The sequence below is a fragment of the Pseudomonas sp. MWU12-2020 genome (genome assembly GCF_023100605.1).
Classification (GTDB): Bacteria; Pseudomonadota; Gammaproteobacteria; order Pseudomonadales; family Pseudomonadaceae; genus Aquipseudomonas; species Aquipseudomonas fluorescens_H.
The window spans coordinates 56,565-285,708 of sequence record NZ_JALMEX010000005.1 but is presented as its reverse complement, the minus strand read 5'-3'; the positions used below and the strand labels follow the sequence as shown (position 1 = coordinate 285,708).

Here is a 229,144-nt window from a genome sequence, read left to right as displayed (position 1 = left end):
GGCCAATCAGGGCGTCTGGTTGCGCGGTCGCGATGCAGGCGCAGGCGCACGCGCGCTGCCACCTTCGCTGGCCGCCATGCACGAAGAGCTGGCCAAGGACTTCCCGCCGGTCATCGAAGACCGCGCGCTGGAAGGCGAACTGCGCCTGTGCCTGCAACGCATCGCCGAACAACACTGGAGGCTGCATGCGTAGCGCCGGAGTGCTGCACGCCGACACGGAAATCCTCGTGCCGTTCTTTGACGTCGACACCATGCACGTGGTCTGGCACGGGCATTACGTGAAGTACCTGGAAGTGGCGCGCTGCGCGCTGCTCGACCAGATCGGCCACAACTACACGCAGATGTCCGAGTCCGGCTACGCGTGGCCGATCATCGACCTGCAACTGCGTTATGTACGTGGCGCGGTGTTCGGTCAGCGCTTGAACGTACGCGCCAGTCTGGTGGAGTGGGAGAACCGCTTGAAGATCAACTATCTGATCACCGACCTGCAGACCGGCGAACGCCTGACCCGTGCCAGCTCGGTGCAGGTGGCGGTCGAGATCAGCAGTCGCGAGATGCAACTGGCCTCACCCAAAGTGTTCACCGATGCGGTGGAAAGGATGCTGCGATGAACCTGTTCTGCAAATGCCTTGGCGCGATGGCGCTGCTCGCCGTGTCGACGCTGGCCAACGCCTTCGACCTGCTGCAGCTCAGCGAGCAACTGGCGAAACCGGAGGTGATCCACGGCCAGTTCATTCAGGAAAAACACCTGCGCGCGCTGCCTCAGCCATTGATCAGCAAGGGCAACTTCGTCCTGGCGAAAAATCACGGCCTGCTCTGGCTGCTCAAGACCCCGTTGCAACAGGATTACCGCATCACCGCCAACGGCATCGCGCGACGCGATGGCAATGCTTGGCAACTGCTGCCGAACAAGAGCGCCGGGGCCGAGCAGAACCGCTTGTTCCTCGCCGTGCTGCAAGGTGACAGCAGCGGCCTGCAACGGGATTTCGAGCTGGCCCTGAGCGGCGACGCACAGCAGTGGAAACTCACCCTGACCCCGCGCTCGGTGCTGCTCAAGCAAGTGTTCAAGCAGATCAATATCGACGGCGGTGAGCTGGTGCAGACCATCGAACTGCTGGAAACCCAGGGCGACAGCACCGTGCTGCGCATGAAAGACAGCAGTGCCGGTCAACCGTTGAGCGACACGGAGCAACATGACTTTGCCGAGTGAACGCAGGCTGCCGTGGCTGTTCCTGATCCTGCTGCTGGCGGTCGTCGCGCTGGCCGGGTGGCAGTGGCGCGGCGATGCGCCGCTGTCGGCCAACCTCATGGAGCTGGTGCCCGGGACCAACCCTGACGCCCTCGAACTGCGCGCCGAACAGCGTATGCAGGAACCGCTCAATCGGGAAATGCTGGTGTTGGTCGGTCACACTGATCGCCAGCAAGCGGTGGCCATGGCGCAAACCCTCGGCGAGCAATGGCAGGCCAGCGGTCTGTTCGAAAAGGTTCAGTGGAACCTGCAGGCGGATCTGCCAGCGCTGCGCACGCAGTTGCTGCAAGGACGGCTGGCGATGCTCTCGGCGGATGACCGGCAACTGCTGACCGAGCATCCCGATGCGTTCATTCAGCAACGGGTGCAGGCACTGTTCGACCCGTTCAACGGTTTCACCCTGGTGCCGAGCCAGGACGACTGGCTCGGCCTCACCGGGCGCATCCAGAACAGCCAGCCGAAGCACGGCGCGGTGCAACTGGACATCGGCAGCGGCGCACTGGTCGCCGATGCCGATGGCAAGAGCTGGGTGCTGCTGCGCGCGCGCACCACCGGCAATGCCTTCGACATGAACCTGCCGCTGAAAGTCGCCGATCTGCTGCAGCACAGTCGCGAGCAGGCGGCGAAATCCGACGTGCAACTGTTGGCCGCCAGTGGTCTGCTGTACGCCGCCAACGGTCAGCAACAAGCCACCCGCGAAATGACCTGGGTCGGCGGCGGCGCCACCCTCGGTATTCTGCTGTTGCTGCTGTTGGTGTTTCGCCGCTGGCGGGTGTTGCTGGCGTTCGTGCCGGTGCTGGTGGGCATGCTGTTCGGCGCGGTGGCTTGCGTGGCGCTGTTCGGCCACATGCATGTGATGACGCTGGTGCTTGGTTCCAGCCTGATCGGCGTGGCGGTGGATTACCCGCTGCACTATCTGTCGAAAAGCTGGAGCCTCAAGCCGTGGCGCAGCTGGCCGGCGCTGCGCCTGACACTCTCCGGGCTTACGCTGAGCCTGATCACCAGCGCCATCGGTTATCTGGCGCTGGCCTGGACGCCCTTCCCGGCGCTGACGCAAATCGCGGTGTTCTCCGCCGCCGGTTTGCTCGGTGCGTATCTGTCGGCAGTGTGCCTGCTGCCGGCCCTGCTGAAAAATGTTGAACTGGTTCCGGCGCAATGGCCGCTGCGTCTGGCCGAGCGTCTGGTGCAACTGCGCGAAACTCTGCTCGAACACGTGCGCACCCCGGTGCTGCTGGCGCTGTTGGTCGCGTTCTGCGTTGGCGGCCTGGTGCAGCTGCAAAGCAAGAACGACATCCGCCAGTGGGTCGGTGCGCCACAACGCCTGACCGATGAAGCGCAGACCATCGCACGCATCACCGGCTATCAGCCGACCAGCCAGTTCTTCCTCGTGCGCGCCGCCAATCAGCAGCAACTGCTGGAGCGTCAGGCCGCACTGAGCGAGCGCCTGCAGCAACTGGTCAACCTCGACAAACTGCAAGGCTATCTGGCCCTCGATCAACTGCTCAGTCCGCCGAGCCAGCAACAGCAGGTTCGCGAAGCGCTGAGCAAACTTCCGCAATACTGGCAGCCATTACTGGATCTCGGCGTACCGCTCGCGGCGTTGCAAACCGAACTGCAGCAGTTGCAGAGTCTGCCCGCCGAGGACATCGACGCGGCACTCGCCGGGCCGCTGGGCGAGCCTTACCGCACGCTGTGGCTCGGGCCGACCGCTGACGGCGTGGCGGCGATGACCAGCCTGCAAGGCCTGAACAATCCGTCACTGCTGCGGGTGCAGGCCCTGGACTTGCCGGGCGTGATGCTGGTGGATCGTCTCGGCGAATTGAACAACGTGTTCGCCGCGACCCAGATCAGCGCCGCCGAACTGAAACTCGCCTCCTGTGTGTTGATCGTGCTGGTGCTGATCGTGCCGTTCGGTTTCGGTGGCGCCTTGCGCATCGTCGCCCTGCCGCTGCTGGCAGCGCTGTGCAGCCTTGCCAGCCTCGGTTGGCTCGGTCAGCCGCTGACCCTGTTCAGTCTGTTCGGCCTGCTGCTGGTGACGGCGATCAGCGTCGATTACGCGATCCTCATGCGTGAGCAGGTCGGCGGTGCGGCTGTCAGCCTGCTGGGCACTTTGCTGGCGGCGCTGACGACCTGGTTGTCGTTCGGTCTGCTGGCGGTGTCGAGCACGCCGGCGGTGAGCAACTTCGGCCTGGCGGTGAGCCTGGGGCTGGCGTTCAGTTTCATTCTGGCGCCGTGGGCCGGACGTCACGTCCACAGCGCCAGCGTCGCGGAGCCGACAGCGTGATGGTCGTCGGTTTCTGGCTGCTGGCCCTGGCGCTGTTCGCTGTGGTGACCCGTATCGGTCGGCATTTCGGCCTGATCCCGATCGTCAGCCAGTTGCTGCTGGCCAGCTTCGGGTTGCCGCTGCTGATGTACTTCTGCATCGAACCGGGCTGGCAACTCAGCGGTGCCGAACTGATTGCGCCGGGGTGGCTGAAAGACCTCTACAGCCTGAGTTTCGCGCTGTTGCTCGGGCACATTCTCAGTGATGTGATCGACCTGCGACTGGACCGCCAGAGCGTGAAAATCGCCGTGCCGAGTTTTGCCGTGCCGTTCGCCTGCGGTCTGGCCGCCGCCTGCTGGCTGCTGCCGGCGCAACCGTGGCTGAACTCGCTGGCGATCGGTCTGGTGTTTGCAATTACCGCGATACCGGTGCTGTACCTGTACCTGCGCCACATCGATTACCCGCCCGCCGCCACCCGGCGTCTGGTGCAGACCGCAATCCTCATCGATCTGACCTGCTGGACGCTGTTCGGCCTCGCTCAGGGCAGTCTGCATCTGAGCAGCCTGTTGCTGCCGCTGGGTCTGGCCTGCGTGCCGCTGCTGTTGAATCTGTTGCGCGTGCGTCGCCCGCTGACCTACAGCCTCGGCTTCTTTGCGCTGCTGGTGCTGGCCGAGCACTACAAACTCAACGCGCTGATTTTCGGCATCGGTTATCTGCTGTGCATGGCCTTGCTGAAGGTGCCGTTGGTGCTGCCATTGCCGGCGCGGTGGATGAGCCGTTTGCAGACGTGGATCGCGATCCCGCTGATCCTCACCTTCGGCATCGTGCAGATCGACGTGCACAGCGCCCTCGCCAGCCTCGGCGCGGTGCAATGGGCGGCGCTGCTGCTGTTGCCGATTGCCAGTAAACTGCTCGGCAACTGGCTCGGCCTGGGCTGGGCCGGTGCGTCGTTCGAAGGCGCCAGCCGCTGGCGCGAAAGCGTGCTGCTGAACATTCGCGGGCTGAGTGAAATCGTCTTTCTCAACCTGCTGCTGCAACAACAGCTCATCAGCCCGGCGCTGTACTTCGCGCTGATGCTGATGGGCCTGATCGCGACGCTGTTGCCGGCCCTGATCGGCCTGCATCGCGCGCCCCTGAATCTGCAACACCCATTGCCCCGGAGCTCACGTGCCAATCGTTGAAATGGAATCCCGTCAGGTCGTGATTATCGGTGCCGGACCGTCCGGCGCCATCGCCGCCGCGCTGCTCAAGCGCAAGGGCCACGATGTGCTGGTGATCGAGCGCCAGCACTTTCCGCGTTTTTCCATCGGCGAGAGCCTGCTCAGCCATTGCCTGGATTTCGTCGAAGAGGCCGGCATGCTCGACGCCGTCAACGCTGCCGGGTTCCAGCGCAAGACCGGTGCCGCCTTCGCCTGGGGCGAGCGCTACAGTGCCTTCGACTTCAGCGACACCTTCACCGCAGGCAAGCCAACCACATTCCAGGTGCAACGTGCCGACTTCGACAAGCTGTTGGCCGATCAGGCTGAATTGCAGGGTGCCGAAATCCGCTATGGCGATGCCATCGTCCGCGTCGATTTCGACCGGGCCCGACCGCAGCTCGACGTGCTGCGCGAGAACGGCAGCGAGTACCGCGTCGAAGCGGATTTTGTGTTGGACGCCAGCGGTTACGGGCGCGTGCTGTCGCGTTTGCTCGATCTGGAAGCACCCTCGAATTTCCCGGTGCGCCAAGCGGTGTTCACTCACGTTGAAGATCACATCGACAACCCGGCCTTCGACCGCGAGAAAATCCTCGTCACCACCCATCCCGAGCACCGCGACATCTGGTTCTGGACGATCCCGTTCAGCAACGGGCGCTGTTCGGTGGGCGTGGTCGCTGCCGCCGAACACTTCCAGGGGCGCGACAGCGATCTGGATGCCTGCCTGCGCGGCTTCATCGCCGAAACCCCGAGCCTCGCCGGTGTATTGAACAACGCGGTGTGGGACACCCCGGCGCGCACCCTCGGCGGTTATGCGGCGAATGTGAAAACCCTGCACGGCCCGGGCTTCGCCCTGCTCGGCAATGCAGCGGAATTTCTCGACCCGGTGTTCTCTTCCGGCGTAACCATCGCCATGCGTTCGGCGAGCATGGCCGCCGCCGTCCTGCACCGGCAGTTGCAGGGCGAAATCGTCGACTGGCAGCGCGAGTTCGCCGAACCGCTCAAGCGCGGGGTCGACACCTTCCGCTGCTACGTCGAGGGCTGGTACGCCGGCACCTTTCAGGACGTGATCTTTTACCAAGACAGTCAGGCGGAGATTCGCCGGATGATCTGCTCGATCCTCGCCGGTTACGCCTGGGATGAACGCAACCCGTTCGTCAGCGAAGCACGCCGCCGGTTGAAGATGATTTCCGAACTCTGTGCAAAGGACGCCCCATGAATTACTTGAGCGACAGCTACGTCGAGGAAACCCGCTTCGGTTTCTGGTTCCTGCGCAGTCACACCTGGCAGCACCACGTGCTGCGCGTGGCGATCAACGATTTGCGCGGATTGTTCAGCGAGTCGCTGCCGGCCCATCCGGTGCTGCTGGATGCTGGCTGCGGTCAGGGCAAATCGTTCCGCCATCTGCGCCAGACCTTCGCCCCACAGCGTCTGATCGGCATCGACGCCGATCCGCACAGCCTGCAACTGAGCGCCGAAGAAGCGGCGCGGCAGGGCTTCGACGTGGAGCTGATCGGTAGCGATTGCGCGACGCTCAACGTCGCCGATGCCAGTGTCGACCTGCTGTTCTGCCACCAGACCTTTCATCATCTGGTCGAACAGGAAAAAGCCCTCGCCGAGTTCTACCGCGTACTGAAGCCGGGCGGTTATCTGCTGTTCGCCGAGTCCACCGAGGCTTACATTGATACTTGGGTGATCCGCTGGCTGTTCCGCCATCCGATGCATGTGCAGAAGAGCGCGGCGCAGTACCTCGAGATGATTCGCCAACAGGGTTTCGAGTTTGGCGAGCGCAATGTCTCGTACCCGTATTTGTGGTGGAGCCGTTCGAAGGACTTTGGCTTGCTGGAGCGGTTCGGATTGCGCCGGCCGAAGCCGTTTGGCGAGCGTGAGGAAACCTTGGTGAATGTCGTCGCCCGAAAACCACTGGCAGAGGCTTCCTGATGCAACACTTAACCTGTGGGAGCGGGCTTGCTCGCGAAAGCGGTGGGTCAGTTGGCATTGATGTCGGATGTGCCGACGCCTTCGCGAGCAAGCCCGCTCCCACAGGGTTTGTGGTGTGGCTGGTATTGTTGCTAACGGCCCTGCTAAGTGGATGCGCCAGCCAGGCCCCGCTGCCCGCGAGCAACCCGACGCTGCCGTTACCGCTGCAATTGCACATCGAACGTAATCAGGCCGATCAACGTCAGGACTGGCTATTGGTGATCCAGCGCGAAGGCCCCGGCATCCGCTGGTCGATGATGGACCCGCTGGGCATCCCCCAGGCGCGTCAGCAACTGATCGACGGTCGCTGGCAGGCCGACGGGCTGCTGCCGCCCAATCCGGAAGCCCGGGAGCTTTTTGCCGCGTTGCTGTTCGCCCTGACCCCCTCCGGCGAACTGGCGCGCAATTACCCCGCCGCGCAGCAGCAGGGCGAGCAACGCACGCTGGCGCCGCGCTGGGCGATCCGTTATGCACAACCGTTGAGCTTCGAATTGAATCTGCCCCAAGGCCCGCACTATCGGGTTTCTCCCCTCGGTGAACCGACACCATGACTGCCTACCTCAATGCCCTCGGCGTGATCTGCGCACTGGGCCGCGACAAGCACCAGGTCGCGCACAACCTGTTTGTCGGTGACTGCTCGGGCATGCGCCACGAGTCAGGCTGGGTGGCCGGACGTGAGTTGCCGGTGGCGGCGGTACACGCAGAGCTGGCAGCGATTCCGGCCGAACTGGCCGACCAGAGCAGCCGCAACAATCAACTGCTGCTGGAAGCCGCGCTGCAGATTCGCGAGGACATCGACCGGGCGATCCAGACCTATGGTCGCGCGCGCATCGGCGTGGTGCTCGGCACCAGCACCTCGGGGATCGACGAGGCCAGCCGCGGTCTGGCGCACTATCTTCACGAGCAGCAGTTCCCGGCCGAGTACGACTATCGGCAACAGGAACTCGGCGCCCCGGCGAATTTTCTCGCCGACTGGCTGCAACTCAGCGGCCCGGCCTATGTGATTTCCACCGCCTGCACGTCCAGTGCGCGGGCGTTGATGAGCGCGCAGCGCCTGCTCGATCTGGGCCTGTGCGACGCGGTGCTGTGCGGCGGGGTCGACAGCCTGTGCAAACTCACGCTCAACGGTTTCAGCGCGCTGGAAGCGGTGTCCGACGAGCGCTGCAATCCGTTCTCGGCCAACCGCAATGGCATCAACATCGGCGAAGCGGCGGTGCTGTTCCTGATGAGCAAGCAGCGCAGCGACGGCCCGGCCATTGCCCTGCTCGGCAGCGGCGCCAGCTCCGACGCGCATCATATTTCCGCGCCGGAACCGAGCGGTCGCGGCGCCCTGCAAGCGATGCAGAAAGCCTTGAGCCGCGCACAGCTGCAAGCGACGCAAATCAGCTACCTGAACCTGCATGGCACGGCGACCCAGCACAACGATGCGATGGAAAGTCTGGCCGTCGCCACGCTGTTCCCCGACGGCGTGGCTTGCTCGTCGACCAAGCCGATGACCGGCCACACCCTCGGTGCGGCCGGCGCCCTCGAAGCGGCGTTCTGCTGGCTGAGCCTGAGCGCCGACAACCCGCAGCAAGCCTTGCCGCCACACGTCTGGGATGCCCAGCCCGACCCCGACTTGCCGGCGCTGAAGTGGGTGACCGCGAGCGAGCGCCTGTCGTCCATTGCACCCCGCTACCTGATGAGCAACTCGTTTGCCTTCGGCGGCAACAACGTCAGCCTGATTATCGGAGACGCCCCATGAACGACTGGCCGCTCGCCGAACTGCTGCCCCACGCTGGCGACATGATTCTGATCGACCGCATCCTCAGCTTCGACGAGGAGCAGATCCACACCCGCCTCACGGTCAAGCCCGACGGCTTGTTCAACCTGCCCGACGGCAGCCTGCCGGCGTGGGTCGGCATCGAGTTGATGGCGCAGAGCGTCGCCGCGTTCGCCGGTTGTCATGCTCGCTTGAAGGGCAAACCGGTCGAGCTGGGCTTCCTCCTCGGCACCCGCAAGTTCGAGTGCAACGTCGAGGCGTTTCCGGCCGGCAGCGAACTGACCATCCACGGCATCCGTTCGCTGGAAGACGACAACGGCATGGGTGTTTTCGAATGCCACATCAATGCCCCCGGCATCGAGGCCAGCGCCCGCCTGAACGTGTTCCGCCCGCCGCAGCCCAGCCAATACCTTGAACAAAACAGAGAGTCGAACGATGACTGAATCCGTACTGGTCACCGGCTCCAGCCGTGGCATCGGCCGCGCCATTGCCTTGCGTCTGGCGCAGGCCGGGCACGACATCGTCCTGCATTGCCGCAGCGGCGTGGCTGAAGCCCAAGCGGTGAAAGCCGAAGTCGAAGCGTTGGGCCGCAACGCGCGCATCCTGCAATTCGACGTCGCCGACCGCGAAACCTGCAAGACCATTCTCGAAGCCGATGTCGAAACCCACGGCGCCTATTACGGCGTGGTGCTCAACGCCGGCCTGACCCGTGATGGCGCTTTTCCGGCGCTGAGCGACGACGATTGGGACGTGGTGCTGCGCACCAACCTCGATGGTTTCTACAACGTCCTGCACCCGGTGATGATGCCGATGATCCGTCGTCGCGCCGCCGGTCGGATCGTCTGCATCACCTCGGTGTCGGGATTGATCGGCAACCGGGGCCAGGTCAACTACAGCGCCTCCAAGGCCGGGGTGATCGGTGCGGCGAAAGCGTTGGCGATCGAACTGGGCAAGCGCAAAATCACCGTTAACTGCGTCGCGCCGGGCCTGATCGACACGGCGATGCTCGACGAAAACGTGCCGGTGGAAGAGCTGATGAAAATGATCCCCGCACAACGCATGGGCACCCCGCAAGAGGTGGCCGCTGCGGTTAATTTCCTGATGTCGGCGGAAGCCTCGTACATCACCCGCCAGGTCCTGGCGGTCAACGGAGGCTTGTGCTGATGAAGCGCGTCGTCGTCACCGGCATGGCCGGCATCACCTCGCTGGGCAGCGACTGGCAGACCATCGCCGGCAACTTCGCGGCCAACCGCAGCGGCATCCGCCGCATGGACGAGTGGGACCGCTTCAGCGAACTCAACACCCGTCTGGCCGGGCCGATCGATGATTTTGTCGTACCGCCGCACTGGACCCGCAAGCAACTGCGCAGCATGGGCCGTGTGTCACGGCTGGCGGTGGGCGCGGCGGAACAGGCGCTGGCCGACGCCGGCCTGCTCGGCGACGAATCGATCAAGGACGGGCGCATGGGTGTGGCCTGCGGTTCGTCCACCGGCAGCACCGACGAGATCAAGGCCTTCGGCAACATGCTGCTGAACTCGGTGGCCGAAGGCCTTAACGCCAACTCCTACGTGCGGATGATGCCGCACACCACCGCGGCCAACATCAGCATCTTCTTCGGCCTCACAGGGCGGCTGATCCCGACGTCCAGCGCTTGCACAAGCGGCAGCCAGGGGATCGGCTACGCCTATGAAGCGATCAAGTTCGGGCGGCTGCCACTGATGCTCGCCGGCGGTGCCGAAGAGCTGTGCCCGACTGAAGCCATGGTCTTCGACGCGCTGTACGCCACCAGCCTGAAAAACGATGCGCCACAGACCAGCCCACGTCCTTACGACAAGGGCCGCGACGGTCTGGTGATCGGCGAAGGTGGCGGCATGCTGGTGCTCGAAGAACTGGAGCATGCCCTCGCCCGGGGTGCGCGGATCCACGCGGAGATCGTCGGTTTCGGCAGCAACGCCGACGGCCAGCACACCACCCGCCCCGAGCAGATCACCATGCGCCGGGCAATGGAACTGGCGCTGGAAGACGCCGGACTGACGCCGGATGCCATCGGTTACGTCAACGGTCACGGTACTGCTACTGAACAGGGCGACATTGCCGAAACACTGGCGACCAGCAGTCTGTTCGGCGAACACATGCCGATCAGCTCGCAGAAGAGTTTCCTCGGCCACACGCTGGGGGCCTGCGGCGCGCTGGAGTCGTGGTTCAGCATCGAAATGCTCAATCGCGACCTGTACGTGCACACGCTCAACCTCGATGAGGTCGACCCGCACTGCGGCAAGCTCGATTACCTGCGCGGCGAATTCCGCTCGATGCACCACGAATACGTGATGAACAACAATTTCGCTTTTGGTGGCGTCAACACCTCGTTGATTTTCCGTCGCTGGCCTTAACCGAATCAATCCAGGTCAAGGAGACCTCCATGCGTTTCAACAAACTCGCCATCACCGCCCTGCTGCTTTGCGCCCTGCCGGCAGTCAGCCAGGCCCGGGATACACAGGTCATGCTGCCGTTCGACAAAGCGGTTGCCGAAGCCACCCGCAGCGGCAAGATCGACGGCAGCGTAAAGTTCTACCTGGCCGGCACCACCCCGCCCGGTAAAGTCACCGTTCTGAGCAGCGGCGCCGTGACCAACAAAAAGACCAACGCCTTCAACAAGACCGATCAGGAAGCCTGCGAATGGGTCGTGCAATCGGCCATCATCAGCCTGCACCAGGCCGCCAAAAGCGCCGGCGCCAACGCCGTGACCAACATCGTCAGCTTCTACAAGAGCAACGAGCACAAAGACGCGAAGAACTACGAATGCCACGCCGGCGCGATCATGGCCGGTGTTGCGTTGAAGGGGGATCTGGCGACGGTTCAGTAATTGCCAGAAACGACAAAGGGCGCCTTTCGGCGCCCTCTTCATTTTCAGCATCTACACTCGCTCTGGCAGGTTGCCGCGTCATGCCTGCCGGAACGGCGAGTCCATCGTTCGAACACTCGCGGTTCTCTTTCACCGTCAAGGAGATGACCATGCAAGTGAAAGCCCTGATCGCCGCCACGCTCCTCGGGCTATTGCCCAGCGCCAGCCACGCCACCAATCTGATGTACATGCCGTTCGAAACCGTGCTCTCGGATGCGATTCGCGCCGGGCGGCTGGATGGCAGTGTGAAGTTCTACCTGATCGGCAACGGGCCGCAGGGCACCCAGCAGTTGTTGCGCCGGGATGTGGTCAGCGATTTACGCACCAACGGCTTCAACAAGAGCGATCACGATTCCTGCGAGTGGGTGCTGCAGTCGAACCTGATCAAGTTGCAGGCCGATGCCAAGCGGGTCGGGGCGAATGCGGTGGTCAATATCGTCAGTTATTACGACCAGCATGTGCGCAAGGATTTGAATACCTATGAGTGCCGGGCCGGGGTGTTTGTGACGCGGGTGGCGTTGAAGGGGGATTTGGTGCGGTTGCCCTGAGAAATGTGTTGTTTGGGCGGGCGTCTTCGCGAGCAAGCCCGCTCCCACAGGGGAACGTATTCCAGGGTGGGAGCGGGCTTGCTCGCGAAGAGGCCGGCAGGCATCACACTGATGAAGGCTCAACCTTGCGCGTCAGGAGTTCGACAAACGCCTTGGCCATCGGCGATTTCTGATCCTTGCGCTGCACCAGCCACACCGCCGACACCGCCTCCGGATCGAGCAATGGCCGGTAGACCACGCCGTCGATGCGCATCCGCTGATACGACGCCGGCAACACCGAAACCCCCAGCCCCGCTGCAACCAGACCAATGATGGTCATCGCCTCCCCGGCCTCTTGGGCGAAGTGCGGGCTGAACCCGGCATCACGGGCCAGACTGAGCAGTTGCGCATACAGCCCGCTGCCGTAGCTGCGCGGAAAGAACACGAACGGCTCCAGCGCCAGCGCCGAGAGGAACAGCCCTTCCTCGCTGCCCTGCGCCAGCGGATGTTTGGAACCGAGCACCGCCACCAGCGGCTCACGCATCAGCTCCACCACATTCAGCGAATCCGGCAGACCCAGTGGACGCATGATCCCGACCTCGATCGACTCATCCACCAGCCCTTCGGCGACTTGCGTGCTGCTCATCTCCCGCAGGTTCAGATGCACCGCCGGGAAACGCTGGCGAAAGGCAAAAATTGCCTGGGGAATGGTCGAGTTGAACGGCGCCGAAGAGGTGAAGCCAATCTTCAATTCGCCGAGTTCACCGAGTTGCGCACGCCGGGCAACGTCCGCCGCTTTGTCGACCTGCGCCAGCACCAGCCGCGCCTCCTCCAGAAACAATCGGCCGGCCTCGCTCAGCTCGACCCGACGATTGGTGCGTTCGAACAACCGCGCGCCGACCTCTTGCTCCAGCGCCTGAATCTGCTGACTCAGCGGCGGCTGGGAGATCCCCAGCACCTGTGCGGCGCGGCCGAAATGCAGTTCTTCGGCGACGGCGATGAAGTAGCGCAGATGACGCAATTCCATGGAAACCCCATTAGGTCGTTAAAGCTATCAAACAGGTCGAACAATATATTGGATAGAAACATTAGCCAGCTATATGATTTTTTCATTGCCTGCCTGGCCGTGCCCTCCGAGGTCTGAAGTGAAAACAGTTGTCGCCCCCCTGGCCCATGAAGTCCCGCCTGCCGCAGCCGACGATGTGATCGCCGAGTTGCAGGAGATCTACATCGAAAAAGGCACGCCGATGTTCATGCGCACGGTGCTGGCTCTGTTCAGCGGCGGCTTCGCGACCTTCGCCCTGTTGTACTGCGTGCAGCCGATGATGCCGCTGCTGTCCCACGAGTATTCGATCAATGCCGCGCAGAGCAGCCTGATTCTGTCGGTGGCGACCGGCATGCTGGCCTTCGGTCTGCTGATCACCGGACCGATTTCCGATCGGATCGGGCGTAAACCGGTGATGGTCGCAGCGCTATTCGCCGCCGCGCTGTGCACCATCGCCAGCTCGATGATGCCGAGCTGGCACGGCGTGCTGATCATGCGCGCGTTGATCGGGCTGTCGCTGAGCGGTCTGGCGGCCGTGGCGATGACTTACCTGAGCGAGGAAATCCACCCGCAGCACATCGGCCTGGCGATGGGCCTGTACATCGGCGGCAACGCGATTGGCGGGATGAGCGGGCGATTGATCACCGGGGTGCTGATCGACTTTGTCAGCTGGCACACCGCAATGCTGGCGATCGGCGGTCTGGCGCTGATTGCGGCGGCAGTGTTCTGGAAAATCCTTCCGGAGTCGCGCAACTTCCGCTCGCGCTCGCTGCACCCGCGCAGCCTGCTCGACGGCTTCACCATGCACTTTCGCGATGCCGGTCTGCCGCTGCTGTTTCTTGAAGCCTTCGTGCTGATGGGGGCGTTCGTCACCCTGTTCAACTACATCGGCTATCGCCTGCTCGCCGCGCCGTACAACCTCGATCAGGTGTTCGTCGGCTTGCTGTCGGTGGTCTACCTGTCGGGCATCTACAGTTCGGCGAAGATCGGTTCGCTGGCGGACAAACTGGGGCGGCGCAAGGTGCTGTGGGCGACCATTGCCCTGATGTTCGCCGGCCTCGCGCTGACAATGTTCACCCCGCTGCTGCTGGTGATCGTCGGCATGCTGATCTTCACCTTCGGCTTCTTCGGCGCGCACTCGGTGGCGAGCAGCTGGATCGGCCGGCGGGCGCTGAAGGCCAAGGGCCAGGCGTCGTCGTTGTACCTGTTCAGTTATTACGCAGGCTCCAGCATTGCCGGGACGGCGGGTGGGGTGTTCTGGCATCTTGGCGGCTGGAATGGCATCGGCCTGTTTATTGGCTCCCTGTTGATGATCGCGCTATTGGTGGCGTTGAAACTGGCGAAGTTGCCGCCACTGCAGGGCGTCAAAGCCTGACACAGGACCCATGTGGGAGCGAGCCTGCTCGCGAAGGCGTTTTGTCAGTTGATGCAAAGTTTGCTGATCCACCGCTTTCGCGAGCAGGCTCGCTCCCACAGTGGAATCTGTGTCGGACATTGAATCGTGCAAACAAAAACGCCCGGCATAAGCCGGGCGTTTTCTATTGCGCGTCGATCACTCGTGATACTGCGCCGACAACTCATGCACCGCGCGCAGGAACGCGCCCGCATGCTCCGGATCGACCTCAGGGGTGATGCCGTGGCCGAGGTTGAACACGTGGCCGCTGCCCTTGCCGTAGCTGGCCAGAATGCGCCCGACTTCGGTGCGGATCGCTTCCGGTTTGGCGTAGAGCACGGTCGGGTCCATGTTGCCTTGCAGGGCTACCTTGTCGCCAACGCGGGCGCGGGCGTTGCCGATGTCGCAGGTCCAGTCCAGACCCAATGCGTCGGCGCCGGCCTCGGCGATGCTTTCCAGCCACAGGCCGCCGTTCTTGGTGAAGAGGATCACCGGCACCTTGCGACCGTCGTGCTCGCGAATCAGGCCGCTGACGATTTTCTTCATGTAGGCCAGGGAGAATTCCTGGTACGCCGCGGCCGACAGGTTGCCGCCCCAGGTATCGAAGATCTGCACCGCTTGCGCGCCGGCCATGATCTGGCCGTTGAGATACGAGGTCACCGACTGCGCCAGCTTGTCCAGCAGCAGGTGCATGGCTTGCGGGTTGTCGTAGAGCATCGCCTTGGTCTTGCGGAAGTCTTTCGACGAGCCGCCTTCAACCATGTAGGTCGCCAGGGTCCACGGGCTGCCGGAGAAACCGATCAGCGGCACACGGCCATTCAGCTCGCGGCGAATGGTGCTGACCGCGTCCATCACATAGCCGAGATCCTTGTGTGGATCAGGGATCGGCAACGCTTCGATGTCCGCCAGGGTGCTGACGACTTTCTTGAAGCGCGGACCTTCACCGGTCTCGAAGTACAGGCCCTGGCCCATGGCATCGGGGATGGTGAGGATGTCGGAAAACAGGATCGCCGCGTCCAGTTGCGGATAGCGGTCGAGCGGTTGCAACGTGACTTCGCAAGCGAATTCCGGATTCATGCACAGGCTCATGAAATCACCGGCCTGGGCACGGCTGGCGCGGTATTCAGGCAGGTAGCGGCCGGCCTGGCGCATCATCCACACCGGGGTGACGTCTACAGGTTGCTTGAGCAGGGCGCGGAGGAAACGGTCGTTCTTCAGGGCAGTCATGTCGGCATCCGGAAAAAAAGTGCGGGCATTTTCTCAGAGCGCGACGCAAAAGGCACGGATGCAGGTCAGCCTTTTGTCTATCGGGTCAATTTATTGCGCTGTATTGAGCGCACAGAAACCAATGTGGGAGCGGGCTTGCCCGCGAAAGCGGTGTGTCAGGCAACAAATCTGTCGACTGACCCTCCCTCTTCGCGAGCAAGCCCGCTCCCACATTTTTGAGCGCATTTCAGGCTGAAATGTAATCAGACGCCCAGGTAATCAAGGATCCCTTCGGCGGCATTGCGGCCTTCGAAGATCGCCGTTACCACCAGGTCGGAACCGCGCACCATGTCGCCACCGGCGAAGATTTTCGGGTTGCTGGTCTGGTGCTTGTACTGACCCTGCTCAGGCGCGACGACACGGCCCTGGCTGTCGGTCTGGATTTCGAACTGTTCGAACCACGGTGCCGGGCTTGGACGGAAACCGAACGCGATGACCACGGCGTCGGCCGGGATGATCTCTTCGGAGCCCGGGATCGGCTCGGGGCTGCGGCGGCCACGGGCGTCCGGTTCGCCGAGACGGGTCTCGACCACCTTCACGCCTTCGACCTTGTCTTCACCGACGATCGCGATTGGCTGGCGGTTGTAGAGGAATTTCACGCCTTCTTCCTTGGCGTTCTTCACCTCTTTGCGCGAGCCGGGCATGTTCGCTTCGTCACGACGATAGGCGCAGGTCACCGACTTGGCGCCCTGACGGATCGAGGTGCGGTTGCAGTCCATCGCCGTGTCGCCACCACCGAGTACCACGACCTTCTTGCCTTTCATGTCGACGAAATCTTCCGGCGACTTTTCAAAGCCCAGGTTGCGGTTGACGTTGGCAATCAGGAAGTCCAGCGCGTCGTAGACGCCCGGCAGGTCCTCACCGGCAAAACCGCCCTTCATGTAGGTGTAGGTGCCCATGCCCATGAACACCGCATCGTATTCGGCGAGCAGTTGCTCCATGGTCACGTCCTTGCCGACCTCGGTGTTGAGGCGGAACTCGATGCCCATGCCGGTGAAGACTTCGCGACGATTGCTCAGCACGCTCTTCTCAAGCTTGAACTCGGGAATGCCGAAGGTCAGCAGACCGCCGATTTCCGGGTTCTTGTCGAACACCACCGGGGTCACACCGCCACGCACCAGCACGTCGGCACAACCCAGCCCCGCCGGGCCGGCACCGATGATCGCGACACGCTTGCCGGTCGGTTTGACCTTGGACATGTCCGGGCGCCAGCCCATGGCGAACGCGGTGTCGGTGATGTACTTCTCGACCGAACCGATGGTCACCGCGCCGAAACCGTCGTTGAGGGTGCAGGCACCCTCGCACAGCCGATCCTGCGGGCACACCCGGCCGCAGACTTCCGGCAGGGTGTTGGTCTGGTGCGACAGCTCGGCGGCCTGGAGGATGTTGCCCTCGGCCACCAGCTTCAGCCAGTTGGGAATGAAGTTGTGCACCGGGCACTTCCATTCGCAATACGGGTTGCCGCAACCCAGGCAGCGGTGGGCCTGGTCGGCCGACTGCTGGGGTTTGAACGGTTCGTAGATCTCGACGAACTCTTTCTTGCGTTGACGCAACAGTTTCTTCTTCGGATCCTTGCGCCCGACATCGATGAACTGGAAGTCGTTATTCAGACGTTCAGCCATTGTTAAAACCTCATCAAACTCTTCAGGCGCATATCACTGCGGGTTGGCACGAGTGCTGGAAAGCAACGATTTCAGGTTGGCAGCCTTAGGCTTCACCAGCCAGAAACGGCGCAGGTAGTCATCAAGGTTTTCGGCGAGTTCACGACCCCACTCGCTCTCGGTTTCCTTGACGTACTCGTTCAGCACGTTCTGCAAGTGGCTGCGGTAGGCTTCCATCGCCTCGCCGCTGATCCGCTGGATTTCCACCAGTTCGTGGTTGACCCGGTCAACGAAGGTGTTGTCCTGATCGAGCACGTAGGCGAAACCACCGGTCATGCCAGAGCCGAAGTTGTAACCGGTCTTGCCCAATACGCAGACGAAACCACCGGTCATGTACTCGCAGCAGTGATCGCCAGTGCCCTCCACGACCGTGTGGGCACCGGAGTTACGCACAGCGAAACGCTCGCCTGCGGTGCCGGCGGCGAACAGCTTGCCGCCGGTGGCGCCGTACAGGCAGGTGTTGCCGATGATGGCGCTGTTCTGAGTCTGATAGACGCTGCCCTTCGGCGGCACAATGACCAGTTTGCCGCCGGTCATGCCTTTGCCGACGTAGTCGTTGGCGTCGCCTTCCAGGTACATGTGCAGACCGCCGGCGTTCCACACGCCGAAGCTCTGACCGGCCGTGCCTTTGAAGCGGAAGGTGATCGGCGCGTTGGCCATGCCCTGATTGCCGTGCTTGCGTGCGATTTCGCCGGAGATCCGCGCACCGATCGAACGGTCGCAGTTGCAGATGTCCAGTTCGAACTCGGCGCCGCTGAGGTCGTTGATCGCCGAGGTCGCCATGTCGACCATTTTCTCGGCCAGCAGGCCCTGGTCGAACGGCGGGTTGCGCTCAACGCCGCAGAATTGCGGTTTGTCCGCCGGGATGTGATCGCTGCCCAGCAGCGGGGTCAGATCCAGATGGTGTTGCTTGGCGGTCTGGCCTTCGAGGATTTCCAGCAGGTCGGTGCGGCCGATCAGCTCCTCGAGGGAACGCACGCCGAGCTTGGCCAGCCACTCACGGGTTTCTTCGGCGACGTAGGTGAAGAAGTTCACCACCATGTCGACGGTACCGATGTAGTGATCCTTGCGCAGCTTCTCGTTCTGCGTCGCAACGCCGGTGGCGCAGTTGTTCAGGTGGCAGATGCGCAGGTATTTGCAACCCAGGGCAATCATTGGCGCTGTACCGAAGCCGAAACTTTCGGCGCCGAGGATCGCGGCCTTGATCACATCGAGGCCGGTTTTCAGGCCACCGTCGGTCTGCACCCGGACTTTGCCGCGCAGGTCGTTGCCGCGCAGGGTCTGGTGAGTTTCGGCAAGGCCGAGCTCCCACGGCGCGCCCGCGTATTTGATCGAGGTCAGCGGCGAAGCACCGGTACCACCGTCGTAGCCGGAGATGGTGATCAAGTCCGCATAGGCCTTGGCCACACCGGCAGCGATGGTGCCGACGCCCGCTTCTGCTACCAGCTTCACCGAAACCAGTGCCTTCGGGTTGACCTGTTTCAGGTCGAAGATCAGCTGCGACAAGTCTTCGATCGAGTAGATGTCGTGGTGCGGCGGTGGCGAAATCAGGGTCACGCCCGGCACTGCGTAACGCAGCTTGGCGATCAGCCCGTTGACCTTACCGCCCGGCAGTTGACCGCCCTCGCCCGGCTTGGCGCCCTGAGCGACCTTGATCTGCAGCACTTCGGCGTTGACCAGGTATTCCGGGGTTACACCGAAACGGCCCGTCGCGACCTGCTTGATTTTCGAGCTCTTGATCGTGCCGTAGCGCGCCGGATCTTCGCCGCCTTCGCCGGAGTTGGAACGCGCACCGAGGCGGTTCATGGCTTCGGCCAGGGCTTCGTGAGCTTCCGGCGACAGTGCGCCCAGCGAGATACCGGCGGAGTCGAAGCGCTTGAGCACCGATTCCAGCGGCTCGATTTCACTGATGTCCAGCGGCTTGTCGAGGGTCTTGACCTTGAACAGGTCGCGAATCATCGACACCGGACGGTTGTCCACCAGCGAGGTGTATTCCTTGAACTTGGCGTAGTCGCCCTGCTGCACGGCGGCTTGCAGGGTGTTGACCACGTCCGGGTTGTACGCGTGATATTCGCCGCCGTGAACGAACTTCAGCAGACCGCCCTGCTGGATCGGCTTGCGCGGACTCCAGGCTTCGGTGGCCAGAGCTTTCTGCTCGGCTTCGATGTCGACGAAACGCGCACCCTTGATGCGGCTCGGCACGCCACGGAAGCTCAGCTCGCACACTTCTTCGGACAGGCCGATGGCTTCGAACAGCTGCGCACCGCGGTACGAGGCGATGGTCGAGATACCCATCTTCGACAGGATCTTCAGCAGACCTTTGGTGATGCCTTTGCGGTAGTTCTTGAACACCTCATAAAGGTCGCCCAGCACTTCACCGGTACGGATCAGGTCACCCAGCACTTCGTAGGCCAGGAACGGATAGACCGCCGAGGCGCCGAAACCGATCAGCACCGCGAAGTGATGCGGATCGCGTGCGGTCGCGGTTTCGACGAGGATGTTGGAATCGCAGCGCAGGCCTTTTTCGGTCAGGCGGTGGTGCACCGCGCCAGTCGCCAGCGAAGCGTGGATCGGCAGTTTGCCCGGCGCGATATGACGGTCGCTCAGAACGATCTGGGTACGCCCGGCACGCACGGCTTCTTCAGCCTGGTCGGCGACGTTGCGGATCGCCGCTTCGAGGCCGACGCTTTCGTCGTAGTTGAGGTCGATGATCTGCCGCTCGAAACCCGGGCGGTCGAGGTTCATCAGCGAGCGCCACTTGGCCGGCGAGATCACTGGCGAGCTGAGGATCACGCGCGAGGCGTGTTCCGGCGATTCCTGGAAGATGTTGCGCTCGGCACCGAGGCAGATTTCCAGCGACATCACGATCGCTTCACGCAGCGGGTCGATCGGCGGGTTGGTGACCTGCGCGAACTGCTGGCGGAAATAGTCGTACGGCGTGCGCACACGCTGCGACAGCACGGCCATCGGCGTGTCGTCGCCCATCGAGCCAACGGCTTCGTAGCCTTGTTCACCAAGCGGACGCAGTACCTGATCGCGCTCTTCGAACGTGACCTGATACATCTTCATGTATTGCTTGAGCTGATCGACGTCGTAGAACGCCGAACCGTGGTCGTTGTCTTCCATGGTCGCCTGGATGCGCAGGGCGTTCTTGCGCAGCCATTGCTTGTACGGATGACGGGACTTCAGACGGTTGTCGATCGCGTCGGTGTCGAGGATCTGCCCGGTTTCGGTGTCCACAGCGAGGATCTGGCCCGGGCCGACACGGCCCTTGGCGATCACGTCTTCTGGCTGGTAGTTCCAGACGCCGATTTCCGAAGCAACGGTGATGAAACCGTTGGTGGTGGTGACCCAGCGCGCCGGACGCAGACCGTTACGGTCGAGCAGGCACACCGCGTAACGACCATCGGTCATCACCACGCCGGCCGGGCCGTCCCACGGTTCCATGTGCATCGAGTTGTACTCGTAGAACGCACGCAGATCCGGGTCCATGGTTTCAACGTTCTGCCACGCAGGCGGAATGATCATCCGCACGCCACGGAACAGGTCGATGCCACCGGTGACCATCAGTTCGAGCATGTTGTCCATGCTCGAGGAGTCGGAACCGACACGGTTGACCAGCGGGCCGAGTTCTTCCAGATCCATCAGATCGTTGGTGAACTTGGTCCGACGGGCCTGCGCCCAGTTACGGTTACCGGTAATGGTGTTGATCTCGCCGTTGTGGGCGAGGAAGCGGAATGGCTGAGCCAGCGGCCATTTCGGCAGGGTGTTGGTGGAAAAGCGCTGGTGGAACACGCAGATCGCGGTTTGCAGGCGCTGGTCACCGAGGTCCGGATAGAACGCGGCCAGGTCGGCCGGCATCATCAGGCCTTTATAGATGATGGTCTTGTGCGAAAAGCTGCAGATGTAGTGGTCGGTGTCGGCGGCGTTGGCCACCGACGAGCGACGACGGGCGCTGAACAACTTGACCGCCATGTCCTGATCGCTCAGGCCTTCACCGCCAATGTACACCTGCTCGATCTGCGGCAGGCGCTCAAGGGCCAGGCGGCCGAGGACGCTGGTGTCGATCGGCACTTTGCGCCAGCCGATCAGTTGCAGGCCTTCGGCAAGGATCTCGCGGTTCATGTTCTCGCGAGCGGCTTCGGCCTTGGCCGGATCCTGGTTGAAGAAGACCATGCCCACGGCATATTGCTTGGGCAGCTCGACGCTGAAGTTTTCCTGGGCGATCGCCCGCAGGAACGCGTCAGGCTTTTGAATCAGCAGACCGCAACCGTCACCGGTCTTGCCGTCGGCATTAATCCCACCGCGGTGGGTCATGCAGGTCAGGGCCTCGATGGCCGTTTGCAAAAGGGTATGACTGGGCTCGCCCTGCATATGGGCTATCAGGCCGAAACCGCAGTTATCCTTGAATTCATCTGGTTGGTACAGACCTGCTTTCATAGACACTTTCTCACCAGGCTGCCTCTTTTCGAGGCAAATTTCTTTTCAATTCAACCACTTGCTGACCGCGCCGAACGTACGCCGGCTTTGCGGGGGCAAAAGGGTGGTCATTGTACACAGCGACACAGACGCTCACAAATTTGACGACGAAATGTCGCAAATCTATGTCGCATTTGTGAAAGGTTTAAAGCGATCTGCTGTGCTAGTCAAAACTTTTTTAATTCTGACTGCAACGACTCAAAGACTACTGTGACGCAGACACCACAAGGCACGCGACCTGGAAGGAAGCGCGCACTCGTAGAAATTTTGAGGTGCTTGGAGAGGCGGCCTGGGTAAGGCCGCCGAATCTTCAGCGAGTTGTTGCCAGTTCCTGTTGGACGCTGGCGACAGTGCGAGGCCAAGGTTTACCAGCCTGAACCTTCGCTGGCAAGGCCTTGATGGCAGAAACGGCTGCATCACGATTGGCGAAGTTGCCGTAGGTGATCACGTAGAGAGGCTTGCCGTTGAGGACTTTCTTGAAATAACGGTACTCGCCGCCCTGCTCCTTGACGAAGTTTTGCGCGGTCGCTTCGGAGCTGGTGCCGAGGATCTGCACCACGTAGTTGCTGGTCGGCTGACCGGCGTACCAGCTGCCACCGGCAGCCTTGGCCACGGCAACCGGCTTCTCCGCCGGTTTGGCGGCAGCAACAGGCTTGGCCGGAGCCGGAGTCGGTTTAGCCGCTGGCGCTGCCGGAGCAGGCTTGGCGCTGGCGACCTGAGTCGGTGCCGGGGTCGGCTTGGCGGCTGGCACCGGAACCGGGGTTGGCGCCGGACCGGCCGGAACACCTGCTGGTGGTGCGGAAGTTGTTACGGTCGGCGGCGTCGCGCTGGAACCTTCGACCGGCACGCCATCGTCGCCTTCGGTGATGCCGCCAGCGGCCTCAGCCAACGGGCCGCGCATCACCGGTTGCGAGTTGCCGACCAGCGGCAGCGGCATCGGCTGGGTATTGCCGGCGAACTCGACGTTCGGCGCGCCACCCTTGGCGCCTTGGCCCAACGGCAGTTGTGCCTGTTCGTTGGCGGGAGCGCCGGTGGTTGGCGCCTTGTTGCGACCCGGCATCAGCCAGGCGGCGGCGACCGCGACCACAACGACGGCGGAAATCGCCAATACGTGTTTCTTCGGCATGTTGAACCCCATACTTGGACGCTTGACCGCAGAGCGGCTGGCAATCATGACTTCGATCAGTGCATCGCGAGCGACCTGGTTGATGTTGCCAGGCCAACCCTCGGCGCTTTCGTGAATCTCAGAGATCTGATCCGCGGTGAAAAGTTCGACACCCCGGCCCGCACCTTCGAGCCGTTGGTCGAGATATTCGCGGGTCTCTTCTTCGGTGTACGGCTGCAGTTCGATGACGTGGAAGCGCTCTTCCTCGAGGTGCAAGGCCTCCAGTTGCGCGATCAGCGACGATTCACCGAACAGGAACACGTGTGGACGACCTTCCGGCGCACCGGCACCCAGCGCCATCAGCGCCTCGAGCGCAGATTCGTCAAGCTGCTCGGCATCATCCACCAGCAGATAGACTTCCTGCCCGGTCAGTGCCAGCTGCACCACTTGCGCCAGAATCGCGCCGACCTCGGCCTGCGCCACGTCCAGCGCCTGAGCAACCTGACGCAGCACGCCGGCCGCATCGCCGGCCCCACGGGCCGACACCACGACACTTTGCACCGATTGCTTGTTGGTGCTGGCCACCAGCGCCTGGCGCAGCAGGGTCTTGCCGCTGCCTTGCGGGCCGGTGACCACCAGCAGCAACTGGCTGTAACGCGCCAGGTGGTGCAGTTGCCCCAGCACCGGCTTGCGCTGGGCCGGGAAGAACTTGAAGCCCGGCACCCGCGGCGCGAAAGGGTCGTGACTTAACTGGAAATGGCCGAGGAACGCCTCGTCGGCATGCAAACTAGTCATCGGAATCTTATTAACCTTTAAGCTGAGCCAGAGCGCGGTAATCCGCTCCCAGCGTGGCCTGTAGAACCTCTTTCGGATAATCGGCGGTCACCACCGCTTCGCCCATCCGGCGCAGCAGCACCAGGCGCAGACGACCGTCGATCACTTTTTTATCAATTGCCATATGTTCGAGAAAATCGGCTTCGGTCATTTCTTCCGGCGGGATCACCGGCAGACCGGCACGCTGAAACAGCCGAATGCCGCGATCACGTTCCTGCTCGCTGATCCAACCCAGACGCGCGGACATTTCCAGCGCCATCACCGTACCTGCGGCGACCGCCTCACCATGCAACCAGACACCATAGCCCATGTGGGTCTCGATGGCGTGGCCGAAGGTGTGGCCGAGATTGAGCGTGGCGCGCACGCCGGTTTCCTTCTCATCGGCACCGACCACTGCAGCCTTGGCCGCGCAGGAGCGCTCGATGGCGTAGGTCAGGGCCTTTTGATCCAGCGCGCGCAGGGCGTCGACGTTGTCTTCGAGCCAGGTCAGGAACGGCTCGTCGCAGATCAGACCGTACTTGATGACTTCGGCCAGACCGGCGGACAGCTCACGCTCTGGCAGGGTTTTCAGGGACGCGGTATCGATCAGCACCACGTTCGGCTGATAGAACGCGCCGACCATGTTCTTGCCCAACGGGTGGTTGATGCCGGTCTTGCCGCCCACCGACGAATCGACCTGGGACAGCAGCGTGGTAGGAATCTGGATGAAGTCGACGCCGCGCTGGTAGCAAGCGGCGGCGAAACCGGCCATGTCACCGATGACCCCGCCGCCGAGGGCGATGATCGTGGTGCGGCGGTCATGACGGGCGGTCAGCAGACCGTCGAAGATCAGTTGCAGGGTTTCCCAGTTCTTGAAGGCTTCGCCGTCCGGCAGCACCACCGAGATCACCGAGAACTGCGCCAGGCTGCGGGTCAGACGTTCGAGATAGAGCGGCGCAACGGTCTCGTTGGAGATGATTGCCACCTGCCGCCCGTGGATATGCGGCGCCAGCAACTCAGGCTGATCCAACAAACCTTCGCCAATATGAATCGGGTAGCTGCGCTCGCCTAGATCGACCTTGAGTGTCTGCATGTGTCCCCACAGTGAAGATGGAAGCAGGCGTCCTGCCCTGAATTATTGGTTGTCTGCAGCCTATAGCGGGTATGACGCCGCTCGCACGCCATCCGCCACAACCTCGGCGGCTCTGACAGGACGCCGAGGATAGCGCATTTCGGGCGATGCTTTAACGGGGTGGAAGCTGCGCCAGACGGTCGAGAATGTCGAGCACCACCATACGCGGTGGCCGCTCGTCGGTTTCCACCACCAGATCGGCGATTTCCCGATAGAGCGGATCACGGATCGCCAGCAGGTCACGCAGGGTTTTCGCCGGATCGGCGGTGCGCAGCAAAGGACGATTGCGGTCGCGCGACGTGCGGCCGACCTGCTGCTCGACGGAGGCGTGCAGATACACCACCCGCCCGCCCTCGTGCAGGGCCTTGCGGTTGGCATCGCGCATCACCGCGCCGCCGCCAGTCGCCAGCACCACGCCGTCGAACGCGCACAGCTCGGCGATCATCGCCTGCTCACGGTCGCGAAAGCCGGGCTCGCCTTCCTTGTCGAAGATCCACGGGATATTGGCGCCCGTGCGCAGTTCAATTTCCTTGTCGGAATCTTTGAACGGCAGGCGCAGCTCTTTGGCCAGCAACCGGCCGATGGTGCTTTTTCCAGCGCCCATCGGTCCTACAAGAATCAAATTTCGCACAGAATCAACGACTCACAGCAATCGCCTGGTTATTCATGATACGCGGAGTGAGAAATACCAGCAGCTCGGATTTTTTCTCCGAAACCACATCACGCCGGAAAAGGCGGCCAAGATACGGCACATCGCCAAGAAATGGCACCTTATCTACGACCTTGCTTTGAGTATTTGAGAAAACACCGCCAATCACGATGGTCTCGCCGTCGTTCACCAGCACCTTGGCGTTGACCTCGTTCTTCTTGATCGGCGGTACATCCTGCACTTTGTTCAGGTAGTCCGGTTCGTCCTTGGTGACCTTGACCTCCATGATGATGCGGTTGTCAGGGGTGATCTGTGGCGTCACTTCCAGCGACAGCGAAGCCTCCTTGAACGACACCGATGTCGCGCCGCTGGAGCTGGCTTCCTGATACGGAATCTCGGTGCCCTTGAGGATCTTTGCGGTCTCTTTGTCGGAGGTGACTACTTTGGGCTGCGAGACAATTTCACCGTTGCCGGTTTTCTCCATGGCGGTCAGCTCAAGATCGAGCAGCACGTTGTCGGTGATGAAGGCGATGCCGATCCCCGAGGTATTACCGATCGTCCCCATGTCGACGAACGGCGAATTGGTGCTGGTGCTTCCCGGTGTGCCAATGGTGGTAGAGGTGCCATTGCTGACCCCGGAGGTGTTCCAGTTGCCCTTGTTCTGGATCGAACCGCCCCAGCGCACGCCCAGACTCTTGTCGTAATCGACGTTGGCCTCGACGATCCGCGCCTCGATCATCACCTGACGCACCGGAATATCCAGTTGCGCCACGATCCGCCGCAGTTCATCGAGGCGATCCTGAGTCTGGTAGGCAATGATGTTGTTGGTGCGCTCATCGACGGTGATCGAGCCGCGCTCGTCGATTTTCGCCTCGGCGCTGGTCACCGATTGGAACAGCTTGGCGATGTCCGCCGCCTTGGCGTAGTTCACTTGCAGCAGCTCGCGGCGCAGCGGTGCCAGTTCGGCGATCTGTTTCTGCGACTCCAGCTCCTGGCGCTCGCGGGCAGCGATTTCGTCGGCCGGCGCCACCAGCAGCACGTTGCCGATCTTGCGTTTATCCAACCCCTTGGTTTTCAGCACCAGGTCCAGCGCCTGATCCCACGGCACGTTTTGCAGACGCAAGGTGATCCCGCCCTGCACCGTATCGCTGGCCACCAGGTTGAGGTTGGTGAAATCGGCGATCAGTTGCAGCACCGAGCGCACATCGATGTCCTGAAAATTCAGCGAGAGTTTTTCGCCGCTGTAGGCCTGGCGCTCGGCATTGCGTTTTTGCAGGTCATCGACCGTCATCGGGCGAATGCTGACGGTCAGTTTGTTATCGGTTTGGTAGGTGGAATAGTCGAAGGTCCCGCTGGGTTCGACGGTAATGACCGCACGATCACCGGTGGCGGCGGCGTTGACGAACTGCACAGGCGTGGCGAAGTCCTTGACGTCGAGGCGCACCCGCAGCCTGTCGGGCAACTGGGTGCGGGCAAAACTGAGGATGATCTTGCCGTCATGCTCCTGGATATCCGGGGCGATGGTCGGGTCCGACAGATCAATGACCACGTTGCCCTCGCCCGCGGTGCCACGCTGGAAGTCGACGCCACGAATGGTCTTGGCAACGGGGGCGTAAGCCTTCGCCGGAGCCGCGACCGGTCGTGGCGCAGCAGCGGCTGGGCGCGGCGCAGCAGGCTTGGCGCCCTGCCCGACCACCACGAACAGATTGTTACCCTCGACCCGCGAGGTGTAGGGCGTCAGTTGCGTCAGGTTGATGATCAGGCGTGTCCGGTCGTTGGCCTCGACCACTGTCGCGGTGCGCGCATTGCCGCTGCCCAGATCGCGGGTCTTGCTCGTCAGCTGGCTGGCTACACCCGGCAGATCCAGAGCGATTCGCGCCGGTGATTCGGTGGTGTAGCCCTTGGGCTGCGGTGGTGGGCCGTCGAACGACAGCTTCAACTCGATGCGGTCACCCGGTAACGCCGCCACATCCAGCGCCTTGAGACTGGCCGCCTGCACCATCGGTGACAGCAGCGCTATCCATAGCGAAAAACCGAGGGTGGAAAAAATCCTGTTCATTGTTCGACTTCCACTATGAGTGCTCTTTCAAAGGAATGGTGCGCGGACGTTCCAGCCAGGCGCCTTCGCCGTCGGGCACGATCTCGACCACATCGACCTGAGTGGCGCTGATCGCCACGATGCGCCCGTCGTTGCGCCCCAGGTAGTCGCCGACCTTCAGCCGATGCACACCGCCGGCCCCACGCAGCAGGGCAAAGGAGCCGGAGGCATTGGAGATGGTGCCGACCATTTCAAACTGCTCGATGTTGAAACCTTCGAGGTATTGCTTGACCCGGTTGGGGTCGGGTTTGACATTGCGCGAGCCGCGCTGCTGCCCGGCCAGATCGACCCGCACCTGACGCGAGAACGGGCTGCGCAGGTTGGCCGCGCTGTAGGTAAACGTGGGGTAGGAATGGAACGTCGGCGTCGGCTCGATCTTGCCCGCCGGGCGCAGACGCACTTCGTTCATGTAGGCGTCGAGGTCGCTGAATTCGTCACTGCTGCCGCAACCACTGAGACCGAGCACCAGCACTGACAGGGCGAAATAACGGATCGGGGTCATTTTTCCAGCCCCTTGTCGTTATAGCGGTAAGTCTTGGCGAGGATGCTCATGCGCAGCTTCGTCCCGCCTTCGGGGTTGGCCGGCGCCAGTTCGAAATCGTGCAACGTGACGATCCGTGGCAACCCGGCGACGCCACTGACGAAAGTGGCGAGGTCGTGGTAAGCCCCGGTGACGGTGATCTGGATCGGCAACTCGATGTAGAACGGCTGGGTCACTTCCGGCAGCAGCTTGATCTCTTCGAATTCGAGGCCACTGCCCAACCCGGTGCGGGTGATGTCTTCCAGCAACCCCGGCACTTCAGTGTCGCTGGGCAACTGCCGCAGGAGCACGCCGAAGGAGTTTTCCATTTCCTTCATCTGCTGGGTGTACAGCTCCAGGTTCGCGGCCATGTGCGCCTTGCTGGCGAACTGCTCCTTCAAGGTGTCTTCTTCCTGATGCTTGGCTTCCAGCTGGTTTTCCATGTCGCTGATGAAAAAGTTATAGCCAAGCGCCAACACCAGCACCGCCAGCAACGCTCCCGCAATGGTTTTCACCGCGGCCGGCCAGGAACCGATGTTGCTGGTATCCAGATCGTTGAAGTCGATATTGCGCAGACTTTGCAGCCATTCGGACGGCTTCATTTGTCGCCCTCCGTCACGGCTGGCTGGGTCTGACGAACGGTCAGCTGAAAGACGTTGGCCTGATCCACCTGACCGGCGGTCGTCGCCTTCACCTCGTTGAGGCTGGGCGCATCAAACCAGTCGGAGGCATCCAGATTGCGCATCAGCTCCGAAACCCGATTATTGGACTCGGCCGCGCCATTGATGGTCAGCGTCTTGCCCACCAGTTTCACGCTGGTGAAATACACGCCGTCCGGCAGCGTGCGTGCCAGTTGATCGAAGATCCGTCCACTGATCTGCCGGTTGCCCTGCAAGTCCTGGATGATGCGCATGCGCTCGACCAGTTGCTGGCGCCGGGCCTTGAGTTCGCTGATCTGCTTGATCCGTTCGTCGACCACCGCTATCTGCTTGCCGATGTAGGCATTGCGCGCGGCCTGCCGCTCGATGGCGGCATCGAAGATCTGATCGGCAATGAACACCGCACCCACCGAACCGACGAAGACCCCGATCAGGATCAGCAGGAAGCGCTTGCGCCGCTCTTCGCGGCGCTCCTCGCGCCAAGGGAGAAGGTTGATCCGCGCCATCAGTCGAAACTCCTGAGCGCGAGCCCGCAGGCAATCATCAGGGCCGGCGCGTCACTGGCCAGGGCCCCGGCGTTGACCTTGCTGCTCAAGGCCATGTCGGCAAACGGGTTGGCGACCTGGGTCGGGGTGCCCAGGCGCTGCTCGATCAGGCGATCCAGCCCTGGCACCGACGCCGTGCCACCGGCCAGCAGAATGTGATCGACTGCGTTGTACTGCCCGGAGGCAAAGAAGAACTGCAACGAGCGCGACACCTGCTGTACCAGCGCATCCCGAAACGGCTGCAAGACCTCGCTGATATAGTCATCCGGCAGACCGCCCTGCTTTTTCGCCAGCCCGGCCTGCTCGACGGTCAGGCCGTAGCGGCGCTGAATCTCCTCGGTCAGTTGGCGGCCACCGAACAGTTGCTCGCGGGTATAGATGATGCGGCCGTTGTGCAGGACGCTGAGAGTGGTCATGGTCGCGCCGATGTCCACCACGGCCACCGTCAGGCGTTCCTGCGAGGCGGCCAGTTGAGTGGCGAGCAGGCCGAACGAGCGCTCCAGCGCATAGGCCTCGACATCGACCACTCGCGCCGTCAGCCCGGCCAGCGCCAGCGCCGCCTCGCGCACTTCGACGTTTTCCTTGCGACAGGCGGCCAGCAGCACGTTGACCCGCTCCGGGTTGCGCGGCGAAACGCCCTGGACTTCGAAGTCGATGGCTACTTCGTCCAGTGGATAGGGAATGTATTGGTCGGCTTCGATCTTGAGCTGGTTTTCCAGCTCGTCATCGGTCAGCCCGGCGTCCATCTCGATGATCTTGGTGATCACCGCAGAGCCGGCCACCGCCACCGCCACGCTCTTGAGCCCGGTGCGCGCCTTGACCAGTACCCGAGACAAGGCATTGCCCACGCCTTCGAGCTCGGCGATATTCTTTTCGACCACGGCGTTGGGCGGCAGAGGCTCCACCGCGTAGGCCTCGACCCGGTAGCGGTCGCCCTGGCGGCTAAGCTCCAGCAGCTTCACCGAAGTGGAGCTGATGTCGATCCCCAGTAACGTATTGGTCTTTTTATTGAAGAGTCCCAGCACTACCAATTCCCTATGACTTTCCGTGAGTTACGGACTCTGTAATACACATTGCGTTCCTTCACCGCGCCTTGACAGAAGCGCAAATGACGCCCCCAGCAGAAAAGTGCTTATAATGCCCAGCGTTTTTTTCCGCTTTTTACTGCCGGCGCGGGTTGTTCTGTGTGTTCCCGGAACCCTGTCGCCAAATTCATTCTTTGCCCTGGATGTCCAAAAGCCTTGATTCGTCTGCTGAAATTTTTCGGTTGGTCCATCGTCGCCGTTTTCTGCGGACTGCTTTTAGGTCTCAGCGGCGCGTTTCTTTACCTTAGTCCGGGTTTGCCCTCTGTGGAGGCGCTGCGAAGCATTCAGTTGCAGATTCCATTGCGGGTCTACAGCAGCGATAACAAATTGATCGCAGAATTTGGCGAAATGCGCCGGACTCCGATCCGTTTCGCCGACATTCCCCCCAATTTCATTAATGCGTTACTAAGTGCTGAAGACGACAATTTCGCCAACCACTATGGCGTCGATCCAAGCAGCCTGATGCGTGCCGCGACCCAATTGGTCAAAAGCGGACACATTCAGTCCGGCGGCAGCACCATCACCATGCAGGTGGCGAAGAACTTCTTCCTGACCAGCGAGCGCAGCTTTTCGCGCAAAACCACAGAAATTCTTCTGGCCCTGCAGATCGAGCGACAGTTGACCAAGGACGAGATCCTTGAGCTGTACGTGAACAAGATCTACCTGGGTAACCGCGCCTATGGCATCGAGGCGGCGGCGCAGGTGTATTACGGCAAGTCGATCCGCGACGTCAGCCTGGCGCAGATGGCGATGATCGCCGGCCTGCCAAAAGCCCCGTCGCGCTTCAACCCGCTGGCCAACCCGGCACGCAGCAAGGAACGTCGCGACTGGATCCTCGGTCGCATGTACAAGCTCGGGAAGATTTCCGAGGCTGATTACACCGCCGCGATCAACGAGCCACTGAACGCCAGCTATCACGTGCCGACCCCGGAAGTGAACGCACCGTACATCGCTGAAATGGCCCGTGCCGAAATGGTCGGCCGCTATGGCAGCGACGCTTATACCGAAGGTTTCCGCGTCACCACCACGGTGCCGAGCAACCTGCAGGAAATGGCCAACACCGCGCTGCACGAAGGCTTGATGACCTACGACCAGCGTCACGGCTACCGTGGCCCCGAGTCGCGCCTGCCGGGCAAGACCCACGAAGCCTGGGCCACCGAGCTGACCAAGCAGCGCACCATCAGCAGTCTTGAACCGGCGATCGTCACCCAGGTCGACAAAAACGGCCTGCAAGTGCTGACCCGTAGCGGCGAAGAACACGTTGCCTGGGACACCATGAAATGGGCGCGGCCGTTCCTCAACACCAACAGCATGGGCGCCGCACCGCGTCAGCCGTCGGATGTGGCACAGGTCGGCGATCTGATTCGCGTGCAGCGTCAGCCGAACAATTCGCTGAAATTCAGCCAGATTCCGCAGGCGCAAGGCGCGCTGGTGTCGCTGGATCCGCAGAACGGCGCGATCCGCTCGCTGGTGGGTGGTTTCGCGTTCGAGCAGAGCAACTACAACCGCGCCTTGCAGGCCAAGCGTCAGCCGGGTTCGAGCTTCAAGCCGTTCGTCTACAGCGCTGCGCTGGACAGCGGTTACACCGCCGCGACTCTGGTCAACGACGCGCCGATCGTGTTCGTCGACGAGTACCTGGATAAAGTCTGGCGGCCGAAGAACGACACCAACACCTTCCTCGGCCCGATCCGTCTGCGCGAGGCGCTGTACAAGTCGCGTAACCTGGTGTCGATCCGCCTGCTGCAGGCGATGGGCGTCGGCAAGACGATCGACTACATCACCCGCTTCGGCTTCAACAAGCAGGACCTGCCGCCAAACCTGTCGCTGGCGCTGGGCACCGCGACCCTGACGCCGATGGAGATCGCTACCGGCTGGAGCACCTTCGCCAACGGCGGCTACAAGATCACCCCGTACATCATCGACAAGATCGAAAGCCGCAACGGCGACACGCTGTTCGTCGCCAACCCGCCGACCGTGCCACAGGGTGGCTCGGCGACCGATGGCTTTGCCGCCCCGGCGTCTCAGCCGATCACCGTCAACGCCGCACCGGTTCCGGGTGAAGCCCCGGGCGCCGCAGCAGCGCCACAAGCACCGGCAGTAGCCGAGCGGATCGTCGACGGTCGCACCACGTACATCCTCAACAGCATGCTGCAGGACGTGATCAAGCTCGGCACCGGGCGCCGTGCACTGGCCATGGGCCGCAGCGACATCGCGGGCAAGACCGGTACCACCAACGACTCCAAGGATGCATGGTTCTCCGGCTACAACGGCGATTACGTGACCACCGTGTGGACCGGTTTCGACCAGCCGGAAAGCCTCGGTCGCCGTGAGTTCGGCGGCACCGTGGCGCTGCCGATCTGGATGAACTACATGTCGGCTGCGCTGAAGGACAAGCCGCCGCACGTGCAGCCTGAGCCGGAAGGCATCCTCAGCCTGCGGGTAGACCCGGTCAGCGGTCGCGCGGCCACGCCGAGCACGCCGGGTGCCTACTTCGAGCTGTTCAAGTCGGAAGACACGCCGCCATCCGTGAATGAGCTGGGCAATGGCGCGGCGCCAGGCAGTCCGCTGCCGGCGGATGAGCAAGCACCGATCGACCTGTTCTGATCCAGCATCAGCAAAAGCCCCGCCATCGCGAGATGTGCGGGGCTTTTTTATGGCTGTGATTTTATGTTGTCTGGGCCGGCCTCTTCGCGAGCAAGCCCGCTCCCACAGTGCCCGGGTTGTAGCCAGCATTTGCGCACACCACAAAACCTGTGGGAGCGGGCTTGCTCGCGAAGAGGCACTGAAGAACACCACAAATCACACAGGCACAAAAAAGCCCCGACTCTCACGAGCCGGGGCTTCTGGTTGAAGCGTTACAAGGTCTTAGCCGTTGAACACGTCATCCACGCTTTTCAGCGGGTAGTTCTTCGGATACGGCAGGGTGGCCACACCGGTCTCGATCGCGGCTTTGGCCACAGCGTCGGAGATCAGGGTGATCAGGCGCTTGTCCATTGGCTTCGGAATAATGTACTCACGGCCGAATTCCAGCGGCGCACCACCGTAGGCGTCGCACACGTCCTGTGGCACTGGCAGTTTGGCCAGTTCACGCAGGGCGTTGGCCGCTGCCACTTTCATTTCTTCGTTGATGCGCTTGGCGCGAACGTCCAGGGCACCGCGGAAGATGAACGGGAAGCCCAGCACGTTGTTGACCTGGTTCGGGTAGTCGGAACGACCAGTGGCCATGATCACGTCGCTACGGGTGGCGTGTGCCAGTTCCGGGGAGATTTCCGGATCCGGGTTCGAGCAGGCGAAGACGATCGGGTTGGCCGCCATCGACAGCAGGCCTTCAGCGCTCAGCAGGTTCGGGCCGGACAGACCGACGAACACGTCAGCGCCTTTCAGAGCGTCAGCCAGGCTGCGCTTGTCGGTGGCGTGAGCGAATACCGCTTTGTACTGGTTCAGGTCGTCACGGCCGGAGTGGATCACGCCGGTACGGTCAACCATGAAGATGTTTTCGATTTTTGCGCCCATGCTCACCAGCAACTTCATGCAGGAGATGGCCGCAGCGCCGGCGCCGAGGCAGACGATCTTGGCTTCCGGCAGGGTTTTGCCGGCGATTTCCAGGGCGTTGATCATGCCCGCAGCGGTCACGATCGCGGTGCCGTGCTGGTCATCGTGGAATACCGGAATGTCGCACTGCTCGATCAGAGCACGTTCGATCTCGAAGCACTCAGGTGCCTTGATGTCTTCCAGGTTGATGCCACCAAAGGTGATGGAAATGCGTTTAACGGTGTCGATGAAGGCTTGCGGGCTTTCGGAGTCGACTTCGATGTCGAACACGTCGATACCGGCGAAGCGCTTGAACAGTACGCCTTTACCTTCCATGACCGGCTTGGAAGCCAGTGGGCCGAGGTTACCCAGACCCAGAATCGCGGTGCCATCGGAAATGACTGCAACCAGGTTGCCCTTGCCGGTGTATTTGTAGGCCAGTTCAGGATCGCGGGCGATCTCACGCACTGGTTCAGCTACGCCGGGGCTGTAGGCCAGCGACAGGTCGCGGGCGGTAGCAGTGGCCTTGGTGAGCTCGACACTCAGCTTCCCTGGACGAGGATTGGCATGATATTCGAGAGCGGCAGTTTTCAGATCAGACATTTTGGCATTCCGCTTTTTACTGTTGGACAGACTGGTCAGCGAGGATACGCGCCTCGCAAAGTCCCCACAAGACTGAGCAGTCACCCCTGTCAAGCGCCCTGTCCTACGACTTTGGGCCAAGAGCCACGGCGCACAAGGGCTTGACTGTTCACAATCGACAGAAAAAATGTCTACAATTTTTCTTCAGCGGGCGCCTTGCAGCATCGATGGATCGGTCAGCGGCAGCAGCCAACGCGGTTGACCCGGTTGCAAGCCGCCACGGCGCGAGCGATCGACGACCCAGCCGCGAGCCTCGACCTGCCTGCCTTTCAGCACCTGCAATCGGGCACTGTCGAATTGGCCAACCAGATTGGGCGCAACGCGCAATACAACCGAGTCCTGCAACTCGATCCAGATTCCGCCGCGATTGCGCTGAACCTTGCTCACACGCCCACTGACCACTGCGAAACCCGAATGCTGAATCTGCTCCGTTTTCAGTACAGGCGACTGGCGCCAGACGCCGCGCCCAGCGGTGCGCGCGCTCTGCTCAGCGGCTTGCTGACAGGCAACAAGATCGACGTTCGGTGCAACGGCCACCTGAAAACCCAGGCCGTCGGCGAGCATTTGCGCTTCAAGATTGCTACCGCTGGCACTGTAAACATGCGCGAGGGTACGGCCGTATTGGTCTTTGGCCTGCTTGCCGGTGAGCAGACCGACCCGACCGCCGCTGTCCGCCACCAGGGTTTCGAGGCGTTTACGCGCCGCCACCGCGAATGGCTCGTCGCTGCGACCGTGCCTGCCCAGTTCGGGTGTGTTGAGACCGATCATCCGCACACTGCGCCCGTCGCTCAGGCGCAGGGTATCGCCATCGACCACGCGTTGGACCGCAACGCTGCTCAGCCCCTTCGGAGCGGGACAGAAGGCCTGGGCGCCGGACAGCCAAATCGCGGACACAAAAAAGGCGCCCGCAAGGGACGCCTTTTTCATCAGCCCGGAAAAGCCATTGAGGTTTTCCAGAATGATTGGCCTTAGGCCTTTTTCGCGCCGAAAGCACCGAAACGGTCGGCAAAGCGCTGAACGCGGCCGCCAGTATCCAGAGTCTTCTGCTTACCGGTGTAGAACGGGTGGCATTCGTTGCAAACGTCGATCGGCAGAGCTTTGCCATGAGTCGAACGAGTTACGAATTTGTTACCGCAGCTGCAGGTAACATCGATTTCTACGTAGTTTGGATGAATATCGGCTTTCATGGTGTATTCCTCAGGCTAGCGTGCCGCCACCCAACACTATTGTTGAATACCGCACGTAATTAGGCCGCGGATTCTACCAGACAATGTCAATCGCGCAAGCTGTCCCTCAGACCGACCGTCTGCTAGGCTCCCGGCCCATTGCGCTGTCCCTGTGGGAGCGAGCCTGCTCGCGAAGACGATCTATCAGCCAGCATATCAGCCGCCTGACACACCGCTTTCGCGAGCAGGCTCGCTCCCACAGGTTATGTACGCAGTCCTTTTAATCGCCTGCTGATCGAGATCCCCCCGCGTGCCCGACGCCATTCTGCGCCTCGCCCTGCCTTCGCCCCTGCGCCGCCTGTTCGACTATCGGGCACCGGCCGGTGTGCTGCGCGCCCAGTTGCAGCCGGGCATGCGCCTGCGGGTGCCGTTCGGGCGCAGGGAGATGATCGGGATTCTGGTCGAGATCACCGACACCAGCGAAGTGCCGGCAGAAAAGCTCAAACCGGCGCTGGCCCTGCTCGATGCCACCCCGCCGCTGCCTCCCGCATTGTTCAAGCTGTGCCTGTGGACCTCCCAGTATTACCAGCACAGCCTCGGCGATACCTTGAGCTGGGCGCTGCCGGTCCTGCTGCGTCAGGGCGAACTGGCCGAGGCCCGTCAGGAACGCTTCTGGTCGGTCGCCCCGGGCGCCAGCCTCGATGATCCACGCATCGCCCGCGCGCCGCGCCAGCGTGAAGCCCTGGCAACACTGGCCCAGCACCCGCACGGCGTCGCCCATCAGTTGTTGAGCAAACTGATGCTGAGCAAGGACAGCCTCGACCTGCTGCTGGCCAAGGGCCTGGTGCAAGTGGAGATCCGGCGCCACGCCCCCGGGGTGCGCCATGAACACTGGCTGGCCCAGCCGGAGTTGCCGCTGAACACCGAACAACGCGCCGCTTACGAAGCGATCCGCGCCGGGTTCGACAGTTATCACGCCTTTCTGCTGGCCGGGGTCACCGGCAGCGGCAAGACCGAAGTCTATTTACAGCTGATCCGCGAAACCCTCGAAGCCGGCAAGCAGGCACTGGTGCTGATTCCCGAGATCAACCTCGGCCCGCAGACTCTGGCGCGTTTCGAGCAGCGCTTCAACGCACGCATCGCCCTGCTGCACTCGGCGGTCAACGACCGTGAGCGCCTCGACGCCTGGCTCGCCGCCCGCGACGGCGAGGCCGACATTATTATCGGCACCCGCTCGGCGCTGTTCACCCCGATGAAAAATCCGGGACTGATCATCATCGACGAAGAGCACGACGGCTCTTATAAACAGCAGGAAGGTTTGCGCTACCACGCCCGGGATCTGGCGTTGGTGCGCGCGCGGCAGGAAAACATCCCGATCGTCCTCGGTTCGGCCACGCCTTCGCTGGAAAGCCTGCACAACGCTTACACCGGTCGTTATGGCCTGCTGCGCCTCAACGAGCGGGCCGGCGGCGCCAAGCAGCCACGCTTCCTGCGGCTGGACGTAAAAAGCCGTCCGCTGGACAGCGGCATTTCCGGGCCGATGCAGCAAGCTATTGGCCAGACCCTCGCCGCCGGCCAGCAGGTGCTGGTGTTCCTCAACCGGCGCGGCTTTGCGCCGACCTTGCTGTGCCACGACTGTGGCTGGATGTCCGAGTGTTCGCGCTGCGATGCGCGGATGACCGTGCACCAGCGCTATGGCGAGCTGCGCTGCCACCACTGCGGCTATGTCGAACGCACGCCGCGCCAGTGCCCCAAGTGCAACAAGGTCGATCTGCGGCCGGTGGGCGCCGGCACCGAGCGTGCGGAGGAGCGGTTGGCGATTCTGTTCCCGGACTACCCGGTGCTGCGCGTCGACCGCGACAGCACTTCGCGCAAGGACGCGATGAATCAACTGTTCGCGACGATTCAGAAAGGCCAGCCGTGCATTCTGGTCGGCACGCAGATGTTGGCCAAGGGACACCACTTCCCAAGGGTCACGCTGGTGTCGATTCTGGATGCCGACGGCGGACTGTTCTCCGGCGACTTCCGCGCCAGCGAGCGTATGGCGCAATTGATCGTGCAGGTCGCCGGGCGCGCCGGGCGGGCGGAAGAGCCGGGCAAGGTGATCATCCAGACCCACCTGGCCGACCATCCTTTATTGGTGCAACTGACCGAGCAGGGCTACTTCGCCTTTGCCGAGCAAGCCTTGAGCGAGCGCCGCGCCGCCGGACTGCCGCCGTTTGCGCATCTGGCGCTGTTGCGCGCCGAAGCGCACAAGCCGGGGCAGGCCGAGGGGTTTCTCGACGAGGCGTGCAGCGCGGCCGAGCGCTTGCTGGTCGAGCAGAATCTGACCGGCATCGAACTGCTCGGGCCGGTGCCGGCACCGATGGAGCGGCGTGCCGGTCGGTATCGGGCACAGCTATTGTTGCAGGCTACAGCGCGGGCGCCGCTGCATCGGTTGCTCAGCAGTTGGTTGCTGGAATTAGAGCAGATGCCGAGCGGGCGGGCGGTGCGCTGGTCGCTGGATGTCGATCCTGTTGATCTGTATTGACGCTGACCTGTGGCGAGGGAGCTTGCTCCCGCTGGGGTGCGAAGCGGCCCCAAAACCGCAATGCCAGACAAACCGAGTCAGCCGGTTTTACGACTGCTGCGCAGCCGAGCGGGAGCAAGCTCCCTCGCCACAGGGTAATTTGTCACCACATATCCATAAGCTGCCTGCTAAGGTTGGCAAGCCCGTCTTCGCAACGGATAATGCCCAGTTTTTCCACCCGCGCATCGATGCGCCGCCGCGCTTGCGGTCGAAAGAGAAGACCATGAAAGACACCATTCGCCAGCTGATCCAACAAGCCCTCACCCAACTCGTCAACGAAGGTGTGTTGCCTGAAGGCCTGTCGCCGGCGATTCAGGTGGAGAACGCCCGTGACAAGACCCACGGCGACTTCGCCAGCAACATCGCCATGATGCTGGCCAAGCCGGCGGGCATGAAGCCGCGCGATCTGGCGGAAAAAATCATCGCCGCGCTGCCGGCCGACGAAAACGTCACCAAGGCCGAAATCGCCGGCCCAGGCTTCATCAATTTCTTCCAGAACACCCAGGCCCTCGCCTCGCGCCTCGACGCCGCCCTGGCTGACGCTCACGTTGGCGTGCGCAAGGCCGGCCCGGCGCAGCGCACCGTGGTCGACCTGTCGGCACCGAACCTGGCCAAAGAGATGCACGTCGGCCACTTGCGCTCGACCATCATCGGCGACGGCGTGGCCCGTGTTCTCGAGTTCCTCGGCGACGAAGTGATCCGCCAGAACCACGTGGGCGACTGGGGCACCCAGTTCGGCATGCTGATGGCGTATCTGCAGGAAAACCCGATCACCAGCGACGAGCTGTCCGATCTGGAAAACTTCTACCGCGCCGCCAAGCAGCGTTTCGACGAATCCGAAGAGTTCGCCGACCGCGCCCGTGGTCTGGTGGTCAAGCTGCAGGCCGGCGATGCCGAGTGCCTGGCGCTGTGGACCCGGTTCAAGGACATCTCGCTGTCGCACTGCCAGAAGATCTACGAACTGCTCAACGTCAAACTGACCATGGCCGACGTGATGGGCGAAAGCGCCTACAACGACGACCTGATCAACGTGGTCAACGACCTGAAAGCTGCCGGCATGCTGGTCGAGAGCAACGGCGCCCAGTGCGTGTTCCTCGACGAGTTCAAGAACGCCGACGGCGACCCGCTGCCGGTGATCATCGTCAAGGCTGACGGCGGTTACCTGTACGCCACCACTGACCTGGCAGCCGTGCGCTACCGCAGTGGCAAGCTCAAGGCTGATCGCGCGCTGTACTTCGTCGACCAGCGTCAGGCCCTGCACTTCCAGCAAGTGTTTGCCGTGGCGCGCAAGGCCGGTTTCGTGACCCATCCGATGGAAATGGAACACATGGGCTTCGGCACCATGAACGGCGCCGACGGCCGTCCGTTCAAGACCCGTGATGGCGGCACCGTGAAGCTGATCGACCTGCTGACCGAAGCCCAGGAACGCGCCTACAACCTGGTCAAAGAGAAGAACCCGACACTGGCCGAAGACGAACTGCGCAACATCGCCAAGGTTGTCGGCATCGGTGCGGTGAAATACGCCGACCTGTCCAAGCACCGCACCAGCGACTACAGCTTCAACTTCGACCTGATGCTCAACTTCGAAGGCAACACCGCGCCGTACCTGCTGTACGCCTACACCCGTGTGGCCGGTGTGTTCCGCAAACTGGGCAAGGACTTCAGCCAAGTCGATGGCCAGATCGTCCTCGAAGCGGCGCACGAACAAGAGCTGGCGGCGAAACTGGCGCAGTTCGGCGAAGTGCTGAACAACGTCGCGGAAAAAGGCACCCCGCACATCCTCTGCACCTACCTGTATGACGTCGCCGGTCTGTTCTCCAGCTTCTACGAGAACTGCCCGATCCTCGCCGCCGAAACGCCGGCCCGGATGCAGAGTCGTCTGCGTCTGGCCGCGCTGACCGGTCGTACTCTCAAGCAAGGCCTGGAACTGTTGGGCCTGGAAACTCTGGAGCGCATGTAAGTTGGCTGCCAAGAAAAAACCTGCACCCAAGCGTGGCGCCAGCCGTTACCAAGCTCCTGCAAAGCAACCGATCCCGGGCTGGCTGTGGATGGCCATCGGCCTGACGGTCGGTGCGTTCATCGTGTTCCTGATGAAACTGGAGCCGGGCAAGGGCAGCGACACGGTCAAGCGCGAGAAGATCGAGCAAGCGCAACAGCAGAAAGCCACGAAAATCGCCGAGGCCAACAAGACCCCGCCGAGCCCGACGCAACCGGTGAAGCCGAAGTACGACTTCTACACCCTGCTGCCGGAATCGGAAGTGATCGTGCCGCCGGATGCCGTGCCGGAGAAAACCCTGCCGACGCCACAAGTGCCGACCACGCCGGTCACCCCGGCGGAAGCGGCGAAGATCGATACCGCGCGGGCGCAGGCTGCGCTGTCGGGCATTACCCCGCCGCCAGCGCCACCGGTGGCGAAAGCGGCGCCGGTGACCAAGTTCTTCCTCCAGGCCGGTTCGTTCCGCAAAGAGGCGGACGCGGACAAGGTACGGGCGCAGATCATTCTGCTCGGCCAGGCTGTTTCGGTTGAGTCGGGCACGGTGAAGGATGAAACCTGGTACCGCGTATTGGTTGGCCCGTTCAGCAACCGCGAACAGCTGACGACTGCGCAGAAACAACTGGCGGGCAGCGGCTTCAGCAATCTGTTGTTACAACAACGCCAGAGCCGCTGATTCCGTCAGTAGCATCGCGTCATCGTTCATTCGCGAGCAGGCTCGCTCCCACAGGAATCACGCAGTCCCTGTGGGAGCGAGCCTGCTCGCGAAGGCGGCATAACCAGCACAACATAATTCTGATCTGCCCTCAGCCGTTCGTCCCTCTACGCCCTCCCCGGTTGAAATCCTCTCCAGCACCCCCATATGAATGGGCATAAGGCATTTTCGCCCCGCTGCGTGGAGACTCTTCCCTTGACCACCATCGTTTCAGTCCGCCGCCACGGCAAAGTCGTCATGGGCGGCGACGGCCAGGTTTCTCTCGGCAACACCGTGATGAAAGGCAACGCGAAAAAAGTTCGCCGCCTGTACCACGGCCAGGTCATCGCCGGTTTCGCCGGTGCCACCGCCGACGCCTTCACCCTGTTCGAACGTTTCGAAGGCCAGCTCGAGAAACATCAGGGCCACCTGATCCGCGCCGCTGTCGAACTCGCCAAAGAATGGCGCACCGACCGCTCCCTGAGCCGCCTCGAAGCCATGCTCGCGGTCGCCAACAAGGACGCGTCCCTGATCATCACCGGCAACGGTGACGTGGTCGAACCCGAGAATGGCCTGATCGCCATGGGTTCCGGCGGTGGCTATGCACAGGCTGCAGCCAGCGCACTGTTGAAAAAGACCGACCTGTCGGCCCGTGAAATCGTCGAAACCGCACTGGGCATCGCTGCCGACATCTGCGTATTCACCAACCACACTCAGACCATTGAGGAGCAGGATCTCGCTGAAGAAGCCTGATACGGCCCCCGTGCCACGGCTTTTTTCTGCTTGAGGACCGCCAATTACTATGTCCATGACTCCCCGCGAAATCGTCCACGAACTCAACCGCCATATCATCGGCCAGGACGATGCCAAGCGCGCCGTCGCGATTGCCCTGCGCAACCGCTGGCGCCGCATGCAGCTGCCTGAAGAGCTGCGCGTTGAAGTGACCCCGAAGAACATTCTGATGATCGGCCCGACCGGTGTCGGTAAAACCGAGATCGCCCGTCGCCTGGCGAAACTGGCCAACGCGCCGTTCATCAAGGTCGAAGCGACCAAATTCACCGAGGTCGGCTACGTCGGCCGTGACGTTGAATCGATCATCCGTGATCTGGCCGACGCCGCGATCAAGATGCTCCGCGAGCAGGAAATGACCCGCGTACGCCACCGCGCCGAAGACGCTGCCGAGGACCGCATCCTCGACGCGCTGCTGCCACCGGCACGCATGGGCTTCAGCAACGAGGAGCCAGCTCAGGATTCCAACACGCGCCAACTGTTCCGCAAGCGCCTGCGCGAAGGGCAACTGGACGACAAGGAAATCGAAATCGAAGTCGCCGAAATGGCCGGCATCGAGATCGCCACGCCGCCTGGCATGGAAGAAATGACCAACCAGTTGCAGTCCCTGTTCGCCAACATGGGCAAGGGCAAGAAGAAAGCTCGCAAGCTCAAGGTCAAGGAAGCGCTGAAACTGGTGCGCGACGAAGAAGCCGGGCGTCTGGTCAACGAAGAAGAGTTGAAGGCCAAGGCGCTGGAAGCGGTCGAGCAGCACGGTATCGTGTTCATCGACGAGATCGACAAGGTCGCCAAGCGCGGCAATGTCGGCGGCGCCGATGTGTCCCGTGAAGGCGTACAGCGCGACCTGCTGCCGCTGATCGAGGGCTGCACCGTCAACACCAAGCTGGGCATGGTCAAGACCGACCACATCCTGTTCATCGCTTCCGGTGCGTTCCACCTGAGCAAGCCGAGCGATCTGGTGCCCGAGCTGCAAGGCCGTCTGCCGATCCGCGTCGAACTCAAGGCCCTGAGCCCGGAAGATTTCGAACGCATCCTCAGCGAGCCGCACGCTTCGCTCACCGAGCAATACTGCGCACTGCTGAAAACCGAAGGCCTGAACATCCAGTTCCAGCCGGAAGGCATCAAGCGTCTGGCGGAGATCGCCTGGCAGGTCAACGAGAAGACCGAGAACATCGGTGCCCGTCGCCTGCACACGCTGCTCGAGCGTTTGCTGGAGGAGGTGTCGTTCAGCGCCGGCGATCTGGCCAGCGCGCATGACGACAAGCCGATCCTGATCGACGCTGCGTACGTCAACAGCCACCTGGGCGAATTGGCGCAGAACGAAGACCTGTCCCGTTATATCCTGTAAGCCATACTTACAGCGGTAGCGGACCCTGTGGGAGCGGGCTTGCTCGCGAAGAGGCCGTGCCAGTCGACAGCAATGTCGGCTGACACACCGCATTCGCGAGCAAGCCCGCTCCCACATTTGAATCAGGGTCACCCACACAACGGACACCAGACCATGACCTCAATCCCCACCGACATCAAACTGCACAAAGCCTCGAAAACCCTGACGCTCAAATACGCGTCCGGCGAGGAGTACACCCTGCCCGCCGAATTCCTGCGCGTGCATTCCCCTTCCGCCGAGGTCCAGGGCCACGGCAAACCGATCCTGCAATTCGGCAAGCTCAATGTCGGCCTCAGCGGCCTGGAACCGGCCGGTCAGTACGCACTGAAACTGACCTTCGACGACGGTCACGACAGCGGCTTGTTCACCTGGGAATACCTCTACGAGCTGGGGCGACGTCATGACGCACTCTGGGCCGATTATCTGGCCGAGCTCAAAGCCGCCGGGAAAACCCGCGATCCGGACCAGTCGATCGTCAAGCTGATGCTCTAGTCCGAGGCTCTTGCTGTTTAGAGGGCATTTTCTAAATTCATCTGTTTGAATGCGCTGCTGTGTGGCCGAGGATCGGCCTGCTTGCGAAAAAAATTAAACTCGGGTAACCAATGGAGCTGGCAAGTTCCCTGCAGTGCTCTACGACTGTAAAGCAGCTATGCAGAATTAACGGTCACCCGAGCAGTAGTACCTGGCATTCGCTGTGGAACTGCACAGCAGAAACCGGGTACTCGTCTCAGGACAATGGAGCGTCGTAGATGAGTAACAAGAATAACGATGACCTGAAGTACCAAGCCTCGGAAAACACCCTGGGGCTTAATCCCGTCGTTGGGCTGCGCGGAAAGGATCTGCTGGCCTCTGCTCGAATGGTGCTGACCCAGGCCATCAAACAACCGATCCATAGCGTCAAGCACGTGACCCATTTCGGTCTTGAACTGAAGAACGTGCTGTTCGGCAAATCCGAACTGCAACCGGCCAGCGATGACCGTCGCTTCGCTGATCCGGCGTGGAGTCAGAACCCGCTCTACAAACGTTATCTGCAAACTTACCTGGCGTGGCGCAAGGAGCTCCATTCCTGGATCGACGACAGCAGCCTGTCACCCAAAGACATCGCGCGCGGCCACTTCGTGATCAACCTGATGACCGAAGCCATGGCCCCGACCAACACCGCCGCCAACCCGGCGGCAGTCAAACGCTTCTTCGAGACCGGCGGCAAAAGCCTGCTCGACGGCCTCTCGCATCTGGCCAAGGATCTGGTGCACAACGGCGGCATGCCGAGCCAGGTCAACATGGGCGCGTTCGAGGTCGGCAAGAGCCTCGGCGTGACCGAAGGCGCGGTGGTGTTTCGCAACGACGTGCTGGAGCTGATCCAGTACAAGCCGATCACCGAGCAGGTCCACGAGCGGCCGTTGCTCGTCGTGCCGCCACAGATCAACAAGTTCTACGTTTTCGATTTGAGCCCGGACAAGAGTCTGGCGCGCTTCTGCCTGCGCAATAACGTGCAGACCTTCATCGTCAGCTGGCGCAACCCGACCAAGGCTCAGCGCGAATGGGGCCTGTCGACCTACATCGATGCGCTGAAGGAAGCGGTCGACGTAGTTACGGCGATCACCGGCAGCAAAGACATCAACATGCTCGGCGCCTGCTCCGGCGGCATCACCTGTACCGCCCTGCTTGGCCACTACGCCGCCCTCGGCGAGAAGAAGGTCAACGCCCTGACCCTGCTGGTCAGCGTGCTCGATACCACGCTGGACAGCGACGTCGCCCTGTTCGTCGACGAGCAGACCCTCGAGACCGCCAAGCGTCACTCGTACCAGGCCGGTGTGCTTGAAGGCAAGGACATGGCCAAGGTCTTCGCGTGGATGCGCCCGAACGATCTGATCTGGAACTACTGGGTCAACAATTACCTGCTCGGCAACGAGCCGCCGGTGTTCGACATCCTGTTCTGGAACAACGACACCACCCGGTTGCCGGCGGCGTTCCACGGCGACCTGATCGAGATGTTCAAAAACAACCCACTGATTCGCCCCAATGCACTGGAAGTGTGCGGCACGCCGATCGACCTCAAGCAGGTCACCGCTGACATCTTCTCGCTGGCCGGCACCAACGACCACATCACCCCGTGGAAGTCCTGCTACAAGTCGGCGCAACTGTTTGGCGGCAAGGTCGAGTTCGTGCTGTCGAGCAGCGGGCACATCCAGAGCATCCTGAACCCGCCGGGCAACCCGAAATCGCGCTACATGACCAGCGAAGGCATGGCCGCCAATGCCGACGAGTGGCAAGAGAACTCGACCAAGCACACCGATTCCTGGTGGCTGTACTGGCAGGCGTGGCAGGCCGAGCGCTCGGGCAATCTGAAAAAGGCTCCACTGAAACTGGGCAACAAGGCGTATCCGGCAGGCGAGGCTTCGCCGGGCACTTATGTTCATGAGCGGTAACTGACGCACCTCATCCCCCTGTGGGAGCGGGCTTGCTCGCGAAAGCGGTTGATCAGCCAACAACATTGGCGACTGACACGACGCCTTCGCGAGCAAGCCCGCTCCCACAAGGGATTGGAGGTGATATTGAGATTGACCCACAGGGCCTGAAGCATGCCGCAACCGTTCATTTTCCGTACCGTCGATCTGGATGGGCAGACCCTCCGCACCGCGGTACGCCCCGGCAAGCCTCATTTGACGCCCTTGCTGATTTTCAACGGCATCGGCGCCAACCTGGAGTTGGTGTTTCCGTTTGTCGCGGCGCTGGACCCGGATCTGGAAGTGATCGCCTTCGACGTGCCCGGTGTCGGCGGCTCGTCGACGCCGAACCGGCCGTATCGCTTTCCCGGGTTGGCGAAGCTGACCTCGCGGATGCTCGACTACCTCGACTACGGCCAGGTCAATGTGATCGGCGTGTCCTGGGGTGGCGCACTGGCGCAGCAATTCGCCCACGACTACCCGGAACGCTGCAAGAAACTGGTGCTGGCGGCGACCGCGGCCGGTGCCTTCATGGTGCCGGGCAAGCCGAAAGTGCTGTGGATGATGGCCAGCCCGCGACGCTACATCCAGCCGTCCCACGTGATCCGCATTGCGCCGTTGATCTACGGCGGCTCGTTCCGTCGCGACCCGACGCTGGCCGCCAGCCACGCGGCGAAAGTGCGTTCGGCAGGCAAGCTCGGTTACTACTGGCAACTGTTCGCCGGCCTCGGCTGGACCAGCATTCATTGGCTGCACAAGATCCATCAGCCGACCCTGGTGCTGGCCGGTGACGACGATCCGCTGATCCCGTTGATCAATATGCGCATGCTCGCCTGGCGGATTCCCAACGCCCAGTTGCACATCATCGACGACGGTCATCTGTTCCTGATTACCCGCGCCGAAGCGGTGGCGCCGATCATCATGAAATTCCTCCAGGAGGAGCGTCAGCGAGCGGTCATGCATCCGCAACCCTCGCCGCTGGGCGGATAAATCACGGCGGCAGGCTTTATGCAGGGTTTTGAACAACGTGCGCGGCAGGACGCTGCGCAGGCAGCAACCCGTAACAGCGACTATGGTGTTCTGGTTCGGTGAGTTTGTTTTTGACCTGAAGACGAAGGAGTGTTGAGTCATGCGCGACAAACCTGCGACGGGCGTAGTGCCCAGTCCCGCCGTGTTCATCAATGCACAGAGTGCAATGACCGGGCTGCGTGGCCGGGACCTGCTCTCGACGCTGCGCAGCGTCGCAGCCCACGGTCTGCGCAACCCGATCCACAGTGCCAAACACGCGCTGAAACTCGGCGGCCAGCTCGGTCGCGTGCTGCTCGGTGAAACCCTGCATCCGACCAACCCGCAGGACGCGCGGTTCGCCGACCCGGCGTGGAGCCTCAATCCGTTCTACCGGCGCAGCCTGCAGGCGTATCTGGCCTGGCAGAAACAGGTCAAGAGCTGGATCGATGAAAGCAGCATGAGCGAGGACGACCGCGCCCGCGCGCACTTCGCGTTCACCCTGCTCAACGATGCCGTGGCGCCCTCCAATACCTTGCTCAACCCGCTGGCGGTCAAGGAGCTGTTCAATTCCGGCGGCCAGAGTCTGGTGCGCGGCCTGAGTCATCTGTTCGATGATCTGCTGCACAACGACGGCCTGCCGCGCCAGGTCACCAAACAGGCTTTCGAAGTTGGCAAGACCGTCGCGACCACCCCCGGTGCCGTGGTGTTTCGCAACGAGCTGCTGGAGCTGATCCAGTACAAGCCGATGAGCGAAAAACAGTACGCCAAGCCGTTGCTGGTGGTGCCGCCGCAAATCAACAAGTACTACATTTTCGACCTCAGCCCGCAGAACAGCTTTGTCCAGTACGCGCTGAAAAACGGCCTGCAGACCTTCATGATCAGTTGGCGCAACCCGGACGTACGCCACCGGGAATGGGGCCTCTCGACCTACGTCGAAGCGGTGGAAGAAGCGATGAATATCTGCCGGGCAATCACCGGCGCACGCGAGGTCAACCTGATGGGCGCCTGCGCCGGTGGCCTGACCATCGCCGCGCTGCAGGGGCATCTGCAGGCCAAACGGCAGCTGCGGCGAATCTCCAGTGCAACCTATCTGGTCAGCCTGCTCGACAGCGAGATCGAAACCCCGACCACCCTGTTCGCCGACGAACAGACCATCGAAGCTGCCAAGCGCCGTTCCTATCAGAGAGGCGTGCTGGACGGTCGCGACATGGCCAAGGTGTTCGCCTGGATGCGGCCCAACGATTTGATCTGGAGCTACTTCGTCAACAACTACCTGCTCGGCAAGGAGCCGCCAGCCTTCGACATTCTGTACTGGAACAACGACAACACGCGCCTGCCCGCCGCGTTCCACGGTGACCTGCTGGACTTCTTCAAACACAATCCGCTGACCCACCCGGGCGGCCTGGAAGTCTGCGGCACGCCGATCGATCTGCAGAAAGTCACCGTCGACAGCTTCAGCGTGGCCGGCATGAACGACCACATCACGCCATGGGACGCGGTGTACCGCTCGACCCTGCTGCTCGGTGGCGAGCGGCGCTTCGTGCTGTCCAACAGCGGCCACGTGCAAAGCATCCTCAACCCGCCCAGCAACCCGAAAGCCAATTACGTCGAGAACGGCAAGCTCAGTAGCGATCCGCGCGCCTGGTATTACGACGCCAAACGCGTTGACGGCAGTTGGTGGCCGCAGTGGCTGGAATGGATTCAGCAGCGCTCCGGCACGCAGCACGAAACCACGTTTACCCTCGGCAACCCGAACTATCCACCGATGGAGGCAGCACCCGGCACCTACGTGCATGTGCGCTGACGCTTAACCGAACTTTTCTAAGAAGACTGGATGAAAACCCGCGACCGGATTCTCGAATGTGCTCTGCAGTTGTTCAATGAGAAAGGCGAACCGAACGTCTCCACCATGGAAGTTGCCAATGAGATGGGGATCAGCCCCGGCAACCTCTACTACCACTTCCACGGCAAGGAGCCGCTGATTCTCGGCCTGTTCGAACGTTTCCAGAATGAACTGGCGCCGCTGCTCGATCCTCCATCGGATGCCGAGTTGGCGCCGGAGGATTACTGGCTGTTCCTGCACTTGATCGTCGAGCGCCTGGCGCAATACCGGTTTCTGTTCCAGGACCTGTCGAACCTCGCCGGGCGCCTGCCAAAACTGGCCAAGGGCATCCGCAATCTGCTCAACGCCCTCAAGCGCACGCTGGCGTCATTGCTGGCGCGCCTGAAGGCGTCGGGGCAATTGGTCAGTGATACCCAGGCGTTGGGGCAACTGGTGGAGCAGATCACCATGACCCTGCTGTTCTCGCTGGACTATCAGCGGATTCTTGATCGCGAGGGTGAGGTCAAACTGGTGGTGTACCAGATCATGATGCTGGTGGCACCGCATCTGCTGCCGCCGGTGAAAGTGGCTACTGAACGGATGGCCCTTCAATACCTCGAAGATCACGGCTGAATGGGCTACACATTGTCCCCCCCCCTGTGGGAGCGGGCTTGCTCGCGAAAGCGGTGGTTCAGCCAACATCAATGCTGAATGACACACCGCCTTCGCGAGCAAGCCCGCTCCCACAGGGGAATGACGTTGTTCCAGCGATTTTCTGCACAAACAAAAACGCCCGACCTTCACAGGCCGGGCGTTTTTTTTGCCCTGAAAAATCAGGACTGACTGGTTGGCGTCGACGGTGTCGATGCAGCAGTCGGGGTTGCTACCGGGGTCGGTGCAGCGGCGGAGTTCGACGCGCTGGCCGGGGTTGCCGGGGTAGCTGGCTTGGCTGCCGGAGCGGCCGGTTTTGGCGCAGCGGCTTTCGGCGCGGCCGGTTTTTTCACTGCCGGTTTTTTCGCCGCAGCCGGTTTGGCCGCTGGCTTGGCAGCAGGTTTGGCCGCTGGCTTGGCAGCAGGTTTGGCCGCTGCGGTTTTCGCCGCTGGCTTGGCTGCGGCTTTGGTGGCAGGTTTCGCAGCAGCTTTGGCAGCAACCGGTTTCGCGGCGGCTTTGGCGGCTGGTTTGGCAGCGGCCGTTTTAGCGGCAGGCTTGGCGGCAGCGGTTTTTGCCGCAGGCTTGGCGGCTGGTTTCGCAGTCGCTTTGGCCAGTGGCTTGGCAGCCGTTTTGGCTGCCGGTTTGGCCGCTGCGGTTTTCGCCGCGACCGGTTGGGTTTTCAGACCGGTGAGTTTCTCGATCTGCTTGGTCAGGGTTTCGACCTTGCTGTGCAGCGCTTTGACTTCATTGCGGCTAGGCACACCCAGGCGCGAAATGGCGCTGTTCAGGCGCTTGTCGAAAGCCCCTTCCAGCTCGTCCCACTTGCCCAGTGCGCGATCTTTCACGCCGCTGATGCGCGACTTGGCCGAAGAAGCGGAGTCCTTGGCGGCATCGACTTTCTTGCCGACTGCAGACTTGGTGAGCTTCTCGGCTTTCTCGCCGTCTTTGACCAATGACTCGAAGAGCTTGCTGCCGTCAGTGTCGATCTTCGAGTACACGCCTAAACCAGCCAGCCAGATTTTGCGGGAGTAGTCTTCGACTTTCCCAATCCACGAGCTGCCTTCTTTATCGGTGTTCTTTTTACCAGCCATCCCGTTCTCCTTAAGATTTACGCGCGACGCGTTCGAGCAATGCCGTCAGCTCATCGAGCTTAGCAGAGAGTGTCTCAACGTCATGTTTAGACGGAATGCCGATACGATTCAAGGCGCTTGCCACGCGGGAGTCAAACGCCTTCTCGACCTTGTCGAGCTGAACTTCGACGCGACCTTTGAACGAGCTGACTTCACCCTTGGCTTCATCGATCTCGGCATTGGCGGCTTCGAGCTTTTCGGTGACAACCTTTTTGCCTTTCTTTTCAACGGTTTGACCAGCCTTGATCAACTCCTGAAAGTAGTCGCTGCCCTCTTGGCCAACCTTGGCGTAGGCACCCAGGCCTGCCAGCCAGATCTTGCGGGCATAGGATTTGACGTCGCTCAGGGTAGAAGTCGAAGCGTCGATTTTTTTCTTCAGAATTACTTTGGCCATGGTGCACCTCACGCGCAGAAGGTTTGAGGAACTGCCCGCAAAGGTGTCGGGCTCAGGCACAAAGTAGGGAGAAAAATTAGAAACGGCACCCTAACAACTGACATAAACAACAGGGGCACCACAAAACAAATGTGGGAGCGGGCTTGCTCGCGAATGCGGTGCACCAGTCACGAGAAATGTCGACTGGTACACCGCATTCGCGAGCAAGCCCGCTCCCACAGGAGAATTTCATTTCCGGCAGAAATCAGACCAGCGCCTTGTCCAGCGCCTTCTCGATCTCGGCTTTGATCATGCCGCTCATGGCCGACATCATGATGCCCAGCTCCACGTCGACGCGGATCGAATCGTCAGCCACATGCACCGCGCCTTTCACGCCCGAGCGCTTGAGGTTCAGGGTGTCGCCCGACCACTGCGGCTCCAGGCCATATTGATCGGAGAGTTTCTGCGCCAGCTTGTCGGCCTTCTCGCGGGCGGCTTCCTTGCCCAGGCTGTGGGCACGCTCAACACTGATTTTGGCCATTGAATGACTCCTGCTTGATGAATAGGTGACGGTAAATCTTGACCGCGTCTGCGGCAAATCGTCCCGAAGGTTGCCCATCTTACCTTTAGCCATTCCAAGACAAAGCATGGCTTGGGGATTAGAATGTCGCGCATTCTCTTTTGGTGACAGCGATATGACTGATCAGCGCAAAGGCAGCGATGCCGAACCCACCACTCACTTCGGCTTCAAAAACGTTCCGGAAAGCCAGAAAGCGGAAAAAGTCGCTGAGGTGTTTCACTCCGTAGCCGCGAAGTACGACCTGATGAACGACCTTCTGTCGGGCGGCATGCACCGTCTGTGGAAGCGCTTCGCGATCGAACTGTCCGGTGTGCGCAGCGGTAACCGCGTGCTCGACATCGCCGGCGGCACCGGTGACCTGACCAAGAAATTCTCGCACCTGGTTGGCCCTACCGGTCAGGTGGTATTGGCCGACATCAACGAATCGATGCTCAAGGTCGGCCGTGACCGCCTGCTGGATCTGGGTGTGTCGGGCAACGTCGAATTCGTGCAGGCGGACGCAGAAAAACTGCCGTTCCCGGACAACCATTTCGACTGCGTGACCATCGCCTTCGGCCTGCGCAACGTGACGCACAAAGAAGACGCCCTGCGCTCGATGCTGCGCGTGCTCAAGCCCGGCGGCCGCCTGCTGGTGCTGGAGTTCTCCAAGCCGACCAACGCGCTGATGTCCAAGGCCTACGACGCTTACTCGTTCGCGTTCATGCCGCTGATGGGCAAACTGATCACCAACGACTCGGAAAGCTATCGCTACCTGGCCGAATCGATCCGCATGCACCCGAATCAGGAAACCCTGAAGTCGATGATGGTCGACGCCGGTTTCGACCGCGTGACCTATCACAACATGACCGCAGGCATCGTCGCCCTGCACCGCGGCATCAAGCCCTGATGTTGCTCACCGGGCTGCTCGCCAGCGTCGAACTCGGCCTCAACCGGGTGCTGCGTCTCGACAGCACGGCGCTGCCGCGGCTGGCGCATCTGACTGGCAAAGTGATTGCCGTCGATTGCCGCAGCCCGGCGCTGCAACTGTTCATTCTGCCCAGCGATGAGGGCCTGATGCTCGCCTCGCACTGGGAAACCGGCGTCGACTGCACCCTGCGTGCCCCGGCGTCGAGCCTGGTGAAACTGGCCGTGAGCAAAGACAAGACCGCGGTGCTGCACGCCCCGGAAGTCGAGCTCGACGGTGACAGCGGCGTGCTGCTGGAGCTGGCCGGCGTGCTGCAGGACCTCGAGCTGGACTGGGAGTACGAACTCTCGCGCTGGCTCGGACCGGTCGCCACGCAACTGATTGGCGGTCACCTGCGCAGCCGCGCACGCTGGTATCAACAAGGATTTGCCAGCCTCAACCAGAACCTCGCCGAATACCTCGCCGAAGAATCGCGCACCCTCGTCGGGCAGCGCGAAGCCGAAGCGCGATTCAGCGAACTGGACCGGATCAAACTTGATCTGGAACGTCTCGAGGCGCGTTTCGAGCGCCTTTCCCGATCCCTCGACCCAAGCGATAACGCATGAAGCTGCTTGCCGTCCGCCGTCTGTTGCGCATCCAGCGCGTCGTGATCCGCTACCGCCTCGATGACCTGCTGTTCGAGCTGCCGCTGCCCTGGTTTCTCCTGGCGCTGCGCTACGTGCTGCCGTGGCGCTGGTTGCCGCGCAAGCCGCTGGAGCTGAGCCGGGGCGCGCGTCTGCGTCTGGCGCTGCAGGATCTGGGGCCGATCTTCATCAAGTTCGGGCAGATTCTCTCGACCCGCCGCGATCTGCTGCCGGAAGACATCGCCGATGAGCTGATGCTGCTGCAGGACCGCGTGCCGCCGTTCGATTCGCAGCTGTCGATCAAGCTGATCGAAGAACAGCTGGGCAAGAAAATCAGCGAAGTGTTCAGCCGTTTCGACGTCGAACCGCTGGCCTCGGCCTCGGTGGCGCAAGTGCATGCCGCGCAGCTGAAAACCGGTGAAGAAGTGGTGGTCAAGGTGATCCGCCCGGGCCTGAAACCGGTGATCGCTCAGGATCTGGCGTGGCTGTTCATCCTCGCCCGCGCCGCCGAAAAAGTCTCGGCCGATGCGCGCCTGCTGCACCCGGTGGACGTGGTGCAGGACTACGAAAAAACCATCTACGACGAACTCGACCTGCTGCGCGAGGCGGCCAACGCCAGCCAGCTCAAGCGCAACTTCGAAGGCTCGCCGCTGCTCTACGTGCCGCAAGTCTATTGGGACTGGTGCCGGCCGAAAGTGCTGGTGATGGAGCGCATCTACGGGATTCAGGTGACGGATCTGGCGACCCTCGCCGACCAGCGCACCGACATGAAAATGCTTGCCGAGCGCGGCGTGGAGATCTTCTTCACCCAGGTGTTCCGCGACAGTTTCTTCCACGCCGACATGCACCCGGGCAACATCTTCGTCAGCACCGTCAACCCGTGGAGCCCGCAGTACATCGCGATCGACTGCGGCATCGTCGGCAGCCTGACCCCGGAAGACCAGGACTACCTGGCGCGCAACCTGTTCGCCTTCTTCAAGCGCGACTATCGCCGCGTGGCGCAGTTGCACATCGATTCGGGCTGGGTGCCGGCGGAAACCAAGCTCAACGAATTCGAAGCGGCGATCCGTACCGTGTGCGAGCCGATCTTCGAAAAACCGTTAAAAGATATTTCATTTGGCCAGGTGCTGATGCGCCTGTTCCAGACCGCGCGGCGCTTCAACATGGAAGTGCAGCCGCAACTGGTGTTGCTGCAAAAGACCCTGCTGAACATCGAGGGCCTCGGTCGCCAGCTGTACCCGGATCTGGATCTGTGGAACACCGCGCAGCCGTTCCTCGAGCGCTGGATGCGCGAGCGCGTCAGCCCGAAAGCCTTGCTCGGCAACGTGCAGAGCCAGTTCGAACAGCTGCCGCACCTGGCCAACATGGCCCGTGACCTGCTCGAACGCATGTCGCAACCGCACGCCTACGACCCGCCGCCACCGTGGCACAAACGCAAGGACGACTGGTTCCTGCGCCTGCTCGGTTGCGCGCATCTGGCGGGCGGGACGATCCTCGCCGCCGGCGGCCCGTTGCACGAACTGGGGCATTGGCCGGCGGGCATCATGGTGGCAGTCGGCTTGTATCTGGTCGTTCGCCGATAGCCAGTTTGCTGATCGGCTGGCACACTGTTTCAACGCCTGAACCCGACTATCGAAGTGGGGGTTCGCTGTCGGAGTCGAAGATGAAAAACTGGCTGGACGAGATCAAGTGGGACGCGGATGGCCTGGTGCCGGCGATTGCCCAGGATCACAAGACCGGACGCGTGCTGATGATGGCCTGGATGAACCGCGAAGCGCTGGAACTGACCGCTGCGGAAAACCGTGCAATCTACTGGTCACGTTCCCGTGGCAAGCTGTGGCGCAAGGGCGAAGAGTCCGGCCACGTACAGACCCTGCATGAAATGCGTCTGGACTGTGATGCCGACGTGATCATTCTGATGGTCGAACAGATCGGCGACATCGCTTGCCATACCGGCCGTCAAAGCTGCTTTTACCGCGTTTACGAAAACGGCGACTGGAAGACAGTCGACCCGGTTCTGAAAGACCCGCACGCTATCTATTCCGCAGGACACAAACATGAGTGACACCCTGACCCGCCTCGCTCAGGTGCTTGAAGAGCGCAAGGGCGCCGCTGCCGACAGCTCATATGTAGCTAGTCTGTATCACAAGGGCCTGAACAAGATTCTGGAGAAAGTCGGCGAAGAGTCGGTCGAAACCATTATTGCCGCCAAGGACGCCGCCATCAGCGGTGACTGCAGCGATGTGATCTACGAGACTGCCGACCTGTGGTTCCACAGCATGGTCATGCTCGCCCAACTGGGGCAGCATCCGCAGGCCGTGCTGGATGAACTGGATCGTCGCTTCGGTCTGTCCGGACACGTCGAGAAAGCCTCGCGTCCGTCCGCCTGAACAATTTTTAGAGAGGAACAGCAACATGGGCATTTTTGACTGGAAACACTGGATCGTCATTCTGGTAGTCGTGGTGCTGGTGTTCGGCACCAAGAAACTGAAAAACCTCGGCACCGATGTCGGCGAGTCGATCAAGGGCTTCCGTAAAGCCATGAACGATGACGAAAAACCGGCCGCCGATCCGACCGTAACGCCTGCGCAGCCCGTTCCACCGGTGCAGCCGCAGGCCACCGCTCAGGCCAACCCGCCGCACACCATCGACGTGCAGGCGCAGAAAGTCGAAGAGCCGATCCGCAAAGACGTGTGAGACTGACAAATGTTTGGTATCAGCTTCTCTGAACTGCTGCTCGTCGGCCTCGTCGCCCTGCTGGTGCTGGGCCCCGAGCGTCTGCCGGGCGCTGCGCGCACCGCCGGCCTGTGGGTCGGCAGGCTGAAGCGCAGCTTCAACGCGATCAAACAGGAAGTTGAACGTGAGATCGGTGCCGACGAGATCCGTCGGCAACTGCACAACGAGCACATTCTGTCGCTGGAGCAGGAGGCGCGGAAGATTTTCACGCCGGTTCAGCAGGAGCCGACGCCGGTTGAGCATGTGGGTGAGCAGACGATTCATGCGCCAGCCGCGCCCGCTGCACCTGCCGTAGCGACAACCGAACCTGTGCCCGTCGCGGCGCCAACTCCGGTTGAACACGTAGCTCCAAACGCCGCGCCGATCACACCAGCGCCTCACGACTCCACTTTGCCGCCGCGAGCCCCATGAGCGATCTCCCTGAAAACGACCAGCACATGCCGCTGGTATCGCACCTCACCGAGTTGCGCACCCGCCTGCTGCGTTGTGTGGCGGCGGTGTTCATCATCTTCGCCGGGTTGTTCGCGTTCACCCAGCAGATCTACACCTTCGTCTCGACGCCGCTGCGCCAGTACCTGCCGGTCGGCGCGACGATGATCGCCACGGATGTGTCGTCGCCGTTCCTGACGCCGCTGAAGCTGACGATGATGGTCTCGCTGTTCCTCGCGATTCCGGTGATCCTGCACCAGATCTGGGGCTTCATCGCGCCGGGCCTGTACAAGCATGAGAAACGCATCGCGGTGCCGCTGCTGGTGTCCAGCATCCTGCTGTTCTACACCGGCATGGCGTTCGCCTATTACTTCGTGTTCCCGCTGATCTTCAAATTCTTCGCCGCCGCCACCCCGGCCGGCGTGGAAATGATGACCGACATCACCAGTTACCTCGACTTCGTGATGACGCTGTTCTTCGCCTTCGGCGTCGCGTTCGAAATCCCGGTGGCCGTGGTGCTGCTGGTGTGGATCGGCGTGGTCGACGTCAAATACCTGAAGAAGATTCGCCCGTACGTGATCATCGGCTGCTTCGTGGTCGGCATGATCCTTACGCCGCCGGACATCTTCTCGCAGACCCTGCTGGCGGTACCGATGTGGATGCTGTTTGAAATCGGCATTCTGTTCGGCAGCCTGGTCAGCAAGCGCGAACGCCCGGACGAAAATCCGGCCGACGATCACAACGACCAGCCGCCAGCGACCCAGGCATGAACCTGCTGTTGCTCGAAGAGGCCGACTTCATCGCGGCCGACCGCGTCGTGCTGCGTGACCGGCGCCTGACCCACATGCAGGAAGTGCATCGCTCGGAAGTCGGCGACAGCCTGCGGGTCGGGCGCATCAATGGCTTGATGGGCTCGGCCGAACTGCTGCGCCTTGAGGCCGGCGAAGCGGAATTGCGCGTCAGCCTCGATCAGTCACCGCCGGCCAAGCTGCCGCTGACCCTGGTACTGGCCCTGCCGCGTCCGAAGATGCTGCGGCGGGTGTTCCAGACCGTGGCGACCATGGGTGTGTCGAAGGTGATTCTGATCAACAGCTACCGCGTCGAGAAGAGCTTCTGGCAGACGCCGTTTCTCGAGCCGGAAGCGATTCGCGAGAATCTGATCCTCGGCCTCGAACAGGCCCGCGATACCGTGCTGCCGGAAATCATCATCGAGAAACGCTTCAAGCCGTTCGTCGAAGATCGCCTGCCGGCGATCAGCGAAGGCACCCTCGGTCTCGTCGGCCATCCCGGTAACTTCCCGCCCTGCCCGCGCGCATTGAGCGAACCGGTGACGCTGGCGATCGGCCCCGAGGGTGGCTGGATCCCCTACGAAATCGACCTGCTGGGCAAGTCCGGCCTGCAACCGGTGCAACTGGGCGAGCGCATCCTGCGCGTCGAAACCGCCGTCACCGCCCTGCTCGCCCGCCTGTTCTGATACCTGTACCGCCTCCCCTGTAGGAGCTGCCGCAGGCTGCGATCTTTTGATTTTGTTTTTTAACAGCAAGATCAAAAGATCGCAGCCTCGTTGCACTCGTCAGCTCCTACAGGAATTCGGGGCTGGCAGACAAATCGGGTTACAGATTGCCACCCCCCAGCCGATACAGTCCCCATAAGTCCAATTAGTGGTCCGAGGGGAGTCGTCGCATGTACCGTTGGTTAGCCGAGAATCTTGGAAACGTCAGCGTCAAACGCAAGCTGGGGATCGGTTTCGGCCTGGTGCTGTTGCTGACGCTATTGATCACCTTCACCGGCTGGACCGGCATGAACGGCATCATCAGTCGCGGCGACAAGCTCGGGTTTATCTCCAGTCTCAACGAGCTGACCAAGGATCTGCGTCTGGCGCGTCTGGACTACGAAATGCGCCGGGGCGAACAAGGTCCAGGAGCGGTCAACGACTTGCTCGGCAAACTCGAAAGTGGTCTGCAAACTGCGCGTGGCGAGATTGAACAGCCGGCTGACGCAGCGAAGGTCGACCAGCAACTGGCCGCCGTCGCCGAATACAAGCGCGCCTTCAACGACTTGATCCAGGCCGGCGCCAACCGTGAAGACGCCCGCAGCAAACTCGGCGCCACCGCCGACAACGCCGTGGCCAAGGTCGCCGAGGTGGAGAAGTCCATGTTGCAGGGCGACAGCGTCGCCCAGTTCAACGCAGTCATCGACCTGAGCAAACTGATCCAGCAGGCGCGCTTCCAGGTGCGCGGCTACACCTACAGCGGCAAGACCGAAGCCGAACAACCGGCACTCGACGCCATCGACAATGCCCTGAAAAACCTCGAAACCCTGCCGGCCAAATTGCCTGAGCAGCACATCGCCAACCTGCAGCAGGCCACCGACTCGCTCAAGGCTTACCGCGCAGCCGTCAGCCAGTTCCGCGACTCGCAGGTCGCCAGTGCCAAGGCGCTGGCCCGCATGTCGACGCAGGGTGACCTGCTGTCCGACGTCAGCAAACAACTCACCGACTCTCAGACTATCGTGCGCGACACGGACGCCGCAGCAGCCAAAAACCAGTTGATCATCGCCACCTTGCTGGCCGTGGCCTTCGGCCTGCTGGCGGCGTGGGCGATCACTCGGCAGATCATCATTCCACTGAACCAGACCCTGAAAGTCGCCGAACGCGTGGCTGCCGGCGACCTGACCCACAACCTGGTGTCGCAGCGTCGCGACGAACTCGGCCAGTTGCAACGTTCGATGCAGAGCATGACCCAAGGCCTGCGCGACCTGATCGGTGGCATCAGCGACGGCGTTACGCAGATCGCCAGCGCCGCCGAAGAGCTGTCGGCGGTGACCGAGCAGACCAGTGCCGGGGTCAACAATCAGAAGATCGAGACCGATCAGGTCGCCACCGCCATGAACGAAATGGCTGCCACCGTGCAGGAAGTCGCGCGCAACGCCGAGGAAGCTTCCGAAGCCGCCGTGGCCGCCGATCAACAGGCCCGCGAAGGCGACAAAGTGGTGGGTGAAGCGATCGCACAGATCGAGCGTTTGGCCGCTGAAGTCGGTCATTCGACCGAAGCCATGGGCGAACTCAAACGCGAGAGCGACAAGATCGGCAGCGTGCTTGACGTGATCAAGTCGGTGGCCCAGCAAACCAACCTGCTGGCGCTCAACGCCGCGATCGAAGCGGCGCGTGCCGGTGAGGCCGGGCGTGGTTTTGCGGTGGTCGCCGACGAAGTCCGCAGCCTCGCCCAGCGCACGCAGAAGTCCACCGAAGAGATCGAGGAGCTGATCGTCGGCCTGCAGAACGGCACCCAGCAAGTGGCAACGATCATGGACAACAGCCGCAGCCTGACCGACAGCAGCGTCGAACTGACCCGCCGTGCCGGCGGTTCGCTGGAAAGCATCACCCGCACCGTCTCGGCGATTCAGGCGATGAACCAGCAGATTGCAGCGGCAGCCGAGCAGCAGAGTGCCGTGGCCGAGGAGATCAACCGTAGCGTGCTGAACGTGCGGGATGTGTCGGATCAGACGTCGGCGGCGAGTGAAGAGACCGCGGCGTCGAGTGTTGAGCTGGCGCGGCTGGGGACGCATCTGCAGATGCTGGTGGGGCGGTTCAAGGTTTGAGGTGATCCGAAAACCTCGGTTGATTGAAATCCGAGGTGATGCCTTCGCGAGCAAGCCCGCTCCCACATTAGACCGCGTCCGCCTGGACAACTCGGCCAACTGTGGGAGCGGGCTTGCTCGCGAAGGCGTTAGATCAGGCGCTGAAAATTACAGGACCTGCCGCAGGAAAGCCTGCGCCCGCGGATCCTTCGGTGCATCGAAGAACTCGGCTGGGGAAGCATCTTCCAGCAGTTTGCCGTGATCGAAGAACAACACCCGATCCGCCACTTCCCGAGCGAAACCCATTTCGTGGGTCACGCAAACCATGGTCATGCCTTCAACGGCCAGGTTCTTCATCACATCCAGCACTTCACCGACCATTTCCGGGTCGAGGGCCGAAGTCGGTTCGTCGAACAACATCACTTTCGGGTCCATCGCCAGCGCCCGGGCAATCGCCACGCGCTGTTGCTGACCGCCAGACAGACGTGACGGGTATTCCCGCGCCTTTTGCGCAATACCGACCTTTTCCAGCAACGCCAGGGCCTTGGCCTCGCTTTCCTTTTGCCCGCGCTTGCGCACGACTTTCTGCGCCAGGCAGAGGTTTTCCAGCACGGTCATGTGCGGGAACAGGTTGAAATGCTGAAAGACCATGCCGACTTCGCGGCGGTAAGCGTTGACGTCGGTTTTCGGGTCGGCCAGTTGCAGGCCGTCGATGCTCACCGAGCCCGAGTCGAATTCTTCCAGGCCATTGAGGCAGCGCAGGAAGGTCGATTTGCCCGAACCCGACGGGCCGATCACCACCAGCACTTCGCCCTTGGCCACCGTGGTGCTGACGTTATCCACAGCCCGGACTACCTGGCCACGGGTGTCGAAGACTTTTACCAGTTCGCGGACTTCAATCACTTTGCGCGAGCCTCCGCTCAAGCCGGCTGGCGATTTTCGACAGCGGCAGGTTGATCAACAGGTACAGGCCGGCGACGCAGAACAGGATCTCGAACGGCGAAAACGAGGTGGTGATGACTTCGCGACCGCTTTTCAGCAGCTCGGTAATCGCAATCACCGACACCAGCGAGGTGTCTTTCACCAGACTGATGAACTGTCCGGCCAGCGGTGGCAGCACGCGTTTGAACGCTTGCGGCAGTACCACGTGGCGCATCGACTGGCCGGCGCTCAGACCCAGCGAACGCGCCGCTTCGTTCTGGCCACGGGCAATCGACTGCACGCCGGAACGGATGATCTCGGCCACATACGCGCCAGTGAACAGCGACAGCGCGGCGATCCCGGCGAACTCGCGGGACAGGTTCATCACCGTGCCGATGAAGAAGTAGAAAATGAAAATCTGCACCAGCAGCGGCGTGCCGCGCACCAGTTCGACGTAGATGCTCGACAGGTCGCGCAGGGTCGGGTTGTTCGACAGGCGGCACAGCCCGGTGACCAGACCGATCAGCAGACCGAGTACCCCAGACACCACCGACAGCCACAGCGTGGTCCAAAGGCCCCACAACAGCGGCCCTGCCGCCCAATGTCGGGTCACGCCCACGACGTCACCTTCCGCCACATCGTCGCCCTGAGCGAATTGCAGGCTGTTCTCGTCGACAGTCAGGTGCTGCTCGTCACCGGCGTCGTTGCGCAGGGTGACCTGCGCGCTGCCGCCCTTGCGCACCAGTTCGGTGACGGTGGAGATATCGGTGGCACGCTGGGATTCTTCGGCCTGATAGGCGAAGTACTGCGGCACGCGATTCCAGCGCCACTCGTAGGACATCAGCGACGTGGCGTAATACAACGCGCCCGCCAGGCCGACCAGCACCAGCACGGTCAGGACGTGCCAGGGCCATTGGGCTTTTTTCTGTTTCATTGCAGGTTCCGGATTTTGTGTTGCCTGGCAGGCCCTCTTCGCGAGCAAGCCCGCTCCCACATTTGGACTGCATTTCAAATGTGGGAGCGGGCTTGCTCGCGAATGGGGCGACTCGGTCTGACTGACCCAGTGTTATTCCATGTCCTTGAGCCACTCGGTGCTCTTGAACCACTTGTCATGGATGCGATCGTAGGTGCCGTCTTCGTGGATCTGGTGCAGGAAGTTGTTGATGAAGTTGATGCTGTCGTAATCACCCTTCTTCAGACCGAAGGCCAGCGGTTCGTAGGTGAACGGCTTATCGAGGAACACCAGTTTGCCGGCGCCGACCTTGTTCACCGCGACCACGTTGTACGGCGCGTCGTAGATGAACGCGTCGGCCTTGCCGTTGACCACGTCGAGCACGGCTTCCTGCTCGTTGTCGTAGCCGTGGTACTTGGCTTTGGCGATCAGCTTCTTGGCGACCATCTCACCGGTGGTGCCGAGCTTGGAGGTGATGCGGTAGTCGGCGGTGTTCAGGTCTTTATACGACTTGATGGTGCCTTCCAGCTCCTTGCGGATCAGCAGGGTCTGGCCGACGACGATGAACGGTTCGCTGAAGTTCAGGCGCAGGTTGCGTTCCTGGGTCAGGGTCATGCCGCTGCCGATCATGTCGAACTTGTCGGTCATCAAGGCCGGGATGATCCCGTCGTAACCGGTGGACACCAGCTCCAGCTTGACGCCCATGGCCTTGGACATGGCTTTGAGGATGTCGACTTCGAAGCCGATGATCTCGCCGCGCTTGTTGGTCATTTCGAACGGCATGTAAGTCGGATCCATACCGACTTTCAACGTGCCGCGCTTGACCGCGTCATCGATTGCGCCGGCGTGCGCCGCATTGACTGCAACCAGTGCCGTGACGCCGACCAGCAGCATCGACAGATACTTCTTCATCTTCAAGTCCCCAAAACCATTGCATGTGCGGCGCGAAAACCAGCAGTGATAGGCAAAAATGCCCGGGTGCGCCAATTCGGGGACGGATGCTAACGCACTCGTTCTTTTGCACAAGAGTTAATGGACGATTTGTTTAACAATAAAAAAGCCCCGCTGGATGGCGGGGCTTCTTATCAGGCCGGCTGAGCCTGCATGCTCAGCGGTCGCAACGGCAACAGCGGTGCATGCGGATCGGCTTTCACCGAGGCCCGCCAGGCATCCAGCCACTCGTTGTGGCCTTCGGCCCAGACCAGCTCGTGCAGACGCGCCAGCGCCACCGGATCGCTCAGCAATTGCAGGCGATCATGGTTGCTCAGTGCCGCCGGACCCGCTTTCAGGGCGTGACGCACACGCTCCTGACGCAGCAACTCGATCGGCTCGGCCTGACCGTGACGGGCCGTCGCCAGCGAGCACGCCAGGGCGTTTTGCTGCGGATCGACCACGGCGCGGACGAAGCCGTCGTTCAGTGCATGCCAACGGTTCTCGTGGGTGTACTGGTCGGTCGCCAGCAGCGCCTGCGGCGGATTGTATTCCTCGGGGATCAGGAACAGGCTCTCGTCACGGGACTTGAGGCCCAGACCGACACGGCTGGAAATCACCGACACCGGGATCGACAGCATCAGCGAACCGACGATCGGCACCAGCCACCACAGGAAGCTCGGGTTCAGCCAGATCACCAGCAGTGCCCAGCAGAAACCCAGCAGGGTCTGCGGGCCGTGGCGCTTGACCGCTTCGCTCCATGGGGTGGAGTCGTCGTCACGTTGCGGCGAGTTCCAGGTCGCGGCCCAGCCGAGGAACGCGGCGAGCACAAAACGGGTGTGGAAAATCATCCGCACCGGCGCCAGCAGCATGGAGAACAGCATCTCCAGCAGCATCGACAGGGTCACCTTGAACTTGCCGCCGAACTCTTTCGCGCCTTTGGCCCAGATCAGGATGATGCTCAGCAGTTTCGGCAGGAACAGCAGCACGATGGTGGTCGAGAACAGCGCGATCGCCTTGTCCGGGTGCCATTGTGGCCACAGCGGATAGAGCTGACGCGGTTCGAGGAAATACTGCGGCTCCATCAGCGTGTTCACCGCCAGCAGCGCGGTCGACAGCACCAGGAAGAAGAACCACAACGGCGCCGACAGGTACGACATCACGCCGGTGAGGAACACCGCACGGTGCACCGGGTGCATGCCCTTGACCAGGAACAGGCGGAAGTTCATCAGGTTACCGTGGCACCAGCGACGGTCACGCTTGAGTTCATCGAGCAGGTTTGGCGGCAACTCTTCGTAACTGCCCGGCAGGTCGTAGGCAATCCACACGCCCCAACCGGCACGACGCATCAGCGCGGCTTCGACGAAGTCGTGAGACAGGATCGCACCAGAGAACGCACCTTTACCCGGCAACGGCGCCAAGGCGCAGTGGTCGATGAACGGCTTCATGCGGATGATCGCGTTGTGACCCCAGTAGTGGGATTCACCCAACTGCCAGAAGTGCAGACCGGCGGTGAACAGCGGACCGTACACACGGGTGGCGAACTGCTGCATGCGCGCATACAGCGTGTCCATGCCCGACGCACGCGGCGCGGTCTGGATGATCCCGGCGTCCGGCGTGGCTTCCATCAGGCGCACCAGACTGGTCAGGCACTCGCCGCTCATCACCGAGTCGGCGTCGAGCACGACCATGTACTTGTAGTCACCACCCCAGCGACGGCAGAAGTCGTCGAGGTTGCCGCTCTTGCGTTTCACACGACGGCGACGGCGGCGATAGAAGATCTTGCCGAAGCCTTTGGCTTCACGGCAGACATCCAGCCAGGCCTGTTGCTCGGCGACGCAGATATCGGTGTCGTTACTGTCGCTGAGGACGAAGAAGTCGAAGCGATCCAGATCACCGGTGGCCGCGACCGATTCGAACGTGGCGCGCAGACCGGCGAATACCCGCGGCACGTCTTCGTTGCAGATCGGCATCACCAGCGCAGTACGGGCGTCTTTCGGAATCGGCTCGTTGCCCGCGCTTTTGCCGGAGATACGGTATTTATCGTGACCGGTGAGCAACTCGAGGAAGCCCATCAGCGCGGTCCAGAAACCGGCCGAGACCCAGCAGAACAGAATCCCGAACAGAATCAGGATGCTGGTTTGCAGTGCATACGGCAGCACTTGCGTGGCGGTTTGCAGCAGCGGCTGGTGCAGGACTTCGTCCAGATCGACGAACGACCAGCCCTGGTACGGCATGATGCCTTTCATGTACCAGCCGGCAACGATGGTCTGACCGAGCATCAGCAGCAACAGAATGTAGCGACGGATCGAACCGACGGTGCGCCAGCGCGCAGCCGGCAGAACGCGCTCGTCTTTCGGCGGCTTCGGCGGATTGGTGCGCCCGGTCAGGCGGCGCCAGCCACGCACCAGAATATTGGTGCGCCACGGCTCCGGCACGACCTTCGTGCGGCGAATCGGCGGCGTGGCTTTCAGGCTGACCCGGCCACTGGCGTCCAGCACCAGCATTTCCGCCTCTTCGAGTTCTTCGGCGGTGCTCAGGGTCAGACGCTTGCCCACCGAAGCCTGGGCGGCTTCGGCAGGGGCGTCGAACGTCGACGACGACAGGCGTTGGTGCAGTTCGCTGAAGGACTGGCAGCCCGCGAGTTCCGCGCGCTGCTCGTCGGTCATCGGCAGATGCGCCAGATACTCGGACAGAGTCTCCGGCTGTACTTGAGAATTACTCATCGGCAGGCAACTGATAGCTCCAGGTCTCGGTCAGGACTTCTTCAGTCGGTGCCGATTCCGGTGTGGCTGGGGCCGCGTTTGCAGCGGTTGGCTGCTTGGCGTCTTTGTTGGCCTTGTCCTTGGCATCTGCGGTTGGCTTGGCGTCGGCCTGTTTGGCTTCGGCGGCCTTGGCTTCCTTGTCTTCCTTCTCTTGTTGCTTGGCCGCGACCTTGTCAGCCTTGGCCACCGACGAGTTCGACGCCGGTACCGAAGACTTGGCCAGATCAGCGGTCACGATTGGCTGTACCAGTGCGGCGCGCATCTCGGTGGCCTTGCTCGCGTCCTTGATCTTCATCCGCAGAGTCAGGCGCCAGCCCTTGGTTTCCGGGTTGTAGCGCACGCTGTTCTCGACCAGTTCGGCGTTATCGCCAACGCTGACCTGACTGCGCACGTCGGCATCCGGGGCCAGAGCCGCCAGCGATGGACCTTCGAAGTCGACCAGGTAAGCGACGCTGCCGTCCGGCTGACGGATCAGGTTCGACTGTTTGACGTCGCCGGTCGAACGCAGGGTCTGCTTGACCCAGGCGCTGTCGGGGGCGTGAATCGCCGCTTCGTCCATTGTCCAGTGCATGCGGTAGGCGAAGTCCAGCGGCTTGCCTGGCTCCGGCATGGTTTCCGGACTCCAGAAGGCAACGATGTTGTCGTTGGTTTCGTCGGCAGTCGGAATTTCTACCAGATCAACGGTGCCCTTGCCCCACTCGCCCTTCGGCTCGATCCAGGCGCTTGGGCGCTTGTCGTAGCGATCGTCGAGGTCTTCGTAGTGGCTGAAGTCACGGCCGCGCTGCAGCAGGCCGAACCCACGCGGGTTCTCGACACTGAAGTTGCTCACGGACAGGTGTTTCGGGTTGTTCAGCGGACGCCAGATCCACTCGCCGTTGCCGGCATGAATCGACAGACCGCTGGAGTCGTGCAGTTCACGACGGTAGTTGAGGACTTTCGACGGCTGGTTGGCGCCGAACAGGAACATGCTGGTCAACGGCGCGATGCCCAGTTTGCCGACCTTGTCACGCAGGAACATCTGCGCTTTGACGTCGACAATGGTGTCGCTGCCCGGGCGCACGATCAGGCGGTAGGCACCGGTGGCACGCGGCGAATCAAGCAGGGCAAAGATCACCAGGTGCTTGTCGCCCGGCTTCGGCTGTTGAATCCAGAACTCGCGGAAACGCGGGAATTCTTCGCCCGACGGCAGCGCGGTATCGATCGCCAGGCCACGGGCCGACAGACCGTAGGTGTGACCTTTGCCGACGACGCGGAAGTAGCTCGCGCCGAGCATGGTCATGATTTCGTCTTGCTTGTCGGCCTTGTTGATCGGGTACAGCACACGGAAACCGGCGTAGCCCAGTTGCTCAGTGGCCTTCGGATCGAACTTGAGGTCGCCGAAATCGAAGCGGGTCGGATCGTATTTGATCTCTTCGACGGTGTTCGCCGTGATTTCGTTGATTTTCACCGGCGTATCGAAGTGCATGCCCTGGTGGTAGAAGGACAGCTTGAATGGAGTCTTCTGATCGGCCCACTCCGCCTTTTCGGTGAGGAAGCGGATTTTCTGGTAATCCGCGAACTTCATGTCACGGAATTCGTTCGGCAGGTTGCTGCGCGGGGCTTCGAACTTCTGCCCGGCCAGCTCTTTAGCCTTGGCCGATACATCGTCAAGATTGAACGCCCAAAGCTGGCCGGCGCTGAGCAGGCACAGGAGCGCCGAACCCGCTACCAGGGCACTTCGCATGCGTTTGGCAGACATTTTTGCTGCATTACAGGGACTAACAATCACGAGCAACCCTCGCCGAAAACAGATCAAAAAACCAACGGCCAGCTATCTATATGCCAGGTTGGCGAGCATTGTTCCGACTCCGCTAGGGCAAAATGATTCCCCAATCGGATCCAGACAAGTCTCTACCTAAGTCAAAAATGGAACAGCGAACGCTGATCCCCATAGCGCGCGATTATCTAGTAGCCCGCGTGACAACGCATCAGGGGTAACAAAGTATTTATCGCGAAAAACGCCTGTTTTCAGTCGAAAAGCCCTTGAAAAGATGTTTCAAGCGCTTTCATGTCTGTAACAGGAAGGTTACCGGGCCATCGTTGACCAGGTGCACCTGCATATCCGCGCCGAATCTACCTGATGCCACAGTGCCATGCATCTGTTTCGCTTTGCTTAATAGATAGTCGAACAATTCCTCGCCCAGTGCCGGAGGGGCCGCGGTCGAGAAACTCGGGCGCAAGCCGCTCTTGGTGTCGGCAGCCAGGGTGAACTGAGAGACCAGCAGCAACCCGCCACCTACATCCGCCAGGGACAGATTCATCTTGCCCTCGGCGTCACTGAATACCCGATAGTTAAGCAGCTTATGCAGAAGTTTGTCGGCACTGGTACGCGTGTCGTCGGGTTCGACCGCCACCAGCACCAGTAAACCCTGATCCACCGCACCGACTATCTCTCCGGCGACTTCGACTCGCGCACCGCGCACGCGCTGTAAAAGCCCCTTCATGCTTCTTCGGGCGGCAGGTCGAGCAGGCGACGGGCCATGTTGCTCGCGGCACGCACCAGCGCATCGGTGATGCCCGGTTCGGACGCGGCGTGACCGGCGTCGCGAATCACCTGCAGCTCGCTGTTCGGCCACGCCTGATGCAGCTCCCAGGCGTTGTCCAGCGGACAGATCACGTCGTAACGACCGTGAATGATCACCCCCGGCAGATGGGCGATCTTGCCCATGTCGCGAATCAGTTGATTCGGCTCGAGGAACGCATTGTTGGTGAAGTAGTGACACTCGATCCGCGCGATCGACAGGGCGCGCTGCGGCTCGGAGAAGCGGTCGACCACCAGCGGGTTCGGCCGCAGGGTCGCGGTGCGCCCTTCCCACGTCGACCAGGCCTTGGCCGCGTGCATCTGCGCGATCTGATCGTTACCGACCAGACGCTTGTGGAAGGCGCTGAGCAGATCGTCGCGCTCGTCCAGCGGGATCGGCGCGATGTAGTCCTGCCAGTAATCGGGGAACAGACGGCTGGCACCGGCCTGATAGAACCACTCGATTTCCTGTGGGCGGCAGAGGAAGATCCCTCGCAGGATCAGACCGTGTACGCGCTCCGGGTGGGTTTGCGCGTAGGCCAGCGCCAGGGTCGAACCCCACGAACCGCCGAACAGCACCCATTTGTCGATGCCCAGGTGCTTGCGGATACGCTCGAGGTCGGCGACCAGATCCCAGGTGGTGTTGTTTTCCAGGCTGGCGTGCGGGGTGGAGCGTCCGCAGCCGCGCTGGTCGAAGGTAACAATGCGATACAGGTTCGGATCGAAATAGCGACGGCTCTGCGCGTCGCAACCGGCACCCGGGCCGCCGTGGATGAACACAACCGGCAAGCCTTCCGGCGAGCCGCTTTCGTCGACGTACAGCGTGTGGGTGTCATCGACAGCCAGATCGTGCCGGGCATGGGGTTTGATCTGCGGAAACAATGTCTGCATTGCGCGCTCCGTAAGGGGTCGAGGTCATCCCTGGGGGGACTTCTATTATTCTGCCGTTCGGCATCATAAACCCGATTTACGTCAATGAGCATGCCCGTACGCAGTCACAATTTTTCTGCTGCATACAAAACCTGTGGGAGCGGGCTTGCTCGCGAAAGCGCGGTGTCATTCAACGCATATGTTGCCTGATGCGCCGCCTTCGCGAGCAAGCCCGCTCCCACAGTGGGTTATGCGGTGTAGTGCGACTTTGCCCAGGCCAGATAGCCCTGCAGCAACTCCTTCAGCACCACCCGCGTCGGCTCTGCCAGATCGGCGCGGTAGCGGAACGGTTCGAACTCTTCCATATAGGTGCTTTGGCAGAGTTCCAGCTGCACCGCGTGGATGTTCTCGGCGGGGTTGCCGTAATGGCGAGTGATATGGCCGCCCTTGAAGCGCCCGTTGAGCACGTGGCTGTAATTGCCATGCCGGGCGCAGATCGCCTGCAGTTGCTCCGCCAATTGCGGATCGCAGCTCGCGCCGTTGAAGGTGCCGAGGTTGAAGTCCGGCAGTTTGCCGTCGAACAGGTGCGGGATGATCGAGCGGATCGAATGCGCGTCGAACAACAGCGCATAGCCGAACTCGGCTTTCAGCCGCGCCAGCTCCTGTTGCAGGGTGCGGTGGTACGGCGTCCAGATCTGTTCCAGGTAGGTCGCGCGCTCTGCTTTCGAAGGCTCGTGCCCTTCGCGGAACAACGGAATGCCATCGAACAGCGTCGCCGGATACAGCCCGGTGGTGGCACCGGCGTACAACGGCTTGTCATCAGACGGACGGTTGAGGTCGATGACGAACCGCGAGTACTCGGCGGCCAACGTGCTGGCGCCGAGTTCCTCGGCAAAATCGTAAAGCTGCGGAATGTGCCAGTCAGTATCCGGCAGGCTTTTCGCATCGGCGATCAGCCCGGCTTCAACCGCTGGAGTCAGACGCACGCCGGCATGCGGCATGCTGATCAGCAGCGGTACCCGACCTTGTTTGAAACTCAGAACCTTATCCACAACCGCTCTCCTACAGACTTGATTCGACGCCGTGACGCACGACGCGTTTGTCCAGATCACCACCGAGCCAATAGGCCAGGTCCGCCGGGCGATCAATGTGCCAGGCGACGAAATCCGCGACCTTGCCGACTTCCAGCGAACCGTGGGTGTCAGCCATGCCCAGCGCCTGCGCGGCATGAATGGTCGCGCCGGCCAGGGCTTCTTCCGGGGTCATGCGGAAACAGGTGCAGGCCATGTTCAGCATCAGGCGCAGCGACAGCGCGGGCGAGGTGCCGGGGTTGAGGTCGCTGGCGATGGCGATCTTGACCTTGTGTTTGCGCAGGGCGTCCATCGGCGGCAACTGGGTTTCGCGCAGGAAATAAAACGCGCCCGGCAGCAGCACGGCGACGGTGTCGGACTTGGCCATGGCGATGGCGTCGTCTTCGTCCATGAACTCCAGATGATCGGCGGACAACGCGTGATACCGCGCGGCCAGGCTGGAGCCGTGCAGCGACGACAGTTGTTCGGCATGCAGCTTCACCGGCAGGCCGAGTTTTTGCGCGGTGATGAACACCCGCTCGACCTGCTCCGGCGAGAACGCCAGGTATTCGCAGAACGCGTCCACCGCATCGACCAGCCCTTCGGCGGCCAGCGCCGGAAGCATCTCGGCGCAGATGTGCTCGATATAGTCGTCAGCGCGATCCTTGTACTCCGGCGGCAGCGCATGAGCCGCCAGACAGGTGCTGCGCACGCTGATCGGCAGTTCCGCGGCGAGCCGGCGAATCACCCGCAGGATCTTGCGTTCGCTGGCCAGATCCAGACCGTAGCCAGACTTCATCTCGACCGTGGTCACGCCGTCGCGCATCAGGCTTTTCAGGCGCTTGGCGGCGCTGGCAAACAGCTCGTCTTCAGTCGCTTCACGGGTGGCGCGCACGGTGCTGGCGATGCCGCCGCCCTGCGCGGCGATCTCGGCGTAGCTGACGCCTTGCAGGCGCTTCTCGAATTCGCCGCTGCGGTTGCCGCCGAACACTGTGTGGGTGTGGCAGTCGATCAGGCCCGGGGTGACCCACGCGCCTTGCAGATCGTTGACCGCCGGATATTCGCCGGAAGGCAGCAGATTGCGCGGACCGATCCACTCGATGTGCGCACCGGACGTCACAATGGCCGCATCCTCGATGATCGAGTAGACGCCCTGCGCCATGGTTGCAACGTGGCAGTGTTGCCAGAGGGTTTTCATCCCTTAGTCTCCACAGTATTCAAAATCGATTTCGCGAGCAGGCTCGCTCCCACAGTTGAAATGCATTCCCCTGTGGGAGCGGGCTTGCTCGCGAAGAGGCCATTACAGGCTAGGCAAAAGCTTCGCAGGAACCAGCTCGGTCAGGCAGCGCGAAGCCAACAACTCGGTCGCCGCATTGATGTCCGGCGCAAAGAAGCGGTCCTTCTCATAGAACGGCACTTCCTTGCGCAGAATCGCCCGCGCCTGCTCCAGCTTGGCCGAGGTCTTCAGACCGTTACGCAAATCCAGCCCCTGCACCGCCGCCAGCCATTCCACCGCGAGAATTCCGCGGGTGTTCTCGGCCATTTCCCACAGGCGCTTGCCAGCGGCCGGAGCCATCGACACGTGGTCTTCCTGGTTGGCCGAGGTCGGCAGGCTGTCCACCGAATGCGGATGGGACAGTGCCTTGTTCTCGCTGGCCAGTGCCGCGGCGGTCACCTGGGCGATCATGAAACCGGAGTTGACGCCGCCATTGGCCACCAGGAACGGCGGCAGCTGCGACATGTGCTTGTCCATCATCAGCGAGATGCGGCGCTCGCTCAGCGAGCCGATTTCGGCGATGGCCAGGGCCATGTTGTCGGCGGCCATGGCCACCGGTTCGGCGTGGAAGTTACCACCGGAAATCACGTCGCCTTCAGCCGCGAATACCAACGGGTTGTCGGAGACGGCGTTGGCTTCGACCACCAGCACTTCAGCGGCCTGGCGGAACTGGGTCAGGCAGGCGCCCATGACTTGCGGCTGGCAACGCAGCGAGTACGGGTCCTGGACCTTCTCGCAGTTCTGGTGCGAATCAGAGACTTCGCTGCGCTCACCGAGCAGATCGCGGTAAGCCATGGCCGCGTCGATCTGGCCTTTCTGCCCACGGGCCGCGTGGATGCGCGCGTCAAACGGCGAGCGCGAACCGAGCACCGCTTCAACCGTCAGACCGCCGATTGCCAGCGCACCGGCAAACAGGTCTTCACCTTCAAACAGACCGCGTAGGGCAAATGCGGTGGACACTTGAGTGCCGTTGAGCAGTGCCAGACCTTCTTTCGCCGCCAGGGTCAGCGGGGTCAGACCAGCGACTTTCAGCGCTTCGGTGGCTTCCATCCACTCGCCTTTGTAACGCGCCTTGCCCTCGCCCAGCAGCACCAGCGACATGTGCGCCAGCGGTGCGAGGTCACCGGATGCACCGACCGACCCCTTGAGCGGAATGTGCGGATAAACCTCGGCGTTGATCAGCGCGATCAGCGCGTCGATCACCACGCGGCGGATGCCGGAGAAACCACGGCTGAGGCTGTTGACCTTGAGCACCATGATCAAGCGCACCAACTCATCGCTGATCGGCTGGCCGACACCGGCGGCGTGGGACAGCACCAGCGAACGTTGCAGGTTTTCCAGGTCTTCGCTGGCGATGCGAGTCGAAGCCAGCAGGCCGAAACCGGTGTTGATGCCGTAGGCGGTGCGGTTCTCGGCGAGGATCTGCTCGACGCAGGCCACGCTGGCCTCGATCTGCGCGGAGGCGCTGTGGTCGAGGGTCAGTTTGACCGGGTGCTGATAGACGTCACGCAGTTGGGCCAGGCTCAGTTGGCCGGGAATCAGGTTCAGCGCAGTCATTAAAATGCTCCTTTTGAGAGTTTGTTATTGGCTCGCCAGTCGCTCCGGATAATTCCGTTGTCCGTCGCGTTTCGCCTTTTGGACGATCCGCGCCTTGGCACGCTGGCGTTTTAAAAATCAGTGCAGATTCGGTAGTACGTTGTGCAGCGAATTCGGGTCTTTCAAAACGTTCGCGGCGGCGGCGATATCCGGCGCCAGCCAGCGATCCTGATCGTAGGCCGGGACTGTTTCGCGCAGCAGGCGCCACGCCCGGTCAGTGCCCGTGCCAAAGCGCTGTTCCTTGAGAAATTCAAACGCCTGCGCCGCCAGCAGATATTCGATGGCAAGAATCTGCGTGCAGTTTTCCAGAGCGCGGTGCAGCTTCAGCGCAGCGCTGGTGCCCATGCTCAAGTGGTCCTCCTGCAAGCCGGAGGTGACATAGTTGTCGAGCACGGCCGGTTGCGCCAGTTGGCGGTTCTCGGCACACAGTGAAGCGGCGACGTATTGCACGATCATCATCCCGGAGTTCACCCCCGGGTTGGCCACCAGAAACGCCGGCAGACCGCTGACGTGCGGGTTGACCAGACGATCGAGACGACGCTCGGCAATCGAGCCGATTTCAGCCATGGCAATCGCCAGCAGATCCGCCGCCATCGCCACCGACTGACCGTGCGGGTTGGCCTGCGACATCACCCGGAAATTCTCCGGCGTGCCCAGCAGCAGCGGGTTGTCGGTGCAGCCGTTGAGCTCGGCTTCGACCTGTTTGATCGCGTGCGCCAGTTGATCGCGCGCCGCGCCGTGCACCTGCGGGATCGAACGAATGCTCAGCGCATCCTGAGTACGAATGCCTTGGCTCGCCGCGATCACTTCACTGCCATCAAGCAACGCCCGCAGATTGATCCCGACCTGCTGCATGCCCGGGTGTGGCTTGAGCGCGATGATCTCGGCATCGAACGCGGCAATCTGCCCGCGCTGCGCTTCGAAGCTCATGGCGCCGATCACGTCGGCCCACTGCACCAGCCGCGTCGCATCGGCAATCGCCAGGCAGCTGAGGCCTGTCATGCACGGGGTGCCGTTGACCAGGCACAAACCGTCCTTCGCACCGAGCTGCACCGGTTGCAGGCCTTCTTCGGCCAGCGCCTGTTGCGCCGAGGTGATCTGTCCGCGATAGCTGACATTACCGACGCCCAGCAGGGCGATGCCGATGTGCGCCATGTGCGTCAGGTAACCCACCGAGCCTTGCGCCGGCACTTGCGGGGTGATGCCGCGATTGAGCAACGCCAGCAGCGCTTCGACCACACGGCGATGAATGCCGGATTTGCCGTGGCTGTAGTTGTGGATCGCCGCGCAGAGGATCGCGCGGGTCTGCTCATCAGGCAGCACCGGGCCGACACCGCAGGCGTGGCTGAGCAAGGTATTGCGCGAGAGCTGGCTGAGCTGTTCGTCCTTCAGCGAGACGTTGGACAGACCACCCAGACCGGTGTTGACGCCGTAAGCGCGTTCGCCGCTTTCGACGATGCGCTGGACGATGCCCTGAGCGTTTTCGATGCGCGCCCAGGTTTCGCCCGACAGCTCCAAAGTGGCGCCGTGACGGGCGACGGCGACCACGTCCTGCCAACGCAGGGGGTTACCGGTGATGATGATTTTTTCAGCCTGGGACATCTAAAACCTCATGCCTATTCTGTTGATACAAAAACCTGTGGTGAGGGGATTTATCCCCGATGGGCTGCGCAGCAGCCCTCAGGATTGCATGCGGTGTACCTGAAGCAGCCAGGCTGCAGATTTTTGGGGCGGCTTCGCCACCCATCGGGGATAAATCCCCTCACCACAAGCTGTCTCACCACAAAATCTGTCAAACCACCGCCGCCCGCCGCTGCACGAACCGGTCGACATACTCATCCGCCGGCGAATGCAGGATCTCTCTCGGGGTGCCGACCTGAATCAGGCGGCCGTCCTTGAGGATCGCGATGCGGTTGCCGATGCGCACGGCCTCGTCGAGGTCGTGGGTGATGAAGACGATGGTCTTGTGCAGGGTCTTTTGCAGCTCCAGCAACTGGTCCTGCATCTCGGCGCGGATCAGCGGATCCAGCGCACTGAACGCTTCGTCCATCAGGATGATGTCGGTGTCCGCCGCCAATGCACGGGCCAGGCCCACGCGCTGACGCATGCCGCCGGAGAGCTGGTGCGGGTATTTGTTTTCGTAGCCCTTGAGGCCGACGGTGTTGATCCAGTGCAAGGCGCGCTCGTTGCACAGTTGCTTGCTCTCGCCGCGCACTTTCAGGCCGTAGGCGACGTTCTCGATCACGGTCTTGTGCGGCAGCAGGCCGAAGCTCTGGAACACCATGCTGATCTTGTGCCGGCGAAATTCGCGCAGCGCTTCCATGTCGTATTGCAGGATGTCCACACCATCGACCAGGATCGCGCCGCTGGTGGGGTCGATCAGGCGATTGAAGTGGCGCACCAGAGTGGATTTACCCGAGCCGGACAGGCCCATGATCACGAAGATCTCGCCAGTGCCGATGCTCAGCGACAGGTCGTTGACCCCGACCACGCAACCGGTTTCGTTCAGCACCTGATCCTTGGTCTTGCCCTGGCCGACCATCGCCAGTGCGTCCTTGGCGCGGTTGCCGAAAATCTTGAAGACGTTTTTGACTTCGATCTTGCTCACGGTTGCGTTGCTCATTTGCTCACCTCATGCCGTGGCCGACCGTACGCCTGAGTAATGCGGTCGATGACCACCGCGAGAATCACGATCGCCAGACCGGCTTCGAGGCCGCGTCCGACGTTGAGGGTCTGAATCCCCACCAGCACGTCTTCACCCAGACCACGGGCGCCGATCATCGAGGCGATCACCACCATCGACAGGGCCATCATGGTGGTCTGGTTGATCCCGGCCATGATGCTCGGCAGGGCCAGCGGCAGTTGCACGCCGAACAGTTGCTGCCAGCGGTTGGCACCGAAAGCGTTGATCGCTTCCATCACTTCGCCGTCGACCTGGCGGATGCCCAGATCGGTCAGGCGGATCAGCGGCGGCGCGGCGTAGATCACCGTGGCGAAAATCGCCGGGACTTTACCCAGACCGAACAGCATCAGCACCGGAATCAGGTACACGAAGCTGGGCATGGTTTGCATGATGTCGAGCAGCGGCATCAGCACCGAACGCAGGCGATTGCTGCGCGCCGAGAGAATCCCCAGCGGTATGCCGATCAGCACCGATATGATCGTCGCGACCATCATAAGCGCCAGGGTCTGCATGAGTTTGTCCCACAGGCCGACAGCGCCCACCAGGAACAGCAGACCGACGATGACCGCAGTCGTGACGACTTTACGCGTGGCGTGCCAGGCGACGACGCCGACGATCGCCAGCATCAACCACCACGGCGCCGCACGCAGCAGGCCTTCGAGGTTGACGATGGCCCACAGCAGCGTGTCCGAGATGTGGCGAAACACATCACCGTAGTTGGTGACCAGCGCATCGACCCAACCGTTGACCCAGTCGGCGATGGAAAAGGTAAATCTTTCGGGAAACATAAGCGGCTCTCAATCAGAAATCTCAATCAAGCGATTTACGGCATATCTCCCGGCCAGCCTCACGGTTGACCGGGAGGTATCGACCTACAGCGCCGCGTCGATTTTTTTGGCAGCGTCGTCACTGACCCACGCATGCCAGACTTCAGGATGTTCCTTGAGGAAGATTTTCGCCAGCTTCGGCGACTCGATACGTTCCTTCGCCATGCGTCCCAGGTTCTGGTTCAGCAGGTCGATCGGCAGGTTGACCTTTTCCAGCACGGCCACCAGTTCCGGGGCTTGCTCGTGGAAGGCTTTCGACAGGCCGACCTTGATGCTCAGGCTCTTGTCGACGCCCGGTTTTTCTTCGAGTTTGACCGCATCGATCTGGCCCATCAGCGGGGTTGGCGTCCAGTAGTAGAACAGGATCGGCTCGCCACGCTTGTAGCTCGACAGCACCGCCGCATCCAGCGCCGGGCCGGTGCCCGGACGGAAGTTGGTGTAGCTGTTTTCCAGGCCGTAGCTCTTGAGCATTTCGCTGTTGTCCAGCTCGCAGGTCCAGCCGGCCGGGCAGTTGTAGAAGCGGCCCTTGGACGGCTCTTCGGCGTCTTTGAAAATGGCCGCGTATTTGCCCAGATCGGCGATGTTTTTCAGGTCCGGCGCTTTTGGCTCAAGCTTGCGCTTGGCGTCGCCTTCGATCACATAGCGCGGCACGTACCAGCCTTCGACCGCACCAACGATCGGCGCGCCGACACCGACGACCTTGCCGGCCTTCTCGGCCTTGTTCCAGACATCGCTGCGGCCGACCCACTCTTCGGCGAACACTTGAATGTCGTTGCTGCTCAGGGCGTTCTCCATGGTGATGGAGTTGCCCGGCAGGCTGTCGGTCTTGCAGTCGTAGCCTTTCTCCAGCACCACTTGCAGGACGTCGGTCAGCAGCATGCCGCTTTCCCAGTTCAGGCCGGCAAACTTCACCGGTTTGCCCGATTCGCACCAGCCAGCCGCCTGAGTCGCACCGGCACCGGCCAACAGGCCCATGGACAGCAATGTGGTCAGCAGGGTCTTGTTCGATTTCATTGTCGCGACGCTCCTAATCATGAATTGGCTTACGGCAGTTCAAGAGGCATCCAGCCCTGTCCACGTCCAGTCAGGCCTGCGCCGCAGCGCGACTGGCCCCACTTTTTTCAGGTTGTACATCGCTGTTCTGCTCGACCGGCAGAATCAGGTGATCGGGCACCGAGCCGTGCCATTTTTTCGCGCACAGGTAATACAGCGCGGCAGGCAACACCAGACCGATGATCCAGGAGATATCCACATCACCGAGGGCCGCCACCAGCGGGCCGGTGTAGAACTTGGTGGAGATGAACGGCAACTGCACCAGCACACCGAACACATAGATGCTGATCCCGAGCAGGTTCCAGCGCCCGTAACGACCGTTCGGATCGGCCAGCGCCGGCACGTCATAGCGCTCGCGGGTGATGCAGTAGTAGTCGACCAGGTTGATCGCGCTCCATGGCGTGAAGAACGCCAGCAGGAACAGAATGAAAGACTTGAACGCACCGAGGAACGAGTGCTGACCGAGCAAGGCGATCAGGGTGGCCGCACTGACGATCACCAGCACGAACACCAGACGCTGCAGGCGCGAGACCGTCAGGTGGCCACGGAAGCCGCTGATGATGGTCGCGATGCACATGAAGCTGCCGTAGGAGTTCAGCGTCGAGATGGTCACCTTGCCGAACGCGATGCTGAAGTACAGCAGCGCGGCGGTGGCCCCGGTGCCGCCCAGCCCGACGATGTAGGCCACTTCGTGACCGGCGAACTGGCCGTTGGCCGAAGCTGCCGCGAACACGCCGAGGACCATCGCCACCTGCGCGCCGATGACCGAACCTGCGCCAGCGGCAAAGAAGGTTTTCACCGAGGAAATCTTGCTCGGCAGGTAACGCGAGTAGTCCGCCACATAAGGGCCGAAAGCGATCTGCCAGGACGCCGCGAGCGACACCGCCAGCAGGAAGCTGCTCCAGCTGAAGTGGCGAATTTGCAGGAGTGCGCCAACGTCCACCTGGCTCAGCAGACGGCTGAACAGATACACAAAGGCAATCACGCCAATCACACTGGCGACCCGGCCGATCCAGTGGATCACCCGATAGCCAAGCACCGTAACCAGCACGATGACACTGGCGAACAGCAGGATGCCGACGGTGTCGCTGACGCCAAACAACTGGCCCAGCGCCTGACCGGAAAGCACCGTACCGGTGGCGGTGAAACCCAGGTACATCAGGCACACCAGCACGATCGGGATCGCCGCACCGTACACGCCAAATTGCACGCGGCTGGAAATCATCTGCGGCAGGCCCAGCTTCGGCCCTTGCGCCGCATGCAGCGCCATCACGCCGCCGCCCAGCAGTTGACCGATCAACAGACCGATCAACGACCAGAACACATCACCGCCCAGCACCACGGCCAGAGCCCCGGTGACAATCGCAGTGATTTGCAGATTCGCACCCATCCACAGGGTGAACTGGCTAAACAGACGACCGTGTCTTTCCGCTTCCGGGATGTAGTCGATCGAACGCCTTTCGATCAACGGTTTGTTGCTTGCACGATCAGGGGTTACAGCCATGATTCAACCTCTGTGGATTGTTATTCGAGTTCACTGAGCGTCTTGCGCGGGGTGCTTTTGGTGGGAACGGGCTTGCTCGCGAAGGGGCCGGCACATTCGAAACATGTGCTGATTGATCCAGCGCATTCGTGAGCAAGCCCACTCCCACCAAAAGCATTTCCCACAGAATTGCGTTTATTTACCGGTAATCATCGGCAGGTTCAGGCCCTGCTCCTTGGCGCAGTCGATGGCGATCTGGTAACCGGCATCGGCGTGACGCATGACACCGGTGGCCGGGTCGTTGTGCAGGACGCGGGCAATGCGCTCGGCCGCTTCGTCGGTACCGTCGCAGACAATTACCATGCCCGAGTGCTGGGAGAAGCCCATGCCGACACCGCCACCGTGGTGCAGGGAAACCCAGGTCGCGCCGCTCGCGGTGTTGAGCAGAGCGTTAAGCAGCGGCCAGTCGGAGACCGCGTCGGAACCGTCCTGCATCGATTCGGTTTCACGGTTCGGGCTGGCTACCGAGCCGGAGTCGAGGTGGTCGCGACCGATGACGATCGGCGCCGACAGCTCACCGCTGCGCACCATTTCGTTGAACGCCAGACCGAGCTTGGCGCGCAGACCCAGACCGACCCAGCAGATACGTGCCGGCAGACCCTGGAAGCTGATGCGCTCGCGGGCCATGTCCAGCCAGTTGTGCAGGTGCGCGTCATCCGGGATCAGCTCTTTGACTTTGGCGTCGGTCTTGAAGATGTCCTGCGGATCACCCGACAGCGCCGCCCAACGGAACGGGCCGATGCCACGGCAGAACAGCGGACGGATATAGGCCGGGACGAAGCCCGGGAAGTCGAACGCGTTTTCCACGCCTTCTTCCTGCGCCATCTGACGGATGTTGTTGCCGTAGTCGAAGGTCGGAATGCCCTGCTTCTGGAAATCCAGCATGGCTTTGACGTGGACCGCCATCGATTGCTTGGCGGCTTTGATCACGGCCGCCGGCTCGGTCTTGGCACGAGCGCGGTACTCTTCCCAGGTCCAGCCCGCCGGCAGGTAGCCGTTCAGTGGGTCGTGGGCGCTAGTCTGGTCGGTGACCATGTCCGGGCGCACGCCGCGCTTGACCAGTTCCGGCAGGATTTCTGCCGCGTTGCCCAGCAGCGCGATGGAAATCGCTTTGCCTTCGGCGGTGTATTTGGCGATGCGCGCCAGGGCGTCATCAAGGTCTTTGGCCTGCTCATCGACGTAGCGGCTTTTCAGGCGGAAATCGATGCTCACCTGCTGGCATTCGATGTTCAGCGAGCAGGCACCGGCCAGGGTGGCGGCCAGTGGCTGGGCACCGCCCATGCCGCCGAGACCGGCGGTCAGCACCCACTTGCCCTTGAGGTTGTCGTTGTAGTGCTGGCGACCGGCTTCGACGAAGGTTTCGTAGGTGCCCTGAACGATGCCCTGGCTGCCGATGTAGATCCAGCTGCCGGCGGTCATCTGGCCGTACATGGCCAGGCCTTTGGCGTCGAGTTCGTTGAAGTGTTCCCAGCTCGCCCAGTGCGGCACCAGGTTGGAGTTGGCGATCAGTACGCGCGGGGCGTTGCTGTGAGTCTTGAACACGCCGACCGGCTTGCCGGATTGCACCAGCAGGGTTTCGTCGTCATTGAGGTGGGTCAGGCTCTCGACGATTTTGTCGTAGCACTCCCAGTTACGCGCCGCGCGACCGATGCCACCGTAGACCACCAGCTCTTTCGGGTTCTCGGCCACTTCCGGATCGAGGTTGTTCATCAGCATGCGCAGCGGCGCTTCGGTCAGCCAGCTCTTGGCGGTCAGCTTGTTGCCGCGCGATGCACGGATTTCGACGTCACGTCTCTTTGTATAAACGGCAGTTGTAGGCTTATTGTCAGTCACGAAAAAGACTCCTCAGCGATCAATTCAAACCAACCCTGGCAGTGGGCAAGCAGCCTGTGCGCCTCAATGCGCGACAAGCGAATCAGTGGACGCTGCGGACTTATACGCATACGTCTTTACTTGTACATACAAGCATATGCAATCAAGTGGCCAACTTGCCGGCGGGCTGTTCAGGAAAAATTGCGGACAGCGCTGGAGAGCGCCTGACACAAGGGTTGTGGCGTGGATGAATTTTTTTGCAGCGAGGAAATGAGGTGGCGGCGGATCGTTACGAACCCGTGGTTTTGCGCCACGCTGGGGCGTTCGGTAACAAGTTGGTGCGCTGGGGGAAACAGGAATTGAAATGCAATTGTGGTGAGGGGATTTATCCCCGATGGACTGCGCAGCAGGCCCCTGCTTTTTAATCAAAAACGGGGCCGCTCCGCGACCCATCGGGGATAAATCCCCTCACCACAGGATGTGTTACCAGATTTAGATCAGCGCGCTGTCAGCTCGATCACGCAGCACGGAGCATTGACGGCCACTTCAACCAGACCGCTGTTACCGTCCAGTTGCAGGCAATCATGTCGGCCCAGTTGCGCGACGCTGTCAGCGACTTTCGCCTCAAGCAACTCACTGACACTGAATACCACCAACGTCCCCGCCGAGCTGAAGAACCGCTGCTCGCCGTCCAGCCACTGCAAGCGCGCGCTGTAACGCTGTGGCGCGTAGATCAGGTTGAAGTCGCGGATCGCGCCGCCGAGCAAGGTGCAGGAGACCTGGCTTTCGCCGCTGAACGCAAACGGGTCCAGCGGTAACAGTGGGCGCGTGTCATCACCGTCGACACACAGGGTCATGCCATCGCCCTGCAACACGGTGATCACCCGCTGATAACCGCTGAAGGTGGAGAACCCCCCGGACTCGGCGATGTCGGCGATCGACAGGCGCCAGCCGAACCCCTCCAGGCCTGCGCCCGCATCGCGGGTGATTTCTTCGGTGCTGCCGCCGCCGTTTTTCCACGGCATGCGCGGGTAGCCTTCGGCGCGTAAAACTTTCAGTGCACTCATTTATGAAAGCGTCCTTCCAGACGATGACGGGAACCTGGGTGGATCAGGCGCGCCGCAGTCACCGGCTGCCGCCCTGACCAGGTGCGGCGACGGATCAGCAGGCACGGCTCGCCTTTTTCGATCTGCAGCAACTTGCACTCGGACGGCTCGGCGAGGATCGCTTCAACCACGTGCTCGCCTTCGGTCAGCGGCGCGACCTGGTTGAGATAGGCATATGGCGTTTGCAGGGTGAAGTCCTGCTTGAGGTAGTCCGGGGCGACCAGTGCGTTGACGAAACGGTCTTCGATTTGCACCGGAATATCGTTTTCGTAATGCACGATCAGCGAGTGGAAAACCTTCTGCCCTTCGCGCATGTCCAGCGCCAGCGCGCGCTCGGAACCGGCGGCCTCTTCTTCGAGGGTGATCACCTGGCAGGTGTGGCGATGGCCACGGGAGGCGATTTCGTCGGCGATGTTGTGCACTTCGAACAGCGCGGACTGGCTTTTCGGTTCGGCGACAAACGTACCGACACCTTGCATGCGCACCAGCAGACCGTCGGCCGTCATCTCGCGCAGGGCGCGGTTGATGGTCATGCGGCTGAAACCGAGCTGGCTGACCAGTTCGCTTTCCGATGGCACGCGGTAGTGCGGTGGCCAGTTACCGCTGTCGATCTGTTGGGTGATCATCTGTTTGACGCGGGCGTACAAGGGCGCCGGACTGTCGCCCAGGTTCGCGGCCAACGGAGAGACTGGAGGCGGAGTCGGCACGGTTGATCCCTGTTTATTGGCTGAAAGTTGCTAGCTTGCCGGAGTTTACCGGGCAGGCAAACGTCTGTATATGTATATACAAATAACACACGATGGGGTGCTGAACCATGTCCGCCTTCTTTGCCGAACGCGCGCTGCTGCCTAACGGATGGGCCAACAATGTACGTCTTGAGGTCAGCGCCGATGGCCTGCTGACCCGAATCCTGGCCGATTCCACCGCAGACGGCGCCGAGCGGCTGAGCGGTCCGCTGCTGCCGGGGATGCCCAATCTGCACTCCCACGCCTTCCAGCGCGCAATGGCCGGGCTGGCCGAGGTGGCCGGTAATCCGAACGACAGTTTCTGGACCTGGCGTGACCTGATGTATCGGCTGGTCGGAAAAATCAGCCCGGAGCAACTCGGCGTCATTGCCCGTCAGCTGTACATCGAAATGCTCAAGGCCGGTTACACCTCGGTCGCCGAATTCCACTACGTGCACCACGACAACAACGGTCAGCCGTATGCCGATCCGGCCGAGCTGGCGCTGCGCATCAGTCAGGCCGCAAGCGACAGCGGCATCGGCCTGACCCTGCTGCCGGTGCTCTATAGCCACTCGGGTTTCGGCGGTCAGATGCCGAACGATGGCCAGCGCCGCTTCATCAACAGCAGCGAAAACTATCTGAAGCTGCAAGCACGCCTGCAACCCCTGCTGGCGCAGCAAAAAGCCCAATCGCTGGGTCTGTGCTTCCACTCGTTGCGCGCGGTCACCCCGCAGCAGATCAGCGAAGTATTGGCCGCCAGCGACAAGCAATGTCCGGTACATATCCACATCGCCGAACAGCAAAAGGAAGTCGATGACTGCCTGAGCTGGAGCGGCCGCCGTCCATTGCAGTGGCTGTACGAAAACACTGAAGTCGATCAGCGCTGGTGTCTGGTCCACGCGACTCACGCCAACCCGGAAGAAGTCACGCTGATGGCCAAGAGTCGCGCCATCGCCGGCCTGTGCCTGACCACCGAAGCCAACCTCGGCGACGGGATTTTCCCGGCGGTGGATTTCCTCGCTCAGGGCGGCCGCATGGGCATCGGATCCGATAGCCATGTGTCGCTCAGCGTGGTCGAAGAGTTGCGCTGGCTGGAATACGGCCAGCGGCTGCGCGACCAGCGGCGTAATCGTTTGTATGGCGCGGATCAGCCGATGGTCGGGCGCACGCTATATGACGCGGCACTGGATGGCGGCGCCCAGGCTTTGGGACAGCCGATCGGTGCGCTGGAAGTCGGCAAGCGTGCGGACTGGATCGTACTCGACGGCAATGACCCGTATCTGGCCACGGCCAGTGGTGACGGGATCTTGAATCGCTGGTTGTTTGCCGGTGGCGATCGGCAGGTGCGCGACGTGCTGGTCAACGGCCAATGGGTGGTGCGTGACGGGCGGCATGCCGGCGAAGAGGAAAGTGCCAGAGCCTTCACCCAGGTTCTGCGCGAACTTCTGGGCTGACACAAAACAAAAATGTGGGAGCGGGCTTGCTCGCGAAAGCGGTGTATCAGTCAACATTTCAATCGACTGACACGCCCTCTTCGCGAGCAAGCCCGCTCCCACATTTGATCTTTGGTGATGCTTAATTCGAGGTTTTGGCCATCTGTCGATCCGACGCCCGCCAGATCAGGCGCGTGGTGTCGTAACCCTGCTGCCGCGCCTTGCTCAGCAACTCTTCACGCACTTCAGCGTTGACGGTCGGCGTACGCGACAGCAGCCACATGTACTTGCGACTCGGATCGCCAACGATGGCGGTCTTGTAGTCATCGCTGACGTACAGCACCCAGTATTGCCCCTTCGCCACACCCGGAATCAGCCGCGAGAACCAGGTATCGAACTCGACCCACAACTTGTCGGTCTTGCCCGGCACCTGTGGGTAAGCCGTGCCCTTGACCTCTTCCCACTGCCAGTCGGCCGTCAGGCAACGGTTGAGCACATCGACGTTGCCGTTGGTCTCGAGCGTGTAATGGGCCTCGGATTGCGCACAGTTGCGCTGAAAGTACATCGGCATCCGCGCCAGTTCGTACCAGGTACCCTGGTAACGCTTGAGGTTGACCTCGTGGGCCGTCTTGGGCGCCAGCGGATCTTCACCGTGCGTGGCGCAGCCGGCCAGTACCAGGCCGGCAAAAAGGACAAGCAATAACCGCTTCATTGTTTTTCTCCCGTGGGCGCACAGCCCCGGTTTACTTCAGGCCTTGGCCGGAAAACATCAGCACTTTGTCACCGGCGTACTGCACGCTGATAAAGCTGTTCTTGTCGCCCCAGGTGCAACTGGACATGCCGAGCGCGCCCGAGCAGTCGGTAGGTTTGCCGAGCAACGTCTCGACTTCGGCCTTGGCCATGCCGGCCGACAGTTTCGAGTAGTTTTCCTGATTGACCTTGCTGCATGCGGCGAGCAGCACGCAAAAGGTCAGAAGGGCGATAGATCGCAGCGACATGAAGTAACTCCTGGAACGGAAGGGGGATGGCATGGGGCCAACCAGAAGCTTAGAAGAGAAAACCCTCATCTGGTTCCCTTCAGAAATGGCTATTTATTGCTCCGCTCGTCTGGCTTTTGCCGATAAATCAGACACTTTGCAGGGCTTCTGAGCATTTCGTCGCTTTTCACAAAAGCGCCCTAATCTTTGGCGCACCGAGGCCGAAATAAGAGCAGCGCAAAGCCCCCGAGTGTGGCAAATTGCCGCCCTTTCTCGACCAGCCCCTTCGCGGTAGTTCATTCGATGACCAGAAACATGAAATTCAGCCACAAGATCTTGTTGGCTGCCGCCCTTGTGGTGGCCGTTGCATTCGCCTGTTTCATTTTGTTCAACGACTATCGACAACGCGAAGCCCTGAGCAGCAGCACCGAAGCCTCGATGCAGGAACTGGGCAGCCTGACCACCAGCAACATCCAGACCTGGCTGGAAAGCCGTATCCAGTTGCTGCAATCGCTGTCGCAGCAGGTCGCCGCCGACGGCAGCGCCCCGGCCAGCCTCAAGCGCATCATCGACCTGCCCGCCTACACCGGCAATTTCCAGCTCAGCTACTTCGGCGGCGCTGACGGCGTGATGTTCTCGGTGCCCGCCGGCAACCGCGCGCCGGACTACGACCCGCGCGCCCGTGGCTGGTACAAGGCAGCCAACAGCGCGCAGCAGACCATCGTCACCGAACCCTACATCGCCGCTTCGTCGGGCAAACTGGTGATCACCGTCGCCACCCCGGTGCAGCGTCAGGGCCAGATGATCGGCGTGGCCGGTGCCGACATCGACCTGACCAGTGTCAGCGCGATCATCAACTCGCTCAACTTTGGTGGCCACGGCCATGCGTTCATCGTCAGCGCCGATGGCAAGATCCTGATTCACCCGGACAGCAAACTGGTCCTGAAAACCCTCGCCGAGGCTTATCCAAACGGCGCACCGAAAGTCAGCCCGGGCCTGAAAGAAGTCGAATTCGACGGCAAGACCCAACTGATCTCGTTCACCCGCGTCAACGGCGTGCCATCGGCTGACTGGTACGTGGCGCTGGTGCTGGACAAAGACACCGCGTTCTCGATGCTCAGCGAATTCCGCACCTCGGCGCTGATCGCCATGGTGATTGCCGTGGTGATCATCATCGCCCTGCTCGGCATGCTGATTCGCGTACTGATGCAGCCACTGCTGACCATGGGTCGCGCCATGCACGACATCGCCGAAGGTGAAGGCGACCTGACCAAGCGCCTGGTGATCCACGGCCACGACGAGTTCGGCGCGCTGGGCCTGTCGTTCAACCGCTTCGTCGAGCGTATTCACACCTCGATCCGCGAAGTGTCCTCGGCCACCGGCCAAGTCAACGAAGTCGCCCTGCGCGTGGTCGCCGCGTCGAACTCGTCGATGTACAACTCCGATCAGCAAGCGACCCGCACCAACAGCGTGGCCGCGGCGATCAACCAGCTCGGCGCCGCCGCTCAGGAAATCGCCCAGAACGCCGCCCTCGCCTCGCAGCATTCGAGCGACGCGCGCAGCCTGGCGGTCGACGGCCAGCAGGTTGTGGATAAAACCATTCAGGCCATGCAGCAGCTGTCGGCAAAAATCAGCGACTCCTGCGGCAACATCGAAACCCTCAACAGCAACACGGTGAACATCGGGCAGATTCTGGAAGTGATCACCAGCATCTCGCAGCAGACCAACCTGCTGGCGCTCAACGCCGCGATCGAAGCGGCCCGCGCCGGTGAGGCTGGCCGTGGTTTCGCCGTAGTTGCTGACGAAGTACGCAACCTCGCGCACCGTACCCAGGATTCGGCGCAGCAAGTGCAGAAGATGATCGAAGAACTGCAGGTCGGCGCACGCCAGGCAGTCAGCATCATGACCGAGAGCCAGCGCGAGAGCGAAAGCAGCGTCGGCATCGCCAACCAGGCCGGCGAACGTCTGGGCAGCGTGACCCAACGCATCGGCGAGATCGACGGGATGAACCAGTCGGTGGCTACCGCGACCGAAGAGCAGACCGCGGTGGTCGAGTCGATCAACGTCGACATCAACGAGATCAACACGCTGAACCAGGAAGGTGTCGAGAACCTGCAGGCAACCTTGCGCGCGTGCTCGGATCTGGAGCAGCAGGCGGCGCGGTTGAAGCAGCTGGTAGGCAGCTTCAGGATCTAAGGCGCGGCCACTGGCCTCTTCGCGAGCAAGCCCGCTCCCACAGGTTTTTGTGAACGACACAGATCCCCTTTGGGAGGCAGCCTGCTGGCGATGACGGCGTTAGCGACGATTGAATTTTGAGTTGAAATACGCTGGTCAGCTCGCAATGACGCTGGACTGAATTAAGACTAAACTCAGTCCTGTTCAATTTGGCGAGACTCAACCATGAAGCTTTCATCGCAAATCAAACCGATCAGCTACCTCAAAAGTCATACAGCGGAGATCGTCAAGTCGATCACTGAAAGCCGTGAGCCATTGGTCATCACCCAAAATGGTGAAGCCAAGCTTGTAGTTATGGACGTGAAAAGCTTTGAGGAGCAGGAAGACACAATGGCTTTGCTGAAGCTATTGGCAATGGGCAATCGGGAGATTGAGGAAGGCAAGTATCGAGACGCTGAGGATGTTTTCGCGGACTTGGACAGGGCCGACCATCAATGAGTTTAAAGGTCGTTATTCTTCAGTCCGCACAGACAGATCTCAAAGAACTCCGTACCTACCTTATCAAACAGTTCTCGAGTCAGACGTGGCAGAGTACCTACGCTGATCTCAAGACCGCCATTCTTGGTCTCGCAGACCTTCCTTATTCCGGTTCAATCCCCGAGGAAATCGAGAAGCTCAATCTTGGTCAATACCGACAAATCATTTCCGGGATGAACCGAGTCATTTATGAAGTCAGAGAAAAAACCGTCTTCGTTCATATCATTGTCGACTCAAGAAAAAGCCTGCCTTCACTTTTGATGAAGAGGCTGTTAAACGGCAATCCTTGAACTCAACAAATCAGAACCGTGACCCAGGCTGACTGAGAAACGCCAACTCCTCAGCCGTAGACTCCCGCCCCAACACCGCATTGCGATGCGGAAACCTTCCAAACCGCGCAATCACTTTCCGATGCCGCTCGGCATAATCCAGATTGTCGGCAAACACCGCCCGCTCGGCTTCCGGCTGTTCGGCCAGCAGATCGATAAAGCGCGAAACGGCTTCGTTCTGCACCGCGAGGTTTTCGCAGTGTTCGAACACCAGATAAATGAATACCCGCTGGATCGGCTTCAGTTGCCGGTCGAAGTCCGCCGCAATGCCTTGGGCGACAAGCTTCTGCGCACGCAGATCACCCGAGAATGCTTTGGGCGTGTCGCGAAAGATCATGCGCGGCAGTTGATCGAGCAACAGCACTACCGCCAGCCAACCTTCGGGACGTTGCGTCCACTCGGTCAATTCGCCAGCGAGGGCCTGATCGACAAAGACCCCGAAACGCTCACGCGCTTCGAGGTCTTGGCTGTCTTTCTTGCCGAACCACAACTTGCCCTTGTCAGCCGCAATCTCGTCCGGTGATTCGGCGTGTCCGAACCACCAATCGAGCAACGGCTGCCAGGGCGCGCTCATGGCTTATTCCTTGTGGTAAGCCGTGGCGCGGGCGACTTCTTCTTTCGAGCCGAGGAACACCGCTACGCGCTGGTGCAGGCCTTCGGGCTGGATGTCGAGGATGCGCTGGTGACCGTCGGTGGACGCACCGCCGGCCTGTTCCACCAGGAACGACATCGGGTTGGCTTCGTACATCAGACGCAGTTTGCCAGGCTTGGATGGCTCACGGCTGTCGCGTGGGTACATGAACAGGCCGCCACGGGTCAGGATGCGGTGTACGTCGGCCACCATCGCGGCGACCCAGCGCATGTTGTAGTTCTTCTTCAGCGGGCCTTCTTCGCCGGCCAGCAGTTCGCTGACGTAGCGTTGTACCGGGGCTTCCCAGTGGCGCTGGTTGGACATGTTGATTGCGAATTCCTGGGTGGTTTCAGGAATGGTGATGTCTTCGTGGGTCAGCACGAAGCTGCCCATTTCGCGGTCCAGGGTGAAGCCTTTGACGCCGTCGCCCAGGGTCAGTACCAACATGGTCTGCGGGCCGTAGATCGCGTAACCGGCAGCAACCTGCTGGGTGCCTGGCTGCAGGAAGGCTTTTTCGTTCAGCGCTTCGTTCTGGCTCAGGTATTCGTTCGGGCAACGCAGTACCGAGAAGATGGTGCCGACCGGGGCGTTGATGTCGATGTTCGACGAGCCGTCCAGTGGGTCGAATACCAGCAGGTAGGCGCCTTTCGGGTATTTTCCCGGGATCTGGTAGGCATTGTCCATTTCTTCGGACGCCATGCCGGCCAGGTGACCGCCCCATTCGTTGGCTTCGAGCAGGATTTCGTTCGACAGCACGTCGAGTTTCTTCTGCACTTCGCCTTGGACGTTTTCAGTGCCCATGCTGCCCAGAACACCACCCAGGGCGCCTTTGGACACGGCGTGGCTGATCTCTTTGCAGGCACGCGCCACCACTTCGATCAGGAAGCGCAGATCGGCAGGAGTGTTATTGCTGCGGGTCTGCTCAATCAAATAGCGACTCAGGGTAACGCGGGACATGGACGGCTCCGGTGGAATGGGGGGGCTAAAAACCCGCGCAGTTTACAGGGAGTCTGAAAACGTAGCGAGCGATGACGCCCGGTAACGTGCATTGGGGCGCAATTGCTTCCATCAGACGTGAACGGGTCGAGAGAGTTCAGGCACCGCATTCAGCGTAGTTCGAAACGGGACGGGTGGTGCATGCGGATCCGCGACCGATCTGAAATTCTTGTTGGCCGATCGGCCGCCTTCGCGAGCAAGCCCGCTCCCACAGTTGACCGAGTAGCCCTGCTGGACGCGATCAATGTGGGAGCGGGCTTGCTCGCGAATGGCGCGCAGCGCCAGCCATGCTCAGGAATTGGTCGGTGGCTTGCGCAACAGGCTCGCCGCCATCGCCCCGAGGAACACCACGCTCACCAGCAACACCGCCCACAGGCCGATCTTCTTCCAGTTGGTCTCCGGCATCGCCGCCGCCTCACTGCTCGCCACCTGCGTGGTGACCACTTCGCCCTGCACCGTTGCCTTGCCCAGCGTCGCGAGTTTTTCCGGTTTGAAATCCGGAATCAGCGTGCTCAGCGGCAGGTTTGCGGTTTTCACCGACGGATTGCCCAGCGCCAGACTGTAAGGCCCTTCACCACGCGCAAGGAAAATCACCTGCGTCGCCCGCACCGCGTATTTCAGGCTCGGTGCCTGCTCGCCCAGACCACCGCCGCGCTCGTCCACGCTCAGTTTCAATTGCTGCACAGTCTGCCCGTACAACTGCAATTCGTTCTGCACCACGTCCTGACCGTTCTGGGTCAGGCGATACAGCAAACCGTTGCTCAACGTCTGCCACGGCAGGCTGCTTTCGCGCCGGCCCGCTAGCGTGACCGGAGCCAGACTGTTCGGCTGCTTCAGCTCGACCTGCACCCGCTCGACACTCAGCCCCATCGGCAACTGCCAGGTGTACTCGCCGGACTGGGTGCTGCTGCCCGCCAGCGCTTGCGACCAGACCAACGGCAGCGGCACGTTGCGTGGATCGCTGCTTTTCAATTGTGCCGAAGTCAGGATCGGCGCCGACGTCGGCGCCTCCCACAACAGGCGCAGATAGCGTGCCGATTGCCCCGGCAGCGCGACCTCATGCTGTTCGATGCGCTCGTCGGAAAAGGTCAGCCGTGCCACCTGCCCCTCACCCCACGCCTGCCAATGCTGCAAGTCATCACTGGCCTCGATGCTGAAGCGCTGGAAGCCGTCACGCTCGCTGGTCCAGTCGAAAATAAGTTGCTGCAGCGGCGCCTTGATCGCACTGGCATCGAGCAGCCAGCCACGCAGCACTTCTTCGCCGGCCTCCAGTTGAGTCGACGGCTGCACTTCAACCAATGTGCCGGTGGTGGTCGATTGCACACGCACGTTCGGCGCACGCTCACTGGCATCGGCGGCGTTGTACAGCGGGAACCACTTCACCTCATGCAACTGACCGTCGTCGCGGGTCTGCGCCGATTCGCGGGCCAGGGCGTAGGCTTGCGGTTCACCGGCGGCGTTGAATATGCGCAGGTCGCTGAGATCGGTCTGGCGTGCCTGCAATTGCGCGCTCAGCGGCAGGTCGAGGCGATACCACGGACCGTTGCCACTCACCGCCAGCGGCACCTGCGTGGCGAAGTCCGCCGGTTTTTCCAGGGCGCCGGCAGTCATCACCACACCCAGCGCCAACCACCCCAGATTCAGCATGCGACTCAAGATGAAACTCCTTCGGTGTCCGGGACGGGTTTGTCCGCTGCCGGTTCGGCTTCGACGCGTTTCGGTGGCAGCGGTGCAAAGTAGCCCACCACCAGCAGCAACACACCGACGCCGATAAACGAGACGATCCGGGCGAGGCCGCCACGGTTGCTCAATTCGACAAAAATCAGTTTGGCCACCACCAGCGCAATCAGCGCCGCGCCGATCAGCCAGACTTCGCGCCGGTGACGCAGATGTCCGCCGATCATCAGCCCCAGCGCCATCAGGGTCCAGACGATGGACAACCCGGCCTGCACCAGCATCGATTCGAGCAGCAGATCCAGCTCGAACGGAATGCCCGCCCAATGGTGCGCAGCACGGGTCACCAGCGCAGTGCAGAAAGCGAACAGCGAAACCCCGGCGACCAGTTGCGTGGCGTACTCGGCGTAATCCTTGCGCAGGGCAAAATGCGTCACCGCATAACGCGACCACACGTACACCCCGAACAGGGCGAACAGCAAACCCAGTTCCAGCGGGTTGATCAGCGGCACGTACGGCAGCGGCTCGGCGTTACCGTCGCTGACGCCGTTGGCCAGCCAGAACCACGCCAGCATCAGCACTGCCAGCGGCGCGGCGGCGTACAAACGATATTCGCGCGGGAACGCTGCCACCGGCCATGGCCAGTTGCGCGGAGCCGCCGCCAGCAACAGATACAGGCTCGGCAGGATTGCCCAGCCCAGCCAGCGCCACGCGTTGTATTGCTCGGACAACAGCAGCAAGCCGTAGCGCAACTCCAGCGCCAGCACGCCAATCAGCAGCCAGCAACCCAGCACATGCGCCGTGCTCAAGGCCCGAGCCGGCAGCATCGGCGCCAAGCGCCGCAAGCTGAAGAAGTGCACGACGAACACCAATACCCACGCCAGCCAGCCGAAGTTCGCCGCCGGGTGATAACGCGCATGCCACGCCGCCAGCAGCACCAGCCCCGCCGCCGGAATCAGCAAGGTGCAGAGCAAGCCCAGCGCCGGCCATTTCAGACGCAGCGACAACAGCGTCCACAGCGCCACACTCAGCGCAGCGACCAGCAGCAACAGCGTCGCCTGCAGATTCAGCGGTGCAAAACGCAGCACCTCGCTGACCCACGCCAACGCCCACCAACCGGCGCCCCACACCAGCAGCACTTCGGACAGGCGTTGCAAACTCAGCGCATCGAAGGCCGAGGCGTGATTGCCCAATTGCAGGCGCCAGGCACCGACCAGCGCGGCCAACCCCAGCACCAGCGGCGTCCAGAAGCCGCCATGGGCCAACGGCCGCAGACCTTCGCTGGACAGCGGCCCGAGCAACGCGGGGCCGGCGAGCAAAAACGCCGTGCCGCCGATCAACTGCAACAACAGCCCAAAGACAAAACTCACGCGCTGTTTGAGGTACAGGCTGAGCCAGATGATCAACAGACCGCTGGCCGCCCAGACCGCACTCGCGGTTTGCCACGGCAGCACGAACAGCACTGCCAGATTGATCAGTACCAATCCCGCCAGCAACACCACCGACAACCCGCGCAGCAGCCGCACATCGCCGCGCACCATCTCGTCGCGCGCCGCCAGCAGCATGCCGGCGATCAACGCCAGACCGATCAGCGATGCGCTGAGCAAACCGCTCCAACCGGCACTGAATACGGCCGCCGAATCCTCGCCCGCGCCTTGCAGGCGCAACAGGAATAGCGCGCCGCCGAGCAACTGCACGGCGAACGCGGTGAACAGGAACGTGCGCGATTGCAGGCGCAGGCCGACAAACAAGGTCACCAGCCCGGCCAAGGCCCAACTGATCGCGGTCGCCTGAACCAGGAAAAACAGCGGCGCCAACAAGTACAGGAACGTCAGGCCCAGTGCCGCCAGCACCGGAAGGCCCTGGCGCTCCCACGGCGAAGCCTGTTCCGGCGCGGCTTTGCGCAACTGATAGAAACTGAACAGCAACGCGATGCCGAGCATCAACGCCCCCAGCGGTGCGCCGTCAAGCAGGCTGCTTGTGCCGACCCGCAACTGGCTGAGGAACGCTAGCGCCGAACCCAGTTGCAGCAGCAGGGCAAACGCCCGGGCGAACGGCCGCTGCTGACGCAGACCGAGCCAGAAAATCCCCGCGCCCTCCACTGCCCACGCCGCCGAAGTCCAGCGCGCATCGAGGCCCAGCGGGATCGCCAGACTGGCGAAAATCACCCCCAGCGCCAGACAGGTTTCACCGAGCAGCAATGCGCGCCCGCGCATCAACACCCGGGCCAGACCCATGTAGATCACGCCCAGTGCGAGTGCGCTGAACGCGGCGGCGAACTCCAGGTGCTGCACCAGCGCAAACTGCAAGCCGAAGCCCACGATCGGCGGGCCGAACAGCATCGTGCCGTCAACGTAGTCGCCCTTGCGCGCCGACCACTGGAGCAGCGCCTCGCGTTCGCCGTCCGCTGGCGCATCGGGCATGTCGAGCAACTTGCGCCGGGCGAACAGCAGGCCGATGGCCAGATACATCAGGAAGAACAGGATCAGGAACGGCTCGGTGCTCCACAGCAGCTCCGGGGCGTAGGAACGCAGGCCCCAGGCGAAGCCGATACCGAACGTGCCGACGAACCCGATCAGGTTGAGCAGGCGCCAGGCCTTGAACCACGCAATGGCGAGAATGCCGGCATTGAGCAGCGCGAAATAGCTGAACAGCGCGACATGGTTGCCCTCCCCGGTCGAGGTCAGGATCGGTGCGGCGAAACCGCCAAGCGCAGCGGCGGCGGCCAGTCCAAGAGCATCCTGAGTGATGGCGAGAATCGCCGAGAACAGCGTGACCGCCACCAGCAGACCCAGCGCGGCGGACGGATCGAGCAGCGGATGCAGACGCATCGCCGCAAACACTGTCAGGTACAGCACCGCGATCCCGGTGCCTTGCAGGATCAGCGCATAGCTGTTGTTGCGTGTGCGCAGCCACCAGCCCAGCGCCAGCAGGGCCAACGCCGCCGCCGCGACGCTGGCGTAACGCAATTCGATTGGCACCACCATGCCTTCGGTGGCGTAGCGCAACAGGAAGGCCAGACCGAAAAACAGCAGCACCACACCGACCCGCAGCACGGTGTTGCCGCCGAACAGCCAGTTGCGCGCAGCGCGGATGCCACGCTCGATCAGGTTCGGGCCACGGGGTTCGGCAGGTTGTGCGGGGGGTGATGGTTCGGCAGTGACGGCGTCCAGATGCCAGACATCGGCCGGCAGTGGCTGACTGGATTCGCTGGCAACGGCAGAGATCGGTTCGAGCTCGGGTGGCAGTTCCCAGACCAGATCCGGCGCGTCGGCGGGTGCTTGTTCGGCGACGATGGCGGGCTCGCTGACCGGTTCCGCGCTTGCCGCTGGCACCGCGTGAGAGGGAGAGCCTTCCAGCAGATACAGGCGCTGCGCGACGCCTTGCAAGGCCACCTTCGTCTGTTCAAGTTGGCGTTGTTGCTCCGCAGTCTGCCTGCCGAGCTGGGCGATGCGCAGCGTTTGCCCGATCGCCAGTCCCAGCAGCGCACCCAGCAGTGCATCACTGAACGACTCGTCGAGCAGCCAGCCGAGCAATAGCCCGATCAACATGAACATCCATTGCATGGTCGATATCCCTAAGCAGCCCCAAGGCGGGGCAATCCCGACAGTCGCTTCAGTCTAGGCAAAATCCAATGTGGGAGCGGCGGTGCGACGATTCGACTTGCTCGCGAAGGCGTTGTGTCAGTCGATATCCAATTGACTGATACAACGCCTTCGCGAGCAAGCCCGCTCCCACAAGGGGGTCTTGTGCTAACTGACACATTCGGTAACCGGCGCTCAGTATATCGATCCGGCCCAACAAACGCTGGGCCTTGCGCACATTTGTTGCGAAAGATTACTCCAGCGCTTTCCAGATATCCGTGGCGTACTCGCGAATCGTCCGGTCTGACGAAAACCAGCCCATGCGCGCCGTGTTGAGCACTGCCGAACGCCACCAGTTATTGGAATCGTGCCAGTGCGCATCGACGCGCATCTGCGCTTCCCAGTACGAGTCGAAGTCGGCGCAGACCAGGAAGCGGTCGTAGTCCACCAGCGAATCGATCAGCCCGGTGTAGCGCGACGTGTCGTCCGGCGAAAACACACCACTACGGATCGCTTGCAGCACATCGTTCAGACGATGGGACGCAGCGATATCCGGTGCGGCGCTGAACTCGTGGTTCTGTTTACGCGCTTCGACCTGCTGCGCGCTGAGGCCGAAGATGAACATGTGCTCGGCGCCGATGCGCTCGCACATTTCCACGTTGGCGCCATCGAGGGTGCCGATGGTCAGTGCGCCATTGAGGCCGAACTTCATGTTGCTGGTGCCCGAAGCCTCGAAACCGGCGGTGGAAATCTGCTCGGACAAGTCCGCCGCCGGAATGATGCTCTCCGCCAGGCTGACGTTGTAGTTGGGCAGGAACACCACTTTCAGCAAGCCGCGTACGGTCGGGTCGTTGTTCACCACCCGGGCGATGTCGTTGGTCAGTTTGATGATCAGTTTGGCCTGGTGATAACTGGCCGCCGCTTTACCGGCGAAGATTTTCACTCGCGGCACCCAGTCGGTTTCCGGCTCGGCACGGATCGCCTGATACAGCGCCACGGTGTGCATCAGGTTGAGCAACTGGCGCTTGTATTCGTGGATCCGTTTGACCTGCACGTCGAACATCGCCGCCGGATTGACTGCAATCCCCAGCCGCTCGTGAATCAGGTAGGCCAGGGCCTTTTTGCTGTGCAGGCGTTGTTCGGCGAAGGCTTTGCGGAAGGCGGGTTTCTCGGCGAACGGTTCGAGGTCGAGCAAGCGTTCTTCCGGGTTATCCAGCACCTCCGGGCCGAGGGAGTCGACCAGCATCGAGGTCAGCTCGGAGTTGGCCTGGAACAGCCAGCGGCGGAAGGTGATGCCGTTGGTTTTGTTGTTGATCCGCTCCGGGTAGAGCTTGTGCAGTTCAGCGAACACGGTCTTGCGCATCAACTGCGTGTGCAGCCCGGACACGCCGTTGACGCTATGCGAACCGAGGAACGCGAGGTTGCCCATGCGCACACGGCGACCGTTGTCCTCTTCGATCAGCGACACCGCGCGCAGCACGTCGAAATCGTGAATGCCTTTGGCCCGCAGCGAGTCGATGTGCTGGGCGTTGATCAGATAAATGATCTGCATGTGCCGCGGCAGCATGCGCTCCATCAGGCCGACCGGCCAGGTTTCCAGCGCCTCCGGCAGCAGCGTGTGGTTGGTGTACGACAGGGTGTCGACGGTGACTTGCCACGCCGCATCCCAAGCCACGTCGTAGACGTCGACCAGTTGGCGCATCAATTCGGCGACGGCAATCGAAGGGTGGGTGTCGTTGAGCTGGATCGCCGCGTGATCGCCCAGGGTCAGCACCGAGGTGTGCATGTTGCGATGGCGGCGCAACAAATCCTGCAGCGAAGCGGCGACGAAGAAATACTCCTGACGCAGACGCAGCTCTTGCCCGGCTTCGGTGCTGTCGGCCGGATAGAGAACCCGGGAAATGCTTTCAGCCCGGGCGACTTCGGCGACGGCGCCCAAGTGGTCACCGGCGTTGAAGCGCTCCAGGTGCAAATCTTCCATCGCCCGGGCGCGCCACAGGCGCAGGGTGTTGACGCTCGCCCCGCGCCAGCCGACCACTGGCGTGTCATAGGCAATCGCCCGCACGGTTTCCGCAGGCGACCAGACCTGTTTGGTCTTGCCGCTGGCATCGGTGACGGTTTCGACGCTGCCGCCGAAGCCGATCGAGTACACCACTTCCGGACGCTCGAACTCCCACGGGTTGCCGAAATCCAGCCAGTGCTCGGTCTGTTCCTGCTGCCAGCCGTCGACGATGGCCTGACGGAACAGACCGTGTTCGTAGCGAATGCCGTAGCCGTGCCCGGCGATGCCGAGGGTCGACATGCTTTCCATGAAGCACGCCGCCAGACGCCCGAGGCCGCCGTTGCCGAGTGCCGCATCCGGCTCGAGCAGGCGGATCCGTTCCAGATCGACACCGAGTTCAGTCAGCGCTTCACGGGCGACGTCGAGCAGGCCGAGGTTGCTCAGGCTGTCGTAGAGCAAACGACCGATGAGAAATTCCAGCGAGAGGTAATACACCCGCTTCTGGCCTTTGCGGTAGATCTGCCGGGTGTGGTCCATCCAGTGCTCGACCATGTGGTCGCGCGCCGCCAGGGCAATGGCTTCGAACCAGTCATGGTCGAAGGCGTGATCCGGGTCTTTGCCCACTGCATAGGTGAGCTTGGTCAGGACGGCATCGCGGAATGCGGCCACCTCTGCTTCGCGAACTAGTGGTTCTTGAGTCATCGATAGGACCTCGAGCGAGCGGGGAATTGTCTGAGCCTAGACGGTCTGACCGACGCTGGCGGCTCTGGTTCGGCAGTTTTTCTTGAGAGTGTGAGATCGCCCGGCATAACCTTGGCGAGCACGCTGATCGATGCATGGCCCGTGCCGGGTTAAGCGCCAATTTTGGCGGACGATGAAAAAATCTGGCGAAAGGTTGTTCAAAAATCCACCAGTCCCGGTATGATCGCGCGCCCTGATGCACACGCCTGGTAACTCCCGATGATGAAGCCCAACCTGATTGCCGCCGCCGAGATTGATCGTCTCGATACGTGGGCCAAATATTCGGCCCCGATGTGCGGTTCTTGTATCTCCAGCTGCTGCACGCTGCCGGTCGAGGTCAAGATCAAGGATCTGGTGCGCATCGGCGTGGTCGACGAGTTCGAGCTGGGCGATCCGCCGAAGAACATCGCCAAGCGCCTGCAAAAGGAAGGGCTGGTCGAACGCTTCAACCAGAAGTCGGGGATCTTCACCCTGCAGCGCATGAGCAACAACGATTGCTACTACCTGGATCGTAAATCGCGCCTGTGCACCATTTATGACAAGCGCCCGGACACCTGCCGCAACCACCCGAAAATCGGCCCGCGTCCGGGGTATTGCGCGTACAAGCCCAAAGAAGTGGAGCGAGTGCAGAACTCGCGGTCGATCGAGAAGTTCTGATCGTTCCTGAAATTTTCGGCGCCGGTCAGGCCGCCTTCGCGAGCAAGCCCGCTCCCACAGGGAACCATGGCGTACACAAGATTTGTGTTCACCGAGATCTGCTGTGGGAGCGGGCTTGCTCGCGAAGAGGCCAGCACAAACACCGCCCCCGTCTCGGTTAAATCCCGGACAAACAAAAACGCCCCCGGTCTCGCGACCGGGGGCGTTTTTTCAAGCTCGGGCTAAATTACGCCTTGGCTTTCTTGGCAGCGCGGGTACGCTCGCTTTCGTCCAGGATCTTCTTGCGAAGACGGATGGACTTAGGCGTGACTTCGCACAGCTCGTCTTCCTGGATGTATTCCAGAGCCTGTTCCAGAGTGAAGCGAACAGGTGGTACCAGAGCGATGGTTTCGTCTTTACCCGAAGCACGCATGTTGTCGAGCTTCTTGCCTTTGGTTGGGTTCACACCCAGGTCGTTGTCGCGGCTGTTCTGACCAACGATTTGACCGTTGTAGATCTCCTGGCCGTGTTCTACGAACAGCTTGCCACGAGCCTGCAGGGTTTCCAGCGAGTAGGTCAGTGCCTTGCCGGTTTCAACCGAAACCAGAACGCCGTTCTGACGGCCGGACATGTGGCCCGACTTCACTGGTGCGTAACGGTCGAAGATCGAGGTCAGGATGCCAGCACCGTTGGTCAGGGTCAGGAACTGGTTACGGAAACCGATCAGACCGCGAGCAGGGATGTTGTATTCCAGACGAACACGGCCCTTGCCATCCGGCACCATGTTGCTCAGGTCGCCCTTACGCAGACCCATCTCTTCCATGACCTTGCCCTGCGATTCTTCAGGGATGTCGATGGTGACGTTTTCGAACGGTTCCTGCTTCACGCCGTCAACTTCACGGATGATCACTTCAGGACGGCCCAGGGCCAGCTCGAAGCCTTCGCGACGCATGGTTTCGATCAGTACCGAGAGGTGCAGCTCACCACGGCCGGAAACCTTGAACTTGTCAGCCGAGTCGCCTTCTTCAACGCGCAGTGCAACGTTGTACAGCAGCTCTTTGTCCAGACGATCCTTGATGTTACGGGAGGTCACGAACTTGCCTTCTTTACCGCAGAATGGCGAGTCGTTTACCTGGAAGGTCATGGAAACGGTTGGCTCGTCAACGGTCAGCGGCTTCATCGCCTCGACGGTGTTGATATCGCACAGGGTGTCGGAGATGAACAGCTCGTCGAAGCCGCTGATGCAGACGATGTCGCCAGCCGCTGCTTCTTCAACGTCAATACGGTGCAGACCGTGGTGACCCATCAGCTTCAGGATACGACCGTTGCGGCGCTTGCCGTCGGCGCTGATAGCGACAACCGGGGTGTTCGGCTTGACGCGACCACGAGCGATACGGCCAACACCGATAACACCCAGGAAGCTGTTGTAGTCCAGAGCGGAGATCTGCATCTGGAACGGACCGTCACGGTCAACGGCCGGAGGCGGAACGTGATCGACTACAGCTTGGTACAGCGGAGTCATGTCTTCCGCCATGGCGGTGTGGTCCAGACCGGCGATGCCGTTCAGGGCCGAAGCGTAAACAACCTGGAAGTCCAGTTGTTCTTCGGTAGCACCGAGGTTGTCGAACAGGTCGAAGATCTGGTCCAGAACCCAGTCCGGACGCGCGCCTGGACGGTCAACCTTGTTGATGACCACGATTGGACGCAGGCCGGCTTCGAAGGCCTTCTTGGTCACGAAACGGGTTTGCGGCATAGGGCCGTCTTGAGCGTCAACCAGCAGCAGAACGGAGTCAACCATCGACATTACGCGTTCTACTTCGCCGCCGAAGTCGGCGTGGCCCGGGGTATCCACGATGTTGATGTGGTAGCCGTTCCAGTTGATGGCGGTGTTTTTCGCCAGAATGGTAATACCGCGCTCTTTTTCCTGGTCGTTGGAGTCCATCACGCGCTCGTCGTTGAGCTCGTTGCGCTCCAGGGTGCCGGATTGACGCAGGAGTTTGTCTACCAGGGTGGTCTTACCATGGTCAACGTGGGCAATGATGGCGATGTTACGTAGATTTTCGATCACTTGTGTATCTCGATCAGAGGATTCGGTTTGCTGACAAGTCTTGGCAGCGATTAACAGTAGTGTCCGGCATGGCCGTTACAGCTTGACGGCGGTGTCGGGGGGCCGGTGACGCAGGCCACAGGCAAACAGCCCCGGGCACTTAGCTCGGTCGATAAACGCGCACATTGGCATGCCCCTCACTGAGCAAATGGTGAGCATGCAGGCGACTCATCACGCCTTTGTCGCAATACAGCAGGTACTGGCGAGTCGGATCCAGCTCCTTGAAACGAGCGTTCACTGCATAGAACGGCATCGTCTGTACTTCTATGCCGGCGATTTCCAGCGGGTCATCCTCGGCCGCATCCGGGTGACGGATGTCGATGACGATCTGACCGGCCAGCGCTTCGCCGACTTCTTCGATTTGCAAATCCTGGCCCAATTCGTCGATCACCCGATCGATCGACACCAGTTTGGCGTTTTCGAGCGCACGCTCGAGAACCGCCATGTCGAATTCTTTCTCTTCGTGCTCAACACGGTGGCGCTTGGCGGCGGTCTTCGGATTGACCGAGATGACCCCGCAGTACTCCGGCATGTGCCGGGCGAAATCGGCGGTGCCGATCTCGTTGGCCGTGTCGATGATGTCCTGCTTGTGCGCAACGATCAGTGGGCGCAGGACCAGTTTGTCGGTCACACAGTCGATCACCGACAGGTTCGGCAGCGTCTGGCTCGATACCTGGGAGATCGCTTCGCCGGTGACCAGCGCGTCGATGTGCAGCCGATCAGCGATGGCCGACGATGCGCGCAACATCATACGCTTCAATACGACGCCCATATGACTGTTATCGACTTTGCCGAGAATTTCGCCCAACACTTCTTCGAACGGAACACTGACAAATAGCACGCGTTGCGAGCTGCCGTACTTCTTCCAGATGAAATGCGCGACTTCCATCACGCCCAATTCGTGGGCACGCCCGCCCAGATTGAAGAAGCAGAAATGCGCCATCAGGCCGCGGCGCATGATCTGGTAGGCGGCAACCGTCGAGTCAAAGCCGCCGGACATCAATACCAGCGTCTGCTCCAGGGCGCCGAGCGGATATCCGCCGATGCCGTTGTGCTGGCTGTGAATGACAAACAACCGTTGGTCGCGAACTTCGATGCGAACTTCGATTTGCGGGTCTTTGAGGTCGATTCCGGCCGCACCGCACTCACGACGCAGCTTGCTGCCGACGTATTTTTCAACGTCCATCGAGCTGAACGGATGCTTGCCTGCACGCTTGCAGCGCACCGAGAAAATCTTCCCGCCCAGCACATCGCCGTAGTGCTGTTTGCACTTCTCGGTGATGTCGTCGAAGTCGCCCAGCGGGTACTCGTCGATCTGCAGAAAGTGCGCGACACCCGGAGTGCAAGTCAGGCGCTCGCCCATCTCTTTCAAGGCTTTGGGGTCGGTAACGCGGGTTTCCAGCTCGAGATTGTCCCACACACCGTTCACCACCACGGCCGGGTCCAGATCGCGGAGCACGGCGCGGATGTTCTTGGCCAGCTGGCGGATGAAACGCATCCGGACAGGGCGGCTCTTGATGGTGATCTCGGGGAAGACTTTTACGATTAGTTTCATGAAAACAGCGCGCGCAGGGCCAGCCGAAAAAGGGGGGCGCGGATTATAGCGGAAATTGCTCAAGGTTTAACCAGTTAATATGCAGAAGGTTTCACTTGCACCAAAACGGGTCATTTTTGATTTAAGACGCTACATTAAAGGGCGAGATTTTCGCCTTTATGGCGCTTTCCTCCTGTGAAAGCGTGAATTTGGGGCAAAAAACCCATGCTGGGGCACTGGCATGCAATTTGCTCCCTTGTGAGGCAGGTTGCCTTGGCAGAGTATCTGCGCCGGCATCACCCATATTAAGGGCATCCACTACCAAGCCCTAAGCCACCCCGGAGGACACTATGTCGAAGTCGGTTCAACTCATCAAAGATCATGACGTCAAGTGGATTGATCTGCGCTTCACGGACACCAAAGGCACTCAGCACCACGTGACCATGCCGGCTCGCGATGCGCTGGAAGACGATTTCTTCGAAGTCGGCAAGATGTTCGACGGTTCCTCCATCGCTGGCTGGAAAGGCATCGAAGCCTCCGACATGATCCTGCTGCCGGACGACGACACTGCCGTTCTGGACCCGTTCACCGAAGACGCGACCCTGATCCTGGTCTGCGACATCATCGAACCGTCGACCATGCAAGGTTACGATCGCGACCCGCGCGCCATCGCTCACCGTGCCGAGGAATACCTGAAGACCACCGGTATCGGTGACACCGTCTTCGCCGGTCCCGAGCCAGAGTTCTTCATCTTCGACGAAGTGAAGTTCAAGTCCGACATCTCCGGCTCGATGTTCAAGATCTACTCCGAACAAGGCTCGTGGATGTCCGACCAGGACATCGAAGGCGGCAACAAAGGCCACCGTCCTGGTATCAAAGGTGGCTACTTCCCGGTTCCGCCGTTCGACCACGACCACGAAATCCGTACTGCCATGTGCAACGCACTGGAAGAGATGGGCCAGACCGTTGAAGTTCACCACCACGAAGTGGCGACTGCCGGTCAGAACGAAATCGGTGTCAAGTTCAACACCCTGGTGAAGAAAGCTGACGAAGTTCAGACGCTGAAATACGTTGTGCACAACGTTGCCGACGCATACGGCCGCACCGCGACCTTCATGCCGAAGCCACTGTACGGCGACAACGGCTCGGGCATGCACGTGCACATGTCCATCGCCAAAGACGGCAAGAACACCTTCGCAGGTGAAGGCTATGCCGGCCTGTCCGAAACCGCCCTGTACTTCATCGGCGGTATCATCAAGCACGGTAAGGCCCTGAACGGCTTCACCAACCCGGCCACCAACTCCTACAAGCGTCTGGTGCCAGGTTTCGAAGCGCCGGTGATGCTGGCCTACTCGGCTCGCAACCGTTCCGCCTCGATCCGTATTCCTTACGTCAACAGCCCACGCGGTCGTCGTATCGAAGCCCGTTTCCCGGATCCGGCTGCCAACCCGTACCTGGCTTTCGCAGCACTGCTGATGGCCGGCCTGGACGGTATCCAGAACAAGATCCACCCAGGCGATGCCGCTGACAAAAACCTGTACGACCTGCCGCCTGAAGAGGCGAAAGAGATCCCACAAGTTTGCGGCAGCCTGAAAGAAGCCCTGGAAGAGCTGGACAAGGGCCGTGCGTTCCTGACCAAGGGCGGCGTGTTCTCCGACGACTTCATCGACGCTTACATCGCGCTGAAATCCGAAGAAGAAATCAAGGTCCGCACCTTCGTACACCCACTGGAATATGAGCTGTACTACAGCTGCTGATCCGGTAGCGCCGCGCTACGCGGCGTGACAAAAAGAGGCCTCCTTCGGGAGGCCTTTTTTATTGCCCACGATTTTTGAAACTACGCAAATCCCCTGTGGGAGCGAGCCTGCTCGCGAATGCGGTGGGTCATTGACAGGGAAGGCGGCTGATACGCCGCCTTCGCGAGCAGGCTCGCTCCCACAGGGGATTTTGGCGTCTGAATGATTTGCGGATATGTCCAGGGTTGGGCCAACCGCCACACCTGGCCTATGCTCCACACCATCGTTTTCATTGCCGGTCGATTTCATGGGTCGCACCTTTCTCTACCTCCTGCTGCTGATCGCCCTGCCCGCCGCCGCGCAGATCTACAAGTACACTGACGCCAACGGCAACACGGTCTACAGCGATCACTCGCCGGACGGCGTCAAGGCGCAGCCGCTGGAGCTGCCACCGCTCAACAGCGTCGAGCCGCAAGCACCGAGCACCCCGGCGTCCGCCAGCACGGACACACGCCCCGCGGCGCGCAGTGCTTATGAAGTGCTGGAACTGACCGGCCTGCCCAGCGAAGAAGCCCTGCGCGCCAACAACGGCACCTTCACCGTCAACGTGCAGATCAAGCCGCGCCTGCAGCCGCCGCACCAACTAAGACTGGTATTGGACGATGCGCCCTACGGCCAGCCGAGCAACGTGCCGATCCTGCAACTGGTGAATGTCGATCGCGGCGAGCATCGTCTCGCGGTGCAGGTGATCGACGGTGAAGCGATCATCCAGCAGAGCCCGGCGGTGGTGTTCACCGTGCAGCGGGTGCACAAGCCGTGAGGATTTTCTGGCTGATCCTGTGCCTGTGCGCCCTGCCCGTGCACGCCGAGGTCTTCACCTATGTCGACGCCCAGGGCAATCGCGTCTACACCGACCAGCCGCGCGGCAACGCCAAGCGCGTACCTGTCGCGACCAGTAATCGCATGTCGGCCAACCCCACGGCTGCAGCACCGATCAGCGCTGCAAAAAAGGTCGCGGAACAACCGCTGTTCCACTACGACATGCTGCGCATCCTGATCCCCGAGCCCGATGCGACCATTCGCAGCAGCGCGGGCGAGGTGATCGTCAGCGTCACCAGTGAACCCGGTTTACAGCAGGGCCATCGCTATCGCCTGTTGCTCGACGGCCAGGCCACTGGCGAGCCGGGCCTGAGTCCGGTATTCCCATTGAGTAACGTCGACCGTGGCAGCCACAACCTGTCGGTGGAAATCCTCGATGCCGAGGGTCGCATCGTCGAGCGCACCGCCAACCAGCCGTTCCACATGCTGCGCATCTCGCTGGCGCAGAAACGCCAGGTCAAACCCTGCGTCAGCGAGGACTACGGCGTGCGCCCGGAATGTCCGCTGAAAGACAAACCCGCCGAAGAAAAAAATCCCTTCCTGCGTTTCTTCTGACGCCGTTCAGCTTTGCGCACTATATTGGTGCATAAGGTTGCACCGTACCCACATCCCAACCCATTTTGGTTCGAAACTTCCCGTTCCGGCGGCAATGGCGCCACGCAAACGAGCGTCAAACGCCTGTTTCACGGGTTGAACGCTTCTTTTCGGAGCCTTGGTTTGGTTTTTGCATTTTCCGTTTAACGACGCCTGCTTCTTGCGCACGCTCCGCCCCCAAAAGAGGCTCCGATGACTATTAGCGACGCAATCCACCGTTTGCTGCTCGACAACCTGACCACCGCCACCATCCTGCTCGACGCCGAATTGCGCCTTGAGTACATGAACCCGGCGGCCGAGATGCTGCTGGCCATCAGCGGCCAGCGCAGTCATGGCCAGTTCATCAGCGAGCTGTTCACCGAGTCCACCGAGGCGCTCAACTCGCTGCGGCAGGCGGTCGAACAGGCACACCCGTTCACCAAACGCGAAGCGATGCTCACCGCCCTCACCGGCCAGACCCTGACCGTGGACTACGCGGTGACGCCAATCCTCAGCAACGGCGCGACCATGCTCCTGCTGGAAGTGCACCCGCGTGATCGCCTGCTGCGGATCACCAAGGAAGAGGCGCAGCTGTCCAAACAGGAAACCAGCAAGATGCTGGTGCGCGGCCTGGCCCACGAGATCAAGAATCCGCTCGGCGGTATCCGTGGTGCGGCGCAGTTGCTGGCCCGTGAGCTGCCGGAAGACAGTCTGCGCGACTACACCAATGTGATCATCGAAGAGGCCGACCGCCTGCGCAATCTGGTCGACCGCATGCTCGGCTCCAACAAGCTGCCGTCACTCGCACTGTGCAACGTCCACGAAGTGCTGGAGCGCGTCAGCCAACTGGTCGAAGCGGAAAGCCAGGGCTGCATCACCTTGGTGCGCGACTACGACCCGAGCATTCCCGACGTATTGATCGACCGCGAACAAATGATTCAGGCCGTACTGAACATCGTGCGCAACGCGATGCAGGCGATCAGCAGCCAGAACGAGCTGCGTCTGGGCCGCATCAGCCTGCGCACCCGGACCATGCGCCAGTTCACCATCGGCCACGTCCGTCATCGCCTGGTGACCAAGATCGAGATCATCGACAACGGCCCCGGGATCCCCGCGGAACTCCAGGAAACCATTTTCTTTCCCATGGTCAGCGGCCGCCCGGACGGTACCGGGCTGGGCCTGGCCATTACCCAGAACATCATCAGCCAGCACCAGGGCCTGATCGAGTGTGACAGCCACCCCGGCCACACCACGTTCTCGATCTTTCTGCCACTGGAACAAGGAGCCACATCGACATGAGCCGTAGTGAAACCGTGTGGATCGTCGATGACGACCGTTCTATCCGTTGGGTTCTGGAAAAGGCCTTGCAGCAGGAAGGCATGACTACCCAGAGCTTCGACAGCGCCGATGGCGTGATGAGTCGTCTGGCCCGTCAGCAGCCTGATGTGATCATTTCCGATATCCGCATGCCGGGCGCCAGTGGCCTCGACCTCCTGGCGCGCATCCGCGAACAGCATCCACGGTTGCCGGTCATCATCATGACCGCTCACTCCGACCTGGACAGCGCCGTCGCCTCCTATCAGGGCGGCGCGTTCGAATACCTGCCCAAGCCTTTCGACGTGGACGAGGCTGTATCGCTGGTCAAACGCGCGAACCAACATGCGCAGGAACAGCAAGGCCTGGAAGTGGTGCCGGCGCTGACCCGCACGCCGGAAATCATCGGCGAAGCACCGGCGATGCAGGAAGTGTTTCGCGCCATCGGCCGCTTGAGCCATTCCAACATCACCGTACTGATCAACGGCGAATCCGGTACCGGTAAAGAACTGGTGGCCCACGCCCTGCACCGCCATAGCCCGCGCGCGGCCTCGCCGTTCATCGCGCTGAACATGGCGGCGATCCCGAAAGACCTGATGGAATCCGAGCTGTTCGGCCACGAGAAAGGCGCGTTCACCGGCGCGGCCAACCTGCGGCGCGGGCGCTTCGAACAGGCTGACGGCGGCACGCTGTTCCTCGACGAAATCGGCGACATGCCGGCGGATACCCAGACCCGTTTGCTGCGGGTGCTGGCGGACGGTGAGTTCTATCGCGTCGGCGGCCATGTGCCGGTCAAGGTCGACGTGCGGATCATCGCCGCGACTCACCAGAATCTGGAAACCCTGGTGCATGCCGGGAAATTCCGTGAGGACTTGTTCCACCGCCTCAACGTGATCCGCATCCACATTCCACGCCTGTCGGACCGTCGCGAAGACATCCCGACCCTCGCCAAGCATTTCCTCAGCCGCGCTGCGCAAGAACTGGCGGTGGAGCCGAAGCTGCTGAAGAGCGAGACCGAGGAATACCTGAAAAACCTGCCGTGGGGCGGCAACGTGCGCCAGTTGGAGAACACCTGCCGCTGGATCACCGTGATGGCGTCCGGGCGCGAAGTGCACATCAGTGACCTGCCACCGGAGCTGCTGAGCCTGCCACAGGATTCGGCGCCGGTGACCAACTGGGAACAAGCGCTGCGCCAGTGGGCCGATCAGGCGTTGGCTCGCGGCCAGTCGAGCCTGCTCGACAGCGCAGTGCCGGCGTTCGAGCGGATCATGATCGAGACTGCGCTGAAGCACACCGCCGGTCGGCGGCGCGATGCGGCGGTATTGCTTGGCTGGGGCCGCAACACCCTGACGCGCAAGATCAAGGAATTGGGGATGAAAGTGGATGGCGGGGACGAGGATGAGGGGGATGAGGGCTGATCAACCACGCCCTCTGTGAGAGTAGGCTTGCTCACGAAAGCGCTGTTCATGGAACGTATCAGTGACTGACGCGACGCCTTCGCGAGCAAGCCCGCTCCCACAGTGGCCCCGCCGTGCACCAACCTAATGCACTTTGACCCGTGATCGGGCATCGCAGCCTTTGCAAAAACCATCCAGGCAAGGCTGAAAAACCCAGCCAGTAAAAACACGAAAGCCCCGATTTACGGGGCTTTCGCGCATCTGAATCTTTTTTCTGTTTCGAAATACTAAAACTGGCACGCGCCCTGCAATAACCCTTACAGGTGATTCGATTCACCACCCGTTTCGGGGACCTTGGTACAGGCAGGCCGGGGAATCCCCTCTTTACACCGGGCTCACAGCGCCAACGCGATGCGCCCACCCTTTTGGGATCCTTGGTACAGGCAGGCCGGGGGTTCCCTCTTTACACCGGACCGACGCTCGCAGCGAAGTCCACCCCGTTTTGGGAACCCTGGTACAGGCAGGCCGGGGATTCCCGCTTTTATTGCTCCCGGAGATGGATCTCCAGCCGCCAGCGGTCATCGACCTTGCTCCCGGCCCACTCCCCTTGCAGCGGCCGCGCCGCCAGCACCGTCAGCAACAACCCACCGTCACTCACCCGCGTTCGCCAGTTCACGTCCTTGCCGTTGAGCTTGAGCTGACCCTTCTGCGCCTTGCCCTCTGCCTGAAACAACAGGGCCACGGTGCCGTCGATGATTTCGCCGTGCAGCTGCGGTTCGTTGTTGAACCACACCACCAGGCCGTCAGCGGTCACCTCGACCTGCTGCAGCACAGTCGGATCCGGCGTGGTCAGGCGACCGATCATCAAGCCGACCATCAAGCCGAAAATCGCCAGCGAACCGATCACCCGCGGGAATAGTTTCGAACGCGGGTCGGCTTGCGGCGTAGAATGCGCGTCATCTTTACCTTCGGAGCCGTGCATGTTTCACGTCATCCTTTTTCAACCAGAAATTCCGCCGAACACCGGCAACGTTATCAGGCTGTGCGCCAACAGCGGCTGCCACCTGCATTTGATCGAACCGCTGGGTTTCGAGATGGACGACAAGCGCTTGCGCCGGGCCGGTCTCGACTACCACGAATATGCCACGTTGCAGCGCCACGCCGACCTCGCCAGTTGCCTGGAAAGCCTCGGCAACCCACGGCTGTTCGCCTTTACCACCAAAGGTTCGCGGCCGTTTCACGATGCCGCGTTCGTCCCGGGTGATGCGTTCATCTTCGGCCCGGAAAGCCGCGGCTTGCCGCCGGAAGTGCTGGACGCCCTGCCCGCCGAACAGCGCCTGCGCCTGCCGATGCGTGAAGGCTGCCGCAGCCTGAACCTGTCCAACACCGTGGCGGTGGCCGTGTACGAAGCGTGGCGGCAGAACGACTTCAAATAAGAGCACATAACAAATGTGGGAGCGGGCTTGCTCGCGAAGGCGTCGTATCAGATGACATTGATGTCGCCTGACACTCCGCTTTCGCGAGCAAGCCCGCTCCCACATTGGACTTGCGTCGTCGCTCAGACTTCTTACTGAACGGTCGGTGTCTCGCCCGCTGCCTGCATGCGCTGCAGCTCTTGCGCGTACAGGGCGTCGAAGTTCACCGGAGCCAGCATCAGGGCCGGGAACGAGCCACGGGTCACCAGGCTGTCCAGGGTTTCGCGAGCGTACGGGAACAGGATGTTCGGGCAGAACGCACCCAGGGTGTGGCTCATCGAACCAGCGTCCAGGTTCTTGATCAGGAAGATACCGGCCTGTTGCACTTCAGCGATGAAGGCCACTTCGTCACCGTTTTTCACGGTAACCGACAAGGTCAGCACGACTTCGTAGAAATCGCCTTCCAGCTCTTTCTGGCGAGTGTTCAGATCCAGACCGACGGTCGGGTCCCACTGCTGGCGGAAGATCGCCGGGCTTTTCGGGGCTTCGAAGGACAGGTCGCGTACGTAGATGCGCTGCAAGGAGAATTGCGGTGCGGTTTCTTCTTCGCTGGCTGCAGTGTTCTGTTGGTCAGTCATCTCAGATCCTTTCTGATCTTGGGTCTTTTAGGGATTGCTGTACGTGGGTGCAGCCGTTCAGGCCTTGAGCAGCGCGTCGAGCTTGCCGGCGCGCTCCAGGGCATACAAATCATCACAACCGCCGATGTGCTTTTCGCCGATCCAGATCTGCGGCACGGACGTGCGTCCGGCCTTCTGGCTCATGGCAGCACGAATCTGCGGCTTGCCATCGACCTTGATCTCTTCGAAGGCCACACCTTTGTTCGCGAGCAATTGCTTGGCTCGCATGCAGTAAGGGCAGTAATCGCTGGAGTAGACGATGACTTCGCTCATATCACTTCACCAGCGGCAGGTTGTCGCCTTTCCAGCTGGAGATCCCGCCGGACAGCTTGGCGGCGGTGAAGCCGGATTTCATCAGCTCGCGAGCGTGGGTGCCAGCGGTCTGGCCCAGAGCGTCGACCAGAATGATGGTCTTGGCCTTGTGCTTTTCCAGCTCGCCGATGCGCGCAGCCAGCTTGTCTTGAGGAATGTTGATCGCGCCAACGATATGGCCGGCGGCGTAATCTTTCGCCGGACGGATGTCCACCACCACGCCTGCGTCCTTGTTGACCAGTGCGGTCAGTTCGCCGGTGCTCAGGCTTTTACCGCCGCCCTGCATCGTGTGCGCCAGCAGCAAAGCCAGCAATACGACGAAGATACCGACAAGAATGTAGTGGTTAGTGGCAAATTCAATCAGGTGAGCAACCATCGAAGGAGGTTCCAGGGCGTTAAAATGTCGGCCAGTATACACAGCCCCTATGGTGGGCCAAACCCCGTCCGGCGGTGACGTGGTCGGAACTAAGCATTAAACTCGCCACTCCCTTTTTCAACGCCCTCTTCTTTATTAGCCACGAGTGGATTCCATGACTACCACGCCTAAACCTTTGGTCCTGATGATTCTCGACGGCTTCGGTCACAGTGACAGCCACGAATCCAATGCCGTGTATGCGGCGAAGAAGCCTGTGCTCGATCGTCTCTGGGCCACATTGCCGAACGGCCTGATCTCCGGCAGCGGCATGGACGTCGGCCTGCCGGACGGCCAGATGGGCAACTCCGAAGTCGGTCACATGAATCTCGGCGCCGGGCGCGTGGTGTATCAGGACTTCACTCGCGTGACCAAAGCGATCCGCGACGGCGAGTTCTTCGAGAACCCGACCATCTGCGCCGCTGTGGATAAAGCCGTGGCCGCCGGCAAAGCCGTGCATTTCATGGGCCTGCTGTCCGATGGCGGCGTGCACAGCCATCAGGATCACCTGGTCGCGATGGCCGAACTGGCCTTCAAGCGCGGCGCCGAAAAAATCTACCTGCACGCCTTCCTCGATGGTCGCGACACGCCGCCGAAAAGCGCCACGTCGTCGATCGAACTGTTCGACGCGACCTTCCAGGCACTTGGCAAGGGCCGTATCGCCAGCATCGTCGGTCGCTACTTCGCGATGGACCGTGACAACCGCTGGGACCGCGTGTCCCAGGCCTACAACCTGATCGTCGACGGCAACGCCGAGTTCAACGCCGCCACCGCCCAGGAAGGCCTCGAAGCCGCCTACGCCCGTGGCGAGAGCGACGAATTCGTCAAAGCCACCACCATCGGTGAGCCGGTCAAGGTCGAAGACGGCGACGCCGTGGTGTTCATGAACTTCCGCGCCGACCGTGCCCGCGAGCTGACCCGCGTATTCGTCGAAGACGATTTCAAGGAATTCGAACGCGCGCGCCAGCCGAAACTGGCCGGTTTCGTCATGCTGACCCAATACGCCGCCAGCATCCCTGCGCCATCGGCCTTCGCCGCCGGCAGCCTGGAAAACGTGCTTGGCGACTATCTGGCGAAGAACGGCAAGACCCAGCTGCGCATCGCCGAAACCGAAAAATATGCACACGTGACCTTCTTCTTCTCCGGTGGCCGTGAAGAGCCGTTCCCGGGTGAAGAGCGCATCCTGATCCCGTCGCCGAAAGTCGCCACCTACGACCTGCAGCCGGAAATGAGCGCGCCGGAAGTCACCGACCGCATCGTCGATGCCATCGAGCATCAGCGTTACGACGTGATCGTGGTCAACTACGCCAACGGCGACATGGTCGGCCACAGCGGCGTGTTCGACGCTGCGGTGAAGGCCGTGGAATGCCTGGACACCTGCGTCGGGCGCATCGTCGAAGCGCTGGAAAAGGTTGGCGGCGAAGCGCTGATCACCGCCGACCACGGCAACGTCGAAAAAATGGCCGATGAAGAAACCCACCAGGCTCACACCGCACACACCACCGAGCCAGTGCCGTTCATTTATGTCGGCAAGCGTGACCTCAAGGTCCGCGCAGGTGGCGTATTGGCGGACGTGGCCCCGACCATGCTGATGCTGCTGGGTCTGGAAAAACCAGCGGAAATGACTGGCACGTCGATTCTGGTGTAATTCGCCAGATCAAACACCGCCAAACCCTGTGGGAGCGGGCTTGCTCGCGAATGCGGAGTATCAGCAACGTTGATGTTGACTGACGCCCCGCATTCGCGAGCAAGCCCGCTCCCACATTGGTTTTGCGCTATTTTTATTACCGAATCTGCTCCAGTTATCACACAAGCCCAATTGGGCGTTTTTTTTGCAGCCTCGGGCGGGCATACTAGGCCGTCCATTACCCTGGTGCCGCCCGCCTCTATGCTCCGCGTCCTGATCGCCCTCGCTCTGACATGCCTGCTCCAACCGGCCTTCGCTGACGAGCGCGCGCAAACCCAACAGCAGCTGGATGCCACGCGTCAGGACATTGCCGAGCTGAAAAAGCTGCTGGGCAAGCTGCAGGAAGAAAAATCCGGCGTGCAGAAAGAGCTCAAGGGCACTGAAACCGAGATGGGCAAGCTCGAGAAGCAGGTCGATGCCCTGCAGAAAGAGCTGAAGAAAAGCGAATCCGAGCTGCAGCGGCTCGATGCGGAGAAAAAAAAACTCCAGAGCGCGCGCACTGAACAGCAGCGACTGATCGCCATCCAGGCCCGCGCGGCCTACCAGAACGGCCGTCAGGAATACCTCAAGCTGCTGCTCAACCAGCAGAATCCCGAGAAATTCGCCCGCACCCTCACCTATTACGATTACCTGAGCCAGGCCCGCCTGGAGCAGTTGAAGAACTTCAACGAAACCCTGCGCCAACTGGCCAATGTCGAAAAAGATATCGCCACGCAACAGGCGCAATTGCTGGTACAGAAAAGCAGCCTCGACACCCAGCGCGACGAGCTGGAAAAGGTCCGCAAGGAACGCCAGCAAGTCCTCGCCAAGCTCAACGATGACGTGAAGGCCCGCGACCAGAAACTCGCCGCCCGCGAGCAGGATCAGGCAGACCTGTCTAAAGTCCTTAAAACCATTGAAGAAACCCTGGCCCGCCAGGCTCGTGAGGCAGAAGAAGCGCGGCAGAAAGCGCTGATCGCCCAGCAGGAAGCGGAAAAAAAGCGTTTGCGTGAGGCGCAGGCTGAAAACAGCGACGCCCCACGAAAACCCGCCAGATCTACCCCCGGCGCACTGGTGTCCAGCAGCGGCGAGACCTTTGGCGGCCCTTTTGCCGCAACCCGGGGAAAACTTCCATGGCCGGTTGATGGTCGATTGCTGGCACGCTTCGGCGAAAGCCGTGGCGACGATGCCCGGACCAAGTGGGATGGCGTGATGATCAGCGCTGCTGCCGGCAGCCAGGTGCATGCCGTGCATGGCGGGCGCGTGGTGTTCGCCGACTGGTTGCGTGGCGCCGGGCTGCTGGTGATCCTTGATCACGGCAATGGTTATCTGAGCCTTTACGGTCACAACCAGACACTGCTCAAGTCGGCCGGTGACGTAGTAAAAGCCGGTGAGTCGATTTCCACTGTCGGTAACAGTGGCGGTCAGGACACATCAGCGCTGTATTTCGCAATTCGTCAGCAGGGTCACCCGAGTGATCCGGCGCAATGGTGTCACGCGCAAGGATAAGCGCGTCGCCTAATTCAGGAGTTCGTTCGACATGCTGCATTTGTCCCGCCTTACCTCGCTGGCCCTGACGATCGCTGTGGTGATCGGCGCGCCTCTGGCGTTCGCTGCTCAACCGGCCCCGGCCGTCGCTCCGGCAGGTACTGCCGCGACCGCCAAGGCACCGCTGCCGCTGGAAGAGTTGCGTACCTTTGCCGAGGTCATGGATCGAATCAAAGCCGCCTATGTCGAGCCGGTAGACGACAAGACCCTGCTGGAAAACGCGATCAAAGGCATGCTCAGCAACCTCGATCCGCACTCCGCCTATCTGGGCCCTGAAGACTTCACCGAGCTGCAGGAAAGCACCAGCGGCGAATTCGGCGGTCTCGGTATCGAAGTCGGCTCGGAAGACGGCTTCATAAAAGTCGTGTCGCCAATCGACGACACGCCTGCGTCCAAGGCTGGCATTCAGGCTGGCGACTTCATCGTCAAGATCAACGGCCAGCCAACTCGCGGCCAGACCATGACCGAAGCCGTGGACAAGATGCGCGGCAAGATCGGCCAGAAGATCACCCTGACCCTGGTGCGCGACGGCGGCACGCCGTTCGACGTGACCCTGGCGCGCGCCGTGATTCAAGTGAAGAGCGTCAAGGCGCAGCTGCTGGATTCGGGCTACGGCTACATCCGCATCACCCAGTTCCAGGTCAAGACCGGCGAAGAGGTCTCCAAGGCCCTGGCCAAGCTGCGCAAAGACAACGGCAAGAAGCTCAACGGCATCATCCTCGACCTGCGCAACAACCCGGGCGGTGTGTTGCAGGCAGCCGTGGAAGTGGTCGACCACTTCATCAAGAAAGGTCTGATCGTCTACACCAAAGGCCGAATCGCCAACTCCGAACTGCGCTTCTCCGCCACCGGCAAGGACGAAAGCGAAGCGGTGCCGATGGTGGTGCTGATCAACGGTGGCAGCGCCTCGGCGTCGGAAATCGTTGCCGGTGCCCTGCAGGACCAGAAACGCGCGGTGGTCATGGGCACCACCAGTTTCGGCAAAGGCTCGGTGCAAACCGTGCTGCCGCTGAACAACGACCGCGCGCTGAAGATCACCACGGCGCTGTACTTCACGCCGAACGGCCGCTCGATCCAGGCCCAGGGCATTGTCCCGGACATCGAAGTGCGCAAGGCCAAGATCACCAACGAAGCGGACGGCGACTACTTCAAGGAAGCCGACCTGCAAGGCCACCTGGGCAACGGCAACGGCGGCGCAGACAAGCCGACCGGTTCCGGCGCGAAGGCCAAGGCCATGCCGCAGGATGACGATTACCAGTTGGCCCAGGCCCTGAGCCTGCTCAAAGGGCTGAGCATCACGTCCGGCCGTTGAGGATGTCTTTGCGTTTCCTCTTCGTCCTGCTGTGCTGTCTGGCGGGTGCTGCGCACGCAGAACCCGCCAAGACCACCCCGCCGAAAGCCTACCTGACGCTGATCATCGACGACCTGGGACAGAACCTGCCCCGGGATCGCCGCGTGCTGGCCCTGCCCGGCCCGGTGACCACGGCGATCATGCCCGACACGCCGCACGCCACCGAATTCGCCCGCGAAGCCCATCGCGCCGGCAAGATCGTGATCCTGCACATGCCGATGGATCCGGCCACCGGCCCGTACGCCTGGCACCCCGAACTGCCGCTCGAAGAGCTGCAAAAGCGCCTCGACGCCGCGTTCAAAATGGTCCCTTACACCGCGGGCATCAACAACCACATGGGCAGTCGCATGACCGCGCAACCGGTGGCGATGGCGTGGCTGATGGGTGAGTTGCAACGCCGCCACAAGTTCTTCGTCGACAGCCGCACCAGCGCGCAAACCGTGGCGGCGCAGCAGGCACAGAAAATCGACCTGGCGAGCGCTTCTCGGGATGTATTCCTCGATGACGAGCGCACCGAAGCAGCGATTTTCACCCAACTGCAGACCGCCATCAGCCTGGCGCGCAAACAGGGATCGGCGGTGATGATCGGTCACCCGTACCCGCAGACGCTGGCAGTGTTGGAGCGTGAATTGCCGAAGCTGAAAGCTCAGGGCATCGAGTGGATCGACATCAAGCAGATGATCAGCGTGCGGAGCAACAGGGCGACCGCTGCACACGGGAAAAATGGTATTTATCGCTAACCGGCCAATTAATTAACTGCTTATTACCCCCGCGCCAAATCCAACAAATAGCAACACCTTGGAAATTCACTAACAACAAAACTCATTTATTCTGCGCCAGTCTTGCACCCCAACACACTCGCCAAGGACTGGCCATGAACTTAAAGAACATCTACACAGGCTTTTTATTACTTCCTGCATTCTCGCTGCCTGCTTATTCCATCCCTGTGGATTATGGCAAGGGCATTGAGAACTTCTCATCCTCTTATTACCTGAAAAACCAGGGTGGTGACTATAACTACTGGAACGGAATAGGCGTATACAAAAGCTCTGGGCAACTTACCTGCACCGCTTTTCTGATCGACACAAACAGCTCTGATGCGTCCGACTCTGCCTATGCACTCACCAGCGCACATTGCGTGGGCAAGGAAAATGGCGTCATGCGAATAGATGACCCCATCGAAGGCACGATCACCTTCAACCATTTCAATGACACACCGGATGCCCGCAAGGCCGTCCCTCTGAAAAAAGTAGCCTGGAGCAGTATTCAGGGTGTCGATGTGGCTCTTTTGGAACTAGGGATGTCACAAGGCGAACTTCTGGCACAGGGCATCACGCCCATGAAGCTGGCCGAACAACCACCGGCCGAAGACACCGACATTCTGATTGTGCACGGACCCGGTGGAGCGCCATTACGAATTTCAGCCTGTACCCACGTACCTTCGCCGGCCATTTTCGAAAAGCCCTGGGTCTGGCGGCATAGTCTCAGCAATCAGTGCAAAGACGTTGCCTCCGGAAGCTCCGGGAGCCCTGTCATTGTTCGAGCGACCAACGAAGTCTATGGCGTTCTGGGTACGCTTGCAGCCCATCTGACGCCGCTGCCCGGCTACGGCCAGATGCCGAGCGGCAGTTACGGTAGTTCAACCTCGGTTTTCAACAATTGCTTTATCGATGGCAAACTCAATACCAACCCACAGGTGTGCGAGTTATTTCCGGCAGCTTCCATCAGGCTACCCGCCGAACTGCCAATGCACGCAAAAATCAGCGTAACTACGCAAGGCAGTTATGAGTATCCCGCGTGGAACTTCGAAATAACCGCCAGCACCCGATTTATTCGAACCAAACGTACTGCCGACTCACTTGATTGCGAAAAGCCTGAAGGCTACAGCCAACCGATCAACAGCGACACCCGCCCCACTCGGTTGAATATTCCAATGGGACCTGAAACAGGGACTAATAACCTTTGCATTATCGCCACGGACGATACCAGCGAAGTATTACCCGCCGGAACTTACCGCAACGCCGTGACTATTCCTACCTATCTGATTGATGCGGGCCCGACACCTGCTCCTGCCCTGGACGCTTTCTATGACAAAGAAACAGACCGAGTAATATTCCTCTGGCCGAAAAGGAACAACGAGGGCATTGATCGTTATGAAGTAAAAGCCGGCCCTGCGGATACAACCCGTTGCGACGATCCGCAGGGGTATACCGTTCCGAAATACAATTGGGTTCGCCGAGAAAGCAACTTCCCCATGAAATTCTGCATGTATGCCCTCGATACCAACAATCAGCGCTCAGTGCTGAAGGAATACAACCTGCAATGGGAAACGCTCAAAAATCGCGCCCCTTGATCTGAACAGCGCCCTGCGGCCTTGTGCTTCTGCACCATCGGCAAACAGAAGAAGCGCAAGGCTGCCAATGGCCAGGATGATGTCTATCGGAAATATCCGGTCACTACGCTAAATACATAGTTACCGCCAAAGGCCTGGCGCGAATACCGATAGTGAGACCTGCAACGGGTCGCGACTCCCTTGAGTCGTCGTTCAACTATCAGGAGTGACTATGACCATTCATGAACAGGCCGCAGCGCCATCCAGGCCAATCGAGCCGATCAGACACGACAACCTGCTGATCCAGTTCACCACGGAATACCACCGAATCTGGGACAGCGCCGGCTCACGGGCAAAACCTGCGGCTTTCTGGCGGCCGACACCTGCGCCGGATGTGTTGCCGGGCTACTTCCCGCTCGGCGATGTGTTCATTGCCGGACACGACAACATTAACGGCAGCACCGTGGTCGCCGTGGTTTGCGAGGCCGATACCCCCAGCGCGGACCCAACCCGGGGCCCGGCATTACGCCGCCCGGACGACTTCGAATTGATCTGGAAAGACTCCGGCTCAAAATCGAAGAAAGACGGGGCCGTATGGCGACCGCTTGCCCCGCAAGGTTATGTGGCCATGGGAGCGGTCTGCTCCAATGATCATGAAAAACCTTCAGTCAATGCGGTTCGCTGTGTGCGTGCCGATCTGGTGATCGCATCGGACGTCGGCGAGCTGATCTGGAATGACAAGGGCAGCGGCGCCAGACAGAGCTTCAGTGCCTGGAGTGTTGCACCGCGCAGCGCACCGCCGGGAGAGATTCACTTCGCGCCAGGCACTTTTGTGGCGGCCATCGGTTTCGGCAAACCCGAGGGCGATGGCTGCGCTTACTCACTGCGGATGCAGATCGCGCCGCAAATCCTGTCGGCGCCCTCGCTGCCGACGCTTTCCGGATCGAACGTTTCGCAAATCCACGCGGCGGCCACGCTTGCTCAAGTTGTCGAACTTCCCTGGTTCGTCATCAAGGATGACCTGTCACCCCTGGAACAACTGCGCACCAGCCCCCTCTATCGTCTGGAAAGAACCGATCACTACTATCTGGTCGGGAGCGGACACAACACGAGCGACCAGGCCTGCTCGTTCAAGTGGACGGCGCAGCGACTGCAGAACTCCAAGATGCTGCGCCTGTTCACGCAGCTCACAGCGATCAATTTCGTGGGGCCGTGGGCAACGACGGCAGACGCTCCGCCATCACTGCCGTTCTCGGCGAGATTGAACAGCCAGTTCACCCACAGCGAGACCTCAAGCAGTGGCTGGCAGACGGCGTTTGTCACCCAAGTCCTCGCCATGGCCGGCAAAGGCAAGTTCGTCGCGGTGTATCAACTGGAGAGTTTCTACGAGCTGGTGCGTGGAGACGGTTCACAGGCAGGGATCAACCTCGGCTACACCGAGTGCGAAAACCTGCATCTGCTGCAATATCCGCTGGAAGAATGCAGCCACGATACTGCGGACAAGGCGTTGCCGACCGCTACAGATACCGTCCCATGATCTCGTCCACCACACCGTCCTTGCGCATCTGATCCAGCGCCGCCTGCAACCTGGCGACCGTTGCATCCGACACGTCCTTGTTCAGCGCCAGGTACAACTCGGCGCTGTTGAAGCGCAGCACGGTCTTGAGTCCGGTGACCCCATCCTGCCGCGCCAGATAACGCCCGGCAGGATCACCCGTGGCCCACAGGTCGATCTGGCCATTGACCAGTTTTTTCGCGTTGTCCTGATCACGCAGCACCACGATCGGCTTCAGGCCCTGCTTGGCCAGCGTCTCGGCAATCGCATCACCCTTGTAGGCGCCGATCTTGTATTTGCGTGCATCGTTGAGGGTGTCGAGGGTGATCTTGCTGTCGGCCCTGGCCAACATGATCCAGTCGTCCGGACCGATCGGGCCGACCCATTTGAACAGGTTCTCGCGATCCGGCAGGCGGGCCATCACGAAGGCGCCATAACCGGGGTTTTCCAGCGCCAGTTTGTAGACCCGCTCCCACGGGAAGCGCAGCGTCAGGCTGTAGGTGAGCCCGGCGCGCTTGAACATTTCGCGCACGATGTCGGCGGCAATGCCGTTGATGTTCTCGCCCTTGGCGAAATTCTTGCCGTCTTTCGCCATGTTGTAAGGCGGGAAGTTTTCTGTGAGGAGCACCAGATCGGTGTCGGGACTGTTTTCGGCCCGCGCCGTGTTGAGCAACAACACAGAGGCACTGGCGAGAACAAGAAGCAGGCGTTTGATCATGTCGGGCTACCGGAATCCATGGCGTGCCCAAGAGTGCCTTGGGTACGCCATGCTGTCCACTGGCCTGTACGGTTTAGCGCATGACAATTCCGCGTTGCGCCATGTAGGCCTTGGCCTCCTGCACGGTGTATTCACCGAAGTGAAAAATACTCGCCGCCAGTACCGCGCTGGCGTGGCCTTCGAGGATGCCATCGGCCAGATGCTGCAGGTTGCCGACGCCACCGGAAGCGATCACCGGGATGCCCAGTGCATCGCTGATCGCCCGAGTCACACCGAGGTCGAAGCCGTTTTTCATGCCGTCCTGATCCATGCTGGTCAACAGGATCTCGCCGGCCCCCAGGCCTTCCATTTTTTTCGCCCACTCGACTGCATCGAGACCGGTCGGCTTGCGCCCGCCGTGGGTGAAGATTTCCCAGCGCGGGGTTTCACCCGGGCCGGAGACCTTCTTCGCGTCGATGGCGACGACGATGCACTGCGAGCCGAAATGCTGCGCGGCTTCGCCGACGAACTCCGGATTGAACACCGCTGCGGTGTTGATCGAAACCTTGTCCGCACCGGCATTGAGCAGGTTGCGAATGTCCTGCACGGTGCGCACGCCGCCGCCGACGGTCAGCGGGATGAACACCTGGCTGGCCATGCGCTCGACGGTATGCAGCGTGGTATCGCGGCCATCGACGCTGGCGGTGATGTCGAGGAAGGTAATCTCGTCGGCACCCTGCTCGTCATAGCGACGGGCGATTTCCACCGGGTCGCCGGCATCGCGGATGTTCTCGAACTTCACACCTTTGACGACCCGGCCGTTGTCCACGTCCAGGCAAGGGATGATGCGTTTGGCCAGCGCCATGGTCAGTCCTCAGCCTTGGTACGAATCGCAGAAAGCTTGCGCTTCAGCGACGTCGAGGGTGCCTTCGTAGATCGCCCGGCCAGTGATTGCACCGATGATGCCCGGCGCCTTGGCGTCGAGCAGCGACTTGATGTCACCCAGATTGTGGATACCGCCGGAAGCAATCACCGGGATCTTCGTCGCTGCCGCCAGCGCAGCGGTGAACGGTACGTTGCAGCCCTGCATCATGCCGTCTTTGGCGATGTCGGTATAAACGATCGAGGACACACCGTCGGCTTCAAACTGCTTGGCCAGATCGATGACTTGCACGGTGCTGATTTCAGCCCAGCCATCGGTAGCGACGAACCCGTCTTTGGCATCCAGACCGACGATGATTTTGCCCGGGAACGCGCGGCAGGCCTCAGCGACGAACGCCGGATCCTTCACCGCTTTGGTACCGATGATCACGTAGCTCACGCCCGCCTTGACGTAGTGCTCGATGGTTTCCAGCGAGCGGATACCGCCGCCGATCTGGATCGGCAGGGTCGGGTAGCGCTTGGCGATCGCGGTCACCACTTCGCCGTTGACCGGCTGGCCTTCGAACGCACCGTTCAGATCGACCAGATGCAGACGGCGGCAACCGCCCTCCACCCACTTGGCAGCCATGCTCACCGGGTCATCGGAGAACACTGTGGAATCTTCCATGCGGCCCTGGCGCAGACGTACGCAGGCACCGTCTTTAAGATCGATAGCGGGAATAATCAGCATCTGGCAAACCTTCAAATTTGAATGTTCAGCTTGGCTCGGAAATCAGTTTTTCTCGAGCGCCCACAGGTCGCTTTCGATGCTTTCAAACCGCTCTTTGAGGTGGGTCTGCACATCGAAAATCGCCCTGTTGTAATAGTGCGGAGCAATTTCGCGGGTAAACAGCTCAAGAATTTCCGCCGCTTCGAACGAACCCAGGTCGAGTTCGAACCGATCCTCCATGAACCGCTGAATCTTGCGGCTGGCCTCGTTCTCCTGCTCGGGAGTGAGGGTCAGGATCGGCGGTTTGGACTTCTTGGCGGCCATTTACCAGCGACCGTCCCACGCGGCGAAGTTCTGCAGCAATTGCAGGCCATGGGTATGGCTCTTCTCCGGGTGAAACTGCACGGCGAAACGCGAGCCTTCGGCCAGCGCTGCTGCGAAATCGACCCCGTAATGACCGCTGCCGACTACCTGCCGCGCATTGGCGGCAGCGATGTAGTAGCTGTGCACGAAGTAGAAACGCGCCTTGTCCGGAATGTCGTGCCACAGCGGGTGACTGACCTTCTGCTGCACTTCGTTCCAGCCCATGTGCGGGACTTTCAGGTGCTCGCCGTCTTCATGCAGGTCTTTGCCGAAGAACTTCACCGCGCCCGGGAACAGGCCGATGCAGTCGACGCCGTCGTTCTCTTCGCTGCTGTCGAGCAGGGCTTGCATGCCGACGCAGATGCCGAGAAACGGACGATCCTGGCTGACTTCACGCACCAGCGAGTCGAAACCGAGGCGACGGATCTCCGCCATGCAATCGCGAATCGCACCAACGCCGGGGAACACCACGCGGTCGGCTTCGCGGATCACGTCCGCGTCGCTGGTGATCAGCACCTTGCCGGCGCCGACGTGCTCGAGGGCCTTGGCCACCGAGTGCAGGTTGCCCATGCCGTAGTCGATAACTGCAACCGTCTGCATTACAGAACGCCTTTGGTCGATGGCATTTGCCCGGCCATGCGCTCGTCCAGCTCGACGGCCATGCGCAGGGCGCGGCCGAAAGCCTTGAACACGGTTTCGATCTGGTGGTGGGTGTTGGTGCCACGCAGGTTGTCGATGTGCAGGCTGACCAGCGCGTGATTGACGAAGCCCTGGAAGAATTCCTGGAACAGGTCGACGTCGAAGCCGCCCACGGTGGCGCGGGTGTACGGCACGTGCATCTGCAGGCCTGGACGGCCGGAGAAGTCGATCACCACACGCGACAGCGCTTCATCGAGCGGCACGTAGGCATGGCCGTAGCGACGGATGCCTTTCTTGTCGCCGATGGCTTTGGCGAAGGCCTGGCCGAGGGTGATACCGACGTCTTCCACGGTATGGTGGTCGTCGATATGCAGATCGCCCTTGCATTCAATATCCAGGTCGATCAACCCGTGACGGGCGATCTGATCCAGCATGTGCTCAAGAAAAGGAACACCGATATCGAATCGGGCCTTTCCGGTGCCATCAAGGTTGATCGAGGCTTTGATCTGGGTTTCCAGAGTGTCGCGCTCGACAGACGCCTTACGTTCGGCCATCACCAGCTCCGCAAAATCATTGGGCGAAAAAGGCAGCCATTATAGGCACGCGGGGCCGAAACAGAAACACGAGACGTGATATGCCTGACGGACAGACTCCCGTGTTGTCGGGGATAGACATGTCCATACAAGCCATTTGAAGCAGCACAAAACAAATGTGGGAGCGGGCTTGCTCGCGAAGAGGGAGTGTCAGTCAACATCAATGCTGAATGACCTACCGCCTTCGCGAGCAAGCCCGCTCCCACAGGGGTACTGCGTTTTACCCATTACTTAGTGAAACAGTACCGCCGTCTTCTGCAGGGTCACCCACACACCCCACGCCAACGGAATACCCACCACCAGCCATGCAGCCACAGCCAGCGGCTTGCTGCCCGGTGCGGCTTTCCACTCCAGCACGGTGCTCGCATCAGCCCCTTTGTCGTGGCCCAGCGCCTGTTCGGCAGCCAGTTCGGCGTCGGTCATGAAGTACTTGTCGGCCACCGGACGGACCAGCAGGTTGCACAGGAAACCCAGCACCAGCAGGCCCGCGAGGATGTACAGGGTGATGTCGTAAGCGGCAGCGCGTTCAACGCCGATGCTCAGCTGATACTCGCGCAGGTAGTTCACCAGCACCGGACCGAGCACACCGGCCGCAGCCCAGGCAGTCAGCAGGCGACCGTGGATCGCGCCAACCATTTGCGTGCCGAACAGGTCGGCCAGATACGCCGGAACGGTCGCAAAACCACCGCCGTACATCGACAGGATGATGCAGAACGCCGCGACGAACAGCGCAACGTTGCCCAGATGGCCCATGTTCGGGACCAGCGCGTACAGGGCAAAACCGAGGGCGAAGAACACGAAGTAAGTGTTTTTGCGACCCAGGTAGTCCGAGAACGAAGCCCAGAAGAAGCGGCCACCGATGTTGAACAGGCTCAGCAGGCCGGTGAAGCCGGCAGCGATCGCGGCAATCGAAGCCAGTTGCCCGGCATCCAGTTGACCGAACGGCACGTCAACGCCCAGCAACTTGCCGCCGAACACTTCCTGCAGCAGTGGCGAAGCCATGCCGAGGATGCCGATACCGGCCGATACGTTCAGGCACAGCACCAGCCACACCAGACGGAACTGCGGGGTTTTCCACGCCACATTCACGTGCACGTGACGGTGGGTGATCATCGCGTTCGAAGCTTTTTTCGCTGGAGCGGTCCAGCCTTCAGGCTTCCAGCCGGTTGGCGGCACGCGGTAGGCCAGGGCGCCACCGATCATGAACACGAAGTAGATCGCCGCCATGGCCACGAAGCTCTGCCAGACACCGACACCGGCAGGCGAAGCGAAGTGGCTCATCAGTGCCGTCGCCAACGGTGCACCGACCATCGCGCCGCCACCAAAGCCCATGATCGCCATGCCGGTCGCCATGCCGCGCTTGTCCGGGAACCACTTGATCAGGGTCGATACCGGCGAGATATAGCCCAGGCCCAGACCGATACCGCCGATCACGCCGGAGCCGATCCACATCAGCCAGATCTGGTGGGTATATATCCCCAGTGCCGAGATCAGCAGACCGCCGCACCAGCACAGTGCCGACACCACACCAGCCTTGCGTGGCCCGGCGTGTTCCAGCCAGCCACCCCAGATCGCTGCCGAGCAGCCGAGGAAGATGAAGAACAGGGTGTAGATCCAGCCGAGCATGGAGATCGGCCAGTCGCATTGCGAAGAGAAGACCTGAGCGATGAAGCTCATGTCCGGCGCGCAAGCCACTGGCGCGGTGACGCCCAGTGCCTTGGACAGCGGCAACCAGAACACCGAGAAACCGTAGGCCATGCCGATGCACAGGTGGATGGCCAGCGCGGCCGGTGGAACCAGCCAGCGGTTGAAACCGGGCTTGGCGATGATGCGTTCCTTGGACAGGAACGCAGGCTGGTCGGCGCGAAGGCCGTCCGCCGTGATACTCGTGCTCATTGTGTATCCCCCAATTATTAGTATGGTTCGCCAGCCACTGTTCACCCTCGGCCTTTATGCACGCAGGCATGACCGTTTTTTCAGGTGAAGCTCCTTGAAGGCGCGACGTTAAGTCGCAGAAGGACGGACGAACCGGCGAAGGTTACCATTTGCACGTGACAGAAAAACCAAACTGATATCACCTTTTTCGTGTCATCTGATCTCGCCCCCTCAGGAAAAAGCCATGCCGATCGTTGTCCAAGCGCTGAACGATGCCAGTTATCAGGATCAACAGGATTTGCAGAAGATCTATCGTGACGCTCCGCAGTGGCTGTTCGCGCCGTATTCCGGGGACGCCCAGTTGATCGAAAGCAGCCTGGCGGACGGGTCTTTGATTACAGGACGTTTCAACGACCGACTGCTCGGTGCGGCGCGCCTGACAAGGCACGACGGGATTTGGTACTTGTCGCATTTGTGTGTACGAAAAGTCACCCGGCGCCGTGGGGTGGCTGAGCGATTGGTGAACCAAGCGCAGAAAATGGCGTCGCAAGCGGGTGCCCAACTGCGCCTGCTGGCACCGGCCGGACACCTTGAAACGCAGGCGCTGGCCGCCAAACTGCAAGTGCCGCTGGAAGTCATCGCGACATGACAGCGCCCCGAACCGGGCGGATGCAGCGCTATACTCCCCGGCTAAATTACGAATTCGACTAACTACAAGGACTCGCCCATGAAAGCGTTCGGCAAAATCCTGGGTCTGGTACTTCTCGGGCTGTTGCTGATCATTGTGGCGGCGGGCTTCGCCCTGACCCACCTGTTTGATCCCAACGACTACAAAGACGAGATCCGCCAGATAGCCCGCGACAAGGCCCACATCGAGCTGACGCTCAATGGCGATATCGGCTGGAGCCTGTTCCCGTGGCTCGGCCTGGAACTGCATGAAGCCAGCATCGCCACCCTGATCAACCCGACCGAACCGTATGCCGACCTGCAGATGCTCGGCCTGTCCGTGCGCGTGCTGCCACTGTTGCGCCGTGAAGTGCAGATGAGCGATGTGCGTGTCGAAGGCCTGAACCTGCGCCTCAAACGCGACAAGAACGGCCATGGCAACTGGGAAGATATCGGCAAATTGCCGACAGCCGTCGCGCCCGCCGGCAGCCCGGCGCCTGCCAGCGCGCCTGCTGCCGAAGCCCCTGCCCAGCCGGAAAAACCGCCACAGCCGATCCGCCTCGACATCGACAGCCTGACGGTCAACAACGCCCGCGTTGAATACAACGACGAGCAGACCGGCAAGCAGTACAGCGCCGAAAGCATTCAGTTGAGCACCGGTGCAGTACACGACTCGACCAACATTCCGCTGAAAGCCACGGCGTTCCTCAGCACCAATCAGCCTGTGCTGCGGGTGCGCACCGAGCTCAACGGCGAGCTGCGCATCGAGCGCGCCCTGCAACGCTACAAGTTCGAAGACATGAAACTGTCCGGCGAACTGACCGGCGACCCACTGCAGGGCAAGGCCATGACCTTCTCCGCCCAAGGGCAGATCTCCCTGGACAAGGCGGCGAATGTCGCCGAATGGACCGGGATCAAGATCTCCGCCAACCAGTTGCGTGCCCTCGGCGAGCTGAAGGCCAACGACCTCGACAAGACCCCGCAGATCACTGGCGGGATCTCGATCGCCCAGTTCGATCTGGCGAAATTCGTCGACAGCATCGGTCAGACGTTGCCCGCCATGGCGCCCGGCAGCCTGAGCAAAGTCGAACTGGTCAGCCGCGTGGCCGCCACGCCAACCAGCGTGGCTTTCGACAACGTCAACCTGAAACTCGACGACAGCAGCTTCAGCGGGCGCATTGCCGTAGAAGACTTCGCCAAGCAGTCGCTGCGCGCGATCCTCAAGGTCGACACCTTTGATGTCGACCGCTACCTGCCGCCGAAATCGGACAAGACCAAAAACGCCACGCAAGTGCGTCAGGCCGAAGTCGCCAGCACCGAAGCCGATGCCATGGCCGGCGCCGGCAGCACACCGCTGCCGGACAAACCGAGCAAAAGCGCCTGGAGCACCGAGCGTCTGCTGCCGGTCGAGCGTCTGGCCAAACTCGACGTCGATGCCGACCTGACCTTCGGCCAACTGACCCTCGACAAACTGCCGATCCAGAACGCTGCACTCAAGGCCACAGGCCAGAGCGGCCTGCTGACCCTGCAAAACCTGCGCGGCGAGCTATACGGCGGCGACTTCGAAGCCAAAGGCACACTCGACGTACGCCCGAGCGCCCCCGTGCTCAATCTGCAGACCAAAATCAACCGCGTGCCGGCCGAGAAAATTCTCGAAAGCCAGGGCAAGAATCCGCCGGTCAAGGGCCTGATCACGCTGACCAGCAACCTCACCGGCAGCGGCAACAGTCAGCAGGCGCTGATCGAAACCCTTAACGGCAACGCCAGTTTCGTGATCAACAACGGCGTGCTGCTCAACGCCAATCTTGAACAGCAACTGTGCAAAGGCATCGCCACCCTCAATCGCAAAACCCTCAGCGGCGAGCCACGAGGCAAGGACACACCGTTCCAGGAACTCAAGGGCAACCTGACCTTGCGCAACGGCGTGGCGAGCAACCCGGACCTGAAAGTGCGCATCCCGGGCATGACCGTCAACGGCAACGGCGACATCGACCTGAAAGTGCTGGGCATGGATTACCGCGTCGGCATCATCGTCGAGGGCGACACCAGCGCCATGCCGGATCCGGCCTGTCAGGTCGGCGAGAAATTCGTCGGTATCGAGTGGCCGCTGCGCTGCCGTGGCCCGCTGGAGCTGGGCGCCAAGGCCTGCCGTGTGGATAACGAACGTCTCGGCCAGGTCGCGACCAAAATCGCCGGTGACAAACTCAGCGAAAAGATCGATGAAAAACTCGGCGACAAGGTCAGCCCGGAATTGAAAAACGCATTGAAGGGGCTGTTCAAGCGATGAGAGCGGAGCAGTTTTCCACGGCGGTGCTGGAATGGTTCGACCGCCACGGCCGCCACGATTTGCCTTGGCAGCAAGACATCAACCCGTATCGGGTGTGGGTGTCGGAGATCATGTTGCAGCAGACCCAGGTCAGCACCGTGCTCAATTACTTCGACCGCTTCATGGCCGCGCTGCCAACAGTGCAAGCGCTGGCCGAAGCGCCGGAGGACGAAGTGCTGCACTTGTGGACCGGGCTGGGTTACTACACCCGCGCGCGCAATCTGCAGAAGACCGCGAAGATCGTCGTCAGCCAGTATGGCGGCGAATTTCCGCGTGACGTCGAAAAGCTGACGGATCTGCCGGGGATCGGCCTGTCCACCGCCGGGGCTATCGCCAGCATCAGCATGGGCCTGCGCGCGCCGATCCTCGATGGCAACGTCAAACGCGTTCTGGCGCGTTTTACCGCGCAGGAGGGTTACCCTGGTGAGCCGAAGGTCGCCAAACAGCTGTGGGCCAACGCAGAGCGTTTCACGCCGCACGATCGGGTCAACGCCTACACCCAGGCGATGATGGATCTTGGCGCCACGCTGTGTACGCGCAGCAAACCGAGCTGCCTGCTGTGTCCGCTGGAAAAGGGCTGCGAGGCGCACATGCTTGGCCTGGAGACGCGCTACCCGATTCCCAAACCACGCAAGGCCATCCCGCAGAAACGCACGCTGATGCCGCTGCTGGCCAACGGCGAAGGCGCGATTCTGCTTTATCGTCGCCCGTCGACAGGCCTGTGGGGCGGTTTATGGAGCCTGCCGGAACTCGATGACCTCGACGACCTGCAGCATCTGGCCGACCAGCACTCGCTGACCATGGGCGAGCAGCAGGCGCTGCCAAGCCTCGTCCACACCTTCAGCCATTTCCAGCTGTCCATCGAACCCTGGCTGGTTCAGGTGCAGGAGGCCGGTCAGCACGTGGCCGAGGCCGACTGGCTCTGGTATAACCTCGCCACCCCGCCGCGCCTGGGCCTTGCCGCCCCGGTCAAAACCTTGCTCGAACGCGCGGCCGCCGTATTGAACGCAGGAGAGTCGTCATGACCCGCACCATCATGTGCCGCAAGTACAAAGAAGAACTGCCCGCGCTGGAACGCGCTCCTTTCCCGGGCGCCAAAGGTCAGGATATTTTTGACCACGTCTCGGCCAAGGCCTGGGCTGACTGGCAGAAACACCAGACCCTGCTGATCAACGAAAAGCGTCTGAACATGATGAACGCCGAAGACCGCAAATATCTTCAGGGCGAAATGGACAAGTACTTCTCCGGCGAGGATTACGCCAAGGCCGAAGGCTACGTTCCGCCTGCAGAGTAAACCCGCAAAATCGGGGGGCGGATCGTAAGCGACGGAATTAATTTAAGAAATTTTAAAAAAGTCGTTGACGTAAATCCGAAAAACCCTTTTAATGCGCCCCGTTGCCCAGATAGCTCAGTCGGTAGAGCAGGGGATTGAAAATCCCCGTGTCGGCGGTTCGATTCCGTCTCTGGGCACCAAATACCGAAAACCCTGAATCGCAAGATTCAGGGTTTTTTTATGCCTGCGATTTGATCAAGCACGCCGCCCGCCTCTGCGAAGCACCGAACCGTCCCTGCGCTCCATATCAAAAATCTCCCCTTTCCTGAATTCTTTCAAAACTGCCAGAACCCTCCGTAGGCCCTAGCGGAAATGGACGACATACGCTCGCCCATGGATTGGGCAGAATTGGACTCAGAGCTGCCGCGTATCCCGAAGCAGATGCATAACAGGGATGTAACAGATGATTAGCAAGATCAGAGCCCAATCCACTGATTCATGCATTGGGCAAGAATCCAGAACCTTCACCTTCAATTGCCGGCAATCGGCATTGCTTCATCAACTCTCTATGGAAATCGCAGCCATCGGTGGACCGCAGGCTCCTGGTGCCAATTTCCTGACCTCTGCCGCGGCCAATGAATTGAAGCCTTCCTTTTCGCAACACCAATGTGCATTGCTCGAGGCGTATTCCGACAGCCTGTTCTCGGTGTTGATATTCGAAGGCCTCAAGACTATCAACACTTCCAACCCTCCAGATGAACTCCCTGATCTAGCCACTCTGGAAACTCGTCCAGATGTTCTTTGTCTGGCTTCACGCAATCAGATTTTGTTGAAGCTGGTGGACAATAACGCGTTCGCTTACGACCTAGACAACGATGGGAAATTGGTACGGCTGGTGGCCAACTTCAAGGGAGGCGGCCTCACAAAGATCAAGGCGGAGCCAGAATCCAGAGAATTGAGTTCACACTCAGGCCTGGCGCTTGGCCCGCACACTGAAGCACCTTACTGGTGTGCCGTAGATGCAAAGGACGGGCATTCACCCTCCCCGTCTTCGCTAATACTTTCTGCGCTGTGGAACCCCACCCTTGAACCTACACGGGTCATCCCGCTCCCACCTGTCCTCGAAAGAATTGGCATCATCAACTGTCTGGCGCTGACCACTAAAAACTTCCAGTTCACTCGCAGCGACTCCTTTGTCAGTGGCAAAGGTGCAAACGGTCGTGACGTGTCGATTCTGGCTTTCGACGACAAAGTCGGGTTCTCGGCCCGATTCAACTCTTATCGCTTCTCGGTGAACAGTAATGTGTCGAAGTTTGTGAAAACGGCTTACTCCGCTCTTTGCCAAAGCGTAGAGGAATCGACTCCGGCGGAGTACGCGCTGACTCAGGAATCAGCCATGGTCATCAATAACACCCGGGCACTGCACTGTCGCGATGTGATTAAAGACAACAGAAGAGTGCTGGTGCGTATTTTCGGACTCTCAAAATTCTCCACCCCGATTGTCATTTCAGAAGATCCATTACTAGTGCGGGGCTGATCTCCGCACTTCGGGTACGGAGCTTCTCGCAAGCAGAAAATTGATTGGTAACCATTAAAGAGGTAATGCAATGTCTTGGGACATCATCGGCATGCTGGCGCTCGTCGCATTTTGTGCCGGTTTTTTTGATGCGATTGCCGGTGGTGGAGGACTGATCACCTTGCCTGCATTGTTTCTGGCCGGTGTAGATCCGATCAGCGCGATTGCAACCAACAAGTTTCAGGCAGCATCAGCAACCATTTCGGCGACAGTGACTTTTGCTCGCAAAGGGTTGATCGAATGGCGTGAAGGACGCTTCCTGGTTGTCTGCGGATTTATTGGTGGAGCCAGCGGCGCCTTGCTGGTCAGTTCAATCGATAAACGATATCTGGAAGCTTGCGTGCCTGTAATGCTGATTCTGGTGGCGATCTATTTTGCGCTATCGCCGAAACTGGCCAATGAAGATCGGCGCAAGAGAATCGGAATTCTGCTTTTCTCTTTTACTGTCGCGCCGATCCTCGGTTTTTACGACGGAATATTCGGTCCCGGGGTGGGATCGTTCTTTATCGTTGGGTTTGTACTGCTCTGCGGCCTGGGCATGATGCGGGCCATGAGTTTTACCAAACTTGCCAACGCCTCGTGCAATCTCGGCTCGCTTTCTGTCTTCATCACCAAGGGCGTGATTATCTGGCCAGCAGCTTTAGCGATGGCGCTGGCTGCCTTCATCGGCGCACAGTTGGGCGCTCGTGCCGCTGTTCGGGTCGGGCCGAAGTTGGTCAAACCGATGTTGATCGTGGTTTGCTGCGCCTTGGCCATCAAACTTCTGAGCGTAGAGAACAATCCATTGCGCATTGCCATAGCTCAGACATTCGCTTCACTCTAAACGCTGCTTATCGATGCATTTATTCCTGATGAAAGACCCGCGCTCCTCCATGGGATCGCGGGTTTTATCGTTTCAGTCGATCAATAAGCTATCGACCAACTCAACGTGTACGTCCGCCCACCCCCGGTAATCGTAGAGATGTGCCGGGCCATGAGTCGGCAAGCAGAACAGTGTCGCGCGCTGCCCCCACACTGTGCTGCATTCCTTGTCGAGCAAGTTCTGAATCTCTGCGCTGAAGGTGCCGATGTCGGTGTCGCGGCTGCCGAGCAGGTCGCTGGTGATAGTAAGGGAACGGATAGAAGTTGGTGTCTTCGTTGCGGTAAGGCGCTTGCAGGTAGAAGTCCTGACCGAGTACATCGCTGTGGTGATAGTTGGCGTTGAGCAGCACGCGCTTGGTACGCGGGTCGAGATCGGTGGGATAACCACGCCCAGTTCGGCGTCTTCCAGGTTCGAAGCGAGCCTTCAACGTCGACGGGTTTCGAACAAAGACGATCCGCGCTACTTTGGCTGCACCTTATGGAAGAGGGTCATCCGTTCGATGAACCAGAAAAGAACCCGCGTGCCCCTGCCCCATCCGCCACCCTATCGCCAGAGTCGGGCTGCATTCTGGCTGACGGTGCTGGTCGGCGTACTGATCGCCTTCCTCATCGGCGCGTCGATTTATCTGATCGTCCACAGCTTGATCAGCGGCTCCATCACCACATGGAACCGCTCCGGTCCACGCCACACCTACACCCTTGCACTGCAACCGCGAATGTTCTGGTTCGAGATCGTGTCGCAGTGCGTTGGTACCCTGTTCCTGATAGCCGTCGGCTGGATTGGATTGTGGATTCACCGAATGGCGCAAGAACCCACTGACAAGCAGAAGGGCAAGCGTACGCGGGGGTAAATGACGGTTGGCCCTCAGAGGGTGTTGACGTAGTCGACCGGCAACAAAACCGTGTCGAGCGCAGCGTCTACCGGCAGCGATACCACGGTAATCACCGGGCAAACGATCATCATGTAGCAGATGACCGCGGCGGGCATGCCGTCTCCCCCTCTCACGCCAAGTAAGTGCAAGTTGCCATCGACGCCTTTGTAGTACGGTTCTGCAGAATCACCGTTCAGGCGCCCCATCATCGTTCCACAACCAGCCAACAGCAAAACCAGGCTCACCGCTGAGCCAATACGCAAAATCCCTTTCAAACCAGCACTTCCTTGCATCACAGAAACATAAGGCGCGGGATTGTACCCGCGCCTCGACTTTCAATTGAACCCAACACTATCCAGCGTCATTCCAGTGGAACACCAGATTGCGGGCAGCGCCGCTGCCAACGTCTGTCTCATCGCGCCGTGTTTCGCCATTGCGGGTGGCGACCACCGTGTACTTACCGGGTGGTAGTTGCACGTAAACCAGCGGACCCGTTTGGGTGAGGGTCAGTACGGTTTGCCCTGGTGACTTTTGAATCATCACATCGACATCAGCGGTGTACTGGTCTTGCGCCCCCACCGCGAACGTCATGTGCAGGTTGTAACCGGTGGATTGTTGAATGGCTTTTGCCTCATCAACGCCAATCCCGCCGGACAAGTAGTTGATGCCGTTTTGCTGCTGTTGTTGAGCCTGTACGCCTGCGCTGTCGACGGGCTCAAGGCCGGCCGCCTGCAGCATCGCCGGAAAAGCCAATACAGCGACCGCAGCGACTGGCAGCATGAATGAAAGAATGCGCTTCATAATCTCTACTCCCGGACTCTTTTAGAGCCCAACCGTGACTCCTTATTTGATCCGGCCAGGGAAGCACGCGTTTTAGATTGATTGGAACTTGGCCTGTGTACGAAATGGACTACAGACCATCACTCACTGAAACACCTTTTGCCGGCAACGTCCTGCAATACCCATCCCCTCTTCCTGCCGCCTATACAGGGCTCGCCCGACATCGCCGAGCGGCGAATCCCGGCATGCTTTTGCGTCTGTTTCCACTGATGCGGAAGACTCGATGAGCCAGGTAAAACCTACCGATGCGCAAGACCCGAAAATCGATTCATTGCTGGGGGAGTTGGGCGAACTGATTCGCCAGGCGCGGCAAAAAGTGCTGCGTGCGGTTGATACGATTCAAGTCCAGACCTGTTGGCAGATCGGCCGGCATATTGTCGAGTTTGAACAGCAAGGGGCGCAGCGGGCGGGGTATGGCAAGCAGTTGCTGGCCTTGTTGGCGAAGGATCTGACGGCGCAGTTCGGGAAGGGGTTTGATGAAACCAATCTTCGCAAGATGCGCCTGTTTTATCAGCTGTTCCCAATTCGAGACGCACTGCGTCTCGAATTGAGCTGGACTCACTATCGCAGGCTGCTGCGGGTCGAAAGCGCAAAAGCGCGTCAATGGTACGTGGAAGAAACCGCGAACCTGAACTGGTCCAGCCGCGCCCTTGATCGCCAGATCAATACGCTCTACTACGAACGACTCCTCATGAGTCGAGACAAGGCCGATGTGATTGAGGAAGCCTCCACCAACATTGAGGCGATGAAAGACAATCCGCGCGAGTTCATTCGCGACCCAGTCTTGCTAGAGTTTCTCGGGCTGCCTGCGCCCTGCAAGATCAGAGAGGATGCTCTTGAACAGGCTCTCATCGAACACCTGCAGAGCTTTCTTCTTGAGCTGGGCAAGGGCTTTTCCTTCGTCGCTCGCCAACAACGCCTCAGTACTCATGATGTAGATCTGTACATCGATCTGGTGTTCTACAACTATTTGCTCAAATGCTTCGTGATCATTGAGCTCAAAAGCGGAAGGCTCAGCGCCGGCGATGTCGGACAGATGGACATGTATGTACGCATGTACGACGAACTCAAGCGCAGCGAGGGCGACAAGCCGACAGTCGGGATCATTCTGTGTGCAGAGAGCAATGATTCGGTCGCGCGTTACTCGATGCTCAAGGGCAATGAGCAACTGTTCGCCAGCAGTTACAAGACGATACTGCCGAGTGAGGAAGAATTACGCGCAGAACTCAATCGCGAACAGGCCTTGATCGAAGAACGCCTGCTCATTTAATCGACTGAATAAACCTTCTGGATTGTTGCCGGGCAGCGCCGAGACTATCGTTGGCAGCTTACCCGCAAAGGTGGAAAGCCATGACCTGTCAGGACACGCCCGCGATGCAGGATATGCAGTCAAGGTTGCCAATTTTGACCGCGGCGCAAGGTGAACCCTTCACGGAAGCCGCTCAGGATGGCTTTGCCCTTGGCGGCTTCACCTGGCGCCATGCCCTGCCCGACATCCAGCGACCGGTAGTCATCATCAACGCCGCCACCTCGGTACGCTGCCGACACTATTCACGCTTCGCCGATCACCTGTTCACCAAAGGCTTCGACGTGATCACCTACGACTATCGAGGCATCGGCGAATCACGCCCGGCAACCCTGAAAGGCCTTGAGGCTTCATGGACCGACTGGGGCGCGCTGGATTTCGAGGCGATGCTCAAACGCGCGCAACGGGAATGCCCCGGCCAGCCAATCGATGTGGTCGGCCACAGCTTCGGCGGTTGCGCGGCCGGACTCGGCGAGTCCGGGCAGGTCATTCGTCGGCTGGTGACGGTCGGCGCGCAGTTCGCTTACTGGCGCGACTATGCGCCGGCACAGCGCTGGCGCATGTTTGGTAAATGGCATTTGCTGATGCCGCTGCTGACGCGGTTCTGTGGCTATTTCCCGGGCAAGCGCCTCGGCTGGCTGGAGGACACGCCCGCCGGCGTCGTACGCGATTGGAGCACGCCTGCCGCGCGCTACGAGCAGCGTCCGAGCGGTCGCCGACTGCTGAAGGCAAGCGGTCGCCTGCCCTTCGCCAACGTCCGCGCACACACCCTGGCGATCAGCATCAGCGACGACCCCTACGGCACCATTCCAGCCATCGAACGCCTGCTCGACTACTTCAGCCATGCGCACAAAACCCACCTGCGCATCGAGCCGCAGGACATCGGCGAACAACAAGTCGGACATTTCGCCTTTTTTCGCAGCGCATACCAAGCCACACTATGGCCCATCGCTCTGACCTGGCTGCAAACCGGCGAGCTGGCCCCCGACACACCCGGGCGGCCAGTGCCACGCAGCTGAGCCCTTTCAACGCACGACGGAACACACCATGGCCTCCGCCAACAAGCAGCAAAAACGCGCCGCCCGGGCCAAGACCAAGGCCAAGCAAAACCGCAGCAAACGCGCCGAGACGCCGGTCGAACTGGACCCGAACGATGACCGTATCGACTTCGAGTCGGTGGACCTGACCGAGCTGTTCAAGAAAATGATCGACGCCGAGAAGATCAGCCAGCAAGCCATGTGCACCGCGTTCCTCGAAGACCCGCTGCTAGGACTGGTCTACGAGCAGGAAGGCGAAGAAGGCGCGATGGATTTCATCCTCGCCGCGCTGATCGAGTATCGCCAGTGGTCCCAGGAAACCGACGAAGCCGGCGCCCTGGCGTGGATCGAATCCCCGGCCTTCCAGGCCGACTATGTGGCGGCGTCCGACGCGATCGCCGCACAAACCCAACAGAAGAACTGAGTTCCCATGGCATCCCTGAACAAGCAACAGAAACGCGCCAAACGCGCCAAGGCCAAAGCCAAGCACATCCGCATGGTCGGCCGTAAGCCGCTGGACCAGGACGACAATCTCGGGCATCTGGACGAGCCGATCCCGGAATACACCCTCGCAATGTTCAGCAAAATGCGCGACGCCGAAGCCGTCAGCCGCAACGAAATGCTGCTGACCCTGCTGCGCGAACTGGCGTTCATCATCGTTGACCATCCAGAACTGCTGGACATGGAAAACGCCGAGAACGAAGGCATGGCCGCCACTCACCTGGCCGCCGACATGCTGATCGACTACCGCATGTGGGCCGATGGCATGGATATCGAAACCGCCCAGGCCTGGCTGACCGAGCCACAGTTCATCACCGATTTCGGGATTGCGCTGGATACTTACGGCAAGTCGCTGGATGCTCAGGAAGAAAAGAGCGAATAAACCCCGCTCACAAACAAAAACGGCCGCTCGTCATCACTGACAGCGGCCGTTTTTTGTTTGGATGACTCAGAAACCCTCTGCCCGATGACAATGTATATCCCGTTGACATATCCCAAACACAGCCTATCCTGAGCCCATCACTGGATCAGACCCGGGAGGTCAAATATGGAACAGACCACAATTTTCATGAGCAATCGAAGTCAGGCAGTTCGGCTACCAAAGGCAGTTGCGATGCCCGGCGACGTTAAACGAGTGGAAGTCATTGCGATTGGCAGAACACGCGTCATTACGCCTGCTGGAGAAAGCTGGGATAGTTGGTTTGATGGCGACAGCGTCAGCCCTGATTTCATGGCTGACCGTGAGCAACCCGCTGATCAGGAGCGCGAGTCGTTCTGATGATCAAATACATGCTGGATACAAATATCTGCATCTTCACCATCAAGAACAAACCACAGATTGTCCGGGAAGCTTTCAATCGACATTCCGGACAGTTGTGCATCAGCGCTATCACGCTCATGGAGCTAATTTACGGTGCTGAAAAGTCAGCGGCCCCGGAAAAGAATCTAGCGATCATAGAAGGTTTCGTTGCGCGATTGGAAGTCTTGCCTTTCGACAATGACGCAGCAGCACAGACCGGGATGATTCGATCTGAACTTGCGAAAGCGGGAACACCGATTGGGCCGTACGACCAAATGATCGCGGGCCACGCGCGGTCACTTGGACTTATCGTGGTTACGAACAATGTGCGTGAATTTGAACGTGTTTCCGGATTGCGTTTTGAGGATTGGGTTCATCCCGATTGAGCAACGCTCACAAACAAAAACGGCCGCTCGTCATCACTGACAGCGGCCGTTTTGCATTACGCGTTGCGGATCAGTTCAACACCACCGCACCACGGTTTTCCAGCTTGCGACGACGCGCCACCAGCAGGCCGGCGACGACTACCATGAGGCTCAGCAGGCCGGTCGCGAGGATTTCCACGCGGTGGGCTTCCTGGAACAGCATGATGGTCAGGGCCGCGACGATGAAGATGATCACCGCGTAGGTCAGGCCCGGGAACAGCCACATGCTGAAGACGATTTTCTCGCCGCGGGCCATGCGTTGTTTACGCATGCGCAGTTGCGAGAACGCGATCACCAGGTACACCAGCAGCGCGATGGCGCCGGAACTGGCCAGCAGGAATTCGAACACCGCGGCCGGGGCCACGTAGTTGGCGAAGGTGCAGAGGAACGCCGCGCCGGTCGACAACATCACTGCCCAGTATGGCGTGCCGCTTTTGTTGACCCGAGTTGACATGGCCGGTGCGTCACCGCGCTTGCCGAGGGAGAACAGCATGCGCGACGAGGTGTACAGCGCCGAGTTCAGGCAGCTGGTTACCGCGACCAGCACCACGATGTCGACGATCATTTTCGCGTTCGGGATGCCCATGCGCTCAAGCACGGTCTGGTAGGAACCGAGGTTGGCCAGGGTCGGATCGTTCCACGGCACCAGGGCCACAACGATGAAGATCGACACGAGGTAGAACAGGCCGATCCGCCAGATCACCGAGTTGGTGGCCTTGGAGATCTGTTTGCCCGGGTTCTTCGATTCCGCGGCCGCGATGGTCACGATTTCAGTACCCATGAACGAGAACATGGTGGTCAGGATTGCACCCAGCACCGCGCCCATGCCGTTTGGCAGGAAGCCGCCGGAGTCGAACAGGTGCGAAACACCGCTGACCTGGCTGTTCGGCAGGAAGCCGAAGATCGCCGCAAGGCCAAGGATGATGAAGCCGATGATCGCCAGCACTTTGATCAGGGCGAACCAGAATTCGAACTCACCGTAGTTCTTCACACTGAACAGGTTGGTGACCGTCAGCAGCAGGGTGATGATCAGTGCGAACGCCCAGATGCCGACACTCGGGAACCAGGCATGGAGGATGGTCGCGGCGGCGTTGGCCTCCAGCGGAATCACCAATACCCAGAACCACCAGTACAACCAGCCGATGGTGAAACCGGCCCAGTGCCCGATGGCACGGTCGGCGTAAGTCGAGAACGAGCCGGTGTCGGGCGAAGCGACAGCCATCTCACCGAGCATGCGCATCACCAGCACCACCAAGGTACCGGCGGCGGCGTAAGCCAGCAGCACAGCAGGGCCGGCGGCAGCGATAGCGTGGCCGGAGCCAACGAACAGACCGGCGCCGATAACACCGGCGATCGACAACATGGTCACATGACGCGGTTTGAGCCCCTGTTCGAGGCCATTGGAGCTTGGGGTACTGCTCATCGGAACTACCTTTGCGAGGAAAGCGATTGCGTACGTCCCGTCTGGTTTTCCTTCTCGTAAAAAGAAACCAACGGGGCGTTCCAGATTCTGCACGCAATAAGTGCGCCAAAATGTTTCAAACTCTTCTGGCCCGCGGCTTTTAACGCGACCGGACAGTCATCGCAAGTCCTTAAATTTAATGGCAATTCGCCAGAACGTTACCCTGCGACTCACTTTTCAAACGAACGAGCGCACCAGAAACACACTGAAAAAGTGTGGGATGCACAATAAAAGGGCGATTCAGGAACGTTCGGCCGGATAGCGCTTCCAACACCCCGCCAAAGCTGGCAACATCGCGCCTTTTTTTACGCAACACCCACGGGGCTGCACGTTTAAACACCCGTTCGGTTGTTGATGGGGCGACAGTCTGCTGTGCCGATGCGACAACCTGCCACACGCCATCCGCTTACCGCTCGTAGCGCTGTTGGCTGCCATTGAAACGCTATGCTAGCTTGGCCGCCTCGCCAGGAAGGCCCGCCAACAGCAGGAGCGCAACATATATGAGGAACGCACATGGCTGAGGCCACGCCCGCGCTTGAAATCCGCAACTTGCACAAACGCTACGGACAGCTTGAGGTGCTCAAAGGCATCTCGCTGACCGCCCGCGACGGCGATGTGATCTCGATCCTCGGTTCCTCCGGTTCCGGCAAGTCCACGTTCCTGCGTTGCATCAACCTGCTGGAAAACCCGCACCAGGGCCAGATTCTGGTGGCCGGTGAAGAACTCAAGCTCAAGCCCGCCAAGAATGGCGAACTGGTTGCCGCTGATGGCAAACAGATCAACCGCCTGCGTTCCGAGATTGGTTTTGTATTTCAAAACTTTAATCTGTGGCCGCACATGAGCGTGCTCGACAACATCATCGAAGCCCCGCGCCGCGTGCTCGGCCAGAGCAAGGCCGAAGCCATCGAAGTCGCCGAAGCGCTGCTGGCCAAGGTCGGCATCGCCGACAAGCGCCACGCCTACCCGGCGCAACTGTCCGGTGGTCAGCAACAACGCGCCGCGATCGCCCGCACGCTGGCGATGCAGCCGAAGGTGATTCTGTTCGACGAGCCCACCTCCGCCCTTGACCCGGAAATGGTTCAGGAAGTACTTAGTGTCATCCGCGCACTGGCCGAAGAAGGCCGCACCATGCTGTTGGTGACCCACGAAATGGGCTTTGCCCGTCAGGTCTCCAGCGAAGTGGTGTTCCTCCACCAGGGGTTGGTGGAAGAGCAAGGATCGCCTCAGCAGGTGTTCGACAACCCGCTTTCGGCGCGCTGCAAACAATTCATGTCCAGCAACCGCTAACGGAGCAACATGCATGCAGAATTTTAAAAAGGTCTTCCTGGCCGCCGCCGTCACACTCGCGTTCAGCGCCGGTGCCATGGCCGAGACCCTGAAGATGGGCATCGAAGCGGCTTACCCGCCGTTCAACAACAAAGACGCCAGCGGCAACGTGGTCGGCTTCGACAAAGACATCGGCGACGCCCTGTGCGCCAAGATGAAAGTCGAATGCACCGTGGTCACCTCCGACTGGGACGGCATCATCCCTGCGTTGAACGCGAAGAAGTTCGATTTCCTGATCTCCTCGCTGTCGATCACCGAAGAGCGCAAGGGCGCGGTGGACTTCACTGACCCGTACTACTCGAACAAGCTGCAGTTCATCGCGCAGAAAGATAAAGAGTTCAAAACCGACAAGGATTCACTCAAAGGCAAGATCATCGGCACGCAGCGCGCCACCCTCGCCGGCACCTGGCTCGAGGACACTTACGGTAGCGATATCGAAGTAAAACTCTACGATACCCAGGAAAACGCCTACCTGGACCTGACCTCCGGTCGTGTCGACGCGATCCTCGCCGACAAGTACGCCAACTACGACTGGCTGAAAACCGACGCCGGCAAGAACTACGAGTTCAAGGGCGACCCGGTCGTGGAAAGCGACAAGATCGGCATCGCCGTGCGTAAAGGCGATCCGCTGCGTGAGAAGCTGAACGCCGCGCTGAAGGAAATCGTCGCTGACGGTACCTACAAGAAGATCAACGACAAGTACTTCCCGTTCAGCATCTATTGATCTGACCTGCGGGACCGGCGCCGTGATCCGACGGCGCCGGCTCCCGGCCTTGCCTGCCGCGATTTGAAAAGAAATCCATGATTATCGACCTCTACGGATTCGGCCCGGCCCTCGCCGCCGGTGCGCTGATGACCGTCAAACTGGCGCTGACGGCCCTGTGCCTGGGACTGGTGCTCGGTCTGCTCGGCGCCTTGGCCAAGACTTCCCCGTACAAGCCGCTGCAATGGCTTGGCGGTACTTATTCGACTTTGGTACGCGGTGTCCCGGAATTGCTCTGGGTGCTGTTGATCTACTTCGGTACGGTCAACCTGATGCGCAGCCTCGGTGAGTTCTTCGGCAACCCCGACCTGCAACTCAGCGCATTCGCCGCTGGCGTGATTGCGCTGGGCCTGTGCTTCGGCGCCTACGCCACGGAAGTGTTCCGCGGCGCGATCCTCGCCATTCCCAAGGGCCACCGTGAGGCCGGCGTGGCGCTGGGCCTGTCGAAATGGCGGATCTTCACCAAGCTGATCATGCCGCAGATGTGGCGCATCGCCCTGCCCGGCCTGGGCAATCTGTTTATGATCCTGATGAAAGACACCGCGCTGGTGTCGGTGATCGGCCTGGAAGAAATCATGCGTCACGCGCAGATCGGCGTGACCGTGTCGAAACAGCCGTTCACCTTCTATCTGGTGGCCGCGGTCATGTATCTGGGCCTGACAGTGCTGGCGATGAGCGGCATGCACTTCCTGGAAAAACGCGCCGCTCGCGGCTTTGCGAGGAGCGCTTCATGAACTGGGAAGTGATCATCAAGTGGCTGCCGAAACTGGCGCAGGGCGCGACCCTGACCCTGGAACTGGTGGCGATTGCCGTGATTGCCGGCCTGTTGCTGGCCATTCCGCTGGGCATCGCCCGCTCCTCGAAGCTGTGGTACGTGCGCGCTTTGCCCTACGCCTACATCTTCTTTTTCCGTGGCACGCCGCTGCTGGTGCAACTGTTCCTCGTCTATTACGGCCTGGCGCAGTTCGATGCGGTGCGTAGCAGCGCACTGTGGCCGTACCTGCGCGATCCGTTCTGGTGTACCACCGCGACCATGACCCTGCACACCGCGGCGTACATCGCCGAGATCCTCCGCGGCGCGATCCAGGCGATTCCACCGGGCGAAATCGAAGCGGCGCGGGCCCTGGGCATGTCCAAGCCCAAGGCAATGTTCTACATCATGCTGCCGCGTGCGGCGCGCATCGGCCTGCCGGCCTACAGCAACGAAGTGATCCTGATGCTCAAGGCCAGTGCTCTGGCGAGCACCGTGACCCTGCTGGAACTGACCGGCATGGCCCGCACGATCATTGCCCGCACCTACCTGCCGGTGGAAATCTTCTTCGCCGCCGGCGTGTTCTATCTGCTGATGTCCTACGTGCTGGTGCGCGGCTTCAAGCTGCTGGAGCGCTGGCTGCGCGTCGATGCCTGCCAAGGGCGTTGAAACTTCCCACGTGCTGACGGGCGAGGACCTACTCGCCCGTTTCACTGCGCTGGATGCTTTTTTAATTGAGCATCAGGCGCTGTGGAAACCTCGTCCGTTCACTCATCTTTCGCTTCCATGGGAAACCGCCTACCCCGAATTGGCTTTGTGGCTACGCGGACGATCGCTGGAAGATGCAGAGCTTGTGCATAACCACCCTGCCGATCTCATCGATGCGCCGGAGCCGTTCGCTGCATTGGCGGCGTTGTCGGCTGAGCTGAGCGCAGTCGGAGAGTTGCCGGGACATGCGCTGGAAGCGGCAGGCCATCGATTGAATGTCGATGTGCCGGGGCGCAAGTGGCAGCAAATTGAAGCGTTCGCCAGCCGCTTGTCTTTCGCCTCTGCGCCAACACACTGGCTGGACTGGTGTTCCGGCAAGGGGCATTTGGGCCGACGCCTGCTGGGCGCCGGGCAACGGTTGACCTGTGTTGAATACGATCCGGCGCTGGTCGCCAGCGGTCAGGCATTAAGTCAGCGCCATCATTTGCACGCCCTGCATGTCGAGCAGGATGTGCTGGCAGCAGACGCCACAACTGTTTTGAGCGCTCAACACACCCCGGTCGCCCTGCACGCCTGCGGCGACCTGCATGTGCGCCTGATGCAATTGGCGAGCGCTGCCGGATGTCAGCAGATGGCCATCGCCCCGTGCTGCTACAACCGGATCAATCGCAACGAGTACCAGGCCTTGTCCTGCGCCGGCATGCGATCCGCCCTACAACTCTCGCTCGAAGATCTGGCACTGCCCATGAGCGAAACCGTCACCGCCGGCGCACGCGTCCGACGTCAGCGCGACACCTCCATGGCCCGGCGCCTGGCCTTCGACCTGCTGCAACGGCAAGTGCGCGGATTAGACGAATACCTGCCAACCCCGTCCCTGCCCAGCGTCTGGCTGGACAAACCGTTCGCCGATTACTGCCGCGACCTGGCAGCGCTGAAAGAGTTATCCACAATCGGCACGCCAGACTGGCAGGCACTGGAAGCCGCCGGTTGGCAGCGGTTGGCCGAAGTTCGCAACCTGGAACTACTGCGCGGACTGTTCCGACGACCGTTGGAGCTTTGGTTGAACCTGGATCGAGCCATTTTCCTTAGTGAACAGGGGTATGTCGTACGCCTCGGCACCTTTTGCGACACCCCACTGACACCGCGTAATTTCCTGCTGCTGGCCGAACGCGCTTAAAATCTTTACAGCCTGTGGATAACTCTGTTGATGGTTTTCCAGTGGATCCAATATTCACGGCCGTTAGACCGCTTAAACAGCACTGGTCATTTTTTGTTCATATTGATAAAAAACCTGTAAAACAGGGATTTGCGCACAAAATGAGAACGTGTCCACAAAATCCCCTGCAACACTGCAGTTGCGTCGATCCGTTGTGCATAAGCTTCCAATCAAAACGACATAAACGGGTGAAATGGGTGCTTGAACGGGGCAGAAATACTGCCCTCACGCTCAGTCTGGCTTGATCGCGTAGCACCTCGGTTTTGCGGCTAAAAACCCGGCGACACCGCTCACGCCAAGCCTGATCCAGCGCCTGCGTAAAAATAGTCTGAATTCAGGGGTTTACAGAACCAACCCAATCGCTATAATCGTCGCCCACACGCCGGTATAGCTCAGTTGGTAGAGCAACTGACTTGTAATCAGTAGGTCCCGGGTTCGACTCCTGGTGCCGGCACCATACAAAACGAAGCCCCTGCAGAAATGCAGGGGCTTTGTTGTTTCTGGTACGTCCACATTGCCTGTCACAGCCGTGCACTCAAAATTCGTCGTTAATCTCGATGGCTCGTCGGGGAGGCAACTGCTTCTGCCGGTGCAGAGAGCGGTACCTCGGTGACACGTGCAGCCTTTCCGGCCTTCATTTGACGTACAGATTCCAGCAAGTCTTGCTGGAATTGCTCCAGTTCATTGAGCATCGCTGATTTCCTCCTTCAGTTGCTTATGGAAATAAGGGTCAGACCACGTTTTGAGCTGAGACTGTGGTCTGACTCTATTTTTTCCCACCTTATTTTGCTCGTGTCACCACGGTGCTTAGGTTGGCGAAAACGCTTTGAGAAACCCTGGCCTTCCTTTGCTCTTCATTGGCCGCCGAGAGCGGCAGCAGCGTTGCGCGCGAGGCCTTTCCAGCCTTCATCTGACGTACAGATTCCATCAAGTCCGTCTGAAATCGCCCTAGTTCATTTGCCATGCCTTTTCGTCGACTTCAGCCATTTTCTCCAACGCTCGCTTGCTGAACTTATGCAGCTTGAACCGAAAGCGAAATCCGCCTTCCAAGTTGCTGCAACGCACGCTCAACATTCTCGATTTTGGAGTGATGCAGGAAATCTACCAGGCGATCGACCTGGGGCCGTTGTACGCCGAGACGACGTGCCAACTCGGCCTTGCTTAAACCTGACTCCAAAAGCGTATTCCACAGAGCAACCTTTGCTGCAGTCAGCGCAGGCAGACGCAATACAACGTCACTTGCCTGTTCTCCTGCCTGCCCGGTCGGAATCAACCGGCGATCATCAACGTATATCGAGAATGCCGTCTCGATTGCATCGATGGCGGTGTCCAACGCTTGCTCGAGGGTGTCGCCAACGGCGTGCATCTCAGGAATTTCTGCGCAGGACAACCAGACACTGTCCGGCTCTTCGTGAACTTCCAACGCATATTCGAACATCACGATTCCTCTCATGAGGCCCAGCTGTTTGATTATCGATTTTCTCAGCCCTTCGCCCATTTCCTTGGCTCCATGGTCGGGAAACACAGTTGATTTGCCATTCAAGGAAACCTTGAAGTGACTGCCCTTGCCGGTTTGAAACTCAACGCCTTGGGCTTTCAACCATCGCCGAAACTCGCTGTACTTCATGTGCATCACTCGCCGTTTCGGTAAAGCGAATGTGCAACATATTTGCTGCATTCGCAACATAAGTGTTGCACTACACTGAGATGGCAACGGCCACCACCTGGCCACGATTGCGCCTCCGTCCTTCGCAAGCTACCGTCAAACCCGTCGCTGCCAAATCAGCGACCGGGCCTGAGAACCCGCGTAAGATGCAGGCGCACCAGCGCCCCAAACCCATGATTGCCGGCGCTTTTTTGCACCCGCATTCACGTGTAATGGCGGCTGTGCGTGGGAGACCTTCGGGTCTGCCGGATTCCTGTATCTCCGGTTTCTCAGCCTGCGCATAGCTGCCACCCTTTCGCCTGAGAACGAAAATGGCAGCTCTCATTTGATACAGGGAGTTTACAAATGAATGCCATCAATCCATCCGTAATCCGCCGCGCTGCCACATCGGTCGACTCACTCCACGCCTTAGATACAGGTGAAGCGAAATGACCAACTACCTCGATTTGAAAACACCAGGCTTTACGCACTTTTCCTTCCAGGCCAATCGAGCGCTGTTCCGCACCAATCGTGGTGTTCCAGTGATGGCCGCCCTCTCGCACGCCTCACACTTGCTTCACATCTCCAAGCTGCTGACCGCCGACTCTACAGTTTCTCGCGATCCTGACCTTCACGCTTATGCCTCCCGGTATCTGCAGGAGTTAAGCAAGGCGCTGATCGACGACGTGGTGAAAGTGCTGGATGCGCCAACAGCAAGCCATTGACGTAAACCGCCAAAAGAAAGCCCTCGCGGTATCGCGAGGGCTTGTTGCGCTTCAAACCTGACTGATCTCAAACACAAACGAAATCCTGCGTTGACTCGCACTCCACACATAACGCAGATGTTTGCCCTGCTTCGGAATCGACACCGCTGGCGGCCGGAACGCGGCGACACATTCGTGGCCCGGCAGGCGGACGCTGTTGTAGAGCATCCCCCACGATTCAGACTCACGCAGTTGTCGGGCAAACGCCTGGGATGGGCCATAGGCGTCTGGATCGGGTTGATGCAAATCGGGAAAGTCATCACGAACATCATGCAGCGGCTTAACCACCCGATTAACGTAAGTACGCATGGTCAACTCAAGATCCGCCTCGTTGGTGGCTGCGAGGAAACGTTCCTGGTGATAGCAGGTTTCGGCGATGGCCGCGGCCTGGCTGCTGGCGGCGTAGTAGACGCCGAAGGTGCCATCGCTGAAGCGGCTGCTTTTGCCGATGTGGGTGAACGCCGCCATCACCGGGGTTGAACCGGGGCCGGAGAGTCGGTCTTCGGGGCGTACGCGGGCGAGGACGCCGGCCTGTTCGATCAGGCGATCGTTGGTCAGCGCTTCCAGCGCGTAGGCGATTTCCAGGTCTTCGGGGTCGAGCACGTCTTCGAACAGCGCAATCGGCGGGAAGCTGCTGTTGACGATCCGATAGGCCTTGGGCCATTGCGGCTCAGCCAGCGGCGGGGCCTTCAACCGCGCACCCCGTCGAGGTAGCGGCGCACGTCGGCGATGTCGACCACCCTACCCGCCAGCATGTAATCCAGCGCCGTTCGGCCATTGAATGGCGCCGCCGTGTTGGGGCTGCTGACCCACGTGTAGGCGCGCTCGCGGCTGTTGCTGAAGATGATGCTCAGCGCCTTGTGAATACCCATCAGGTAGGAGATCCGCTCAAGGGTGTCGTTAGGCAGACGTATGTTCGGCAGGTGTTTGTATTTGTAGAACGTGGTGTTGCCAACTCCGCCGAGTAATGTGCGTTGCTGCTCGGCGCTGCAGCCCCAGCGCTCCATGAGGTTGAAGAAGAACTTCAGCGCGACGCGCCCGGCTTCGGGGACGTCGAGTTGTTCGCGTGGGGGGAAGGCCGGGGATGAGGTAGGCATAGACGCCTCCTGATTTTTTTGTGTTAGCTGAAGACTAGTACATAACTGTAATTTTTTAGAGTTTTTATACACAAACGAACAATCGTAACGATCAAACGCACAGAAGCCGGAGTTAAGCCGGCTTATGTATTTCTGCACTATTTAAACAATTCTGAATGGCTCCCTAGATCCACAAACGTGATCAGGTCTGGGCGTGTGTTCTCGTAAATCATCAGAAAATCGCCGCCGATATGACACTCGCGGAATCCAGACCAATCTCCAGTCAGCGCATGATCCAGATATTCTGCCGGTAATTGCTGCCCCAAGAACAACATCGCCATCACCTTCCGGACGTCGTTCATGTCTCGTCTTCCGGCACGGTTATAACGATCCCAAGACTTCTTGAATTCAGAAGTCTGCGCACACTGTTTAGGCCGATCAGCGCGTTTTTGCGTTTTCTCCGATTTCGCCATCAGCAGTCCTCAGCATGTCGTCTATCGAGTCGAAACGCTGACGGATTTCTCGTGCTTCCATCATTGCGCGGGCCGTTTTCTCTGATAGAACTCGCACCTCGAAGGGAAGCCCCTGAGTGGCAACAACCTGCCGCAGAAAAAGTCGCATGGCGTCGCTAATGCTCAGCCCGCAAGCGTTCAAGACTTCAGTGGCACGCGCTTTCAAATCCTCATCAATGCGGCAGCGCACATCGGTAGTTTTCAGTAGTGCAGCCATTTCAATTACCTCATCATGATTTTGTAGCTACATCAGCGCTACCTCTGCATTGTGGTCGGAGGGATCTTCGTCGGTCAACGCGAAGTTGATAGGTGGTTCTCTACCGCCATGGCTCAGACGCCAAGCATCCATTTCAACTCCTTTGACAAGGTAGGTGCTATCAGCTGAATCGTTACTTTGCCTGAGACCTATCTGCTCATGACGCAGGCAAAAACCTCGGAAGATGTAAGCCGTTTCTCCTCGAAAAACCCGCCCTGCGCACCAAAACCACGCACTTTTCTTGACCCCAATCACCCCCACGTCATCAAAAATCCCGATCCTGTGTCAGCTTCCAGCCATCGGCGGGGACATCAATTCGCTACTAAACCCGCGACAACTATGCTCAGGTGCTGGAATATAGCCGGCATATGACGCCGGATCGGCAGTCTCGTAAACAACAATACCCAGCCCACTTCAGAGGGCATTACCCATGGATAGCAGAACCTTACGCAACCTCATGCGCATCGTGCAGACCGGCTCGTTGTCGGCCGCAGCCGAGCATTCGTGCCTGACTGTGCAGGCCTTGGCCGCACAGTTGAACAAGGTCGAAGAGCAGTTCGGTTTCCGCTTGTTTCGTCGTTCCAACAAAGGTCTGACGCTGACGCCGCAAGGCACGGAGCTGACGCCCTACATCGACAAAGTGCTGATTGCCACGCGACAGATGGAAGAAAAGGTCGAGGCGCTCAAGGTGCCTGGCCAGCGCACATTGAAGGTTGCGTTGAACAACACGTTGTCGTCTGACTTCAACCGGCGAATGATCGGACGCCTGATCGAGGTGTTTCCCGATTACCAGATGGAATTCAGCTACGCCGAGTCGATGGAGAACCTGAGCAAGCTGAAAAATGAAGACTTTGATCTCGCGGTGCTGATCGGCCCGCAGCGTCCGGGTCTGCCGAGCATCGTCCTGCCGGATGTACAGGTGCAGGTGGTCGGTGCCCATTGCGGGCAGGAAAACGATCCACTGACGTTGCTGGGCAACAAGTTTCAGGTGCGTCCTGCGGAAGATTGTCCGTATTCCCACAGCTTCCTGCGTTTTCTCGACGCTGGTCTGGGCAATCACGAGAACGGTCAGCGCATGGTCTATTCCTGCAGCGAGACCCTGACGCTGTCGTTGATCACGCAGATGGACGCGGTCGGCATGGTGTCTCGTGAGGCCGCGCAAAAGAACGGCCTGACGATTTTCCCCGGTTTCGAGGATTTCCTCGAAGTGCGTCTGGCGGTGAACAATCCGAACCTGTCGGGCCAGGCCCTGAATGACGTGGTCGATCTGCCGCTACATGAACGAGCCGAGCGCAATGTACGCAGCCGTCCCAACCGCCACACTGAGAAAGAGGTTTTTGCTGAAATACGCACATAACAGCGTCGGAATGGCTGCATAGAATTCCGGGCGGTCGAGCTGTAGGTGCTGATCCTTGATCAACAAGGGAGTCAGGCTGATCGCAGCGACGATCGCCACCGGCAGGTATTCCAGCGCCCGCGCAACGAATGGCGGCCAGTGCTCGGTGTTGACTTGCAGTGGCAACGCGCGTGGCAGGAAGGTCACGGCCATCATCAGCGCCACCACCAGGATCAGGAACGTTTGGTCAGGCATACACCCACTCCGCAGCCCACAAACGTGGCGATGAATACGTTAAATGGCGAAGTACCGACCAGGCTCAGCGCACCCATGCAGGCGACGGCAGCCGCTGCGGCGATGAGTTTGTTGCGGGTGTTGCACAGCGACACCAGCACGTAGAGCATCATCGCGGTCAGTGCGTAGTCGAGCTGGTATTTGATCAGGTGCGACGCATATTGCGCGCAAACGGCGCCCAGCAATCCGCCCAGCACCCAGGAGGTGTGGCAGAACAGGTTGAAGCCGATCAGGTAACGGATATTGACCGGTGCGCCGGTGCCCAGCTTGACGCTGTGAAATGCAAAAGACTCATCGGTCAGTCCACCCGCGTAAGCCCAGCGCTCCATGCGGCTGAGCCCCAGTGCGCGCAGGGCCTTGGCCATGTACACCGACATCAGCATGTGCCGCGCATTGATCAGGAACGTGGTCAGCACAATGGTAGTCAGCGAAGCACCGCTGGAGATCAGCGCCAGCGCGGCGAATTGCGAAGCGCCGGCGTAGACGAACAAGCACATCGCCACCGGCAGCCACATCGGCAGCCCGGCGTTGACCGCCATCAGCCCGAACACGAACGACACCGTGAAATAACCGGCCACCACCGGGCTGGCTTCGGCAAACGTGCGCGATGGCTGATGGGCAGCCATCAGCGGCGCACTGCCGGACGTTTCATTCATAGATCCCTCTCAAATGTCCGCTCGCCGTGGGGTTCGCAAAAACCCTGGGCAGTCCAGAATCGCTTGCCCGCGAGGTTAGCATCGTCGACGAACAGAAACATCCGTAATACACCGACCCGTTTCATGTCAGACGACGCCGCTTCCACCAGCCGCTGGCCGACGCCCTGGCTGCGATAGCGTGGGCTGACCGCCAGGTGGTTGATGGTGCCGCGGCTGCCGAGCATGCCGCCGAGCACCGCACCGACGATTTCGCCTTCGACGTCGAAGGCCAGATAGGCCGTGGTGGTCTTCTGGATCAATACACCGCGCAGGCATTTGGCGTCCTGCCACTCACAGAACGACACCTCGTCGAACTGGCGGAAGAAACGCTCCATGCGCTGCGCGTCCTTGGCGGTGGCGCGTCGCAGCACCACCGGCGTCGAGCACTCGACGCCATCGATTGGGGTGATCTGATTAGCGAACAATGTCGAAAGCGGTCCCGGGCCGCGAGAAGGAAATCGCCAGAATCTGCCGGTAAGCCATGGCATGCGTGTGGGTGTTGCGCGCCGGAGTCACGTAGTGGCGCATGTCGCGGTCAAGGAAGTACGTGGTGTCGAGGATTTCCTTGTAGGTGGTCGACGCCAGTTGATGCTCGTGCACATCGTACAAACGGCTCTCCGCGCCCTCGACGTTGTTGCGCCCCCAGAAGTGCACACCGCTGAACGGATAGCCGTCGCAGTGAATCCCTTCCGGAGTGATTTCCAGTTGCTTGCCGGGTTTGATCTCGATGCGGATCTGATGGATCTGGCACTGCCAGATTTCATCGTGCAGCTCTTCCGGCAACACGCTTTTGTACACTTCAAAATCGGTGTCGATCAGGCTGCGCATCACCGGCGAAGTAATCACCTCATCGGAGAAGTCCTGAAAGTGCCGCACAACACCACCCACGTAGGCGTTGTTCTCTTTGGACTGCACGTACGCGCGATGCTCGAGTTGCTTCAATTCACGTGTTTTCGGGTTGTACTCAAAGTCGCTGTAACGACGGTAACGCATGCCGGCTTCGGCCTGACCGTAGTAACTGTCTGGCTCCATATTTTCCCAACTTTTGGTCAGTCTGACGAAGTCGGCAAAATGACCGTAGAGATTGAAGTCACCACCCTGGACGTTGACATATTTGTCGCGCCGTAGCGATTCGCCCACTTCTCTGTTCAAAACGATCATTACCAAATTCTCCGCTGCGTTGAGCGGCCTAATCTATTAGGTGGAGAATTTGCGTCCATGAGAAAGAATTTCAGGCATTTAAAGCCCAGTTTGAAACGGAGTTTGCAGCAGCGTAAAAACAACTTTTACATGACAAAAACACGGGTTTTTTACAGTTTCTATAGAAAAGACGTCGAAAAAAAACCCCGAACCAGTCGGGGTTTTCTCATATTTCTTACACCGGATCGTTCATCAGAAGATGTTGATCGGGTAGTCCACGAATACACGCAGCTCGTTGCCGCTGACGTTGTACTCGCTGGATTTCTGCGAAACGCGCAGGATCGAGCTGCGCAACTTCACGCTCAGGTCTTTCGCCGGACCGCTTTGCACGACGTATTTGACCTGGTTGAAGATCTCGCGCTCGGTACCACCCGTGGTGGTGGAAGTGGTGATGTTGTCGCCACGCACATAAGCGAAGTTGTAGCTCAGACCCGGTACGCCGAATGCGCCGAAGTCCAGGCCGTAACCCAGCTGCCAGCTCCGCTCGTCTTCAGCGTTGAAGTCCGACCAGTAGGAGTTGGCCAGGTAGATGGTGTTGCCACCGTCACCGACACGACCTTGCTCTTTCTGATAGCCGCCGTAGGCGTAGCCCAGGTTGCTGTCGCCGGTGGAACGCTGGTGCGCCACGGTGAACGAGTGCGGGCCGGTGGCGAACGTCGCTGCCAGGCTCCAGATCTTGTTGTCGTCACCGGTAGCACCGCTCTGACGAACATAGGAGTCGTCGAGCTTGGTGCGGTAGCCGTTGAAGTCCAGGGTCAGGGACTGATCCTTGTCGATCGGGAACACGTAGTTGGCGTTCACGTACTGCTTCTTCAGCACGTCTTCAACGTCGGAAGCGTACAGCGCCGCCTTGAATTGTTCGGTGAACTGGTAGCTACCGCCCAATACGTTGATAGCCTTCAGACCACCGCTGTCACGACCTTCAGCGCTTTTGCGCGATTCGGCAGTGAAACGACCGGCGTCCAGTTGCAGGCCTTTGATCTCTTTGGAAGTGATCAAGGTACCGGTGTAGCTTTCCGGCAGCAGACGCGAATTGTCGTAATTCAGCACCGGCAGGGCCGGCATCTGGTCGCCGTAGGTCAGCGTGGTATTGGACAGACGGAATTTGACCGCTGCGCCGCCCTTGGACAGGTCGTTGGCAGGTTTGCCGCTGTCGCCACGTTTGAAGAAGTCGATGCCGCCGGCACCGCTGCGATCTTCGCTACGCTCCAGGTTCAGGGCGTACAGGCCGAAGGCGTCAACACCCACACCGATGGTGCCTTGGGTGAAACCGGACGAGAACGTACCGATGGCCGCTTGGCCCCACTCAGACTTGTCTTTGTTGCCGTCTTTGTAATCACGATTGATGTAGGCATTGCGCAGCAGCACTTTCAGGCTGCTGTCTTCAACAAAACCCTTGGACTCGGCCTGGCCGTCAGCCATGGCCTGTGTGGCACTCAACATCCCCAGTGCGATCAGACTGATTCGCTTGTTCAACATTTTGTTTTCCTTATTACGGGTTGAAACGCGCTGTGTCGAACGGCTGAAACGGCGCTAATGCACTCTTTTTTCACCCCGAAAACAAAAAGGCCCGCCCACGGCAAAACCGTGGCGGGCCTGTTTATTATTTTGAGTCATGGCGGTTGGCCACAGGCGTTGGGCCGAATCGTAGCCGCGCCCTCAATAATGTGTCAATTTCAAGAATCGTCTTTAAATAGGTAAAAATCGTCTAAGAATCGTAAATTTTGCGATAGCACATTGCTCGGAAATGCGCTTAACCAGTGAATCCAGCGCGATTACACGCAGCCGTCGAGACCGCATTGCGCGGGGGATTGCCCTGGCTCAACAGCGACCACCGCTTGCCCCAACCACTCGGCGAATGCCTGCGGTTTGCCAAGCCATGGGCTGATGTCGAGCAAGGTGAATTGTCCGTCCTGCTCCAGTGCCAACGTTGGAAATCCTTGGCCGCCCAGTTGCGCCAACAGCGCGCGGCTGGCTTTTACATGCGCTGTCGTATCAACGGACTTAAACGCAGCCGCAAAGGTGTGCTCGGCGTAACCCAACTCACTGGCGAGTTCGAACAGCACAGATTCATCGGCAATGCGCCGCCCTTCCACGTAATGCGCCGTTTGCAAACGTCCGAGCAGTTGCAGACCACGGCCGTCGATGGACTCTGCCGCCATCACCGCTGCGATCGGCGGCGTCGAATCGAAAACCGCCGAGTGATCGCGCAGCAGGCCTTCGAAATACGCCTCGCCAAACGGCTGCCCGGTGTATTCGGCAATGCGCCGGTCGTGGGGCATGACGTAATCGCGCAGTTGCGGCGAAACGCGCTGGCGATTCGCGCCGCTCATCATTCCGCCCGCATGGGCAACGACCGGCAACACTTGCTGCGCCGTTTGCACCAGCGGTTTGGCGCCGTAGCACCAGCCGCACAATGGGTCATAGATGTAATGAAGGATCATGGGAGTACTCCGGCAACCAATCAGGAAAATTCGATGCCGGCAGACTATTCCCTCGTGTGTTGGCGAAAAACGTCGGAATGCCTTTCAGACTGTTTCGGTAATCGGTCAAATTGTTCAAAGGATCGGCATGTATCGAGATCGACACAAATTGAAACAATCCAACAGGGGAACTTCTCAGGAATAAATTACGGGAGCAAATGCAAAGCATTACCATTTGCGCGTTTGAATTTCCCTACCCTTTCGGATGCGCTTTTCCATGCCTGCCCCGTTCCGCCTCACGCCCGTCACCCTTGGATTGTCTGCCTTTCTAACCAGCGGTTTTGCTTACTCCGCCACCGAACTGCCCGCCACCGCGATCAGCGCCGAAGAACAGGCCGAGGACCCGCGCGTCAAGATCAGCAGCACTGCGACCCGCACCTCGACCCCGGTGCGTTACGTGCCGCAGGCCATCGACTCGATCAAGACCACGAACGTCGCCGACTACGGCACCAATGACATCGGCGACGCCCTGAGCGGGATTCCCAACGTCAGCAGCAGCGCCGACACCCGCTTCGACAGCCTGCGCATCCGCGGCTTCGACGCCAGCAACGACTTCTATCTGGACGGCATCCGCGACGACAGCCAGTACAAGCGCGACCTGCACAACATCGAACGGGTCGAAGTGCTCAAAGGCCCGGCGGCGGTACTTTACGGCCGTGGCAGCCAGGGCGGGATCGTCAACCGCGTGAGCAAGCTGCCCGAGTTCGGCCGTCGCTCGACCATCGAAGCGCAGGGCGGCAGCGAAGACCTGCGCAGCCTGTACGCCGACCTCAGCACCGACCCCAGCGAAAACCTCAGCCTGCGCCTGAACATGGGCAACATGGATGAAAACAGCTTCCGCGACGGCGTAAGCGGCAACCGCCAGCTGTTCGCGCCATCGATGAGCTGGCAGCTGACCCCGGACCTCAACTGGCTGGTGCAATACGAATACAGCCGCTACAACCGCACCCCGGATCGCGGCATTCCGGGGGTAAATGGCCGCCCGGCAGACGTTGGTCGCGACACCACCTACGGCAACGATCACGATTTCATCGACGACAAGGCGCAGTCTCTGCGCTCGAAACTCACCTACGAGATCAACGACAACTGGCAACTGCGCCAGACCTTGGGCGTGTTCAAGCTCGACAGCGATTTCGACAACACCTACCTGACCAACTTCGACCCGAAAACCAACAAGGTCGCGCGCCAGCACTGGCAGCAGGATCTGACCACCCGCAACGTCTACAACAACGTTGAGCTGGAAGGCGGATTCGATACCTTCGGCCTGGAGCATCGCTTGTTGACCGGCGTCGAGATCGGCAGCCAGCGTCGAGATCCAAAGTTGTACAACGCCGCAACCGGCAAAACCCCGGGCGCACAACCGGTGCCATCGCTTGACCTGTTCAATCCCAATCGCGAGCTCCGCCACAGCGGCAGCATGCAAGTGTTCAGCAACAGCCACACCGAAGTCGAAAGCCGCGCGGTCTACGTCCAGGATCAACTGCGCCTGAATGATCAATGGCAACTGCTGGCCGGCCTGCGCTACGACACCTTCGATATCGAGTCGACCAACAAGCTCAAGAACATCACTGAGGATCGCGACAGCCACAGCACCAGCCCGCGCGTCGGGATTGTCTGGACGCCGCTGCAGAATCATTCGTTCTACGCCTCGTGGTCGAAGACCTTCTCGCCGGTCGGCGGCGGCCTGATCGGCATCACCCCGGGGGCTGCCGGCAATAGCAACGACTTGAGTCCGGAGCTGACCAAACAGAAAGAAATCGGGGTGAAAAGCGACTGGCTGGATGATCGCTTGAGCACCACGCTGGCGGTCTACGACCTGGAACTCTACAACCGCCGCACCAGCGATCCGAACGATCCGACCCTGACCGTCATGACCGGTCTTCAGCGTTCCCGCGGTGTCGAGCTGACCGCCACCGGCAAACTGGTCGGCAACTGGTACATGCGCGGCGGCGTCGGCGTGCAGGACACCACCATCGAGAAGGACAACAACGGCCTGGAAGGCAAGCGCGTCAACAACGTGGCCAAACACAACGGCAGCCTGTTCCTGACCTGGAAACCGGAAATGGGCTGGTACGGCGAAACCGGCCTGACCCTGGTCGGCCAGCGTTATGCCGACAACGCCAACACCACCGTGCTGCCGGGGTATGGCCGCTGGGATGCACTGGTCGGTTACCGCTTCAAGGACTGGGATTTGCGCGCAGCGCTGAACAACATCACTGACCGCGAGTATTACGCCTCGGCCACCAGCCAATATCAGATCCAGCCTGGCGCACCGCGCAGCGTGGTAATGACCGGTACTTACAGCTTCTGATTTCACACAAATCCTGTGGGAGGGGGCTTGCTCCCGAAGGCGTCGGGCCAGGCAACATCATCGTCACTGACTTACCGCATTCGGGAGCAAGCCCCCTCCCACAGGTCCAATGTTCGCAGTGGGTTTTGTGTTGTGCATAAAAAAGCGCCGCCATCCCGGCAGCGCTTTTACCAATCCTTGTTGTTTTTCTTATCCTTGCATCACAGCCCATAACGCTTCCAGTTCGGCCTCGCTGAACAGGCCAGCGGGATAGCGCTCGATCATCATCCGGCGCGGATCAGGTTCCCTGATCTGACGCGTTCCATTGGATTTCAAAAAGTGCGCGACAATCTGGAGCGATTCGCCGTTTACGACCATGGGATGCAAATTCCGCTCGCTGACTACGTTCACTTCGGCGTTCATTTCAGCGCTCTCTCCCCGTTCGTGAGCGGCCAAGTTATCCAAGGTTTATGACAGAACTATTGAAGTCCCCCCCTCTCCCTAGTGCGCTTTGTCCGATACAAGAGCTATGCCAAGGTTTCCGATTTGTCGACAAGCGGATACAAAGAAGCCCGCGGTCCAGTAAGGCCGCGGGCTTCTTTGCATGCACAGCGAGCTAATTGTTGCCTGGCTGATTTATGAATCAACTCAAGCTGTTACGTCTCAACTCACTCTTTGTGCGGCGCTGGCTGCTGTTGGGTAAGGCAGTGAATATTGCCACCGCCCAGTAACAGTTCACGACCCGGCACCATCACCACTTCGTGCTGCGGGAACAGCTTCTGCAGGATTTCTCGTGCAGGGGCATCCATCGGATCGTCGAAGCTCGGCGCGATGATGCCGCCGTTGACGATCAGGAAGTTCACGTAGGAACCGGCCAGACGCACAGAAGGATTGCGCTCCTGGCTACCGTCGACCGGATCGACGCCCGCGCACTCTTCTTCAGTGGCATACAGCGGCCCCGGGATCGGCATCTTGTGCACCGTGAACGGGCGGCCCTTGGCGTCGGTGCTGCTTTGCAGCACGTTCATCGCGGCCTGGCAGCGCGGGTAGTTCGGATCCTGCGGATCGTCGGTCCACGCCAGCAGCACTTCGCCTGGACGCACGTAGCAGCAGAAGTTATCCACATGACCGTCGGTTTCGTCGTTGAACAGGCCATCCGGCAGCCAGATGATCTTATCCACAGACAGATTGTCGCGAAGCACCGCTTCGATCTCTTCGCGGCTCAGGTGCGGATTGCGATTGTGATTGAGCAGGCACTCTTCGGTAGTGATCAGCGTGCCTTCGCCGTCGACGTGAATCGAGCCGCCTTCCAGCACAAAACCTTTGGTGCGATAACGCGGGCTGCGCTCGATTTCGAGAATCTTGCCGCCGACCTGCGAATCACGGTTCCACGGCGAGTACAGACCGCCTTCAAAGCCGCCCCAGGCGTTGAAGTCCCAGTTCACACCGCGCACTTCACCGCTGTTATTGATGACGAAAGTCGGGCCGCTGTCGCGCACCCAGGCGTCATCGCTGGACATCTCGACCACACGGATATTCGGCACGTCGAGGCGCGCACGGGCGTTTTCGTACTGGCCAGCGGAAACCGCGACGGTCACTGGTTCAAACCGGGCGATGGCCTTGGCCACGGCGGCATGCGCAGCTTGTGCCGGCTTGCCACCCAGGCGCCAGTTGTCCGGGCGCTCGGGCCAGATCATCCAGGTCTGAGTCTGCGGCGCCCACTCGGCCGGCATGTAGAAGCCATCGTCACGCGGGGTACTTTTCAAAGTGGTCATCGGATCAGGACTCCTGGGAACCGTCGAAGGGTTGCAAAGCAATGGCGACTTTATAACCGATAAATATCGTATTTTAAATGCTTTAAAATGACGCTCGTCTAAAAAAAACAGTTAAATACCGATACAAATCGAATTAGCACTGAACCCATGTGGGAGCGGGCTTGCTCGCGAAGGCGGCACATCCGTCGATATCACCTTTGAATGAAAAACCGCATTCGCGAGCAAGCCCGCTCCCACAAAAGCAGCGTTTACAGACCTTTTTCGAGTACCCGATCCAACATGTCGACAAAGAAGTCCACGCTGCGCCGCGAGGTGACCATCGGCGGTTTGATCTTGAGAATATTCAGGTCATCCCCGGTCGGTTGCATGAAGATCCCCAGCTCGCGCAGGCGATCGCACAACAACGTGGTCTCCTCGGTGGCCGGCTCCAGCGTCTCGCGGTTGCGGATCAGTTCCACCCCCAGATAGAAGCCGGAGCCATGCACCGCGCCCACCAGCGGATGTTTATCGATCAGCGCTTCCAGCCGCGCCTTGAAGTGACCGCCGACGATCTGCGCGTTTTCCCAGAGCTTTTCTTCTTCCATGACATCCAGGACTGCCATGCCGATCTGACAGCTCACCGGGCTGCCACCGGCCGACGAGAAGAAATAGCCTTCGGCCTCTAGCGCCTCGGCGATTTCCCGACGCGTAATCACCGCGCCGAGCGGCTGACCGTTGCCCATGCCCTTGGCCATGGTGATGATGTCCGGCACCACGCCCTGCTCTTCAAAGCCCCAGAAAAAGTGGCCCATGCGCCCGTAACCGACCTGCACTTCGTCGGCGATGCACACCCCGCCCTGCGCACGTACCAGCGCATAGACCTGTTTCAGATAACCGGGCGGCAGGGAAATCCCGCCGGCATTCCCGTACACCGGTTCGCAGATGAACCCGGCCAGTTGGCGCTTCTGCTCGGCGATATGCGCCAGTTGCGCTTCGACGCTGCGCACATAGTCCGGCGCAGAATCGAGACCACGGAATTGGCCACGATAAATATTCGGCGCGGTCACCGGGTGCACCCAGTCCGGACGGCTTTCCAGCGCACGCGGGTTGTCGGCGATGGATGTCGATACCGCATCGGCGCCGACCGTCCAGCCGTGATACGCCTCGAGCACGCTGAGCATGTCGCGCCCGCCGCTGTAGGCCCACGCCAGACGAATCGCCAGGTCGTTGGCTTCGCTGCCGCTGTTGACCAGAAACACCCGGTCCATGCCGTCCGGCGCCAGCTTCAGCAAGCGTTCGGAAAACTCCGCCACGGCGGCATAGTTGAAGCGCGAGTTGGTGTTAAGCAGCGACCACTGCCGCGCCGCCACCTGAGCCATGCGCGGATGACCATGGCCGAGCACCGCGACGTTGTTGAGCATGTCGAGGTAGGAGCGGCCCTGCATGTCGATCAGGTGATTGCGCCAGCCGCGCTCGATGCGCGGCGGGTCGACGTAATAATGTTTTTGCGTGCGGGCGAAACTCGCGTCGCGCCGTTCGAGCAAGGTTTTGCCGTCCAGCTCCGGTTCGGCATCGCAGGCCAGCCCGAGCAGAGTGGCTGGCGAAGGACACAAGGCCTGCCACGCGGCAGCGCGCGAAGGGCTGCAGAACCATGGTGCATCCAGCGATGCCACACGACTCAACTGCACAAGCAACGGACCGCTGACCGCACCCAGCACCTGCCCTTTGACCAACGCCGCGCCGCTGTGCAGCGAAGCATTCACACCGCGCAAACGCACGCTGAGTTGCGGCCCGTCGAGTTGCAGCACACCGTCCGCCGTGTGGTGCAGCACACCGGCAAACGGCGCTTCCACGGTCGCGCCCTGTGGCACGCGCAGTTCAACGTGCAGCGGGAAGGTCTCCGGCTCTACCGCGCTGTCCACTCGCGTCTGCGACAAACGGTATTGCCCATAACGACTCGCCGCCAGGCCATGCGCGGCAGCGGCTTCAGTCAGCAGCCGTTGATCGATCCCCTCCTGCTCCCAGTTGCCCGCTTCGAAATGCGGACTGAGGACGCCAAGATCTATCAACGCAAACTCGCGCCCGACCAGCTCTGGCAACAGCGGAGCGAAGCCTTCACTGTCAATGGCCGGCAGCGGCTGGCCGACCGCCGTGAGGATCGCCGCTTCCATCAGCGCCAGCGGCACAGACGTGGCCACGTGGAAAATTTCCCATTCGTGGCCAAGGTTATCGCGGCTGTAGGTGTTGCCCGGATCGATGCTGACCTGCTGCTCGCCACTGAGTACCAGCACCGCTGCGCGCGCCACGATCAATGGCCACAACGCCAACAGCTCTGCATGTTGCAACGGATTGACTGCGTGATAGGCCTGCACTGCCGGCAGAATCACCAACGGATCTCCGCCGGCATGGTGCAGCAGCGCCGCGCACGTCACCGACAGATCGGTAATGCGCCAGGTGCGCACCAGATCACCGAAGTCGATCACGCCCTGCAATTGCCAGTGACGCTTGGCATCTCGTTGCCAGACCACGTTGTCGTCGGTGATGTCCATGTGGATCGCCTGCACCGGCAGCTTGTCCAGCAGCGGCTGCAAGCGACGTTCGGCCTGTTCGGCAGCGTCAGCAATCAGTGCGCGCTGGCCTTCATCCTTGATCACCGGCAGCAGATGCTTGATCAGCGCACTGGCGTGACGCGCATCCCATTGCAGCGTGCGCTGAAGGCCTGGGTGATCGAAGCCGGCCAGGGCCAGATCCATCTCGCCACACAGTTGACCGAAACCGGCCACCACGTCGTGGCCCAAGTGATCAAGATGAGTCAGCGACTGACCCTCGATGTAGTCCAGCAAACGCACGTGCACTGGCTCGCCGTCGGCCTCCAGCGATAACAGATCCGCGCCGTTACTGGCCGGGATCACTCTGGGCACGTGCACCGAAGAGTGTTCGGCAAGGTACTTGAGGCCAGCATGCTGAGCCTGCAACTCCACAAGTGCATAGTCGCCGCGGCAGATTTTCAGGACAAACCGCCCACGCTCAGTGTCGACCCGATAATTCAGATCCTGCTGACTGCCCAGTGCCTGTAACGTGCCACTGAGGCCGTAATGCTCCGCCAACCACTGCCGGGCCTGCGCTTCAGAAACCTGCGGGCTGGGCAAACTGGCGCGATGAATCAACGTGGCGAGCGGCATGGAACGACCCCTGAAATTTTATTAGGCGCCTATATCGCCATTGCTACCGTGGATGCGCAACCCCCGATCCGTGTTATTCAAGCACTCGCATCCGCCAGCGCTTTGCGCAAGAATGTCGGCCATTCACACCTATCTGGAAAAACCTCATGAATGTAATCACCACCGATCTGCCCGGTGTTCTGATCATCGAACCCAAGGTATTTGGTGACGAGCGCGGCTTCTTCTACGAGAGTTTCAACGCCAAGGCGTTCCAGGAAGCGACCGGTCTGGACACCCAATTCGTTCAGGACAACCATTCGCGCTCGCAGAAAGGTGTGCTGCGTGGCCTGCATTACCAACTGCAAAATACCCAAGGCAAACTGGTCCGGGTAACGGCCGGTGAAGTGCTGGATGTGGCCGTGGACATCCGTCGCAGCTCGCCGCACTTCGGCAAATGGGTTGCCGTACGCCTGTCGGCTGAAAACCACCGTCAACTGTGGGTTCCGGAAGGTTTCGCCCATGGTTTCGTGGTGCTGAGCGAGTTCGCCGAGTTCCTCTACAAGACCACCAACTACTACGATCCATCGTCCGAGCGCAGCATTCGCTGGGACGACCCCGCTCTGGGCATCGACTGGCAGCTTGATGAAGCACCGAAGCTGTCGGCCAAGGATCAGTCCGGCGCGCTGCTCAAGGACGCTGACGTCTTCGCCTGAGCCTAGGCATAATGCGCCTGTCACCACAGGCGCATCCGGCTCATGAAACCTACCCTTCCCCGCAGACCTCGCTGGCGCAGCCTCGCCCTGCTGGCGCTGTGTCTGGCGCCGCTTCTATGGCCGCTGGAACATCTGGCCGAGCGCTATTACCGCAGTGAACTGGCCGGGCAAAACCGCCAGACCCTCGACCTCTACGTTGCCAACCTGCTCGGTACCCTGCACCGCTATGAAGTGCTGCCGCAGATCCTCGGCGACCTGCCGGCCCTGCGCGCCGTACTCGGTGCACCGGACGACGGCGTCACCCAGGGCAATGCCAACCGCCTGCTGAAAAACATCGCGGCGCAGACCGGCGCCGAAGTCATGTACCTGATGGACACCAGCGGCCAGACCCTGGCGGCGTCGAACTGGGACAAACATGACAGCTTCGTCGGGCGTAATTTCGCTTTCCGCCCGTACTTCAGTGAAGCCATGGCCGGACGCCTCGGGCGCTTCTTCGGCCTCGGTACCACCTCGGCCAAGCGCGGTTATTTCTTCGCGGCGGCAGTGCGCAACGGAGAGAAAATCATCGGGGTGCTGGTGATCAAGGTTGACCTCGACCACACCGAAAGCCTGTGGGGCAAAACCCCGGAACAACTGCTGGTGACCGACCATAACGGCGTGGTGATTCTCACCTCGCGTCCGGAATGGCGCTTCCGCTCGACCCGCCCCCTGAGCGAGCCCGAGCGCTTGGCGATCACCGCCATCCAGCCCTATCCGACGCGTGAGCCGCGCCCGCTGAACCTCAGCCCCAATGCCTGGCTGACGCAAACCGTGAACATCGCCGAAACCGGCTGGAGCGTCAGCATCCTCGCCCCGCGTACGCTGATCGACCGTCCGGTACGCACCGTGGTGGCGATCGGTGGCGCCACACTGTTGGTGGTGATGCTGTTGCTGGGGCTGATGATGCAACGCCGTCGGCATTACCTGGAGCGCATCGCTTTCGAAGCCAAGGCCCGTCGTGAACTGGAAGGCCGGGTGGCTGAACGGACCAGCGATCTCGAAGGCCTCAACCGCCGCCTCAAGCAGGAAGTGCTGGAGCGCGAACAGGCCCAGCAGGAACTGGTGCGCGCCCAGGACGATCTGGTCCAGGCCGGAAAACTATCGGCGCTCGGAACCATGTCGGCGAGCATCAGCCATGAACTCAATCAGCCGCTGGCGGCGATTCGCAGCTACGCCGAAAACGCCGAAGTGCTGCTCGATCATCAGCGCACCGACGACGCCCGCGGCAACCTCAAACTGATCAGCGAACTCACCGGGCGCATGGCCTCGATCATCGCCCACCTGCGGGCCTTCGCCCGCCGCGATCGCCATGCCCCGGAAAGCGTGGCCCTGCAACCGGCGCTGGACGATGCGCTGGCGTTGCTGGCCAAACGGCGCCGCAGCATGGAAGTGGAACTGATCCGCGACCTGCCGGCCGCCACCCTGTGGGTCGAGGCCGGGGAAACCCGGCTGCGCCAGGTGCTCGGCAACTTGTTGGCCAACGCGCTCGATGCGCTGACCGAAAAAGGCCCGCCGCGCAAACTGTGGCTGAGTGCCGAATCCACCGCCGAGGGCGTCAACCTGTACATTCGCGACAACGGTCCGGGGTTCTGCATGGAAGCCCTCGGTCGCGCCAGCGAGCCCTTCTACACCACCAAGACCCGCACCCAGGGCCTTGGCCTGGGGCTGGCCATCTGTGAAACCCTGATGCGCGCCTTCGGTGGTGAACTGTCGTTCGCCAACCACAAGCAAGGTGGCGCTTTGATCACCCTGCGGCTGCGCGCCGGCGCGCCCGGGGTCAGCCTGCAACCGTCCGAGGATCGAAGTGCATGACCATCGACAATCGCATTCAGGTGGTGTTGATCGACGACGATCCGCACTTGCGTCAGGCCCTCGGCCAGACCCTGGACCTGGCCGGGCTGAAAATCCTCCCGCTGTCCGAAGCCAAAGGTCTGGCCGGGCAACTGGAGCGTGACTGGCCCGGTGTGGTGGTCAGCGACATCCGCATGCCGGGCATGGACGGCCTGGAGCTGTTGAGCGAATTGCATGCTCAGGACCCGGAGCTGCCGGTGCTGCTGATCACCGGCCACGGCGATGTGCCGCTGGCGGTGCAGGCGATGCGTGCCGGCGCCTATGACTTTCTGGAGAAACCGTTCGCCAGTGATGCGCTGCTCGACAGCGTGCGCCGTGCCCTGGCCCTGCGCCGGCTGGTGCTGGACAACCGCAGCCTGCGCCTGGCCCTGAGCGATCGCAACGAACTGAGCGCGCGACTGGTCGGCCACTCGGCGCCGATGCTGCGTTTGCGCGAGCAGATCGGCGCGCTGGCCGCGACCAAGGCTGACGTGCTGATTCTCGGTGAAACCGGCGCCGGTAAAGAAGTCGTGGCCCGTGCGCTGCACGACTTGTCGAGCCGGCGCAACGGCCCGTTCGTGGCGATCAACGCCGGGGCACTGGCCGAATCGGTGGTCGAAAGCGAACTGTTCGGGCATGAGCCGGGCGCGTTCACCGGCGCGCAGAAACGCCGCATCGGTAAATTCGAATTCGCCAACGGCGGCACGCTGTTCCTCGATGAAATCGAAAGCATGAGCATGGACGTGCAGGTGAAATTGCTGCGCATGCTGCAAGAGCGCGTGGTCGAACGTCTGGGTGGCAATCAGTTGATCCCGTTGGACATCCGGGTCATCGCTGCGACCAAGGAAGACCTGCGTCAGGCCGCCGATCAAGGGCGTTTTCGCGCCGACTTGTACTACCGACTGAACGTCGCTCCCCTACGCATTCCGCCGCTGCGCGAACGCGGCGAGGACGCGCTGGTGCTGTTCCAGCATTACGCCGATGAAGCCAGCGCCCGCCATGGCTTGCCGCCTCATGAACTGCAACCGGCGCAACGCGCCTTGCTGCTGCGCCACACCTGGCCGGGCAACGTGCGCGAACTGCAGAACGCTGCCGAGCGTTTCGCCCTCGGTCTGGAACTGGCGCTGGATAACAGTGGAAGCGAAGGCGGCGGCAGCACGGTGGAAGTCATCAGTGGCGGGCTCAGCGAGCAAGTGGAAAACTTCGAGAAGTCGTTGATTGCCGCCGAGCTGGCGCGCTCGCACAGTTCGGTACGCAGCCTCGCCGAAGCCCTGGGCATTCCGCGCAAAACCCTGCACGACAAACTGCGCAAGCACGGCTTGAATTTTGCCGACAGCAGCGCCCATGGAGACGAAGCCGAATGAGTCGCGACAGTCGCTATCTGGAATCGGTGCTGCATCACGACATTCCCCTGACCCGGGAAATGGGCCTCAAGGTGCTCGCCTGGCACGAGCAGCAGTTAAGCCTGCACTTGCCGCTGGAGCCGAACGTCAATCACAAGAGCACCATGTTCGGCGGCAGTCTCTACTGCGGCGCGGTGCTGGCGGGTTGGGGCTGGCTGCATCTGCGCCTGAAGGAAGAAGGCATCGAAGACGGGCACATCGTGATTCAGGAAGGGCAGATCAACTATCCGCTGCCCGTGACCGGTGATGCCACGGCGATTTGTCCGCCACCGCAAGCGGCGGTCTGGAAGAAATTTCTGGCGATGTATCAGCGCTACGGGCGCGCGCGATTGACGCTCAATACGCGGATCGTCAACGCCGGCAGCGAAGAGGATGCGGTGACGTTCAGCGGGCAGTACGTTTTGCACCGCTGAGTCTTCAGTGATGCACTAATCACTTGTGGCGAGGGGATTCATCCCCGATCGGCTGCGCAGCAGTCGCAACGCACGCGGTACGTAGATTGGGGCCGCTAAGCGGCCCATCGGGGATAAATCCCCTCACTACAAGGCGATGTGCAGGACTCAGGAGCGAGCAAGTTCCAGCAATCTGGATCGCCACGCCGCCTTTGCCGGCAGCGCCAGAAAGAATTCATTGAGCAGCGATTCCCGCGCCGGATAACAGAACGCTTCGCCCTGCAGATCCACCACCTCACCGCCCGCACCTTCGAGCACACCCTGCGCTGCCGCGGTATCCCACTGCGAAGTCGGCGCCAGTCGCGGATAGCAATCCGCTGCCCCTTCGGCCAACAGACAGAATTTCAACGAACTGCCGATATTCGCCAGTTGCAGCTCGCCCAGGCTGGCGCTCAAACCAGTGAGCAGACGCTCCTGCTCCGGACTGGAATGCCGACGGCTCGCCACCACGGTGAACGCTTCACCAGCGGCGAGTACGTCACGCACCTGAATCGCCACCGGCGAGCCACCTTTGTCCCCACGCCACGCGCCGAGACCCGCACCGCCGACATAGAAACGCCCATTGGTTGGCATCGACACCACGCCAAACACCACCCGACCGTTTTCGATCAGCGCGATGTTGACGGTGAATTCTTCACTGCCACTGATGAACTCCTTGGTGCCATCCAGTGGATCCACCAACCACCAGCGCTGCCACCCGGCACGCACGCTCTGCGGGATGTCGGCATCTTCTTCGGACAGAATCGGAATACTGGAGTCCAGCGCGGTCAGCCCAGCAACGATCACATGGTGCGCAGCGATGTCCGCCGCCGTCACCGGCGAGTCATCGGACTTGGCGGTGACCGCCACGTCAGCGCGCCAGAACGGCAGGATCGCCTCGCCGGCCTGCAATGCCAGCTCAACCACTGGCGCCATCAACGGATGGGGGAAACTCATCGACATCTCACTCATGACTGAAAAAAACCGCGCTGCGTCAGCAGATCACGCGCCAGATACAACGCCGCCAAGGCACGGCCTTCGGTAAATTGCGGGTTCTGCGCCAGCGCCGCCAGTTCACTCAGGTTGACCTTGTCGACGCGCATCGGCTCGGGTTCGTCGCCCTCCAGACGCTCCTCGTAAAGGTCGGTGGCCAGCACCACCTGGATCTTCTGGCTCATGTAGCCCGGCGATAGAGAAAGCTCGGTCAGATGTTCCAGTTGGCGGGCGCCGTAACCGGCCTCTTCCTTGAGCTCGCGCTCAGCGGCTGCCAGCACATCCTCGCCCGGCTCGATCAGACCTTTGGGCAGGGACAGTTCGTACTCGTCGGTGCCGCCGCAGTATTCCTCGACCAGCACCGCGTGTTCGCTATCGAGCATTGCCACAATCATCACCGCGCCATAGCCCGCGCCTTTGCCGACCAGACGCTCGTAGGTGCGTTCCACGCCGTTGGAAAAACGCAGCTTCAGTTCTTCGACGCAGAACAGGCGACTGGTGGCGACGATCTCGCGGGCGAGTACAGTGGGTTTCTGGCGCATGCAAAGCTCCTTGGCGTGAACGCGCTACTATAACGCGGCTTTCCCGATTGTTTGTGTCGGATATCTTTCTACCGCTCGAGACGTTGCCATGCCTTCTTTACCATGGTCTGACATCGATACCGTCCTGCTGGACATGGACGGTACGCTGCTGGATCTGCACTTCGACAACCATTTCTGGCTGGAACACCTGCCGCAACGCTACGCCGAATTGCACGGTGTGAGCCGGGCCATGGCCGACATGGAACTGCAGCCGCTGTTCGAGCGCCATGCCGGGCAACTGCAGTGGTACTGCCTGGATTTCTGGAGTGCCGAACTCAAGCTCTCGGTGCGTGAACTGAAACTGGAAACCGCACACCTGATCGCGCTGCGCCCGGATGCCGATACCTTTCTGCACGCGCTAAAACAGGCCGGCAAGCGGGTGATCATGATCACCAACGCCCACCGGGACTCGCTGTCGCTGAAACTGGAACGGATCGAGCTGGCGCCGTATTTCGAACGGCTGATCAGCTCGCACGATTACGGTTTCCCCAAAGAGAATCCGCAGTTCTGGGATGCCTTGCAGGCGGATATCGATTTTGATCCGGCACGCAGTCTGTTCATCGATGACACCTTGCCGATCCTGCGCAGTGCACGGGATTTCGGTGTGGCACATCTGCTGGCGGTGAAAGAGCCGGACAGCCGCAAGGGGCCGAAGGACACGGCCGAGTTTGCGGCGGTCGAGGACTACCGTGATTTGATTCGGGGACTCTAGCAACACCACTGTGGCGAGGGAGCTTGCTCCCGATGGGCCGCGAAGCGGCCCCAAATGTTCACGACTGCTGCGCAGCCGAACGGGAGCAAGCTCCCTCGCCACAGCGTGGTTATTACTTCGGAATACGGAGCTTCTGCCCTGGATAAATCTTGTTCACATCCTTGAGCATCGGTTTGTTGGCGTCGAAGATTTTCTGGTACTGGTTGGCGTTGCCGTAAACCCGCAGGGAGATCGCACTGAGCGTGTCACCTGCCTTCACCTCGACAAATTCCGCAGCCACCACTACCGGCCCCGTAACGGTAATCTGGTCATCAACACTGCCAATCCCGGCAATATTGCCCAGAGCCAGAAGAATTTTTTCCTTCTCCTCCTGACTCGCGACTTCACCCTTAACCGTGACCTTGTCGCCATCCACCGTCGCCTGAACATTTGGATCGCCCAGACCGACCTTGTCGATATGTTCCTTCAACTGCCCGCTGGCATTGGCATTACCTGGGGTCAGCAGGTCGATCAGCTTTTCACCGGCCTCTTTCACAAAGCTCAACAGACTCATAGCGCACACTCCTTGATTTGGATTCCAGACGTCCAAGCCTAGACCACACCAGACCAGCCCGGTTCCGGGCCGACCAATGACCCGGCAGCCGCTTGATCGACGCCATCTATCAATAGATCGACAGTACCGATTAGACGCGACAAGTTGCCGCGCCTAGTCTTAGCGTTGATCAATCCGTCGGTGATGCCATGAACGCCAAGCGCCCAACTTGCGCGGCGCCTGCACTCGAAACGCCCGCGCCCGCCGCCAGCCAGACCTACAGCTACAGCGATCTGCCCCTTGTGGAATCGGCCAGCACCGCGCTCGCCGAGGAAGTTGCGTTGGCGATCGCCTACAACGGCATCAGTCAGGCGGTGATGCTGGTGACGCCGACGGATCTGGAAGATTTCATCGTCGGTTTCAGCCTCGGCAGCGGCATCATCGAAGACGCCGGCGACATTTATGACCTGCAACTGACCGGCGCCGGCTCGGCGCAATACGCGCAAGTGACCATCGCCAACCGCGCGTTCTGGAACCTCAAGCAACAGCGCCGACAACTGGCCGGCACCAGCGGTTGCGGCCTGTGTGGCGTTGAAGCTGTCGAGCAAGCGTTGCCCGATCTGCAAGTTCTGCCCGGCGCACCGCTGCCGCCAGCCGTGTGGCTCGACGGTCTGCGCCAGCGCATCGGGGCGTTCCAGCCCCTCGGCCAGCATTGTGGCGCGGTACACGCGGCGGTATTCATGAACGCCAGTGGTGAACTGTTGCTGGGCCGTGAAGACATCGGCCGGCACAACGCCCTCGACAAACTGATCGGCGGCCTGATCCGCCAGAAGATTTCCACAGAAGGCGGTCTGGCGATTGTCACCAGCCGTTGCAGTCTCGAATTGATCCAGAAAGTTTTACGCGCCGGCATCCAGACTCTGGTCAGCCTGTCCGCGCCCACGGGCCTTGCCGTGCAATGGGCCCGTCGCCACAACCTCAATCTCATCCACCTGCCGCAGAAGAATGCGCCGCGGGTCTACAGCCCAGCGATGGAGAATCAAGCGTGAGCCAACATCATCAAGCCGACCAGAAACCTGTCCCGCGCTACAAACCTTACAAAGGTGCAGCCGGCGGCTGGGGTGCGCTGATCAGCGTGGCCCAAGCCTGGTTGACCAGCGACAACGCGTTGAAAAACCTGCGCATGATGCTCAAGACCAACCAGAACGGCGGCTTCGACTGCCCGGGTTGCGCCTGGGGCGACTCGCCGGAAAGCGGCATGGTCAAGTTCTGCGAGAACGGCGCCAAAGCGGTGAACTGGGAAGCGACCAAGCGTCGGGTGGACAGCAAGTTCTTCGCCAAACACAGCGTGACCTCGTTGCTGGAGCAAAGCGACTACTGGCTCGAGTATCAGGGTCGCCTGACCGAGCCGATGGTCTACGACGCCGAGACCGACCGCTACAAGCCCATCGCCTGGGACGATGCCTTCGCCTTGATCGGCAAACACCTGCAAGCACTGTCGAGCCCCGACCAGGCCGAGTTCTACACCTCGGGCCGTGCCAGCAACGAAGCGGCGTATCTCTATCAGCTGTTCGTGCGCGCCTACGGCACCAACAACTTCCCGGACTGCTCGAACATGTGCCACGAGGCCAGCGGTGTGGCGTTGGCCCAGAGTGTTGGCGTCGGCAAAGGCACCGTGACCTTCGACGACTTCGAACACGCCGACGCGATTTTCGTCTGGGGCCAGAACCCCGGCACCAACCACCCACGGATGCTCGAACCGCTGCGTGAAGCGGTGAAGCGCGGCGCGCAAGTGGTGTGCATCAACCCGCTCAAGGAGCGTGGTCTGGAACGCTTCCAGCACCCGCAGCACCCGATCGAAATGCTCACCAACGGCGACAAGCCGACCAACACCGCGTATTTCCGTCCGGCATTGGGCGGCGACATGGCGGTGCTGCGCGGTATGGCCAAATTCCTCCTGCAGTGGGAACGCGATGCGCAGAAGGCCGGTACGCCGGCAGTGTTCGATCATGACTTCCTCAATGCGCACAGCGCCAACGTGCTGGAGTATCTGGGCGTGGTCGATGACACGCCGTGGGAGCAGATCGTCGCGCAGTCCGGACTGACTCTGGTGGAGATCGAGCAAGCGGCGCGCATGTACGCCAAAGGCAAGAACGTGATCATGTGCTGGGCGATGGGTATCACTCAGCATCGCCATTCGGTGCCGACCATCCAGGAAATCGCCAACCTGATGTTGCTGCGTGGCAACGTCGGCAAGCCGGGCGCCGGCCTGTGTCCGGTGCGCGGTCACAGTAACGTGCAGGGCGACCGCACCATGGGCATCAACGAGCGTCCGCCGGTGGCGTTCCTCGATTCCCTTGAGCGGCGTTTCCAGTTCAAGGTGCCGCGTGAAAACGGGCACAACGTGGTCGAGGCGATCCATGCGATGGCCGAGGGCCGCGCCAAGGTCTTCATCGGTCTGGGCGGCAACTTTGCCCAGGCCACGCCGGACAGCCCGCGCACCTTCGCGGCGCTGAGCAATTGCGACCTGACCGTGCAGATCAGCACCAAGCTCAACCGCAGCCACCTGGCCCACGGTAAAGATGCACTGATCCTGCCGTGCCTCGGCCGCACCGACATCGATATCCAGAGCGAAGGCCCGCAAGCGGTCACCGTGGAAGACTCGTTCAGCATGGTTCACGCGTCCAACGGCCAGTTGCAGCCGCTGTCGAACCAGATGCGCTCGGAACCGGCGATCATCGCCGGCATCGCCGCCGCCACGCTGGGCAGCAAACCGGTGGACTGGAACTGGCTGGTGGCCGATTACCGGCGCATCCGCGACCTGATCGCCGATACCATTCCGGGCTTCAAGGACTTCAACGAGAAGGTCAAGAACCCGGGCGGTTTCTACCTCGGCAACAGCGCTGGCGCGCGCAAGTGGAACACCCCGTCGGGCCGGGCCAATTTCCGCGCGAACCTGTTGCCGAAAGATCTGGTGCATGAACGCACCCGCGCCACCGGACAACTGCCAGACCTGATCCTGCAATCGATGCGCTCCCACGATCAGTACAACACCACGATCTATGGCCTCGACGACCGTTATCGTGGGGTCAAGGGCCAGCGCGATGTGCTGTTCGCCAACGAGGCCGACATCATTCGTCTGGGCTTCCGCCCGGGACAGAAGGCCGACATCGTGTCGATCTGGGACGATGGCCGTGAGCGTCGGGTGAAGGGTTTTACCTTGCTGGCGTTTGATATTCCGGCGGGTCAGGCAGCGGCTTACTACCCGGAAGTGAATCCGCTGGTGCCGCTGGAAAGCACCGGGGATGGCAGCCATACGCCGACATCGAAGTTCATTGCGATTCGCCTTGAAGCGGCGAGTGAGACGGGGTTGATCATGGCCAAATCTGCGTAATGCGGTGCCTGGACTGACCCCTTCGCGAGCAAGCCCGCTCCCACATTTGAAATGCATTTCAATGTGGGAGCGGGCTTGCTCGCGAAAGCGGTGGCTCATTCAACAAAATCCTTTGTACCCTGCACCTTTCAAACGCCCACAAAAAAGGCCGCTTTTTCACAAAAGCGGCCTGTCCGAAGTAGCTAAAGACCGGCAAAAATCGCTTAAGTTCCGCATAAAAAACAGTAACTTGCAGAATTGTATACAAGTCGTGTTATTCGTCGGAATTCGATTGTCAGCCTTGTTACACCACTTCAGGATCGCGCCGTCATCCCTTTGAGGCTCCTCTATGAAGTTCTCCTCGATTCTCTTGTTGTCCCTTGGCCTGGTCAGTGGTTTTGCATCTGCTGGAGGCACCACCGAAGCAGGTGTGGGCGGCGCATTGGGCGGGGTTCTTGGCTCGGTCGTCGGTCAGTCTTTAGGCGGCAGCACAGGTTCAACCATTGGCGCAGCCCTGGGCGGCGCGGGTGGTAGCGCGGTCGGCGCCAACAAACACAGCCGTGGCGAAGCGGCCATTGGCGGTGCGTTGGGCGCAGCCGGCGGTAACGTGGTTGGTCGCAGCATGGGCGGCACCACCGGCAGCCTGATCGGCGCCGCAGCAGGTGGCGGTGCCGGTGGCGCGCTGGGCAATTACATGGGCAACAAGAGCAATGAAGACGATCGTCGTTATGATCGTGGTCGCGACGACCGTCGCTACTACCGCGACGACCACCGTGGTCGCGGCCATGCCTACGGCCATCGCAAGCATCATCGGTATTACAACCACCGCTGATTGCCAAGCCTTGCGGGCAACGGATCAAAAGATCGCAGCCTGCGGCAGCTCCTACAGTCGAACCTTGTAGGAGCTGCCGCAGGCTGCGATCTTTTTTGCGTTTAGCAAACCAGCAAACGTTCCAGCGCCTGGCGCAACTGGCCGGGAATCGGCACCGGTTGATTGCTCGCCCGATCCACAAACACATGGACGAAACGTCCCGCCGCACACGCCTCGCTTTCGCCAGCCTTGAACACCGCCAGTTCATATTGCACCGAACTGTTGCCCAGCTTGCCGACCCGCAGACCGACCTCGATCTGATCCGGGAACGCGATCGAGGCGAAATAATCGCAAGATGAACTCACGACGAACCCCACTACCTCGCCATCGTGGATATCCAGGCCACCGACCTGAATCAAGTAAGTGTTCACCGCGGTATCGAAAAAGCTGTAGTAGGTAACGTTGTTGATGTGTCCGTAAGCATCGTTGTCGTGCCAGCGGGTGGTGATCGGCTGGAAATGCGGGTAATCGGTGCGTTGCGGCATGGTGCTGGACATCGGTGTCGATTCCTTGAGTTTCTGCCCAGTCTAAAGGTAAAAACCTTTCCCTCGCGCCGCCAACTCGCCAATCAGTGGCGCCGGCCGCCATTGATCGCCCTGTCGCGTCTCCAGCGCCAGCAGGCGCTTGTGAATGTCTGCCAGCCCCTGATCGTCCGCCCAGGCCATCGGGCCGCCTCTGTCCGCCGGGAAGCCGTAGCCATTGAGGTACACCTGATCGATGTCATGGGCCGATCCGGCAATGCCTTCCTGCAGAATTTTCGCGCCCTCGTTGACCAGCGCCAGAAGACACCGCTCGAGGATTTCCTCGGACCCAATCTCCCGGCGCTGAAAGCCGAGGCCTTCGCTGACGCTCAATATCAGCGCATCGGCCTCGGGATCATGTTCGGCCTGACGACTGCCCGGCTCATAATGGTAATAACCGTTGCCGGATTTCTGCCCGAAGCGGCCCAACTCGCACAAGCGGTTGTCGACCTGAACCTCCGGCGCATCCTGGCCCTTGCCGGCCAATTCGCGCGCACGCCATTCCAGATCAATGCCGACCACGTCGTACATGCGGAATGGCCCCATCGCGAAACCGAAGCCCTGCAACGCCGCATCGACCTGCTGTGGATAAGCGCCTTCGAGCAGCATCTTGCGCGCCTCCAACACGTACGGATGCAACATGCGATTGCCGATAAAACCGTGGCAATTACCCGATATCACACTGACCTTGCCCATGCGTTTGCCGAGCGCCAGTGCCGCTTCCAGCACGGCCGGAGAAGTCTGCGCCCCACGAACGATTTCCAGCAGTTTCATGATGTGCGCCGGGCTGAAGAAATGCAGGCCGAGTACTTGCGACGGACGCTTTGTTACAGCGGCAATCGCGTCGATATCCAGCGCCGATGTGTTGCTCGCCAACAACGCCGCAGGCTTGAGCACGCTGTCCAGTTCACGAAAGATCTTCTGTTTGAGCTCAAGATTTTCGTACACCGCTTCAATCACCAGATCGACATTACGGATCGCCGGGTAATCCGCCGCCACGCTGATTCGGGCAAGACGTGCATCCGCTTCGGCCTGATCAATCCGGCCCTGGCGCACGTTGTGAGCATAAGTGTCGGCCACCGTGCCCAACGCCTGTTCAAGCATCTGTGGATTGTTATCGACCCACTGCACGGCAATGCCGGCATTCGCCAGGCACATGACGATGCCACGGCCCATGGTGCCCGCGCCGATCACGGCAGCTTGCTGAATATCGAACGATGTCTGGCTCATGTTGTTCTCTTGTTGGCGATCCGAAGACAGCCTTCACCATAGTCAGGCACCGGGCATTTTTGAAGTTTATTACCGTGATGAGCGACATTCAGCGCATGGATGAGGCCGTCAGGGCACCGCACTCCCCCTGTGGGAGCGGGCTTGCTCGCGAAAACGGAGTGTCATGCATGGATATTTCAACTGACATGACGCCTTCGCGAGCAAGCCCGCTCCCACAGGGTTTGTACTTACTCGGGCAGATGATTGTCAGCCCAACTGCGGACTTGCGCGTACGGATACTCCTCCAGCGCCCCATACCCCGAGATCGTTCGCGCCTTCAACCTGGTAAACAACGGCACACTGATCCCGCACAGAAACCGCGTCAGGCGCTCCGCCGTCGGCACACTGCCGGTGTGCTGTTCGTGCCTGTGGATAAAATCACCGCACAGCGCCGCGAAGTTTTTATCCACAAGCGCTGGCAACTCGGGAGGGGCCGGAAGCCGTGCGACATCACCGTGGCACACCGAACAGTGCCCGCAGCGCTCGGGCGCGTTGTGGTCGCCGAAGTATTCGGCCAGGCGATAACCCAGGCAGCGCTCGGTGCCGAACAGTTCGAGCATGGCGTGAATCCGCGCGATTTCAGTCTGCTCATGCCGGGTGAAACAGGCATGCAACTCAGCGCTCAATACAGCGCTGTCGAAATCACTGTGCAGCACGTTGTAGACCTCGGTCATCTGCTTGCTTTCAAGCTCGACCCAGCCCTTCTCCTGAAAATAATCCAGCGCCTTCACCACCCGATTGCGCTCAGCTGAATACTGCGTGTACATCGCCTCGAAATTCACCGTCGCCCAGGTGCGTGCACGGCTGGAGGTCTGGATGATGGCCGCGACAAAATCCCTGCGCTCTCCTTCGAAACGCTCAAGCAACGCTTCCGGCTCCAGCAGGTATTTGAAACGGTACTCGGCGTAATAGGCATAACGCGGAGCAATCAGGCCGCGCAGCTCCATTTGCACCAACAACGTCTTCAGCGGCAGCGTGCGAATGTTGCTCTGATCCGCCAACGGCCCGAGCAGAAATTCCCACTGCCCTTCAGGTGCGGCAGCCTGCATTTCCTCCAGCACACAACGAATCCCCTCGCGCTCCGGGGTATCGCCGTAGACGAAGTTTTCCAGCACGTTGAGGCTGTCGCGGTTAGCCAGCACCAGACAATCCGAGGGCTGCCCGTCCCGCCCGGCGCGACCGATTTCCTGACTGTAGTTCTCGATGGATTTGGGCAGGTCGAAATGCACTACGTTGCGGATGTCGCTCTTGTCGATCCCCATGCCGAACGCAATGGTCGCGACAATGCAATTGGACTGCCCGGCCATGAAGCGCTTCTGAATCGCCTCGCGCTGATCGTTGGGCAACCCGGCGTGATAAGCCTCGGCCTGAATGCCGCTGCGCCCCAGATGTTCAGCGATGTGCTCGGCGGTTTTCTGCAACGTGACGTAGACGATGCTCGGCTGGCCCGGACGCTCGCTCATCCACTCCACCAGACGTCGGCGTTTGTCCTGGCCGCGCACCGGCTCCACCAGCAGATTGAGATTGGGTCGATAGAAACCGGTGGTCACCACATCCGCTTCGGCGATGGCGAATTTGGTCTGCATGTCGGCGATGACCTTCGGCGTCGCCGTGGCGGTCAGCAGCAGCGTTTGCGGGATGTTGAACTGGCGTTGATAGTCCGGCAGTTTCAGGTAGTCGGGGCGGAAGTTGTGGCCCCATTCCGAGATGCAGTGCGCCTCGTCAATCACCAGCAGCGAGATCGGCACCTGCTGCAAAAAGTTGCGAAACCGCTCGTTCTTCAGGCGCTCCACCGAGATCATCAGAATCTTCAATTCACCCGAACGGGCGCGGGCCATCACATCATTGGCGTCATCGCGGCTTTGTGCCGAATCGATGCTGCCGGCACTGATGCCGTGACGCTTGAGGAATGCCAGTTGATCCTGCATCAACGCCAACAGTGGCGAGACCACCAGGGTCAGATGTGGCAGCAATAGTGCCGGTACTTGATAGCACAGCGACTTGCCGGACCCGGTGGGGAAAATCGCTGCCGCCGAGCGCCCGGCCAGTACCGCGCTGATCGCGGCTTCCTGCCCGGGTCGAAACTGTGGATAACCGAAAACCTGTTCCAGGGTGTTGTGCATGCGCTGTCACTCCGTTGACCGCTGTGATGCCAACAGCCTAGCGGGCGATCGCAGCGAGTCGAGAAAAGGCCGGGGGTCAATTCAATACGGGATGATACAGCCAATGGCGCAAACACCTCGGTCCCCTGTGGGAGCGAACCCGTTCGCGAAGAGGCCCAGCCGAACAACACCAAAACAAACCATTCAGGGCCGCAAAACCGCCACTCGCAGTTGCTCGTTCAACATCTGCTCATGCACGCCCTGGCTCTTGCTTGCCCACAACGCATGAGCCGGGCTGATGTCACCCGTGAAGGCCGCCGCCAACTGCCGCAGCTCCGCGACACTGCGCACGCGCGGGCAGAACGGCTGTCCGTCACAGTCCTGACTGGCGTTGCGATAGATACTCAGCAAACGCTCCCACCACCCATCACGCACCTGTCTGATCGACTTGAGCTGCACATGCAGGACACCCAGCCGCTGCTCAAGCCCTGTCTCGTCCAGCGCTTCGCTGGCGAGCAGGGCTTTACCGAACATCAGCACCTCGGCACGCGAGGCGGTATCGATACTGGTTTGGCTGGAGAGCGCATCGGGCCAACCGGTACGTTCAAGGTCGGCAAACATCCAGCCGTTACCGACGTCCGACGCCAGGACCAAACGGCAACCACTGGCCCACAGCAATAAAATCGAGGCCAAACGTAGCCACTGCATACCTAATTCCCTTTAAGTGCGTATCGGACGCTTGGAAACGCCCTACAGATTCTGGCGCGCACCATACAGACGTTTGCCAAGAAACGCCTGTGAATCCTGTGGGAAATTTCAGCGCTAGGGGTTTCACCTCGAAAAAGCCGCAAAACCTTGTAGGGCATATGCCCGATCCTCGGAAAAACCCCTACGAACTCTGTCCATCGCGGCGCTCTTGTGAGTGCTCGCCACGCACTTCTATAGTGGCCGGCGCGACTGACCACTGAATCAGCCCCGCCCAAGTGCCTTTGTAAAGGACAATCCTGACCATGATTACCCGCTATCGCCCGTTGAAGACTTGCTACAACGAAAATCCCGTATTGGTCATCGATACTCACTCCAGCCATCGCGATCTGCTTGATGCCGCTGACCAGCGACTGCGTGCCGCCAGCGATCTGCTGGAAACCCTTTACTGTTTATGTTTCAAACAGGCCGACGTGAAAGATATACCTAACATCGTCAATGCTCTTTATTTATTAGTGCAGGATGGCTGTGACTTGCTCGAAGTAGCAAAACATAAACCCCAACAACCAGACCCACACTGAAAACAACTAAAATCCAGAAACAACAGAATGCTTTAATAAACAGCCAAAATAGAACTAAGTTGTTGACTCTTACTTTCACCGAGAGCAACACAATGACTGTTTTAACTATCTTTTTTTGCGGCACCGGTTCCAATAAATTCGACGTCGCCCACGAAAACTTCTGGAACGGCGAACTGATTTCCACCTTGGCTGCCAATCATACGGGTTACGAGTTTGCCGAGTGGATCGTGGTCGATGGCCCCGGCAGCGGCAACATGCAGGCCGACGATCTATTCACCAAGACCAAGGAATACGGCATGAGCGGCACCTTGTTCGGCAAGGGCTGGGAAGAAAACGTGTTGCACGCGCTCAATATCATCAAGGGCAAGTGCGACTGGCAACGCGAGCAACTGACTGAAGCCGAATACAATCGCCTGAAGGCTGCCGGCATTCCGATTGAAGATGTAAAAGCCGAGGGTTCGTGGTTTTGGCGCAAATATAATTACGGTAATCGCAGCATTACCCAGCAGCAATTACAGGAAGGAATCATCAAAACCCACCGTAAGGATGGTGTTATTCCTACTCAAGTCAATCTCGTCGGTTGGAGCCGGGGCGGTATCAGTTGCCATATGTTGGCCAATGCAATGTTCAAGGACAGTCTGCTGAAAAACATCCCGGTCAATATCTTTGCGCTTGATCCCGTGCCAGGCATTGGTAACTTTCAGGAAGAGCGCGTCAAACTCGCGGGCAATGTCAAAGAGTATGTAGCGTTCTATGCTCGTGACGAACGCTCCAAAGGTTTCAGCTGCGTCATCCCGCAGACCGCTACCGGCACCAAAACCTACATCTATCCTATGGCTGGCCGCCACGCCACCATGGCCGGCAATGCCACCAGCAGCGGCGGCGTCCCGACCGGTGCCAGCGATCTGAAAGCGCTGTCCGAGCCCGGACGCATCGTGCGCCACCTCGCTGAAACCTGCCTCAAACGCTGGGGCGTACGACTGCAAAAAACGTTGAATCTGACCCAGGCCGATCTGGAAAACCTCACCAACGGCATCGCACGCGATGAAGCCAAATACAAATTGATGCACAAACTTTCCTACACCTACTTCACCGAGCTGGATCAAGGCGAACGCTACGTTTCGCTGGGCAGCAAAGGTGTACCGTTCACCAGCGTGAAGGGCGAGATCTACAAGCCGGCGACCGGCCTGGCAACCAGCTTGCTGGATATTTCGGCGTATCAGCATTTACGTTGAAAAACGATGAAAGACCGGTAGGAACGTCCGATGAAATCTTCATCCCGTTCCTACACGCCAAGACTCTTTGTCGCCTATCGCGGCTTGAGGGCACCTATCTATAGTCGTGACTGTCGCTGGCAAATCAGCGGCTCGGGCTTGGTCACCTGAATGGATCGTGCATACGCGTCCGCTGTATGCTGCCGGCACTCAATTGCCTGCAGTTTTATGGTGGCTGTGTTTGGGACACCTACGGGTGTGCCGGGTCTGTGCACGATCCTCACCGGTTGACCAACCCGAACACAGTCGCCTCCTGTCGCTTGGTCACGATGTGGTGGCTTCACTTGAAGCATTTGAGGATCAACAAAATGAAAACATGGAATCAATTAGCCGCTGATCGCTACCGCTCACTCGAATCCAGCCTCACCGACACCAAGCCCCTGATCATCGACACAGAGGCCAACCCGCAAGACATCCTCGAATGCGCCGTCCAGCGCCTGCGCGCCTCCAGCGACCTGCTGAAAACCCTCTACTGCCTCAGCTTCAAACAAGCCGACGTCGAAGACATTCCCCACATCACCCACGCCCTGTATCTGCTGACGCAGGATGGCTGTGACCTGCTGCAGGTCGCGCAGCAGCAGATACTCGGCTGGAAAGCACCGGCCTGAGATTGACAATGTTCGGATCGCTCTGCCACCTCACCTGAGAGCGATCAATAAAAACGTGATCAAACATTGGAGCAACCATGAGCGAGTTTTTTGATGCACTGATGGAAAGCGTTCAGGAAATGGACGAGATCTTGCACGCGCAGCGCTGCAACTCGCCCCTTGCTCCGAAAATATCTGAAAAGAACACGCTGACTTTCCAGCAGAAACAAGCCTATTACGACAAGGTATGCCGCTCGAATTATCTCGCCAGTTTACGCATTGAAGGCTTTGAAACGGTGCCTGCCGATGCGGCTGAATCATTGCCTGTTCGGCAGCAAATCCCTGATCGATACCGTCACAACACTAGCTGACCCCAGAGAGTGATCTGCGGCGCTTAAGTGGCATTATTCTGGCTGTTTAAATGAAAAAAATCTTGAATAATGGCAGTTAACAGGAACCGTTATTGCCGACTCCACGCCTAGAGGCAACCTTCTACTTAAGTGCTATTATTCTGGCAGTTAAGGAAAAAAAATGAAGGAATACTGCCACATGGCCAAGAAAACAGCGCCACTTCTGCCCGCCTCCGCTCGACTGCTGTCCGAATTTGGCGAACGGCTGAAGCTGGCTCGTCTGCGCCGCAAGCTGACGGCAAAGCAGGTCGCTGAACGGTCAGGCATGTCGCTGACCACCTTGCGCAATCTGGAGTCAGGCGAATCAGGAGTAACCATCGGCGCTTATCTGTCGGTCATGCAGGTGCTGGGCCTGGAAAAGGATCTGAATCAGCTTGCCGCGACCGATGAAATGGGCCGACAGCTACAGGATGCTCAGTTAATGCCTGCATCAAGATCCCCAATCAAAAAGCCACAGCGAGTACGCGGAGTCAGCGCGTTAAAAAAAGCTGCATCCGATCACAGCGAGACTTCAAGCGTCATCGATGCCGCTACTACAACAAAACTTCCGGACGATTTTCCAATCAACACGCACACTCTCTCCAATCTGTTGAAGAAGAAAAAGCCAGGCTCCACGACAGGTGAAAAATGACGCTGATCGCTGTTTATGCAGATTGGGAATCGTTGAACGGCGCCAGGCGTCTCGGCTTCCTGCATGCCCGTAAGACACGCAACACCAACGTATTCGAGTTTGAATACGATCCCGTAGCGCTGGCCGACCCCGAGTTAAGCTTCACACAGCTGGACCCACGAATCGGACTTTTTCAAGGACGTCAGTTTCCTGGTCAACATCAGACTCGTTTTGGCGTCTTCGCTGACTCAAGCCCTGATCGTTGGGGCCAACTGCTAATGAAGCGGCGCCTGGAGAGGGATATCCGCGACGGTTTGATTCCCAAGGGCAGCATGCTATTCGAGTCTGACTATCTCCTTGGCGTGCATGACCAGTTCCGCGTCGGCGCCATCCGCTACAAGCTCAACGACGAGGGTAATTTTCTCGACGATCGCGATGGCGTTGCTGCCCCACCCTTTGTTGAATTGCGTGCGCTGGAACAGGCGAGTCTGGCCTTGGAAAACGACACGGACAACACCGCACTCAATGGCCGCGAATGGCTAAGAATGCTCATCGCGCCGGGCGGCTCACTGGGCGGCGCCAGACCAAAAGCCAGTGTGGTCGACGAGCATGGCCAACTGTGGATCGCCAAGTTTCCGAGTACGCGAGACGACCACGATGTAGGTGGCTGGGAAATGCTGGTGAACGCCTTGGCGGTCAACTGCGGGCTACGTGTCGCAACCGGCATGGCACGACGTTACGCGAGCGACCACCACTGTTTTCTGGTCAAACGCTTCGACCGAACCGAACGCGGTGGGCGCCACCACTTCGCCTCAGCCATGACCCTGACCAACCGCACCGACGGCGACGACGCTTCAACAGGCGCCAGCTACCTTGAGTTGGCGGAAGTACTCATGGAACACGGTTCGGAGCCCAATGCAGACCTTCGCGAGTTATGGTCGAGAATCGTCTTCAACATCCTGGTATCCAACACCGACGACCACCTGCGTAATCACGGATTTATTCTGGATCCCGGTCGGGGATGGCGCTTGTCGGCAGCGTATGACATGAATCCCGTAGCGCATGCAGATGGGTTGAAGCTGAACATCACTGATGCTGACAACGCGTTGGATCTGGAGCTGGCGAGGGAAGTGGCGGGGTATTTTCGAGTGAGCTCGATACATGCAGAAGAAATAATTGAGCACTTTAAATCCGAGATCAGCAACTGGCCGGAAGTAGCACGTGTATTGGGACTATCCAAGCGTGAACAGGACCTTATGGCAACAGCGTTTAGTCCCCTTTAATGCCCACAAAAAAGCCGCCCCTGGAGGCGGCTTTTTAGTTCACAACGAACCAATCTTACAAATTAGGACCCGCAGCCTTGATCGCGTCGCTCACTTCGAACTTCTTGAAGTTCTCGATGAACAGACCGGCCAGCGCCTTGGCAGCTTCGTCGTAGGCAGCCTTGTCAGCCCAGGTGTTGCGTGGGTTGAGCAGGTTGGTTTCAACGCCCGGTACGGCCAATGGCACGTCGAGGTTGATGGTGTCCAGGTGCTCGGTGGCGGCACCGATCAGCGCGCCGCTCTGGATTGCAGCGATCACCGCACGGGTGGTCGGGATGTTGAAGCGTTTGCCGACGCCGTAGCCGCCGCCGGTCCAGCCGGTATTGACCAGGTAGACCTTGGAGCCGAAGCCGCGGATGCGCTTGATCAGCAGTTCGGCGTATTCGCCAGCCGGACGCGGGAAGAACGGCGCGCCGAAGCAGGTGGAGAAGGTCGACTTGATGCCGCTGCCCGAACCCATTTCAGTCGAGCCCACCAAAGCGGTGTAGCCGGACAGGAAGTGGTAGGCCGCTTGTTCTTCGTTGAGGATCGACACTGGCGGCAGCACGCCGGTCAGGTCGCAGGTCAGGAAGATTACAGCGTTTGGCTCGCCGCCCAGGTTCTGCTCGGAACGCTTGGCAACGTGCTCCAGCGGGTAGGCCGCGCGGCTGTTCTGGGTCAGGCTGACATCGGTGTAGTCGGCGTGTTTGGCGTCGTCGATGACCACGTTTTCCAGCACCGCGCCGTGTTTGATGGCTTTCCAGATGACCGGCTCGTTCTTCTCGGACAAGTCGATGCACTTGGCGTAGCAGCCACCTTCGATATTGAAGACAACGCCTTCGCCCCAGCCGTGTTCGTCGTCACCGATCAGGTAACGGCTTTCGTCGGCCGACAGGGTGGTTTTACCGGTGCCCGACAGACCGAAGAACAGGGTCACGTCGCCTTCTTCGCCGATGTTGGCAGCGCAGTGCATTGGCAGCACGTCAGCGGCCGGCAGCAGGAAGTTCTGCACGGAGAACATGGCTTTCTTCATCTCACCGGCGTAACGCATGCCGGCGATCAGCACTTTTTTCTGCGCGAAGTTGATGATCACGCAACCATCGGAGTTGGTGCCGTCACGCTCTGGTACGCACTCGAAGTTGGCCACGTTGAGCACTTGCCACTCGTCACGACCGGCCGGGTTGTACTGGGCCGGGTTGATGAACAGGCAACGACCGAACAGGTTCTGCCAGGCAGTCTGGGTGGTCATTTTCACGGCCAGGTAGTGATCTTCAGCCGCACCTACATGCACATGGGAAACAAAGTGCTCTTGCGCGTTGTTGAACGCCTCGACACGAGCCCACAGCGCGTCGAACTTGTCGGCCGGGAACTTGCGGTTGATCGGGCCCCAGGCGATAGCGGCCTGGGTGGAAGGCTCTTCAACGATGAAACGATCGACTGGCGAACGACCGGTACGGTGACCGGTGCGAACGACCAGAGCGCCGGTATCGGCAAGCTCGCCCTCACCGCGTTGCAGGGCTTCTTTTACCAGATCATCAACACTCAGATCGGTGTACACGGCGTTATTGGCTTGCGTCATGAGGTTCCCCGTCGGCCAGTGGCCGAGTGTGCTCCAAACGTTTTGTAGTAGAAAGTCGTGCACTACTACCGCGAAAAAAGTGGGCCGGATTATGCCAGAAAAGCCCAAAAAGAGTAGGGTCCTCCCGTCGTAACGGCGAAATTCCGTCGTTAAGCAGTGAATTTACCTGCGCTGAACCGTTTTAGTGCCGGGTATCTGACGGCGTGTCGACGCCTGCGCCAGCGAACAATTGAGCAATATCGGCCGCATCGAACAGGTAACGCTGGTTGCAGAACTGGCAATCGATCTCGATTTCGCCACCGCGTTCGGCCACCAGTGCCTGCGCGTCTTCCAGACCCAGACTGACCAACGCATTGCCCGAGCGTTCCCGCGAGCAGCTGCAACGGAAGCGCAGGTTCTGCACATCGAACAGGCGCACCTGCTCTTCGTGGTAGAGGCGATGCAGCACGGTTTCGTTGTCCAGGCTGAGCAACTCATCGGCGGTCAGGGTGCTGGCCAGCGCGGTGATGTGCTGCCAACTGGCGGCGCGGTCTTCTTCGTCTTTCAGACGGTCGGCCGGCAGTTGCTGCAGCAGCATGCCACGGGCACGACGGCCGTCGGCGAACAGCTTGAAGCGCGTGCCGACCTGTTGCGACATGACGAAATAATTGGTGAAGCATTCCGACAGGGTTTCACCATCGAGGTCGACGATACCCTGGTAACGCTGGCCGATCGTCGGGTCGACGGTCAGGGTCAGGTCACCGCCCGGCATCAGGTCGGCAAGCGTGGCATCGGCCGCGATCTGCTCGGCGTTGTATCGCGCCAGACCACGGATCTCGCGCTCGCTGGAGCATTCGATCATCAGCAGCGGAATCGGGCCTTCGGAACGCGCCTGAAGAATCAGCAAGCCGTCGAACTTCAGGGTGCCCACCAGCAACGAAGCGGCCGCCATCAGTTCGCCCAGCAACTGCGCGACCGGCTCCGGGTACGGGTGCTTGGCGAGGACTTCGGCGTAGCTGCGTTCCAGCGCCACCAGTTCGCCGCGAGTGTCGCTGTCATCGAAGATGAAGCGTTGGGTGTAGTCGGTATCCGGTAGGTCGGTCATAGGTCTGGGTATCTGAATTGATGACAAAAAGGTTACAAAAGATGAAAATCCCGCGCTTTCTTCGCACCTGTTTGGTGCAAAACGTTCAGCCACGGGAGGCATTTTATGAACAATCCGGGTTTGTTCCAATCAAGGTGGAACCTCGGCCGGCTGGTTCTGTGTAACGTAGTGCCATTAGCGCTACTGGCTTTCTGGTTATGGCCTACGGGCCAGATGCTGTGTGTGATTTTCGACGAGTGGCTGTTTCGCTCACTCAATGCACCACTGGCCAGCAACCCCATATGGCTCCACATCTGGGCAATTGCAAGTCTGCGCCCGTTCGACATCGTTGTCGGACTGATTCTGCTGACGCTGCTGATCAAGGGCGACTGGGTGTTCAAGGCGATTGATGTGCGTCGCGCCTTCTTCGGTTTTTTCTCCATTCTGCTGTTGATGGTGGTGATCCGCGCGCTGTTTTCCAAATTCGCCGACTACATGGACTGGCAACACAACAGTCCGTCGATGGTGCTGGAAGGCGCGGTGCACCTGAGTGACTACTTCCCGCAACTGGAAAAAGCCTGGGAGCTGAAGGACCGCTCAAGCCAGAGCTTCCCCGGTGACCACGCTTCGGTGTTGCTGATCTGGGCGCTGTTCATGGGCGTGTTCAGCCGTACGGTCGGGCAGTTCCTGACGGTCTGGGGCCTGGCGCTGCTGTTCATGCTGCCGCGTCTGGTGGCCGGCGCACATTGGGGGCAGGACGATTACATCGGCGGCCTGCTGCTGGCGGTGTGGGCGTTGGGCTGGGGTTACTACACGCCGTTTGCCTGTCACGCGGCGAATTTCTGGCTGAAGGTAACAGCGCCGATTTTCGCTTTGCTGGGCAAGCTGCCGGTGGTTTCGCGGATGAGTGTGGTGTCTGCCGCAAACTGACAGTTGTGTGAAGACCTGTGGCGAGGGAGCTTGCTCCCGCTCGGCTGCGTAGCAGTCGCTTTACCCGTCGATGCAGTTGTATTGTGAAATACGTGCTCGCCTGTACAGGGCGTCCTTCGGCCGCCAGCGGGAGCAAGCTCCCTCGCCACAAGTGTGTTCGTCGCACACTACTCGTTGCTGCTGCCACGAAACTTAAACAGATCCCGCCGCTGCTTCTTGCTCGGCTTGCCATCGGTGCTCACGCCCAACGCCCCGGCCTTGCGCATCGCCGCTGCCGCTTCACGTTTGGCAATACTCGCCTCGGTCTCGGTATACAGAGTCTGCGCCTCGGGTGCGCCGCGACGCACGATCGACAAGGCTTCGACCCTCACCGTGCGCTCTTCAAAGCCGGTACGAATCTCGAATTCATCACCAATGCGTGGCTCTTTGCCAGGCTTGCAGCGGTCACCTCGGCAATGCACCTTGCCACTCTCGATGGCCGCTTTGGCCAGGGCCCGGGTTTTGTAAAAGCGCGCCGCCCACAACCATTTGTCGAGACGGACCTTGTCGTCCTCTTCGCTTTTTTGTGCCATGGAATTTCCTCATTCTGAAATATTGATGAACTGTACTACCGTTTCTGTCGTGCCATGAATTACGCCGTCCCGGATTACAATGCGCACCACCCGACACCCGCTTGAGGGGTCGGCAATCCGGGCCGTAGATATCTGTCGCCTTTTAACCATTATTCTGCGTGAATACCGCGAATTCGGCCGTACGTGGCCCGAGCGGTTTCTGCCGGTTGAGTACCTTTGAAGACATTTGACCATTTGACCGTTGTCGGTCTGCGCGAGTGGGTGGCGCTCCCTGATCTGGGAGTCGCGGGCCTGCGGGCGAAAATCGACACCGGCGCCAGCACCTCAAGCCTGCATGCCACCGACATCGAGCCGTTCGAACGCGACGGCGAGAAGTGGGTGCGCTTCACCGCGCACCTGGGCACGGTGGTGCAGTTGCGTCACCGGCGCTGCGAAGCACCGCTGGTGACGCGCAAAACCATTAAAAGCTCCAACGGCCAGGCCCAGGTGCGCTATGTGATCAGCACCACCCTGGCCCTCGGTGATCGGGTCTGGGCAGTCGAGTTCACCCTCGCCTGCCGCAAGTCCATGCGCTATCGCCTGTTGCTCGGTTCCAAAGCCCTGATTGATGGCCAGTTGGTGGTCAATCCGGGCATCAAGTATGTACAAGACAAGCCGGTGTTCCCGGTATCTACCTCCTCCACAGGTGTTGCATGAAGATCGCTGTGCTGTCGCGGAATCCGCGTCTGTATTCCACCCGTCGTCTGGTCGAAGCCGGCACCGAACGCGGGCATGAAATGGTAGTGGTCGACACCCTGCGCGCCTACATGAACATCGCCAGCCACAAGCCGCAGATCCACTATCGCGGCAAGCCGCTGGAAGGCTTCGACGCGGTGATCCCGCGGATCGGTGCGTCGGTGACGTTCTACGGTTGCGCCGTGTTGCGCCAGTTCGAAATGATGGGCGTGTTTCCGCTCAACGAGTCCGTAGCCATCGCCCGTTCGCGGGACAAACTGCGTTCGCTGCAACTGCTGTCGCGTCGCGGCATCGGCCTGCCGGTAACCGGCTTCGCCCACTCGCCGGATGACATTCCCGATCTGATCGACATGGTCAACGGCGCGCCGCTGGTGATCAAAGTGCTGGAAGGCACCCAGGGTATCGGCGTGGTGCTGTGCGAAACCGCGACCGCGGCCGAATCGGTGATCGAGGCGTTCATGGGCCTGAAGCAGAACATCATGGTCCAGGAATACATCAAGGAGGCCGGCGGTGCCGACATTCGCTGCTTCGTGGTCGGCGACAAGGTGATCGCGGCCATGAAACGTCAGGCCAAGCCGGGCGAGTTCCGCTCTAACCTGCACCGTGGCGGCAGCGCCAGCCTGATCAAGATCACCCCGGAGGAACGCATGACCGCGTTGCGTGCGGCCAAGGTCATGGGCCTGGCGGTGGCGGGCGTGGATATTCTGCGTTCGAATCACGGGCCGCTGGTGATGGAAGTGAACTCGTCGCCGGGGCTGGAAGGGATCGAGACCACCACCGGCAAGAACGTGGCGGGGATCATCATCGAGCACCTTGAGAAGAATGGCGGGCCGAATATGACCCGGACCAAAGGCAAGGGTTAACCCGTCAGAAATGTGGTGGCTGGGCGGCTGCGTTCGCGAGCAAGCCCGCTCCCACATTTTGGAATGCGCTCCCCGGTGGGAGCGGGCTTGCTCGCGAAGGGGCCATCAGCCCCGCTGAATATCTCGGCTGTCAGACGGCATCTCGCGGCAACATCAACCCCAACGGCAATCGCACTCGCGCCTCCAGTCCGCCCCCGGAGCGGTTGCGCAACTCGACATTGCCGCCATGCATCGAAGCAATCCGCTTCACGATCGCCAGACCCAACCCCGTACCTTTGCCGCCCCGGGCACGGTCGCCACGGGTGAACGGGTTGAAGATCGCTTCCAGCTCCGACGGATCGATCCCAGCGCCACGGTCCATCACGCTCAGCACCACGTACGGCGCGCTGGTATCGCCGGACACATAAGCCGCAACCTCGACGCCGCTGCCGGCGTGATTCAAGGCGTTGCCGATCAGGTTGTTCAGCAGGCGTTTCATCGACACCCGGCGCAGTGGAAACGGCTGGATCGGCTCCAGACGCAAGCGCACCTTCTCTTCGTTCTGGTTGTACGGCGCGGCCACCTCACGCACCAGATCGCTCAGGTCCACCTCTTCCACCGACTCGTCGCGACCATCGCGAATGAACGCGAGGAACTGGTCGAGAATCGCGTCCATGTCTTCGATATCGCGCACCATGTCGTCGGTCAAATCGTTGCGGTCGCCCATCAGCTCCAGCGACAGCCGCAAGCGGGTCAGCGGCGTGCGCAAGTCATGCGACACCCCCGCCAGCATCAGCTCACGCTCACGGCCGGCCTGCTCGACGTCTTCGGCCATCTGGTTGAAGGCGCGATACACCTCGGTCATCTCGCTGGGCGTATCGCTGATCGGCAGGCGCACGCTGCGACCCTGACCGAGTTGCCGCGCGGCATATACCAGACGTTTCAACGGCTGGTTGAGCTGGCTGACGAAAATCCAGGCCGAGGCGGTGGACAGCAAACCGATGGCGAGGAACCAGCCGAGCACGTTCCAGATTTTCTGCCCGCGCAGAGGATGCGGGTACAGCGGCACTTTCAGCCAACCGTCGCCGAGGCTTGGCGCACGCACCCACAGCGCCGGCGGCGAGTGCATGCGCAAACGCACTTCGGTGTCGGCGCCCAGCTCCGCCTGCATCTGCCGCTGATAGATTTCACTGTACGGCCAGTGCTGCTCGCCCTCCGGCACCCCGGCGCCGACCACCCGGATCAGGGTCGCGGCATCGGCGATCTTCGCGCGGTTTTCTTCATCGGCCGCCCAATAGGCGCGCAGCGTCAGGGCGACGCCGTGGCTGTACTGACGATCTACCAGCACGTCCTCGTTCATCAACAGATAAACCAGGGTCAGTGCCTTGGAAAACAGCACGACGATGAGCACCAGCCAAAGGGTGCGGGAGAAAAAACTTTGGGGGAACCAGACGGGGGTTTTCATCGATAACCGTTAAACACTTGCAGGAGCGAGCAATGCTCGCATATTGCGGATTGCGAGTCTGCGTAGAGGGTCGATCAACCCGATGCGCAGACCCGCTCCTACAAATCGCCGATCACTTGGTGGCGGCGCCGTCCGGTACGAACACGTAGCCCACACCCCAGACAGTCTGGATATAGCGTGGTTTGGACGGATCCGGCTCGATCATCCGGCGCAGGCGGGAAATCTGCACGTCGATGGAACGCTCCAGGGCATCCCACTCGCGGCCACGGGCCAGGTTCATCAGTTTGTCGCGGGTCAGCGGCTGACGCGCGTTCATCACCAGCGCCTTGAGCACCGCAAACTCACCGGTGGTGAGCATGTGCACTTCTTCGCCACGTTTCAGCTCGCGGGTCGCCAGCGACAGCACGTAATCACCGAAGGTGACATTTTCGTCTTCGCTGCCCGGCGCGCCCGGCACCGGTGCGGCCTGACGACGCAGAACCGCTTTGACCCGAGCCATCAGCTCGTCCGGGTTGAACGGCTTGGCCAGATAGTCATCGGCGCCCAGTTCCAGGCCCTTGATGCGGCTCATCTCATCGCCTTTGGCGGTGAGCATGATGATCGGAATCTGATTGTTCGCCGCCCGCAGGCGACGGCATGCGGTCAGGCCGTCTTCGCCCGGCAGCATCAGGTCGAGGACGACCAGATTGAACACTTCACGCGACAGCAGACGGTCCATTTGCTCGGTGTTCGGTACGGCACGGGCACGGTAGCCCTTGCTGACGAAGAAACGTTCCAGCAGGCTACTCAGCCCCGGATCGTCGTCAACAATAAGAATTTTTTCGCCTTCAGCATTGTTTGCAGTGCTGCTCATTGGATGCTCCTTTTAGCTCGGCGCGCATTATGGCGTAGCTGCCGTTATACGCACCGTGTGCATTGTTAGCAGATTTTTCCTTCACTGCCAGAAAACCGGGGTTTATGCCTACAGACTGCTACACCCCCGAATGACAGAACGCTGGTTATAATGCGCGGCGTTTTGTGCCAGGCAACGTCTGAATCGTTACCGCAGGTGGCCGGGCTTTTTTCCCGGTGGCCGCAGTAATTGTTCGATTTCACGGGTCAATGGGCTGCCTCTTGACCCAGGCAGCGGCAATTTTCTAGCCGCTCAACCAGACTCCGGGCCTTTATTTCCGTGCCTGCGAGCCTGCTTTCACAATATGTCAGGTGGTTTTATGGACAGCATCAACAGCCGCATCGCCGAGGAACTCGGCGTACGCCCGCAACAGGTCGAAGCGGCCGTCGCGCTACTCGATGAAGGCTCTACCGTTCCCTTCATCGCCCGTTACCGGAAAGAAGTCACCGGCAGCCTCGATGACACCCAGTTGCGTCATCTGGAAGAGCGTCTGCGCTACCTGCGAGAACTCGACGAACGGCGCATCAGCATCCTCGCCAGCATCCAGGAGCAGGGCAAACTCACCCCGGCCCTTGAGCGCGACATCAAGCTCGCCGACACCAAGACCCGCCTCGAAGACTTGTACCTGCCGTACAAGCAGAAGCGCCGCACCAAGGGCCAGATTGCCCTCGAAGCCGGCCTCGGCGAGCTGGCCGACGGCCTGTTCAACGACCCGAACCTGACGCCGGAAACCGAAGCCGCCCGCTTCGTCGACGCCGAAAAAGGCGTGGCCGACGTCAAGGCTGCGCTGGAAGGCGCCAAATACATCCTGATGGAGCGCTTCGCCGAAGACGCCAGCCTGCTGGAAAAGCTGCGTAACTTCCTCAAGCAGGAAGCGACCATCAGCGCCCGCGTGATCGCCGGCAAGGAAGAAGAAGGCGCGAAGTTCCGCGACTACTTCGAACACGACGAGCCGCTGAAAAGCATGCCGTCGCACCGCGCACTCGCCATTTTCCGTGGCCGCAACGAAGGCATCCTCAGTTCCGCGCTGAAAGTCGGCGACGAACTGCCGGGCACCATGCACCCGTGCGAAGGCATGATCGGCCAGCAGTTCGGCATCCAGAACCAGAACCGCCCCGCCGACAAATGGCTCGGCGAAGTGGTGCGCTGGACCTGGAAGGTCAAGCTTTACACCCACCTCGAAACCGACCTGCTCGGCGAACTGCGCGACAGTGCCGAAACCGAGGCGATCAACGTCTTCGCCCATAACCTGCACGACCTGTTGCTGGCCGCTCCGGCCGGCCCGCGCGCCACCCTGGGCCTCGACCCGGGCCTGCGTACCGGCTGCAAGGTCGCGGTGGTCGACTCCACCGGCAAACTGCTGGATCACGCCACGGTTTACCCGCACGTGCCGCACAACAAGTGGGATCAGACCATCGCGATTCTGGCCGCCCTGTGCGCCAAGCACTCGGTTGACCTGATCGCCATCGGCAACGGCACCGCCAGCCGTGAAACCGACAAACTGGCGATCGAGCTGATCAAAAAATACCCAGCGATGAAGATGACCAAGGTCATGGTCTCCGAGGCCGGCGCATCGGTGTACTCGGCATCGGAACTGGCGGCCAAGGAATTCCCGGACCTGGACGTGTCGATCCGTGGTGCGGTGTCCATCGCCCGTCGACTGCAGGATCCGCTCGCCGAACTGGTGAAGATCGATCCGAAATCCATCGGTGTCGGCCAGTACCAGCATGACGTGTCGCAGCTGAAACTGGCGCGAGGTCTGGACGCGGTGGTCGAGGACTGTGTGAACGCCGTCGGCGTCGATGTGAACACCGCTTCGGTGGCGCTGCTGGCGCGGATCTCCGGCCTCAACGCGACTCTGGCGCAGAACATCGTCGCCCACCGCGACGAACACGGTGCGTTCAAGACCCGTGCAGCGCTGAAGAAAGTCGCGCGTCTGGGCGAGAAAACCTTCGAACAGGCCGCAGGCTTCCTGCGCGTGATGAACGGCGACAACCCGCTGGATTCCTCGGCCGTTCACCCGGAAGCCTATCCACTGGTACAGCGGATTGCCGCTGAAACCGATCGCGACATTCGCTCGCTGATCGGCGACGCCGCGTTCCTCAAGCGTCTGGATCCGAAGAAATTCACCGACGAAACCTTCGGTCTGCCAACCGTCACCGACATTCTGCAAGAACTGGAAAAACCGGGTCGCGACCCGCGTCCGGAGTTCAAGACTGCCGAGTTCCAGGAAGGCGTCGAAGACCTGAAAGACCTGCAACTGGGGATGATCCTCGAAGGCGTCGTCACCAACGTGACCGCGTTCGGCGCGTTCGTCGACATCGGCGTGCATCAGGACGGTCTGGTGCACATCTCGGCGCTGTCGGAAAAGTTCATCAAGGACCCACGCGAAGCGGTGAAGGCCGGTGACGTGGTGAAAGTGAAGGTCATGGAAGTCGATATCCCGCGCAAACGCGTCGGTCTGTCGATGCGCATGAGCGACACCCCCGGCGAGAAAATCGACGGCGCCCGTGGTTCGCGTCCAGGCTCGGCACCGCGCCAGTCTTCGGGCAACGCGCCACGCAAGGAAACGGCCACAGCCGCTCCGGTGAACAACGCCATGGCCTCGCTGTTCGCCAACGCCAAGCAGTTGAAGAAACGCTGATGGAAGTTCCGGCCGGGCTCGTCGAGAGCGCGTTTTTCAAGCTGTTGGGCTGCCGCCTGCACAGCCTGGAAACCGGGGTGGCGCAAGTCGCCCTGGTGCTGGAACCGCAACTGCGCAATCGCGGCGGCAAGTTGCACGGTGGCGCGCTGTTCAGTCTGGTCGATATCGCCATGGGGCTGGCCTGTTCCAGCACCCACGGCTTCGATCAGCAGAGCGCGACCATCGAGTGCAAGATCAACTACATCCGCGCCGTGTCCGACGGCGAGGTGCTGTGCACGGCGCGGGTCATCCACCCGGGCCGCCGCACTTTGGTGGTCGAGGCCGACGTGATGCAGGGCGACAAACTGGTCGCAAAAGCGCAAGGCACGTTCGCTGTCCTGTAGATGTTGTTCATCATTTTGAGTTAATTTCGGCGCTGTGATCGCAGCGTCGAGCTTTTCTGTGGGAGCGGGCTTGCTCGCGAAGGGGGCGTGTCAGTTTGCATGGCTGTGACTGATACACCGCATTCGCGAGCAAGCCCGCTCCCACAGGGACCGCATAATCTTCGCGTGCATCTGCCAGATTCAGGGATTGAAGTCGGCGGTTCGAAAGGGGCTTCGTGAGCCCAAAAAACCAGGCGAAAACGCCAGTTTCAACTTCACCCTTGTAGACCGTCCTGCCCACCCCCATATTGGGGCGACTGACGCGTGAAGGAATCCAAATTGAGCGAACTTCTCAACCGCCGCCTGGCTCTGCTCGGCGAGCGCGCCAACCTCTCTCTGCTCGAACAGTGCCTCCACGGTATCGAACGTGAATGCCTGCGCGTGACCAGTGAAGGTCGTCTGGCGCAAACGCCGCACCCGGAAGCCTTGGGTTCCGCGCTGACCAATGAACAGATCACCACCGACTACTCCGAGTCGCTGCTGGAATTCATCACCCCCGCCCTGCCCGATCCGGCCGATACGCTGGCGAGTCTGGACAAGATTCATCGCTTTGCCTACAGCAAGCTCGGCAACGAGTACCTGTGGAGTCCATCGATGCCGTGCCCGTTGCCGGCCGAGGAAGACATCCCGATCGCCTATTACGGCACGTCCAACATCGGTCAGCTCAAGTACGTCTACCGCAAGGGCCTGGCCCTGCGGTACGGCAAGACCATGCAGTGCATCGCCGGGATTCACTACAACTTTTCCCTGCCGGAAAAGCTCTGGCCGCTGCTGCGCGAAGCCGAGGGTTTCGTCGGCACCGACCGCGACTTCCAGTCATCGTCGTACATCGCGCTGATCCGCAACTTCCGCCGCTACAGCTGGCTGCTGATGTACCTGTTCGGGGCTTCGCCGGCGCTGGACGCCGGTTTCCTCCGTGGGCGCTCGCATCAACTGGAACAGCTCGATCCGGATACTTTGTATCTGCCGTACGCCACCAGCCTGCGCATGAGCGACCTTGGTTACCAAAGCAACGCCCAGGCCGGCCTGACGCCTTGCTACAACGATCTGGCGAGCTACACCGACAGCCTGCGCAAGGCCGTCGCCACGCCGTACGCGCCGTACGTTGAGGTCGGCACGCACAAGGATGGCGAGTGGGTACAGCTCAACACCAACATCCTGCAGATCGAAAACGAGTACTACTCCAACATCCGCCCGAAACGCGTGACCTACACCGGCGAGCGGCCGATCCAGGCCCTGATGGCCCGTGGCATTCAGTACGTCGAAGTGCGTTGCCTGGACATCAACCCGTTCCTGCCGATGGGCATCGACGTCACCGAGTCGCGCTTCCTCGACGCGTTCCTGCTGTACTGCGCGCTGAACGACAGTCCGCTGCTGACCAACACTTCGTGCGGCAACGCCACTTCGAACTTCCTCAGCGTGGTCAAGGAAGGTCGCCGTCCGGGCCTGCAATTGCAGCGCGACGGTGAAGCGGTCGAATTGAAGGTTTGGGCAGCCGAGCTGCTGGAAAAAATCGCTCCCCTGGCGGCCTTGCTCGATCAGAGCCATGGCGGCGACGCACACAGCAAGGCGCTGGACGCGCAACTGGCCAAGGTCAAGGATTCGTCCCTGACCCCTTCGGCCCAAGTGCTGGCGGCGATGGCCGAACACAAGGAGAGCTTCGCGCAATTCTCCCTGCGTCAGAGCCAGGCGCATGCCGAGTTCTTCCGCAGCGAACCGTTGGCGGCGGCTGAGCAAGCGAAGTTTGAGGAGTTGGCGCGTTCGTCGCTGGCGGCGCAGGCTGAGCTGGAGCAGAACGAGGTGGGCGATTTCGATGTGTTTGTCGGGTCGTATCAGGCGAGCATTCTGGCGATCAGCAACTGACATCAGAAGGTTCTTCGAACCTTTTCGCGAGCAGGCTCGCTCCCACATTAGATTGCAATCTCCTGTGGGAGCGAGCCTGCTCGCGAATGACCGCGCAGCGGCCACGCTTAGATTTTTCCGCTCATAAGCTAAGTCTAAAAAGTTATTTATTTTTAGATTCTTAGATCATTTAGTCTCCTTTCACGCCGATCATCGGTCGCCTGACTTGGAGCACTCCCCATGAAACTGAATTTCCCGCTTCGCCTGCTGGCCGTGGCCTCGTTGGCTGCTGCGAGCTTTCTGGCGCAGGCCGCCGACCTCACCGTCGCCTACCAGACCACCGTTGATCCGGCGAAAGTCGCCCAGGCCGATGGCGCCTACGAGAAAGCCACCAAGGCCGACATCAGCTGGCGCAAGTTCGATAACGGCGCCGACATCATCGCTGCCATCGCTTCCGGTGACGTGCAGATCGGCTACCTCGGTTCCAGCCCGTTGACCGCTGCGATCACCCGCAAGGTTCCGGTGGAAACTTTCCTCATCGCCACCCAGATCGGCGCCGCCGAAGCGCTGGTCGCTCGCGACGGTTCCGGGATCAACACCCCGCAGGATCTGGTCGGCAAGAAAATCGCCGTGCCATTCGTGTCCACCGGTCACTACAGCCTGCTCGCGGCGCTGAAGCACTGGAACATCGATCCGTCGAAAGTCACCGTGCTCAACCTCGCGCCGCCAGCGATCATCGCCGCATGGAAACGCGGTGACATCGACGCCACCTACGTCTGGGATCCGGCCCTCGGTGTCGCCAAGGAAAACGGCAAGGTGCTGATCACTTCCGGCGAACTGGCCAAGTTCGGCGCGCCGACCTTCGATGCCTGGATCGTGCGCAAGGACTACGCCGAGAAGCACCCGGAAATCGTCACCGCGTTCGCCAAGGTCACCCTCGACGCCTACGCCGATTACCGCAAGGACCCGAAAGCCTGGCTCGCCGACCAGTCCCACGTCGACAAGCTGGTGAAGCTCTCCGGCGCCAAGGCCAGCGACATTCCATTGCTGCTGCAAGGCAACGTCTACCCGCTGGCGGCTGATCAGGTGATCACCCTCGGCGCGCCGACCACCAAAGCCATCACCGACACCGCCGCGTTCCTCAAGGAGCAAGGCAAGGTCGAAGCCGTACTGCCGGACTACGCGCCGTACGTCAGCGCCAAATACATCACCAACTGATCGGGAGTTAACTGCGATGGCCTTGCTACAGCTGGAGCGCATCAGCGCACAGTACCCAGGCAGCCCGGAACCGGTGCTGGCGGACATTTCCCTGACCCTCGGGCCTCAGCAATTGCTGGTCGCCCTCGGCCCGTCCGGCAGTGGCAAGACTTCGCTGTTGAACCTGATTGCCGGCTTCGTCGAACCCAGCGCCGGGCGCATCACCCTCGACGGCGTGCCGGTCAAAGGCCCGAGCGCCGAACGTGGCGTGGTGTTCCAGGATGACGCCCTGCTGCCGTGGCAGGACGTGCTGGCCAACGTTGCCTTCGGTCTGGAACTGGCTGGCGTTGCCAAGGACAAACGCGAACAGCGCGCCCGCGAGATGCTTGCGCTGGTCGACCTCACAGGTTTTGAACACCGCCGTATCTGGCAACTCTCCGGCGGCCAGAAACAGCGTGTCGGCCTGGCCCGCGCCCTCGCCGCCGACCCGCGCGTGCTGCTGATGGACGAACCCTTCGGCGCCCTCGACGCGTTCACTCGCGAGCAGATGCAGGAGCTGTTGCTGCAAGTCTGGCAGCGCACCGCCAAACCGGTGTTCCTGATTACCCACGACATCGAAGAAGCGGTGTTCCTCGCCACTGACCTGATTCTGTTGGCACCGAATCCGGGGCAGATTGTCGAGCGTCTGCATCTGGATTTCGGTCAGCGCTACGCTGCCGGTGAGTCGGCGCGGGCGATCAAATCCGACCCGCGTTTTATCGAAACCCGCGAGCACGTGCTGAGCAAAGTGTTCTCGCAACGCAGCGCCGTACAACGGCAGGAGCGCGCATGAGCAGTTACGACGTTTCCGCCCCGGTAGCAAAAGCTCCGTCGGTGGTGATTCCGGTGCGGCGCAGCCTCAGCACCCGCTGGATCAGCCTGCTGACACTGTTCGCCTTGCTGATGATCTGGTGGGCGGTGACTGCCAGCGGTTTGATCGAACCGCTGTTCCTGCCACCACCGTCCGCCGTGCTGCAAAAAGGCTGGTTGCTGGCGACCACGGGCTATATGGATTCGACCCTGTGGCAACACTTGGGCGCGAGCCTGAGCCGCATTGGCCTGGGTCTGGGTTTCGCGATTCTGACCGCGGTGCCGGTGGGCATCGCCATCGGTGCCAACCGTATTGCCCGTGGTGTGCTAGATCCGCTGATCGAGTTCTACCGGCCGATTCCGCCATTGGCTTATCTGCCGCTGATCGTGATCTGGTGCGGCATCGGCGAGTTGTCGAAAGTGCTGCTGATCTACCTGGCGATTTTCGCGCCGATCGCCATCGCTACCGCGACCGGCGTGCGCACCGTTGACCCGGCTAAATTGCGCGCCGCGCAGTCGCTCGGTGCCACTCGCGCACAGCTGATTCGTCATGTGATTTTGCCCAGCGCGTTGCCGGATATTCTCACTGGTGTGCGCATTGGTCTCGGCGTCGGCTGGTCGACCTTGGTCGCCGCCGAGCTGATCGCCGCCACTAGCGGCTTGGGCTTCATGGTGCAATCGGCCGCGCAGTTCCTGGTCACCGATGTGGTGGTGCTGGGGATTCTGGTGATCGCCCTGATCGCCTTCGCCATGGAAATGGGCCTGCGCGCCCTGCAGCGCAAACTGGTGCCGTGGCACGGCCAGGCGCACTGAATACTTGCCATCCAAAACCTGTGGGAGCGGGCTTGCTCGCGAATGCGGTGTATCAGTCACAGAAATGTCTTCTGACACACCGCATTCGTCGGAACGCCGCCCGGAGCAAGCCCGCTCCCACCAAAAGCTCAAAACCCGAATTCCAGAGACCCACCATGAGCAGCCTGACCATCACCCCATTAAGCTCGGCCCTCGGCGCGCAGATCAGCGGCGTCGACGTCAGCCAGCCGTTGAACCTGGAACAGCGCGACGCCATCGAGCAGGCGCTGCTCAAGTATCAAGTGCTGTTCTTTCGCGACCAGCCGATCGAACCGTCGCAACAGGCGCGTTTCGCCGCGTACTTCGGCGACCTGCACATTCACCCGATCTACCCGAACGTGCCGGAGCAGCCCGAAGTGCTGATCCTCGACACCGCCGTCACCGACGTGCGCGACAACGCGATCTGGCACACCGACGTGACCTTCCTGCCGACCCCGGCGATGGGCGCGGTGCTCAGCGCCAAGCTGCTGCCCGAGTTTGGCGGCGACACCCTGTGGGCCAGCGGGATTGCCGCGTATGAAGCACTGTCGGCACCGATGAAAAACCTGCTCGAAGGGCTGACCGCGACTCACGATTTCACCCGCTCTTTCCCGTTGGAACGCTACGGCAATACGCCGCAAGCACTGGCCCAGTGGGAAGAGGCGCGACGCAAGAACCCACCGTTGTCACACCCGGTAATCCGCACCCATCCGGTCAGTGGACGGCGCTCGTTGTTCGTCAACGAAGGCTTCACCTCGAAGATCAACGAATTGTCGGACACCGAGAGCGAAGCGATTCTGAAATTCCTGTTCGCTCATGCGACCCGACCGGAATTCACCATTCGCTGGCGCTGGCAGAAGGACGATATTGCCTTCTGGGACAACCGCGTGACCCAGCATTACGCGGTGGATGATTACCGTCCGGCGCGACGGGTGATGCAACGGGCTACGGTGTTGGGGGATGTGCCGTTTTTTAAATAAAGCCTGATTTATGTGTTGTGTTTAAAGGCCCCTTCGCGAGCAAGCCCGCTCCCACAGTGGGATTGTGGTGCACACGAAACCAGTGTTCACCATTGATCCAATGTGGGAGCGGGCTTGCTCGCGAAGGCGTCAGTACCGGCGCCGGGTGATCCGGCGCGGAACGCTTATTCAGCCGTCGAAGGCTTCTCCCAAAGATTGATCCCGCCCTCTTGGGCAAACCGGTCGATCTCCGCCAGTTCCTCGGCACTGAAACTCAGGTTTTTCAACGCCCCGATGTTCTCGATGATCTGCTCCGGCCGGCTCGCGCCAATCAGCGCCGAGGTCACGCGTGGATCACGCAGGGTCCAGGCCAGTGCCAGTTGCGCCAGGCTCTGGCCGCGACGCTTGGCGATCTCGTTCAATGCGCGAACATGCGCAATGTTGGCCTCGGACAGGTGCGAAGCCTGCAGCGAACCACCGCCCGGACGATTGACCCGCGCATCCGCCGGCACGCCGTTGAGGTATTTGTCGGTCAGCAGACCTTGCGCCAACGGCGTGAAGGCGATGACGCCAGTACCGAGTTCTTCGGTGGTGTCGAGCAGGTCTTTTTCCACCCAGCGATTGAGCAGGTTGTACGCCGGCTGATGAATCAGCAGCGGTACTTTCCATTCCTTCAGCAGCGCAGCGATCTCGCGGGTTTTCACCCCGGAGTACGACGAGATACCGATGTACAACGCCTTGCCCTGCTGCACGGCGGTGGCGAGGGCGCTGGCGGTTTCTTCCAGCGGGGTGTCCGGGTCGAAGCGGTGCGAATAGAAGATATCCACATAGTCCAGACCGAGGCGCTGCAGGCTCTGGTCGAGACTGGCCAGCACGTATTTGCGCGAACCGCCGCCCTGACCGTACGGGCCCGGCCACATGTCCCAACCGGCCTTGCTGGAGATGATCAGCTCGTCGCGGTAGTGCTTGAAGTCTTCGCGCAGCAGGCGACCGAAATTGATCTCGGCGCTACCGTACGGCGGGCCGTAGTTGTTGGCCAGGTCGAAGTGGTTGATCCCCAGGTCGAACGCGGTGCGCAGCAAGGCGCGCTGGGTGTCGATCGGCGTGCTGTCGCCGAAGTTGTGCCACAGGCCCAGCGACAGCGCCGGCAGTACCAGACCACTGCGGCCGACGCGGCGGTAAGGGATGGAGTCGTAGCGGTTTTCGGCAGCGGTGTAAGTCATCGAATCCTCTCTTGTTTGATTGCCAGCAAATTGAGGGTGAATCCCAAACCTGTGGCGAGGGAGCTTGCTCCCGCTCGGTTGCGCAGCAACCGCAAACCCATCCAGCGCGCTATGCCTGTCTGAATGCGATGGCAGGTTTTGGGTCTGCTTCGCAGACCTGCGGGAGCAAGCTCCCTCGCCACAAAAGTGCTCTACACAAATTTGTTTATGGGTCGGGCGAGGCCCAGGTTGTCGCGCAAGGTTCGGCCCTCATACTCGGTTCTGAACAGCCCACGGCGCTGCAGTTCCGGGACCACGCCATTAGCGAAGTCTTCGAGTCCGCCCGGCAGGTGCGGCACCAACACGTTGAAGCCATCCGCCGCGCCCTGTTCGAACCACTCCTGCAAGCGGTCGGCGATCTGCGCCGGCGTGCCCACCAGGCTGTAATGCCCGCGCCCACCGGCAATCCTGCGGCCCAATTCGGCGAGGGTCAGATGCTCCCGCCCTGCCAGTTCAGTCAGCAATTTCTGCCGGCTCTGCTGGCCGCTGTCGGTCAGCGGCAACGCCGGCAGCGGTGCGTCCAGCGGGTACTTCGACAAGTCGAAGTTGCCCAGCATACGCCCAAGCAACGCCACGCCAACCTCCGGTTCGACCAATTGCTGAAACGTTTCACATTTTTCCTGCGCTTCGGCTTCTGTCTGCCCGACGACGACAAACACCCCCGGCATGATTTTCAGCGAATCGGCACTGCGCCCGTACTTGGCCAAGCGGCCCTTGAGGTCGGCGTAGAACGCCTGCGCACCGGCCAGCGAAGTCTGCGCGGTGAACACCACCTCAGCGGTCTGTGCCGCCAGTTCACGCCCGGTTTCGGACGAGCCAGCCTGCACGATCACCGGTTGCCCCTGCGGCGAGCGCGCCACGTTCAGCGGGCCTTTCACCCGAAAATGCTCACCGACGTGATCCAGCACATGCAGCTTCGCAGGGTCGTAATACGCGCCACTGGCCTTGTCGCGGACAAAGGCATCGTCCTCCCAACTGTCCCACAGCCCGGTGACCACCTGATGAAACTCGCGGGCGCGGCTGTAGCGTTCGGCGTGACCGATGTGTTCATCGCGACCGAAATTCAGCGCCTCGGCGGCGTTGTCCGAGGTCACCAGATTCCACCCGGCGCGGCCACCCGACAGATGATCGAGCGAAGCGAATTTACGCGCCACGTGGTACGGCTCGTTGTAGCTGGTGGTCGCCGTGGCGATCAGGCCGATGAGCTCGGTCACCGCGCTCAGGGCCGAGAGCAAGGTCAGCGGTTCGAAGTGATCCGAACGCGCCATGCGGCTGGCGATGTCCTGAGTCGGCGCGGCCACACTGTCGGCGACGAACAGCGTGTCGAACTTCGCCGCCTCGGCAATCTGCGCCAGACGCTTGTAGTGGGCGAAATCCAGCCCGGCATTCGCCGGTACCTGCGGGTGACGCCAAGCGGCGACGTGGTGCCCGGTGGCCATGAGAAAGGCGCCGAGTTTCAGCTGTCTGCTCATCTCAGAAATCCTTGCGCAGTTGCACGCCGAAGTAGCGCTCGTCATCCCGTGGCACGGCGCGGTAGATGTAGTTGCCGCCGCTGGCCAGCAGCGGCGAGTAGGACTTGTCGGCGAGGTTCTTGCCCAGCAGCGCCACGCGCCAGCCGTTGCTGTAATCGGCCAGCGCCACACTGGCGTTCCAGATGCCGTAGGCGCCCTGCTTGGTATCGGCGTTCTGGCTGATGTCGTACTGCACTTCGCTCTGCCAGCTGTAGTCGGTGCCGAGTTCGATATCCAGACCGTTTTCCAGCGGGATGGTGTAGTCGGCACGCACGTAGCTTTTCCAGTCCGGACTGAACGGCAACGGTTTGCCATTGACGTTGCACGAGGCCGCCGCGCCCGCCGGGCAGCTGAATTGGTCGATGCGCGCGCGGGTGTAGGCCAGTGCCCCGGAGAACTTCAGTTGCTGGGTCGCCTGCAAGGCGTAATCGAGTTCGACGCCTTCGGTGCTGACGCTGCCGGCGTTGATCAGGCGCGTCACCACTTGCCCGGCGACGGTGTCGAAAAAGTTCGCCTGATAGTTGTCGTAATCGCTATGGAACACGGCGAGGTTGGTGGTCAGCCGGTTGTTCCAACTGGTGGCCTTGATCCCCGCTTCCCAAGTGTTGGAGGTCTCCGGTTTTAGCGCCTCGGTGTCACGCGGCTGCATGTTGAAGAACACGTTGTAGGCCGGGCCTTTGTAGCCGCGCGAGTAGGTCAGGTACGTGGTGACCGCATCGCTCAGGTCGTACTGCACGCCGAGGCGGCCGGACCAGCCGTCTTCGTCCACCGAACCGGAACTGCTGGTGGCCGGCTGGATGCCGCTGACCGTGGTCGCCGAGGTCGAGACACGACGGTGATCGTATTCCAGATCATCGTGGGTGTAGCGCAGGCCGGCGATGCCGCGGAAAGCCGACGTGAAGTTCAGCGTGGTCTCACCGAACGCTGCGTAGCTGTCGCTGGTGGTGCTGTAGTCAGCCACGCCACGGTTGACGCTGGTCGGCGTCGTCAGGGTGCGCTGGTAGGTCTCGTCATCCTTGCCGTGCATGTAGAACAGGCCGCCGACGTATTCAAGGAACTCACCTTTTGGCGAGGCCAGGCGCAGCTCCTGCGAGTACTGATCGAAGGCCAGATCGCCCTTGTCGGCGGTGCCGGGGAACGCGGCGGTGATCGTGCTCAGCCGATCGCCGTCCTGATATTGCGTGTTGTCCCAGCCGCGCCACGCGGTGATCGACGTCAGGGTGTAATCGCCCAACTGCCAGTCGAGCTGACCGGACAGGCCTTTGTTGGTGTCCTCGACATGGGTGCGGGTATCGGTGTTGATGTCGCGGTTGTGGTTGCTCGCATAGACCGGGCTCAGCGCGTTGGCGAAGGCCGGGGTCAGCGACTTGCTGACGACGCCGTTGGGACCGTCGTCGTGGGACTGCATGTAGTCGGCGATCAGGGTGAAGGTGACGTCGTCATTCGGGGTGAATTCGAGCTTGCCGCGCACGCCGCGATGGTTGTAGCCGTTGACCTCCTGGCCGTTGTATTTGTTGTCGACGTTGCCGTCGTAGCTGCTGACCAGGGTGCTGATCGAGCCCTTCAACGTATCCGGAATCAGGCTGCCGCCAATGCCGAAGCGGGTGCGGCTTTCGTTGCCGCTGTAGTACGACTGGTCGATATAACCGTGGGTCTCGTTGGTCGGCGCTTTGCTGGTGATGTTGAGCACACCGGCCGAGGCATTCTTGCCGAACAGCGTGCCCTGCGGGCCGCGCAGTACTTCGACGCGCTCCAGATCCAGCAGGTCGAGGGTCGATTGACCGGGGCGGGCATAGACCACGCCGTCGATCACCGTGGCCACCGTTGGCTCGACGCCGGGCGAGGTGGAAATCGTGCCGACGCCACGCACGAACAACGAGGTGTCCTTGTTCGACGCACCGGTACGGAAATTCAGCGACGGCACTTGCTGGACGATGCTCGCCACGCCATTGCGGTTGTCGCGCTCCAGTTGTTCGCCGTCGATCACCGAAACCGCCACCGGCACCTTCTGCAACGACTCTTCGCGGCGGGTGGCGGTGACCGTGACGGACTTGAGGGTCGGCTCTTGATCGCTGCTGTCAGCGGCGAACGCAGTGGGCAGCGGCAACGCCGCCAGCCCGGTAAAAATCCAGCCAGCGGCGCGAATCGACTGCGCCAGTGTGTGTGTCGCCCCAGGAATGTTGTGCATGTTTGCCCGCTCGAAATTGGCCCTGAACCGCTGCCGTTCTGCGACGACAGCGCCTGAATCGGTGTCTTGGGCATTCGCTCGAGCGAGTAGCAGACAATGCGCTTTGTTAGCGCTAACATCGCCAGTATCGGCAAGCTCGGCATAGAGCGTCCAATACTGAAAAATTACTTTTATATGCGTTTTGGTTTTTAAGAAGGATCAAGCCTTGAGCCAGGAAAAGCCCCGCAAACGCCGTGGTGCCGGACGCGTGACCCTCAATGCGGTAGCGCGCGAGGCCGGGGTGTCGGCGATTACCGTGTCGCGCTATTTCAATCAGCCGGACACCGTCTCGCCGGAGCGCCGCGAGCGGATTGCGGCGGTGGTCGCCGAGTTGGGTTACGTGCCGAACCTGGTGGCCGGCGGGCTGGCCTCGGCGCGAGGAAAAATCGTCGGCATGGTGATTCCGAACATCTCCGGGCCGATCTTTGCCAACACCATCCAGGGCTTCAGCGACACCCTCAGCCGCCACGGTTATCAACTGCTGCTGGCGTCGAGTTACTTCAGCACCGAGCAGGAAGAAAACGCCGTGCGCGCATTTCTCGGCTGGTCGCCGGCGGCGCTGGTGTTGACCAGCCACTTCCACAGTCCGGGCACGGAAAAGATGATCGCCGAGGCAGACATTCCGGTGATCGAGACCTGGGATTACCAGCCGGATCGCGAGCCGATGCAGATCGGCTTCTCGCACTACGAAGTCGGCGTCACGGCTGCAAAATATCTCCACGGCCAAGGCTATCGCCGCATCGCCTTCGTGCAAAACAGTGCCCCCGGCGACCTCAGCGCACTGGAACGCCGCGATGGTTACGCCGCCACCGTGCGCGAGTTCGGACTGCAGCCGTGGGTGTTCGCTCCTGACGCCGACCGCGCGCCGTTCGAGGCCGGCAAGCAAGCGATGGAAGCACTGATGAACGCCGTCCCCCGCCCCGACGCGATCATCTTCGCCAACGACAACCTCGCCGCCGGCGGCCTGCTCGCCGGGCAACGCGCCGGCCTGAAGATCCCCGAAGACTGCGCCGTGCTCGGCTTCGGCGATTACCCGTTCGCCGAAATGCTCCTGCCGAGCCTGAGCACGATCAAACCACCGGCACTGGAGATCGGCGTGCTGGCGGCAACGCGGGTATTGGAAAGTCTTGGGGTGTTGCCGAGCGATGAGGTGCAGCGCCTGAATCTGTTGCAGTGCAAGGTGATCGAGCGCGAGAGCACCTGACCAAAATGGCCTAGGCTGGATTGGCTATGCTCCAAGTAACACCGAGGTGGCCCCTTCGCGAGCAAGCCCGCTCCCACAGGATTTTGGTTGTACACAGAATCTGTGAATGACCGAGATCACTGTGGGAGCGGGCTTGCCCGCGAAGGCGTCCGATCAAGCACCGCATGACCCGCAGGCACGCCTATGCACACCGCAATCATCATCTTCTTCGGCCTGGTCCTGCTCGCCCTGATGCTCTACATCGGCGAGCGCGTTGGCTTCAGCCGACAAACGCTGGCCTACAGTTTCGCCGCGCTGTGGCTGGCGTTGACGGTGATCAATGGTGCGGTGGGGGTGGTGCATGCCGGGCAGCCGCTGGGGTCGGAAATCGCGGTAGGCAGTGCGGTGTTCGGGGTGCCGATGGCGGCGATGGTGTTGTTCATGGTGCTGAGCGCCGAGTCGTGAAACGTCCCGGCGCTCAGTTGCCGATCAACGCACCAGATGCAGGAACTGCATGTGGCGTTCGTACTGGTCGAGGATGTCGTTGATGATCTGCTCTTTGGTGTAGCCGACCAGATCGTAGTCCTGACTGCCCTCGCTCAAGTGCACTTCAGCGCGGTAATAGCGGCGGTTGTTGAGCTGCTTGGAACCCATGCCACCCCGGGCGAACGACGGCGTGAAATAGCCGCGCATCTGCACTTGGTAGATGAACGGATGCTGCTCGCCGTGGCCGATTTCCAGGCTGATGTTGTCGTGCGCCGGATCCGGCTGGGTGACCACGTTCAAGCCCTTCTCGACGAATACCGCCGTCACTTCTTCAATCGCCGGACGCACCGTGGTGTCCATGAAGCGGTACACCTCGTCGCGCGACGGGAAGTGCACCGCCTGACTCAGACGCTGGCGCCAGCCACCCTTGCCACGCCGCGAACCGGAGACCGGTGCCAGCGAATGCAATTGCGCGATCTGCTTCTGCGATTCCAGATAGAACGCCTTGTGCAGCCCCCACATCATCAGCAACAGAATCAGCGAGAACGGCAGCGAGGTCAGCACCACCGCTGACTTCAGCGCATCGATACTGCCGGAGAACAGCAGCGCACTGGTGATCAGCGCCGTCATCGCGCCCCAGAACACCCGCAGCCACTTAGGCCCGTCTTCATCCGGGTTGCCGCCCTTGGCCGACAGGGTCGAGAGCACCACGGTGCCGGAATCGGCGGAAGTGACGAAAAACACGAAGCTGATGAACACCGTCACCGCAATGACGGTCTTGCTCCACGGGTAGGTTTCCAGCAGCAGGTAGAGGGTCATCGACGGGTTGTCGATGGCCGACATACCCAGCGCCGACATGCCGTGGTTGAGCACCTGATCGATGGCGCTGTTGCCGAAGATCGACATCCACGCCAGAGTGAAGCCGAGCGGAATCAACAGCACGCCGAAGACGAATTCACGGATGGTCCGACCACGGGAAATCCGTGCGATGAACAGGCCCACGAACGGCGACCATGCGATCCACCAGGCCCAGTAGAACACCGTCCAGCCACCGAGCCAGTCGCTTGGTTTGTCGTAGGCGTAGAGGTCGAAACTCTTCATCGGCAGCGCGCCGAGGTAATCGCCGAGATTCTGGATCAGGGTGTTGAGCAGGTGCTGGGTAGGGCCGGCGAACAACACGAACAGCAGCAGCGCACAGGCCAGCAGCATGTTGATGTCGGACATCACCCGCACACCTTTATCCACACCCGACACGGCGACGATGATCGCCGCGCCCATCATCAGCGTGATCAGGCCGACCTGAATCCACTGGGTGTGAGCGACGCCGAACAGGTAGTCCAGACCGGAGTTGAGGTGCAGCACGCCGAAGCCCATGTCGGCACCCAGACCGAACACCGTGGCGATGATGCCGAAGCCGTCCACTGCGTAACCGATGGGGCCGTTGATGCGTTTGCCGATCAGCGGATACAGCGCCGAGCGCAACGCCAGTGGCAGGTTATGCCGGTAGGCGAAGTACGCCAGCGCCATGCCGACGAAAGCGAACACGCCCCAGCCGTGCAGGCCCCAGTGCAGAAACAGAATCTGCATCGCCTGCCGCGCCGCGTCCGCCGTGCCGGCCTCGCCTTGTGGCGGCTGGAGCATGTGCGTCAGCGGTTCAGAGACACAAAAGAAAAACAGCGTGATGCTGATCCCGGCGGCAAACAGCATGCCGGCCCAGGACAGGTAACTGAACTCGGGTTCGTCGTGGTCGGCACCGAGTTTGATCTTGCCGTAGCCCGATAACGCGGTGACCACCACGAAGACCAGATACAGCGTCATCGCGAGCATGTAGTACCAGCCGACCGTGTTGGCCGCCCAGTTTTGCGCTTGCAGCAGCCAGGCACCGGCCTGCTCCGGCATGGCGATGACAACCAGACCAAACAGCAGAATGACCGTCGCGGCGAAGTAGAACACCGGCGGATTCATGCGTACCAGACCGCTGGCGGGGGTAGACGATGCACTCATGAAACGTGCACCTCGAGGGGTTGAAACGTGGCTGAAATGATCGGACTCAGCAAAGGCAAGCCTCCTGTTGTGAGCGGGCAGCGAACCACCGGTTTAACTTGAATGAACGTTCAAGTTAAACATGGATAGGGCGCTAAGGACTAATCGCAGGGCCAGGCGGTAGTTTTCCTACAGTAGCCCAAGGAGGGGTATGACGCGGGTTTGAGGGGATTCGTTCAATGGAGAATTGGCTGAATGCCATCAACCTGAATTGATGGGTAAATTGTGGCGAGGGAGCTTGCTCCCGCTGGAGGCCGCAGGACTCCCAATTGCGACTAACGCCGGATTGGGACCGCTGCGCAGTCCAGCGGGAGCAAGCTCCCTCGCCACAAACGAACTGGAATCTTACTTCTGCGTGCCGTCATCATGCTGCAGATTGGCCTGCGTCAGGTTGCTCCCCGCCGGCACGCTGCGCGTCAGCCAGACGTTGCCGCCAATGGTCGAACCCTGGCCGATGGTGATCCGCCCGAGAATCGTCGCCCCGGCATAGATCACCACGTCGTCCTCGACAATCGGGTGCCGTGGATGGCCCTTCTGCAACTGCCCGTCTTCATCCGCCGGGAAGCGCTTGGCCCCGAGGGTCACAGCCTGATAGATCCGCACCCGCTCGCCGATGATCGCGGTCTCGCCGATCACCACACCCGTGCCGTGGTCGATGAAGAAACTGCGGCCGATCTGCGCGCCCGGGTGGATATCGATACCGGTGGCCGAGTGCGCAATCTCCGCGCTGATCCGCGCCAGCAACGGCAACCCGGCGCGATACAAATGGTGCGCCAGACGATGGTGAATCACCGCCAGAATCCCTGGATAGCAGAGCAGCACTTCATCGACACTGCGCGCCGCCGGATCACCGTGATAGGCGGCCAGCACGTCGGTGTCGAGCAGGCTGCGCAGGCCCGGCAAGGCCAGCGCGAAATCCTGAATGATGCGGATCGCCTGAGCTTCGACGTCAGCGTCACCTTGAGCGCTGTGCCGGGCGACATAACGCAACTCCAGCCGCGCTTGCCCCAGCAACGCATTCAGGGCCGCATCGAGGGTATGCCCGACATAGAAGTCCTCACTCTCCTCACGCAGGTCCACCGGCCCCAGACGCATCGGGAACAACGCGCCACACAGCGCCTCGAGAATCTCTGCCATCGCGGCGCGAGACGGTAACTCGCGGCCACCCTGCTCGCCGCTGGCCCGGCCATTCTGGGTACGCCACTGATCCCGCGCGGTACGCAGTTGGCTGACGATGGTCTGCAATTGCCAATGGCTGGAACGCTCGCTCACGGTAAAGACTCCTCACGGGCGGCCGGACGGTCGGGCCGCGTCAACGGCGACTACTTTACGGCATGCCAACGAAGGCGAATTAAGAACCGATAGTGCTGGGCTAAGCACATTTGGCTATAAGCGATTCACGGTTGCCCCGGTAAAACGGCGTGCCTATAGTCCTGTCATCTTTCTCCGCCAGTACGGGCTCATGATCAAACAACAGCTGGATCGCTTTAACCGTCTCGACCTGCTCGGCCAACCCACGCCGCTGGAAAAACTCGAACGCCTGTCCGCTTGGCTGGGCCGCGAGGTGTACATCAAACGCGATGACCTGACGCCGCTGGCCATGGGCGGCAACAAGCTGCGCAAACTCGAATACCTCGCCGCCGATGCCCTCGCCCAGGGCGCCGACACGCTGATCACCGCCGGCGCCCTGCAATCGAACCACGTGCGCCAGACCGCCGCGCTGGCGGCCAAACTCGGCCTGGGGTGCGTGGCGCTGCTGGAAAATCCGCTGGGCACCGACGACAGCAACTACACCGGCAACGGCAACCGCCTGCTGCTGGATCTGTTCGACACCAAGGTCGAGCTGGTGGACAACCTCGATAACGCCGACGAACAACTCGCCGCACTCGCCGTGCGCCTGCGCAGCAATGGCAAGAAACCGTATCTGGTGCCGATCGGTGGCTCGAATGCTCTCGGTGCATTGGGCTACGTGCGTGCCGGTCTGGAACTGGCCGAGCAGATCAAGGACACCGGCCTCGATTTCGCCGCCGTGGTGCTGGCCTCGGGCAGCGCCGGGACCCACAGCGGTCTGGCATTGGCCTTGAGCGAAGCACTGCCGAAATTGCCAGTGATCGGCGTGACCGTATCGCGCACTGAGGAAGATCAGCGACCAAAAGTGCAGGGCCTGGCCGAACGCACGGCAGACCTGCTGGGCGTGAAATTGCCGGAGAGCTTCAAGGTCGAGTTGTGGGACGAATACTTCGGCCCGCGTTACGGCGAGCCGAATGCCGGGACACTGGCGGCGGTGAAACTGTTGGCCAGTCAGGACGCGGTGCTGCTCGATCCGGTGTACACCGGCAAGGCCATGGCCGGGTTGCTCGACGGGATCGGCCGCCAGCGTTTCGACGATGGCCCGATCATCTTCCTGCACACCGGTGGGGCGCCGGCGTTGTTTGCCTACAAGGACGCTTTGAGCGGTTGAAGCGCCTTTGTGGCGAGGGAGCTTGCTCCCGCTGGGGCGCGCAGCGCCCCCAAACTTGCTTCCCCATTTTCAGTTGAACACTGGCGGAAGGTATTGCGACTGCTGCGCAGTCGGGCGGGAGCAAGCTCCCTCGCCACAGGTAAAAGCCACATATTCCATATATGAATATCAAATTAGATATTAAGTATTTTCAAGTCTAAAGCAGACATCTTATAGTCTCGCCGCAGGCGAATTTCGGGCAAGACGCATAAGCTGCTTTAGGGCACGATAACGCAGTCGCTCAAATCCCGAATTCGCCAACTTTCCTTAAGCGTCTTCCATAAGAAAACACAGGGGCTTGTCATGAATTTTTCCGCACTACGTCGCAATCTGCTGGTAGGTTCGCTGGGCCTTGCACTGAGCGCCGGCCTGATCGGCCAGGCAACCGCCGGTGAGCAACTGCAACAGATCAAGGACAAAGGCGTTATCAACGTCGGCCTGGAAGGCACTTACCCACCGTTCAGCTTCGTTGACGCCGACGGCAAGCTGTCCGGTTTCGAAGTCGAGCTTTCCGAAGCCCTGGCGAAAAAGCTGGGCGTCAAAGCCAAGATTCAGCCGACCAAGTGGGACGGCATTCTCGCAGCGCTGGAATCCAAGCGTCTGGACATCGTGGTCAACCAGGTGACTATCTCCGACGAGCGCAAGAAGAAGTATGACTTCTCCGAGCCGTACACCATTTCCGGGATTCAGGCGCTGGTGCTGAAGAGCAAGGAAGCCGCGCTGAACATCAAGACTGCTGCCGACCTGTCCGGCAAGAAAGTCGGTGTCGGCCTGGGCACCAACTACGAACAATGGGTCCGCGCCAATGTGCCGGGCGCTGACGTGCGTACCTACGATGATGATCCGACCAAGTTCGCCGACCTGAACAACGGCCGCACCGACGCCATCCTGATCGACCGTCTGGCTGCGCTTGAATACGCCAAAAAAGCCCCGAAAACCGTGGCTGCCGGTCAAGCGTTCTCCCGTCAGGAATCCGGTATCGCCCTGCGCAAAGGCGAGCCTGAACTGCTGGCTGCGGTGAACAAGGCTCTCGATGAGCTGCGTGCCGACGGTACCCTGGCGAAGATCTCGGAAAAATACTTCCAAGCTGACGTCACCAAATAATGGAAGAAGCTTTCCAACTCGCACTGGACTCCGCGCCCTTTCTGCTCAAGGGCGCGTACTACACGGTCATCCTCAGTCTGGGCGGCATGTTCTTCGGCTTGCTGCTGGGCTTCGGCCTGGCCTTGATGCGCCTGTCGCGCTTCAAACTGGTGAGCTGGATTGCCCGCATCTACGTGTCGTTCTTTCGCGGCACGCCGTTGCTGGTGCAACTGTTCGTGATCTATTACGGCTTGCCGCAATTGGGTCTGGAACTGGATCCGCTCCCGGCAGCGCTGATCGGCTTCTCGCTGAACATGGCCGCCTACGCCTGTGAAATCCTGCGGGCCGCGATCGGTTCGATCGAGCGTGGTCAGTGGGAAGCCGCTGCGAGCATCGGCATGACCCGTGCGCAGACCTTGCGCCGGGCCATCCTGCCGCAAGCGATGCGCACGGCGCTGCCGCCGCTGGGCAACAGCTTCATTTCGCTGGTCAAGGACACGGCACTGGCCGCCACCATTCAGGTGCCGGAACTGTTCCGCCAGGCGCAACTGATTACCGCCCGGACTTTCGAAGTCTTCACCATGTATCTTGCCGCCGCACTGATCTACTGGATTCTGGCCACGGTGCTGTCGCACCTGCAGAACAAGTTGGAAGAGCGGGCCAATCGGCACGACCAGGAGTCCTGACCCCATGATTGTCGTGGAAAAACTGACAAAGCAGTTCAAGGGTCAAGAGGTGCTCAAAGGCATCGATCTTGAGGTGAAGGAAGGCGAGGTCGTGGCCATCATCGGCCCCAGCGGTTCGGGTAAAACCACGTTCCTGCGCTGCCTGAACTTCCTTGAACAACCCACCAGCGGCCGGATCAAGGTCGGCGATATCGAAATCGATACCAGCCGCCCGCTGAGCCAGCAGCAGAGTCTGGTGCGCAACCTGCGCCAGCACGTGGGTTTCGTGTTCCAGAACTTCAACCTGTTCCCCCACCGCACCGCACTGGAAAACGTCATCGAAGGACCGATCGTGGTCAAGAAGATGCCGCGCGAGCAAGCCGTTGCCCTGGGCATGAAGCTGCTGGCCAAGGTTGGTCTGGCCGGCAAGGAAGATGCGTATCCGCGTCGTCTGTCCGGCGGTCAGCAACAGCGCGTGGCGATTGCCCGGGCGCTGGCGATGGAGCCGGAAGTGATCCTGTTCGACGAGCCGACCTCGGCCCTCGACCCGGAACTGGTGGGCGAAGTGCTGGCGACCATTCGCGGTCTCGCTGAAGAAAAACGCACCATGGTCATCGTCACCCACGAAATGGGTTTCGCCCGCGACGTGGCCAACCGTGTGGTGTTTTTCGACAAGGGCGTGATCGTCGAGCAAGGCGAAGCCAAGGCGTTGTTTGCCAACCCGAAAGAAGAGCGCACCCAACAGTTTCTCAGCAAGTTTCTGAATCACGCCTGAGAACATCATTGTTTTGCATCATTAACTTCCATGGATGGAAGTTATACTTCCCCCGATTTGAAAAAAACATCTAAACCGCTCCAATCTTAAACCTGTCAAAACAATTCATATATGTTCTGCAACAGATACAACTAATCTGAGGCGCGCTTGCGTGCCTGTGAAATTAACTGGATGAGCCCGCACAAAAATCGCAAAAACTCGCGAAAAACCGTAGTTCCATTCGCAATCAACGCTAGGCAGCATGCCTCATCATCGTAGGAAGCTTCTGATTAATCCGTAATTCATGGATTAACTAAGGCGCTCTATTGACACTCTTTCCCGCACGCTCTTATCTAGTCGCCAACCGGCACCCATTAGTTGAATCAATCCGTACTCAGCCCGAACAAAAGTTCATGGCTGCATTACCGATTCATCACGCCTTTTGTTTTTTCAAGAAACGGACTTCGCCGCAAGACTTCAAGGAGAGAACCCGATGACCCGCACTTCGCCTACCCCCGAACTGGCAGCGCCGAACCTCGCATCCGCGCAGAAAAACGCCATCAACCTGGCCGCTGCCGCGCACTTGCTGATTGATGTCATGCCCTACCCCGGCATGGACGTTGGCGATCTGATCGAACTGTTCTGGAACAACTGTTACGTCGCCTCGCGGGTCCTGACCAGTGAGGATCTTGGCGCAACGGTCAGCCTGCGGGTGCCGGAGAGTTTCATCGCCAGTGGCACCGCGCGGATTCATTATCGGGTGATGCAGATCGGCCAGGGACCGGCGCTGTCGGCGGCAACCCGGGTGCAGGTCAAGCTCGACTGCCCCGGCGGCCAGCCTTCGCCGTTGTGCGGTGATGAAAATCAACAACTCGCGCCAGTCACGTTTCCCGACACCATCCGCCGTCAGGGCGTGAACCCCAATCAGATCAAACGCGGTGTGCCCCTGACCATCGAACCCTACCTGAACATGGCCGAGGATGACGCAATCACCTTGCGCTGGGGCGACGTGCGAATGGACCTGGCACCGATCACCGCCGCCGATATCGGCCTGCCGATCCAGGTCTGGGTGCCACCGGCGGTGATCGTCGAGGGAGGTGAGGATCTGCGCCTGGATGTGACCTATTGCGTCCTCGACTGGGTGGGCAACAACTCGCGCTGGGCACCGCCTCGAACGCTGAAGATCGGCTGTGTGAACCCTTATCTGAAGGTGCCGCTGCGCCAGGAGCTGAAGGCCGCTGAATCACGCCAAGAAGAACGCTGAACCTTGTGGCGAGGGAGCTTGCTCCCGCTGGGGTGCGAAGCGCCCCCAGACCTGCGCACCGCGTTCATTCAAATGAAAGGTGGGATCAGGTTTCGCGACTGCTGCGCAGCCGAACGGGACGGTGCGAGGATTCGACAAGCGTCCTTGCCACAGACTCCAGTCACCGAAACAAAGTTGTTAACCAACCCGACCACCACCCCTTCTATACATATTCCTAAAAGTTAGTTTATTTAATATTTATACACGCTTAGGGTATATGAACCGGACCACCGGACATTCTTTCGTTCGCCGCACTTTTGCGGCGTTTTTCATGAGATGTGAGGTAGGTAGTATGGTCCGGAACACAATCACCCCAGTGCAGATCGCCAGGGCATTGCGTGCAGCCAAGGAGCGGCATTGATGTCCAGTCTGGCCGATGCAAACGTCCAGTCTGATCTGGACATCGCCCCACTGTTGTTGCCCGCGCAGGTCTTGCGCAACGACGCCCAAGCCATCAAGGCTGCCCACGAACTGGCGCAGGTTGCCCGTGTGCAGGCCGCCAAGCGCGACCGCCAGCGCAAGCTGCCATGGTCGGAAATCGAACAGTTCACCCGCAGCGGACTGGGCAGCATTGCGATCCCGCGCGAATACGGTGGCCCACAAGTTTCATTCGTCACCCTGGCCGAGGTATTCGCGATCATTTCCGCAGCCGACCCGGCGCTGGGACAGATCCCGCAGAACCAGTTCGGCATCATCAACCTGGTACTCGGCAGCGCCACCGAGGCGCAGAAAAAGCAGCTGTTCCAGAGTGTTCTGGAAGGCTGGCGCATCGGCAATGCCGGCCCTGAGCGCGGCACCAAAAATACTCTGGAATTGAAAGCCCGCATCACCGCCGACGGCGATGACTACGTGATCAACGGCCAGAAGTTCTATTCCACCGGCGCGCTGTTCGCGCACTGGGTGGCGGTCAAGGCGCTCAATGACGACGGCAAGCAAGTGCTGGCCTTCGTCCGCCGTGGCACCCCGGGTCTGCGCATCGTTGATGACTGGTCGGGTTTCGGTCAGCGCACCACCGCCAGCGGCACGATTCTGCTGAACAATGTGCGGGTCGAGTCGAGCCTGGTGGTCGACAACTGGAAGATCAACGAGAAGCCGAATACCCAAGGCGCCGTGTCGCAGCTGATTCAGGCGGCCATCGACGCCGGCATTGCCCGTGGCGCTATCGACGACGCCATCGAATTCGTCAAAACCCGCGCGCGGCCATGGATCGACGCCAAGGTCGAACGCGCCAGCGATGACCTCTACGTGATCGCCGACATCGGCAAACTGAAAATCGAACTGCACGCCGCCGAAGCGCTGCTGCGCAAGGCCGGCAAAGTGCTCGACCAAGTCCATGCCGCGCCGCTCACCGCCGAGTCCGCCGCCCGCGCTTCGATTGCGGTAGCCGAAGCCAAAGTGCTGACCACCGAGATCTCGCTGCAAGCCAGCGAAAAACTCTTCGAGCTGGCCGGCAGCCGCGCGACCCTCGCCGAATTCAACCTTGATCGCCACTGGCGCAACGCCCGGGTGCACACCCTGCACGACCCGGTGCGCTGGAAGTATCACGCGGTCGGCGCCTATCGCCTCAACGGCACTTTGCCGGCTCGCCATTCCTGGATTTAACGACCGCACACTTTTGACCAGATCTCTGGAGAAACACATGACTTATTCTCATCACGTCGCGGTCATCACCAGCGATGAGCAAGCCCTGATTGTCGCCAGCGACCTGGCCGAAGATTTCAAACGCGACAGTGCCGTGCGCGACCGTGAACGCCGCCTGCCACTGCCGGAACTCGACGTGTTTTCCCGCTCCGGCCTCTGGGGCATCAGCGTGCCCAAGGAATACGGCGGCGCCGGTGTGTCCAACGTGACCCTGGCCAAAGTCATCGCCCTGATCGCTCAGGCCGACGGCTCCCTCGGACAGATTCCGCAGAACCATTTCTACGCCCTCGAAGTGCTGCGCGTTAACGGCAGCCACGAGCAGAAGCAACGGCTGTACGCCGAGGTGCTGGCCGGTCAACGTTTCGGCAACGCCCTGGCGGAACTGGGCACCAAAACCGCTCACGACCGCGTCACCAGCCTCAAGCGTGACGGCGACGGCTATCGCATCAACGGTCGCAAGTTTTATGCGACCGGCGCGATCTACGCGCAGCGCATCCCGACTTCCGTCGTCGATGAAAACGGCGTGCAGCAACTGGCTTTCGTCCCGCGTGACAGCCAAGGCCTGACGGTGATCGACGACTGGAGCGGCTTCGGCCAGCGCACCACCGGCAGCGGTTCGGTGGTGTTCGAAGACGTCTATGTCGCTGCCGAGGACGTGATCCCGTTCCAGAGCGCTTTCGAGCGCCCGACCACGGTCGGCCCGCTGGCGCAGATTCTTCACGCCGCCATCGATACCGGCATCGCCCGCGCTGCTTATGAAGATGCCCTGCACTTCGTGCGCAGCAAGACCCGGCCGTGGATCGACTCCGGCAACGACAAGGCCACCGAAGACCCGCTGACCCTGAAGAGTTTCGGCCACTTGAGCATTCGTCTGCACGCCACCGAAGCGCTGCTTGAGCGCTCTGGCGAATTCCTCGACAAAGCCCAGGCCGAGACCAACGCCGAAACCGTCGCCGCCGCGTCGATTGCCGTCGCCGAAGCACGGGCGATCAGCACTGAAATCTCGCTCGCCGCCGGCAGCACCCTGTTCGAACTGGCCGGCAGTCAGGCGACCCTGATCGAACACGGCCTCGACCGCCACTGGCGCAACGCCCGGGTGCACACCCTGCACGACCCGGTGCGCTGGAAGTATCACGCGGTGGGCAATTACTACCTCAACGATGAAAAACCGCCACTGCGGGGCACTATCTGATGAGCAAGAAAAAGATCCTGCTCAACGCGTTCAACATGAACTGCATCGGCCACATCAACCACGGGTTGTGGACGCATCCACGCGATACCTCGACGCGCTACAACACCATTGAATACTGGACAGAACTGGCGCAGTTGCTGGAGCGCGGTTTGTTCGACGGGCTGTTCATCGCCGACATCGTCGGCGTGTACGACGTCTACCAGAACTCGGTGGACGTCACACTCCAAGAGTCGATCCAGTTGCCGGTCAACGACCCGCTGCTGCTGGTGTCGGCGATGGCCGCCGTGACGAAAAACCTCGGCTTCGGCCTGACCGCCAACCTCACCTACGAACCGCCCTATCTGTTCGCCCGTCGCATGTCGTCGCTCGATCATCTGAGCCGTGGGAGGGTCGGCTGGAACATCGTCACCGGTTACCTCGACAGCGCCGCCAAGGCCATGGGCCTGCGCGAACAGGTCGAGCATGACCGTCGTTACGATCAGGCCGACGAATACCTCGAAGTGCTCTACAAACTCTGGGAAGGCAGTTGGGAAAACGGCGCGGTGCTTAATGACCGTGAGCAGCGCATCTATGCGCAGCCGGAGAAGGTGCACAAGGTCGAACACCACGGCGAGTTCTATCAGGTCGAGGGTTATCACCTCTGCGAGCCGTCGCCGCAGCGCACACCCGTGCTGTTCCAGGCTGGCAGTTCCGATCGTGGTTTGCTGTTCGCCGGGCGTCACGCCGAGTGCGTGTTCATCAGCGGCCAGAACAAGCCATCGACCAAAGTGCAGGTGGACAAGGTCCGCGCCAGCGCCGTCGAAGCCGGACGCAATCCCGAGGACATCAAGGTGTTCATGGGCCTCAACGTGATCGTCGGCGCGACCGAAGAAGCCGCGTGGGCCAAGCACGCCGAGTACCTGAGTTATGCCAGCGCCGAGGCTGGCGTCGCGCATTTCTCAGCCTCCACCGGCATCGACTTTTCCCAGTACGAAATCGACGAACCGATCCAGTACGTCAAGAGCAATGCCATCCAGTCCGCGACCAAGAACCTGCAGAACAACGACTGGACCCGGCGCAAATTGCTCGAGCAGCACGCCCTCGGTGGCCGCTACATCACCGTGGTCGGCTCGCCTGAGCAAGTGGCGGATGAACTGGAATCGTGGATCGCTGAAACGGGACTCGACGGCTTCAACCTGACGCGCATCGTGACCCCGGAAAGCTATGTCGATTTCATTGAGCTGGTGATTCCGGAGCTGCAACGGCGCGGGTCGTACAAGACTGCGTATGACAACGGCAGCTTGCGCGAGAAGTTGTTCCACGGTGAGGCGCATTTGCCTGAGCAACACACCGGCTCTTCGTACCGCCGCTAAAAGCATCGCTGGCAAGCCAGCTCCCACAAGGGTCTGTGGCGTTCACAAAACCTGTGGGAGCTGGCTTGCCAGCGATGAGGCCCGACCAGACACCACAAAATTCATGCACTGACTGGAAACCACACCATGACCCAGAAATTCCTGTCCCACCCAGTCAAAGCACTGGCCCTGGCCTTCGGTCTGTTCAGCTCGGCAGTGTTCGCTGCCGACGCTCCATTGAAAATCGGCACCACCGCCGCCTTCGCCATTCCCCTGGAAGCCGCCGTCGAAGAGGCCTCCAAACAAGGCCTTAAAGTCGAGCTGGTGGAGTTCACCGACTGGATCGCACCGAACGTCAGCCTCGCCGCCGGCGACATCGACGTGAACTACTTCCAGCACATCCCGTTCCTCGAAAATGCCAAGGCTGCCTCCGGTTTTGACCTGGTGCCGTTCGCCCCGGGGATCATCAACAACGTCGGCCTCTATTCGAAAAAATACAAAAGCTTCGACGAGTTGCCTGAAGGCGCCAGCGTCGCCATCGCCAACGACCCGATCAACAGCGGTCGCGGTCTGCAACTGCTGGCCAAGGCCGGTCTGATTACCCTGAAACCGGGGGTCGGCTACAAGGCCACCGAAGACGACATCGTTGCCAACCCGAAGAAGATCAAGATCCTGCAAGTCGAAGCCGTGCAACTGGTGCGCGCCTACGATGACGCCGATCTGGTCCAGGGCTACCCGGCCTACATCCGTCTGGCGAAGACTTTTGACGCCGGTTCGGCGTTGCTGTTCGACGGTCTCGACCACAAGGAATATGTGATCCAGTTCGTGATCCAGCCCAAGAGCAAGAACGACCCGCGCCTGATCAAATTCGTCGACATCTATCAGCACTCGCCGGTTGTTCGCGCCGCGCTGGATAAGGCTCACGGCAAGCTGTATCAGGCCGGTTGGGAAAGCTGAGCATGACCGCCGCGATCCAACGGCGACTGGATATTCCAGAGCCCAAAAATGCTGAAAAAACCGAACTGCATCCCGAGCTGAATCGCGCCCACGTGCGCTTCATCGGCCTGGGTAAAACCTACGAGGGGCGGCAAGGCCCGGTCGCGGCCCTGCAAGGCATCGATCTGGCGATCCAGCGCGGCGAGGTGTTCGGCATCATCGGTCGCAGCGGCGCTGGCAAGTCGTCGCTGATCCGCACGATCAATCGTCTGGAGCAACCGACTTCGGGGCGGGTGCTGATCGATCAGGTCGACATCGGCGAGTTCGACGAAGACCGACTGGTCGCCCTGCGCCGGCGCATCGGCATGATCTTCCAGCACTTCAACCTGATGTCGGCCAAGACCGTGTGGCAGAACGTCGAACTGCCCCTGAAAGTCGCGGGCGTGCCGAAGGAACAGCGGGAAAAAAAGGTCCGTGAACTGCTCGAACTGGTCGGCCTGCAAGCCAAGCACACGGCCTACCCGGCGCAGCTTTCCGGCGGGCAGAAACAGCGCGTCGGCATCGCTCGCGCATTGGTGCATGACCCGGACATTCTGCTCTGCGACGAGGCCACTTCGGCGCTTGATCCCGAGACCACCCAATCGATCCTCGGCCTGCTGCGCGAGATCAATCAGCGCCTGGGCCTGACGATTGTTTTGATCACCCACGAAATGGCGGTGATCCGCGAAATCTGCGACCGCGTGGTGGTGCTGGAACACGGGCGGATCGTCGAGCAGGGCCCCGTCTGGGAGGTGTTCGGCAATCCGCAGCACGAGGTCAGCCAGACCTTGCTCGCGCCGCTGCAACACGCCTTGCCGGAAGAACTGCAAAGCCGTCTGCATGCCCAGCCGCCCTCCCCGGGCGCAGCGGTGGTGCTGCGTTTGCAGTTCACTGGCAGTGCCGGCGACGAGCCGGATCTGGCAGCCCTCTTCGCCGCCCTCGGTGGTCGGGTGAAGTTGCTGCAGGGCGGCGTCGAACGGATTCAGGGCCACGCGCTGGGACAATTGTTGTTAGCGGTCAGCGGCTCACCCTTGAGCGCCGAACAATTGCGCGAGCGCGCCGCGCAGTGGGCACAACGGGTGGAGGTATCGGGTTATGTGGTTTGATCGTTTGCTCCAGGGTTTCATCGACACCTTCCTGATGGTCGGCGTGTCATCGCTGATCGCCTTGCTGGTGGGGATCCCGATGGCGGTGATTCTGGTCACCAGCGACAAGGGCGGAATCTACGAAGCGCCCGTACTCAACAAAGCGTTGGGCGCGTTCGTCAACCTGTTCCGCTCGATCCCGTTTCTGATTCTGATGGTCGCGCTGATTCCGTTCACCCGGCTGATTGTCGGCACCACGTACGGTGTGTGGGCGGCGGTGGTGCCGCTGACGATTGCCGCGACGCCGTTCTTTGCGCGGATTGCCGAAGTGAGTTTGCGTGAGGTCGATCACGGATTGATCGAGGCCGCGCAGGCCATGGGCTGCCGACGCTGGCACATCGTCTGGCATGTGCTGTTGCCTGAAGCGCTGCCGGGGATTGTTGGCGGGTTCACGATTACGCTGGTGACGATGATCAACTCGTCGGCCATGGCCGGGGCGATTGGTGCCGGGGGGCTGGGCGACATCGCTTATCGCTACGGCTATCAGCGCTTTGACAGCCAGATCATGCTGACGGTGATTGTGTTGCTGGTGGCGTTGGTGGCGGTGATTCAGTTGGGTGGGGATCGTCTGGCGCGGGGCCTGAACAAGCGCTGATTTCAGCAGGGCTCATTCGACGCTTTTGAAACCGCTTTCGCGAGCAGGCTCGCTCCCACATTTGGAATGCGTTCCCCTGAGGGAGCGAGCCTGCTCGCGATGGGCTGCGCAGCGGCCCCGCTGGTTGGCGTATATTCGGCGAATCCCAACTGCCGCGCAGCCCTCGACCATGAAGCAAACCCCCACCGATCTGGAACAGATCACCGCCACCACCCTCGGCCACTACAACTCGGTGGCCGAAGACTTTCGCGAAGGCACCCGCGATCACGATGTCAGCCAGAACATCGACGCCTTGCTTCGCCATATCCAGGGCACGGCGCCGTTCTCCATTCTCGATTTCGGCTGTGGGCCGGGGCGTGACTTGCGCACGTTCACCCGCATGGGCCACGTTGCGGTCGGCCTCGACGGTGCAGAGCAATTCGCGCAAATGGCACGGGCAGACAGTGGCTGTGAAGTGTGGTGTCAGGACTTTCTGAAACTTGATCTGCCGGCCGAGCGCTTCGACGGGATCTTCGCCAATGCGGTGCTGTTTCATGTGCCGTTGCAGGAGTTGCCGCGAGTGCTCAAGCAGCTGCATGGCACGTTGAAACCGGGCGGGGTGTTGTTCAGTTCCAATCCGCGCGGGGATAACCGTGAGGGCTGGAACGGGCCGCGTTATGGCTCATATCACGACCTGGAGGCGTGGCGCGGGTTGCTGACGGCAGCGGGGTTTGTCGAGCTTGAGCATTACTACCGGCCCGCGGGGTTGCCGCGCGAGCAGCAGCCTTGGCTGGCCAGTGTCTGGCGTAAATCTGCGTAGTCAGTTCTGACGCCTTCGCGAGCAAGCCCGCACCCACAGTTGGAATACGCTCCCCTGTAGGAGTGAGCCTGCTCGCGATGAGTGCGCAGCACTCGCTTTTAAGCGTCCTCTTTCTTCGGCTCGCGAATCCTGTACCAGGCCACATACAGCGCCGGCAAAAACAGCAGCGTCAGCAACGTCGCGACCACGATCCCGCCAATCATCGCGTAAGCCATCGGCCCCCAGAACACTTCGCGGGCAATCGGGATCATGCCCATGCTCGCCGCCGCGGCGGTCAGCAGGATCGGTCGACGGCGGTGTTCGGTCGCTTCCACCACCGCATCCCACGGCGCATAGCCCTTCTTCTCGTACTCATCGATCTGCGTCACCAGAATCACCGAGTTGCGAATGATGATGCCGATCAGCGCCAGAATCCCGAGGATCGCCACGAAGCCCATCGGCGTGCCGGTCGGCACCAGCGCCAGTACCACGCCGATCAGACCCAGCGGCGCGACACTCGCCACCAGGAACATCTTCTGCACGCTGTGCAGCTGGATCATCAGGAAGGTCGCCATCAAAAACAGCATCAACGGCAGCACCTTGGCGATCGGCCCCTGGGCCTTGCCGCTTTCCTCGACCGTACCGCCGGTGGCGACTTTGTAGCCGACCGGCAGCTTTTCAGCGAAGGCATCGATTGACGGCTTGAGCAGTTTCACCAGGTCGGTCGGCTGGATCTCGTCGCGCACCGAGGCCTTGATGGTGATGGTCGGCAGACGGTCGCGACGCCACACCAGCGGCTGCTCCAGCTCATACCGCACGGTGGCGAAGGCCAGCAGCGGAATCGAGGTGCCGTTGGGCGTGACGATCTGCAGGTTCTGCAGGGTTTCCGGGGTGCCGCGTTCGGAATCCACCGCGCGCCCGACGACGTTGATCAGGTAGATATCGTCATCGACCTGGGTCAGTGGCGAACCGCTGACGATGCTGTTCATCAACTTCGCCACATCTTCCGACGACAGCCCGAGCTGACGCGCCTTGTCCTGGGCGATGTCGATACGCAGGACTTTGCCCGGTTCGTTCCAGTCGTAAATGATCTCGCCGATGTGTTCGTTCTTGTCCAGCTCGGTCGCCAGGTCGATGGCGTGCTTGCGCACCTGATCGATGTCCTTGCCGCTGACCCGGTACTGGATCGGCCGGCCCACCGGCGGGCCCATTTCCAGCGCCTGCACATAACTGCCGATGCCGACGAAGTCCTTGTGCAGACGCTCACGCAGGCGTTGGCTCAGGGCCTCGCGGGCTTTGAAGTCTTTGCTGACGATCACCAGTTGCGCGTAGTACGGGTTCTGCAATTGCTGGTCGAGCGGCAGGTAGAAACGGATCGCGCCCTGACCGATGTAAGTGCTCCAGCGCACGATGTCCGGGTCGCCCTTGAGCGTGGCTTCGAGCTTGTCCACGGCCTTGCGGGTTTCGTCGATCGAGGCGTTTTGCGGCAGGTTCAGATCGACGAGGATTTCCGGGCGATCGGAGGACGGGAAAAACTGGTTCTGCACAAAGCGCATGCAGAACACCGCCAGCACGAAGCACAACACGGTGATGCCAATCGCCCACCAGCGGTTACGCATCGACCACAACAAGCCGTGATTGAATGCCCGGCCAATGCGCCCCGGCTCGGCTGCGTGGGGTTTCACGTTGGTGCTGAGAATGTGCACGCCGATCACCGGTGCGAACAGCACCGCGACGATCCACGACACCAACATCGCCACCGCGATTACCGCAAACAGGGTGAAGGTGTACTCACCGGCGGAGCTGGCGTTGAGGCCGATCGGCACGAACCCGGCGACCGTCACCAGCGTACCGGTGAGCATCGGGAACGCTGTGGAGGTGTAGGCGAACGTGGCCGCCTGCTCCTTGGTCTCGCCCATTTCCAGGCGCGTGACCATCATCTCCACGGTGATCATCGCATCGTCCACCAGCAGGCCGAGGGCGATGATCAGCGCACCGAGGGAAATCCGCTGCATGGTGATGCCGCTGTACTCCATGAACACGAAGACCATCGCCAGCACCAGCGGAATCGAGCACGCCACCACCAGCCCGGCGCGCACGCCAAGGCTGATGAAGCTGACCACCAGCACGATGATCACCGCTTCGAACAGCGCGCTGGTGAAGCCGCCGACGGCCTCTTCCACCACCACCGCCTGATCGGACACGGTGTGCACGCCGACACCCACCGGCAGGTCGGCCGTCAACTGGTCGATGCGCGCGTGCAGCGCTTTACCGAATTCCTGCACGTTACCGCCCTTCTGCATGGCAATCGCCAGGCCGATGGCCGGTTTGCCATCGAAGCGGAATTCCGGGGTGGCCGGGTCGACGTAACCACGGCTGATGTCGGCGACATCGGCCAGACGATAGAAGCGGTCGTTGAGCTTGAGATTGACCTCGGCCAGATCCTTCTCCGAAGCGAACTGCCCCGAGGTGCGCACGGAAATCCGCTCCGGCCCGGCCTCGATCACACCCGCCGGGGTCACCGCGTTCTGCGATTGCAGGCTCTGCACCACCTGGCGCTGATCAATGCCCAGCGCGGCGAGTTTGCGCGTGGAGAAGTTCAGGTAGATCACTTCGTCCTGCTGGCCGACCATCTCGATCTTGCCCAGCCCCGGCACGTTGCGGATCTCGGCGCGGGCCTGTTCCACGTAGTCGCGCAACTGGCGCATGGTCAGGCCATCGGCAGTAAAGGCGTAGACCGAGCCGTAGACGTCGCCGAACTCATCGTTGAATCCGGGTCCCTGAATCCCTTGGGGAAACTGCCCGCGAATGTCATCGATCTTCTTGCGCACCTGGTACCAGATTTCCGGAATGTCCTTGGCGCTGGTGGTATCGCGCAGGTACACGTAGACCGTCGATTCACCGGGCCGCGTGTAGCTTTTCACGTAATCGAGGGAGTCGAGTTCCTCAAGTTTTTTCTCGATGCGGTCGGTGACCTGCTTGAGGGTTTCTTCCTGAGTCGCGCCCGGCCACTTGGTCTGGATCACCATGGTCTTGATGGTGAACGACGGGTCTTCTTCGCGCCCCAGATTGAAGTAGGAAAACACCCCCATCAGCAGCGCGACGAACATCAGGTACCAGACGAACGACTGATGCTTGAGGGCCCATTCGGAGAGATTGAAAGAGCCTTTCATTGACTGTCCTCGTCGAGTTTCACGGCTTGTCCGGGTTTGAGGCTGTTGACGCCTGCGCTGACCACCTGCTCACCACTCTTGACCCCGCCGGCCAGCACCACGGTGCTGTCAGTGCGGCTGGTCACGCTGACGTCACGGGGGGAGACGGTTTTGCTTTGGGGGTCGATGACCCAGATGCGGGTCTTGCCGTCGACTTCCTGCAACGCCGTCGCGGGCAATTCGATCCGCGACTTTATGGCCGAGCTGAGGGTCACGCTGATCGCCGTGCCGAGACGAAACCCGGGCGGGGTTTCGCTAAGGGTCAGGCGTGCACGACGGGTACGCGTGGCGCTCTGTGCCTGGGGTTCGATTTCGCGAATGATCGCCGTGGTGCTGATGCTCGGGTCGAGCTGCGCGGCCACCAGAAACACCACGTCGGCGGGGATCTGATCGACCAGCGTATCCGGCAGGTCGATCACCGCTTCCTTGATGTCCGGTTGCGCCAGGGTCACCACTTGCTGGCCGGCGGTTACCACTTGGCCGGCCTCGGCATTCCATGCCGTGACCACGGCTTTGTGGTCGGCGCGCAGTTCGGTGTAGCCGAGCTGATCCTTGCTCTGGTTGACCGCCGCCCGCGCCTGATCGAGCGAAGCCTGGGTGGTTTTCAGGTCGGTGGTGGCGATGTCCAGTTGTGCCTGGGCGCCCACGCCGCGATCGAACAGCGCCTGCTGCCGCCGGGCATTGGCCTGAGCGTTGATCAGTTGCGCCTGCACCTTGGCCAGATCGCCCTGGGCCGAGCGCAACTGGTTCTGCTGATCGGTCGGGTCGAGGGTGGCAAGCAGCGTGCCCTTATCCACTTCGGCGCCGACATCGACGTTGCGACTGGCGATGCGCCCGCCAACGCGAAACCCGGTATTGCTCTCGTAACGCGCCTGAATGCTCCCGGCGAAGCGCCCGAGGGTTTCTTCGTTCAGCGCCTGCACCTTGATCGACAGCACCGGCCGCACCGGCTCCGGCGGTGGTTCGCTTTTCGAGCAGGCAGCCAGCAGCACACCAATGGACAACAGCCCCAAACGCTTCATGGCTGTGCTCCCGGTTGCAGATCCTTGTAGGTATTTTCGGCGATTTCGACTTTCATGCCCGGGTGCAGCAGTTGTCCACCGGCAACGATGACTTTTTCGCCGCCGTTGAGGCCGCCGCTGATGATGACCTTACCGGTCAGATAGCGGCCGACGGTGACGTTATGCAATTGCGCTTGACCCTTGTCGTCGACCATCCACACCGCCGGGTCGCTGATGTTTTTGGTCAGCGCCGACCACGGCAATTCCACCGCCGTTTTGCCAGTGCCCTTGGCGGTGGCACTGACCACCGAGCCGAGCTGCATGCCTTGCGGGAGGCTGTCGAGGGTGACCTTGACCTGCACCGTGCCCGATTGCGCCGACACCGCCGGGGTGATTTCACGTACGGTGCCGGTGGTCTTGATGTTTGGGTTGTCGAGCAGACTGACGACGATCGAGCGATCGGCAGGCCGTTCCGAGAGCAGCGATTCGTAGACGTTGAACACCGCATCGCGGTCGCCATCGCGAGCCAGTTTGAAAATCGGCGCGGTCGCCTGGACCACCTGGCCGACTTCAGCCTGGCGCTCGGTGATGATGCCGGGGGCATCGGCGATCAGCGAGGTGTAGCTCAACTGATCCTTGGCATTGGCCAGTTGCGCCTGGGCCGCGCTCAGAGCGCTCTGGCTGCTGCGCAACGCGGCTTGGGCGGAGTCGAATTCGCTCTGGCTGGTGTAGCCCTTGGGCAACAGTTTTTGCTGCCGCACGAACGCCGCAGCGCTTTGTTTGACCCGCGCCTGCTCGGCGACAACCTGCGCCTGGGCGGAATCGACGTTGGTCTGCAAATCCTTGGGATCGAGTTTGGCCAGCACCTGTTTGGCGCTCACCCGGTCGCCGACATCGACCATGCGCTGGATGATCTTGCCGCCGACCCGGAACGACAGTTCGGTCTGCACCCGCGCCTGCACGTCACCGGTGAGGGTCACGGCAGCGGCATAGTCAGCCGGTTTCACCACTTGCACAAAGACCCGGGGGAAGTACTCCGCCGGGGCTTCTTTCTTGCCGCAAGCGGTCAGCGCCGTGAGCAGGCTCAGCACGACCACTGTTTTCAATCCGGGACTCGCCATGCAGACTCCTTCCTGTGTACGAACGTGCAAGTGACGATACGACTGTGAGCTTAGAACAGGGTTCAACCTTCGCTCGCGGGAATAACGCATTTTCCACATTGATTTCTGTGGCGAGGGAGCTTGCTCCCGCTCGACTGCGAAGCAGGCGCAAACCTCTCGAATCGGGGGTTGGGGCCGCTTCGCAGCCCAGCGGGAGCAAGCTCCCTCGCCACAGGGGTACCGGCACGGCACACTATCGGTTCCGGCAGAAGGAAACGCCCATGCTCAAGACCCTCGCGGTGGCCAATTACCGCTCGATCAATAAATTGGTGATTCCGCTGGGCCGCTTGAATCTGATCACCGGCCCCAACGGCAGTGGCAAGTCCAACCTGTACCGCGCGCTGCGCCTGCTGGCGGAGACCGCGCAGGGTGGCGTGGTCAATGCGCTGGCCCGCGAGGGTGGGCTGGATTCGACGTTCTGGGCCGGGCCGGAAACCATCAGCCGGCGCATGCGCAACGGCGAAGTGGCGATCGAGCCGACCGTGCGTCAGGGCGTCAAACGCCTGCGTCTGGGGTTTGCCGGGGAAGACTTCAGCTACGCGATCGCTCTCGGCTTGCCGGAGCCGAGCCTCTCGTTCTTCTCCCTCGATCCAGAGATCAAGAAGGAATGCATCTGGGCCGGGCCGCTCTATCGTCCGGCGAGCCTGCTGGTGGATCGCCACGGCCCGATGATTCGCGCCCGCGAAGGGCGCGGCTGGGACGTGCTGGCCCAGCACACGCCGAACTTCGACAGCCTGTTCGATCAGGTCGGCAGCCTGCGCAGTTCACCGGAGGTGTTCCAGATGCGCGAATTCATCCGCCGCTGGCGCTTCTACGATCACTTTCGCAGCGACGCCGACGCCCCGGTGCGCCAGCCGCAACTGGGTACGCGCACGCCGGTGCTGCATCACGACGGTCGGGATCTGGCCGCAGCGTTGCAGACCATTCGCGAAATCGGCGACCCCGAAGCGTTGCAGGCAGCGATCAGCGATGCCTTCCCCGGCGCACGACTGAACATCGCGCCGCTGGCCGGCGGCCGCTTTGCCATCGAGTTCTATCAGGAAGGATTGCTGCGACCGCTGTCGGCGGCGGAGCTGTCGGACGGCACGTTGCGTTATCTGCTGCTGATCGCGGCGCTGCTGACGCCGCGGCCACCGTCGTTGATGGTGCTCAACGAACCGGAAACCAGTCTGCATCCGGATCTGCTGCCGGCGCTGGCACGCTTGATCATTCGCGCTTCGCAGGAGTGTCAGGTGTGGGTGGTGTCCCACGCACGACGGTTGATTTCGGCGCTGCAGGAAGGTCCCGAGTGCAACTGCATCGTGCTGGAGAAGACACTGGGGCAGACCGGGATTGTCGGCCAGCGGGTGCTGGATGAGCCGGCGTGGAACTGGCCGGATTGAGCGGCGCCTGAACCACCGCTTTCGCGAGCAAGCCCGCTCCCACAGGGGCATGCATTCCAACTGTGGGAGCGGGCTTGCTCGCGAAGAGGACCTTCAGGTCAGCGCAGATTTATCGGCCAATCAACCCTGCCACTTGCCACCTTCAACAATCACGCTCTCAGGCTTGGTGTCATCGCTCAGCTCTTTACGCACGTATTGGTCATACAGCTTGAGCAGGTACTTCTCTTCACCCAACTTGGCCAGCTCGGTATTCACCCAGTCACGCAGCTCGATATTGCCCTTCTTGACTGCCGGCGCGATCGGCGCTTCGGCGCCGAGTTTTTCCTCCAGCACGCGGTAGCCCGGGTTCTGCTTGGCCCAGCTGAACAGCACCAGATTGTCCTGCGCGTAGGCATCGCCGCGACCGTTGGCCAGCGCTTGCAGCGACTCGGAGTTTTTCTCGAACTTCAGCAGTTTCCAGTCCGGGTGATTCTTGGTCAGCCAGATATCGGCGGTGGTGCCGGTGGTGACGATAGTGGTGCGGGTCGCCAGGTCATCGAGGTTCTTCACGGAACTGCCCTGCGGTACCAGCGCCTGGACTGCGACCTTGAGGTTCGGGTTGGTGAATTCCACCGCTTCCTTGCGCTCCGGGGTCACGGTCATGTTGGCGAGGATCAGGTCGACCTTGTCGCTCTGCAGGAACGGAATGCGGCTCGCCGGCTCCACGGCCACGAACTCGACCTTGTTCTCGTCGCCCAGCAGATCCTTGGCGAAACGCCGACCGATATCGGTGTCGAAGCCGACGTAGCGCCCGGCTTCATCGACGAAACCGAACGGTGGCTTGTCGGTGAATACGCCAACGATCAGTTTGTCGCGGGCCTTGATCTTGTCCAGATAGCTGGCCGGCGCGGTGCTTTCGCTGGCGACTTTCGGCTTGGCCGGTTCTTCGGATTTGTTGCAGCCGGCGAGCAGCGCGAGCCCCAGCAGCGGCAGTAAAAACAGGGATGACTTGGCAGTTTTCATAGCGGTTCCAGTTCCTTTGTCGGATTCGTTTCAGGCAGTGTTGCAACGAAGGAGAACTTCTCCAGAAACTGCTGCGCGCGTGCGGTTTGCGGGTTCGTAAAGAAAATCTCGGGCGGGTTCTGTTCAAGGATGCGTCCGGCATCCATGAACACGATACGGTCGGCCACCGCGCGGGCGAAGGCCATTTCGTGGGTGACGATCAGCAGGGTCATGCCCTCGCGGGCCAGGCCCTGAATCACTTGCAGCACTTCCTTGACCATCTCCGGATCGAGGGCGGCGGTGACTTCATCGAAGAGCATGACCCGCGGGTTCATGCACAACGAACGGACGATGGCGATGCGTTGCTGCTGGCCGCCGGAGAGCTGGCGCGGGAAGGCATCGCGCTTGTCCGCCAGACCCACCCGTTCGAGCAAGGCTTCGGCTTGCTGCTGCGCTTCACGGCGCTGGCGCTTTTGCACCTTGAGCGGGCCGAGCAGCAAATTGTCGAGCACGCTCATGTGCGGGAACAGGTGATAACTCTGGAACAC

The 229,144-nt window shown here is 60.7% G+C and carries 208 protein-coding genes, 2 tRNA genes and 4 pseudogenes (2 of these 214 only partly in view); 115 read left to right on the top strand and 99 right to left on the bottom strand.

Annotated features, from left to right (window positions below; translation table 11 throughout):
* The 14 genes from M0814_RS14205 to M0814_RS14140 form a co-directional block, all read left to right on the top strand.
* On the top strand, positions 1-193 hold the final stretch of the coding sequence (locus M0814_RS14205) for an aromatic amino acid ammonia-lyase (RefSeq protein WP_103485575.1). It extends 1,358 nt beyond the left edge of the window; only the last 193 of its 1,551 coding nucleotides appear in the window; the start codon falls outside the window, past its left edge; the stop codon is at positions 191-193.
* Positions 186-611 (top strand): acyl-CoA thioesterase, encoded by a 426-nt coding sequence (locus M0814_RS14200; RefSeq protein ID WP_027611337.1) that lies wholly within the window; start codon positions 186-188, stop codon positions 609-611. Before M0814_RS14205 ends, M0814_RS14200 begins: the two co-directional genes overlap by 8 nt.
* On the top strand, positions 608-1,210 hold the full coding sequence (locus M0814_RS14195; protein WP_103485576.1) for an outer membrane lipoprotein carrier protein LolA: 603 nt from the start codon (positions 608-610) through the stop codon (positions 1,208-1,210). The genes M0814_RS14200 and M0814_RS14195 overlap by 4 nt, the downstream gene beginning before the upstream one ends.
* Complete coding sequence (locus tag M0814_RS14190; protein ID WP_103485577.1) at positions 1,194-3,533, top strand: MMPL family transporter; 2,340 nt, start codon at positions 1,194-1,196, stop codon at positions 3,531-3,533. Before M0814_RS14195 ends, M0814_RS14190 begins: the two co-directional genes overlap by 17 nt.
* Positions 3,533-4,693 (top strand): sodium:proton antiporter, encoded by a 1,161-nt coding sequence (locus M0814_RS14185; protein WP_177434719.1) that lies wholly within the window; start codon positions 3,533-3,535, stop codon positions 4,691-4,693. Before M0814_RS14190 ends, M0814_RS14185 begins: the two co-directional genes overlap by 1 nt.
* Positions 4,680-5,927, top strand: coding sequence for an NAD(P)/FAD-dependent oxidoreductase (locus M0814_RS14180; protein WP_103485579.1), 1,248 nt, complete (start codon positions 4,680-4,682; stop codon positions 5,925-5,927). Before M0814_RS14185 ends, M0814_RS14180 begins: the two co-directional genes overlap by 14 nt.
* Positions 5,924-6,649 carry a class I SAM-dependent methyltransferase gene (locus M0814_RS14175; protein ID WP_103485580.1) on the top strand — a complete coding sequence of 242 codons (726 nt, stop codon included), beginning with the start codon at positions 5,924-5,926 and terminating at the stop codon, positions 6,647-6,649. The genes M0814_RS14180 and M0814_RS14175 overlap by 4 nt, the downstream gene beginning before the upstream one ends.
* Entirely contained in the window at positions 6,649-7,239 is a 591-nt protein-coding gene (locus M0814_RS14170; protein WP_177434714.1) for a hypothetical protein, read from the top strand. Before M0814_RS14175 ends, M0814_RS14170 begins: the two co-directional genes overlap by 1 nt.
* The gene (locus M0814_RS14165) at positions 7,236-8,432 is read left to right on the top strand and encodes a beta-ketoacyl-[acyl-carrier-protein] synthase family protein (protein ID WP_103485582.1); all 1,197 of its coding nucleotides are present in this window, start codon (positions 7,236-7,238) and stop codon (positions 8,430-8,432) included. The genes M0814_RS14170 and M0814_RS14165 overlap by 4 nt, the downstream gene beginning before the upstream one ends.
* A complete protein-coding gene (locus M0814_RS14160) occupies positions 8,429-8,893 on the top strand; it encodes a hotdog family protein (protein WP_103485583.1) in 465 nt (154 codons plus the stop codon). The genes M0814_RS14165 and M0814_RS14160 overlap by 4 nt, the downstream gene beginning before the upstream one ends.
* On the top strand, positions 8,886-9,614 hold the full coding sequence (gene fabG, locus M0814_RS14155) for a 3-oxoacyl-ACP reductase FabG (protein WP_003220919.1): 729 nt from the start codon (positions 8,886-8,888) through the stop codon (positions 9,612-9,614). The genes M0814_RS14160 and fabG overlap by 8 nt, the downstream gene beginning before the upstream one ends.
* Entirely contained in the window at positions 9,614-10,840 is a 1,227-nt protein-coding gene (locus M0814_RS14150; RefSeq protein WP_103485584.1) for a beta-ketoacyl-ACP synthase, read from the top strand. Before fabG ends, M0814_RS14150 begins: the two co-directional genes overlap by 1 nt.
* A gap of 29 nt (positions 10,841-10,869) precedes the next feature.
* Positions 10,870-11,313, top strand: a complete 444-nt coding sequence (locus M0814_RS14145) for an excinuclease (RefSeq protein WP_103485585.1) — start codon at positions 10,870-10,872, stop codon at positions 11,311-11,313.
* 149 nt (positions 11,314-11,462) lie between these two features.
* Positions 11,463-11,900, top strand: coding sequence for a hypothetical protein (locus M0814_RS14140; protein WP_003220915.1), 438 nt, complete (start codon positions 11,463-11,465; stop codon positions 11,898-11,900).
* Between the two features lie 103 nt (positions 11,901-12,003).
* On the opposite strand, the gene M0814_RS14135 is transcribed toward M0814_RS14140, so the two are convergent.
* Complete coding sequence (locus tag M0814_RS14135) at positions 12,004-12,906, bottom strand: LysR family transcriptional regulator (protein ID WP_103485586.1); 903 nt, start codon at positions 12,904-12,906, stop codon at positions 12,004-12,006.
* 118 nt (positions 12,907-13,024) lie between these two features.
* Between M0814_RS14135 and M0814_RS14130 the strand changes: the two genes are divergently transcribed.
* Positions 13,025-14,299: an MFS transporter gene (locus tag M0814_RS14130; protein ID WP_103485587.1), complete on the top strand. Its 1,275-nt coding sequence runs from the start codon at positions 13,025-13,027 to the stop codon at positions 14,297-14,299.
* Between the two features lie 177 nt (positions 14,300-14,476).
* On the opposite strand, the gene hemE is transcribed toward M0814_RS14130, so the two are convergent.
* The 11 genes from hemE to M0814_RS14075 form a co-directional block, all read right to left on the bottom strand.
* On the bottom strand, positions 14,477-15,544 hold the full coding sequence (gene hemE, locus M0814_RS14125; protein ID WP_103485588.1) for a uroporphyrinogen decarboxylase: 1,068 nt from the start codon (positions 15,542-15,544) through the stop codon (positions 14,477-14,479).
* A 242-nt stretch (positions 15,545-15,786) separates the two neighbouring features.
* On the bottom strand, positions 15,787-17,205 hold the full coding sequence (locus tag M0814_RS14120) for an FAD-dependent oxidoreductase (RefSeq protein ID WP_003220910.1): 1,419 nt from the start codon (positions 17,203-17,205) through the stop codon (positions 15,787-15,789).
* 33 nt (positions 17,206-17,238) lie between these two features.
* On the bottom strand, positions 17,239-21,684 hold the full coding sequence (gltB, locus tag M0814_RS14115; protein WP_003220908.1) for a glutamate synthase large subunit: 4,446 nt from the start codon (positions 21,682-21,684) through the stop codon (positions 17,239-17,241).
* Between the two features lie 349 nt (positions 21,685-22,033).
* A complete protein-coding gene (locus M0814_RS14110) occupies positions 22,034-23,623 on the bottom strand; it encodes an AAA family ATPase (RefSeq protein ID WP_103485589.1) in 1,590 nt (529 codons plus the stop codon).
* 10 nt (positions 23,624-23,633) lie between these two features.
* Positions 23,634-24,734, bottom strand: a complete 1,101-nt coding sequence (gene aroB / locus M0814_RS14105) for a 3-dehydroquinate synthase (RefSeq protein ID WP_027611317.1) — start codon at positions 24,732-24,734, stop codon at positions 23,634-23,636.
* Positions 24,735-24,885: 151 nt separating this feature from the next.
* Entirely contained in the window at positions 24,886-25,404 is a 519-nt protein-coding gene (gene aroK, locus M0814_RS14100; protein ID WP_045122260.1) for a shikimate kinase AroK, read from the bottom strand.
* 4 nt (positions 25,405-25,408) lie between these two features.
* Positions 25,409-27,481: a type IV pilus secretin PilQ gene (gene pilQ / locus M0814_RS14095; RefSeq protein ID WP_003220900.1), complete on the bottom strand. Its 2,073-nt coding sequence runs from the start codon at positions 27,479-27,481 to the stop codon at positions 25,409-25,411.
* A gap of 13 nt (positions 27,482-27,494) precedes the next feature.
* A complete protein-coding gene (locus M0814_RS14090; RefSeq protein WP_103485590.1) occupies positions 27,495-28,022 on the bottom strand; it encodes a pilus assembly protein PilP in 528 nt (175 codons plus the stop codon).
* Positions 28,019-28,642, bottom strand: coding sequence for a type 4a pilus biogenesis protein PilO (pilO, locus tag M0814_RS14085; RefSeq protein WP_003220896.1), 624 nt, complete (start codon positions 28,640-28,642; stop codon positions 28,019-28,021). The genes M0814_RS14090 and pilO overlap by 4 nt, the downstream gene beginning before the upstream one ends.
* Complete coding sequence (locus M0814_RS14080) at positions 28,639-29,205, bottom strand: PilN domain-containing protein (protein ID WP_003220894.1); 567 nt, start codon at positions 29,203-29,205, stop codon at positions 28,639-28,641. The genes pilO and M0814_RS14080 overlap by 4 nt, the downstream gene beginning before the upstream one ends.
* Positions 29,205-30,269 carry a pilus assembly protein PilM gene (locus M0814_RS14075; RefSeq protein WP_003220893.1) on the bottom strand — a complete coding sequence of 355 codons (1,065 nt, stop codon included), beginning with the start codon at positions 30,267-30,269 and terminating at the stop codon, positions 29,205-29,207. The genes M0814_RS14080 and M0814_RS14075 overlap by 1 nt, the downstream gene beginning before the upstream one ends.
* Before the next feature lie 216 nt (positions 30,270-30,485).
* Between M0814_RS14075 and M0814_RS14070 the strand changes: the two genes are divergently transcribed.
* Entirely contained in the window at positions 30,486-32,933 is a 2,448-nt protein-coding gene (locus M0814_RS14070; RefSeq protein WP_103485591.1) for a penicillin-binding protein 1A, read from the top strand.
* A gap of 261 nt (positions 32,934-33,194) precedes the next feature.
* Here the strand turns inward: M0814_RS14070 and M0814_RS14065 are convergent, their stop codons facing one another.
* The 3 genes from M0814_RS14065 to rpmE form a co-directional block, all read right to left on the bottom strand.
* Complete coding sequence (locus tag M0814_RS14065; protein WP_003220889.1) at positions 33,195-34,463, bottom strand: malic enzyme-like NAD(P)-binding protein; 1,269 nt, start codon at positions 34,461-34,463, stop codon at positions 33,195-33,197.
* 183 nt (positions 34,464-34,646) lie between these two features.
* The gene (locus M0814_RS14060) at positions 34,647-35,429 is read right to left on the bottom strand and encodes a thermonuclease family protein (RefSeq protein ID WP_103485592.1); all 783 of its coding nucleotides are present in this window, start codon (positions 35,427-35,429) and stop codon (positions 34,647-34,649) included.
* A gap of 41 nt (positions 35,430-35,470) precedes the next feature.
* Positions 35,471-35,689 (bottom strand): 50S ribosomal protein L31, encoded by a 219-nt coding sequence (gene rpmE, locus M0814_RS14055; RefSeq protein ID WP_003220885.1) that lies wholly within the window; start codon positions 35,687-35,689, stop codon positions 35,471-35,473.
* A 289-nt stretch (positions 35,690-35,978) separates the two neighbouring features.
* Between rpmE and M0814_RS14050 the strand changes: the two genes are divergently transcribed.
* The 10 genes from M0814_RS14050 (at position 35,979) to M0814_RS14005 (ending at position 49,010) form a co-directional block, all read left to right on the top strand.
* Positions 35,979-38,198 (top strand): primosomal protein N', encoded by a 2,220-nt coding sequence (locus M0814_RS14050; RefSeq protein ID WP_103485593.1) that lies wholly within the window; start codon positions 35,979-35,981, stop codon positions 38,196-38,198.
* Between the two features lie 262 nt (positions 38,199-38,460).
* Positions 38,461-40,197, top strand: a complete 1,737-nt coding sequence (gene argS / locus M0814_RS14045) for an arginine--tRNA ligase (protein ID WP_103486232.1) — start codon at positions 38,461-38,463, stop codon at positions 40,195-40,197.
* A gap of 1 nt (position 40,198) precedes the next feature.
* Positions 40,199-40,906: an SPOR domain-containing protein gene (locus tag M0814_RS14040; protein WP_003220877.1), complete on the top strand. Its 708-nt coding sequence runs from the start codon at positions 40,199-40,201 to the stop codon at positions 40,904-40,906.
* A gap of 234 nt (positions 40,907-41,140) precedes the next feature.
* Positions 41,141-41,677 (top strand): ATP-dependent protease subunit HslV, encoded by a 537-nt coding sequence (gene hslV, locus M0814_RS14035; protein ID WP_003220875.1) that lies wholly within the window; start codon positions 41,141-41,143, stop codon positions 41,675-41,677.
* A 49-nt stretch (positions 41,678-41,726) separates the two neighbouring features.
* Entirely contained in the window at positions 41,727-43,061 is a 1,335-nt protein-coding gene (gene hslU, locus M0814_RS14030) for an ATP-dependent protease ATPase subunit HslU (RefSeq protein ID WP_003220872.1), read from the top strand.
* A gap of 153 nt (positions 43,062-43,214) precedes the next feature.
* On the top strand, positions 43,215-43,592 hold the full coding sequence (locus tag M0814_RS14025; protein WP_003220870.1) for a DUF971 domain-containing protein: 378 nt from the start codon (positions 43,215-43,217) through the stop codon (positions 43,590-43,592).
* 257 nt (positions 43,593-43,849) lie between these two features.
* On the top strand, positions 43,850-45,529 hold the full coding sequence (phaC, locus tag M0814_RS14020) for a class II poly(R)-hydroxyalkanoic acid synthase (RefSeq protein ID WP_003220868.1): 1,680 nt from the start codon (positions 43,850-43,852) through the stop codon (positions 45,527-45,529).
* Positions 45,530-45,682: 153 nt separating this feature from the next.
* Positions 45,683-46,537: a poly(3-hydroxyalkanoate) depolymerase gene (gene phaZ, locus M0814_RS14015; protein WP_003220867.1), complete on the top strand. Its 855-nt coding sequence runs from the start codon at positions 45,683-45,685 to the stop codon at positions 46,535-46,537.
* Positions 46,538-46,676: 139 nt separating this feature from the next.
* Positions 46,677-48,359: a class II poly(R)-hydroxyalkanoic acid synthase gene (gene phaC / locus M0814_RS14010; protein WP_103486231.1), complete on the top strand. Its 1,683-nt coding sequence runs from the start codon at positions 46,677-46,679 to the stop codon at positions 48,357-48,359.
* 30 nt (positions 48,360-48,389) lie between these two features.
* Positions 48,390-49,010 (top strand): TetR/AcrR family transcriptional regulator, encoded by a 621-nt coding sequence (locus M0814_RS14005; protein ID WP_103486230.1) that lies wholly within the window; start codon positions 48,390-48,392, stop codon positions 49,008-49,010.
* Between the two features lie 200 nt (positions 49,011-49,210).
* Here the strand turns inward: M0814_RS14005 and M0814_RS14000 are convergent, their stop codons facing one another.
* From M0814_RS14000 to M0814_RS13990, 3 genes are all read right to left on the bottom strand, one after another.
* On the bottom strand, positions 49,211-50,119 hold the full coding sequence (locus tag M0814_RS14000; protein ID WP_103486229.1) for a phasin family protein: 909 nt from the start codon (positions 50,117-50,119) through the stop codon (positions 49,211-49,213).
* A 10-nt stretch (positions 50,120-50,129) separates the two neighbouring features.
* Positions 50,130-50,552, bottom strand: coding sequence for a phasin family protein (locus tag M0814_RS13995; RefSeq protein WP_003220861.1), 423 nt, complete (start codon positions 50,550-50,552; stop codon positions 50,130-50,132).
* 244 nt (positions 50,553-50,796) lie between these two features.
* Positions 50,797-51,072, bottom strand: a complete 276-nt coding sequence (locus M0814_RS13990; RefSeq protein ID WP_003220859.1) for a polyhydroxyalkanoic acid system family protein — start codon at positions 51,070-51,072, stop codon at positions 50,797-50,799.
* 154 nt (positions 51,073-51,226) lie between these two features.
* Here M0814_RS13990 and ubiE point away from each other — a divergent pair, with 154 nt between their 5' ends.
* The 10 genes from ubiE (at position 51,227) to M0814_RS13940 (ending at position 59,403) form a co-directional block, all read left to right on the top strand.
* Complete coding sequence (gene ubiE / locus M0814_RS13985; protein ID WP_003220857.1) at positions 51,227-51,997, top strand: bifunctional demethylmenaquinone methyltransferase/2-methoxy-6-polyprenyl-1,4-benzoquinol methylase UbiE; 771 nt, start codon at positions 51,227-51,229, stop codon at positions 51,995-51,997.
* Positions 51,997-52,620 (top strand): SCP2 domain-containing protein, encoded by a 624-nt coding sequence (locus M0814_RS13980; protein ID WP_003220855.1) that lies wholly within the window; start codon positions 51,997-51,999, stop codon positions 52,618-52,620. The genes ubiE and M0814_RS13980 overlap by 1 nt, the downstream gene beginning before the upstream one ends.
* A complete protein-coding gene (ubiB, locus tag M0814_RS13975) occupies positions 52,617-54,221 on the top strand; it encodes a ubiquinone biosynthesis regulatory protein kinase UbiB (protein ID WP_027611297.1) in 1,605 nt (534 codons plus the stop codon). The genes M0814_RS13980 and ubiB overlap by 4 nt, the downstream gene beginning before the upstream one ends.
* An 80-nt stretch (positions 54,222-54,301) precedes the next feature.
* Positions 54,302-54,703: a phosphoribosyl-AMP cyclohydrolase gene (hisI, locus tag M0814_RS13970; RefSeq protein ID WP_003220851.1), complete on the top strand. Its 402-nt coding sequence runs from the start codon at positions 54,302-54,304 to the stop codon at positions 54,701-54,703.
* Positions 54,696-55,028, top strand: a complete 333-nt coding sequence (locus M0814_RS13965; RefSeq protein ID WP_003220849.1) for a phosphoribosyl-ATP diphosphatase — start codon at positions 54,696-54,698, stop codon at positions 55,026-55,028. Before hisI ends, M0814_RS13965 begins: the two co-directional genes overlap by 8 nt.
* A gap of 25 nt (positions 55,029-55,053) precedes the next feature.
* The gene (locus M0814_RS13960) at positions 55,054-55,335 is read left to right on the top strand and encodes a twin-arginine translocase TatA/TatE family subunit (protein WP_003220847.1); all 282 of its coding nucleotides are present in this window, start codon (positions 55,054-55,056) and stop codon (positions 55,333-55,335) included.
* Between the two features lie 9 nt (positions 55,336-55,344).
* Positions 55,345-55,785, top strand: coding sequence for a Sec-independent protein translocase protein TatB (gene tatB / locus M0814_RS13955; RefSeq protein ID WP_103486605.1), 441 nt, complete (start codon positions 55,345-55,347; stop codon positions 55,783-55,785).
* Positions 55,782-56,573, top strand: a complete 792-nt coding sequence (tatC, locus tag M0814_RS13950) for a twin-arginine translocase subunit TatC (RefSeq protein WP_003220842.1) — start codon at positions 55,782-55,784, stop codon at positions 56,571-56,573. The genes tatB and tatC overlap by 4 nt, the downstream gene beginning before the upstream one ends.
* A complete protein-coding gene (locus M0814_RS13945) occupies positions 56,570-57,277 on the top strand; it encodes a 16S rRNA (uracil(1498)-N(3))-methyltransferase (protein ID WP_103486689.1) in 708 nt (235 codons plus the stop codon). Before tatC ends, M0814_RS13945 begins: the two co-directional genes overlap by 4 nt.
* 209 nt (positions 57,278-57,486) lie before the next feature.
* Positions 57,487-59,403, top strand: a complete 1,917-nt coding sequence (locus tag M0814_RS13940) for a methyl-accepting chemotaxis protein (protein WP_003220840.1) — start codon at positions 57,487-57,489, stop codon at positions 59,401-59,403.
* Between the two features lie 147 nt (positions 59,404-59,550).
* On the opposite strand, the gene M0814_RS13935 is transcribed toward M0814_RS13940, so the two are convergent.
* The 18 genes and pseudogenes from M0814_RS13935 to hutC form a co-directional block, all read right to left on the bottom strand.
* Entirely contained in the window at positions 59,551-60,285 is a 735-nt protein-coding gene (locus M0814_RS13935; RefSeq protein WP_097086999.1) for an amino acid ABC transporter ATP-binding protein, read from the bottom strand.
* Positions 60,278-61,237 carry an amino acid ABC transporter permease gene (locus M0814_RS13930; protein WP_103485248.1) on the bottom strand — a complete coding sequence of 320 codons (960 nt, stop codon included), beginning with the start codon at positions 61,235-61,237 and terminating at the stop codon, positions 60,278-60,280. Before M0814_RS13930 ends, M0814_RS13935 begins: the two co-directional genes overlap by 8 nt.
* Positions 61,238-61,369: 132 nt before the next feature.
* Positions 61,370-62,167, bottom strand: a complete 798-nt coding sequence (locus M0814_RS13925; RefSeq protein ID WP_003220833.1) for a transporter substrate-binding domain-containing protein — start codon at positions 62,165-62,167, stop codon at positions 61,370-61,372.
* A gap of 117 nt (positions 62,168-62,284) precedes the next feature.
* Positions 62,285-64,911 (bottom strand): annotated as a pseudogene (gene mdoH / locus M0814_RS13920) (glucans biosynthesis glucosyltransferase MdoH).
* On the bottom strand, positions 64,904-66,688 hold the full coding sequence (locus tag M0814_RS13915; RefSeq protein ID WP_177434713.1) for a glucan biosynthesis protein G: 1,785 nt from the start codon (positions 66,686-66,688) through the stop codon (positions 64,904-64,906). Before M0814_RS13915 ends, mdoH begins: the two are co-directional and overlap by 8 nt.
* Before the next feature lie 307 nt (positions 66,689-66,995).
* Positions 66,996-67,433 carry a D-aminoacyl-tRNA deacylase gene (gene dtd, locus M0814_RS13910; protein WP_003220826.1) on the bottom strand — a complete coding sequence of 146 codons (438 nt, stop codon included), beginning with the start codon at positions 67,431-67,433 and terminating at the stop codon, positions 66,996-66,998.
* Positions 67,430-68,401, bottom strand: a complete 972-nt coding sequence (pip, locus tag M0814_RS13905; RefSeq protein WP_003220824.1) for a prolyl aminopeptidase — start codon at positions 68,399-68,401, stop codon at positions 67,430-67,432. The genes dtd and pip overlap by 4 nt, the downstream gene beginning before the upstream one ends.
* Positions 68,402-68,628: 227 nt before the next feature.
* A complete protein-coding gene (gene hutG, locus M0814_RS13900) occupies positions 68,629-69,432 on the bottom strand; it encodes an N-formylglutamate deformylase (RefSeq protein WP_103485250.1) in 804 nt (267 codons plus the stop codon).
* Positions 69,433-69,442: 10 nt separating this feature from the next.
* Complete coding sequence (gene hutI / locus M0814_RS13895; RefSeq protein WP_003220820.1) at positions 69,443-70,648, bottom strand: imidazolonepropionase; 1,206 nt, start codon at positions 70,646-70,648, stop codon at positions 69,443-69,445.
* A gap of 102 nt (positions 70,649-70,750) precedes the next feature.
* A complete protein-coding gene (gene hutH / locus M0814_RS13890; protein ID WP_103485251.1) occupies positions 70,751-72,283 on the bottom strand; it encodes a histidine ammonia-lyase in 1,533 nt (510 codons plus the stop codon).
* 117 nt (positions 72,284-72,400) lie between these two features.
* On the bottom strand, positions 72,401-73,924 hold the full coding sequence (hutH, locus tag M0814_RS13885; RefSeq protein WP_103485252.1) for a histidine ammonia-lyase: 1,524 nt from the start codon (positions 73,922-73,924) through the stop codon (positions 72,401-72,403).
* Positions 73,925-74,114: 190 nt separating this feature from the next.
* Complete coding sequence (locus M0814_RS13880) at positions 74,115-74,945, bottom strand: glycine betaine/L-proline ABC transporter ATP-binding protein (protein ID WP_003220814.1); 831 nt, start codon at positions 74,943-74,945, stop codon at positions 74,115-74,117.
* Positions 74,942-75,793, bottom strand: a complete 852-nt coding sequence (locus tag M0814_RS13875) for a proline/glycine betaine ABC transporter permease (protein WP_003220813.1) — start codon at positions 75,791-75,793, stop codon at positions 74,942-74,944. The genes M0814_RS13880 and M0814_RS13875 overlap by 4 nt, the downstream gene beginning before the upstream one ends.
* Positions 75,794-75,877: 84 nt before the next feature.
* Positions 75,878-76,846, bottom strand: coding sequence for an ABC transporter substrate-binding protein (locus M0814_RS13870; RefSeq protein ID WP_103485253.1), 969 nt, complete (start codon positions 76,844-76,846; stop codon positions 75,878-75,880).
* 70 nt (positions 76,847-76,916) lie between these two features.
* Positions 76,917-78,389 (bottom strand): cytosine permease, encoded by a 1,473-nt coding sequence (locus M0814_RS13865; protein WP_103485254.1) that lies wholly within the window; start codon positions 78,387-78,389, stop codon positions 76,917-76,919.
* 174 nt (positions 78,390-78,563) lie between these two features.
* Entirely contained in the window at positions 78,564-80,261 is a 1,698-nt protein-coding gene (hutU, locus tag M0814_RS13860; protein WP_103485255.1) for a urocanate hydratase, read from the bottom strand.
* A 476-nt stretch (positions 80,262-80,737) separates the two neighbouring features.
* Positions 80,738-81,307 carry a HutD family protein gene (locus tag M0814_RS13855; RefSeq protein WP_103485256.1) on the bottom strand — a complete coding sequence of 190 codons (570 nt, stop codon included), beginning with the start codon at positions 81,305-81,307 and terminating at the stop codon, positions 80,738-80,740.
* Positions 81,304-81,972, bottom strand: a complete 669-nt coding sequence (hutC, locus tag M0814_RS13850; protein ID WP_232324077.1) for a histidine utilization repressor — start codon at positions 81,970-81,972, stop codon at positions 81,304-81,306. Before hutC ends, M0814_RS13855 begins: the two co-directional genes overlap by 4 nt.
* Positions 81,973-82,160: 188 nt before the next feature.
* Between hutC and M0814_RS13845 the strand changes: the two genes are divergently transcribed.
* Complete coding sequence (locus tag M0814_RS13845) at positions 82,161-83,525, top strand: formimidoylglutamate deiminase (protein ID WP_103485257.1); 1,365 nt, start codon at positions 82,161-82,163, stop codon at positions 83,523-83,525.
* Between the two features lie 121 nt (positions 83,526-83,646).
* Here the strand turns inward: M0814_RS13845 and M0814_RS13840 are convergent, their stop codons facing one another.
* The gene (locus M0814_RS13840; RefSeq protein ID WP_003220803.1) at positions 83,647-84,216 is read right to left on the bottom strand and encodes a lipocalin family protein; all 570 of its coding nucleotides are present in this window, start codon (positions 84,214-84,216) and stop codon (positions 83,647-83,649) included.
* A gap of 31 nt (positions 84,217-84,247) precedes the next feature.
* Complete coding sequence (locus M0814_RS13835) at positions 84,248-84,502, bottom strand: hypothetical protein (protein ID WP_003220802.1); 255 nt, start codon at positions 84,500-84,502, stop codon at positions 84,248-84,250.
* 282 nt (positions 84,503-84,784) lie between these two features.
* On the opposite strand from M0814_RS13835, the gene M0814_RS13830 reads away from it, so the two are divergent.
* The 3 genes from M0814_RS13830 to M0814_RS13820 all read left to right on the top strand — a co-directional run bounded on the left by M0814_RS13830 (position 84,785) and on the right by M0814_RS13820 (position 87,483).
* Positions 84,785-86,677 carry a methyl-accepting chemotaxis protein gene (locus tag M0814_RS13830; protein ID WP_218565916.1) on the top strand — a complete coding sequence of 631 codons (1,893 nt, stop codon included), beginning with the start codon at positions 84,785-84,787 and terminating at the stop codon, positions 86,675-86,677.
* A gap of 204 nt (positions 86,678-86,881) precedes the next feature.
* Positions 86,882-87,154, top strand: coding sequence for a type II toxin-antitoxin system Phd/YefM family antitoxin (locus M0814_RS13825; RefSeq protein WP_047290864.1), 273 nt, complete (start codon positions 86,882-86,884; stop codon positions 87,152-87,154).
* Positions 87,151-87,483: a type II toxin-antitoxin system RelE/ParE family toxin gene (locus tag M0814_RS13820; protein ID WP_103485259.1), complete on the top strand. Its 333-nt coding sequence runs from the start codon at positions 87,151-87,153 to the stop codon at positions 87,481-87,483. The genes M0814_RS13825 and M0814_RS13820 overlap by 4 nt, the downstream gene beginning before the upstream one ends.
* A gap of 10 nt (positions 87,484-87,493) precedes the next feature.
* Here the strand turns inward: M0814_RS13820 and M0814_RS13815 are convergent, their stop codons facing one another.
* From M0814_RS13815 to M0814_RS13795, 5 genes are all read right to left on the bottom strand, one after another.
* Positions 87,494-88,096 (bottom strand): DUF924 family protein, encoded by a 603-nt coding sequence (locus tag M0814_RS13815; RefSeq protein ID WP_003220798.1) that lies wholly within the window; start codon positions 88,094-88,096, stop codon positions 87,494-87,496.
* A gap of 3 nt (positions 88,097-88,099) precedes the next feature.
* Entirely contained in the window at positions 88,100-89,110 is a 1,011-nt protein-coding gene (locus M0814_RS13810; protein ID WP_003220797.1) for a class 1 fructose-bisphosphatase, read from the bottom strand.
* Between the two features lie 330 nt (positions 89,111-89,440).
* Entirely contained in the window at positions 89,441-90,805 is a 1,365-nt protein-coding gene (locus M0814_RS13805; RefSeq protein WP_103485260.1) for a DUF3999 domain-containing protein, read from the bottom strand.
* The gene (locus tag M0814_RS13800; protein ID WP_103485261.1) at positions 90,802-94,389 is read right to left on the bottom strand and encodes a DUF2339 domain-containing protein; all 3,588 of its coding nucleotides are present in this window, start codon (positions 94,387-94,389) and stop codon (positions 90,802-90,804) included. The genes M0814_RS13805 and M0814_RS13800 overlap by 4 nt, the downstream gene beginning before the upstream one ends.
* A 271-nt stretch (positions 94,390-94,660) precedes the next feature.
* The gene (locus tag M0814_RS13795) at positions 94,661-97,111 is read right to left on the bottom strand and encodes a glycogen/starch/alpha-glucan phosphorylase (protein WP_003220794.1); all 2,451 of its coding nucleotides are present in this window, start codon (positions 97,109-97,111) and stop codon (positions 94,661-94,663) included.
* Positions 97,112-97,369: 258 nt separating this feature from the next.
* On the opposite strand from M0814_RS13795, the gene M0814_RS13790 reads away from it, so the two are divergent.
* Complete coding sequence (locus M0814_RS13790; RefSeq protein WP_045122258.1) at positions 97,370-97,807, top strand: YkgJ family cysteine cluster protein; 438 nt, start codon at positions 97,370-97,372, stop codon at positions 97,805-97,807.
* A 226-nt stretch (positions 97,808-98,033) separates the two neighbouring features.
* Here the strand turns inward: M0814_RS13790 and typA are convergent, their stop codons facing one another.
* Both typA and thiI read right to left on the bottom strand, forming a co-directional pair.
* The gene (typA, locus tag M0814_RS13785; protein WP_003220792.1) at positions 98,034-99,854 is read right to left on the bottom strand and encodes a translational GTPase TypA; all 1,821 of its coding nucleotides are present in this window, start codon (positions 99,852-99,854) and stop codon (positions 98,034-98,036) included.
* A gap of 139 nt (positions 99,855-99,993) precedes the next feature.
* Positions 99,994-101,448 (bottom strand): tRNA uracil 4-sulfurtransferase ThiI, encoded by a 1,455-nt coding sequence (gene thiI, locus M0814_RS13780; protein WP_103485262.1) that lies wholly within the window; start codon positions 101,446-101,448, stop codon positions 99,994-99,996.
* Positions 101,449-101,777: 329 nt separating this feature from the next.
* On the opposite strand from thiI, the gene glnA reads away from it, so the two are divergent.
* From glnA to ntrC, 5 genes are all read left to right on the top strand, one after another.
* On the top strand, positions 101,778-103,184 hold the full coding sequence (gene glnA / locus M0814_RS13775) for a glutamate--ammonia ligase (RefSeq protein WP_003220788.1): 1,407 nt from the start codon (positions 101,778-101,780) through the stop codon (positions 103,182-103,184).
* Positions 103,185-103,470: 286 nt separating this feature from the next.
* Entirely contained in the window at positions 103,471-103,983 is a 513-nt protein-coding gene (locus tag M0814_RS13770; protein WP_103485263.1) for a DUF4124 domain-containing protein, read from the top strand.
* A complete protein-coding gene (locus M0814_RS13765) occupies positions 103,980-104,597 on the top strand; it encodes a DUF4124 domain-containing protein (RefSeq protein ID WP_103485264.1) in 618 nt (205 codons plus the stop codon). Before M0814_RS13770 ends, M0814_RS13765 begins: the two co-directional genes overlap by 4 nt.
* Before the next feature lie 231 nt (positions 104,598-104,828).
* Positions 104,829-105,914: a nitrogen regulation protein NR(II) gene (gene glnL / locus M0814_RS13760; RefSeq protein ID WP_003220783.1), complete on the top strand. Its 1,086-nt coding sequence runs from the start codon at positions 104,829-104,831 to the stop codon at positions 105,912-105,914.
* Complete coding sequence (gene ntrC, locus M0814_RS13755) at positions 105,911-107,347, top strand: nitrogen regulation protein NR(I) (RefSeq protein ID WP_103485265.1); 1,437 nt, start codon at positions 105,911-105,913, stop codon at positions 107,345-107,347. Before glnL ends, ntrC begins: the two co-directional genes overlap by 4 nt.
* 520 nt (positions 107,348-107,867) lie before the next feature.
* On the opposite strand, the gene M0814_RS13750 is transcribed toward ntrC, so the two are convergent.
* A complete protein-coding gene (locus tag M0814_RS13750; protein WP_103485266.1) occupies positions 107,868-108,308 on the bottom strand; it encodes a hypothetical protein in 441 nt (146 codons plus the stop codon).
* Between M0814_RS13750 and M0814_RS13745 the strand changes: the two genes are divergently transcribed.
* Positions 108,307-108,762: a tRNA (cytidine(34)-2'-O)-methyltransferase gene (locus tag M0814_RS13745; protein WP_003220777.1), complete on the top strand. Its 456-nt coding sequence runs from the start codon at positions 108,307-108,309 to the stop codon at positions 108,760-108,762. The genes M0814_RS13750 and M0814_RS13745 overlap by 2 nt on opposite strands.
* A 131-nt stretch (positions 108,763-108,893) precedes the next feature.
* On the opposite strand, the gene secB is transcribed toward M0814_RS13745, so the two are convergent.
* The 3 genes from secB to M0814_RS13730 are packed head-to-tail and all read right to left on the bottom strand — an operon-like array spanning position 108,894 to position 110,106.
* The gene (gene secB / locus M0814_RS13740) at positions 108,894-109,379 is read right to left on the bottom strand and encodes a protein-export chaperone SecB (RefSeq protein WP_003220776.1); all 486 of its coding nucleotides are present in this window, start codon (positions 109,377-109,379) and stop codon (positions 108,894-108,896) included.
* Positions 109,380-109,436: 57 nt separating this feature from the next.
* Positions 109,437-109,691, bottom strand: coding sequence for a glutaredoxin 3 (gene grxC, locus M0814_RS13735; RefSeq protein ID WP_003220774.1), 255 nt, complete (start codon positions 109,689-109,691; stop codon positions 109,437-109,439).
* Position 109,692: 1 nt separating this feature from the next.
* Positions 109,693-110,106 carry a rhodanese-like domain-containing protein gene (locus M0814_RS13730; protein WP_003220772.1) on the bottom strand — a complete coding sequence of 138 codons (414 nt, stop codon included), beginning with the start codon at positions 110,104-110,106 and terminating at the stop codon, positions 109,693-109,695.
* 154 nt (positions 110,107-110,260) lie between these two features.
* Between M0814_RS13730 and gpmI the strand changes: the two genes are divergently transcribed.
* The 6 genes from gpmI to M0814_RS13700 all read left to right on the top strand — a co-directional run bounded on the left by gpmI (position 110,261) and on the right by M0814_RS13700 (position 118,576).
* Positions 110,261-111,790 carry a 2,3-bisphosphoglycerate-independent phosphoglycerate mutase gene (gene gpmI / locus M0814_RS13725; RefSeq protein ID WP_103485267.1) on the top strand — a complete coding sequence of 510 codons (1,530 nt, stop codon included), beginning with the start codon at positions 110,261-110,263 and terminating at the stop codon, positions 111,788-111,790.
* 240 nt (positions 111,791-112,030) lie between these two features.
* The gene (locus M0814_RS13720; protein ID WP_103485268.1) at positions 112,031-113,317 is read left to right on the top strand and encodes a murein hydrolase activator EnvC; all 1,287 of its coding nucleotides are present in this window, start codon (positions 112,031-112,033) and stop codon (positions 113,315-113,317) included.
* A 31-nt stretch (positions 113,318-113,348) separates the two neighbouring features.
* The gene (locus M0814_RS13715) at positions 113,349-114,668 is read left to right on the top strand and encodes a S41 family peptidase (protein WP_103485269.1); all 1,320 of its coding nucleotides are present in this window, start codon (positions 113,349-113,351) and stop codon (positions 114,666-114,668) included.
* Between the two features lie 2 nt (positions 114,669-114,670).
* Positions 114,671-115,447 carry a divergent polysaccharide deacetylase family protein gene (locus M0814_RS13710; RefSeq protein WP_103485270.1) on the top strand — a complete coding sequence of 259 codons (777 nt, stop codon included), beginning with the start codon at positions 114,671-114,673 and terminating at the stop codon, positions 115,445-115,447.
* Between the two features lie 134 nt (positions 115,448-115,581).
* Positions 115,582-117,060 (top strand): serine protease, encoded by a 1,479-nt coding sequence (locus tag M0814_RS13705; protein ID WP_103485271.1) that lies wholly within the window; start codon positions 115,582-115,584, stop codon positions 117,058-117,060.
* Positions 117,061-117,271: 211 nt separating this feature from the next.
* Entirely contained in the window at positions 117,272-118,576 is a 1,305-nt protein-coding gene (locus M0814_RS13700; RefSeq protein WP_103485272.1) for a Vps62-related protein, read from the top strand.
* Here the strand turns inward: M0814_RS13700 and M0814_RS13695 are convergent.
* From M0814_RS13695 to M0814_RS13665, 7 genes are all read right to left on the bottom strand, one after another.
* Positions 118,557-119,312: an ABC transporter substrate-binding protein gene (locus tag M0814_RS13695; protein WP_003220757.1), complete on the bottom strand. Its 756-nt coding sequence runs from the start codon at positions 119,310-119,312 to the stop codon at positions 118,557-118,559. The genes M0814_RS13700 and M0814_RS13695 overlap by 20 nt on opposite strands.
* Before the next feature lie 73 nt (positions 119,313-119,385).
* Positions 119,386-120,156: an imidazole glycerol phosphate synthase subunit HisF gene (gene hisF, locus M0814_RS13690; RefSeq protein ID WP_003220755.1), complete on the bottom strand. Its 771-nt coding sequence runs from the start codon at positions 120,154-120,156 to the stop codon at positions 119,386-119,388.
* Between the two features lie 9 nt (positions 120,157-120,165).
* Positions 120,166-120,903 carry a 1-(5-phosphoribosyl)-5-[(5-phosphoribosylamino)methylideneamino]imidazole-4-carboxamide isomerase gene (hisA, locus tag M0814_RS13685; RefSeq protein WP_003220753.1) on the bottom strand — a complete coding sequence of 246 codons (738 nt, stop codon included), beginning with the start codon at positions 120,901-120,903 and terminating at the stop codon, positions 120,166-120,168.
* Between the two features lie 42 nt (positions 120,904-120,945).
* Positions 120,946-121,206, bottom strand: a complete 261-nt coding sequence (locus M0814_RS13680; protein WP_103485273.1) for a DUF2164 domain-containing protein — start codon at positions 121,204-121,206, stop codon at positions 120,946-120,948.
* On the bottom strand, positions 121,207-121,845 hold the full coding sequence (gene hisH / locus M0814_RS13675) for an imidazole glycerol phosphate synthase subunit HisH (protein WP_003220749.1): 639 nt from the start codon (positions 121,843-121,845) through the stop codon (positions 121,207-121,209). It abuts the gene before it with no gap.
* A complete protein-coding gene (gene hisB / locus M0814_RS13670; protein ID WP_007909204.1) occupies positions 121,845-122,438 on the bottom strand; it encodes an imidazoleglycerol-phosphate dehydratase HisB in 594 nt (197 codons plus the stop codon). The genes hisH and hisB overlap by 1 nt, the downstream gene beginning before the upstream one ends.
* A gap of 270 nt (positions 122,439-122,708) precedes the next feature.
* On the bottom strand, positions 122,709-124,373 hold the full coding sequence (locus tag M0814_RS13665; protein ID WP_103485274.1) for an OFA family MFS transporter: 1,665 nt from the start codon (positions 124,371-124,373) through the stop codon (positions 122,709-122,711).
* 223 nt (positions 124,374-124,596) lie between these two features.
* Here M0814_RS13665 and M0814_RS13660 point away from each other — a divergent pair, with 223 nt between their 5' ends.
* From M0814_RS13660 to M0814_RS13630, 7 genes are all read left to right on the top strand, one after another.
* Positions 124,597-125,001 carry an acetyl-CoA sensor PanZ family protein gene (locus M0814_RS13660; RefSeq protein ID WP_003220743.1) on the top strand — a complete coding sequence of 135 codons (405 nt, stop codon included), beginning with the start codon at positions 124,597-124,599 and terminating at the stop codon, positions 124,999-125,001.
* 78 nt (positions 125,002-125,079) lie between these two features.
* Positions 125,080-127,305, top strand: a complete 2,226-nt coding sequence (locus M0814_RS13655) for an AsmA family protein (protein ID WP_103485275.1) — start codon at positions 125,080-125,082, stop codon at positions 127,303-127,305.
* Entirely contained in the window at positions 127,302-128,369 is a 1,068-nt protein-coding gene (mutY, locus tag M0814_RS13650) for an A/G-specific adenine glycosylase (RefSeq protein ID WP_047600902.1), read from the top strand. The genes M0814_RS13655 and mutY overlap by 4 nt, the downstream gene beginning before the upstream one ends.
* Positions 128,366-128,638: an oxidative damage protection protein gene (locus M0814_RS13645; protein WP_003220737.1), complete on the top strand. Its 273-nt coding sequence runs from the start codon at positions 128,366-128,368 to the stop codon at positions 128,636-128,638. Before mutY ends, M0814_RS13645 begins: the two co-directional genes overlap by 4 nt.
* A 103-nt stretch (positions 128,639-128,741) precedes the next feature.
* Positions 128,742-128,817 (top strand) — tRNA-Phe (locus M0814_RS13640).
* Between the two features lie 263 nt (positions 128,818-129,080).
* Complete coding sequence (locus tag M0814_RS13635; RefSeq protein ID WP_103485276.1) at positions 129,081-130,154, top strand: hypothetical protein; 1,074 nt, start codon at positions 129,081-129,083, stop codon at positions 130,152-130,154.
* Between the two features lie 70 nt (positions 130,155-130,224).
* The gene (locus M0814_RS13630) at positions 130,225-131,016 is read left to right on the top strand and encodes a TSUP family transporter (protein ID WP_103485277.1); all 792 of its coding nucleotides are present in this window, start codon (positions 130,225-130,227) and stop codon (positions 131,014-131,016) included.
* Between the two features lie 80 nt (positions 131,017-131,096).
* Here M0814_RS13630 and M0814_RS13625 read toward each other — a convergent pair.
* Positions 131,097-131,301: pseudogene (locus M0814_RS13625) on the bottom strand (hypothetical protein); the annotation flags it as partial.
* Between the two features lie 43 nt (positions 131,302-131,344).
* Here M0814_RS13625 and M0814_RS13620 point away from each other — a divergent pair.
* Positions 131,345-131,905, top strand: a complete 561-nt coding sequence (locus tag M0814_RS13620) for a hypothetical protein (protein ID WP_247868491.1) — start codon at positions 131,345-131,347, stop codon at positions 131,903-131,905.
* 14 nt (positions 131,906-131,919) lie between these two features.
* Here M0814_RS13620 and M0814_RS13615 read toward each other — a convergent pair whose 3' ends face one another.
* Entirely contained in the window at positions 131,920-132,201 is a 282-nt protein-coding gene (locus tag M0814_RS13615) for a YceK/YidQ family lipoprotein (RefSeq protein ID WP_045122255.1), read from the bottom strand.
* Between the two features lie 76 nt (positions 132,202-132,277).
* Positions 132,278-132,727 (bottom strand): hypothetical protein, encoded by a 450-nt coding sequence (locus M0814_RS13610; protein WP_103485279.1) that lies wholly within the window; start codon positions 132,725-132,727, stop codon positions 132,278-132,280.
* 262 nt (positions 132,728-132,989) lie between these two features.
* On the opposite strand from M0814_RS13610, the gene M0814_RS13605 reads away from it, so the two are divergent.
* The 6 genes from M0814_RS13605 to vapC all read left to right on the top strand — a co-directional run bounded on the left by M0814_RS13605 (position 132,990) and on the right by vapC (position 136,795).
* Positions 132,990-134,036 (top strand): PDDEXK nuclease domain-containing protein, encoded by a 1,047-nt coding sequence (locus M0814_RS13605; RefSeq protein ID WP_103485280.1) that lies wholly within the window; start codon positions 132,990-132,992, stop codon positions 134,034-134,036.
* A gap of 80 nt (positions 134,037-134,116) precedes the next feature.
* Positions 134,117-135,091: an alpha/beta fold hydrolase gene (locus M0814_RS13600; RefSeq protein WP_103485281.1), complete on the top strand. Its 975-nt coding sequence runs from the start codon at positions 134,117-134,119 to the stop codon at positions 135,089-135,091.
* A gap of 28 nt (positions 135,092-135,119) precedes the next feature.
* The gene (locus M0814_RS13595) at positions 135,120-135,533 is read left to right on the top strand and encodes a hypothetical protein (RefSeq protein WP_003220725.1); all 414 of its coding nucleotides are present in this window, start codon (positions 135,120-135,122) and stop codon (positions 135,531-135,533) included.
* A gap of 6 nt (positions 135,534-135,539) precedes the next feature.
* Positions 135,540-135,992: a hypothetical protein gene (locus tag M0814_RS13590; RefSeq protein WP_103485282.1), complete on the top strand. Its 453-nt coding sequence runs from the start codon at positions 135,540-135,542 to the stop codon at positions 135,990-135,992.
* Between the two features lie 165 nt (positions 135,993-136,157).
* Positions 136,158-136,388, top strand: a complete 231-nt coding sequence (gene vapB / locus M0814_RS13585; RefSeq protein WP_103485283.1) for a type II toxin-antitoxin system VapB family antitoxin — start codon at positions 136,158-136,160, stop codon at positions 136,386-136,388.
* Positions 136,388-136,795, top strand: a complete 408-nt coding sequence (gene vapC / locus M0814_RS13580; RefSeq protein ID WP_103485284.1) for a tRNA(fMet)-specific endonuclease VapC — start codon at positions 136,388-136,390, stop codon at positions 136,793-136,795. Before vapB ends, vapC begins: the two co-directional genes overlap by 1 nt.
* Before the next feature lie 70 nt (positions 136,796-136,865).
* Here the strand turns inward: vapC and gabP are convergent, their stop codons facing one another.
* Positions 136,866-138,257: a GABA permease gene (gene gabP, locus M0814_RS13575; protein ID WP_003220722.1), complete on the bottom strand. Its 1,392-nt coding sequence runs from the start codon at positions 138,255-138,257 to the stop codon at positions 136,866-136,868.
* A gap of 552 nt (positions 138,258-138,809) precedes the next feature.
* Between gabP and M0814_RS13570 the strand changes: the two genes are divergently transcribed.
* The 6 genes from M0814_RS13570 to M0814_RS13545 all read left to right on the top strand — a co-directional run bounded on the left by M0814_RS13570 (position 138,810) and on the right by M0814_RS13545 (position 143,517).
* On the top strand, positions 138,810-139,583 hold the full coding sequence (locus M0814_RS13570) for an ABC transporter ATP-binding protein (protein ID WP_003220720.1): 774 nt from the start codon (positions 138,810-138,812) through the stop codon (positions 139,581-139,583).
* A gap of 13 nt (positions 139,584-139,596) precedes the next feature.
* A complete protein-coding gene (locus tag M0814_RS13565) occupies positions 139,597-140,346 on the top strand; it encodes an ABC transporter substrate-binding protein (protein WP_003220717.1) in 750 nt (249 codons plus the stop codon).
* A 77-nt stretch (positions 140,347-140,423) separates the two neighbouring features.
* Positions 140,424-141,119 carry an ABC transporter permease gene (locus tag M0814_RS13560; RefSeq protein ID WP_003220715.1) on the top strand — a complete coding sequence of 232 codons (696 nt, stop codon included), beginning with the start codon at positions 140,424-140,426 and terminating at the stop codon, positions 141,117-141,119.
* Positions 141,116-141,805 (top strand): ABC transporter permease, encoded by a 690-nt coding sequence (locus M0814_RS13555; protein ID WP_003220713.1) that lies wholly within the window; start codon positions 141,116-141,118, stop codon positions 141,803-141,805. Before M0814_RS13560 ends, M0814_RS13555 begins: the two co-directional genes overlap by 4 nt.
* Positions 141,786-143,021, top strand: a complete 1,236-nt coding sequence (locus M0814_RS13550; RefSeq protein WP_103485285.1) for a methyltransferase — start codon at positions 141,786-141,788, stop codon at positions 143,019-143,021. The genes M0814_RS13555 and M0814_RS13550 overlap by 20 nt, the downstream gene beginning before the upstream one ends.
* A 420-nt stretch (positions 143,022-143,441) precedes the next feature.
* Positions 143,442-143,517 (top strand) — tRNA-Thr (locus tag M0814_RS13545).
* 115 nt (positions 143,518-143,632) lie between these two features.
* Here M0814_RS13545 and M0814_RS13540 read toward each other — a convergent pair.
* The 4 genes and pseudogenes from M0814_RS13540 to M0814_RS13530 all read right to left on the bottom strand — a co-directional run.
* Positions 143,633-143,752, bottom strand: a pseudogene (locus M0814_RS13540) (transcriptional regulator); the annotation flags it as partial.
* A gap of 89 nt (positions 143,753-143,841) precedes the next feature.
* The gene (locus M0814_RS13535; protein WP_112997809.1) at positions 143,842-144,024 is read right to left on the bottom strand and encodes a hypothetical protein; all 183 of its coding nucleotides are present in this window, start codon (positions 144,022-144,024) and stop codon (positions 143,842-143,844) included.
* Between the two features lie 48 nt (positions 144,025-144,072).
* Positions 144,073-144,498, bottom strand: coding sequence for a type II toxin-antitoxin system HicB family antitoxin (locus M0814_RS29160; RefSeq protein ID WP_103485324.1), 426 nt, complete (start codon positions 144,496-144,498; stop codon positions 144,073-144,075).
* 15 nt (positions 144,499-144,513) lie between these two features.
* Positions 144,514-144,687 (bottom strand): annotated as a pseudogene (locus M0814_RS13530) (type II toxin-antitoxin system HicA family toxin); the annotation flags it as partial.
* 467 nt (positions 144,688-145,154) lie between these two features.
* Between M0814_RS13530 and M0814_RS13525 the strand changes: the two are divergent.
* On the top strand, positions 145,155-145,430 hold the full coding sequence (locus M0814_RS13525) for a DUF3077 domain-containing protein (RefSeq protein WP_103485286.1): 276 nt from the start codon (positions 145,155-145,157) through the stop codon (positions 145,428-145,430).
* Positions 145,431-145,481: 51 nt separating this feature from the next.
* Here M0814_RS13525 and M0814_RS13520 read toward each other — a convergent pair whose 3' ends face one another.
* The 4 genes from M0814_RS13520 to M0814_RS13505 all read right to left on the bottom strand — a co-directional run bounded on the left by M0814_RS13520 (position 145,482) and on the right by M0814_RS13505 (position 147,274).
* Entirely contained in the window at positions 145,482-146,162 is a 681-nt protein-coding gene (locus M0814_RS13520; protein WP_103485287.1) for an RES family NAD+ phosphorylase, read from the bottom strand.
* Positions 146,159-146,566 carry an MbcA/ParS/Xre antitoxin family protein gene (locus tag M0814_RS13515; RefSeq protein WP_103485288.1) on the bottom strand — a complete coding sequence of 136 codons (408 nt, stop codon included), beginning with the start codon at positions 146,564-146,566 and terminating at the stop codon, positions 146,159-146,161. The genes M0814_RS13520 and M0814_RS13515 overlap by 4 nt, the downstream gene beginning before the upstream one ends.
* Positions 146,567-146,703: 137 nt before the next feature.
* On the bottom strand, positions 146,704-147,018 hold the full coding sequence (locus M0814_RS13510; RefSeq protein WP_103485289.1) for a type II toxin-antitoxin system YafQ family toxin: 315 nt from the start codon (positions 147,016-147,018) through the stop codon (positions 146,704-146,706).
* Complete coding sequence (locus tag M0814_RS13505; protein ID WP_103485290.1) at positions 146,984-147,274, bottom strand: type II toxin-antitoxin system RelB/DinJ family antitoxin; 291 nt, start codon at positions 147,272-147,274, stop codon at positions 146,984-146,986. The genes M0814_RS13510 and M0814_RS13505 overlap by 35 nt, the downstream gene beginning before the upstream one ends.
* Before the next feature lie 469 nt (positions 147,275-147,743).
* Between M0814_RS13505 and M0814_RS13500 the strand changes: the two genes are divergently transcribed.
* Entirely contained in the window at positions 147,744-148,670 is a 927-nt protein-coding gene (locus tag M0814_RS13500; protein ID WP_045122253.1) for a LysR family transcriptional regulator, read from the top strand.
* On the opposite strand, the gene M0814_RS13495 is transcribed toward M0814_RS13500, so the two are convergent.
* The 6 genes from M0814_RS13495 to M0814_RS13470 form a co-directional block, all read right to left on the bottom strand.
* Positions 148,587-148,904 carry an AzlD domain-containing protein gene (locus M0814_RS13495; RefSeq protein ID WP_003220702.1) on the bottom strand — a complete coding sequence of 106 codons (318 nt, stop codon included), beginning with the start codon at positions 148,902-148,904 and terminating at the stop codon, positions 148,587-148,589. The two genes, M0814_RS13500 and M0814_RS13495, sit on opposite strands and share 84 nt — an antisense overlap.
* Entirely contained in the window at positions 148,883-149,599 is a 717-nt protein-coding gene (locus tag M0814_RS13490) for an AzlC family ABC transporter permease (RefSeq protein ID WP_003220701.1), read from the bottom strand. Before M0814_RS13490 ends, M0814_RS13495 begins: the two co-directional genes overlap by 22 nt.
* A complete protein-coding gene (locus M0814_RS13485) occupies positions 149,596-149,973 on the bottom strand; it encodes a GNAT family N-acetyltransferase (protein ID WP_003220700.1) in 378 nt (125 codons plus the stop codon). The genes M0814_RS13490 and M0814_RS13485 overlap by 4 nt, the downstream gene beginning before the upstream one ends.
* Before the next feature lie 79 nt (positions 149,974-150,052).
* Entirely contained in the window at positions 150,053-150,799 is a 747-nt protein-coding gene (locus tag M0814_RS13480) for a 2OG-Fe dioxygenase family protein (protein ID WP_003220699.1), read from the bottom strand.
* A 231-nt stretch (positions 150,800-151,030) separates the two neighbouring features.
* On the bottom strand, positions 151,031-152,317 hold the full coding sequence (locus M0814_RS13475; RefSeq protein ID WP_103485291.1) for an OprD family porin: 1,287 nt from the start codon (positions 152,315-152,317) through the stop codon (positions 151,031-151,033).
* A gap of 296 nt (positions 152,318-152,613) precedes the next feature.
* A complete protein-coding gene (locus M0814_RS13470) occupies positions 152,614-153,282 on the bottom strand; it encodes a DsbA family protein (protein ID WP_103485292.1) in 669 nt (222 codons plus the stop codon).
* 256 nt (positions 153,283-153,538) lie between these two features.
* On the opposite strand from M0814_RS13470, the gene M0814_RS13465 reads away from it, so the two are divergent.
* Entirely contained in the window at positions 153,539-155,632 is a 2,094-nt protein-coding gene (locus M0814_RS13465) for a TonB-dependent siderophore receptor (protein WP_103485293.1), read from the top strand.
* 189 nt (positions 155,633-155,821) lie between these two features.
* On the opposite strand, the gene M0814_RS13460 is transcribed toward M0814_RS13465, so the two are convergent.
* The 3 genes from M0814_RS13460 to M0814_RS13450 all read right to left on the bottom strand — a co-directional run bounded on the left by M0814_RS13460 (position 155,822) and on the right by M0814_RS13450 (position 160,547).
* A complete protein-coding gene (locus M0814_RS13460; RefSeq protein ID WP_003220694.1) occupies positions 155,822-156,034 on the bottom strand; it encodes a hypothetical protein in 213 nt (70 codons plus the stop codon).
* A 245-nt stretch (positions 156,035-156,279) separates the two neighbouring features.
* Positions 156,280-157,386 (bottom strand): agmatine deiminase, encoded by a 1,107-nt coding sequence (gene aguA, locus M0814_RS13455; RefSeq protein ID WP_103485294.1) that lies wholly within the window; start codon positions 157,384-157,386, stop codon positions 156,280-156,282.
* A 248-nt stretch (positions 157,387-157,634) separates the two neighbouring features.
* Entirely contained in the window at positions 157,635-160,547 is a 2,913-nt protein-coding gene (locus M0814_RS13450) for an aminotransferase (protein ID WP_103485295.1), read from the bottom strand.
* Between the two features lie 146 nt (positions 160,548-160,693).
* On the opposite strand from M0814_RS13450, the gene rfbC reads away from it, so the two are divergent.
* The 4 genes from rfbC to M0814_RS13430 are packed head-to-tail and all read left to right on the top strand — an operon-like array spanning position 160,694 to position 164,924.
* Positions 160,694-161,239: a dTDP-4-dehydrorhamnose 3,5-epimerase gene (rfbC, locus tag M0814_RS13445; protein ID WP_003220688.1), complete on the top strand. Its 546-nt coding sequence runs from the start codon at positions 160,694-160,696 to the stop codon at positions 161,237-161,239.
* Positions 161,240-161,281: 42 nt separating this feature from the next.
* On the top strand, positions 161,282-163,090 hold the full coding sequence (locus tag M0814_RS13440) for an ATP-binding protein (protein ID WP_103485296.1): 1,809 nt from the start codon (positions 161,282-161,284) through the stop codon (positions 163,088-163,090).
* Positions 163,087-164,472 (top strand): sigma-54 dependent transcriptional regulator, encoded by a 1,386-nt coding sequence (locus tag M0814_RS13435; protein ID WP_003220686.1) that lies wholly within the window; start codon positions 163,087-163,089, stop codon positions 164,470-164,472. The genes M0814_RS13440 and M0814_RS13435 overlap by 4 nt, the downstream gene beginning before the upstream one ends.
* Positions 164,469-164,924, top strand: coding sequence for a YiiD C-terminal domain-containing protein (locus tag M0814_RS13430; RefSeq protein ID WP_103485297.1), 456 nt, complete (start codon positions 164,469-164,471; stop codon positions 164,922-164,924). Before M0814_RS13435 ends, M0814_RS13430 begins: the two co-directional genes overlap by 4 nt.
* A 147-nt stretch (positions 164,925-165,071) precedes the next feature.
* Here M0814_RS13430 and cysQ read toward each other — a convergent pair whose 3' ends face one another.
* The gene (cysQ, locus tag M0814_RS13425) at positions 165,072-165,905 is read right to left on the bottom strand and encodes a 3'(2'),5'-bisphosphate nucleotidase CysQ (RefSeq protein ID WP_177434718.1); all 834 of its coding nucleotides are present in this window, start codon (positions 165,903-165,905) and stop codon (positions 165,072-165,074) included.
* Positions 165,906-165,910: 5 nt separating this feature from the next.
* The gene (gene nudE / locus M0814_RS13420) at positions 165,911-166,477 is read right to left on the bottom strand and encodes an ADP compounds hydrolase NudE (RefSeq protein ID WP_003220680.1); all 567 of its coding nucleotides are present in this window, start codon (positions 166,475-166,477) and stop codon (positions 165,911-165,913) included.
* A gap of 88 nt (positions 166,478-166,565) precedes the next feature.
* Between nudE and yrfG the strand changes: the two genes are divergently transcribed.
* On the top strand, positions 166,566-167,228 hold the full coding sequence (yrfG, locus tag M0814_RS13415) for a GMP/IMP nucleotidase (protein ID WP_103485299.1): 663 nt from the start codon (positions 166,566-166,568) through the stop codon (positions 167,226-167,228).
* 112 nt (positions 167,229-167,340) lie between these two features.
* On the opposite strand, the gene lysM is transcribed toward yrfG, so the two are convergent.
* Positions 167,341-167,781, bottom strand: a complete 441-nt coding sequence (gene lysM, locus M0814_RS13410; protein ID WP_103485300.1) for a peptidoglycan-binding protein LysM — start codon at positions 167,779-167,781, stop codon at positions 167,341-167,343.
* A gap of 188 nt (positions 167,782-167,969) precedes the next feature.
* Here lysM and fdhD point away from each other — a divergent pair, with 188 nt between their 5' ends.
* The 3 genes from fdhD (at position 167,970) to M0814_RS13395 (ending at position 171,965) form a co-directional block, all read left to right on the top strand.
* Positions 167,970-168,809 (top strand): formate dehydrogenase accessory sulfurtransferase FdhD, encoded by an 840-nt coding sequence (gene fdhD, locus M0814_RS13405; RefSeq protein WP_103485301.1) that lies wholly within the window; start codon positions 167,970-167,972, stop codon positions 168,807-168,809.
* Complete coding sequence (locus tag M0814_RS13400; RefSeq protein WP_103485302.1) at positions 168,806-171,154, top strand: FdhF/YdeP family oxidoreductase; 2,349 nt, start codon at positions 168,806-168,808, stop codon at positions 171,152-171,154. Before fdhD ends, M0814_RS13400 begins: the two co-directional genes overlap by 4 nt.
* 328 nt (positions 171,155-171,482) lie before the next feature.
* Positions 171,483-171,965 (top strand): glycine zipper domain-containing protein, encoded by a 483-nt coding sequence (locus M0814_RS13395; protein WP_003220670.1) that lies wholly within the window; start codon positions 171,483-171,485, stop codon positions 171,963-171,965.
* A gap of 101 nt (positions 171,966-172,066) precedes the next feature.
* Here M0814_RS13395 and M0814_RS13390 read toward each other — a convergent pair whose 3' ends face one another.
* The 4 genes from M0814_RS13390 to M0814_RS13375 all read right to left on the bottom strand — a co-directional run bounded on the left by M0814_RS13390 (position 172,067) and on the right by M0814_RS13375 (position 176,604).
* Positions 172,067-172,501, bottom strand: coding sequence for a thioesterase family protein (locus tag M0814_RS13390; RefSeq protein ID WP_003220668.1), 435 nt, complete (start codon positions 172,499-172,501; stop codon positions 172,067-172,069).
* A 30-nt stretch (positions 172,502-172,531) separates the two neighbouring features.
* The gene (locus M0814_RS13385) at positions 172,532-173,755 is read right to left on the bottom strand and encodes a 3-hydroxyacyl-CoA dehydrogenase (RefSeq protein WP_103485303.1); all 1,224 of its coding nucleotides are present in this window, start codon (positions 173,753-173,755) and stop codon (positions 172,532-172,534) included.
* Positions 173,756-173,982: 227 nt separating this feature from the next.
* Complete coding sequence (locus M0814_RS13380) at positions 173,983-175,917, bottom strand: ATP-dependent DNA helicase RecQ (protein WP_103485304.1); 1,935 nt, start codon at positions 175,915-175,917, stop codon at positions 173,983-173,985.
* Between the two features lie 183 nt (positions 175,918-176,100).
* Entirely contained in the window at positions 176,101-176,604 is a 504-nt protein-coding gene (locus M0814_RS13375) for a polysaccharide deacetylase (RefSeq protein ID WP_103485305.1), read from the bottom strand.
* A gap of 302 nt (positions 176,605-176,906) precedes the next feature.
* Here M0814_RS13375 and M0814_RS13370 point away from each other — a divergent pair, with 302 nt between their 5' ends.
* The 6 genes from M0814_RS13370 to M0814_RS13345 all read left to right on the top strand — a co-directional run bounded on the left by M0814_RS13370 (position 176,907) and on the right by M0814_RS13345 (position 181,346).
* Entirely contained in the window at positions 176,907-177,182 is a 276-nt protein-coding gene (locus tag M0814_RS13370; RefSeq protein WP_003220660.1) for a hypothetical protein, read from the top strand.
* Positions 177,183-177,274: 92 nt separating this feature from the next.
* A complete protein-coding gene (locus tag M0814_RS13365; RefSeq protein WP_103485306.1) occupies positions 177,275-178,417 on the top strand; it encodes a hypothetical protein in 1,143 nt (380 codons plus the stop codon).
* A gap of 347 nt (positions 178,418-178,764) precedes the next feature.
* On the top strand, positions 178,765-179,064 hold the full coding sequence (locus tag M0814_RS13360; RefSeq protein WP_103485307.1) for a hypothetical protein: 300 nt from the start codon (positions 178,765-178,767) through the stop codon (positions 179,062-179,064).
* A gap of 170 nt (positions 179,065-179,234) precedes the next feature.
* Positions 179,235-179,414 carry a YhfG family protein gene (locus tag M0814_RS13355; RefSeq protein ID WP_103485325.1) on the top strand — a complete coding sequence of 60 codons (180 nt, stop codon included), beginning with the start codon at positions 179,235-179,237 and terminating at the stop codon, positions 179,412-179,414.
* Positions 179,415-179,592: 178 nt separating this feature from the next.
* Positions 179,593-180,084 carry a helix-turn-helix transcriptional regulator gene (locus M0814_RS13350; protein WP_045122694.1) on the top strand — a complete coding sequence of 164 codons (492 nt, stop codon included), beginning with the start codon at positions 179,593-179,595 and terminating at the stop codon, positions 180,082-180,084.
* A complete protein-coding gene (locus tag M0814_RS13345; RefSeq protein ID WP_103485308.1) occupies positions 180,081-181,346 on the top strand; it encodes a HipA domain-containing protein in 1,266 nt (421 codons plus the stop codon). Before M0814_RS13350 ends, M0814_RS13345 begins: the two co-directional genes overlap by 4 nt.
* 55 nt (positions 181,347-181,401) lie before the next feature.
* On the opposite strand, the gene M0814_RS13340 is transcribed toward M0814_RS13345, so the two are convergent.
* Positions 181,402-182,943: a phosphoenolpyruvate carboxykinase gene (locus M0814_RS13340; protein ID WP_103485309.1), complete on the bottom strand. Its 1,542-nt coding sequence runs from the start codon at positions 182,941-182,943 to the stop codon at positions 181,402-181,404.
* 181 nt (positions 182,944-183,124) lie between these two features.
* Entirely contained in the window at positions 183,125-184,027 is a 903-nt protein-coding gene (gene hslO / locus M0814_RS13335) for an Hsp33 family molecular chaperone HslO (protein ID WP_103485310.1), read from the bottom strand.
* A 105-nt stretch (positions 184,028-184,132) separates the two neighbouring features.
* Between hslO and M0814_RS13330 the strand changes: the two genes are divergently transcribed.
* The gene (locus tag M0814_RS13330) at positions 184,133-184,936 is read left to right on the top strand and encodes a phosphatase PAP2 family protein (protein ID WP_103485311.1); all 804 of its coding nucleotides are present in this window, start codon (positions 184,133-184,135) and stop codon (positions 184,934-184,936) included.
* A 167-nt stretch (positions 184,937-185,103) separates the two neighbouring features.
* Here the strand turns inward: M0814_RS13330 and M0814_RS13325 are convergent, their stop codons facing one another.
* Positions 185,104-185,508 (bottom strand): RNA-binding S4 domain-containing protein, encoded by a 405-nt coding sequence (locus tag M0814_RS13325; RefSeq protein WP_003220645.1) that lies wholly within the window; start codon positions 185,506-185,508, stop codon positions 185,104-185,106.
* A gap of 234 nt (positions 185,509-185,742) precedes the next feature.
* Between M0814_RS13325 and M0814_RS13320 the strand changes: the two genes are divergently transcribed.
* The gene (locus M0814_RS13320; RefSeq protein ID WP_007964698.1) at positions 185,743-186,204 is read left to right on the top strand and encodes an ATP-dependent zinc protease; all 462 of its coding nucleotides are present in this window, start codon (positions 185,743-185,745) and stop codon (positions 186,202-186,204) included.
* On the top strand, positions 186,201-187,106 hold the full coding sequence (gene rimK, locus M0814_RS13315) for a 30S ribosomal protein S6--L-glutamate ligase (RefSeq protein WP_003220641.1): 906 nt from the start codon (positions 186,201-186,203) through the stop codon (positions 187,104-187,106). The genes M0814_RS13320 and rimK overlap by 4 nt, the downstream gene beginning before the upstream one ends.
* 130 nt (positions 187,107-187,236) lie before the next feature.
* Here the strand turns inward: rimK and M0814_RS13310 are convergent, their stop codons facing one another.
* Positions 187,237-188,550 carry an ATP-binding protein gene (locus M0814_RS13310; RefSeq protein WP_003220639.1) on the bottom strand — a complete coding sequence of 438 codons (1,314 nt, stop codon included), beginning with the start codon at positions 188,548-188,550 and terminating at the stop codon, positions 187,237-187,239.
* Positions 188,551-188,662: 112 nt separating this feature from the next.
* Positions 188,663-189,403 carry a two-component system response regulator OmpR gene (gene ompR / locus M0814_RS13305; protein ID WP_003220637.1) on the bottom strand — a complete coding sequence of 247 codons (741 nt, stop codon included), beginning with the start codon at positions 189,401-189,403 and terminating at the stop codon, positions 188,663-188,665.
* A 358-nt stretch (positions 189,404-189,761) separates the two neighbouring features.
* On the opposite strand from ompR, the gene M0814_RS13300 reads away from it, so the two are divergent.
* The 7 genes from M0814_RS13300 (at position 189,762) to tauD (ending at position 198,207) form a co-directional block, all read left to right on the top strand.
* Positions 189,762-192,086 (top strand): Tex family protein, encoded by a 2,325-nt coding sequence (locus M0814_RS13300; protein WP_045122251.1) that lies wholly within the window; start codon positions 189,762-189,764, stop codon positions 192,084-192,086.
* Complete coding sequence (locus tag M0814_RS13295) at positions 192,086-192,469, top strand: PaaI family thioesterase (protein WP_003220635.1); 384 nt, start codon at positions 192,086-192,088, stop codon at positions 192,467-192,469. Before M0814_RS13300 ends, M0814_RS13295 begins: the two co-directional genes overlap by 1 nt.
* Positions 192,470-192,787: 318 nt before the next feature.
* Entirely contained in the window at positions 192,788-194,371 is a 1,584-nt protein-coding gene (gene gshA / locus M0814_RS13290) for a glutamate--cysteine ligase (protein WP_103485312.1), read from the top strand.
* 219 nt (positions 194,372-194,590) lie between these two features.
* Entirely contained in the window at positions 194,591-195,568 is a 978-nt protein-coding gene (gene tauA, locus M0814_RS13285) for a taurine ABC transporter substrate-binding protein (RefSeq protein WP_103485313.1), read from the top strand.
* A gap of 16 nt (positions 195,569-195,584) precedes the next feature.
* Positions 195,585-196,379 carry a taurine ABC transporter ATP-binding subunit gene (gene tauB, locus M0814_RS13280; protein ID WP_103485314.1) on the top strand — a complete coding sequence of 265 codons (795 nt, stop codon included), beginning with the start codon at positions 195,585-195,587 and terminating at the stop codon, positions 196,377-196,379.
* Entirely contained in the window at positions 196,376-197,209 is an 834-nt protein-coding gene (gene tauC / locus M0814_RS13275; RefSeq protein WP_103485315.1) for a taurine ABC transporter permease TauC, read from the top strand. Before tauB ends, tauC begins: the two co-directional genes overlap by 4 nt.
* A gap of 155 nt (positions 197,210-197,364) precedes the next feature.
* Positions 197,365-198,207 (top strand): taurine dioxygenase, encoded by an 843-nt coding sequence (tauD, locus tag M0814_RS13270; protein WP_103485316.1) that lies wholly within the window; start codon positions 197,365-197,367, stop codon positions 198,205-198,207.
* 164 nt (positions 198,208-198,371) lie between these two features.
* Here the strand turns inward: tauD and mgrA are convergent, their stop codons facing one another.
* From mgrA to M0814_RS13255, 3 genes are all read right to left on the bottom strand, one after another.
* On the bottom strand, positions 198,372-199,409 hold the full coding sequence (gene mgrA / locus M0814_RS13265; RefSeq protein ID WP_103485317.1) for an L-glyceraldehyde 3-phosphate reductase: 1,038 nt from the start codon (positions 199,407-199,409) through the stop codon (positions 198,372-198,374).
* A 191-nt stretch (positions 199,410-199,600) separates the two neighbouring features.
* A complete protein-coding gene (locus tag M0814_RS13260; RefSeq protein ID WP_103485318.1) occupies positions 199,601-200,920 on the bottom strand; it encodes an LLM class flavin-dependent oxidoreductase in 1,320 nt (439 codons plus the stop codon).
* 1 nt (position 200,921) lies between these two features.
* Positions 200,922-203,147, bottom strand: coding sequence for a TonB-dependent receptor (locus M0814_RS13255; RefSeq protein WP_103485319.1), 2,226 nt, complete (start codon positions 203,145-203,147; stop codon positions 200,922-200,924).
* A gap of 205 nt (positions 203,148-203,352) precedes the next feature.
* Here M0814_RS13255 and M0814_RS13250 point away from each other — a divergent pair, with 205 nt between their 5' ends.
* On the top strand, positions 203,353-204,390 hold the full coding sequence (locus M0814_RS13250) for a LacI family DNA-binding transcriptional regulator (RefSeq protein ID WP_103485320.1): 1,038 nt from the start codon (positions 203,353-203,355) through the stop codon (positions 204,388-204,390).
* 183 nt (positions 204,391-204,573) lie between these two features.
* Positions 204,574-204,834, top strand: coding sequence for a hypothetical protein (locus tag M0814_RS13245; RefSeq protein WP_003220613.1), 261 nt, complete (start codon positions 204,574-204,576; stop codon positions 204,832-204,834).
* 24 nt (positions 204,835-204,858) lie between these two features.
* On the opposite strand, the gene betT is transcribed toward M0814_RS13245, so the two are convergent.
* Both betT and epsC read right to left on the bottom strand, forming a co-directional pair.
* Positions 204,859-206,820 carry a choline transporter BetT gene (betT, locus tag M0814_RS13240; RefSeq protein ID WP_177434717.1) on the bottom strand — a complete coding sequence of 654 codons (1,962 nt, stop codon included), beginning with the start codon at positions 206,818-206,820 and terminating at the stop codon, positions 204,859-204,861.
* A gap of 423 nt (positions 206,821-207,243) precedes the next feature.
* Entirely contained in the window at positions 207,244-208,170 is a 927-nt protein-coding gene (gene epsC / locus M0814_RS13235) for a serine O-acetyltransferase EpsC (RefSeq protein WP_003220610.1), read from the bottom strand.
* Between the two features lie 190 nt (positions 208,171-208,360).
* Here epsC and M0814_RS13230 point away from each other — a divergent pair, with 190 nt between their 5' ends.
* From M0814_RS13230 to M0814_RS13175, 12 genes are all read left to right on the top strand, one after another.
* Positions 208,361-209,359, top strand: a complete 999-nt coding sequence (locus tag M0814_RS13230; RefSeq protein WP_103485322.1) for a D-cysteine desulfhydrase — start codon at positions 208,361-208,363, stop codon at positions 209,357-209,359.
* A gap of 342 nt (positions 209,360-209,701) precedes the next feature.
* Positions 209,702-210,502, top strand: coding sequence for a cystine ABC transporter substrate-binding protein (gene tcyJ / locus M0814_RS13225; RefSeq protein WP_003220608.1), 801 nt, complete (start codon positions 209,702-209,704; stop codon positions 210,500-210,502).
* On the top strand, positions 210,502-211,167 hold the full coding sequence (gene tcyL, locus M0814_RS13220; RefSeq protein ID WP_003220607.1) for a cystine ABC transporter permease: 666 nt from the start codon (positions 210,502-210,504) through the stop codon (positions 211,165-211,167). The genes tcyJ and tcyL overlap by 1 nt, the downstream gene beginning before the upstream one ends.
* A gap of 4 nt (positions 211,168-211,171) precedes the next feature.
* A complete protein-coding gene (tcyN, locus tag M0814_RS13215; RefSeq protein WP_003220606.1) occupies positions 211,172-211,921 on the top strand; it encodes an L-cystine ABC transporter ATP-binding protein TcyN in 750 nt (249 codons plus the stop codon).
* Between the two features lie 472 nt (positions 211,922-212,393).
* Entirely contained in the window at positions 212,394-213,164 is a 771-nt protein-coding gene (locus M0814_RS13210) for a hypothetical protein (RefSeq protein ID WP_003220605.1), read from the top strand.
* A gap of 399 nt (positions 213,165-213,563) precedes the next feature.
* Entirely contained in the window at positions 213,564-214,805 is a 1,242-nt protein-coding gene (locus tag M0814_RS13205; RefSeq protein ID WP_112997808.1) for an SfnB family sulfur acquisition oxidoreductase, read from the top strand.
* Between the two features lie 37 nt (positions 214,806-214,842).
* Positions 214,843-216,036 (top strand): SfnB family sulfur acquisition oxidoreductase, encoded by a 1,194-nt coding sequence (locus M0814_RS13200; protein ID WP_103521963.1) that lies wholly within the window; start codon positions 214,843-214,845, stop codon positions 216,034-216,036.
* Positions 216,036-217,388, top strand: coding sequence for an LLM class flavin-dependent oxidoreductase (locus tag M0814_RS13195; protein WP_103485216.1), 1,353 nt, complete (start codon positions 216,036-216,038; stop codon positions 217,386-217,388). The genes M0814_RS13200 and M0814_RS13195 overlap by 1 nt, the downstream gene beginning before the upstream one ends.
* A 126-nt stretch (positions 217,389-217,514) precedes the next feature.
* The gene (locus tag M0814_RS13190) at positions 217,515-218,324 is read left to right on the top strand and encodes a MetQ/NlpA family ABC transporter substrate-binding protein (RefSeq protein ID WP_103485217.1); all 810 of its coding nucleotides are present in this window, start codon (positions 217,515-217,517) and stop codon (positions 218,322-218,324) included.
* Between the two features lie 2 nt (positions 218,325-218,326).
* Positions 218,327-219,448, top strand: coding sequence for an ATP-binding cassette domain-containing protein (locus M0814_RS13185; protein ID WP_103485218.1), 1,122 nt, complete (start codon positions 218,327-218,329; stop codon positions 219,446-219,448).
* A complete protein-coding gene (locus M0814_RS13180; RefSeq protein WP_003220597.1) occupies positions 219,438-220,082 on the top strand; it encodes a methionine ABC transporter permease in 645 nt (214 codons plus the stop codon). Before M0814_RS13185 ends, M0814_RS13180 begins: the two co-directional genes overlap by 11 nt.
* 169 nt (positions 220,083-220,251) lie before the next feature.
* Positions 220,252-220,881 (top strand): class I SAM-dependent methyltransferase, encoded by a 630-nt coding sequence (locus M0814_RS13175; RefSeq protein WP_103485219.1) that lies wholly within the window; start codon positions 220,252-220,254, stop codon positions 220,879-220,881.
* 98 nt (positions 220,882-220,979) lie between these two features.
* Here M0814_RS13175 and M0814_RS13170 read toward each other — a convergent pair whose 3' ends face one another.
* Genes M0814_RS13170 through M0814_RS13160 form a run of 3 tightly spaced genes read right to left on the bottom strand, consistent with a single transcriptional unit; the run spans position 220,980 to position 226,194 of the window.
* A complete protein-coding gene (locus tag M0814_RS13170) occupies positions 220,980-224,033 on the bottom strand; it encodes an efflux RND transporter permease subunit (RefSeq protein WP_103485220.1) in 3,054 nt (1,017 codons plus the stop codon).
* Positions 224,030-225,094 carry an efflux RND transporter periplasmic adaptor subunit gene (locus M0814_RS13165; protein ID WP_003220590.1) on the bottom strand — a complete coding sequence of 355 codons (1,065 nt, stop codon included), beginning with the start codon at positions 225,092-225,094 and terminating at the stop codon, positions 224,030-224,032. The genes M0814_RS13170 and M0814_RS13165 overlap by 4 nt, the downstream gene beginning before the upstream one ends.
* Positions 225,091-226,194 (bottom strand): efflux RND transporter periplasmic adaptor subunit, encoded by a 1,104-nt coding sequence (locus M0814_RS13160; RefSeq protein ID WP_003220588.1) that lies wholly within the window; start codon positions 226,192-226,194, stop codon positions 225,091-225,093. The genes M0814_RS13165 and M0814_RS13160 overlap by 4 nt, the downstream gene beginning before the upstream one ends.
* A gap of 260 nt (positions 226,195-226,454) precedes the next feature.
* On the opposite strand from M0814_RS13160, the gene M0814_RS13155 reads away from it, so the two are divergent.
* Positions 226,455-227,615, top strand: a complete 1,161-nt coding sequence (locus M0814_RS13155; RefSeq protein WP_103485221.1) for an AAA family ATPase — start codon at positions 226,455-226,457, stop codon at positions 227,613-227,615.
* A 120-nt stretch (positions 227,616-227,735) separates the two neighbouring features.
* On the opposite strand, the gene M0814_RS13150 is transcribed toward M0814_RS13155, so the two are convergent.
* A complete protein-coding gene (locus tag M0814_RS13150; RefSeq protein WP_103485222.1) occupies positions 227,736-228,617 on the bottom strand; it encodes a transporter substrate-binding domain-containing protein in 882 nt (293 codons plus the stop codon).
* Positions 228,614-229,144, bottom strand: partial view of an amino acid ABC transporter ATP-binding protein gene (locus M0814_RS13145; protein WP_103485223.1) — the 3' portion only. 252 nt of this gene lie beyond the right edge of the window; the window shows 531 of its 783 coding nt (coding positions 253-783); the start codon falls outside the window, past its right edge; its stop codon occupies positions 228,614-228,616. The genes M0814_RS13150 and M0814_RS13145 overlap by 4 nt, the downstream gene beginning before the upstream one ends.

Excerpts from the sequence above, each read along its gene's own strand:
- M0814_RS14200 (WP_027611337.1), top strand. The coding sequence starts at position 186 with ATGCGTAGCGCCGGAGTGCTGCACGCCGACACGGAAATCCTCGTGCCG.
- M0814_RS14195 (WP_103485576.1), top strand. The coding sequence starts at position 608 with ATGAACCTGTTCTGCAAATGCCTTGGCGCGATGGCGCTGCTCGCCGTG.
- M0814_RS14190 (WP_103485577.1), top strand. The coding sequence starts at position 1,194 with ATGACTTTGCCGAGTGAACGCAGGCTGCCGTGGCTGTTCCTGATCCTG.
- M0814_RS14185 (WP_177434719.1), top strand. The coding sequence starts at position 3,533 with ATGGTCGTCGGTTTCTGGCTGCTGGCCCTGGCGCTGTTCGCTGTGGTG.
- M0814_RS14175 (WP_103485580.1), top strand. The coding sequence starts at position 5,924 with ATGAATTACTTGAGCGACAGCTACGTCGAGGAAACCCGCTTCGGTTTC.
- M0814_RS14170 (WP_177434714.1), top strand. The coding sequence starts at position 6,649 with ATGCAACACTTAACCTGTGGGAGCGGGCTTGCTCGCGAAAGCGGTGGG.
- M0814_RS14165 (WP_103485582.1), top strand. The coding sequence starts at position 7,236 with ATGACTGCCTACCTCAATGCCCTCGGCGTGATCTGCGCACTGGGCCGC.
- M0814_RS14160 (WP_103485583.1), top strand. The coding sequence starts at position 8,429 with ATGAACGACTGGCCGCTCGCCGAACTGCTGCCCCACGCTGGCGACATG.
- fabG (WP_003220919.1), top strand. The coding sequence starts at position 8,886 with ATGACTGAATCCGTACTGGTCACCGGCTCCAGCCGTGGCATCGGCCGC.
- M0814_RS14150 (WP_103485584.1), top strand. The coding sequence starts at position 9,614 with ATGAAGCGCGTCGTCGTCACCGGCATGGCCGGCATCACCTCGCTGGGC.
- M0814_RS14145 (WP_103485585.1), top strand. The coding sequence starts at position 10,870 with ATGCGTTTCAACAAACTCGCCATCACCGCCCTGCTGCTTTGCGCCCTG.
- M0814_RS14140 (WP_003220915.1), top strand. The coding sequence starts at position 11,463 with ATGCAAGTGAAAGCCCTGATCGCCGCCACGCTCCTCGGGCTATTGCCC.
- M0814_RS14135 (WP_103485586.1), bottom strand. The coding sequence starts at position 12,906 with ATGGAATTGCGTCATCTGCGCTACTTCATCGCCGTCGCCGAAGAACTG.
- hemE (WP_103485588.1), bottom strand. The coding sequence starts at position 15,544 with ATGACTGCCCTGAAGAACGACCGTTTCCTCCGCGCCCTGCTCAAGCAA.
- M0814_RS14120 (WP_003220910.1), bottom strand. The coding sequence starts at position 17,205 with ATGGCTGAACGTCTGAATAACGACTTCCAGTTCATCGATGTCGGGCGC.
- gltB (WP_003220908.1), bottom strand. The coding sequence starts at position 21,684 with ATGAAAGCAGGTCTGTACCAACCAGATGAATTCAAGGATAACTGCGGT.
- M0814_RS14110 (WP_103485589.1), bottom strand. The coding sequence starts at position 23,623 with ATGACTAGTTTGCATGCCGACGAGGCGTTCCTCGGCCATTTCCAGTTA.
- aroB (WP_027611317.1), bottom strand. The coding sequence starts at position 24,734 with ATGCAGACACTCAAGGTCGATCTAGGCGAGCGCAGCTACCCGATTCAT.
- pilQ (WP_003220900.1), bottom strand. The coding sequence starts at position 27,481 with ATGAACAGGATTTTTTCCACCCTCGGTTTTTCGCTATGGATAGCGCTG.
- M0814_RS14090 (WP_103485590.1), bottom strand. The coding sequence starts at position 28,022 with ATGACCCCGATCCGTTATTTCGCCCTGTCAGTGCTGGTGCTCGGTCTC.
- pilO (WP_003220896.1), bottom strand. The coding sequence starts at position 28,642 with ATGAAGCCGTCCGAATGGCTGCAAAGTCTGCGCAATATCGACTTCAAC.
- M0814_RS14080 (WP_003220894.1), bottom strand. The coding sequence starts at position 29,205 with ATGGCGCGGATCAACCTTCTCCCTTGGCGCGAGGAGCGCCGCGAAGAG.
- M0814_RS14065 (WP_003220889.1), bottom strand. The coding sequence starts at position 34,463 with ATGTCTGATCTGAAAACTGCCGCTCTCGAATATCATGCCAATCCTCGT.
- M0814_RS14060 (WP_103485592.1), bottom strand. The coding sequence starts at position 35,429 with ATGAAAAAGGCGTCCCTTGCGGGCGCCTTTTTTGTGTCCGCGATTTGG.
- rpmE (WP_003220885.1), bottom strand. The coding sequence starts at position 35,689 with ATGAAAGCCGATATTCATCCAAACTACGTAGAAATCGATGTTACCTGC.
- argS (WP_103486232.1), top strand. The coding sequence starts at position 38,461 with ATGAAAGACACCATTCGCCAGCTGATCCAACAAGCCCTCACCCAACTC.
- hslU (WP_003220872.1), top strand. The coding sequence starts at position 41,727 with ATGTCCATGACTCCCCGCGAAATCGTCCACGAACTCAACCGCCATATC.
- M0814_RS14025 (WP_003220870.1), top strand. The coding sequence starts at position 43,215 with ATGACCTCAATCCCCACCGACATCAAACTGCACAAAGCCTCGAAAACC.
- phaC (WP_003220868.1), top strand. The coding sequence starts at position 43,850 with ATGAGTAACAAGAATAACGATGACCTGAAGTACCAAGCCTCGGAAAAC.
- phaZ (WP_003220867.1), top strand. The coding sequence starts at position 45,683 with ATGCCGCAACCGTTCATTTTCCGTACCGTCGATCTGGATGGGCAGACC.
- phaC (WP_103486231.1), top strand. The coding sequence starts at position 46,677 with ATGCGCGACAAACCTGCGACGGGCGTAGTGCCCAGTCCCGCCGTGTTC.
- M0814_RS14005 (WP_103486230.1), top strand. The coding sequence starts at position 48,390 with ATGAAAACCCGCGACCGGATTCTCGAATGTGCTCTGCAGTTGTTCAAT.
- M0814_RS14000 (WP_103486229.1), bottom strand. The coding sequence starts at position 50,119 with ATGGCTGGTAAAAAGAACACCGATAAAGAAGGCAGCTCGTGGATTGGG.
- M0814_RS13995 (WP_003220861.1), bottom strand. The coding sequence starts at position 50,552 with ATGGCCAAAGTAATTCTGAAGAAAAAAATCGACGCTTCGACTTCTACC.
- M0814_RS13990 (WP_003220859.1), bottom strand. The coding sequence starts at position 51,072 with ATGGCCAAAATCAGTGTTGAGCGTGCCCACAGCCTGGGCAAGGAAGCC.
- ubiE (WP_003220857.1), top strand. The coding sequence starts at position 51,227 with ATGACTGATCAGCGCAAAGGCAGCGATGCCGAACCCACCACTCACTTC.
- M0814_RS13980 (WP_003220855.1), top strand. The coding sequence starts at position 51,997 with ATGTTGCTCACCGGGCTGCTCGCCAGCGTCGAACTCGGCCTCAACCGG.
- ubiB (WP_027611297.1), top strand. The coding sequence starts at position 52,617 with ATGAAGCTGCTTGCCGTCCGCCGTCTGTTGCGCATCCAGCGCGTCGTG.
- hisI (WP_003220851.1), top strand. The coding sequence starts at position 54,302 with ATGAAAAACTGGCTGGACGAGATCAAGTGGGACGCGGATGGCCTGGTG.
- M0814_RS13965 (WP_003220849.1), top strand. The coding sequence starts at position 54,696 with ATGAGTGACACCCTGACCCGCCTCGCTCAGGTGCTTGAAGAGCGCAAG.
- M0814_RS13960 (WP_003220847.1), top strand. The coding sequence starts at position 55,054 with ATGGGCATTTTTGACTGGAAACACTGGATCGTCATTCTGGTAGTCGTG.
- tatB (WP_103486605.1), top strand. The coding sequence starts at position 55,345 with ATGTTTGGTATCAGCTTCTCTGAACTGCTGCTCGTCGGCCTCGTCGCC.
- tatC (WP_003220842.1), top strand. The coding sequence starts at position 55,782 with ATGAGCGATCTCCCTGAAAACGACCAGCACATGCCGCTGGTATCGCAC.
- M0814_RS13945 (WP_103486689.1), top strand. The coding sequence starts at position 56,570 with ATGAACCTGCTGTTGCTCGAAGAGGCCGACTTCATCGCGGCCGACCGC.
- M0814_RS13940 (WP_003220840.1), top strand. The coding sequence starts at position 57,487 with ATGTACCGTTGGTTAGCCGAGAATCTTGGAAACGTCAGCGTCAAACGC.
- M0814_RS13930 (WP_103485248.1), bottom strand. The coding sequence starts at position 61,237 with ATGAAACAGAAAAAAGCCCAATGGCCCTGGCACGTCCTGACCGTGCTG.
- M0814_RS13925 (WP_003220833.1), bottom strand. The coding sequence starts at position 62,167 with ATGAAGAAGTATCTGTCGATGCTGCTGGTCGGCGTCACGGCACTGGTT.
- M0814_RS13915 (WP_177434713.1), bottom strand. The coding sequence starts at position 66,688 with ATGTCTGCCAAACGCATGCGAAGTGCCCTGGTAGCGGGTTCGGCGCTC.
- dtd (WP_003220826.1), bottom strand. The coding sequence starts at position 67,433 with ATGAAGGGGCTTTTACAGCGCGTGCGCGGTGCGCGAGTCGAAGTCGCC.
- pip (WP_003220824.1), bottom strand. The coding sequence starts at position 68,401 with ATGCAGACATTGTTTCCGCAGATCAAACCCCATGCCCGGCACGATCTG.
- hutI (WP_003220820.1), bottom strand. The coding sequence starts at position 70,648 with ATGAAAACCCTCTGGCAACACTGCCACGTTGCAACCATGGCGCAGGGC.
- hutH (WP_103485251.1), bottom strand. The coding sequence starts at position 72,283 with ATGACTGCGCTGAACCTGATTCCCGGCCAACTGAGCCTGGCCCAACTG.
- hutH (WP_103485252.1), bottom strand. The coding sequence starts at position 73,924 with ATGTCCCAGGCTGAAAAAATCATCATCACCGGTAACCCCCTGCGTTGG.
- M0814_RS13880 (WP_003220814.1), bottom strand. The coding sequence starts at position 74,945 with ATGAGCAACGCAACCGTGAGCAAGATCGAAGTCAAAAACGTCTTCAAG.
- M0814_RS13875 (WP_003220813.1), bottom strand. The coding sequence starts at position 75,793 with ATGTTTCCCGAAAGATTTACCTTTTCCATCGCCGACTGGGTCAACGGT.
- M0814_RS13870 (WP_103485253.1), bottom strand. The coding sequence starts at position 76,846 with ATGAAATCGAACAAGACCCTGCTGACCACATTGCTGTCCATGGGCCTG.
- M0814_RS13865 (WP_103485254.1), bottom strand. The coding sequence starts at position 78,389 with ATGGCTGTAACCCCTGATCGTGCAAGCAACAAACCGTTGATCGAAAGG.
- M0814_RS13855 (WP_103485256.1), bottom strand. The coding sequence starts at position 81,307 with ATGAGTGCACTGAAAGTTTTACGCGCCGAAGGCTACCCGCGCATGCCG.
- hutC (WP_232324077.1), bottom strand. The coding sequence starts at position 81,972 with ATGATCACCCAACAGATCGACAGCGGTAACTGGCCACCGCACTACCGC.
- M0814_RS13845 (WP_103485257.1), top strand. The coding sequence starts at position 82,161 with ATGTCCGCCTTCTTTGCCGAACGCGCGCTGCTGCCTAACGGATGGGCC.
- M0814_RS13840 (WP_003220803.1), bottom strand. The coding sequence starts at position 84,216 with ATGAAGCGGTTATTGCTTGTCCTTTTTGCCGGCCTGGTACTGGCCGGC.
- M0814_RS13835 (WP_003220802.1), bottom strand. The coding sequence starts at position 84,502 with ATGTCGCTGCGATCTATCGCCCTTCTGACCTTTTGCGTGCTGCTCGCC.
- M0814_RS13830 (WP_218565916.1), top strand. The coding sequence starts at position 84,785 with ATGACCAGAAACATGAAATTCAGCCACAAGATCTTGTTGGCTGCCGCC.
- M0814_RS13825 (WP_047290864.1), top strand. The coding sequence starts at position 86,882 with ATGAAGCTTTCATCGCAAATCAAACCGATCAGCTACCTCAAAAGTCAT.
- M0814_RS13820 (WP_103485259.1), top strand. The coding sequence starts at position 87,151 with ATGAGTTTAAAGGTCGTTATTCTTCAGTCCGCACAGACAGATCTCAAA.
- M0814_RS13815 (WP_003220798.1), bottom strand. The coding sequence starts at position 88,096 with ATGAGCGCGCCCTGGCAGCCGTTGCTCGATTGGTGGTTCGGACACGCC.
- M0814_RS13810 (WP_003220797.1), bottom strand. The coding sequence starts at position 89,110 with ATGTCCCGCGTTACCCTGAGTCGCTATTTGATTGAGCAGACCCGCAGC.
- M0814_RS13800 (WP_103485261.1), bottom strand. The coding sequence starts at position 94,389 with ATGCAATGGATGTTCATGTTGATCGGGCTATTGCTCGGCTGGCTGCTC.
- M0814_RS13795 (WP_003220794.1), bottom strand. The coding sequence starts at position 97,111 with ATGACTCAAGAACCACTAGTTCGCGAAGCAGAGGTGGCCGCATTCCGC.
- M0814_RS13790 (WP_045122258.1), top strand. The coding sequence starts at position 97,370 with ATGATGAAGCCCAACCTGATTGCCGCCGCCGAGATTGATCGTCTCGAT.
- thiI (WP_103485262.1), bottom strand. The coding sequence starts at position 101,448 with ATGAAACTAATCGTAAAAGTCTTCCCCGAGATCACCATCAAGAGCCGC.
- glnA (WP_003220788.1), top strand. The coding sequence starts at position 101,778 with ATGTCGAAGTCGGTTCAACTCATCAAAGATCATGACGTCAAGTGGATT.
- M0814_RS13770 (WP_103485263.1), top strand. The coding sequence starts at position 103,471 with ATGGGTCGCACCTTTCTCTACCTCCTGCTGCTGATCGCCCTGCCCGCC.
- glnL (WP_003220783.1), top strand. The coding sequence starts at position 104,829 with ATGACTATTAGCGACGCAATCCACCGTTTGCTGCTCGACAACCTGACC.
- ntrC (WP_103485265.1), top strand. The coding sequence starts at position 105,911 with ATGAGCCGTAGTGAAACCGTGTGGATCGTCGATGACGACCGTTCTATC.
- M0814_RS13745 (WP_003220777.1), top strand. The coding sequence starts at position 108,307 with ATGTTTCACGTCATCCTTTTTCAACCAGAAATTCCGCCGAACACCGGC.
- M0814_RS13750 (WP_103485266.1), bottom strand. The coding sequence starts at position 108,308 with ATGCACGGCTCCGAAGGTAAAGATGACGCGCATTCTACGCCGCAAGCC.
- secB (WP_003220776.1), bottom strand. The coding sequence starts at position 109,379 with ATGACTGACCAACAGAACACTGCAGCCAGCGAAGAAGAAACCGCACCG.
- grxC (WP_003220774.1), bottom strand. The coding sequence starts at position 109,691 with ATGAGCGAAGTCATCGTCTACTCCAGCGATTACTGCCCTTACTGCATG.
- M0814_RS13730 (WP_003220772.1), bottom strand. The coding sequence starts at position 110,106 with ATGGTTGCTCACCTGATTGAATTTGCCACTAACCACTACATTCTTGTC.
- gpmI (WP_103485267.1), top strand. The coding sequence starts at position 110,261 with ATGACTACCACGCCTAAACCTTTGGTCCTGATGATTCTCGACGGCTTC.
- M0814_RS13720 (WP_103485268.1), top strand. The coding sequence starts at position 112,031 with ATGCTCCGCGTCCTGATCGCCCTCGCTCTGACATGCCTGCTCCAACCG.
- M0814_RS13715 (WP_103485269.1), top strand. The coding sequence starts at position 113,349 with ATGCTGCATTTGTCCCGCCTTACCTCGCTGGCCCTGACGATCGCTGTG.
- M0814_RS13710 (WP_103485270.1), top strand. The coding sequence starts at position 114,671 with ATGTCTTTGCGTTTCCTCTTCGTCCTGCTGTGCTGTCTGGCGGGTGCT.
- M0814_RS13705 (WP_103485271.1), top strand. The coding sequence starts at position 115,582 with ATGAACTTAAAGAACATCTACACAGGCTTTTTATTACTTCCTGCATTC.
- M0814_RS13700 (WP_103485272.1), top strand. The coding sequence starts at position 117,272 with ATGACCATTCATGAACAGGCCGCAGCGCCATCCAGGCCAATCGAGCCG.
- M0814_RS13695 (WP_003220757.1), bottom strand. The coding sequence starts at position 119,312 with ATGATCAAACGCCTGCTTCTTGTTCTCGCCAGTGCCTCTGTGTTGTTG.
- hisF (WP_003220755.1), bottom strand. The coding sequence starts at position 120,156 with ATGGCGCTGGCCAAACGCATCATCCCTTGCCTGGACGTGGACAACGGC.
- hisA (WP_003220753.1), bottom strand. The coding sequence starts at position 120,903 with ATGCTGATTATTCCCGCTATCGATCTTAAAGACGGTGCCTGCGTACGT.
- M0814_RS13680 (WP_103485273.1), bottom strand. The coding sequence starts at position 121,206 with ATGGCCGCCAAGAAGTCCAAACCGCCGATCCTGACCCTCACTCCCGAG.
- hisH (WP_003220749.1), bottom strand. The coding sequence starts at position 121,845 with ATGCAGACGGTTGCAGTTATCGACTACGGCATGGGCAACCTGCACTCG.
- hisB (WP_007909204.1), bottom strand. The coding sequence starts at position 122,438 with ATGGCCGAACGTAAGGCGTCTGTCGAGCGCGACACTCTGGAAACCCAG.
- M0814_RS13665 (WP_103485274.1), bottom strand. The coding sequence starts at position 124,373 with ATGAGCACGAGTATCACGGCGGACGGCCTTCGCGCCGACCAGCCTGCG.
- M0814_RS13660 (WP_003220743.1), top strand. The coding sequence starts at position 124,597 with ATGCCGATCGTTGTCCAAGCGCTGAACGATGCCAGTTATCAGGATCAA.
- M0814_RS13655 (WP_103485275.1), top strand. The coding sequence starts at position 125,080 with ATGAAAGCGTTCGGCAAAATCCTGGGTCTGGTACTTCTCGGGCTGTTG.
- mutY (WP_047600902.1), top strand. The coding sequence starts at position 127,302 with ATGAGAGCGGAGCAGTTTTCCACGGCGGTGCTGGAATGGTTCGACCGC.
- M0814_RS13645 (WP_003220737.1), top strand. The coding sequence starts at position 128,366 with ATGACCCGCACCATCATGTGCCGCAAGTACAAAGAAGAACTGCCCGCG.
- M0814_RS13635 (WP_103485276.1), top strand. The coding sequence starts at position 129,081 with ATGATTAGCAAGATCAGAGCCCAATCCACTGATTCATGCATTGGGCAA.
- M0814_RS13630 (WP_103485277.1), top strand. The coding sequence starts at position 130,225 with ATGTCTTGGGACATCATCGGCATGCTGGCGCTCGTCGCATTTTGTGCC.
- M0814_RS13610 (WP_103485279.1), bottom strand. The coding sequence starts at position 132,727 with ATGAAGCGCATTCTTTCATTCATGCTGCCAGTCGCTGCGGTCGCTGTA.
- M0814_RS13605 (WP_103485280.1), top strand. The coding sequence starts at position 132,990 with ATGAGCCAGGTAAAACCTACCGATGCGCAAGACCCGAAAATCGATTCA.
- M0814_RS13600 (WP_103485281.1), top strand. The coding sequence starts at position 134,117 with ATGACCTGTCAGGACACGCCCGCGATGCAGGATATGCAGTCAAGGTTG.
- M0814_RS13595 (WP_003220725.1), top strand. The coding sequence starts at position 135,120 with ATGGCCTCCGCCAACAAGCAGCAAAAACGCGCCGCCCGGGCCAAGACC.
- M0814_RS13590 (WP_103485282.1), top strand. The coding sequence starts at position 135,540 with ATGGCATCCCTGAACAAGCAACAGAAACGCGCCAAACGCGCCAAGGCC.
- vapB (WP_103485283.1), top strand. The coding sequence starts at position 136,158 with ATGGAACAGACCACAATTTTCATGAGCAATCGAAGTCAGGCAGTTCGG.
- vapC (WP_103485284.1), top strand. The coding sequence starts at position 136,388 with ATGATCAAATACATGCTGGATACAAATATCTGCATCTTCACCATCAAG.
- gabP (WP_003220722.1), bottom strand. The coding sequence starts at position 138,257 with ATGAGCAGTACCCCAAGCTCCAATGGCCTCGAACAGGGGCTCAAACCG.
- M0814_RS13570 (WP_003220720.1), top strand. The coding sequence starts at position 138,810 with ATGGCTGAGGCCACGCCCGCGCTTGAAATCCGCAACTTGCACAAACGC.
- M0814_RS13565 (WP_003220717.1), top strand. The coding sequence starts at position 139,597 with ATGCAGAATTTTAAAAAGGTCTTCCTGGCCGCCGCCGTCACACTCGCG.
- M0814_RS13560 (WP_003220715.1), top strand. The coding sequence starts at position 140,424 with ATGATTATCGACCTCTACGGATTCGGCCCGGCCCTCGCCGCCGGTGCG.
- M0814_RS13555 (WP_003220713.1), top strand. The coding sequence starts at position 141,116 with ATGAACTGGGAAGTGATCATCAAGTGGCTGCCGAAACTGGCGCAGGGC.
- M0814_RS13550 (WP_103485285.1), top strand. The coding sequence starts at position 141,786 with ATGCCTGCCAAGGGCGTTGAAACTTCCCACGTGCTGACGGGCGAGGAC.
- M0814_RS13535 (WP_112997809.1), bottom strand. The coding sequence starts at position 144,024 with ATGGCAAATGAACTAGGGCGATTTCAGACGGACTTGATGGAATCTGTA.
- M0814_RS29160 (WP_103485324.1), bottom strand. The coding sequence starts at position 144,498 with ATGTTCGAATATGCGTTGGAAGTTCACGAAGAGCCGGACAGTGTCTGG.
- M0814_RS13525 (WP_103485286.1), top strand. The coding sequence starts at position 145,155 with ATGACCAACTACCTCGATTTGAAAACACCAGGCTTTACGCACTTTTCC.
- M0814_RS13515 (WP_103485288.1), bottom strand. The coding sequence starts at position 146,566 with ATGCCTACCTCATCCCCGGCCTTCCCCCCACGCGAACAACTCGACGTC.
- M0814_RS13510 (WP_103485289.1), bottom strand. The coding sequence starts at position 147,018 with ATGGCGAAATCGGAGAAAACGCAAAAACGCGCTGATCGGCCTAAACAG.
- M0814_RS13505 (WP_103485290.1), bottom strand. The coding sequence starts at position 147,274 with ATGGCTGCACTACTGAAAACTACCGATGTGCGCTGCCGCATTGATGAG.
- M0814_RS13500 (WP_045122253.1), top strand. The coding sequence starts at position 147,744 with ATGGATAGCAGAACCTTACGCAACCTCATGCGCATCGTGCAGACCGGC.
- M0814_RS13495 (WP_003220702.1), bottom strand. The coding sequence starts at position 148,904 with ATGCCTGACCAAACGTTCCTGATCCTGGTGGTGGCGCTGATGATGGCC.
- M0814_RS13490 (WP_003220701.1), bottom strand. The coding sequence starts at position 149,599 with ATGAATGAAACGTCCGGCAGTGCGCCGCTGATGGCTGCCCATCAGCCA.
- M0814_RS13485 (WP_003220700.1), bottom strand. The coding sequence starts at position 149,973 with ATGGAGCGTTTCTTCCGCCAGTTCGACGAGGTGTCGTTCTGTGAGTGG.
- M0814_RS13480 (WP_003220699.1), bottom strand. The coding sequence starts at position 150,799 with ATGATCGTTTTGAACAGAGAAGTGGGCGAATCGCTACGGCGCGACAAA.
- M0814_RS13475 (WP_103485291.1), bottom strand. The coding sequence starts at position 152,317 with ATGTTGAACAAGCGAATCAGTCTGATCGCACTGGGGATGTTGAGTGCC.
- M0814_RS13470 (WP_103485292.1), bottom strand. The coding sequence starts at position 153,282 with ATGATCCTTCATTACATCTATGACCCATTGTGCGGCTGGTGCTACGGC.
- M0814_RS13465 (WP_103485293.1), top strand. The coding sequence starts at position 153,539 with ATGCCTGCCCCGTTCCGCCTCACGCCCGTCACCCTTGGATTGTCTGCC.
- M0814_RS13460 (WP_003220694.1), bottom strand. The coding sequence starts at position 156,034 with ATGAACGCCGAAGTGAACGTAGTCAGCGAGCGGAATTTGCATCCCATG.
- aguA (WP_103485294.1), bottom strand. The coding sequence starts at position 157,386 with ATGACCACTTTGAAAAGTACCCCGCGTGACGATGGCTTCTACATGCCG.
- M0814_RS13450 (WP_103485295.1), bottom strand. The coding sequence starts at position 160,547 with ATGCCGCTCGCCACGTTGATTCATCGCGCCAGTTTGCCCAGCCCGCAG.
- rfbC (WP_003220688.1), top strand. The coding sequence starts at position 160,694 with ATGAATGTAATCACCACCGATCTGCCCGGTGTTCTGATCATCGAACCC.
- M0814_RS13440 (WP_103485296.1), top strand. The coding sequence starts at position 161,282 with ATGAAACCTACCCTTCCCCGCAGACCTCGCTGGCGCAGCCTCGCCCTG.
- M0814_RS13435 (WP_003220686.1), top strand. The coding sequence starts at position 163,087 with ATGACCATCGACAATCGCATTCAGGTGGTGTTGATCGACGACGATCCG.
- M0814_RS13430 (WP_103485297.1), top strand. The coding sequence starts at position 164,469 with ATGAGTCGCGACAGTCGCTATCTGGAATCGGTGCTGCATCACGACATT.
- cysQ (WP_177434718.1), bottom strand. The coding sequence starts at position 165,905 with ATGTCGATGAGTTTCCCCCATCCGTTGATGGCGCCAGTGGTTGAGCTG.
- nudE (WP_003220680.1), bottom strand. The coding sequence starts at position 166,477 with ATGCGCCAGAAACCCACTGTACTCGCCCGCGAGATCGTCGCCACCAGT.
- yrfG (WP_103485299.1), top strand. The coding sequence starts at position 166,566 with ATGCCTTCTTTACCATGGTCTGACATCGATACCGTCCTGCTGGACATG.
- lysM (WP_103485300.1), bottom strand. The coding sequence starts at position 167,781 with ATGAGTCTGTTGAGCTTTGTGAAAGAGGCCGGTGAAAAGCTGATCGAC.
- fdhD (WP_103485301.1), top strand. The coding sequence starts at position 167,970 with ATGAACGCCAAGCGCCCAACTTGCGCGGCGCCTGCACTCGAAACGCCC.
- M0814_RS13395 (WP_003220670.1), top strand. The coding sequence starts at position 171,483 with ATGAAGTTCTCCTCGATTCTCTTGTTGTCCCTTGGCCTGGTCAGTGGT.
- M0814_RS13390 (WP_003220668.1), bottom strand. The coding sequence starts at position 172,501 with ATGTCCAGCACCATGCCGCAACGCACCGATTACCCGCATTTCCAGCCG.
- M0814_RS13385 (WP_103485303.1), bottom strand. The coding sequence starts at position 173,755 with ATGAGCCAGACATCGTTCGATATTCAGCAAGCTGCCGTGATCGGCGCG.
- M0814_RS13380 (WP_103485304.1), bottom strand. The coding sequence starts at position 175,917 with ATGCACAACACCCTGGAACAGGTTTTCGGTTATCCACAGTTTCGACCC.
- M0814_RS13375 (WP_103485305.1), bottom strand. The coding sequence starts at position 176,604 with ATGCAGTGGCTACGTTTGGCCTCGATTTTATTGCTGTGGGCCAGTGGT.
- M0814_RS13370 (WP_003220660.1), top strand. The coding sequence starts at position 176,907 with ATGATTACCCGCTATCGCCCGTTGAAGACTTGCTACAACGAAAATCCC.
- M0814_RS13365 (WP_103485306.1), top strand. The coding sequence starts at position 177,275 with ATGACTGTTTTAACTATCTTTTTTTGCGGCACCGGTTCCAATAAATTC.
- M0814_RS13360 (WP_103485307.1), top strand. The coding sequence starts at position 178,765 with ATGAAAACATGGAATCAATTAGCCGCTGATCGCTACCGCTCACTCGAA.
- M0814_RS13350 (WP_045122694.1), top strand. The coding sequence starts at position 179,593 with ATGGCCAAGAAAACAGCGCCACTTCTGCCCGCCTCCGCTCGACTGCTG.
- M0814_RS13345 (WP_103485308.1), top strand. The coding sequence starts at position 180,081 with ATGACGCTGATCGCTGTTTATGCAGATTGGGAATCGTTGAACGGCGCC.
- M0814_RS13340 (WP_103485309.1), bottom strand. The coding sequence starts at position 182,943 with ATGACGCAAGCCAATAACGCCGTGTACACCGATCTGAGTGTTGATGAT.
- hslO (WP_103485310.1), bottom strand. The coding sequence starts at position 184,027 with ATGACCGACCTACCGGATACCGACTACACCCAACGCTTCATCTTCGAT.
- M0814_RS13330 (WP_103485311.1), top strand. The coding sequence starts at position 184,133 with ATGAACAATCCGGGTTTGTTCCAATCAAGGTGGAACCTCGGCCGGCTG.
- M0814_RS13325 (WP_003220645.1), bottom strand. The coding sequence starts at position 185,508 with ATGGCACAAAAAAGCGAAGAGGACGACAAGGTCCGTCTCGACAAATGG.
- rimK (WP_003220641.1), top strand. The coding sequence starts at position 186,201 with ATGAAGATCGCTGTGCTGTCGCGGAATCCGCGTCTGTATTCCACCCGT.
- M0814_RS13310 (WP_003220639.1), bottom strand. The coding sequence starts at position 188,550 with ATGAAAACCCCCGTCTGGTTCCCCCAAAGTTTTTTCTCCCGCACCCTT.
- ompR (WP_003220637.1), bottom strand. The coding sequence starts at position 189,403 with ATGAGCAGCACTGCAAACAATGCTGAAGGCGAAAAAATTCTTATTGTT.
- M0814_RS13300 (WP_045122251.1), top strand. The coding sequence starts at position 189,762 with ATGGACAGCATCAACAGCCGCATCGCCGAGGAACTCGGCGTACGCCCG.
- M0814_RS13295 (WP_003220635.1), top strand. The coding sequence starts at position 192,086 with ATGGAAGTTCCGGCCGGGCTCGTCGAGAGCGCGTTTTTCAAGCTGTTG.
- tauA (WP_103485313.1), top strand. The coding sequence starts at position 194,591 with ATGAAACTGAATTTCCCGCTTCGCCTGCTGGCCGTGGCCTCGTTGGCT.
- tauB (WP_103485314.1), top strand. The coding sequence starts at position 195,585 with ATGGCCTTGCTACAGCTGGAGCGCATCAGCGCACAGTACCCAGGCAGC.
- tauC (WP_103485315.1), top strand. The coding sequence starts at position 196,376 with ATGAGCAGTTACGACGTTTCCGCCCCGGTAGCAAAAGCTCCGTCGGTG.
- tauD (WP_103485316.1), top strand. The coding sequence starts at position 197,365 with ATGAGCAGCCTGACCATCACCCCATTAAGCTCGGCCCTCGGCGCGCAG.
- mgrA (WP_103485317.1), bottom strand. The coding sequence starts at position 199,409 with ATGACTTACACCGCTGCCGAAAACCGCTACGACTCCATCCCTTACCGC.
- M0814_RS13260 (WP_103485318.1), bottom strand. The coding sequence starts at position 200,920 with ATGAGCAGACAGCTGAAACTCGGCGCCTTTCTCATGGCCACCGGGCAC.
- M0814_RS13255 (WP_103485319.1), bottom strand. The coding sequence starts at position 203,147 with ATGCACAACATTCCTGGGGCGACACACACACTGGCGCAGTCGATTCGC.
- M0814_RS13245 (WP_003220613.1), top strand. The coding sequence starts at position 204,574 with ATGCACACCGCAATCATCATCTTCTTCGGCCTGGTCCTGCTCGCCCTG.
- betT (WP_177434717.1), bottom strand. The coding sequence starts at position 206,820 with ATGAATCCGCCGGTGTTCTACTTCGCCGCGACGGTCATTCTGCTGTTT.
- M0814_RS13230 (WP_103485322.1), top strand. The coding sequence starts at position 208,361 with ATGATCAAACAACAGCTGGATCGCTTTAACCGTCTCGACCTGCTCGGC.
- tcyJ (WP_003220608.1), top strand. The coding sequence starts at position 209,702 with ATGAATTTTTCCGCACTACGTCGCAATCTGCTGGTAGGTTCGCTGGGC.
- tcyL (WP_003220607.1), top strand. The coding sequence starts at position 210,502 with ATGGAAGAAGCTTTCCAACTCGCACTGGACTCCGCGCCCTTTCTGCTC.
- tcyN (WP_003220606.1), top strand. The coding sequence starts at position 211,172 with ATGATTGTCGTGGAAAAACTGACAAAGCAGTTCAAGGGTCAAGAGGTG.
- M0814_RS13210 (WP_003220605.1), top strand. The coding sequence starts at position 212,394 with ATGACCCGCACTTCGCCTACCCCCGAACTGGCAGCGCCGAACCTCGCA.
- M0814_RS13205 (WP_112997808.1), top strand. The coding sequence starts at position 213,564 with ATGTCCAGTCTGGCCGATGCAAACGTCCAGTCTGATCTGGACATCGCC.
- M0814_RS13200 (WP_103521963.1), top strand. The coding sequence starts at position 214,843 with ATGACTTATTCTCATCACGTCGCGGTCATCACCAGCGATGAGCAAGCC.
- M0814_RS13195 (WP_103485216.1), top strand. The coding sequence starts at position 216,036 with ATGAGCAAGAAAAAGATCCTGCTCAACGCGTTCAACATGAACTGCATC.
- M0814_RS13190 (WP_103485217.1), top strand. The coding sequence starts at position 217,515 with ATGACCCAGAAATTCCTGTCCCACCCAGTCAAAGCACTGGCCCTGGCC.
- M0814_RS13185 (WP_103485218.1), top strand. The coding sequence starts at position 218,327 with ATGACCGCCGCGATCCAACGGCGACTGGATATTCCAGAGCCCAAAAAT.
- M0814_RS13180 (WP_003220597.1), top strand. The coding sequence starts at position 219,438 with ATGTGGTTTGATCGTTTGCTCCAGGGTTTCATCGACACCTTCCTGATG.
- M0814_RS13175 (WP_103485219.1), top strand. The coding sequence starts at position 220,252 with ATGAAGCAAACCCCCACCGATCTGGAACAGATCACCGCCACCACCCTC.
- M0814_RS13170 (WP_103485220.1), bottom strand. The coding sequence starts at position 224,033 with ATGAAAGGCTCTTTCAATCTCTCCGAATGGGCCCTCAAGCATCAGTCG.
- M0814_RS13165 (WP_003220590.1), bottom strand. The coding sequence starts at position 225,094 with ATGAAGCGTTTGGGGCTGTTGTCCATTGGTGTGCTGCTGGCTGCCTGC.
- M0814_RS13160 (WP_003220588.1), bottom strand. The coding sequence starts at position 226,194 with ATGGCGAGTCCCGGATTGAAAACAGTGGTCGTGCTGAGCCTGCTCACG.
- M0814_RS13155 (WP_103485221.1), top strand. The coding sequence starts at position 226,455 with ATGCTCAAGACCCTCGCGGTGGCCAATTACCGCTCGATCAATAAATTG.
- M0814_RS13150 (WP_103485222.1), bottom strand. The coding sequence starts at position 228,617 with ATGAAAACTGCCAAGTCATCCCTGTTTTTACTGCCGCTGCTGGGGCTC.